Here is a 230,686-nt window from a genome sequence, read left to right as displayed (position 1 = left end):
GATAAATCAGTTGAGTTCAAAAAAATCAAGGAGTTCCTTATCCCCCAGTATCTCATCCAAAACAGTCGTGCTGTCAAAATTGTCTTTGGCAGGAACGTCACGCAATAGCTTCAAGTGCTTATCGTCCACGATATCTGCGACCAGGTCAAGGTTCTCTTCCACATAGTCAGCGACCTTTTTACGATAGCCGACATTGAACATGTGCTTATCATCGGTCAAATATCCCCTTTGGTGCATGGTCTTGGTCTTTTTGGCACATCGACATGGGTTTTTGGGATTCATGAGCCCGCATTTGTCCTGCATAAAGTTGATGATGTCCTTTCTGGCCCTGTGGAGTTTTATTCTGTAATTCTGCTTGGAAAGATTAAATATCTCGGCACCGATATTATGATCGACACCGAAGGTCTCCCCCACAATGAACAACAACCGTTGCTCCCGGGTCAGGCACATGATCATTCCCGAAAGACACCTGTAGCGCAATTCCTTTATTTTCTCCTCAAGATCCCTTTCCTCCTGCTCGCTAACGACGGTGTTCTCGATGGAATCCAATCGTTCCGCTTGGTCCTCGAAGTTGGTAAACTGTTTTTCCCCCCTCCTTCGTTTGGACTGTAGGAACTCGTTGAACACGATACGGTACAGCCATGTTCTGAACTGGCTCTCAAACTTGAACTGTGACAGTTTGGTGATCACCTTGATGAGGGCCTCTTGAGTGAGATCCTCCGCGTCCATAGGGTCAAAGGTGAATTTCCAGGCGACATTGTAGATGTAGGGCCGATGTAATTTTATCAATTCGTTCAAGGCATACTTATCACCCTTCAAGGATGCTCTGACCAATTCAATGTTCTGGTTTTCTGAATAGTTTTCACCTAGTGGACTCATAATATTCTTTAAAATTTAGATGCATTTTGGACCGAGGTGTTACAAAAGTGTATTCCATTGCACTATTTCATTTTCTTGGGACAACCTAAATCGGTCATATCATCGCTTTTGACATTCACTTTAAGATAGAAAAAATTTAAGACCGAGGAGCAAAGTTCCATCGAATTTGTAACACCATACCGAAATTGGAATCAAAGCGGTAAACATAATATTTAATAAAAACCAAAATTATGAAATTGACAACGTATTTAGCCATGGCCGCTATCCTGCTCATGGGCTGCAAAAAATCTGAAAAGAACGGTGATATGGAACAGGACATGGATATGAATGAACCAAGCACCGAAGTTTATTCCATAGGAGAGGATGCCCGGTTGACGCAGACCCTTATCATTGATGCTGGTGCGGACCGGGTATGGGGTTTGTTGCGAGAACTGGATGATGTGGACAAATATTCCTCAAACGTTGCCAAGGTGGAATTTACTGGAAATAAAGGCGTAGGTGGGGAAAGGGTCTGTACCTCACCTGATGGAAAAGGGTTCTTCAAGGAAAAGATCGTGGCCTTTGATGACAGGTTCCGAACTTACTCCTATTCCTTGGTGGAAGGGGTTCCGGTGCAGGGAATGGTAAACACCTTTAAGGTGGCGAACCTTGGCTACGGCAAAAGTGCGCTCATATGGTCGTCAAACTTTGAACAGTTCATGGAAAACCCCAATATGACCGAAGATGAGTTCATGGCCTTCATGGAATCGGCATCCAAAGAGACCCTGCAAAAAATAGGTGAGGCCGCCACTTCCACTCCAATGTAAGGACATGCTGATGGGTACGAGGTTGTTGACCGTTTTACCATTCTTTCTGTTATTGGGCTTCTGGACCTCACTTGGAGCCCAACAGCAGGATTGGACATCATTGCACAGTGAGGTCCTGGGGCTATTGGTTGACGTGAAGATTTACGGTGCAGGTTCCAATAGGAGTGAAAAGCCCATTGTCTACCTGACGGATGGTAAAAAGTTGCTCGATAATGGAGCCATGGATACGATATTGGACCTCACACGGAAGGGCATGATCCCTGAGGCGACCTATGTGCTGGTGAGTACCATCAATAGGGCATCGGAAAAGGACCTGCGCAACCAGTTCTTCTTCTGCAATCCGGATTATCTGAGGTTTTTCGAGACCGAACTTATTCCCTTTTCAGAAGCCAAACATGGGGGCCTTCGGACTCCTTCCGAAAGAAGCCTGGTGGGCATTTCCTTTGGTGGGCTGAACGCCGCCTATTTTTCGGCCATGACCGACCTTTTTGGAAACTACGCCCTGCTCTCGCCCGTGACCTATCCCTGTAAAGATGTGATTGCCGATATATCCTTTTCGGCGAGTAAGGAACTAAAAATTGTCCTCTCCACGGGCAAGAACGATGCGGAGCGATATGTGGACGAACTGGAAGGGATATACAAATCAAAGGGCCATACACTTTCTACCATTGAGACCAACGGGCAACATGATTTTGAGAACTGGAACGGACAATGGAAGCATGTATTGGGCTTCCTGCTCACGAAATAAAGGGCTCAGATTGAAGGGGATATTTACAATTCCCTTAAAATTTATAAGAAGTGGAATATTTGACCGGGGCCCATGTTCAAGGCCCAAAACATTTGGTCCGAATCGGGATAAGGGAAATCCTCCAGTTGTACGTCAGCTCGGGTAAAATCAAAAGATTTTCCTTTGATGATTCCTTTAGTACCTGCAAAGCAAGGTTAGCGACTCCCATGTTTTTCAACATATCTGCAAAGCTGTTCATAATAATCAAAATATCGGAAAACAGATCCATTGTCCAGGGAGTCAGGGTTACGGTTTTCTTGGCCAATGGGAATTCAAGGAAAAAACATGGTTTTGTCAATCGTGTATATCAAAATATTTACTGCTTTTTTTTAAGACCGTTCGCAAATATCTGGTTGCGGGACTTAAATGCCAGGTTGGAAAAGTATAAGGGGATAGGTAAAATCCCTTGATAGGAAAATAATCAATTAATGACTAATAAAAGTCTACAACAGCGTTGCTAAAATGGCCAAATCAATTTTGTTCCTTCCAGATATTTCGGGTTTTACAGAGTTTGTGGAAGAGACCGAGGTAAATCATAGCCAGCATGTGATAGCAGAACTTTTGGAAATCTTGATCGAGTCGAACATCGCCGAGATGGAACTGGCCGAGATAGAAGGGGATGCCCTTTTCTTCTATTCCGAAGAATCGATACCCTCCCAGGAAATCCTACTTGCCCAAATCACCAGTATGTTCACCGCGTTCTATAGCCACCTTGACCTTTTCAGGGAAAATAGGATATGCCCATGCAATGCCTGTGCTAAGGCCCCTGACCTTAAACTCAAGATCATTGCGCATTGTGGGGAGGTCGAACATATTGTCGTGAAGGGAAAACGCAAGCCCTTTGGCAGAAAGGTCATTGAGGCCCACCGGCTCCTGAAGAACACGGTTAAAGGTGACAGCTATGCATTGCTCACGAAGGAATTGGCTCAGGAAGTGGACCTGTCGTTTTATTATTTCAGCAAGATTTTTCATTTCAAGGAGGGTGAAAATAAATATGACGGTAAGAACTTGGAATATATTTATTCGTTCATTGATCCCCTGAAACTGAATCTAAAACCTGTTCCCATGGTAAAAACTCTTGTGCCGGACAAAAAGCCCAACATTCACTTGCATAAGCGAATGAACCGTTCGGCGGCAAAACTACATTCGTTGATCACGGACTTTTCCATTCGCCCACAATGGGTAAAAGGGGTGGACCGGTTTGTTTTTGATGGGAACGAGGTAAATCGGATGGGTACACAGCACCTTTGTGTAATTAATGGGAAAAATCTAAGTTTCACCACCATCAAAAAAGCGGTAGAACCTTCGCAGTTGGTCTATGGTGAGCATACAACCGACGCCAGCCCTTTCAAAAGGTACTACCAGATTTATATCATCACCCCGATATCCGATATTCACTGCAAGCTTGAGGTAGAGGTATATTGGACCATGAAATGGTCCATTTTTGGTCGGATACTGGAACCTTTGGTAAAAAGAAAAGTGAGAGAAAACATTTCGGAATCTCTGGAACTCTTGGATGGCATTTAATCCAATGGAAAAAGGATATTCGATTATTGGGATTGAAGTATATCAAAATCTGTCAAATTAGAAACAAAGATTTATATTGACCCTTTATGGTACATTTTTTAACAAATAAAGGAAGGGATTTATCACATGTCCAATTCAGGAATCATATTAGCGGCTTCTTTCATTTTCCGATGCAAAAATTGGCAAAAATATTCCCCAAGAGATCGTCCGAAGAGATTTCGCCGGTTATCTCGCCAAAATGGTATAGAGCCTGACGGATATCAATGGCCAGTAAATCCCCCGAGATTCCACTTTCCATACCCTCTTGTACCTTCTCCACTTCCTCTAAGGCTTTTAAAAGGGCATTGTAATGGCGGGTATTGGTCACAATGGTCTCATTGTTGCGCAGTGCACCGGTATTTACAAATTCCAAAAGTCTAGATTTCAATGCCTCAACACCAACGCCCCTTTTGGCGGAAAGCAGGAGTACATCCTCATTCTCAGTTTTGATGTGGTCAATACGTTCCGCATCCAGCAAATCCTTTTTGTTGGCCACCACTACCAAAGGTGTCCCAGGGTACTTGTTCCGCAATTTTTCGATTTCCAACTTAAAACGTGTACCCTGTGCATCGAATTTTACTGCTTCTATGAGGTACAGGATAACTTGGGCCGCCTCTATCTTTTCAAATGTCCGTTGAATACCCATACCTTCTACCACGTCCTGGGTCTGCCGTATCCCTGCCGTATCGATGAAGCGGAAACCAATCCCACCAATATTGATTTCGTCCTCAACGGTATCCCGGGTAGTACCGGGAATTTCCGAGACCAAAGCCCTGTCCTCGTTTAACAATGCATTTAAGAGGGTAGATTTCCCTACATTCGGTTCACCTACGATAGCAACCGGAATGCCATTTTTTATGACGTTGCCTACCGCGAACGAATCGATCAAACGTTTTAGGACCCGCTGGATTCTACCCAACAAATCCTTGAATTGTTCCCTATTGGCAAATTCTACATCTTCCTCCGCGAAATCCAATTCCAATTCTACCAAGGAAGCAAAATGCAATAACTCTTCCCGTAGCCTTTTGATTTCATTGCTAAAGCCACCACGCATTTGCTGTATGGCAATTTGATGGCTGGCCTCATTCTCGGAGGAAATAAGATCGGCAACGGCTTCGGCCTGGCTAAGGTCCATTTTTCCATTCAAAAAGGCGCGCAGGGTAAATTCCCCGGCCTCTGCCATTCTACAGCCCTTTCTTATGAACAATTGAAGGATTTCCTGTTGGATATATGGTGAACCATGACACGAAATCTCGATAACATCTTCCCCGGTATAGGAATGTGGATTCCTAAAAAGGGATACCAAGACTTCATCCAGCACCCTTTCCCCATCCATGACATGCCCCAAATGGATACTATGGCTCTTCTGTTTTGCCAAGTCTTTTTTGGAAACGGAGCGGAACTGTTTTGCGGATAGGGCAATGGATTCTGGTCCCGAAATACGGATTACCGCTATGGCCCCGGCTCCTGAAGGTGTTGCCAGAGCTACTATGGTGTCGTGATATGGCATCAATTCAATTTCTTGCAAAAATAGTTAAAATGGAGCAGGAGATACAGCAATCTGAACGATTGGAAACCTATCCGGTCCAAGGACCAACGAAGCTTTGAGTTTGTAACGAAAATGCATTTTTGGCGTCACATAGGTACATCAATCAAAAAAATCAAAAAAAAATGGAAATCGTTAATCAAAAAGCAGCTTTACGGAGTGATAACTCTCTACTGGCCATCACACATTTGTCACAGTTACTCACCTATGTTACCGGTTTTGGAGGGCTGATAGTGCCGCTCTTTATCTGGTTGACCTCAAAGGATAAGGTCATTGGGATGGATGAGCACGGCAAATCCATCATTAATTTTCAATTGAGCATCATTCTTTATATTATCCTTAGCATTCCGGCTATCCTATTATTCGGATTGGGAATACTGTCGCTCATATTCGTTGGAATAGTGAGTTTCGTATTGCCTATAGTCAATGCCATAAGGGCGAGTAATGGGGAATCCCCGAGTTACTTTATGACCATTCGGTTTTTTTCGTGATACCCTATGTATTGAAGGAAAAAGGTCCTTGGAATTTCAAAGCACCTTTTATGTACTTGTAAAAACTAACTATTAAGCATTACGGGCATTACCAACATGGTGATGTTTTCTCCCTCGTCCAGCCCGTCCACCGGGGTAAGTATCCCAGCACGGTTAGGGAGGCTCATTTCCAGGGAAACGTCATCCGAATTAAGGCTATTCAACATTTCGGTTAGAAAACGGGAGTTAAATCCTATTTGCATATCATCACCTTGATAGGAACAGGTAAGCCGTTCCTCGGCCTTGTTGCTGTAATCAATATCCTCGGCGGATATATTCAATTCGGCCCCGGCAATCTTTAACCTAATTTGGTGTGTCGTCTTATTGGAAAATATGGAAACCCTGCGAACGGAACTCAAAAATTGATTTCTGGAGATGGTCAATTTATTGGGATTTTCCTTGGGTATTACCGCTTCGTAATTTGGATACTTACCATCGATCAACCTACATATCAATTCCGTATCCTCAAAACTGAATTTGGCATTGCTATCGTTATATTCTATGGTTACCTCGGATTCACTTCCCGATAAAATCCCCTTTAAGAGGTTTAAGGGTTTCTTGGGCATAATGAATTCCGCTACCTGGGACGCGGAAACATCGGAACGTTGATACTTCACTAGTTTATGGGCATCCGTGGCGACGAAAGTAAGATTCTCCGATGAAAATTGGAAGAATACGCCGCTCATTACAGGTCGCAAATCATCATTTCCGGCAGCAAATATGGTCTTGGTGATCGCAGTGGCCAAAATATCGCCCATGACCACGGTTGAGCTGGGATTTGCCAATTCTACCGCTTTTGGAAATTCGGCCCCATCTGCATAGGCCAAGGCGTACTTACCGTGATTGGAGCTGATCTCAACGGTATTGTTATCCTCTACGATAAAGGTCAAAGGTTGTTCTGGAAAGGTCTTTAAGGTTTCAAGTAGCAATCGCGCAGGGACGGCGATGGTGCCCTCATTTTCTGAATCTACCTGTAATTTGGAACTCATGGTAGTTTCCAAATCGGAGGCCGAGACCGTCAATTCATTTTGTTTTAGGTCAAAGAGAAAATTATCCAAGATAGGAAGGGTATTACTATTATTGATCACTCCGCCCAACACCTGTAGGTGTTTTAATAAATAAGTGCTGGATACTATAAATTTCATTCGCTGCTTTTTTACTTTTAGACCATACCCTTAGCGATGCTTATCGGGAAAATACTTCCCGGCCCTATTTAAATGGGGCCAACATCGACCAATGGCAATCAAACAAAGATATTTTAAATGTATTTTTTACCGAAACAAACTTATTAACATCTAGGAGCCGTATTTTCGTCTTCTCCAGTAATTGAAAACAAGACCAAAAATTAAGGTCAGGAGTATGGGAACACCTATATTTATTAGCTGCCATTTCGTTTTTTCCGCTGCTATTTTTTGGGCATCTAACAAAGGAATAGCTACTTTCTTGCTTCGGATGTTTATAAGTCCGGTATCATCCAATAAGTAATTAAAGGCATTGACTAAAAATTCCTTGTTGCCATAAAAATTATTGGTCCATTTGTCATATCCCAATTCCAGAGGCCTACCATTTCGCAATTGATTTTTTATCAAGTCTCCATCGGCTATTACCAGCATTTTATTTTCATTTCCTTGTTCCAGGGCTCCCTTCAGTGTAACCGGTTTTATACGATTGGCAAAGGCAGATTTAAACTTCCCATGGATCAGAACGGCCAGTGCCTTATTTCCGTCGTTATATAAATCTTTGTTCGGGGGGGCGTTTAAAACATCCAGGCTTATTTGCTTAGGGGTACCTTCCATTCTGGAAAGGGGCGAACTACGATAGAGTATAGTTTTTGTATTGGAGTTGGACAAGGTATCCATGGCATTGGCAAACTGGAATCGTAGGGCTTCTAAATTGTGGGTAATCGGATGATTGTTTTGAGAGAAAACCATTGGGTTATAGTACCAGGGCACCGGATCGTATTGGGAGTTATTACCCTCTCCACTGGCCAAAACAATTTGGGTAAAATACAGATCATTGATCAAAACGGGGTTTATGCGGACACCATAGCTAAAAAAGAAGTCGTTAAGATTTAAATCCCGGGGTAGGGCCATAGCCGTACCGCTTTCATTGAAGAGACTATCCAGTTCCATGGCCACCTGGTCAATGAGCCAAACCGACTTTCCGCCATTGACAATAAATTGGTCTAAGATATATTTTTCCGCATCGGAAAAGGCCTCTGTTGGTTTGGCAATTAGCGCTAAATCGTATTGCTTAAGGTCATCCAATGTTTTTTGCGGATTTGAGGTCACCGAATCCAACGTAATAGCCCCCAAATTATAATAGTCCCGGATCGTGGTTAGGAAATCCGCCATGTAGATATCCTCCAGTTCGCCATTTCCTTTAATGACTGCAATCCGCTTTTTCTCCTTTAATGTAATCTTGGTAAAGGCGTCAGCGAAGGCATATTCCAAGTGCTGTACGGAATTATTGATGCGATCTTCGGTAGTGGCTCCCAGCCTATTTTTTAGCAGGGGCACTTTTACCGTCGCATTTCTATAATTCACCATGGCCCAAGGAAAAACAATATCCTGGGAAAAGGATGCATTATCCTCCATGGTAACCCGGGTGGGGGTGAGCCCCAGGGACTGGAGGTCGGTGATGACACCATCAACTTGCTCTTCTCCCTCCAAGGGATTTACAAAATTAAACTTTAGATTGGGGTTTTCTTCCGCAAATTCCTCCAATAGGGATCTTGTTTCGGTTTGTAGCTTTAAAAACTCGGGAGTGAGGTTACCTTCCAAAAGAATATCCACGATTACAGGGCTTTCAAAATGGCTTACGGTATTGATCGAAGGTTGGGATAGGGTATACCTCCCATCTTCCGTAAGATCTAAACGGATATAGAACAAGCTGGCAACAAGGTTTAGGGCTATGACAAGGATAATTCCCTTTATAATGGATGTAGCACCTTTTCTCATTATCGTTTTCCGTACTTAAGTTGAATTACAATCATACCTAGGAAGAACCCCGTAAGGCTAATGAAATAAATCAAATCCCTACTATCCAGGACCCCTCTGGCCACGCTTTCAAAATGGGCTTTCATGCCCAATTCCTTAATAAAAAGCCCCAACCTGCTATCAGGAATCAGGGTAGCCAAAGCTTCAAAACCATAGTACATAAAAAAGCATAATACCGTAGAGAGCATAAAGGCCATGATCTGATTTTCGTTCAGGACCGAGGTAAACAAGCCAATGGCGTTGTAAGTCGCCGCCAAAAATAAAAGGCCTATATATGACCCATAGACCAATCCTAAATCCAGATTCCCAGGGGTAACCCCCAATTGTGAGATGGTATGTACATAGAGGAAGGTTGGCAATAAAGTGGTGAGCACCAAAGCAAAGGTTCCCAAAAACTTTCCCATAACCAGTTGCCAATGGGTTATGGGTTTAATGAGTTGTAGTTCCAAGGTGCCCAATTTCTTTTCTTCGGAGAAACTTCGCATCGTCAGAGCCGGAATCAACAACAAAAATATCCAGGGAGCCAAAAGAAAAAAGTTTCCCAAATCCGCAAAGCCATAGTCAAAAATATTGAAGGGGCCTTGGAAGACCCATAGGAAAAGACCATTGAGTAAAAAGAACAATCCAATGACCAGATAACCTATGGAAGAGGTAAAGAAGGATTGTATTTCTCTTTTAAAAATTGCCAACATATGTCTAGGTCATCCCATTTTTTTAGATAAGCTCCATGCTTCCGGTTTTGCATCGAAAAGGACCTTGGTCTTGTTCCAAGTCTCCCTAAAAAGATTGGATTGTCTATAGTCGTCCAAGCACTTGGCATCTTCCCAATGACTCTGGGTGAAAAAAACGGCGGGATTATCCATGTCTTGATAAAGTTCCAACAATGTACAACCTTTGAAAGCCTGAATTTTTTGTCGGGTTTCGGCAAAAATCCGCTCAAAACTAGCAATATTTTCTTTTTTGAAAGTCAATTTTACAATGCGTACCAACATTTAGAGAAAATTAATGGTTATGGTATCCCTATAATCCAATCCCAAAAGGGTAGAGGCTCCTCCTACAGTGCTGAGGTTACTTTTGTAAATGGCCAGTTCAATATACCCGGCCGAATTAAAGATGGCCAGCAAATCCCCTGCACCTTTGCGCCTGTTTTTATCAAGATTAAAATTTATGATGTCGCTATAATTATCATGGATGTCCTTTAGCTTTGTGGTTCTGGCTTGGATTTCAAAATCCCTTCCCTTTTTGTACCCCAAAAAAAACTTTTTATGGATGTTTGTAACTACGTTCCCGTAATTATCAATATAGATTACACTACCCATAATTTTTTTGCCATCCTCACTTGTCCTTGGTGAAAAATCCCGTAATTCCTTGAGTTGCCCAAACGGTTTGCCCACTACCTCCAAAGTGCCTCCACGAGCAATATGACAAGCCACTTGAACCAAGACATCCAAAGTAGGGAACGGGCCCGAAGTTAGATTGGGTAGTTGTATCTCTACGGCTTTTTCTGGCCTCATCTCAGAAGTGATAAGACCGATTACCCCAGTATTCGCAGTTACGAAATAATGCCCATCCACCAAGACCGCAATATGCTGGTTTTCTTGGGTGGGTTCTGCATCCACCCCAACAATGTGAATGCTCCCTTCAGGAAAATTTCTGTAGGAGTTTGCCAGGATATAGGCGCACTCCTGAATATTGAAAGGGCTTATTTGGTGCGAAATATCAACAATTATGGCATCCGGCAGTTCCTTGTAGATGGCACCCTTTAAGATACCGGAAAAATGGTCTTTTAGTCCAAAATCTGTAGTGAGGGTAATGATTGCCATGCAGCAATGTTGATATGTTTTTGGTTAGGCAAACTGAAATTTTACTTAAGTTTGTTGAGCAAAATTAAACAAAAAAACAGCCTTGCGAAATTATAATTTTTCTACCCTTAATTCTTTAAATACCACTAATTTTTGAACGAACTTATCCTAGAACTTACCGAAATAAGCCCCAGAGAGTTTTTTGGGCGGCAAAATGAAAATATAGACATATTAAAAAAGTATTTCCCTCAGTTGAAAATTGTGGCTAGGGGCAATAAGATCAAGGTTTACGGGGACGAAGAACGGCTTGAGGAGTTTGATCGGCGTTTTGACATGCTGGCCGCGCATTTTGCCAAATACAACAAATTGGACGAGAACGTGATTGAACGGGTGCTTACAAGCACTACCGAGGAAGATTACAAATCGTCGGATAAGAGTGGAGATGTTCTGGTACATGGTGTTAGCGGAAGACTTATCAAAGCGCAGACCGCAAACCAACGCAAATTGGTAGATGCGGTAAACGCAAATGATATGGTCTTTGCCATTGGTCCGGCCGGAACGGGTAAGACCTATACCGGGGTAGCCCTGGCCGTAAAGGCATTAAAAGAAAAGCAAGTAAAGCGCATTATCTTAACAAGGCCCGCCGTGGAGGCCGGTGAAAACCTGGGCTTTTTACCTGGGGACCTCAAGGAAAAACTAGATCCCTACATGCAGCCCTTATACGATGCCTTACGAGATATGATCCCCTCCGAAAAGCTGGCCCACTACCTTGAAAACGGTACCATACAAATTGCACCTATGGCCTTTATGCGGGGCCGTACACTGGACCATGCCTTTGTAATCCTGGACGAGGCCCAGAATACTACCCATGCCCAGATGAAAATGTTCCTCACCCGAATGGGCAAAAGCGCTAAGTTTTTGATAACGGGCGATCCGGGTCAGATAGATTTACCCCGTAGGGTGATTTCCGGTTTAAAGGAAGCCCTTCTTATTCTTAAGAATGTAAAGGGGATAGAAATGATATATCTGGACGACAAGGATGTTATCCGGCACAAATTGGTCAAGCAAGTAATAGAGGCCTACAAGAATATAGAACATCAGAATTAATAGAATGGCCAATACGATTACCACCACCGATTTCAATTTTCCAGGTCAACAAAGTGTCTATAAGGGCAAGGTCCGAGAGGTATATGCACTGGAAGGGAATGTATTGGTCATGGTAGCCACAGACCGCCTTTCCGCTTTTGATGTAGTCATGCCCAAGGGGATTCCCTACAAAGGGCAGATCTTGAATCAGATCGCGACCAAAATGATGGAGGCTACCCAAGATATTGTACCGAATTGGCTAATGGGCACTCCCGACCCCAATGTAGCCATCGGTCATGCCTGTGAACCCTTTAAGGTAGAAATGGTGATTCGAGGTTACCTTTCCGGTCATGCAGCAAGGGAATACAAAAAGGGAAAGCGCACCCTCTGTGGAGTACCTATGCCCGAAAAAATGAAAGAAAATGACAGGTTTCCAGAGCCTATCATCACTCCGGCTACCAAGGCCGAAAAAGGAGACCATGATGAGGATATTGCCCGTGAAGACATCCTGAAAAAGGGAATTGTCGGTGAGGAGGACTATCAAATTCTCGAAGAGTACACCAGGGCGTTGTTCCAAAGAGGGACTGAAATTGCAGCCCAAAGAGGGCTGTTATTGGTAGATACCAAATATGAATTTGGAAAGACCAAGGAAGGCAAAATAGTGTTGATAGACGAAATTCATACGCCGGACTCTTCCCGTTATTTTTATGCCGAGGGATATAAAGAACGACAGGATAGGGGGGAGACCCAAAAGCAGTTGTCCAAGGAATTTGTACGACAATGGCTAATACAGAACGGTTTTCAGGGATTGGAAGGACAGACCGTCCCCGAAATGACGGATGATTACATTCAAACAGTATCCGAACGCTATATAGAACTGTACGAAAATATTATCGGAGAGACTTTTGTAAAAGCCGATTTAGGCAATATTCAGGAGCGGATTGAAAGCAACGTTTTGGAATATCTCAACAAATCCTGATTTTACTTTAATAACCATTTTAAGGTCACCTCTCTTTTCTCCCGCAGTTTTGCCAATATCTTAAGGAAGGCAATAGCCGTAATGTAGGCATCGCCCAAAGCCGTATGTCGATCTTTTTTTGAGATATTGAACATATCCGCGAGTTCGTCCAGGGTATAGCTTTCCTGCTGTTGAATGAGATTGGATCTAAGGCGTGTTTTTTTGTATAATGAGGAGGTATCCAAATATCGGTTCTTTAAATCGGGCAGGTGCAAACGGTCTAGGGCGGCATTGATCATATGGATGTCGAATAGGGCATGATGGGCGATTATAACGGCATTTCCCAAAAAAGCCAAAAACTTTTGTAAGGCCTCCTCTTCCGGAATGGTATCCTTTCTTCCCTCTTTGCGGATACCATGTATTTTAACCGTTTCCTTGGAATGGACCTCTTGTTCCAGATAAGCTGAAAAGCTTTCGGCTACCTTGATCTTTTTGTGTTGCAAGGTCAAGGCCCCGATGGACAGGATACGGTCTTTGTTATAATCAAAACCGGTAGTTTCCGTATCCAGAACCACAAAACGGACTTCTTGGAGATTTTCGGTTTGTTTTTTTTGGAACAAAGCTTCGTATTCCTCCCAATACGAAGGAAAGTTACCTCTCTTTTTTTTGCTGAAAAGTCCCATTACCGTAATAAATTGGAGACTTGGAACCGAACGGAAAGCAATTCTTGTATTTCCTTAATCGTTTTGAAGGTTCGTTTCAATTTTATCCTTTCTTCCTTGTTCAATTTTTCCAGCGCAATATACCTCCCGGAGTCGTGATGCAACAACCCCTGTTTTGTCCTAAACTTTAAGAGCGCCTTGGTCGCATAGGAACAGGCCAAAAAAAGCTCACTATTCTTAGGTTCCAATTCCGCTAATTTTTCATAACGCTCCCAGGTATTGCCGATTCCCTTTACGGAATGAGACAAAATGAGCACTCGCGCTGCATCGATAAGGGGCATCAACGCCCTTCGTTTAAGGTCAAAGAAATCCTTGTGCGCCCCGTCTTGTTCCACCAAAAATTGGCGGAAGAATCCTGTTGGACTTGGGTTTTGCAAAGCACCACTGGCAAGATGTAGAAAAAAGATCGGATAGGTTTCGGTACATTGAAAAATATGCTCCGATAACGTATTTACCACCTCTTTGTCCCCATAGGAAACATTGTAATCAAAAAAAATGGAGGACATGAGTACTTCGTCCGGTCCGGGATTCGTAATCCAGTGGGATACCTTATCCTTCCATTCCTGCAAACTTAGGCACCATTTGGGGTTGGAGGCCATCATCTCGGCTGGGCAGTAATCGAACCCTATAACATGGAGTCCATGGGTCACATGCTTGGCGAGGGTCAGGAAATATTTGGTAACCTTGGCCTTTTGACTTTCCGCAACATCTTCAAAAAGTAGGGCATTGTCCTGGTCCGTATGCAACATTTGCTCACTGCGCCCCTGACTGCCCATGGACAACCAGGCAAATTTGACCGGTGGGGGTCTCTTCATTTTTTGTAATGAAATGGCAATGACCTGTTTAATACAGGTATCGTTAAGCTCGGATAGTATTTTGGCAATCAGTCCCATAGGAATATTCTGATCTAAATAGCCCTGTAAGAGATGTTGTATGCTTTTGCGCAAGGGCTTTATCTGCTTGTATTTTTTTGCCCGTTTAATCGCCTTTACCAATACCGCGGGATTGTCCCCTAGGGATACCATTACGTCATGTTTGGAGAGGATTCCCACAGCCTTGGTATGCGGTGTGCCATCGTGGGTGAGTACCAAATGACTGATGTTGCTTTTCATCATGGCCATTTGGGCCTGGGTCACCGTCATTTTTCTGGGATAGGTAATCACAGGATGCGACATTATTTCCGAAGCCGGACTGTCTATGGAAAACAGGCCCGTTACAATTTTGTTCCTCAGATCCTTGTCGGTGATAACACCAATGGGCAGCTCGTTTTCCAATACTAAAATTGAGCCGATTCGGTGTTTTGTCATGGTCTCGGCCACCTTTTTCATGCTGGTACCTGGGGTACAGCTCACCACTTTTTTGGAATAGCTTACGGGTTGTAAGTCCAACAACTTTACCTCGGGGTTTATGTTTTGGGCATTTTCATTCCCGTAGAGTTTTCCACGATGTACCTTGGAGTAGGGATTGCGGGTATTGGATGCAAAACTTTCGATAAGAAAATTTCCTACCTCTTCATTCTCCTTGGCGTAGGGTTTGAATATAGCGATCGGGATACCGTATAAGATACTTTCTTCGTGTGCCCGGGCCTCCAATTTGTAATTTTCATGAGCCATTAAGGGCCGTAAGCCAAAAATATCCCCTTCATCACAGATGTCAACAATTTCATTGTTGGCAATTTTGCGAAGGGCAATGGCCCCTTCGTGCACGATGTAAAAAAAATCGTGCGGGGTCTCGTCTTCCGAAAAGACCAAGCCACCTTTTTCATGATAGGCGATGGAAACCTCTTGGGATAGTTTATCCAATTTGGATTTTTCCAATGCATTAAATGGGGGGAAGTTTTCCAGAAAATCGGCCACCCTTTCCGAGATGGTATTTTGCATACCGCGGTTTTATAGCTAAAGTTACTTCATGATTTGGAAAAGAAAAAACGACTATAATTTTTGGTTCTTTATGCTTTTGTATTTTAGTGGATAAGCAGGGAGGTTTTTCACCTTACCTGGATAGATTTATTTAATTTTTAATATGTTTCATGAAAGGCATTAGAAGTAAAACTAGTGTTATCAAATGGGTAGAAACGCCAGAAGAATAATTTGGAGTATCATTAGTTATGAAAAATGATTTTAAAAAGACTAAAAATTTTATATTAAAGCCAGTGGCAGCTATTATTGTTACAATGATTTTGATGCTCATAGTACTTTATTTACCAATGCTTTACAAAAAAATCTTTACTGATCAAAGATTTTGTCTAGGGTCTAAAGAGAGATTTGAATTTTCATACACAAGCGAATATGATTATGAGAAAATATCCGATGTATACGTGAATGACATTGTTTATATCAGCATTGGAATTAATGAAAATGAAAGTACATTTCTAAGTTGCTCTTTTAATAGTGAAAATTCGGATGATTTTTCAATACAGCATGTGGCAATCGGTGATACTATTTTTAAAAAAGTTAATTCAAATTATTATTCAATATTTAAAGAAGGAAAAGAATATATTTTTATAATTGATAAAAATCGAGTAGGAATGGACAATAGCGAAATGGACTTATGAAATTAGTGGCAATACTCCAAATAAGGGTAATATCTCCCTCTCCGCAGTACTCACCATAGGCAAGGTTGTACTACTGCGACAAAACTTCCTTTACCGACAGTCTGTTATTGCCGGCCAGCATTAGTAAGCAGTAAATTTTAGGGAAGCAATGAATTATAGCCCTTGTTGGGCAAAGTTTTTTATTTAATTCCAGCACAATAGTTTTTAATTTTTTTTACTGAAGTCGTATCGGAATCCGAATTGCTACTCCACCAGTTTTTATTTGAAATATGCCAACTTCTATATTCCCAATTTTTTCCATTACAGTCAAAATTTCCTCTTCCACTTAGAAGGGCATGAAGTGCTTTAGGGTCACTTGAAGTATTTAACTTTACTCCATTGCGCATTATTACTTTTGTTCTAGAGACATCATTATTTTCTTTGGTAGAAGTAAACAATATGCCTGATGTTGGGATTTTGACCTCGTATCCAAAGTTCAAGTTTGATTTAAAAAGAGGTTCTGTATTCTCAACACCATAAACAATTGTGATATGTCCTTTGTAATTATCAGGTAGAATTATAATTTTTTCTCTTGAGTGCCAAAGATTGAAAATATAATGTCCAGCCAAGATTAGAATACCAATTACATTGGTCAGAAGCCAATTATTTGAAAATCTCTGTATTATGGCGTCAATTACCAATCCTAAAATTCCAGCACCAGTCAATACAATTAGAGCCAACATTCCCCAGCCTTCAACATCCGTACTTTTAGAAGTCCAATAAGTATAATGGCTCCAAACCATTAGACCTAAAGAAGCAATGTTTAGAATCGTTGGTCGGTATTTCATGTACTTACATTGTGCCCTAACGGTCATGTGTATGATTGGTTGCGGACTTTTCCCGTGGAAAATGTCCGCTTGACTTTAAAGATAATTGATTGCAGGAATTTCCAATGTGGAAATTCCGCCCGCAATTAATTATACACCGTGTTAGCAAACGTTTTTATTATTCCAGCGTAGTTTTCCACTTTTATTTTTCCGTTTGTTGGAATCATGTTTTGCCACACCCAATTATAGTGTCCAATTACTTTTTCCGCACTTAAATGAGGCCTTTCACCTGTTGTATGTCCGTCTGCAACCACGGTTATGTCATAATCTTTTGTCAGGGCAGATTGAATCGTAGATTCTACGCAAAAATCCGTTGCACAACCAGTAATTAACAATTCTTGCGTTTTCAATTCCGCAAGTTTGTCCTGAAGTCCAGATTTGTAAAAAACATCGTTTGCATATTTGTCCAGTCGAATGTCAGTCGGTTTGATTTTAAGTTCGTCCAACAATTCCCATTCCCAAGAGTTCTTTTCAAACTTTCCAGTACCATTTCCATCGTGTTGGATAAAAATTACCGGAAAGTCCATTTTGCGGAACAAGTCCGCCAGTCCGTTTATTCGGTTTACGACTCCACTCGTGTCAAATCGAGGGGTTTTGGGCGTGAAAGAACCCTTTTGCATATCAATTACCAAAAGAGCTTTCTTACTTTTCATCAATTTGATTTAAATGTTTGCTAACGATCTCGGCTATGATTCCTGCCCCCAGCAGGCAGGTCGACTTGGGAAATCCCAACGGGATTTTCCAGCTAAAAAATCCAGCCAATTTAAAGATATAGATTTTCAAATAGGGCAGAAGGGAAAGCTGAATTATAGCCAATGTTGTGCTTAGTTTTTTTTACGATATTCTAGATATTCATCAATATCTAAAATCCTTCTTTTCTGTAAATCGATTTTCATCAATTCACTTAGTTCATTGTATTTGCTACCAATATCAGGTGTGTATTTTTTCGATTCTTTTTCGCGTTTTTCTTTCGCTTTTTTCCTTTCATTCAGTCTCCATTTACGTTCGCTATCCTCCTCAAATTTTGGAATAAATTCTTCTGGCATCTTTGTTAATTCAGATACCATTTTTGAAATAGCACTAGAAACATCGTTAAGCTTTTCGGTAATCTCTTTGGTTGAAAGTAAATCCAATCGAATCTCTAGTTTGTAATATTTTTCAAGTTCAGATTCGGTCAATGAGCCCAGACTCCTAATTAGTTTATCCAGAAGGTGTAAAATGTCTTGGTAAAGCTTCTCCAATTCCTGAACATCTCTTTCTTTTTCATCAATCAGTCTATTGCGGTTTTCTCTTTTCAAAGTCGTTTTTGCTGTATAACGTGAATTTAGAATCACTGCAAGTCCAGCTATAATTGCTCCTAAAAGAGTTCCGATTAATGTCCACCAGTTTTCCAAATATTTTGCCTTTTTAAATTAAGCACAACTTGCTTATATGGATGTAAAATACATCTATATACACCTAAAATAGGAATAAAACCGATGAAAAGGGTTGTTCCTTATTTCAAAGTTCAAAATCATCGAAAGGGTTTTTTATTTTGTCCAAACTCGTGGTGCTAACATGGGTATAAATCATTGTTGTTTTTGGGCTATTGTGCCCCAAAAGTTCTTGAATAAATCTTAAATCTGTACCATTTTCCAATAAATGGGTGGCAAAACTATGTCGCAGCATATGGGGGTTACCTTTTTTGGGACACCTGCTTTGTTGACAGCTTTTACAATTATTCTTAAAGCACTTGATGAGGAATAGGGACGATTCCCTGGTCCCTCGAATAAGTATTCCTTGGGCCTGTACTCCTTAAAGTAGGTCCTAAGTTCACCAGGCAGGGTTGGGTTGGGACAGTACCTTTCGTGGGGTTGCCATGCCCTCATCGGACTACTGGTTCCGCTATGATCTTATCGAGGGATGGTCCTTCACGGGGCATTTTGCCTTGAAAAGATAGTGGGATGTCAGTATATCCTAGGACTTGATGTCAACCACCCCCTTTCCTAATCTTTGACACTAAAACAAAAACCCCTCCTGGAATATGGAAGGGCTTGTAGCGAGAGGGAGACTTGAACTCCCGACCTCAGGGTTATGAATCCTGCGCTCTAACCACCTGAGCTACCTCGCCATTTGATTAAAACGGCTGCAAATATAAAGTTTAATTTTGTGCCTATCAACTCTGGCAGTTCAAATTATTCCATCGGTTTTATTTTTTTATCATTTGGAAATATATATATTGCCCGAAGAAAAAATCATCGTAATGGACGATAAAATAAAATTTGAACTTGAATTTGTGATACAGTCCTCTCCCCAATTACTGTATCAATACCTGTCCACCCCATCCGGACTTTCGGAATGGTTTGCGGACAACGTAAACTCCCGTGGGGAGATGTTCAGTTTTATTTGGGACGGTTCCGAGGAGGTTGCCAAACTGCTAAAACGCAAAAGCGATGAATTCGTAAAATTTGCCTGGGAGGAAAACGAGGATGATTCGTATTTTGAAATGAAGATCATTGTGGATGAAATCACAAAGGACGTTTCCCTGTTTATTACGGATTTTGCGGAAGAGGATGAGGTGGACGAGGCCAAAATGCTTTGGGAAAATCAAGTCTCCGATTTAAAACACGTTTTGGGATCCCAATAACGATTTCTTATTTTAATTCTATATTTGACCTTGATTTTTTTCAAGGTTTTTTTATGGTCAATTTTAACGGTAAGCTCCTTCCCGAAAATGCTTTTTTCTTAAATCATGAAAATAGAGGACTACGCTATGGCGACTCCCTTTTTGAGACCCTACGTGCCGTAGATGGGCAAATCTTGCTTTGGGAGGACCATTATCTACGACTTATGGCCTCCATGCGCATATTACGTATGGAAATTCCTATGGAGTTTACCATGGAATTCCTGGAAGCTGAAATACTTAAAACGATTCACGCCGATCCATCCACTAAAAACTGGAGAGTCCGTTTTACCGTTTTTAGGAATAACGGGGGGCTATATTTACCCAAAAGCAATGCAGTTTCCTATGTTGTAGAATGTAAGGAACTGACCAGTCCCTTTTATGTCTTGGAGGAAAAATCCATTGTGGTGGAGCTTTTTAAGGATTTTTATGTGAATGCCGGCCTGCTTTCCACCTTAAAGACCAGCCATAGGCTTATTAATGTAACAGGGAGCATCTATGCCCAAGAAAATGGCTATGACAATTGCTTATTGCTAAACCAGAACAAAATGGTGGTCGAGGCCTTGAACGGAAATATTTTTCTGGTACAGGGAACTACCATCAAGACCCCGCCATTAAGCGATGGTTGTCTTAATGGGATTATCCGGAAGAAACTTTTGGAGATTATCGGTAACCTAAACCATTATAGTTTGGAAGAAGTGTCCATTTCCCCTTTTGAGCTTCAAAAGTCCGACGAACTGTTTATTACAAATTCTATTTCGGGTATTGTATCCGTTACCAAATACAGAAAAAAGGAATACACGGCGCAAGTAGCGAGGGACCTGGTCGGAAAACTGAATGCTGTGATACGATTGGGCGCTGTGGATTAGTTGAGACTTGGATTTTCGGGAGCGTTGGACCATAAAAGGTAATTGCCACCCAATTCGATCATTTTCTCTTTCCAAAAGGCCACAGAGGATTTTTGGATAATGGCGCTTTCATATTTGTTCTTGACCACAATCCAGGATTTTGAAGACAGTTCTTGGTCCAATTGAAGGGAAGACCACCCGGAATAGCCCAAAAAGAAGCGGATATCGTTTTCGGAAATTATTTTTTGATTTATGAGACTAATGGTCTTCTCAAAATCCCCGCCCCAGTAAATACCATCCGAAATCTCTATACTATCGTTGATGAGGTGGGGTACCTTATGAATGAAATAAAGGTTGTCTTGCTCCACGGGGCCGCCATTGTATACCTGAAAAGGAATTGTAATTTCGGTAATCAAATCGTTGATATGGTATTCCAAAGGCTTGTTGAGAATAAACCCTACCGAACCTTCTTCGTTATGTTCGGCAAGTAGCACAACGGAACGATTGAACGAAACGTCCCCTGTTAACGAGGGTTCTGCAATAAGGAGTTTACCTTTTTTAGGTTTTAGACCTAGCATAATAGTATGGACTTGTTTATCTAAAATAAAACAATTCCCCAAAATACCAAAAGCCCGGATACAAAAAGGCATCCTTAACTTCTTGGTTAAGGATGCCCTATTATATAGTAAAATCGTATAAACTAGTTTACCGCGTTGCCTAAATCGGCTCCTGCCTTAAACTTAACAACATTTTTAGCTGCAATTTGGATGGTTTTGCCTGTAGAAGGATTTCTACCTTCCCTTGCATTTCTCCTAGATACGGACCAAGATCCAAAACCAACTAGAGAAACCCGGTTTCCACTTTTAAGAGATCCTTCTACATTTCCCAAGAAGGATTCCAATGCCTTTTTTGCCGCTGCTTTTGTGATGCCAGCATCCGCTGCCATAGCGTCGATTAATTCTGTTTTGTTCATAATGTAATTAAATTAATTGTTGTTAAAATAATTTTAAAACCTAATAACAAATTTATATGGATTTGCCACGAACACAAGTAAAATGGAGGGAAATCCCCGTTTTTGTTGATAACTCGAGACGTTTGTTGATAAAGTAGGGCGATTTTTACGTTTCTCGCAGCCCAATAACGGCGGGGCCTCAGGCCATATAGGCAGTTTTGGATAATTTTAGGCCGTTTAGGATTTCTTGGGTCTTCATTTTCCGTTTCCCCGATAATTGCATTTCCAAAATTTGAATATAGCCACCCGGGACGGCAACTCGAATTTCCTTTTTGTCAAATAGGACCTGGCCGTTTTTATGGGAATGATTTTCCTTCTCCATGGTAGCGGTATAAATCTTTACCAGTATAGTTTCCGTATCATTGATTAGGGTACTCCATGCTGCCGGATAGGGACTTAGCCCACGAATGTGGTCGTGGATTTCCTGTATACCATTATCCCAATTTATATTACATGTCTCTTTGTGTATTTTTGGGGCCTTTTTTAGATTTTGGGAGTTGCTTTGTTGCTGCCTTTTTACGGAATGGTTCTCGATTTGCACGACCGTCTTTACTACCAAATCCGCTCCCATATGCATTAATCTGTCATGAAGTGTTCCCGCGTTGTCGGTTTCTTTGATGATAACCTTTTCTTGAAGGATTACTTCACCAGTATCTATTTTTTCGTCCAAAAAAAATGTAGTGACCCCGGTTTCCGTTTCCCCGTTGATAATGGCCCAATTAATAGGTGCCGCCCCCCTATATTGAGGCAAAAGGGAGGCATGTAGGTTAAAGGTGCCATATTCCGGCATTTGCCATACTTCTTTGGGAAGCATCCGAAAAGCGACCACTACCTGTAGATTGGCATTCAAGGCTTTTAATTCTGATAAAAAGGACGGATTTTTTAAATTGGTCGGTTGTAGAATTTTAATATCGTGCCGTTGGGCATATTTTTTTACAGCCGATTCCTGAAGCTTGCGCCCCCTACCGGCCGGCCTATCCGGAGCAGTGATTACACCCACTGGTGTATAACCGCTTTCTACCAATTTGGCCAATGAGGCGACGGCAAAATCGGGTGTCCCCATAAATATGATCCGTAATTTTCCCATATTAAAGCAATTCGTATTCGTTTTTGGTATTTATTCGTATTTCCCCATCTTCCAGTAGATATGCTATCACTTTTAAGACCCTATCTTCTTCATGCGTCAGGATTTCGATCAATTGTCTTGACGTTCTTTTCTTTTCCCTTAATAAGGTCAATACCTTTTCGGAAAGCGATTCCAAACTTTCAATAGCTCCGGAAGCCCTCCCTAAGCAAACATCACATATACCACAATCCTTTTTACATTTCTCACCAAAATATGCCAAAATTTGCCTGTTCCTACACCGGGAATCCGTATTGATATAGCGGAGCATATGGGCTACATTTTCCTGTTTGATCCGGTTTTGCTCTTGTACATTTTTAGCAAATCCATGGATGGTACTATCATCTTCCCTGGGTACTAGAAATAGTATATTCAAGTCTTGATTGACAGCATTATATTCGATGATGCCGTCTTTTTCCAATCGAAGCAGTATTTGGATAATATTTTCTTCCTTTTGTCCTGATTTTTTGGCGATAAGACCGGTATTTATTTTCGTGTCAAAATCGAAAACTCCCCCATAGGTCCGTAGTAACGTTTGTACAACCTCTTGCAGGGTACGATTTTTTTCCAAATACTCAAAAATTTGCTGTTTGTTCGCTAAAAAACGTACTGTACTTGTTCTGAAAAAGAATTCGGACAATGATATCACTGAATTTAGGTCTAGGATGCGTAGGGCATTGTAGGCCAAGATCGTGTTCAATTGATACGTCGAACAAAATACATTGAAGTTTAATGGATAGGATTCGTTATTTCCACCTCCATAGGGTATCTGAAAATAGTTGTTGAGTCGGTTATATATTTTTTTAAGGAAAGAAACATCCGGTAGTACACTTAAAAACTGGTTCCTTAGTTGTTTTTCATCCTTTTTGTTGGTGATGAGTATGGCTTTTGCAGGCTTACCGTCCCTACCTGCTCTCCCAGCTTCTTGGAAATAGTTTTCCAGACAATCCGGTATTTGGTAATGTAATACCAGCTCTACATCCGGTTTGTCTATCCCCATTCCAAAGGCATTGGTGGCCACTATGGTCTTTACCTTGTTTGTAAGCCATAAACTCAGCTTTTTTTCCTTTTCCGTATTGGAAATTCCGCCGTGAAAAAAAGTTGCGCTAACACGGTTTGCATTCAAATAATTGGAGAGCTCTTCTGCCGCACGTCGCGTGCGGACATAGACTATGGAACTTTTTTGAACCTTGGCACAAAGTTGCTTGAGCCTATAAAGTTTGTCTTCTTCCCATAGTACGCTAAAGGCAATATTGTCCCTGGCAAAGGAATCCTTGAATACCGAGTGTTTTTTAAACCGTAAGTTTTCAACAATATCCGCGGCTACTTTTTCCGTGGCCGTGGCGGTAAGGGCCAAAAAGGGAACATCAGGATGCAAATCTCTTAACTTAGAGCATTCCAGATATGCGGGTCTAAAATCATGCCCCCATTGTGAGATACAATGCGCCTCGTCTATGGCAATCAGACTTACATTCATCCGTTGTATCCTTTCCAATACCATTTCCTGCTTTAAGCGCTCGGGGGAAAGGTAAAGGAACTTATAATTTCCGTAAATACAATTATCCAGTAAATCGCTTAGCTCCTCCAATCGGATTCCCCCAGTAAGCGCAATGGCCTTGATACCCTTTTTTTTAAGGTTGTCCACTTGGTCTTTCATCAGGGCGATTAGGGGAGAAACCACAATGCAGATGCCTTCCCTGGCCAGGGTCGGTACTTGAAAACAGATGGATTTACCACCTCCTGTAGGTAAGAGCGCAAGTATATCCGCTCCATTTAGGACACCTTCAATAATGTTCTTTTGGGAACCTCTAAATTCTGAAAAACCCCAATACCGTTGCAAAAGCTCATTTGGACGGTTTTCCATCATTCCGGGTTTAGCAGATTTAGTATATGGTTCCTTCTTTCCTCCACCGAACCCTTAGGAACACTATGGAGTGTATACCCAAAATGTCGATAGGTATTCTGTAGACACTCATGTACGCTAAGGGACTCCTCATAACTCTCAAAACGTGCGCTATCCACAACATGGATTTCGGGCCAGGGCGGCATTATCAATACCATATCATAGCGAAACATTTTACAGGCCTCTGTAAATGTTTCGTCATAGTCCTGGCCAAAACAATCCATATAGGCAAGCACATCCGGGATGCCCCTATCAAAAAAAACAATATCCTTATTGCTCCCCGTGACCGATTGATATTGGGCAATCCGTTGTTGGAGTAGTTGCGTATTGAATTGGATGGGATCCTCTACCGAGATAATGGGATTTATGACAAAGGATTCCAATCCAGCTTGTTCCTTCTCGGCCAAGGTCATGCTTCTGATTACTTCATGCAAACAAGTGAACCCCATTTTTTCCAAGCTTTCGATTACTGAAGTCTTTCCGGTACTTGGCCCACCGGTGATTACAATTTTTTTTGGATTCAATAGTTATGTATATGGTACGCACAAAAATAATCAATACCCCTTAGGTTAAGAAATCTGTTTCCGAAGCCTTATCTTTGCAAAAACATGCTTCATGAATAACGAGAAATCCGATGAGTTCTATAGCCGTTTAAAGGAACAACTTCAGGAAAGCACTAACTGGCCTTCCAACTACTTGTACAAGTTCATTGTTCCAACGGATACCGAGAAGATAGACAAGATACACGGCATTTTTGACAACACCGGGGCGGTTATTGAATCCAAGAAATCAAAAAAAGGAAAGTATACCAGTATCTCCATAACCGTAAACAGAAAAAACCCGGATGAGGTTATCCAAAAATATAAGGAAGTCGGTGCGGTGGAGGGCGTAATTTCCCTATAGGACGCGTATTTGGGTTATTTTTGTTATTTTGCACATATACCTGAAGAACGACTCCATACTAATTTTTAAGCTAAAATTTTTAATTTGAATCCAGTAGAAAATTTAGAATACAACACGGAACGCCCCAAGTTGATCATACCGGAATACGGCCGTCACTTCCAAAAGATGGTGGATCATGCGGTTTCCATTAAAGACGATTCCGAAAGAAACCGAGTGGCCAAAGCCATAATTAGTGTTATGGGGAATTTGCAACCCCATTTAAGGGATGTACCGGATTTTCAACATAAGCTCTGGGACCAATTGTTTATCATGTCCGACTTTAAGCTCGATGTCCAATCACCATTTCCCATCACTTCCAAAGAAGTACTGCAACAAAGGCCGGAACCCCTGGAGTATCCCCAGAATCATCCTAAATACCGATTTTATGGCAACAATATCAAGAGAATGATCGATGTGGCCGTGAAATGGGAAAAGGGCGATATGCGAGATGGTCTTGAATACGCCATTGCCAACCACATGAAAAAATGCTACTTAAATTGGAACAAGGATACCGTAGACGATAAGGTAATATTCAAACACTTGTATGAGTTGAGCGATGGTCAAATAAATTTGGTAGACGAAAACCTCACTGAAAGTGGGCAGTTCCTCAAGAACAGAGTATCCAAGACAGGTCGTGGCGGTTCCAATAAGAAAAACCAAAGAAACAATCGCGGTAAAAAACGATATTAACATTCCTGAACCTACATGGGAACATTTAAAATTGAAGGAGGCCATCAACTTTCTGGTGAAATAACGCCCCAAGGGGCAAAGAACGAGGCCCTTCAGATTCTATGCGCTGTCCTTTTGACCCCTGAAAAAGTGACCATCCATAATATTCCGGATATCGTGGATGTCAACAAACTGATATTGTTGTTGGAAGACCTGGGTGTAAAGATTCAAAAGAAAGGAAAAGGCTCCTATACCTTTAAGTCGGACGATGTGAATTTGGATTATTTGCAATCAGACGATTTTAAAAGGGATGGTAGGGGACTTAGGGGATCCATTATGCTAGTGGGTCCATTATTGTCCCGTTTTGGAAAGGGATATATTCCCAAACCTGGGGGGGATAAGATAGGACGTCGAAGACTGGATACCCATTTCGAAGGCTTCATTAATCTAGGGGCCAAATTCCGCTACAACAGGGAGGAACATTTTTATGGTGTTGAAGCCAAAAAGTTAAAGGGAACTTATATGCTCTTGGATGAGGCCTCCGTAACCGGAACTGCCAATATTGTTATGGCTGCGGTTCTTGCCGAGGGGGAAACTACCATATATAATGCGGCATGTGAACCCTATCTACAGCAACTTTGTAAAATGCTGAACCGGATGGGGGCCAAGATTTCGGGAATTGGATCGAATATGTTGACCATACAAGGGGTTGACCAACTGGCCGGTACCGAACACACCATGCTTCCGGATATGATCGAAATCGGAAGTTGGATCGGTCTTGCAGCTATGACCAAAAGTGAATTGACCATAAAGAATGTGAGTTGGAAAGACCTGGGTCTTATTCCTTCTGTTTTTGGAAAATTGGGTATCCAAATTGAACGTCGGGGCGATGATATTTTTATTCCTAAACACGAGGATGGGTATCAAATCCAGAATTTTATTGACGGTTCCATCCTTACTATTGCAGATGCGCCTTGGCCAGGACTTACCCCTGATTTATTGAGTATTATTCTTGTGGTATCAACACAGGCTAGGGGAGAAGTGCTTATACATCAAAAGATGTTTGAAAGTCGTTTGTTCTTTGTGGACAAATTAATAGATATGGGAGCGAAAATCATTCTTTGCGACCCCCACAGGGCTACGGTCATAGGCCACGATTTTAAATCTACTTTAAAGGCCACTACCATGGTTTCTCCTGATATTAGGGCCGGAGTTTCCCTACTGATTGCGGCTTTATCGGCAAAGGGTACCTCTACCATTCACAATATTGAACAGATCGATAGAGGTTATGAGGATATTGACACCAGGCTTCGGGCCATTGGGGCCAAAATCGTGCGGGTATAATCATTTTTCCACCAAAGACCCATCGGGATATTGAGCAAATCTTCCCTTCTCCTTAGGGTGCACATTGTCCGGATAGGGCCACGGCCAACCGCCAAATTGGGTGATACGATATTCCTGCATTGCCTTCTGAATTTCTTCCTCAGTGTTCATAACAAAGGGCCCATATTGTACCACGGGCTCCCCTAGGGGCCTACCTTGTAACATCAGAAGTGATGCCTCTTTCTCCCCATTTTTGATAAGTACGTCATGGGAAGTTTCCAATTCCATCCCAAAGTTTTTCGAGATCGTGTCTCCTCCAACCTTGAGTTCAGAACCTTCATAAAAATACAAGGTCCTGTTTATGGGAGTATCCGTTTTTGGAATGGTATAGGAAGCATTGGCGTTTAAATGAATGTTCCAGATAGCGACTTCGTTTTCGGTATTTGCCGCCCATGAATCCGGTGCTGGTTTTGGCGCCATGACATTTCTGTAGGATCCGGCAACTATCTTTACCGTTCCTCCCTCAAATTCAATAACCGGAATGTCCTCATGCCATAACATCCTAAAGTGAGGATCCACAAACTTATTGGCTTGGGGAAGGTTTAGCCATATCTGAAAAAGCTCTAGCGGATTTTCCTTTTCCGTATGCAACAGAGGGAACATCTCTGAATGTTGTACACCTCTACCAGCCGTCATCCACTGTACATCGCCTTGCCCGAAACGACCGGCGGCACCTAGGGAATCGGAATGGTCACAATACCCTTTGTTCACTATGGTTATGGTTTCAAAACCCCTGTGGGGATGGGACGGAAAACCTGGAATAGTCTGCCCGTGGTACATGCGCCAACCATCTTTTAAGGTAAAGTCGTTCCCCAAATTCCTTCCTTCCAGAGAGGCCGCCGGAGACATGTCTTCCTTTCCTTTGGGATAATGGTCCAGATGATACACACAGAATAAAAACGGATCTTGGGTCTTCCAGGGAAAACCTAAAGGAAAACTGTTTCTTATAGGACTTTTCATGAATAACGGTTTTGAAATTTGAGATTTTGAATTTCAGTAGCCAAGGTTTTGCGACATTTACTTCTATTCACCTGTTTTTTAAAAATAGGAAGGCTACATTTATTCTTTAATTTCCTCATAGGATACAAAGGCAAATCGTCTACTATCCGGTGCCCATGAAGGTACATTTATGGTGCCTTGGCCTCCGGTAAATTTGCATAGAGTCCTTATCTTCCCACTCTCCATATTATAAAGGCGCAAGGCGACCCTTTTCATGGGGGGATGCCGATCCCCCTGATCTTCCAAATACGAAATGAACACAAAATATTTTCCATTGGGGGAGGGGTGGGCGAACCAATTGGAATAGGAATCATCTGTGAGTTGTCTGGGAACACTGCCATCGGCTTTCATTCGCCATATTTCCATTTTTCCGGATTGCATGGAGTTGTAATAAATAAACTTTCCATCTGGGGAATATTCGGGACCATCATCCAATCCTGGCGAATCGGTTAATCTTTTTTCTTCTCCTCCCTTGGAGGGAACGCTAAAAATGTCGAAGTTATCGTTTCGTTTTGCCGTATAGACCAAGGTCTTACCGTCCGGTGACCAACCATGCCAATACGAAGGATAATTGAGGGTGATCAATTTTGGGATACCCCCGGCAATGGGCATGGTATAAATGCGGGAGGTGCCTGAAGTAGCGCCTTCAATCCTGTCATTGTTACTAATGGCCAGTAATTTCCCATCAAAGGAAATACCGTGGTCGTTGTTACAATTTTTAAGATTTCCCGTGGGGAGTAATTCCTTTTTATCGCCATCCACAGATACTTTATACAGCAAGCCTTTTTGGTTAATGATAAAATAGTCGCCGCTAGGACTCCAATTTGGGGCTTCAAAATGGGCTTGCTCCCGCAGTATTATTTTTCTTTCATTTGTTTCAATGTCAAATATCTCAAGTGTTGATTGGATTTGTTCTGATTGGGCACTCATAAACAAAGGGAGCAAGATTAACGGAAAATTGAAAAGCTTCATCTTCATGGGTCGAATCAATTTAGCAAGATTCTAAAGATAGTGGAAAATAACGGGTTTACAGTTCCCGGATTACTTTACAGGGATTGCCAAAGGCAAGTACATTTTCCGGAATACTTTTGGTGACGACTGAGCCTGCCCCAATAGTCGTATTATCGCCTATGGTGACTCCCGGCATTAAAACCGAATTTCCGCCAATCCAAACATTGTCACCGACTACTACAGGAAGTGTAGACGTTAAATAGGATGTTCCTTTTTCTTTGTTTTCCACAATCCTTTCCGAGGCCCTCAAGGGATGAAGGGCCGTATAAATTTGCACATAAGGCCCAATAAGACCGTTTTTGCCTATCGTAATCCGATTATTGTCCAAAAGAAAACAGTTGGCATTAATAAAGGTATTTTCACCAATGGAGATATGTTCCCCATAGTCACAAAAAAAGGGAGTCTCTATCCAAACGCCCTTCCCCAAATATTGAAAAAGCTCCCCCAAAAGTGTGTCTCGCCTCAGGATTTCCGTGGATTCCAATCGATTATATTCTTGGAAAATCTTCCTCGCCCTGTGATATTGATCGATCAACTCAGGACTTCTTGAATCGTAATTTTGACCTGAGAGCATTTTTTCCTTTTCGGTCATGAACGGGTTTTGGAAGAAGTGGTCAATGCCTCGATTTTCTTTTGAACTTCATCCGCTTCCGCATATTTGGTATCGCTGGCGGAGCGATTACTTTTGGAAAGATCAAAAGCTTCCTTCATTAATTTTTGATATTTTTCCTGTAGTTTTTCTACCTCCGATTTCTTCTTAAATAGTCCAAACATTTTTTAATCCTTAAAATCAATTTTTGAATGTGTACCGTCGCAGTATGGCTTGTTGGCCGATGCCCCACACCTGCAAAATGCTGTTGTCCGCTTTTTCCCTTCAACACTCCCATCCGCCAACATAACGGACAAGTCGCCTTGGATCAACAAAGGACCATTGGGCGAAACCTGTACTTGTATCCCGGATTCCGTTTCATTGCCCTCTTTTTCGTCGGCATTATCCATTTCATAGCTTAAGGCTCCAGAAGGACATTTCGAAATCTGGGCTTTTAATTCTACCGTACTTCCGTTTTCAGCCTTGATCCATGGCTTTTCATTGGGGTTGTACACATTGGGTAACGTATTAACGCAAATCGCCGAATGTATACAAAGTTTGGGTTTCCAAACTACGGTCAACTCTCCATTGGAATACTTCTTTACAATTTCTCGTTCGGCCATAATCAAGCAATATTAATTCCTTTTAATACCAATTTTTTCCATTCGGGATGACGCTTAATGTACATGGCCACGAATGGGCACATAGGCACCAAGGTCAAGTCCTTTTTTTCAATATCCTCTAAAACCGCTTTGACCAGGGACGTACCAATTCCTTGGCCCTCCAGGCCTTTGGGAACCTCAGTGTGCGTTAGATAAATTTTATCCTTGACCTTTATGTATTCTATTCTAGGGACAAGCCCATCAATATGAACCTCATATCGCTTGGCTTCCGGGTTATCTTTTAATTGTAGATCTTTCATTTTTTATTTCTCATATTATTTCGTTCCAATAGGTGGTGGTCCTTCCGGTACCATAGGTTTGTATACCTCGTTGCCTTTGCGTTGTTTGAATTCGGTTTTCACTTTTTCCACCAGTTTTGGATTTTCAAAAAGATCAACCGCGGTCATACCCAACGCTTTGGTAGCATGAACCATTCCCTTGTGTCCAATACTCATGCCGCCACACGCCACCACCGCCCACGAGTGCCATGGAGTACCCATTGGTGCCGTGGTAACCTTTAAATTGATATTGGGCACATTCCAGCTAACATCGCCTACATCCGTAGAACCTCCTCCCGGATGCTCCTTGGTCTCCGCAAAAGGCTTTAGGGTACTGTCCATGCCTACCTGGGGCTTGCCAGTCGCTTCCTGTATTTTTTTACCAAATGCGATTTCATCTTCGGTGTAGGTTAAAGGGTTTAGGAGCTCAAGATTATTTTGCATAATCTCGCCACCGGCCCGGTTGACCAAAACTTCGTAAATGCCGGAAATAAGAGAAATTTTATAATCCACATTGGCCATGATTGCCGCACCCTCGGCCATTTTTTGGACATGTTCGTATACGGGCAACATCCCCTTGCGTTTGGTATCACGGACCCGCACCCATAGTCTGGCATAGTCGGGAACTACATTGACCACTTGACCGCCATCTTGGATATGATAATGGATTCGGACTGTAGGTTTTACATGTTCACGGTAGTAGTTGATCCCAGTAGTGTAGAGTTCCAATGCATCTGAAGCACTACGCCCATTCCAAGGATCGCTGGAGGCATGGGCCGCTTGGCCAAAAAACTCGACCTTAAAATCGACCAAAGCCAGGGAACTCTGCACATCGGCCTCGGTCACCGCTGAAGGGTGCCAGCTTAAATTTACGTCCACACCGTCCCATAATCCTTCCCTAACCATCCATATTTTGCCAAAATACTTCTCCTCGGAGGGAGTCCCAAAAAATTTAATGGTGCCCTTGATCTTTCCTTGTTCCATTAATTCCTTTACGGCTATAGCGGAACCCAAGCTTGCGGCTCCAAACAAATTATGCCCGCACCCATGCCCCGAGTCACCTTCCTGTAAAGGCTCCTTGGTGGGCTTCACTTTTTGGGAAATTCCAGGTAGGGCATCGAACTCGCCCAAAACACTTATTACGGGACTTCCAGAACCATAGGTGGCCACAAAGGCAGTCGGCATACCTGCTACACCTCTTTCTACGTTAAAACCATTTTTCTCCGCATAATCTGCCAAAATTCGTGAGGAATCGTCCTCCTCAAATGCGGTCTCGGCCAAGGCCCAGATAGAATCGCTTATTGCTATCAGTTCGGCTTGATGCTTTTCAACGGATGCAATTATGGCCTTTTTGCTGGAGGTTAACTTTTGACCGTTCACGGCAACTCCAAGAAAAAGAAACATTATGAGTACAGTTGGTATTTTCATGGGATTGGATTAGCTATTGTATTTCTTCTTGTCGTGTTCGTATGTGGAGCGAATCAGTGCTTCAAGGACTTCCATGTCTATGTCCGACAACCGTTTGATATAAAGACAGGATTTGCCCATGGTATGTTTGCCTAATTTGGCCAAAAAGCCTTGATTGTATTTTACACCTGCACCAACATACAATGAAAAATTATGCTTACGTGGGGAAAAACCGATACTGAGCATATCACCTTCCCTTCCGGAATCGTATTTGTAATGGTAACTTCCAAAACCGATAATACTAGGACCCCACATAACAGGAGGTTCACCTGAGATTTTCTCCATTAAATTTAGCAATGTATAACTATCGTTTCTTTTGTTCCCATCTTCAATTTTATCTAAAAACTCCTGGACGGAAGCATTGGTGGGTACGGTCTTGTTATTGGACATTTCTTTGGTTTTTGGTCGTCCTCTAAAGATACTAAAAAAGGGAAATCATCCTACGGCAACCTTGTAGACCTTAAGGCAGCGTTCCCGGGCTTCCTTATGCTCAACCATCTTATCGGGATATGTTCTTGTATTATACTCCGGAGCCCATCTCGTAATATATTTTTCATCCAGATCAAATTTGGTGACCTGGGTCATTGGATTAAAAATTCTAAAATAGGGCGCCGCGTCCACTCCACTGCCAGCGGCCCATTGCCAATTCCCCACATTGCTGCTCATCTCATAGTCCAACAATTTTTCGGCAAAATAAGCTTCCCCCCAACGCCAGTCGATCAACAAATGTTTGCACAAAAAGCTGGCAACCAACATGCGTACCCGGTTATGCATGTATCCGGTCTCATTGAGTTCCCGCATTCCAGCATCCACTAACTTGTAACCGGTTTCTCCCTTCTTCCATTTTTCGAACTCCTTTTCGTTATTTCGCCATGCGATGCGATCGTATTTTAATTTAAAGGCTTCGGTCACCGTTCTCGGATAGTGCCAAAGGATTTGCATGAAGAACTCCCGCCAAATAAGTTCGTTCCAAAACACTTCGTTTTTTTCCGCAATCGCCTTTTTAAGCATCTTCCGAATGGAGACCGTGCCAAAACGTAAATGCGGTCCAAGACGCGATGTGCCGTTTTCTTTTGCGGGATAATTACGGGTAGCTTCATATTGCCGAATTAGGTCGGAAGAGACATTATAATCAGGAACTTTTATGGCCGATTCCCTGAAGCCAATATCGGCAAGGGAGAGATTGGGTAGATCAGTTTGGTTTATCAGATTTTGGAGATGAGGAAGCGTGTCATGAGGCGTGATGTGCTGGCCAGCATCAAACTTTTCCTTCCATTTCCTCATGTATGGGGTATACACTACGTAGGGGTTACCATCATCCTTGACAATCTCGTTCCTTTCAAAAATGACCTGATCTTTAAAGGTCTTCAATTGAATGTTTTTCCTTTCCAAAAGCTTTTGGATAAGCCTGTCCCGTTCCCTTGCATAAGGTTCATAATCATGATTTGTATATACCGCCCGGATATCATATTTGCCGAGTAGACCTTTGAGGATGGTCTCAGGTTTTCCGTGATACATGGCCAAGGAGCTTCCGAAATCCTTTTGAAGTAAGCTACGTAGGTATTGAAGCCTTTGGTGGATAAAGGCGACACGTGCGTCATCCCTGGGTAGTCTGTCCAGGATTTCGGTATCGAAGATGAAGATTGGAAGTACGGGAAGATTGCCTTTCAAGGCCTCTAAGAAACCAACATTATCATCTAAACGTAAATCTCTTCGAAACCAAAAAATTGAAACTTTGGAATTCATACTACGAAATACTCAAAGTAGACATTCCTCCATCGACCCGGACAACCTGACCTGTCATCCAATTGCTTCTTTCGCTCAAAAGGAAGACGGCCATATGGGCAATATCTTCCGCGTGGCCTACACGTTTTAGCGGATGCCGCCCGGCCATATTCTCTATTTTTCGCTCATTATTGAGCAATTTGGCGGCCAGCGGGGTATCTACTAGGGACGGGGCTATTACATTGACTCTTAGTTTAGGGGCATATTCCGCTGCCAAGGATTTTGCGAAACCCTCTATCGCCCCTTTGGAACCGGCCACGCTGGTATGAAATGCCATCCCTTTTGCCACGGCCACTGTGCTGAAGAATACCATGCTGGCATTTTCATCCATTTTTGGTATGATTTCCTTGACCACCTTCACCAGCCCAAGAAAATTCACCTTCATATCCTCTTCAAAGACCTCTAGGTTCATCATTTTGAAAGGCTTTAAGTTTATGCTCCCAGGGCAATATACGAAACCATGTAGTACTTCTGGTAGAACGGATAAGTCAAGATTATCCTTGGTAACGTCAAATGGAATATATTGGCACTGGATGTCTTCCAAACCTTCTTGGGAACGGGATGCTATAAAAAGCGCACGGGTTTCATGGAGTTGCTGGGCTATAGACCTTCCAATGCCATGGGAACCCCCTATTAAAAGGATATTTTTCTTCAATTCAAAAGGATTTTAGGGATAATTCATTGGGCAGATTTTCCACCTTTCCAAAAAGTTCTACGAGCTTTTGTTCTCGGTACTTGAAAATTTGTGTTAGCTGTTTTTTGACCAGTAAGGGATGAGCCATCTGGCCAAAAATGCCCAACGGTAACTTATAATCAATGATATCCTCCATCTCCACACCCTTTTCTATGCTTTTCAAAAAGTGTTTATGGTGCCAAAGGGCATACGGACCAAAACGTTGTTCATCCACAAAATACTCCCCTTCGATTACATGGGTAATTTCAGTCACCCATTTGGTGGTATATCCTGGAAAAGGAGTCACGGTGTATTGTATTATCTGACCAGGAAACATGGGACGTTCCGCTCCCGAAAGTATATGGAACCCCATATGATTCGGGGTAATCACTTTAAGATTGGCGGGACTTGATAAAAAATCCCAAGCTTCTTTTTTTGTAATGGGCAAAGCTTGCTTGGAATGTAGTTGATACAGTTTCATAAAGGAATTTGTACAAATATAAAATCAAAATTGTTTAACAAAAAAATAAAAAGGTTAAACAAATAATAAAAATACCAATTTAGCTACCTAATTCATTGAATATCAATTAGTATAATCAAATAATTCCGTACTTTTTTGTACATTGAAAATAAAACTCTTGTATAGGGCCCTATTTTCATATTACCTTCTTTTTATGCCGTGTCTTTTCATTGCGCAGGAGAGTGTAAGAACACTTGGCCAACTTCCGGGAACAGTTTCGGAAACCTCTGGACTTATTTTTTATAATGGGAGATTGATTACACACAATGACTCCGGTAATGAGGCGAAACTATTTGAAATAGACACGACCACCCTGCAGGTTGTTCGACAGGTGGCCATTTCCAATGCCCAAAACGTGGATTGGGAAGATATGGCCCAGGACGAACTCTATATCTACATAGGGGATTTTGGAAACAATTTGGGCATACGTCGGGATTTGAAAGTCTACCGTGTTTCCAAGGAAGATTATAATTCGTCTGATAGGGTCAAGGCAGGAGTCATTTCTTTCGAATATGAGGATCAAGAGGATTTCTCAAACAATGGACACAGTGATTGGGACGCAGAAGCCCTATTTGTTCTAGGCGATGAACTTGTGGTACTTACCAAACAATGGCTGGCCTACGGAACTTCGGCTTATGGAATTCCCAAGAACCCAGGGGAGTATGTTGCCAAGAAGTTGGACGAATATCCAATAAATGGTTTGGTAACGGCAGCTACTTTAAATCCAAATACCAACGAACTGTATTTAATAGGGCATTCATTTACCCTAAGTCCTTTTTTGGTTGGTATCAAGCAAGTAACACAGACCTCTATTTTCACTGGGTATATGGAACGCTTAAATTTGGATATAGGCCCGACCCAAGTGGAGGGTATTACCTATATCAACAACGATTCCTATTTTCTCTCTTCGGAAATGTTCCCAGGAAACGACCCTTCAATGACTTTGGAGCCCCTTCTTTTCTCCTTTAATACCAAGATTATGGAGGGCAGTGAAGGGATTCCCGTGGATGATGCGGTAGACTCAGGAGATAATCTTCTAGATATTAGGGAAGAGCTTCTCCTTTTTAAAAGGTTTGGGTCAAATATGTTGGAATATAGATTGGTAACCTCGGAATCCGTTTATGGGTATTCCATTTTTGATACCGCGGGTAGGCGGGTCCAACATAAAATTCGACCTGGAATCCCAGAATCCACAATCGATGTATCCACTTTGAAATCTTCCATCTATTACCTTACCTTTTATTTTGGCAACAAATCCTCCACTAGGCCATTTATTTGTAACTAAAATCGGTACATATCTTATTTAAGACTTCCTTAACAAACATCGCTCAGGTTTATATTTAGTTTTGTGCGTAACTCAAAAACTTTATATCGATGAAAGAATTAATAGCTCTTCTTTTTATTGCGGCCCTTTCATTTCCTTTGGAGGCGCAAGTAAATACACCGGCGCCGAGTCCTTTTTCCCGATTGGAACAAAAAGTGGGATTGACCGATATTGCCGTTGAATATTCCCGACCTTCTATGAGGGGAAGAACCATTTTTGGCGATTTGGTACCGTATGATAAACTGTGGCGCACAGGAGCCAACGCGTATACTTTGGTCTCTTTTGGCGATGATGTTAAAATAGCTGGTAATGCGGTAAAAGCAGGGACCTATTCCATTTTTACAAAACCAGGCAAGGAATCGTGGGAAGTATTTTTTTATACGGATACCCAAGGTGGAGGTACACCAAGAAATTGGGATGACAGTAAGGTAGTGGCCCAAGTTACCGCTCCGGTATATCCAATGCCTATGGAAGTGGAAACCTTTACTATTACCTTGGACGACTTAAAGACAAATTCGGCCAATTTGGGCCTTCTTTGGGAAAAGACCTATGTTGCCGTACCTATTGAGGTACCTACTGATGCCGCTGTTACCGAGAGTATTGAACGCGCATTGAACGGTCCATCGGCAGGAGACTATTATGCCTCTGCCGTTTACTACCTTATGGAAGGAAAGGATATTAACAAGGCTAAGGAGTGGATGGACAAGGCCATGTCAATGACCAAAGAGCCCGCATTCTGGCAACTACGTCAGCAATCATTGATTTTGGCGAAAGCCGGGGATAAAAAAGGTGCCATTGCAACTGCGAAGAAATCTTTGGCCAAGGCAGAGGAAGCAAATAATGCGGACTATGTAAAAATGAACAAAGCTTCCCTTAGGGAGTGGGGAGCCCTTTAAAATAAAATTGAAAGTAGTTTTAAGCCCGTGTTTGCCACGGGCTTTTTTGTGCTTTGTACTATCTTTAGCCTAACAACTGTAGAATATTTCGGGTTATGTATAAGGTGCTTTTTTGTCTGGCGTTTTTCGTTCTTTTAATCTCATGTAATAATACTGTTGAGCAACCTGTTTATACGGCAGAAAAATGGGAAAATCCCGAATGGGAAAATCCGGAAATCTTTCAAATCAATAGAGAAGAACCTACCGCCTCTTTCTACAGATACGTGAGCGTGGCCGGGGCCCTAGGAAACCAAAGTTGGGAGAACTCCCCTTTGTACCGTTCATTAAATGGAACCTGGGATTTTTACTGGGCTAAAAATCCACAAGCCCGCCCTCAAGACTTTTATGAAAAGGGATTTGACGTTTCAGCTTGGGATACCATAATTGTTCCCTCCAATTGGGAAGTACAAGGCCACGGAATTCCTGTTTATACCAACATCACCTACATGTTTCCTCCCGATCCGCCTTTTATTCCCCATGAAACCAACCCAGTAGGCAGCTACAAACGCCAGTTTGAGGTTCCCCAAGAGTGGGAAGGTAAAGACATTTATCTTCATTTTGAAGGTGTGAGTGGAGCTATGTACATATGGGTAAACGGGCAAAAAGTGGGGTACAATGAAGGGAGCAAGACCCCTGCAGTTTTTAATATTACGGATTATGTGGTTCCAGGTGAAAACTCAGTTGCCGTACAAGTACTGCGCTGGTCCGATGCCAGTTATTTGGAGGATCAGGATTTCTGGCGTTTGAGCGGTATTGACAGGAATGTATACTTGTACGCCACCAATAAGACCACCATTAAGGACTTTAGGGTAATAGCGGATTTGGAAAATGGATATACCGACGGATTATTTCGGCTTTCCGTAGAAATTGCAAATCCTGGGGATCAGGAATTGGAGCTACAACTTTTGGACGGCGATACCCAAGTATTTCGAAGTTCCAAAAAAGTAACCTCTGGAAAGGATATATCACCCATTACCTTTGAGCGGACACTTCCCGATGTACAAACTTGGAATGCCGAAAAGCCTTATTTGTATACGCTGTTATTGAAACTAAAAGATGCTGATGGAACCCTAATGGAAGCGGTTAGTTTTAAGACCGGTTTTCGAAAGATAGAGATTAAGGACAATCAATTTCTGGTCAACGGGAAACCTGTGCTGATCAAGGGGGCCAATCTTCATGACCACAGCGATGTAACGGGTCATGTGGTAACCGAAGCCCTAACGTTAAAGGACCTTACATTGATGAAACAAAATAACCTTAATGCCATTCGCTGTAGCCACTACCCCAAGAATCCCCATTTTTATCGTATGTGCGATGAATATGGATTTTATGTCATCGACGAAGCGAACATTGAGATCCATGGTATGGGGGCCACCAACCAGGGACTGGATGATAACGAAGAGGCCCAGTCAATACATCCAGCCTATTTGCCGCAATGGAAAGCCATGCATTTGGATCGTACAAAACGCATGTTTGAAAGGGACAAAAACTTTACTTCGATCGTTACCTGGTCTTTGGGGAATGAGGCTGGGAATGGCCAAAACTTTTTTGCCACCTATGATTGGTTAAAATCTAAGGATACAACCCGTCCCGTGCAGTATGAAGGGGCTACCGCTTATGAAAATACGGATATTCAAGCGCCGATGTATATGCGCATTACCGATATGATTTCTTATGCCGAAAGTGACCCCGGACGGCCGTTGATTCAGTGCGAGTATGCCCATGCTATGGGCAATAGCCTTGGAAATCTTAAAGAGTATTGGGACGTAATCGAAAAATACGATGTTTTGCAAGGTGGATTTATCTGGGACTGGGTAGATCAGGGTTTGTTGACCAAAACTAAAAGTGGCGAGGCCTACTGGGCCTATGGTGGAGATCTTGGGGGACAAGACCTACAAAATGATGCAAATTTTTGTTTGAACGGGGTAGTAAATCCGGATAGATCGTCCCAACCCCTATTACATGAACTTAAGAAGGTATATCAGTACATAAAGTTTAGGGGGGAAAATGCAAAATCTGGAACAATAGAGGTTACCAACGGTTACGATTTTACGAATTTAAGCGAATATCACTTTGGTTGGGAATTATTGGAAGAGGGTGTAAAAGTGGCTTCTGGAGACCTTCTTGGAATTGGGTTAAGCCCTTCGGAATCAATGGAATGGAACATAGACCTGCCCAAGTTGGATAATAATGAAGCCGAGTATTTGCTGAATGTATACGCCAGGACCAATTCAAAAACTGCCTTGATTCCCAAGGGCCATTTGGTGGCCTATGAACAGTTTTCCATTTCTGACTATGTTCCCAAAGTTTTTGAGACTAGGGATTCAGGAAACGGTTTTTCCATTACTTCACAAGAAGATATCCTTGTCATTTCCGGAAAGGGTTTTGAAATGAAGTTCAACAGTGGTAAAGGAGAATTAATATCCCTGGATTATGGTAATGGAAATATATTGCTGCAAGGGATGCGTGCCAATTTCTGGCGACCGACAACCGACAATGATTTTGGCTATAATATGCCTGAAAAGCTTGGTAAATGGAAAGATGCCTCGGAAAACCAGGATTTCATGGGACTTCGTGTATCTTCCGACAAAAACAAAACCTCCATTGATGTGGTAAAGCTTGCAGAAAATCCATTTGAGATCAACGATGATACACTTACAATAACCACTACTTTCGCAATGGCCTCTGTTGGCGGGAAGGTAGAAATTACCTATGATGTCAATGATAAGGGTGAGATACGGGTTACAAATCAACTTATGGATATCAAGGATGACCTACCTGTACTGCCACGCTATGGAAACAATTTTATTATCAACAAAAAATACGATCAAGTAACCTGGTATGGTCGCGGGCCTCATGAGAATTATGAAGATAGGAAAACTTCAGCTTTGGTCGGTAGGTATATGGCTCAAGTAGCCGATTTGTATTTCCCTTATATTCGTCCTCAGGAAAACGGTAACCGTTCCGATATTCGTTGGGTCCAGTTCGTTGATAATCAAGGAAAGGGTATCGAGATTTATGCCCCTGAACTATTTAGCTTCAGCGCACACCACCAATACAATACCGATTTTGATGCCGGGGAAACCAAACAACAAAGACATACGTATGATATTGTGGTACGGGATTTGGTCAACATTAATATAGACCACCGCCAAATGGGGGTAGGGGGTGATAATAGCTGGGGCCTAATGGCCTTGGAAAAATATCAAATTCCAGCGACCAATTTGTCCTACAGTTATATCATAAAACCAATTCGATAAAAACATAGTTTTATTTATGGGGATACCTGCTTCGCAGACCATTGCGCAAGCTCCCAAACATCTGTTGGAATAGTGTTCCCGTTTTTGCCTGTATTTGGATCTTGTGCCAACTTTAGGGCCGACTGGCCTACACCATGGTTTTCGCCAATAAGTCCTTTCAGATATTCCTTAACGCTGGCGAAACTATCGTTGTCAAGTTTTTTTGCCGCCAGGAGTCCATAGAGGTGGTTGATGGTATTTTTTTGCTCCGAACTTTGGGTATAGGAAACGATATTTTCCAAAAGGGATTTACTTTCTTGCGATTTACCCAGTTTTTGCAGGGTCAATGCCAAAAGAAAATCCTGCTCGCGTTCATCGGGGTCATACGGTTTTCCCACCCCAATATTTTCAGGCCATTCCTTGGATTTTTCCAGGACCTCCTTAGTCTTGGCAAATCTACCTTTTTTGTAATGCTCCAAGGCCACGGCCATATGCGCCCTTTCATAAATATACCTGCTTTCCTGTGCATGTTCATAAGGTAAAATTTGAATTTTTTCCAGAACTTTAAGCACTTCGGCATGTCTATTGGTGTTTACCGATGCCTTGGCATGGGAAAGACCAATACCATAGTTGCCCGGGAATTTTCGATATGCTTTTTTGGATAGGCCATAGGCTTCCTCATATTTCTTATGCTGCAGATAGAATTGAATGTTTTCTTCCCATACCCTCCAATTTGAAGAATTGAGATCCAAAGCCTTTTTGAAATCGCTCAATCGTTGGGCATATGGATTCTCGTCCATTATTTCAGCACGAAAGCGATAAAAAATATCATTATCTGGCTTTTCTTTTAGGGAATTTAGTAGCTCCTTGCCCTGTTGCTTAAGACCTACGGCCAAATAGTTTTGCGCCAAATAATACTTTAATTTCCAGTAATCCGTCTGGGTTACGGCCCATTTCAGAACAGCCAAGGTCTCACCGCGGTATGGAAATACAAAATCTATGGGCTCTAGCGTCAATTCATTTAATAAAGATTTACTTTGTGCATCATCCTTATTTCGTAACAAATAGGCAATCCAAAGCTTATTTTTGGTTGTTTTGCTTTTTCCTAGGATGGCAAGGGCCTCATCCTCCATCCCGTAACCGTAATAAAGCAGCGCCAATTCCAATAAAGTTTCTTCAGGGAATTCATTATGAATTTCCAAATCGATAGTATCAACGGAAGCCATAAATGCCTTTTCCGTCAATGTAAATTGGTTCAATGGATCGATCCTAAGGATGGTCTCGATATGGCGCTTGAATTCATCGGTTTTCTTTTCTTTTCTAGAAACAAGGGTTAGGACATATTGGGCGTGCAAACTGTAGCGGTTAAAATCCAAGGCCTTTTCGGCATACATTTTTGCCCGGTCATAATTTTTGGATGCCAAATAAATCTCTGCCATCTTGTAAAAGGCGGCATTTCTATATTTGATGTCGCGGGCGGCCCAACCCAATGATTCCAAGGCGTTGATGGTATCTTTAAGGGCTTGGTAGGCAAGGCCGGCAAAGTAATTGGCATCTGCGTTATAGGTATCCAACCGCAACACGGTATTGGCATGGCCGAGCGCTTTTTCAAAATTGGTTCTTCGAAGCTCTAGTTCCGATAGCTTTACCAACCCATCTTGATGATAAGGGTCAACTTCCAAAAGTTTGGAGAAAAGCTCGTGTGCCTGGGCATAATCCCTATACTTCATGGCTTCCCAACCATCCGTATAAAGTTGTTCTGTTTCCGAGAGTCTTGCCTTTGCATCTGAATCAAAAGGTCTTTTAATTCGATTCCTTTCTGCATCATTGATAAAATGTAGCTCACTGCCTTGTATTTTAACCTCTATTTTGTCGGAAGACTTTGCGGCTACCTTTTGGGAGAAAATTTGCATTGGCTTCAAACTCAGCTGTTCTGAATACACCTCCTTGTCATTGACAATAATTTGAATCGTTTTATTCAAATCCTGCAATGCGTTCACCCCAACATACATTTCATCGCCCTGCTGGGTTACATTAAGGACACCATCTTCAGAAGCATCTACCATCCCCCCAATTTCCTTAAAGGGGAACCATATCTCGCGCCAGCGATCCATTACATAGGGATCAAAATTTGCCTGAGTAATAGGATTTGCCACTTGTGCAGGGGAGAACTGATTGAACAATCGGCCTGCTTGAAATTCCATGTATTGCCCATCGGTATCCGTTAATAGATCTTCCCAAATACCACCGTATCTAGATAAGGCCCATAACCATAGTTTTTGACCGGGCATCTCTTCATAGGGGGCCCAATGGCCAAATCCGAATTTTTTATCGTGATAATAGCCTCCAAAGAAATCTTCGAATTCCCCGACCACATGTTTCGATTTTGAGCTTCCATAGCGGTTGTTTTTATAAAAGGCCGTATTTCTCCCTTCGCTATCAAAGGGCCATGGCCGGGCGGTTCCATTGTGTTCCAGATACTGGTCGCCGGGATAAATAAATTCCAAATCATCGGCCACAACTGCGGCGGCGGTCATCCAATTGTAGTAGGATTGGTTCACGGAAGTTCCATTGTACCAATACGCCTTGGTCTCCACATAGGCCTTGTCCGCCTCCAATCGGATTTCAACCCCCCAATTGGTCCGGGCTGTCAAATCCATAGTACCCACGATACAACTTACGCTGCCATCTTCATTTTCCCGGGTTATGTAATCCACGGGGGTGGCGGTGTCCGGACTATGTCCAATCAATCCAAAATTAAACTCTATGCCCCCAGAAGTCCAGGGTCCACGCATAGCAATGTTCCTGAACTTCATCACCTCATTTTTGTAGAGGAATTCTTCCCCTGTACCCTTATCGATGGCTCCCCATATCTTACCCCCGACCTCCGGAAGTACAAAGACTTGGATATAGTCATTTTCCAAGGTAACTACTTTCCATGGTCTTTTTTTGGAAACCTGATCATAACCATAAAACTTGAAATAGGGAAAAATCTTCGGATTATCCGCTAATATGGGCACGGGATCGGGATCTTGGAACCCATAGGTATCCAACATGAGGACTTCATCTTTTATACTTACGGATTGGGCCTGTACTGTTGATAGACTGATAAACAATACTATGATGAAGGATATGCAACGTTTAAGGTGCTTCATGTTTTTCATTTTCCGAAATCTATTTTATAGGTCAGTAGTGTATCATTATTTCTGGCCAACAAAATGAGCCGTTCATTTTCGGGAAGTTCCACATTTAGGATATCCCTCACTTCTCCCGCAATATTAAGTCCACTTTTGGAGTGGGGTACCGGATTAAAATCTCCGTTTCCGTTTCCTAAAAGAAGTACGCCTCTATTGGCATCGTATCTTCCATATTTTACACGGGTACCAAAGAAATTACCGGCCAATAACAAATCTAGTCTATTGTCTTTATTGAAATCAAGTATCAATATTCCATAAACCGGTGCAAATTGGGCGGAATAGGGCAGAGGTACCAATTTGAATTTTCCATTGCCCAAGTTTTCCAAATAACTAGAGGCAAAGTTTTTGGATTTAAGAATTTGGGCATCTGCCAATTCTTCAGGTGCAAAAATATCAGTGATTTTTTGGTCTGCGTAATCCGAATAATTGATGTATCTGTTCTTAAGTCCGCTCAATTGTCCCACCAAATCGTCCTTGGAAAAGACAGGATAACTTTCCCCCATCACATAGGAACATAGAATGGGATCCAAGGAACCATTATTGTCAAAGTCCTTAAAATAAAGTTCTGCAGGTTCCTGGGGTGTGGCTTTCAATTGGGAATTTAGACCAAAATTGCCCAAGACATAATCCATATCACCATCCGCATCAAAATCTGCTTGCTCTATGGTATTCCACCATCCTTCGGAATCCTTTAGACCAGCCGATTCCGTAATTTCTTCCAGTATACCATTTGAATTTTCAAAAAGGCGGACTCCCATAAACTCACCGATAACTATGAGGTCTACTTTGCCGTCCCCGTTGAAATCTGTCCAAAGTGCGTCGGTGACCATACCCGGATTTAGAAGATCAGGGTTTACCTGCTGGGTGACATCGGTAAAACTTCCCTTACCATCGTTTTCTAAAATATAGCTTCGGGGAGCAACAGGATATTTTCCGGGAGTCAATCTGCCACCTACGAACAAGTCAAGATCGCCATCGGCATCGTAATCGCCTGCCGCTACGGAAGAGCCGCTGATATACATCTGTGGCAGGGCATTTCCGTTTTTTTTAAAAAAACCTTTTCCAGAGTTGAAATAGATACGATCTTGTAAATCAGTGGATTCTATATCAAAGTCACTTCCGCCACTGACCACATACAGATCCATATCACTATCATTATCCGCATCAAAGAACAGCACACCAAGATCCTCGGAATTTATATCCTCTTCAAAAACCTGAAAGTTAGACTTTTGGAAACTTCCAGTTTTGGTTTGCACGAATAGCTGGCCGGAACTTCCTTTAGCTCCTCCGATGAAAACATCCTCCAGGCCATCGCCGTTCACATCGGCTTTGGCCATTTTTGGACCTTGTGTGGAAAGTTTATGCGGTAATAACTGCTCCCGTTTAAAATCGATGAAATTATTTTCACGATGTACAAAAGATAAAATACTATCTGCGCCGACATCCACGAAATGGGTAGACTTTGTGCTTTTGGATTGCTCAGATTGTGTTTGCGCTTCCTTTTGAAAAAGGGTCAGTGCTTGGTTTGGAGCGATATTTTGTATGGTCTGTACGCGGTTATCCGGCCAAAAAACCGTGAGGCTATCTATAGCCGCTTCCCCAAGTCCGAAAGTAAGATAATATCCCATAGAGGATTGATACCCTCTTGTCGGAATCATTTCCTGAGTCAATTTTTTACCCGCATTGTGTACTATGACTTTGGCCCCAATACCCATAGTGTTTTTGCCCTCTCCCTTTAAATGGACTTTTAGATAGTTATGTGTGGTTAAGGTCTCACTGTTATTGCGATATACAAAGGCCTCCGCATCAATGTTGTTTACCACCAAATCCAGGTCACCATCATTGTCCAGATCTGCATATGCGGCGCCGTTGGAAAGCGATTTTTGATCCAAACCCCAAGAGGCATTCACCTTTTCAAAGGTTAGGTCACCTTTATTTCTATAGGTGTAGTTTTCCTCGACCGTAGATGGGATTTTTTCTATCAGGTCCATAATGGCCGTTTGTTGCCCGGTCTTGTTTTCTTTAAGCTTTTCCTGAACGGCATAGTTCATAAAATCCATGTTGGTGTAGTCCCTTTTATAACCGTTGGTTACAAAAAGATCCTTGTATCCATCCAGGTCCAAATCGGCAAAAAGTGCGGCCCAGCTCCAATCTGTATTAGAAATGCCCGAAAATTGCCCAATTTCGGAAAACGAAGTGCCCTGATTGTTGAGCTGTAGCATATTGCGCATGGTCTGATTGTAAAATCCGGAGTTCACCAAAAGTTGGTATTTGTCGTAATTATCGGGTCCGGATACCATTTTTTGGCGATAGTTGCCCTCGGGTAACATGTCCAAGCTCATGATATCCATATACCCGTCATTGTTGACATCCGCAATATCCGAGCCCATGGAAAACAAAGAGGTATGTCCTATGAATTCTTCCAAGCTTTCGGAGAAAGTCCCGTTTTGATTGTTGATATAGAGGTAATCCTGTTCATTATAATCATTGGAGACATAGATATCCAACCAACCATCGTTGTTGATATCGGATATGGCCACGCCCAATCCAAAGCCAAGGACATTGGAGACCAGACCGGCCTCATCGCTCATATTTGTGAACTTGCCATTGTCATTACGGTATAGCTTATCGGAGAAGGCTGGATTTTTTTTATTTTTTAAAGATGCCGTTATTTGTCCAAAACCGGCATATTGTTGTGAAGAGTGATTCAAGACATAGAGATCAAGATCACCGTCCTTATCGTAATCAAAAAAAGAAGCTTGGGTAGAATAACCGGAATCATCCACACCATATTCAGCTCCTTTTTCGGTAAAGGTTACTTGCCCTGAGCCTGTAGAAGGGCCGTTATTGATGAAAAGTAAATTTTTTCGTTGGTTTGCCGAAGGTGTGGCCGAACGACAAACATAGATATCCAAAAAACCGTCGCCGTTTACATCGGCCATGGTAGTCCCAGTATTCCATAAGCCTTCGGCAAAGACACCCGCCTCCTCGGCAATTTCCTTAAAATTGAAATTACCTTGGTTAATGTACAAATGACTACCGACCATATTTCCCGTAAAATAAATGTCGGAAAGGCCATCATTATTTACATCACCAATGGCAATACCGCCACCATTGTACAAATAACTGTATTCCAACACATTAAATTCCTGGGTTTCCCGTAAGACATTCTTGAAGGTAATGCCCGTGGTATTGGATGACAATAACGTAAACATCTTGCTATTGTCCTCAGGGTTGCACGAAATGAAGAGAAAAATTGCTGCAATTAAAAGGAATCGAGTAGAAACCTGCATGATAGAGCGCCTTATAAAGCTTAAACAGAATAAAATAAGTATAAAAAAGACCGCAATAGTATTGCGGCCTTTTTTTGAATCAAAATTGAGAATTTTAATTTTTGGCGTCCCACCACAATTTTGTGGTGCCCAAATCTGGACCGCCCAACAGATTATCTATAGCCGCATTTACCTCAGCGGTATTATCTGCAATTTCGGTTGCGACATAAGTCATCCTTCTTGGCAGTTCATCTACTGCAATGTTAGGATTCAACGTATTCAGTCTGTCGTATAAGATAGGATATCCTGTTCTTCGGCGTTCTGCATACGCTTCTTCACTATCCGGCCAAAGCGCAATCCACTTTTGGGTAATGATTTGCTCCAATTGCTCTTCTGCACTGCCTGCAGCATTATAGGCAACGGGAACTGTGGATACAGCGGGATTAGAACCATCGATGGCCGCTGGGGTCAAAGTACTGGTAACATAATCGTCCCCGGATAGGTTGGTACCATCATATCCATGTTGCAAATGGGATTGCGTAATTCCTTGGTTGTACAAATCCTCAGCGCTTCCGCCTGCCGCCCATCCTTCCAAAGCTGCCTCGGCCCTAAGGAAGTAAGCCTCCGAAGCGGCCATTACTATCCATGCTGGCCCTGGATCACCTCCTAGGGTATATGGACCGGCCATATTGGAAGCCAAGTCATTAAATGGTGTAGTTGCCTTGGACTCGGCGGTCTGCCCATTGCGCATTCCTTCGTAAGGAAAGTCCACCCCAGCGGGATCATCCGTGGCATCCGGAGTAGCGGCGGGCGCATAATAGGTAGCGACCCGAGGATCTTGATACCCCTTAAGCACACTTTCCATATCCCCACTCATCCGGAACTCCCCCCATTGGGTAATGGTGGTGTAACTATTGGTGAAGTTGAGATCGGTCTGAATCAATGCATTGTCATCATTTGAAGTCATTACCCCACCTGCAATAGCCGCTTCGGCATTGGATTGGGAAAGTGCTGGATCTACATACTTCACGCGCATGGCCAATCGCAAGCGCAATGTATTGGCAAATTTTATCCATTTGTCTACATCTCCGGAAAAGACTACGTCGTTCCCTCCTAAAAATGAAGTTCCCCCGGCATTGGCCTGCAATACGGTTAAGGCTTCGGCCAATGAAGTGAAAAAGTCATTATAAATATCCTGTTGGGAATCATAAGCTACTTCATTTTCAAAGTTCCCAAAGTTGGAGTAGGGAATAGGCCCCCAATAATCGGTAATCCTATGGTAGGCATATACCCGCCATACCTTCATCATAGCATTCTCTAAATCAAAACCTTGTTCAGCAGCGATGTCCTCCGCAGCCTTAATATTAGGTGCCGCTCTTGTATAAAAATAGCGATAAGCACCATTTAACCATCCACCCACTAGAACAAACTGATCGCTATCAAAGTTAGGTGCCGTGGTTGCAAAATAGTTGGCATAGACATCCGAAAATAAGGAATGGAACAACTGAAAGGGTCCCCTAGCCCTATTAAAAGGCATAAAGTTAGGTGTATACAAGGCCCGCTTAACGAAGAGCGGATACTCCGCAGCCGTAACTGCATCCACCGTAAAGTTTTTCGGATCTGTATTCAGTTCCGTAAAATCATCCGTACAGCTTAGTAGGAATCCTCCCAGAACCAAAGCCATACATAATCTTGTTACAATTCTTTTCATGTTTTTTTCTTTAAAATTACAATTTTTTTTAGAATCCAAAGTTTATCGATACCCCGATCTGGCGGGTGGTTGGTAAAGGAAACGCCACTCGTCCTTCGGCCGTGTTCTCAATACTCGCGAGCAGGTCCGGGTCAAAACTCTCAGCCTTATTGGAGATAAAGAATAAATTTCTACCTACCAGGGATATATTGGCCGACGTTAAAAATGTCTTTGCGAGAAAACTTTGGGGTACGGTATATCCGATCACCAATTCCCGAAGACGAACGTTGGACAGCTCTGTTACAAAGGCCTCTCCTACAGGAGTATTTCTACCCCCTACACGGTTCCAATATTCCTCTGCACTAACTGCTATGGTATTCGGTTGTCCAGTAGATTGTACAATGGCAGTCTCGCCCGAAATAAAGTTGTCTCCAAAAACCAATCCGCCTTCACGACCTTGAAGTGTAGACTCCAAAACCCCGTCCCGGGCCAAGATCGCGTCCGTAAAGTTCGTAGCTGTACCTCCCTGACGAATATCGATCAAAGCGCTAAAGTTAAAGTTCTTGTAACGCAAGGAATTGCGTATACCACCCAACCAATCCGGGTTAAAGTTGGCCACCAAAACTTCATCCCTTCCCGGTGTAATCAAAGGAAGTCCGAAGTCATCAACAAGTACCCTTCCTTGGTCGTCCCTTTGGTAGCCTCGGGAATAGATATCCCCAAATTCACCTCCAACAACCAAGGTGTAGTCTCTAATAAAGTCACTATTGATGGTCAATCGGTCAAAGCCTTCAGCAATTTCCAAAACCTCGCTCTCATTGGTACCGAAGTTGACATCGAGGTCCCAAGAAAAATCCGGGGTTTCTATAATGGTAGCCCCCAATAAGATTTCCACTCCGGAGTTTTGAATATCAGCCCCATTTTGGAAACGACTACCGATTCCAGACGCAACCGGGGTTGGCGTGGCAAATAACTGATCAAATGTATTTGTCCTGAACCAAGTGAAGTCAAAACGCAGGCGGTTATCCAACCATCGCGAATCAAATCCTAGTTCCAAAGAACGTGTGGTCTCTGGTCGCAAATCGGGATTTGGCAGTTCTGGATTAAGTTCTGCGGTTCCAAAGCTAATATCCGCCCTTCTGGATAATCGGAAGGCTTCAGTATCGTTACCCACCTCGGCCCAGTTAGTTCGCAACTTTAAAAAGCTAAGGGGTGAACTGCTTAAATCAACTAAATCAGTGACTACCGCGGTCAAACCTACGGAAGGATAGAAATAGGAGCGATTGTCCTCAGGAAGCGTGGAACTCCAATCGTTCCTAGCTGTTAAATTAAGGAAAATCGCGTTTTTATAGGAAATCTCTGCCAAACCATAGACGGATTGTTGTTCAAAAGCCTCGAATTGCTCAAAAGCCAAAGGTTGTTGGGTATTGCTCAGCGCAAAGAAGTTTTCAATGGTGAAATTAGTGCCTTCACCCCAAAGTCGGTCCCGCTGGAAGACCCTAAGGTTGGCGCCCGCATTCAAATCTATCTTAAAATCATCGGTAATCTGTTTGTTGTAGTTGATCAAGACATCACTGTTCCAATCGGATAGCACTTGCTGTTCATTTCGATAGCTCCCAAACTGGGCCACGGTATAGGTATCATTAGATCGCCGTACTTCAGATCGATAACTATCCCTGTCTATGGCTGAACGGCCTAAAATGTAGAGGTCGTCCGTAATTTGGTATTTCAGGGACAACAGGCCCAACACCCGTTCTTGCAACCTTGGGCGTAATACATTGTTAATGGTCCAATAGGGGTTACCTCCCCCGTTAAACTGGGGTAAGAAATAGTGTTGCCGCGTATTTCCTGCCTCGTTGACAAAGCTGAAGTTCTCAAAATCCTCGGTACGAATATTTCTAGGCGTTTTGTAGAGGTAGCGTACGGGGTTGTCAAAGTTTTCACCGGTAGCCAATTGGTTTGCAAAATCGTCGCGAATATAATTCAATTTGGCATCCACCGTCAATTTATCCGTAATCTTAGAGTTTATTCGCGTAGAGATGCTGTGTCGATTCAAATCATTCCCCGGAACAATACCTGCTGCATCGGTAAAGGTGTAACCCAAAAAGACATTGGACTTTTCACTATTCATATTGACTCCGATATTCGTCGCTATATTATGTCCCAGCTGGAAAAAATCATCTACATTGTCCGGTTGGGCTTCATACGTGTAAGTCTGTCCAAAGAGCGGATATTCCGGATTGTTGGACCAGTGGGCTACCTGACTTCCATCAAAACGAGGTCCCCAAGAGGTAGTGGCTTGCGCTCCATATACGCCTCCTGCACCTTGTCCATATTCATTTTGTAATTCCAAAAGATTGATGGCACTATTAAAGGTAGAGACAAACCCTATGGAAGTGGAAACCCCTTCGCGGGCTCCCTTACCGGATTTGGTCGTAATTACGATGGCCCCGTTGGCCGCCCTACTACCATAAAGTGCAGCGGCGTTAGCTCCTCGAAGTACCGAAATTTCCTGAATATCATCTGGGCTTATGTTATTGATGTCCCCATTTAAGAGAATACCATCCACTACATATAAAGGTTGGCTACTTCCATCAATGGAACGGTTACCCCTAAGTAACACCTTGGTAGGTGCCCCCACACCGGCAGAGGATTGGGTTACCGAAAGACCGGCCACCTTACCACTTAGACCTTCCAAGACGTTCACCGGTCTTGCCTGGGTAAGTTCTTCCGTACTCACTTGTTGGTTGGCATAGGAAAGGGATTTTTCCGAACGCTCAAGACCTAAGGCCGTGACCACAACCTCATCCAATTGATTTTCATCCACCACCATTTGTACATCAACGGTATTGGAAGCACCAACTGTAATACTTTGGGACATCATTCCTATATAGGAAAAAACCAAAACATTTCCTTCGGCCACATCAATGGAATAGTTACCGTCAAAGTCAGTTTGTGTTCCGTTCGTGGTCCCTTGAACCAGAACGTTTACCCCGGGTAACGGTGACCCATCCGAGGAATCTGTTACCGTTCCTGAAACGGTTTTGTTCTGTGCAAGCAAAGGAAAGGCCCCCAGTACCAACACAAGAAATACAATCAATTTTCTAGTCATAATGTTAGTTTTTTGATAATGTAAGTTAGTTTAACATTTTATTATAAAATGTGAATTTAAACTATTTTTTCTATAAAACAAGATGTCTTGGGAAAAATGTGCTCGAACACACCGATGAAAATTCTCGTTAAACAGGCCCTAAAACCGCGGTATATAAGTGAAACTATATATTATGGAGTTTTTCTGTTAAATGTTATTCCCAGAAATGCCAAGAACAAATAGTACTCTCCGCGGTTCTCAATTCACATAATATTTTACGTTCTCCGCGGTCACAATATCAATGGGCAGCAGTTCTTGGGAAGGCATTTCCTTTTCAAATAGAAAGTGCTCCGCCAGATACCCAACTCCCAGATAAGCCTGCCTTTTGGGTTTTTGGTGAATGAGAAAATCTATTTTTCCTTTTCGTAAATGCTTAAGGTTTTGTTCCAGAAGGTCATAGCCCACCATCGTAAATTTCCGAGCATCCTTTTGAAGAAATTCAATGAGCAAGTGAGCCTTGGAATTTGTAACAAAAAACCCGGTAATCCAAGGGTGACTTTCCAAAAATAAGGTAAACGCTGTTTTAAAACGATCTGGATCATCCGTTCTAAGGTTATAGGTAATTATTTTTTTGGTATTTCGTTTTTTCTCTTTGAAGTAATCCCTAAAACCAATTTCTTTTTGCCGCATATGCAGCTCCTCGTCAATGTGTATTATGGCAATATGAGTGCCTTCACTTGTTACCTTGTCTATTAGATTCGCCGCTACCCTGCCAGTTTGTACCAAATCTTGACCAATAAAATTTTCTATACTTAATGAATCTATATGATTATTGAACGATGCCAGAAATATTCCCTTTTGCCTACAGTTCTGAAATACCTTGAGTGATTCCTTGTGAAAAATCGGAACCATCAAAAGGGCATCAGGTTTGGAATCAATGGCCACATTGGACTGCTCCGAGAAATGAGTCGTCTTGTTTGGGTGATAGGGATATTCCTCGACTATTACACCGAAAGGGCCAAATTCCTTTGCGGCAATTCGGACACCTTCCATGGCCGGGAGCCAATATGGGTCTATTTCGGAATCAGGTATCAGTACACAAATTTTGTAGGTCTTATTGATTTTGAGGTTCCGTGCTATGGGATTTGGCCGATAATCGATTTTTTTCAATACACGATCTACCTTTTGATAGGCATCTTTGGAAACCCTGCCGCGTTTATGAAGCACCCTGTCTACTGTGCCTTTGGAAACCCCGGCAAATTGGGCGATGTCCTTGATTGTATATTTTTTTTTGTTCATCTGACAATGGATGGAATCCAATATTTCGAACGATAAATATAATGCATATTTGAAAGGAGTTCAGAAACCATACGATTAGTTATCCATTAAACTTGAAAATTGTGAAGTTTTAAAAGCGCGGTAAAAATAGCAACAAAGGCGGTTGAACAAAAAGCCATTGGGAAGAACAGGGGAATCTATCTTAATGGATAACTAACTCAAAATTAACTGCGTCAACCCAATGGCAAGACAAGATTGCTAACAATTGTGCTAAAGTTAAAGTTATGCGGACAAAATGTGTAGTAGGAATCATTTCATTAATAATATGATTTTATTAAAATCAGGATATCCCATTGGTAGTTTGAGACACCTAAAAAAATCAATGAAACCGGTTTTAAATGTTCGTAAGAACCTTTAGGAAAAAATGGTTGCGGCAAAGTCAAAAAGAAATATTTAACAAAATGGGTATTCTTTATTTGTAATTATTTTCTTACATTTAAGACGTATTAACCCTTAATGGAATTATCATGAAAAAAGCAAAGTTTTCAGGGAAGCTTTCCCTTAGCAAAAAGAAGATTTCCAATTTGGCAGCGCAATCTGTAGTGGGTGGCGGTGGATCAAGTTATGCGAATAGTTGTTCCATAGGTTGTCCGACGGACACAACCAATAACAACTGTACTTCAGCTACTTCTGTTGTCATTTCTTGTTGTTAGAAGCTATTTTTGTTAGTTTTTTTACCATTGGTTATGCAATATGGCCAATGGTTTTTTTATGGAAACCCATTTTTTTGCTAGAAAATCTTCCCAACTTTAACAAAACAAAAATTTTATTATTATAAATAAATTCTTACATTTAATAGGTATTAATCTTTAAGTATTTATCATGAAAAAAGCCAAATTTTCAGGGAAGCTTTCCCTCAGTAAGAAGAAGATTTCGAATTTGACTTCCAAGGCAATTACCGGCGGAGCACAAGCTACGCTTTATGATTACACTTGTTCACTAAATTGTCCTACGGACACTACAAATAACAACTGTACTTCGGGAACTTCCATCGTAATTTCCTGTTGTTGAATTGTGCATGAAGAGTTGTTTTTTCACCTAACCATCAGTCGTCAAACCTTACTGATGGTTTTTCTGTTATGTCTCCGTTTCACTTATGGATGTGCCTATCCATAATGTGCTATAAAATATTAAATATGGTTCTTGGCAAAATAAACTTGGCTGAGTAACACTATTAAACTTGAAAGGCAAGATGTTGGATACTACACGAGTACATAAAAATCGAGCAACGCACAAAGAAATTTTGGAAGAACATTTGATAAAGATTGACGCCGCTATTCGAAAACACTATAAGGAAGAAAAAAATGCCGGGGTGCTCGTGGGATTATCCGGAGTTTCCCTATTCCAGTTTTACTATTCCAAATATTTGGATGTCAACTCCAATGCGAATTTTGGTGTAGCATTGCTATCCCAGGTAATAGAGGGTATTGACGATGGTTACGGCTATCCTACATTCTGCGATGGAATTGCCGGTGCAGGATGGGTTTTGGACCATTTGGAACATGCTGAGCTTATGGAAATAGAAACTGACGACCTTCTATCGCAATTGGACGGGTATTTGCATACCGCCATGGTTTCCGATATGAAGTTGGGAAATTATGATTTTTTACATGGAGCCATTGGTTATGCCCTCTATTTTCTGAATCGATATAAATGCACAAAATCGGGGAAACTCAAAAAAAGATACAGGGCCTATCTTTTGGAATTCATTTCTTTTCTGGATGAATTATCTGAAAAAGACGAGGGCATTCATTTAAAATGGATTTCCATACATCCGCGTAGTCAAGAAAAAAACTATAATCTCGGCTTATCCCACGGGATTTCAGGTATTATTGGAATTTTAGTCAAGTTGTGCCAATATGATGAGTTTAAGCCGCTTACCCTATCTATGCTTAAAGGAGCGGTTGGTTATGTCATCAGTTTTAAAAAAGAAAACAACGCTTTCTCCCTTTTTCCCAACCGTGTACTGCTGAATGGGGAGACCGGTGGCAATAGTAGACTGGGATGGTGTTATGGAGAATTAGGCATTGGACTGCAATTGTACTACGCTTCAAAGGTTTTGAGGGATGAAAAACTGCGGAGAGAATCGATTTCCATTCTTAAACATGCTGCAGACCGAACCACGCCGGACAAAAGCTTGGTTAAGGATGCCATAGTATGCCATGGATCATACGGAATCGCCCAGATTTTTTCCAGAGTTTATAAAGAGACCAAAATTCCAATGTTCAGGGACATCACGGAATTCTGGATTCAGGACGGCATAAACAAAGCAATACATAAAGATGGTTATGCCGGTTACAAGCGGTGGAGGGATGTAAACGAATGGGTGGCCGAGGTTTCCCTATTGGAAGGAATTTCTGGAATGGGATTGGTCATCATCGATTATTTGGCCGATTTTGAAACAACCTGGGACGAGTGTTTAATGATAAGCTAAACCGAGTATGGCCGGAAGTAATCCCTATAAAAATTTTTCCAAGTATGTGTTGAGGACTCCTTTATTTTCCATGGACCGGTACTTGGCCTTTACCTCAAAAAAAAACATCCCTGATGACGAATTTAGAATGGCCTTTAATGACCCCATAATCAAGGAGGCTCTATTCTTGGCATCACCCTCCTTGTCCACGGAAATTGCGAGATGGGTAAATGGCGAACTAACGGATAAAAAGAAGATAGAAAAACTCAGATTTTCTATGCTCAAATATCTTACAAGAATGTCCTCAAGGTGTACCCCGTTCGGTTTATTTGCGGGATGTTCCGTAGGAAGGTTTGCTACTAAAACGGACATTGCATTGGAGAAGATGGATAGGAATTGCCGGCACACGAGATTGGACATGAACTATCTGGTAGCGCTTTCGCAGGATTTGATAAAAAGACCTGAAATAAAGCATCAACTGCTTTTTTTCCCCAATACCAGTATTTATAAAGCAGGGAATCAGTTACGGTATGTGGAATATGAATACGTCAATAGCAAAAGGCACCATAACATTGTAGCCGTAGATGATACAAGGTATCTGGATGTTGTATTGGGCAAAGCTAATAAGGGTGCATTGCTTCTTGATTTGGTCAATGTTTTGGTAAACGATGAGATTTCCGTCCAAGAAGCTTCTTCCTTCATAGAAGAACTGGTAGATAGTCAATTATTGATCAGTGAGTTGGAACCCTCGGTTTCCGGACCTGAGTTTTTAGAACAGATCTGTTCCGTACTTGAAAAGCTTGAGAATTCGGAAGACGTATTGCGCACATTACAGGAAGCGGAAAAAAAAATGCTCCTCATAGATTCAACCATGGGCAATACCCCTGAAGAATATCTTGACGTAACGGAAACCCTAGGGGAATTAGGAACGGACTTTGACCCCAGGTTTATGTTCCAGACCGATATGGCATTGGGTGTTAAGACCAATACCCTGAGCGAAAACGTAATTGATGATTTAAAGAAGGGATTTATGTTCCTGAACAGAATCTCCATACCGCCCCAAGAGACTTTCCTTTCCAAATTCATGGAAGCCTTTTATGAAAGGTATGAAGAAAGGGAGGTTCCCTTGGCAACCGCCCTGGATGTAGAAGTGGGCTTGGGGTATGTTCAAAACCAGGGCTCAGGTGATATAAATCCATTGGTAGATGGCATTGCGCTTCCTGAAGGGGACTCTAGACAATCGATTTTTAATGTACAATGGACTGCCCTGGATTCCATATTTCAAAAGAAACTCAATGAGGCCTTTAAGCAAAACGCATATACCATTACACTGAATAATGAAGATTTCCAGGAATACGAAGCGAAATGGGATGACTTGCCGGACACGATGTCCTGTATGCTAGAGATTATAATTGAAAATGGCCAACAAAAAATAAAGTTTAGCGGCAGTGGAGGCTCCAGTGCGGCTAATCTTTTAGGTCGTTTTTGTCACGGGGACAAGGAACTTCACGAGTACACCATGGAAATAATCGGAGCGGAAACTAACATGAATACCGATAAAATTTTGGCGGAAATCGTGCATCTCCCGGAATCAAGGGTAGGTAACATTCTAATGCGTCCCGATTTTCGCAAATATGAAATCCCATATTTGGCCAAGTCCTTGAAGGCAAAGGCATTTCAGTTGACACTTGATGATTTGATGATATCCATCAAAAACAACACTATAGTGTTGAGGTCCAAGAAATATGATAAGCAGGTAATTCCACGTTTGACCAATGCCCATAACTATTCCCGGAATTCACTTCCCATTTATCACTTTCTGGCCGACATGCAAACCCAGGGATTTAGAAGTAGAGTAGGAATTAACCTAAGTCCGTTTGCCGAAAACTACGAGTTTCTTCCGAGGGTCGAATATCATAACCTGATTTTGCAGAATGCCACATGGCATCTCAGTAAGCATCGTATCACTACACTTTTAAGGATAAAGGACAATGACGAGCAATTATCCGAAGAAGTAAACTCTTTTAGGGAATCTCTAAAGATTCCGCAATTCGCCATGTTGGCCGATGGGGATAACGAATTATTGATAAATTTTCAGAATCTGACTTCGGTTAGGATGTTCTTGGATACCGTAGAGAAAAGAACGGAATTTAAGCTCACGGAATTTTTGTTTGCAGAAGATGGGGTTGTGAAACATGAAAAAGCGTATTATACCAATCAAGTGATCGTATCATTTTTTAATGAAGAAAAATTAGGTTATGATATCAACAGCAGCAATAGCGCAAAAAAAGGTACAGCGGAATTACATTTTGGGTGATAGTTGGTTGTATTATAAAATCTATACAGGTCACAAAACATCCGATGTAGTCCTTACCGAAGTCATTAAACCTGTTGTCGAAAAGCTAAAAGAAAAAGGAGTTATCGACAAATGGTTTTTCATTAGATATGCGGATACCAGACACCATGTTAGGGTTCGCTTGCATTATTCGAATACAGAAAGGGTAGGAGAGATCATAAACGGACTTTATCCGTATTTAAAACAATTTATGGATCAGGACCTTATCTGGAAAATTCAACTGGATACCTATCAAAGAGAAATCGAGCGATATGGAGAGCCTACCATGGAATTATCGGAAGCCTTTTTCCATTGCGATAGTAAAATGATAGTCGACTTTCTGGACTTGATAGAAGGTGAGGAGGGAGAGATGCTCCGTTGGTTGTTCTCACTTCGTGCTATGGACTCGCATCTCAATGATTTTGGCTATTTGGACTATGACAAACTACGGCTTTTGGATCGGCTAAAAACCGGATTTGGGAACGAATTTGGAATGTCTAGGCCTTTGAAGAAACAGCTCGACTCCAAGTATCGTGAAGAACGAAAAAAAATTGAGGAGTTCATGAGCTTTGATGCTACCGATCAACCGGACTATGCCCCAATTTTAAACGTCATTCATACAAAGGAAAAGGAGGTTCAACCTCTTGCCTTACAAATACTGGAATGCTTTGATGAAGGAATCATGGAATTAAGGCTGGACGATTTGATGGCAAGCTATCTTCATATGCACATGAATCGCTTGTTTAAATCCAAAAACCGAGTGCACGAACTGGTTTGCTATGATTTTTTATACCGCTATTACAAGTCGATGATTGCACGCAATAAATACCAAAAGAAGTGATTTGTCATTTGTCCAGTTGGAATAACCAGGTTGTTGATTATGACATTTTTTATGCTCCGCTGGGTATTAATTAGGATCCGTACATTTTTTTTAATTGGTTTACCGCGGATTCCGCCAATCGCTCTCCGGCACCTATGTCATAGGCTGTAGTACCTGGGGTGGTCTCATAGCCGGTTATCATAGGCAAAAATCCTTCCGGACCTTGACTAAAGGAAATCTTGGTCGGGAAATACTTGTAGTTCCCATTGGCCAAACTAACGACTATAGTGTTTTCATAGGGAGAATTCTCTTTGATATGTATTCCGAACTCATTGAAGATTTCGCCTGGTAACCCTACTATGGCCATATCACCTATTTGCATGACCATGACCTCAAGTTCGTCCGTTTCATTTTGTACTTCGTACATCTCCAACCACCACTTGGCATATAGTTCGTTGGGAATTCCATCAGGTTGCAGTTCCGGCATACCTTCCTTTTCCACCCGCTTCATTACTCTTTTTGCCCATTCATATTGCTCCTCGGTGATGGTCATTTTTTTTAGGGGTACCCGCTCCCTTGAAACTTTTATAGTACCATTCCCCGAAACCGTTTCGACATTTCCCATAGCCTCCATAGCAGCTACGCCCAATAGATATCCGATACGTTGGCATTCCTGATACGTGTCCAAAAAACCTACCTTATAATCCACCTGGGTAACATTGCCGCTGGGCGCATTTAAAAAAAGTACGCCAAAGTCCTTTCCCTTAACTTTTTGTATGGATTCGGTCAGATAACCCGGATAATCCGCAGAGTAAAGCCAATTGTTTCCGGTAAGTGTTGTGGGGTGGCATCCAAAATTAACAATGCTGTTGACCACCTTTCCTTCTCGCATAATACTTAAGGCAATAACCTCAGGATCTTTATCGCCCAAAACCTCTTCAATATAACCGGGTTCAAATTTCTCCCAGACCATATGCGTAGTGCCATCTATCGCTTTTAATCGTCTGTTATGGGAAATGCGCTCTTCCGTAGAGCGACCCAACCGAAGTTCGGCAGGTGCTAAATTCTTATTGGCCTCTAGAATTGCATTCGCTGCTTTTTGAAGGTATTCCTTGGCTTCCGGAGCCTCCAATTCCGATTCCGGTCCACTATGGGTATGGGTGGCATGGATCAAGATGTTTTCGGCCTTAATGTCAGAATTTGCGGCTATATGATTACGCATCATATCTACGGACTCCTTGTGAATGTAACAAATGTCAACCGAGAGGATAGCGATTTTTTCTCCGTTACCTCCTTTTGCCACCATGGCCTTGCCATAGAGTGAATCGTGAACACCACGTGAGGCGTAATCGTCCCCTCGATAATTGCCTACTAGGTTTAGGCCCACACGGGGTGTATAGTTAACTTCCGCATAACCAATTTGTAAACCGGAGTTTTTGGGATTTTTAGTATCAGTCATAGTTTCGCAAGATAAAAGTATAAAGGCGCCCATAAAAAGAATCAATGTGGCTTTCGAGACCAATGCCCGGCTATATGTTTTTGTTTTCATTTTAAAATGGTATTTAGGATTCGCAGCCAATTTTTGTACATGATGTGCTCAATATCTATTTCGGTATATCCTCTTTTTGAAAGAATATCTTCAAATTTGTGTAGGTCCGCTATGGAGTCCATGTCGTAGGGTGTTTGTTCTAGGCCGAATAGGCCATCAAGATCGGTTCCAAATCCAATATGCGTGCAATCTCCGGCCATTTGGCATATATGATCAAAATGATCTACCAAGCGTTCCATAGCAATGCCGAGTTGCTTGGGATTATCTACGTTCATCCTAAAATTAGGGTGCAACATCCAAGTGTCCAAAGAACCTCCAATGACACCATCCCGTTCCAGAACACATTTAATTTGGTCATCCGTAAATTGACGTTCTCCGGGCACCAATACTCTGCAATTTTGATGACTTGCAATAACCTGACCCTGAAAAATATCCAAAGCCTCATAAAACCCTTGATCGGTCTGATGCGTAAGATCTAGCATCAGGTCAAGCGTATTCATCTCTTTTAACAGTTCTTTCCCCAGAGAAGTGAGTCCACTGCCATTGGAGTGTGTACCTGCCGCATATCGCCCAGGCCCAAAATGGGAGATGCCTATGGAACGCAATCCCTGTTCGTGATACCGATATAGATAATCCAGATTTACAATGGAGTCCGCACCTTCCAATGCAAGAAGATAGCCAATTGGCTTTTTTGTCTTGTCCGGGTTTTCATTCCTCCATAGATCCAAATGTTCGTTCAAATCCTTTAGACTTCCAATTTGAATCATTTCCCCCAACTCCTCCATTTCCCGGTACCAGGCCAATTGACATTGTGCATGGGCATAGGCCTGTTGCGGTGAGTGCCATCCAGGTAAAGCCATAGTATCCAAGGAGTCACCGACTTCTGAAAAACGGGAAATTATGGTCGTAATGACTAGGCCGATGTTACCTCCCCGAAGCTCAGGCAAAGCTACGGTACCTTTTCCCCGATCTTGAAAATCCGTCCATCCCAGATCTTTCTCCTTTTTCCGGATTACCCCAACACTTTTCGTAAGGTCCCGGTTCATGTACATGGCATTGGTGGCTAGATCCAAATGACCATCTATAATAAAGGGGAATTTGGATTTGGAACTCATTTCTTTGTTTTAAGGGATGAAATATCCTTTGTTTTATCCGTATATGTTGAGGACAACCGGTTAATGTCAAATTTAAATTTTTCAAAAGTGCTTTCCCATACCTTGGCTTCTTCAGAAGAGTATTCATAAAACCCTTTTCCATTAAAAATCCCGTTTCCGCCTTCCTTGGCAATATCGTCTATCAACTTGGGTACGGTAGTTTGATTACTCAGTTCGGGAAAAAGATCTTTCATCACGGAGTGGTAGGCCTGTAGCCCCGTAAGATCCATATAACGGAAAAGCCCACAGAAGGTCATCCAATGGCCGCCATCATTCTTACAGGCCCGGTCTACGTCCTCTATGGTAGCGTATCCGTTTTCTACCAAATAGAACGCTTCGCGGTACATGGCGTACATTATCCGATTGGTAATAAATCCGCGGATGTCCTTACGTACCAATGTAGGTTCCTTCCCCCATTTTTTTGTAATGGCATACAATTGTTCGCCTATTTCCAATAGGCTCTTTTCTCCGCAAATAATTTCCAAAAATTTTGAGGTATAGGCAGGCTCGGCCCAATGTATCCCAAAAAAACGTTCCGGGACATTGAGATAGTTTTGTAACATACTTATGGGTATGGCCGATGTATTGGTAGCAATAATTACCTCATCCGGGACACTGGATTCTATTTTCCTGTAAACATCCTGCTTTACCTTTAGATCTTCCAAGACGCATTCCATGACCAGCCAACAGGATTTTAAATCTGTATACTTCGAGGTGAACGTAATATTTTGAAACAAATCATCGGCCCTGGCCGTACTAAGTCCTTCCGCATAACATTCCTCCAGGGCATGCCGTATGCGATCTGGGGCCGTTTGGTCGGTTTCGGAGAGTACAGGCGATACCGCCATCACCTCTTGACCGTTTATTAAGAGGGCCGTAGCTATGCTGGTTCCCATGAGACCCAGGCCTACAATACCTACCTTGGCATTCCCATTTAACTCCATATTCTTTGGATTAAGACAAGGCCTGCATTCTTCCGACAATGTATGGGAAGATTTTTGCCCGATTATTTTTTAAGATCCAATAATACTTCTTCTGCCATTTTTATGGCATGCTCAATATGTTTCTTTTGATGTACGGCCGATATGTACCACAGTCCTCTGCCGATGACTCGCACACCCTTTTGTTGGAGACCATACACGAACTTTTTGGACTTAGGCTGTTCATACGCTCCAAGATCCCTAAATTCCCTGACCTTGTCTTTATCGGTAAAACCGGTATGGAACATTGGTCCCAACCCTTGGACCAATAGATTCTGTCCGGTTTTATGAGCCGCATTCCTAAGTCCCTCTATCAATTGTAGGCCAAGATCATAAATCCGTTCATAGGTGCCTTCCTCTTCCAAGATTTCAATAGTGGCCAATGCGGCAGCAACTAATGGGCAGGCGGAGTTCATTGTACCTGCATGGATAACCTTGCCTTCGGCAATCAAATGCATCCATTCCTTTTTACCGACTACTGCTGAAATAGGATAGCCACTGGCCATGGCCTTGGCAAAAATGGACAGATCAGGAGTTACGTTCAAGAATTTTTGGGCACCCCCCAACCCTGTACGAAAACCCGTGATAACCTCATCAAAAATCAAGGCCGCACCATAGTCGTCACATAATTCACGAAGACCTTCCAAAAAGCCTTCTTCCGGAAGTATACAGCCACTATTGCACATGATAGGCTCCGTTATTATGGCCGCAATTGTATCATGATGCATTTCGAAGGTCTTTTTCACCAATTCCAAATCGTTCCAGGGCAAGACTATAAACTCATTAACAACACCTTGTGCCATGCCTGAAGTCCAAGGCAATGGAATAGGAGTGGTCTTAGCACCCATTTTTTCTTCATCCAAGGTGAGACCCCATGAAACATTGTCCAACCATCCATGATAGTGCCCCTCAAAACGGATGAATTTGTTACGCCCGGTCTTTGCACGCGCCACGCGAAAAGCGGTTTGTACCGCTGTGGAACCATCGAGGCAAAAACGCATTAATTCGGCCGATGGGATATGTGCATTCAATTTTTCGGCCAACTCAATTTCCAAAAGGTGCTGACCGGCATAAAGCTGTCCTTTTTGGCTATATTCCCGAATCCGCTTCGCTATATAAGGATGAGAATGCCCAACGATCATCGGACCTTGGCTCAGGGTAAAATCAAGATATCTGTTTCCGTCAACATCATAGAGATAAACCCCTTCTGCGCGGTCGTAAAATAAGGCATGGGGGTGATTATATTTCCGAAATTCGGACGAAACACCACCAGCTAAAACTTTTTTGGATCGTTGCAGCAACTCGGCGGACTTAGCATGTTTTAACTTAATATCCAGTTCTAGCATCTTACACCGTGATTTTTCTATTTCGCGCGGCCACTGTCCAGTTTTCTACAAGTTTACCTTCCCTAATTACTTCCAGGGTTTCGTACAGGTTCACAGTAGGGCAGATGTGATAAGGAATTGCATAAAAAGGTTGGCCCACCCGATATTTGGAGGTATCCGGGACTTCTACTACCAAATGTTCCTCATAGTGACCAACGATGCTTTGATTTTCCAAATCAAGGATTTCTACCCGAGGCTGAGAAGGATCCGCGGCAACGGCCTTGCTGCCTAGGTCAAAACACAATATATTTTTATTGATTACGGATACGATTCTCGTCAATAGAGCCGCTGCCGGGACAAAAGGCAACTCCGGATAATTATATTGATACCCGGCATCCCAAAAGAAAATGGTCCCGGGGCTACATTCTATTCCATCCTTTTGAGCATAATATGCAAATGAAGGGGAACCGCCCATTACCACTTTGATTTCCCGCTTTAGAAAGGATTGAACTTCTTGTCTTAAGCGTTTCATTTGTCCAAACATTTGGTTTGATTCGGCCTTTCGAGTTTCCGACTCGGGTGCATGTACATGCCCATCATAGCCATGTAACCCCATAATGTTGAGCCCTTTTAAATCGGAACATGCCTTTATCAAATCCAGAGTCTGTTCAGGAGGGATTCCGGTACGGTCCATCCCCAGGTTAATGTCCATGAAAACATCCATGGGATTATCCTTGAATAAAGAGGACAAAAGCTTCGCTGATACTATATTGTCGATGAGTGAGGAAAAGATAGTCCTTGGATACATTTTTCGAAGTGCATCGAACCGTAGGGCCTTTATTTCAGATAGTTGATAACATAGTAACACATCATGAACCCCGGCCATGGCCAAAAGTTCCGATTCAGAAATAGTACTGCTCTTAAAACGGTCTATACCTTGTTGTAGCGCCATCTCTATTACTTCCAAACATTTTACGGTTTTCACGTGGGGTCTTAGTACGGTGTTTTTGCCCTTTACTAAACCACATGCGTTTTGGATGTTGCGGTGTATTAGATCCGGAAATACGAGAAGGGCCGGGGAATCTATGGCGTGGATGGCCTGAGTATGATATGGCTCACTACGGATCATTATTGACCGTTCGGCAATTTGAAAACGATATCGATCTCAATCTTGATGTTCTCTCCCAAAACGGACTGCACCGTGGTCCGGGCTGGTTTTATGCCCGTAAAATAGGTCGCGTAAACCGTATTGAATTTATCAAAATCGTTGATATCCTTTAAATGCACGGTACTTTTTAGGGCATCGTCCATTGTACCGCCGGCCGTTTCCACAATGGCCTTGATGTTATCCAATGTTCGCCTAGTCTCCTCTTCAATACTTCCCAATACAAATTGGGATGTCGCAAAATCTACGGACGCCTGCCCGCTTAAAAATAGCATTCCGTTAAAGACTACCCCGTCCGAGTATGCCCCGGTCACAAAATTGGGATCTCGTTGCGGGTGCGTGATTTTTATCTTGTCCATGATATCCGTGGTTTGTGATATTTTTTAAGATTTACTAAAAAAGTCAAATAAAATTCAATTATAATGGCTTTTTTGTGAGATTTTCTTTCAAATGTATCCGTATACCTTCAAATTTAATAATATCAAAAACCGATAATCTAATACAAATAATTATATTTAGCCATTAAAAAAGAGGTTTTTGCAGGGAAAACTTGAAGAAGAGTATCAATCAAAATTAGGGGTTACTAATGGAAACGACAGAGATCCGATTGTTCAAAGAGTCCAATCAATCTTTTATTTATCACATAGAGGAGAAGGCTTTTAGCATCTACCACCATCATCCTGAGTATGAACTGGTATATATTAAAAGCGGAAGTGGGGTTCGTATTGTGGGCGACAACATCAGCGAATTCAAGGAAGGGGATCTCGTTTTTTTAGGTTCATATTTGCCTCATGTCTGGCGTTGTGATACATCATACAACAAAGCAGACGGGACATTCACCGGAAAAGGGTACGTTATTCAGTTTTTGGAGGAGTTCATTGGCGAACAATTCTTTGATCTACCAGAAAATAGGGGACTTAAGGCATTCTTTTCACATGCTTCAAGGGGATGCAGGTTCTTTGGAAAGACCAAGGAAAGCCTTACCCAAATTATCCTAAGAATGCAACACATGAATCCCACGCAACGTTTTTATTCCTTGTTCGGCATATTTGAGATACTGGCCACAACGGAGGAATATGAATTTATCTGTAGTCCCGTTTTTAGGGAAACGGACCATATGTCGGAAAGCGGTCCCATGCGGGATGTAGTAGAGTTTATTTTGAAGAACTTTCGGGAGGATATTAAATTGCGGGATGTATTGGAAATTGCCAATATGTCCAATACCCAGTTTTTTCTGGCTTTTAAAAAAATGTACCGTATGCCGTTCAAAAGCTATTTGCTAAAATTGCGGATAGGGTATGCCTGCCGCTTACTGGCCGAACCTAGCAATAATATTTCACAGGTGGCCTATGAGTCCGGTTTTGAAAACCTATCGAACTTTAATAGGCATTTTAAGGCAATAAAAGGATGTACTCCTACGGTATATCGAAAAAAACTTGAAAAGCCATTGGTTTCCAAATTTTAGCCCTTCGGAGATTTTTGAATGGAACTTTCCGATGCTTAATGAACTGCAATCAATACCGCCTAACCTTAAAACTAGTCCTTGGTAAAGGGAAAATCCGGATTATCCGTTCTCGAGGTAGTCATTAAAGTTTCCATTTTCAAAACAATTTCGGGATGTTCCCCGGCCACATTCTGTAATTCTTTTACATCATTGGAGAGGTTGTATAATTCTATAAGGGCATTGGGATTATCATAAACATTTAGTCGGACTCCTTTCCAATCATCGAAGCGGACGGCCTGTTTTCCATTTTGTTCGTGAAATTCCCAGTAAAGATGGTTGTGTTTCTGTTGTCCTTCTGTATTCTTTAAGGTGGGCACTATTGAAATACCATCGATGTTTTTAGGAATTTCCGCCCCAGACAGCTCTGCCAATGTAGGCAGGATATCCCAAAATGCTGAAATATGGTCCGTCTCACGATTGGGTTCAATGGTCCCGGGCCATTTGGCTATCATAGGTACACGGATACCGCCCTCGTACAAATCCCTTTTCCGCCCTCGGACAATTCCTGAACTATTAAAAAAATTCGGATCGGCACCGCCTTCCATATGCGGACCATTATCACTTGTAAAGATGACCAATGTATTTTCTTCAATTCCCAGTTGTTCCAGGAGCAGCACTATTTCGCCAACTTGTTGGTCTAGACGGGATACCATAGCTGCAAATGTGGCTCTCGGTTTTTCTTGGGAGGCATATCCTTTTGGGTGGTAGTCTTTGGAACCATAATCATTGCCCTTCCATCTAGAACCGGAGCTGTTGTCCTCTCCCCAGGGTTTTTCTTCAAAAGTGTTTTCAAATGTAGCCCAAATGGAATCTTTAGGCACGATTAATTCTGCATGGGGAATCACGGAGGGTACGTACAAAAAGAAAGGCCCGTCGGCATTACTCCTAATAAAATCAAGGGCTTTCCTATGGATTAGATCTGGGGCGTAGTGCATTGTATGTTTAGTGTCGTTACCATCAAGAACTACTTTTTGCTCGTTATCCCATAAATGGGTAGGATAATAGCGATGCGCCTGTCCTTGGCAATTGTAACCATAGAACTGATCAAACCCTTGTTTATTGGGATCTCCCTCGCTACCAATAAAACCAAGTCCCCATTTTCCAAAAGCCCCAGTAGTGTATCCGACTTTTTTTAGTACTTCTGCCATGGTCAGGGCTTCCGCCCTTAACGGAAATTGACCCTCTTCCGTATTGCTTTTATTTCCTCGTATGGGGGTATGCCCCGTATGCATTCCTGTCATTAATGCGGATCTGGAAGGTGCACAGACCGTGCTTCCGGAATAATGTTGTGTAAACAGTAAACCCTGTTTTGCCAGTTTGTCGATATTGGGTGTACTGAATTTTTTCTGCCCATATACACCTAAATCGCCATAGCCCAAATCATCGGCCAAAATGTAAACGATATTGGGTTTTGAAGCTTCAAAGGATTTATCCTCTCCTTTTTTGCTTTGTTCTCCACATCCTAACAAAAGAAGGGAGCAGATAATAGCCAAGGTCAAACTATTTTTTCCCATAGGTTTTTCCGTACTAATCCAGTTTTCCCTTTTCAAAATCGGAATCGTTAACCCAACCCGTGTCCATTTCCTCTCCGTTCATGAATCGTTCGTAGAAGTTGCTCTCCTTGCCGATGTAGGGATAACTTTCGAAAATTTCGCCATTTCCCAAAATCCGTGGGTCCTGCTGTGCCTCCAAGGTTGCGACCAACAATTCCGAAAGTTCGGCCTTTATAGCTTGCATTTCCTCTATGTGGACCAGATTTTCAATACAGAAAGGGTCTTTCTTGATTTGATAGAGTTCCTCTTCGGGTCGCTTTCCAAAGTTCATTTGCCAGTATTCCGTGTTTTCCCCACTGCGGCGCAAATCCAAAATAACCGTTTTTGTAGGCGAACCGTCCGTGTTGAGGTAGCCCGTTTCCGGGTTTCCGGCAGGCCACCTCGTAGGCTCAAAATTTTTCACGTACAAATAGTTACCTTTTACGATTCCACGGATAGGATAACCCTGATCCCCCGGTCTACCCACATCATGACGTTCCTTTCCAAAAACGACAAAATCCCTAATTTTCTCTTCCTTCCCATCTTGCGAATCATTAAAAATGTCGGCAAGGCTTCTACCAGGTGTAGGAGCCATTTGTGTCTTTTCCCATTCCAATCCCGCGACTTCCACAAAGGTAGGGGCAAAGTCAATGAAGCTAACATACTCGTTCACCACCCTCCCAGGATTCTTGATTCCTTTGGGCCACATAATGGCCAACGGCAAATGATTGGAAAGCTCGTATTCCTGACCTTTTATGCGTGGAAAGGGCATGCCGTTGTCTGCAGTCACTACAATAATGGTATTTTCCAATTGACCATGGGCTTCCAAAGTGGCGATTATCTTTTCCAGATGAAAATCGAAATATTCCAGTTCGTAGGCATAATCCAATATATCTGTCCTTACCGTTTCGGTATCGGGCCAAAAATCGGGTACCTCTGTGATGTCTGACAATTCCTTTTTCCCCTTTCCAACACCTGTGCCATATTCGTATGCCCTATGGGGTTCAAAACCTCCGTACCAAAAGCACCAAGGACTATTGGTGGAAGCGCTATCCAGAAAAACATTGAAATTGGCACTGTAATCATTTCCGGAAATTTTGGTTGTCGGCGGCTCTATTTTTCTAGCCTTATATACCTTTCCGGTAAGCTCCCGGGGCGTTCCGTCCGAGGATACGGCCTTGCCTGGTCCCCAGCCTTTCCCAGTAAATCCGGTGGTATATCCACTTTCTCCCAAAACCTCAACATAACTTTTGAATTTTAAGGGAAAATTATTCCAATGATTGGCAGCTTCCTCCAATTGCCATGAATTACGTCCGGTAAGAATTGCAGAACGGGAAGGGGCACATTTTGCATTGGGCGTATAGGCATTCATAAAAAGAAGCCCTTCCTTGGCCACCCTATCAAACGCTGGGGTTTTTGCCCAATTTGTCCCGTAGGCCCCCATGTGCGGAAAGGAAGCATCGTCTGCGATACAGAACAAAATATTGGGTCGTTCGTCGACTTCAATTTTTTTTTCGGAACAAGAAACAAGGGCAAGTATAAAAAAAATGAAAAGCGCGGTCAATCTCATTTTTAAGCTTTTGAATTTGTTAGGGTAATTTCATGGATGGATTTTTCAACATCCTATCAAACGCCTCAAAAATAATGGCGATTAGAATAACAAGGGCAGAACCAATGAAATTTAACCACAAATAACCCAATTTTTCTTCGCCGGGGAGCTGAATATGTATCAAGTTGTAATACAGAACAAAAATAATCAATTGCGTTAGTAGAGCCGCAAAGAAGACCGCATTCCCCTTCACAAATTTCAAGAAAAAAGCCAGTAAAAATATGCCCAGCACATTACCGTAGAATATAGACCCGATAATATTTACCAACTGGATCAAGTTATCGAAAAGGTTGGCAATACTAGCGATGAGGATTGCAATGATTCCCCAGAGAAGTGTAAACAATTTTGAAACGGTAACATAATGTTTTTGGGTGAAATCCCCATTTTTATTACGCTTGTAAAGATCAAGGGCCGTAATAGTACCAAGGGCGTTGAGCTCGGAAGCCGTGGAGGACATGGCCGCCGAAAGAATGACCGCCAAGAGAAGACCGATCAAACCTGTGGGTAGATTATTTAAGATAAAATGAATAAAAACGTAATCCTTATCGTTGGTTTCTACGGCACTATCCGCCTGCTGTATCAAAGCTCTTGCCGTTGCCCTATTGGTACTGTCCTTTTTATTGATGTTCATGATTTGGCGCTCGGCTTCCTCAACTGCGGTATACTCCTTTAGTTCCAATGCCATGGAGAATTTGTTTTGGGCCATTCTTTTTTCATCCTCCAATTTTTTTTGACCCTCTTGAAGCAATGTATAATCCTCGGCATATTCTGATTCCATTACCGCTTGTGTGGCGGACGGATTAAAGTTTAACGGCGAAGGATTGTATTGATAAAACACAAAGACCATTACACCTACAAGAAGAATGAAGAATTGCATTGGAATCTTAAAGATACCATTGAAAACAAGTCCTAACTGACTTTCCCGTAAAGATTTACCTGATAAATAGCGCTGAACCTGACTTTGATCCGTGCCAAAATAGGCCAGTGCCAAAAACAACCCACCGGTAAGGCCGCTCCAAAAGGTATATCTACTTCTGGGATTAAGGCTAAAATCCAGGATTTCCAGTTTATTGCTGGCACCCGCCACTTTCATGGCTTTATTGAACGAAATGTCCGCAGGGAGATACCCCAGGATAAAGAAAAAAGTAATAAACATGCCCAGCATTATCACGAACATTTGTTGTTTCTGGGTAACGCTTACGGCTTTCGTGCCTCCGGAAACGGTATAAATAATGACTAATATGCCAATGATGATGTTAAGGGTACGTAGGTCCCAACCCAGAACGGCCGATAAAATTATGGATGGAGCAAAGATGGTGATACCAGCTGCCAAACCTCGTTGTATCAAAAAAAGTACCGCGGCCAGTGTTCGGGTCTTTAGGTCAAAACGATTTTCCAAAAACTCATAAGCCGTGTAGACCTTTAACTTATGATAGAGTGGTACAAAGACCAGACAGATAATGACCATAGCTATGGGCAGGCCAAAGTAAAATTGAACAAACCCCATTCCGTCATGAAAAGCTTGCCCGGGAGTGGATAGAAAAGTTATGGCACTGGCCTGGGTGGCCATTACGGAAAGGCCAATGGTCCACCATTTGGCCTCATTGCCACCGCGAACATAGTCGTTTACGCTGGCACTACCTCTAGTTTTCCAAACCCCATAAGCAACAATGAACAGTAAAGTTCCAGATAGTATAATCCAATCTAAGGTTCCCATTTAGATATAGGCTGTCATTATGTAGTAAAAGAAAAGAACATATAGCAGATTAAGGACCAAGACCAAGGAGTATTCTTTTTTCCAAACTAATTTTTCCAGCATCGTTTATCCTTTTACCTGGGTATCCGTATCAATCTTTTCCCTTCCTAAAGAAAGCATGTTCGAGAACAATTTATAAGCTCCGGAGACCCCGGCCGGCAACTCCCTGAAAAAGCTTAAACCGGTATAAATATAGTAACCTTTGCCATGTGGGGCCACAATTAGACTACCGTTGGCCTTTGGTTCGCCCTGATCGTTCATGGATAGGATAGGGGTAAACTCCTTAGACCATTTTTTAGGAAAGTAAAGGCCGCGTTCCTGTACCCATCCGTTAAAATCCTCATTGGTTATAGGGTTGGGAAAGTTTACTAAGGGGTGGTTCTTGGCCAAAATCTCTACATTTGAATTCTCGTCGGTGACCCTGTCCCGTGATAGTGTTATAGGGTAGGGGGCAATGTTTGGAAATTGTGAATCCCATCTTCCCGAAGTATTGTACTGCACAATAAGGTTCCCCCCATTTTTAGCATATTCCAAAAGGTATCGTTGTTTAAACTTCAATTCGTCCACAACATTATAAGCCCGGATGCCTACCACTAAGGCATCAAATTTCCTTAGGCTCTCCGAGGTAATATCCTTTGGGTCTATAAGATGCACAGTGTAACCGATTTGTTCCAAACTCTCGGGAACCTTGTCCCCGGCACCCATAATATACCCAATGTTTTCCCCGATTTTTTGAATGTTTAATCGAACTACCTTGGCCTCGGATGGCAGTAGTACGGATTGGGTAGGAATATGATCATAGGAAATGGTAACCAATTCCTTGGAGATTTCATTCCCATTGATTTTGACCAAAGGCGTAATATAGCTCTCATCCTCATAGGAAGGTGGGATCAATGAAAAGACCAATGTCTGCTCGTCTCCTTTTTTTGCAATTTTAAAGGATTTGATTTCTTGTTCAACCGTCCATCCTTTAGAAAACAGAAGCTGCACCTCTCCTTCAACATCGTCGGAATGAGCTTTTACGGTTATTGGAATTTTCTTTGGTTCGGCATTAGCAAAAATCAAGACTTTGTCATCAAAACGCGCCGTAGCCTCGGGTAAAATTTCAAAAGGCCGATAAAGTTCTCCCTTATCCCTTTCCGCGTAGCGATGTACCACGGGCTTTTGGAAGCTTATGGAAGTCCCACTGAAGTCGAGTAGAAAACTAGCTTCAAAGGGTTTTGGGGTTTCCGGCTTTCCGATCCATTGTTGGTTTTTCACGGAATACATGCCCAAACTTCCTTTTTCATTCAACCAATAGGGGCTGGTATATGTGGCATTTTGGGGAACATTAAGGTCGATGGCTAAATTTAACTTTTGATTTTCCTTTAAGGCGATATCTTTTTCACTCGCCATTTTACCGGAAAGTGACAGTGATTTAAGTATTACATCCACATTACTTCGGTTTACGGCCTCTACATTAATTTTAACCGATTTGCCCGGATTTGTATAGGATTCAGCGGCCGAAGCCTCAAGATAGAGCCCGGTAATGGCCAAGATGAGGTTTTTGATTTCCTTGGACTTAATTTTCCGCCAATGTGTATCCTTTAGCCCTTGAATCAACTTATAAGCCTGTAAAATTTCATCGATGTGTTCCGAAGGATTCCTAAAATTGAAGTTTTTTTCCACCTGGTTCAGGATAGCGCCGATGGCTGCTCCACCTTCCAAACGAGACCAGCTCGTATCCACCCCGTCAAAAATATTGGTCTTATCCTTGGGTAATGTCCCCTTTATTAGCTCAAGATATTCTTTTTCCGATCCCCGTACGGACAAAGTACCAAATCCTTGAGATCTATGTTGACTTCTAGACCGGGCGGCTATTTCATTATTGGAAGCGCCCAATAAAGGATAAAAGGTGCCGATGTCCGCCGTCAGCATTTTGGATTTATCCGCCTTTTCAAACTTCTCCCTACTTCCATAGAACCACCAAAACGTATTAAAGAACAATCTTTTAGGTTGCCAGGTTTCCGTGAGATTCAGCTGTTCCGGAAATTTAGTAGCATTTCCCACTAAATCAAATGCTTCCACACTCAACTGGGAAGCCGAGGTGTGGTGGCCATGGGTAGTTCCCGGGGTTCTATGATCAAAACGGTTGATGATGATATCCGGCTTAAAATTGCGAATGGCCCATACTACATCGGCCAAAACCTCCTCTTTATCCCATATTTTTAAGGTCTCCCGAGGGTGCTTGGAATATCCAAAATCATTGGCCCGGGAAAAAATTTGTTCCCCGCCATCAATTCGGCGGGCGGCCAGCAGCTCTTGGGTACGAAGTACGCCTAAAAGTTCCCTAAGTTCCGGGCCTATCATATTTTGCCCTCCGTCGCCCCGCGTAAGCGATAAATAGCCCGTTCTGGCCTTTTTCTCATTGGCAAAATAAGAGATAAGCCTCGTGTTTTCATCATCGGGGTGTGCCGCCACATATAGGACAGATCCCAAAAAGTTTAGCTTTTGGAGAGACTGAAAAATTTCGGAAGAAGATGATTTTTTTGGGGTTTGGACATGGCCTTTGGAAGGACTAAGCAGCAGAAAAGCAAGAAATACCAAAAAATGGCGCATATCACAGGGTTTTGTTGGCAACCAAATATAGAAAGATTAAAATGGGATAGAATTACATTTAGAAATTCTTTAACAATAAGGAGCGCCTCCTATTCTGCCTTAATTTTCTTGGTGGCATCGATAAGAGCCACGGCTTTTTGAAGAAGAAGATTATTCGGATAGGTCAATAGCTCACCGTTGTTCTTTCTCAAGTACATATGATAGGCTTTGATGTCCTCTATAAGATATACCTCGTAATTTGCCTCGCCATCGGCAATATCCTTATCCAATATTTTTATTCGGTCACCAATTTTGTAGGGAAAGGAAAAAAACAGGATGACTCCTGCCGTTATATTACTGATTATGGACCATTGTGCAAAAAGCGCAACCCCGATTACGGCAAAAACGGAAGAAAATATAAGCCCTAAGTCTTTTATGTTCACTCCCCATATCAAAGTCAGTGCTACTACACCAATTATTGCGATAGCTATAGATACATATTTGACTATGAGCAAGGTACGGGCTCTATTAAGGTCGCTTATTTTACCTACCTTCCGTATGGTTTTCTCAAAAACAAACCTTAACACCAGTAGGATAACCAAAGTAGCCAAGGTGCCTATTAATTCCGTCTTGTAGTCTAAAAAAATATTTTCCATAAATAGATTACAGTCCTAGACTATCCCGCAAGGATACGTGCTCATTTCCATTTCTTTGCCAGTATGGCGATGTTATAGACTTGATTTTCTTGGCCCTTGAGGTCATTGTTTTTGCATTTGGGCCGTATCCACTGATAAAAGTTTCCGTCCAACCTTCAATAGTATACGGAAAACTTGATGAAAATTTGATTTTAAGTGTTCGTGCCAATTCGGGATATGTAATAATATAAGTACTTTCTTCACCGTCATCGGTCAAACGGGCGTTGGCATCATAGGATTTCAATTCTTTGTGGGATAGTCTGATGTATTCCAGGGCGGGTATGATCTTAACATCCCCTACCGGTAAACCTTTTGGATCAATTCGAATTTTGTTCCATATTTCGTTTTCCAAAGTAACCTTGTCCAGAGTTAAATTTTGGTCCGCCTCCGATTCGAAATAAGAGTGCGACATAATTTCAAATTGATCCCTATTGTTTAATTGGGCATAAACCTGTCCACACCATTCCTGTGCTGAAAATGTCACTTTTAACGAATGCCCGTTGTCATGAACGGGATAAAAACTACTACTCATTATGGAATATGGATAAATACCGGTAAGGTATTTTTTGGTGCTGTTTAGTTTTAACACTGGAATATTGTCCGATTTATGGGCATCTGCTTTTACCTGTTTATCTGCCGAAAAAGGTTCCGTTACAAAAACCAGGACGGCATGTCCATCACGCATTTGCCCATATCTAGGCTGTTCCAGGGCATATGAGGTTATCTCTGCCTCGCCGGCATACCAATAATCCCTAAATTCTTGGGAAAGCTTCTTTTTGGGATTTTCGGTTATAGTTTTTGCACTTTCGTTCAAGGCTATATCCTTGTTTTCTGCCATGCCCTTTCCCTTACATGACCCTAAGGTGGTCATTAGTATAGCGAATAACACTAAGGCCAAGTTAAACGTAATCCATTTTTTCATTATGATGGTTTTTTCAAAATTACCGAAAAAGCTTCAACCTACCATATCAGTCAGCGTTTTGTAGACTACATGGGTAGGCAGGCCTACTACATTTGCATAAGATCCCTTTATTTTTTCAATGCCGATCAAACCGATCCAATCCTGTATGCCATAACCTCCTGCCTTATCAAAAGGTTCATAAGTATTTACATAAAATCGGATTTCCTCATCGGTAAGCCTTTTGAACTTGACCTCGGTTGTCTCAGCTATGGTTCGCTGTTCTGTGACGGTTGTAAAACAAACCGAGGTGATGACCTTATGCCAATCACCGGAAAGTGTTTTGAGCATAGCAACCGCCTCGTTTGTATGAGCCGGTTTGGCCAGGGATTTTTCATTGTGCCATACAATAGTATCCGAGGTTATTAGAATTTCGTTGGGTTTGAGCTCACCGTAAAAGGCGGATGCCTTTAACCGGGCCAAATAGTTTGAAATTTCGGGGCCCTTTAACTGTTCGGGATAATTTTCTTCGACCGGTCTTGGCGAGAATTTGAAATCCAGTCCAAGTTCTTTAAAAAATTGCTGTCGCCTTGGAGAGCCCGAAGCCAAAATCAATGAATACCTGTTAAGTTTTTCCGGCAACATCAGGCTTAGGCCTTTTGGGTTTCAACGGGACTATACCAGTCCCCCTTCACTTTTAATACCTGTTCTATTACATCGCGAACGCAACCATCGCCCCCATTTTTGTGCGAAACATACCTACAAATGGCCTTTACTTCCTGTACGGCGTTTTGTGGGCAGGCAGGCAGGGCTACCTTTTGCAAGGGGGGAATATCCGGCAAATCATCTCCCATATACAGTACATTATCCGGATGTATCCCCTGCATTGTCAAGTACTCTTCCAGAGGGCCCGTTTTAAAGTGCGCTCCCATATAAATGTGATTTACTCCTAAGCCCTTCAGACGCTCTCGCACCCCTTCATTGCTACCCGCTGTTATAATACACACATTGTAACCTTTGTTGATGGCGGCCCTAAGGGCGTATCCGTCCCTCACATTCATTCGTCTTAGCATTTCACCCGAAGTGGTCACCAAAAGTGTACCGTCCGTAAATACTCCGTCTACATCAAAGACAAAAGTTGTAATATCCTTTAAAATTTCCTTATAATTCTTTTCCATAGGTCTTTTGTATGGACCGACTCAATAATCGGTATATTTCTTTGTAGTTTTCTTGCGTTAATAGATCAATATGTGTTTGCATGGTGCCGGTATCCTTTCTACGAGCGGGTCCGGTCTGTGATTCATAAGGTGAAAGCGTTTCAATTTTTTTTGTTGTCTCAAGAATCAAGGGCTTCAAGATATCGAAAGAAAGGTTGTTGTCTTTACAGATTTCATGGGCAATATGGAACATGTGATTTGAAAAATTATTCACAAAAACAGCACTTAAATGAAGCCTTTTGCGCTGCTCTGAATCGACAAAATAAACCCTGCTAGAAATAAGGGAGGCCAATGAATGCAATAGCTCCAGATCAGGTTCTCTTTTAGCTTCCAAACAAACGGGAACTCTCTTAAAATTTAGTGGTTGCCCTTTGGTAAAGGTCTGCAGGGGGTAAAAGACCCCGGTTCTTAAATTTGTCGGTAAAACGTGTAAAGGCACGTTCCCTGACGTATGAACAATAAGCCCTTTCTTATTTTGAAGAAGCTGGGATACCGTGGAGATGGCATCGTCACTTACCGCAATGATATAAACATCTGAATCCGAGATCGATTTGAAACCAAGAACGGTATCGACCTTATTTTTAAAATTAGCCAGTGAATCCGGATTGCGTCCTATGACTTGGTTCACTTTGATTTCCTTCTGGCTGATAAAAGCTTCGCATAGATGTTCGGCCACATTTCCGGTACCAAGAATGGAGATTGAAACCATACACAAATGTAGAGATATTATTGCACCTTTAATTCATTTACCTTTAACAGTTTTGTTTAAGTTTTTAATTCGGTGTTGCCTCTTTAAAATCATAAAAAGGCCGTATTTTTGCCTTCTTAAAATGTAAATTACTCGGTCAAATGACAAAATTGCTAAAGGAAATTTTCTTTTCTACACGTCTTATGGCCGTTCTATTCCTTGTTTTTGCAACGGCAATGGCTTTCGGTACCTTCATCGAAAGTCGGTACAGCACTGAGACCGCAAGAATATGGATTTACAACGCCTGGTGGTTTGAAGTCATTATGGTCTTCTTTGTTATTAATTTCGTTGGTAACATATTTCGATACAAGTTGTTACGATGGAAAAAGTGGCCTGTGCTCGTACTTCACCTTTCCTGGATTCTCATTATCCTTGGAGCCTTTGTTACACGTTATATCAGTTATGAAGGTATGATGCCCATTCGAGAAGGGAGTTCCGAGAATATCTTTTATTCGGACAAAACTTATCTTAAGGCATACGTGGATGGTGAAATTAATGGAGAACCTAAGCGAAAGGTACTTGAGGATGATTTGATAGTCACCGCCGAGGCCCTAAAATCCAACCTTCCTTGGAAGTTGGATTTTAATGGACAGCCTTTTACCATTTCCTATGTGGATTTCATCGAGGGTGCCAAGGAAGGATTAATAGCGGATGAAAGTGGCAAGGAGTATTTAAAGATTGTGGAGGCCGGCGATGGGCAACGACACGAACACTATTTGGAGAGTGGTAAAGTGTCCAATATCCACAATGTACTGTTCGCCTTGAATAAAGAGACCGAGGGCGCCATAAACATTTTCACTACGGAAAACACCTATCAAATTCGTTCTCCATTTGAAGGCAATTTTCTAAGGATGGCCGATCAATTACAGGGAGTAATTTTAAAGGATAGTTTACAAGACCTGCAATTGCGCTCGCTCTACAATACGGCCGGTATGCAATTCGTAATTCCGGAACCTGTGGTCAAGGGTTCCTATGGCATAGTAAAAGTTCCGGAATCCCAAATCACGGAAGCTACCTTGGACGCCTTGGTGGTTGAGGTTTCTTCAGGGGGAGAAACTGTGGAAAAGAAATTATTGGGAGGTAAGGGCACTTCGAATTTTACGGAGAAATTCAATGTGGGAGGACTCGATTTTATGCTAGGTTATGGCTCCAAGGTACACGAGCTTCCATTTAGTATACAATTGAATGATTTTATTGCCGAGAAATATCCGGGTACCGAAAAAGGATATGCCTCATTCATGAGTAAGATTACTGTCAAGGACGAACGACCGTTCGACTATGATATCTTTATGAACCATGTATTGGATCATAAGGGATATCGATTTTTCCAATCTAGTTTCCATCCGGATGAAAAAGGAACCATATTATCCGTAAACCATGACCTTTGGGGTACCTGGATTACTTATATTGGGTACTTTCTGTTATATATGGGCTTATTGGCAATTATGTTTTTTGGCAAGACCCGATTCAAGGACTTGGCCCAATCCCTGGAAAAGTTAAGGTTAAAGAAAGCGGCAATGACCGTTATCCTATTGCTGGGATTCTCCATATCCTTACAGGGACAGGAAAACTCGACAAAAGATGGGCATGACCACAGCGTTGGACCTGATCAAAAGCGCATAGATTCTGTTTTGGAGGCGACTATGGTATCCAAGGAACATGCCAAAAAGTTCGGAAAATTGGTTATTCAGGACGAGGGAGGAAGGATGAAACCTATCAATACCTTCTCATCGGAACTGTTGCGCAAGTTGAGCGGAAAGGATTCCTACGGGAACATGAATGCCGATCAAGTGTTTTTGTCCATGATGTTAAGTCCGGTGGCTTGGTACAACACGGAATTCATACGTCTTTCCAAGGATGTAAAAAATGATAGTATCAGGAATGTCATCGGAGTTTCGGAGAAACAAAAATATGTAAAGGCCACCGACTTTTTTGATGGCAATGGAAATTACAAATTGGAACCCGTTTTAAGAGATGCCACTGCTACCAATATTCCCAATAAATTTGAACAGGATTTTAAGGATGCCCATATTCGGGTGAGTTTGCTGAATCAAGCATTAAGTGGACAGATTATCAAAATTTTCCCACTGTTAAATGATGAAAATAACAAATGGATTTCTGCTGTTGAATATCGCAGTGGACAATTCCAGGTGGCCGATTCGCTCTATGCCAATTTCATCCAGAATGCACTTCCATATTATTTGGGCACCCTACAAAGGGCCAAACAGACAGGGGATTATACCGAGGCGGACAAGCTTTTGGCCGCCTTCAAACAAAATCAATTGAATCACGGAAGTGAAGTGCTGCCTTCGGAACAAAAAATTGACGTTGAAATAATCTATAACAGTCTGCACATTTTCGGTCGTTTGTGGTGGCTGTATTTAATGGTTGGGTTGTTCCTGTTCTTGGTTCTGATTTTTAAGATTTTCAAGGAAAGGGAAATTTGGAAAGCGGGTGCGTATTTCTTAAAAGGAACTATTATCCTTTTGTTCCTTTGGCATACCGCAGGATTGATATTACGGTGGTATATCTCTGGCCATGCCCCTTGGAGCAATGCCTATGAAAGTATTCTGTATGTGTCCTGGGCTACCATTGCCATCGGATTGGCGTTTGGAAGAAAAAGTGAAATGACCATAGCGGCCTCCACTTTTGTGGGAGGTATGTTGTTGTTGATTGCCAGTTGGAATTGGGTGGACCCGGCGATAGGAAATTTGGTGCCCGTACTGGATAGTTATTGGTTAATGATTCACGTAGCGGTTATTGTGGCAAGCTATGGACCCTTGATTGTGGGGGGGATACTGGGTCTAGTGAGTTTGCTGCTGATAATACTCACTACCAAAAAGAATAAGGAGCGGATGGAAATCAATTTAAAGGAATTGACCATTATCAATGAATTGGCCCTCACCGTAGGATTGGTTATGCTTACCATAGGCAACTTCCTTGGCGGTCAATGGGCCAATGAAAGTTGGGGGCGCTATTGGGGTTGGGATCCCAAAGAAACTTGGGCATTGATATCCATTATGATTTATGCCTTCGTAATCCATACGCGCCTGGTACCCTTCTTACGTAACCGTTGGCTATTTAACTTTCTGAGCTTAGTTGCCATTGGAAGTATTATGATGACCTATTTTGGGGTAAATTATTATCTGGTCGGTCTGCACAGTTATGGGCAAAGTGGGGCTGCCGCCATAACCCCGGATTACGTTTGGCACATGGTATTAGGGGCTCTGATTTTAGGAAGTATCAGCTATTGGCGCTATAGGGTGAATTATGTCAAATAATTGTATTTACCCTTGGGCTTGAATAAAATAATAGGTTTACTAGATTTTATTTATAGAGCCAAGGCCTGAAAACCCAATCACTTTTTTTTCATTTTTTTATAGGCCAAATAATAAAAATTACGATATTTGCGCCATTATGAAGTTATAGAAATTATGTACACCATAGATGTCATAGGGTTTAGGCCAAAAAAGTAATCGATTTTCCATTCGATTTGCTGGACATCTTCATTCTTCTTTCAACATAATTTCTTTACATAATGACACACAATAATACACTTACTTTAAAAAAGCTTTTTCAATATTTTATAACTGCAGTAACCGGCAAGGAGACTGAATTTACTACAGGAAGTATTCGAAAGGCCATATTTATGCTTTCCATCCCCATGATACTGGAGATGATGATGGAATCCATTTTTGCCATCGTGGATATTGCCTACGTTTCGCAAGTCAGTGTAAACGCCGTGGCAACGATTGGTCTCACTGAATCGGTTATCACTTTGGTATATGCAGTAGCCATTGGTCTTAGTATGGCGGCGACGGCGGTGGTGGCTAGGAGAATAGGCGAACAGGACATTCAGGGTGCAAGGCAATCGGCAGTACAGGCAATCTTGTTAGGTATTTTGGTAGCTGTTTTAGTAGGTATAATAGGATTCCTGTACGCCCGGGAAATTTTGGCGCTAATGGGGGCCGAACAGGACCTTATCGATGAGGGATATGGATATACCAAATGGCTCATTGGCGGCAATATCACTATTTTGTTGCTGTTCTTGATCAATGCTATTTTTAGGGGAGCCGGTGATGCTTCTATCGCCATGTGGACACTGGTTTTGTCCAACGGCTTGAATATTATCCTTGATCCTATATTTATCTTTGGATTGGGGCCTATTCCGGAATTCGGGGTCATGGGGGCTGCCATAGCTACCAATATTGGTAGAGGAACAGCGGTTTTATTCCAATTGGGGATACTATTTTTTGGCTGGGGCCGTATAAAGCTTGTAGCCAAGGATATTGTACTGAATCTCAAGGTGATGTTCAACCTTGTAAAAGTGTCTTTGGGAGGTATTGCCCAATTTCTGATAGGAACTTCAAGCTGGGTATTCTTAATGCGGATTATTTCCGAATTTGGAAGTGAGGTATTGGCCGGATACACCATCGCGATTCGTGTAATGCTGTTTACCTTGATGCCCTCTTGGGGGATGAGCAATGCGGCAGCAACTTTGGTAGGTCAAAACCTTGGGGCAAAACAACCTGATCGTGCAGAAACTTCCGTATGGAAAACTGGAAAGTACAATGCCTATTTTATGGCTCTTGTTTCCATTATCTATTTGCTTTTTGCAAAGACCATTGTAGGTTGGTTCAATGATAATCCCGTAGTGGTTGAGAATGGAGGCTTGTGTTTGCAAATAATTGCGGCAGGGTATATTTTTTACGCCTATGGTATGGTTATTACCCAGGCCTTTAACGGTGCCGGGGATACCGGCACGCCTACAAAGATCAATTTCATGTCTTTTTGGCTGTTTCAATTACCCGTGGCCTATTTAGGCGCCTTTACGTTTAATCTGGGTGCCACTGGCGTTTTTATTGCCATTACCACCGCCGAGGTTTTGCTCGCCATAATAGCAATTGTTTGGTTTAAAAAAGGCAATTGGAAGCGGGTAGAGGTTTGAACCGTTTTCTTAACTTTGATTACTTTCAATGCAATTGGAAATGGACAAGAAGAAAAATGGACTCAATACTATTTGTACCCACGCGGGCGAACTAAGGGACAATGAATTCAAAGGTGCCATCGCCCCGTTGTATATGAGCACGTCCTACGCTTTTGACGATGTGGATGTAAAACGATATCCCCGGTATTTCAATACGCCCAACCAGGAAGCGCTAGGCAAAAAAATAGCTGCTTTGGAGCATACCGAAGCAGCTTTGATTTTTGGCAGTGGAATGGCCGCTATAAGCACTACCATGTTGGCCTTTTTGAAATCTGGCGATCATGTTGTACTCCAACAAACTTTGTATGGGGGTACCTACCACCTCATTGTCGAGGAATTTAATAAATTCGGTATTGAATATTCATTTACCCAAGGATGGCGACCGGAAGACTTTGAAGACCTAGTTAAGGAAAACACTAGGGTAATTTATGTCGAAACCCCTTCCAATCCACTGCTGACCATTACGGATTTATCAAGGATAGCCGGAATTGCAAAAAAGTACGGTCTCATTTCAATGATAGACAATACCTTTGCGAGTCCCGTAAATCAAAATCCGATTGATTTTGGAATTGATATCGTTATCCATAGTGCTACCAAGTACATGGGCGGGCATTCCGATATTTGTGCCGGTGTTGTGGCATCTACCCAGGAAAACATTGCCCCTATCTTTGGTTTGGCCAAGAATTTGGGTGGAAGTTTGAGCGACTATACCGTCTGGTTGTTGGAACGAAGTATAAAAACCATGGGTATCCGGGTGAAGGCACAGAACGAAAATGCACGGCGGATGGCCGAGTTCCTTGCCTCACATGGTGATATCCAGAAAGTCTATTACCCAGGCTTACCGGACCATCCAGATCATACTATTGCAAAATCCCAAATGAAAGGCTTTGGAGGGATGCTTTCCTTTGAGCTCAATGAAAGTTTGGATGCCCGGCAATTTCAAAAAGCATTGGGTTTGATCAAATCTTCCATGAGCTTGGCGGGAGTGGAAAGTACGGTCTTGTCACCGGCGCTTACGTCGCATGCCCTTTTAGGTGCCGAAGAGCGAAAAAGACAAGGAATCTCCAACGCCCTCATACGATTTTCGGTTGGCATAGAGGAGACGGAGGATTTAATAGCGGATATAGAGGAGGCCCTGAAAAAGGTGAAAAAAGTACATAAAGGCCAGTTGCAATAATGAAAGGGACAATTAAGGCAGCAATAGGCTTGTTTTTTAACTAAACTATAAAAATGAAATTAGACATACTCGTGTTCGGGGCCCATCCAGATGATGCTGAATTAGGTGCCGGAGCCACTATCGCAAAAGAGATTGCCAATGGTAAGAAAGTTGGTATTATAGACCTTACCAGAGGAGAACTTGGAACTAGGGGGTCCGCAGAAATACGTGACAGAGAGGCCGCCAAGGCAGCGGAGATTCTAGGGGTAGCGATACGGGAAAACATGGAATTTGCAGACGGTTTCTTTGTAAACGACAAGGCCCATCAATTGGCCATAATCCGCATGATTCGAAAATATCAACCGGAAATTGTGCTCTGCAACGCAATAGACGATCGTCATATCGATCATGCCAAAGGAAGCAAATTAGTAAGCGATGCCTGTTTCTTAAGTGGGTTGATAAAAATTAATACTAAAGCGGAAGGTGATGATATATGGCAAGCCCCTTGGAGGCCTAAGCAAGTGTATCACTTCATCCAATGGAAAAATCTAAAACCCGATTTTGCAGTGGATGTATCTGGGTTCATTGAAAAAAAGAATGAGGCCATTTTGGCCTATGGTTCACAGTTTCACGACCCAAAAAGCAAAGATCCCGAAACGCCAATAAGCAGTAAGAATTTTTTGGATAGCGTCAATTATAGAGCAAGGGATTTGGGAAGATTGATAGGCGTTGAACATGCCGAAGGATTTACGGTAGAGCGGCCTTTGGCGGTAAGGGACTTACACGCCCTTATTTAAACCGCTTTTTGGTATTCCTTACTGGCTTTGGGGACCGTAAAAAAGAAGGTCGACCCTTTTCTAAGGTAGCTTTCCACCCAAATGGTCCCGCCATTTTTTTCCACCATTTCCTTACATAGGGAGAGCCCAAGACCCGTACCTTTTTCATTGTTTGTGCCGTAGGTAGTTACGTTGTGGTTATCCTCAAATATTTTTTTCTGGGTCTCCCGATCCATTCCGACACCTGAGTCGCGCACCGAGATTTCCCAATGTTCGTTCTTTTCCGTTGCCTTAATGGTTATCATTCCATCTTTAGGGGTGAATTTTAGTGCATTGCTTATCAGGTTCCGGATAACGATGTCTATTTGGTTCGCATCTGACCATACCATGGTGTTCGGGGTAAGTTGACTTGTAATCTTAATGGATTTGTTCGTGGCAATTTCGGAAAGCAGATTTATATTTTCCTCAACTATATTTTCCAGGGGTATGATCCGAGGTTTTGTGGTTGCACCGTTCATTTGGGACTGGCCCCAAGAGAGAAGATTGTTTAAGGTGAAGGCGATATGATCTATATCCGTGCGCAATTTTGGGATGAAACTTAAGAACTCGGTTTGGTCGATTTCCTTTTCCTTGAAAAGCTTTAACAACCCCTGGAAAGCCCCAATGGGGCCCCTTAGATCGTGACCAATAATTGAAAAGAGTTTATCCTTGGTCTCGTTGATTTCCCGTAGCTTGGAATCATTTTGTTCCAATTCCTGCGCTTTTACCTGCAATGCTTTGTTGAGTTTTTTCTGAATTTTTTCCCCTCGATGTACAAGGAAGGTGACTACCACAAAGATCAAAAGAATGGCAAGTGCAGCATTGACATAGTTTTGCTGGGTAGCCAATGCAATCTCATTTTCACGGACCAAGGCCAGTTTTTGTTTCTCATGCTCAACCTTGGCCTTTAGCATCGTAAGGCTTTTTTGGTTTTCGTTACGGGAAAGTGTATCCGAAAACCTTTGGTAGATTTCATGATACTTTAAAGCAACGGCGTAATCCTTCTTGTTTTTATTGATTTTGTATAGGGTCCTAGCACATTTTTGGGCCCCTTCCATAAAATTGATTTTTGTGGAAACTTCATAGGCCCTAAGGGCGTAGTATTGTGAAATACTATCATTTTTAAGACCAAGATGTGCTTCGGCCATTCCATTCAATAAGTCAATTTCCCCTCGGTCATCATCCAATTTTTTATGAAGCATTTCAGCTTGATTATACCAGTATAAGGCCCACTTGTATTTTTTTTGCTTCAAGTAGGTCTTTCCTTTTATTTCATAGGCAAAGGCAAGCCAATCCCTAATGTCATGTTTTTCAAAAACAGTAATGCTGCTGTTTATGTTAAACATGGCATAATCCAATTTCCCCATGTCGGCGTAAGCAGAAGCCATGTTGCTCATGGTCTCCGCAGAAGTCACTTCATTGCCAATTTTTTGATTTATTTTTTTAACGATCTCATAAAACTCTAGGGCCTGTTTATAGTCCTTTTGCGACACATATAAATTTGCTATGTTTTCATTTAGGATGGATAACATAAGCTTGTTATCCACGCGCTTGGCAATTTGAATACTCTCCAGATATCCGCTGAGGGCCTTGGCGTAATCGCCCATATAACCATACTCACCGGCCAAATTATTCTTTAATCGGAGTATGAGTCCCGGTTTGTTTATTTCTTCCGCCAATAGTAAGGCATCCTCATAACGACATATTCCCTTTTTGTGCTCTCCTCGGTCAGAGTAATAATAGCCCATACCCATAATGGAAATGGTTTTTCCCTTTTTATAATCTATGGATTCGCTTAGGGAAAATGCTTTCTTGGAAAGAAGTAAAAGACTGTCCAGATCGTAGAACCTCAATTCTCTGGCCAGATCATTGAGCAGATTAATGTATACCGTATCTTTGGGGTTAAAGTCTGCCTTGCCCTGTATTTTGCCAATTTCAGTTTCAATATGTTCCCGTTTAGTGGGTTGGGCCAGAATACATTGTATGGAGAAAATTCCGGCCATACACAACAATACGTGCGATTTCCAGTGAAATGATAGGAAAGGAAAGTAGGCAATGAGCCGTAACATGCTGGATTCTCTTATAACGACTTAAAATTAATTTCTCATGGCCAGCCAGTCTAATTAATGTTGTGAAACGGCATTTTTTGTGTGTTTGTCGGTGCAAATGGGTATTTCATCGATTATTCCTAGAAATGAGCCATTCCGAAAGGTGATTAAACCTTAAAATAGCCCAGTCAGATTTTGAAAGATCGATCAAAAAAAATTACCTTTGCAACCGCTTTGTAAATGGTGGTTGTAGCTCAGCTGGTTAGAGCGCTGGATTGTGGTTCCAGAGGTCGCCGGTTCGAACCCGGTCTTCCACCCGATTTTTAGTTCAAAAAGTCCTGCCTCTCTGAGATGGGACTTTTTATTTACTGACCTTGTCCACGATTACCTTTTGATCTCTGTTGGCCACTTCCCATGCCGTATGAAAAATCAACCTTGATCGGTTCTTTAGCAGATCGTAGTTGATTTTATCCGGGGTATCACTAGGCCTATGGTAATCATTATGCGTACCATTGAAGTAAAAGATTATGGGAATATTGTTTTTGGCGAAATTATAGTGATCACTTCTGTAGTAAAATCGATTTGGATCGTTCTCGTCATTGTAGGTGTAATCCAGTTCCAGATTTGTATATTTTTTGTTTACATCCTCTGAAAGTTGGTGAAGATCGGTGCTTAATTTGTCAGAACCTATGAGATAGATGTAATTTCTATTCCCTTCCCGTTTGGGATCTATTCTACCTATCATATCTATGTTTAAGTTGGCCACAGTCTGTTTCAAGGGAAAAATAGGTTCAAAATCGGTATAGTACAAAGATCCTAAAAGCCCTTTTTCCTCACCCGTAACATGCAGGAAAACAATGGAACGTTTAGGGCCCATGCCCACATCGGCCGCTTTTTTAAAGGCTTCAGCAATCTCTAACATGGCTACCGTTCCGGAACCATCATCGTCCGCACCATTGTTGATATCACCATCCGGAGCAACTCCAATGTGATCCAAATGTGATGAAATGATAACATATTCATCCGGTTTTTCCGACCCTTTGAGAATGGCGATCACATTTTCGGAATTTATTATTTCGTTTTGGCTCTTTACCTTAAATTCCAATTGAACGGGAATTGTCTTTGAAGTCGACTCATTCTCGATTTCAGGAAATAAGACTTTGGCAAAATCCGTATTTATAAAAAATTTTAAAAACGCTTGATCGGCATTGGATCGCAGGCCCATTCTTCCATTATCATTGTTTTTCATATATCGAAACTGGCTTTTAAACCTGCTAAAATTCCCGGGGTCATAATACAAAATACCTTTGGCCCCCTTGTCCGAAGCCAGTTTCATTCGCTTGCCCAGCGATTCCGAAAGATTACTCCAAATAGACTTTTCCTTGGTACCGGAAATCGTATAGGAACCGTCCCTATTCTTAGGCTCGCCGGATTTCACCAAAACCATTTTTCCAGCAACGTCCAATCCATCATAATCGGAATATTGCTCTTCCTCAATACCATATCCCGCATAGACGATTTCCGCATGGGAACCATCAGCTGCATTAAAGGTTAGGATATGTGTACCAATAGGGTATTCCTGGGAATTAAGGACAACACTCCCCGTGGGCAATTGGGTAATTTCCAGGGGCACATCCTGAAAATAACTACCATCTCCCTTGGCAGCGGGAATGCCTAGTTTTGTATACTCCGTCTTTAAATACTCCACTGCTTTTTTCTGGCCGGGCCTTCCGGTTTCCCTACCCTCGAATTCATCGGACGCATAGGTGTAGAGATGCTCCTTTAACTCCGCTTCCGTAATAGTCTCCGCAAAGGAAATCGAATTGATCTCCAGTGTCGAATCCTGTACGTTTTCCACTATAGTTTTCTGTGAAGAATTACAGGCCATGAATAGGCCTAAAATTGCAAAAACTGTATTTTTAATCATGTTTTACAGAGTAATATCCAAAATCCATCAAAAATAGTGAAAATATAGCGAACAGAAGTTTAACCCCAACAAAACCAATAGGGTAGGAAAGGTATGCTGCGACATGGCTTCAAAGGATTTCTGCCGGTGCTATATGATTGAATTCATTACAAAAAAAGTCATTGCGCCAAGTACGCTATCGGAGCCTCAGACCAAAATACTCATCGCTTTAGTACCGGTGGGCCGAATAACAAAAACAAAGTGGGTTCCACGTCGCTGTTGGCCCTTTTCCTGAGTATGGCAAATGCTTTGGTCATGTGATACTCTATAGTCTTTTTGGAGACATTTAGATATTCCGCTATTTCAATATTGCTCAGACCGTCCTGTTTGCTCATAAGGAATATTTCCTTGCATTTGGGCGGAAGGTTTTGAATTTCCCGTTGTACCCTAAAAAGCAGTTTTTCAAAAAAAGCCTCGTCCCTTGTTACGAGTCTGTCCAGTTCCTCAATGTACTTTTTTTCCAAGGCGGTAACTGACTTCCGTTTTCTATACTGATCGATGAACTCATTGTGTGCGGATTTGTAAAGGAAGCTTTTAATTGTGTATTCGGCGTTCAGATTTTTCCGTCTTTCCCAAGTCCGTATAAACACGTTTTGTACGATATCCTCGGCTTGATCCTTGTCGTTCACCAAACTATTGACATAGACACATAACCTATGGTGGTACTTATCAACCAAGAAGGAATAGGCCTTTTCATTTCCATCCTTTAAACATTGTATCAAGCTTGCATTATTATCAAAATCGACCATCATAAATAAGAAAATGACATTTTTATGAGATATTTTTCCCACAATGTATAAAAATTTTATGAAAAATTTAGGGTTTTGAAAAATGAGTTCGTAAACGAAGTATACGCCATGGGTAAATCGGAGATAAAGAACATAATAACAAACTACTTCACCCAATCTATTACTTCCGAGGAACTGGATTCCTTGATATCATGGTTGGAAAAGAAAGGCAATCTAAAGACCTTCAGGTCTTTTGTAGAAATCAACTATACAATAAACTACGCCATGGGGCAGTACAATTCCGATAGGACGAAAAAACGTTTGCTAGAGAAGATCAAAAAGGACAAAAGCGCCTATCAAAAATTTAGACTTGGAAGGTTGTTAAAGTATGCTGCCGTTGCCATGGTGTTTTTGGGAATTGGGTTAGTGTATAAACAGGTTTCTACTTCCAATAAAGATGTAGAACCCGAAATGGATTCTACCGATAAGATTACCTTGCAACTATCAGATGGCAGTACAAAAGTGCTCTCGGGCGAAGGGACTACTTCCGTGTTGGATAAAAAAGGGTATCGCATTGGGTTGCAGAATGGCAACCAACTGGTTTATCATAAATCCTCGGCTGGGAAAAAGTTGGTATTCAATACCCTTAAGGTACCCTATGGGAAAAGGTTTATGCTAGTACTGTCCGATGGTACCAAGGTTCATCTCAACGCCGGTACCACCTTGCGATATCCAGTAGAATTTATAAGGGGCACAAATAGACAGGTGTTCTTGGAAGGCGAAGCTTATTTTGATGTGGCCAAAGATGAGAAACGTCCTTTTTTGATAAATGTAGATGAGCTCAACATTCAAGTTTTGGGAACCCGATTCAACCTTTCCGCCTATCCCGAAGATGAGATGGTAAAGACCGTATTGGTAGAGGGGTCGGTCGGTTTTTTTGAAACGGGGCAGGATTTTGATGAAAAGGATCATATTAGTCTACAACCTGGTTTTATGGCCACATGGCAAAAGGAAGACAGATCTATAGCTTATAAGGAGGTAGATACTCATATCTACACAGGTTGGATGGACGGTAAAATAATCTTCAAACATATCCCTTTTAAGGACATTTTAAAAAAATTGGAACGGAACTATGATGTTAGGATAATAAATAACAACAAGGCTTTGGACGATGTGCGCTTCACCGCTAGTTTCGATACAGAAACCATGGCACAGATTCTCAATGCCTTCAATAAGAGCCATCCCTTACATTTTGAAATAAGGGAAGACAATCAGATAATTATAGAACCTTAAGAAATTGGAATGCCTATGAAACAAAACTCTTGACAACTAACTCAAAAAAAGAAAATCGGAAAATGCTGGCACATTTCCCGATTGGATTTAGAGTGATTTAAAACTTACGTTAACCATCTAAATTACAGCAAAGATATGAAAATCCCGATGAAGAGAATAGGGAGGGCAACTCCCTATTCATTGAAGCTCCATCTCAAAATGAAACTTGCCCTATACCTTTTTGTCGTTTCCTTTTTTCAGGCCCAAGGAGGTATGTACGACGCCTTGGACACCAAAATCACCCTGCAACTTCAAGATGTAAGTGTTGAAAAGGTATTGAAGGAAATAGAGTCGCTTACGGAATTCAAGGTATTATACAGTGATGACCAGGTGGATTATGAACGGAAGGTTACGGTCAACTATATAGAGGAACCTGTAACCTATGTGCTAACCGATTTGTTCGAGGGAACCTTTACGAAGTTCGAGGTCTTTGAAACCCAAATCATATTGACCAAAAAGAAACCATTGGACATTGTGGATATAAAGGTTTCGATCCCTCCCCTGCAACAATTGGTTACAGGGACAGTTACGGATACGAATGGCTCACCGATTCCTGGAATCTCAGTGGTTGAAAAAAATACGACAAATGGGGTCGCAACCGATTTTGACGGAAATTATACCATTGAACTCTTAGAGGATAATGCAGTTTTGGTTTTTAGCGGATTGGGCTATGCAACAAAGGAAATTCCCGTAGGTGGGTCCAGTACCATTAATGTTTCCCTATCAGAGGATTCCGAAGAATTGGATGAGGTTGTGGTTACTGCCCTTGGTATTCGGAAAGATGCCAGAAAATTAGGGTATGCCGTTTCAAAGGTAGACGGCGAAGAATTGAATGTAAATAGGACCACCAATTTTATGAGCACCCTGCAAGGTAAAGTGGCAGGTGTCAATGTCTCCTCTCTGGGTACGGGGCCTGGTGGATCTACCAAGGTGAGGTTACGGGGTCAGTCCTCCATTGGAGGAACAAATACACCTTTATTGGTAGTCAACGGCGTACCTGTCGATAACACTTCTTTTGGAACAAATCCAAGAAGTACAGGAGGTGAAAATAGTGCTACTAGTGGTGGAGGCATTACCTCTGACGGTGGAGACGGTTTTTCCAGTATAAACCCGGATGATATTGAAAGTATGACCGTCTTAAAGGGTGCCGCTGCCGCTGCGCTCTATGGGTCGCGGGCCAAGGATGGCGTAATCATGATAACCACCAAGACTAGAGGCGAAGGCCAAGGTATTGGAGTAACCTATAATCTCAATATTGTAAATCAAACCCCGCTAGATTTCACGGACTATCAATATGAATACGGTCAAGGGGAAAACGGGGTACGGCCTACCTCTGCAAATCCTACTTCTGGACAATGGTCTTTTGGAGAGCGATTTCAACCGGGGATGACACAGATTTTATTTGATGGCATCGAGGTACCCTATGTCCCGCAATTTGATCGAATAAAGAAGTTCTACCGCGATGGTTTGGACGTTACCCATTCTATAGCTATGTCCGGGGGCAATGAAAAAGGTGGATTCAATCTCTCACTTTCCAATCTGGCAAGTCAGGGTATAACCCCCAATAACGAATTTGAACGAAGAACTGTGAACTTAGGGCTAAGCTATGATCTGTCCGATGAATTGAACGTCACCACCACCGTCAACTATTCCAATGAACAAAATACCAATCCTCCCAACGTGGCCCAACAGGACAATACCATTCCAGTGGCCTTGTATAATATGGCCAACTCCATGCCGTTGGATTTGTTGGACGCAAACAAATTTAATGCAGAAGGGAACGAATTTGTCTATTCCCGTTTCCGGAATAGGACCAATCCCTATTTTACACTCTCCGAGCAGTTTAACAATATTGAGCGAGATCGTATTTTCGGTAATATTGCTTTGCGATATAAAATACTACCATGGCTTTCTTTGCAAGGAAGGGTCGGCCAGGATTACTGGTCCCGGGATCAGGATTATAATAACTATCCTACGGGACAGGCTTCCAGACAACCCGCTCCGGAAGGTTTTGTAAATGGTAGGTATACCCAGGAATCCAGAAGATTTAGGGAAACCAACATTGACTTTCTCCTAACGGCAACAAGGCAATTTGGCGATTTTGGGGTGGATGTTAATGTGGGAGGTAACCTCATGGAACAAAAATCCCAAATCAACAGAGTAGTCGGTACGGATTTTGTTATACGTGATTTATATACGGTACAAAATGCCCGAATAAAAGATCCCACTTATGATCTTTTTACTAGAGGGGTCAATTCGTTATATGGTGCGGCAGAACTTTCCTATAAGGATACCTATTATTTGAATGCTACATTGCGCAATGACTGGTTCTCTACCTTATCCCCCGATAATAGAAGCATTTTGTATCCCTCCGTTACGGGGAGTTATATCTTCTCCAATAATTTAAACGTGGACTGGCTGACTTTTGGGAAAATACGTGCAGCCTATGCCGAAGTGGGCAGCGATACGGATGTACGACCTTTTTCCGATCAATTGTTCTATAATATCGATGCCAATTTGTTTCCAACTCCCAATGGCAACCTCAGTCCTGTTGCAGGGGCGGACGGAAATATATTGCCTAATCCGGATCTTAGGCCAATGCGCGTCAAGGAGACCGAGATTGGTCTAGACCTTAGATTTTTGGATAATAGACTGCGTTTGGATTTGGCCGTTTACCGGAAGACGACCTTTGACCAAATCGTAACAGCGCAAATTTCAAATTCCTCCGGTTTTGTAAATCAACTTATCAATAGTGGAGAGAGCAGAAACGATGGTGTGGAGGCCTTGTTAAATGTGGTACCTGTTCAAACCGAGGATTTCCAATGGGATGCTTCCTTCAATATAGCTTACAATAAGACCAAGGTAATTAGTCTACTTACGGACGAGCCGGGAGAACGAATATTGGTTGGTAGACATGTATTCAATGGCTTCCTGTATCAAGTTGTGGGAGAGGAAATTGGGCAATTGGCCGGTTTTGGTTTTCAAAGGGATGATCAAGGCAGACAAGTCTTTGCCGATGATGGCCGGCCCTTACGTACTGATGATATTGTGTTCTTTGGAAGTGCTATTCCAAACTATATCGGTGGTATTACCAATAGTTTCCGGTATAAGGATTTTGATTTCTCCTTTCTTATAGACTTCAGATTAGGTAACGATATGATTTCCGGTACCAACTTTAATGCAACACGGCACGGCCTACATAAAATGACACTTCCGGGTAGGGAAACCGGCGTGGTGGGCGTAGGCGTAAACCAAGCAGGAGAGGTGAATACTGTAGCCACGGAATCACAACGCTATTGGGAAGTAGTACGTTCGCAACAGCTCATAGAACCGATAGTGTACAATGCGGGCTACTGGAAACTACGACAGATAACACTGGGTTATGATTTTAGTAAACTTATTCCAGAAAAATTCTTCCTTAAAAGTGCCAAGCTTAGTCTTGTAGCCAATAATGTGCTTATACTCAAGAAGTGGGTACCCAATATTGATCCCGATTCGTTTGGATTTACTTCGGATAATGTATCGGGATTGGAATCTACGGGAGTACCGACCACTCGGGCTATAGGATTTAACTTGAACTGTAAATTTTAAAGATGATGATAATGGACAATCTATATAAATACATATATGTTTTAATGCTACTCTGCGTTACACTTTCCTGTGAGGAGGATTTGGACGAACTGAACACCAATCTCGTGGATCCCACAAGCGTAGATGAAGTTTTTTTGTTGAACAATGCTATCATAGGAACCTCCTTCTCCAATGGCCAATTGATTTATGACATGGCCATTGTACAACAGATGGTTTCACCTAATTCCGGGGTGCTCACGGGTGGTAATTACAATCAGGATAACAGGAATTCCACGCAGCAGCACTGGAACATTTATTATCAAAATGTAATCAAGCATACGGGCGATATTTTGGCGCAATTGGCCGATCAACCGGATAAAAGCAATTTGTTACACATGACCACCCTTATCCAAGCGCATGCCTTTGCACTCTTGACGGATACCTACGGGGACATTCCATATTTTGAGGCAGGTGTAGGGATTTCCGAACAAATCGTATTTCCCAGATATGATGCCCAAGAAGCAATTTACCAAGATTTGATCAATGTAGTGAGCACATCTGCCGCGGCCTTAAACCCTTCGGGTGACACTTACCCAGGAGAAGTATTGTATGGTGGGGATATTGCCCAATGGAAAAAGATGGGTTACACTTTATTGTTGAGATTGGGAATGCGACTTACCGAAGTAGATCCTGCATTGGCACAACAAACGGTTACCGCCGCTGTTGCCGGGGGACTTATGGAATCCAACGATGATAATTATGTTATTCGGCACGATTTTAATTATGTTAATTCAGCGGGTAACACCCTTAATGGCAGTGAGGCGAACAATTTCTATTTGGTAGACTCCTTTGTGGATTACCTTTCCGATACGTCCGACCCTAGATTAGCCTCCATTGCGGTGCGCTATGTAGGCGCTGCATCCGGTCCCGAGCAGGTATCGGATATTGCCTCCAATGACCCTGCAGTTCAAATAGGGATGCCTATGGGCTTTGATAACGGTTCCATTGTACCGCAAGCCGAGGCCGATGGTTTGGCAAGCTTTTATGATTACAGTCAGGCAGACCGGACCCGAATTGCAAAAATAAATGGTCCCATGTTTATTATCACCTATGGCCAAACGCAGCTATTGCTTGCTGAGGCGGCTACTAGAGGTTGGGTTAGTGGTGCCGCAGCCGATTTTTATGAGGCTGGTGTACGGGCCCATATGGATCAAATGGCACTTCATGATGCCGGTATGGAAATCCCTACTTCGGATATCGACGCCTATTTAGTGGCAAACCCATTTGATGCCGGTAATGCTTTGGAACAAATCAATACACAGTATTGGGTGGCTTCCTTTTTAAATGGACCAGAGGCTTTTGCCAACTTCCGGAGATCAGGTTTTCCTGTTTTAACGCCAAATCCCTTTCCGGCACAGGACATTTCAGGTGATTTTATAAATAGGCATACCTATCCCAATGACGAAATAGCGGTAAACGGGGATAATTTGGCAGAGGCCGTAGCCCGTATGGGACCGGATAATTTGGACACCCAGGTTTGGTGGGATCAATAGAATGGGAATTATAAATTAAAATACTAGTTGTTAGAGTTAGTTTGGTTGTCGTTGACTCCTCCAAACCAGAAGTTTGGGGGAGTTCAACTTTTTTCATTTAATATCATATTTTTAGCTTATTTTCGAGGGGTACCTTAGGTACCTCTCCAACTTAAATACACACAGAAATCATGACAAACAAAAATCTTGTTTTTACCCTGCTACTTCTTTGTTCCTTCGCACTTGTGCGCCCACAAGGGGTAGCATCCACACCTGAATACATTAAAGAGTTGACTTCCAGTTGGACTGGCGAACGTTTTGATGATGGAAGACCCAAGGTCTCGGATGCCCTATTGAAGCGATTGAAAGGAATTCAAATGGAAGAGGCCTGGGGCTATTTAAGAGGCCATGGTTATCACAACCAATATGAAGGCAACTGGCAGATTATCCATCCGGATAGCATCATGACAGGTCGGGTGGTTACGGCCCAATATATGCCTTTACGTCCCGACTTCAAACAATTGATAAAAATTAAGGGGGCCAAAGAAAACCGCGATACGATCGGCGGTAGCAATTCTTGGCCCATCGAGATTTTGCAAGCTGGTGATGTTTATGTCGCAGACGGGTATGGACGTGTTATAGATGGTACCTTAATAGGATCTAATTTGGGAAATGCCATCTATGCCAATTCCCAGAATGGGGTAATCTTTGATGGTGGAGTGAGGGACCTAAAGGGACTTCGCGATATTGAAGGGTTCAATGGCTGGACCCGTGGTGATGACCCTTCTTTTATCAAAGAACAAATGTTGACTTCTATTAATGCCCCCATACGAATTGGCAGGGCCATCGTATTGCCCGGGGATGTTGTACTTGCCAATAGATATGGTACGATTTTTATTCCCTCGCATTTGGTGGCGAATTTGGTATTGGCATCCGAAGTGGTCAGTTTGCGCGATCAATTTGGCTTTCAACGTCTACGGGAAAAAACATATACCCCTGGTCAAATAGATACCAAATGGACCGATGCTATCAAGGCTGATTTTAAAAAGTGGCTCAAGGCGTATCCTGATAGCAAGCTTCCCATGACCCGAAAGGAATTGGACAATTACATGAATTCACAACGCTAAACTTTATGTTGACTTTTTTGCCAGAGCTATGGAGTTCCTTAAATCCCACTTTAACGCAGTAGTGAATTTCATGAAAGTGCCCAGTGTACTTTTCGCGGTATACCTTTTATTGTTCGGCACCGAGGTTGTTTTTGGTCAGCAAGAAGTTGTGCTTCAAGACCATAAACCCCTTCTGGGCGAGGTGCACTATGGCAATAGGGTCGGGGGTATTCAAGCTCAGGAAGGTACATCAGTGCAGGTAATCGCCTTTGAACCGGATGATGTGCTAAAAAGTATTCAGGTATTTCTAAGCGAGAATCCACCAGCCCCCGGTTTTGAGACCATAGCCGGTTTCCAATTTGAGATAGACCGCAAAGGAGAGGTCAAAACATTCTCATTTGGAAGTCTAAAGGGAGTGGCCCAACAGAAGTACATGGTCTCGGATAATCGAAAACTGGTTGGAATTAGCGGGGCTTCAGGTTGGCTTGTTGACAGTTTGGCCTTTATTTTTGATGATGGGAGCACAACCCCAAAATATGGTGGTATTAGAGGGGATCTAAATTTTAGGTTGGTGCTTAATAAAAAACCTACGGGCGAGTATCTCGGTCGTTTGATGGGGTTTTGGGGTTCTTCCATCCGCGGTCATTTGGAAACGATAGGACTTGTTTTTTGGCCCATTGAGTAAAGCTCCAGAAGATTAGTGAAATTACTTTGCATATTTAAAAACATACAATTTCAATTTTTTAATAAAATGAGAACATCTATTTTTTATCTGTCCTTCTTTTTGGCATTAGTCACTTTAAATTGCTCCAGAGGCCAAGACATAATCAACCAAGATGAGGTTGCAAGGGCCGTAGAAATACTAAATGAGGCCCTGGTTCATCCTGAAAAGGAAAAATTACAAAAGATTACTTCCAAAAATCTGACCTATGGACATTCTAGCGGAATTCTGGAAAATCAAAATGAATTTATACAAGCGCTTCTAAGTGGTCCCTTTGATTTTCTGTCCATAGACACCTCCCAGGATCAGATTACAATTTATGGTGATACGGCCATAGCGCGTCATATCATGACCGCCAAAGGGGCCAACAATGGGCAACCTGTGGATGTGAACATCGGAATTATGTTGGTTTTCAAAAAAAAAGACGGACGCTTGTTGTTGCTTGCCAGACAGGCTTATAAATTATGAATCCTGTCCCAGGTCTTAAATTTCAAAAGATAAAAACTGTTGGTTCCGCCTTTTAATTCTATTTTATGGGCCAGATAATACGTTCAGATTTTTTACAAATCGTAATTTTGATTTCTTGTTTAAATAGTCCATTTTTACTAGCGGTTAAAATCGATTGAATACATGAAGAAAGTAGTAACATTCGGCGAAATTATGCTTCGCTTATCGCCCCCCGGATTTTTAAGGTTTTCACAAACAACTAGCTTTGATGTCGTCTATGGCGGTGGAGAGTCTAACGTTGCTGTATCTCTTGCCAATTATGGCGTTCCGGTGGATTTTGTTACCCGTTTGCCAAAAAATGATATTGGGGAATGTGCCCTTATGGAAATGCGGAAAAGAGGAGTTGGAACGGATAAGATTATTTTTGGTGGCGACCGTCTGGGTATCTATTTCTTGGAGACCGGTGCAGTAAGTCGAGGCAGCAAAGTTGTCTATGATCGAGCACATTCGGCAATGGCCGAAATAGAGAAAGGTATGATAGATTGGGATGCTGTTTTTGAGGGAGTAGAATGGTTTCATTGGACAGGGATAACCCCGGCCATCTCCCAGGGTGCTGCCGACGTTTGCCTAGAAGCCGTTAAAGCCGCCAAAAAACATGGCGTAACAGTTTCGACAGACTTAAACTATCGCGCCAAGTTATGGAAATATGGCGTTGAACCTGAAGGAATTATGACAGAATTGACCTCTTATTGCGACATCATTTTGGGCAATGAGGAAGATGCCGAGAAACATTTTGGCATAAAACCGGAAGGATTGGATATTACCACTCAAGGCGAACATGTTAAGGCAGAGGCATTTCTATCCGTCTGTCAGCAGATGATGAAAAAATTTCCCAATGCCAAAAAGGTAATTACCACGTTGAGGGGATCTATTTCGGCTTCCCACAATACGTGGGCGGGAGTACTGTACGATGGAGAGACCATGTATAAATCACCCGAATATCAAATTACGCATATTGTAGATAGAGTAGGGGGTGGCGACTCCTTTATGGGTGGTTTGATTTACGGTCTGTTACAATATCCCGATGACGATCAGAATGCATTGAATTTTGCCGTGGCGGCATCCTGTCTAAAGCATACCATTAAGGGCGATGCCAATTTGGTTACCGTTGCCGAGGTGCAAAAATTGATGGGTGGGGATGCATCTGGAAGAGTAGCTAGATAATAAGTAATACCAAGGAATTTTTGAGTAGATTTATTTAATAGTTTTTGCCTAACCATTAACCGAAAAAATGGCACAACATACAAGAATAGAAGTAGCAGGTGTAATGCAAGGGACCGGAATGGTCCCCTTGTTTTACCATCCTGATGTGGAGTTGGGGAAACAGGTGCTCAAAGCATGTTATGAGGGTGGTGCCCGTTTGTTGGAATTTACAGCGAGGGGTGATTTTGCTTTTGAGGTTTTTTTGGAACTGAATAAATATGCCGTAAAGGAATTACCGGGAATGATCATGGGCGTGGGTTCCATAACCGATGCCGCGGCAGCGTCCCAATTTATGCAGATGGGAGCCAATTTTATTGTTACACCATCATTACGGGAAGATATTGCCTTGGTCTGTAATCGACGCAAAGTATTGTGGTCTCCCGGTTGTGGATCACTTACGGAAATAAATAGAGCCGAAGAAATGGGTTGCGAGATCATTAAGCTCTTTCCGGGCTCTACGTATGGTCCAGGTTTTGTAAAGGCAATCAAAGGCCCTCAACCTTGGACCAGCATCATGCCTACCGGAGGAGTAAGCACGGAAGAATCGAACCTCAAGGCTTGGTTCGATGCTGGAGTGACCTGTGTGGGTATGGGCTCCAAACTCATAAGCAAGGAAATATTGGCCACCAAGAATTTTGGGGAACTACAGAACAGTGTTCGCAAAACATTGGATTTGATTAAAAAGTTGAGAAGTTAATTGCATATGAAAACCTTTATTACCGATGATTTTTTGCTGAACAATGATTTTGCAAAGATTTTATATCACGACTATGCCAAAAAACTCCCGATACTGGATTACCACAATCACCTTCCTCCCCATGAAATTGCCCAAAACAGGGCTTTTGAAAACATAAGTCAGGTTTGGCTTGCGGGGGACCATTACAAATGGCGGGCCATGCGGACACTTGGAATCGACGAAAAATACATTACGGGCAGCGCATCGGACAAGGATAAGTTTTTAAAATGGGGTGAGACCACGCCATACACCGTCCGAAATCCGTTATACCACTGGACGCATTTGGAATTGGAACGCTATTTTGGCATAACGGAGCTATTGACCGCGGAGAGTGCCACATCCATCTATGAGCAGACCACTGCAATGCTTCAAGAACCGTCACATTACACCATACCTTTGTTGGAGCAACAAAATGTTGAGGTTGTCTGTACTACGGATGAACCCGTGGATTCCCTGGAGCATCATCAAAGTATTTTGGAACGAAATGTTACCAAGATTAAGGTATTTCCCGCATTCCGTCCGGATAAAACCTTTGCGGTTGAAGATGGAGCTGCTTTTTTGGCCTATCTGGAAAAGTTGGAAGACACTACAGGGAAACCGATAAGTTCCTATTCCGCTTTGTTGGATACCTTACGGGACCGGATCGATTACTTTCACGAAAATGGATGTCGGATTTCCGATCATGGACTGGAGCAAATGTATTTTTATCAAGAGGGTGTATATGATTGCGAAACACTCTTTTCTAAAGTAAAAGAAGGTAAATCGCTCACCGATGATGAAGTAAGATATTTTAAATGTCGCACCCTGTTGTTTCTTTGTCGTTCCTACCATAGAAAAGGCTGGACCCAACAATTTCACTTAGGGGCCATTCGCGATAACAACCAACGTTTGTTGACCCGGTTGGGACCGAATTCAGGTTTTGATTCCATTGGGGATTTTTCGCAGGCCAAGACCCTCAGGGAATTTTTAAACGATTTGGACAGTACGGACGAATTGGCCAAGACCGTGGCATACAATTTAAATCCCGCGGATAATGAAGTATTGGCGACCATGGTGGGCAATTTTAATGATGGATCAATGAAAGGGAAAATGCAATTCGGTTCCGGCTGGTGGTTTCTCGATCAAAAGGATGGCATGGAAAAGCAGATGAACGCTCTTTCCAATATGGGCCTTTTAAGCTGTTTTGTGGGCATGCTTACCGATTCCCGAAGTTTTCTTTCCTTCCCAAGACATGAATACTTCAGACGCATTTTATGCAACCTTATCGGTCAGGACGTTACCAATGGAGAGCTTCCCGCTGATGAAAAATGGTTGGGAAAAATTGTAACCGATATTTGCTATCAAAACGCGAAGGATTATTTCAACTTCCCCGATTAGACTAGTCCATCAACTCAGGAATTGATTTTTTGATTCCCATTTCAAGCCCGCGAAGTTCGGCCAATCCTCTCAGGCGCCCTATAGCTGAGTATCCCGGATTGGTTTTCTTGTGTAAATCGTCCAGCATTTGATGGCCATGATCGGGTCGCATCGGTATTTGAAAATCGCTCCTTCCGATCAATTTCCTTCTTTTTTCCTCAGTAAGTATGCTTTTGACCATACCATACATATCTACATTCCCTTCCAAATGGTTGGCTTCAAAGAAATTGCCGGTTTCGTCCCTTTGCGTACTTCGCAAATGCAGAAAATGGACGCGGTCTGCAAAACGCCCCATCATATGTACCAAATCGTTATCACCCCGTGCACCCAAAGAACCCGTACAGAATGTGATTCCGTTGTGCACAGATGGCACTTTCTCAAAAATATGGGCATAATCCGCTTCCGTACCCATAATTCTGGGCAGTCCTAAAATGGAAAACGGTGGGTCGTCCGGATGGATGCACATCAAAATTCCATGTTCCTCGGCAATCGGCACCACTTCCTGTAAAAAATATACCAAGTGATTTCGCATTTCTGTCTCACCGATATCACGATATGTATCCAAAATACCCTGAAACTTTTTAAGGTCATATCCTTTTTCGGGGACTGGATAACCCTCGGAGGAACCTGGCAGCCCCGCTATTATAGTCTTTACCAGTTCCCAGATATCCGTTTCCGACATTTTATCAAAATAGGTTTTGGCACGGTCGATCTGGGCATCGGTATAGGTTTTTTCCGCATTGGGTCGTTTTAACACAAACAAATCAAAGGCGGCAAGGGCGTCGTGCTCAAAGGCCAAGGCCTTTGAGTCGTCCGAAACGCGATAATCCAAGCTAGTACGGGTCCAGTCCAACACCGGCATAAAATTGTAACAAACAATCTTGATTTGGTTTTGCGCCAGATTCACCAAACTCTTTTTGTAGTTCTCTATGTGCAGTTTGTAATCGCCTGTTTGGGTCTTAATACTTTCATGAATGGGTAAGGACTCTACCACGGACCATACAAGCCCGGATTTCTCAATTTCCTTTTTTCGACCCACGATTTCTTCCATCGGCCAAACCTCTCCGTTGGGAATTTGGTGTAATGCGGTGACAATGCCCTGTACACCGGCCTGTTTGATATCCTGAAGGCTAACGGGATCGCTTGGCCCGTACCACCGCCATGTTTGTAACATATGTTATTTTATTGTTGGTTGATTGCTTTAACTTCCAAACCTTAAACCCCGCTAAAAGCGCTAAAACCGCCATCTATGGGCAAAACTACTCCAGTAATGAATCGTGCCGCATCGCTACATAAAAAATGCACGGCACCGTTCAATTCTTCGGCTTCTCCAAAACGTCCCATAGGAGTATTGCGGATAATCGCGTTTCCACGTTCTGTATAAGAGCCATCGGGATTGGTCAACAATGCTTTATTTTGGTTACCAATAAAAAATCCGGGTGCAATGGCATTGACACGAATTTTGTCACCAAATTTTGTTGCCATTTCAACGGCCAGCCATCGTGTAAAATTTTCCATGGCGGCTTTGGAGGCGGAATATCCGGCTACCCGCGTTATTACCCTGTCCACGGCCATAGAGGAATAGTTGATGATTACCCCTTCTTTCCGTTTCGCCATTATTTGCCCGAATATTAAGGATGGAAGCACCGTTCCGTTGAGGTTTAGGTCCGTCACCTTTTTGAAATCGCTCATGGACATGTCAAAAATGGTTTTATCCGGTGCAATGGTCGCCCCAGGAAGGTTACCCCCCGCAATATTCAGGAGTATGTCGATTCCTCCAAAATCTTTCAGTATTTCTTCCTTAACGGACTCTAGGGACGCTTCGGAAAGCACATCTACCTCATAACTCTGGGCTACTCCGCCATGGGTGCGAATTTCCTTCACAAGCGTCCATAGGGCTTCATTGTTTCTGGTCAATAAAGCCAGTTTTACACCGGCTCGGGCGAGGCTAGTGGCAATACTTCCCGCCAGGGCACCACTTGCACCAGTGATAACGGCCACTTTTTTTGCAATGTTGAACATCATGTTCCAATGGATTAGGCGCCCAAGATAAAACAATATGGCCTAAAAACTAAACAAAGACGTTGTTTGAAATGGAAGTATCCAAAAAACAATTAAATTTAGGGGGAATACTACAAATCAGTTTAGATGCAAATTTACAAGACGGAGAAGGGTGCCGTAATCAAAACAGAGGACTCATTTTATTTTAAGAAAACAGAAGATTGGGATGCCTTTATCAACCGAAAAAATCTTCACAAGGCTTTGTTGGAAGACCTCAAGAATTTTTCAATTGTGGATGGGGATGTTTTACAGAATACTATCACTCCAATGGGCTCACAGGAAATATGGGCTTCAGGGGTTACCTATATGCGAAGTAAGGAAGCGCGTATGGAGGAATCCAAAAAAGCCGGTGGAGGAACATTCTATGACCGGGTGTATGATGCGGATCGGCCAGAGCTATTTTTTAAGGCGACTCCCCAGCGCACTGTGGGGGACGGGGGCATGGTACGCATTCGAAAGGACTCAGGTTGGGATGTGCCGGAGCCGGAACTTACCCTCTTTATCTCTTCCGAGGGAACTATCGAAGGATATACCATAGGCAATGACATGAGTTCCCGGAGTATTGAGGGCGAAAACCCGCTATATCTTCCACAAGCCAAGACCTATGAAGGTTGCGCCGGCTTGGGACCTTGTCTTTATGTACCGAATAAACCTATACATTCAAACTCAAAAATAAAGCTTGAGATATTGCGCAAAGGTTCAACGGTGTTTTCTTCCGAAATCACAATTGATCAAATGAAACGAAAGCATTCGGAATTGGTCGATTTTCTTTTTCGGGAGTGTAGTTTTCCTAAGGGTTGTTTCCTGATGACCGGAACGGGCATTATTCCTCCTGATGAATTTACCTTATTGGTAGAGGACGAGATTCGGATTAGCATTGATCATATCGGAACCTTGGTCAATTTTGTGGGCCAATGACCCGATTGAAACCCGTGGGTTATTTCCCAATGTATTGACCTTTAAGATGGTCAGAGTTGGAACCTAAGCAATTAATACGTATAATTTCATGAAATATTTAGGCCTTACGGCAAGGTTTTTAGTTTTTTCTTTTTTAACAATTGCAACAGGATGTAAGGACAAGGTATCTGTGTCCGACCCCTTATCCAAAAACCCCAATGTCATACTCATTGTGACCGATGATCAGGGATATGGCGATTTAGGATATCATGGCAATCCCTATACAAAAACGCCACATTTAGATCGTTTTGCCTCCGAATCCCTGGAGTTGACCAATTTTCACGTAGGTACCACTTGTGCCCCCACCAGGGCAGGTGTTATGACAGGCCGTAACGCCAATCGCAATAACGCTTGGCATACCATAGCCGGATGCTCTATTTTATTGGAAACCGAAGAGACCATTGCAGAAGTTTTTACCGATAACGGATATGACACCGCTATGTTTGGAAAATGGCACTTAGGGGATAACTATCCCTTTCGACCACAGGACCGGGGATTTGCACATGCCATTTATCATGGCGGCGGCGGAGTGGGACAAACACCGGATTATTGGAACAATGATTATTTTGACGACACCTATTTCCGAAACGGGGTTCCCCAAAAATTTGAGGGGTATTGTACGGATGTATGGTTCAATGAAGCGATGGACTTTTTACGGGAACACGATGCCAAAAGTCCCTTCTTTCTATATTTGGCCCCGAATGCCGCCCATGGGCCTTTTAATGTCCCTGAAAAATACGCTAAAATGTATGAGGAGGCCAACTTAACCGAAAAACAAAAACGTTTTTACGGCATGGTTTCCAATATCGATGATAATTTTGGAAAATTGGTCACATATCTTAAGGAAGAGAAACTCTTCGACAATACCATTTTAATTTTTACCACCGACAATGGGACCGCCTTGGGCATATCCAGAACGAGCGATGACAAAATACTGGGTTTTAATGCCGGCCTTAGGGGAATTAAGGGAAGCAATTATGATGGAGGGCATAAAGTGCCTTTTTTTATGGGCTGGCCCAACGGGAACATTCTTAAGGGAACAACCTCCAATGAGTTGGTATCGCATGTAGATTTACTACCGACACTGACCGATTTGGCCAATATTCCCTACACCCCTAAAAATCCATTGGACGGCACTAGTATGGCAAAAATCCTGTCTGGTGAGGAGCAGTCCAAGGACCGGATGCTAGTTGTGGATACCCAGCGCAACCAATGGCCTCTAAAAGGGAGGTATCCTTGTGTCATGTCTACCGAATGGCGTTTGGTCAATGGAGTGGAGCTATATAATATCTTGGATGATCCCGGTCAACAAACCGATGTTGCCGAACAGTATCCCAATGTAGTTTCCAAAATGCAGGCGTTCTATGACGTTTGGTGGTCAACAGTGGAACCGGATATTAAATATGCCGAAATTCCCTTGGGCAATTCTGACGCAAACCCAGTGTTGATGACCATTCACGATATGCATACCACTGACGGACTTCCCTGGAACCAAGTTCAGATTCGCAAGGGCGAACTTTCCCCAAACGGATTCTATAATGTAAAAGTAGTGGATGATGGTGATTACCAATTTCAATTGTATCGTTATCCATCGGAGTCTGATTTGTCATTGAATGCTGCCGCAAAAGAAATTCCTGGAACACCCTATAGGGATGGATTGCCAGAGGGAAAAAAAATATATCCGTCCAAGGCAATAGTAGAGTTAGGGGATTTGGTTTTGACGGCCGATGTGGATGAGGATAGCCCCTTTGTCATCGTAAAGGGAAAATTGAAAAAAGGAAGCTATAAACTGAAAAGTAATTTTACCGATGCCCAGGGTGTTATGATTCCATCGTACTACACCCAAATTGAAAAACTGTAATGCCCATGAAAAAACTGCTGAGCTTAGTTCTGTGTGCTCTGATATTTGCTTGTAAAACCGAACAAAAAGGAGAATCCCCTCAACCCAATATTATTTTCATCTTTGCTGATGATATGACATATTCCGCTCTGCATGCCTGGGGCAATGACGAGGTGGAAACTCCAAATTTGGACCGCTTGGTGAAGAATGGCACCAGTTTTACGCATGCCTTCAATATGGGTGGATGGAACGGAGCCATTTGCGTGGCGTCCCGATCCATGATTATTTCAGGGCGAAGTATTTGGGATGCCCAAAAAATGGCAACAAGTTGGTCCCAAGGTAGGGAAATGAAAAAGACATGGGGACGATTGATGCAAAGGTCTGGTTACGAAACCTATATGACCGGAAAATGGCACGTGAAGGCGCCGGCCGACAGTGTTTTTCAGAATGTGGTACATGTCCGTCCCGGAATGCCACGTGATTCCTGGAGCCACCAGGGTACCATTCCTTTCATAAACGAAATGCTCAACAATGGAAGTTCCGAATCGGAAATTCGGTCAGTGGGCTATAACAGACCTTTAAACGAAAACGATACGCTATGGTCTCCTGTCGATAAAAAATACGGAGGTTTTTGGCAAGGTGGGAAACACTGGAGCGAAGTGCTCAAGGAGGATGCGTTGGATTTCTTAAATAAAGCTGGTAGGAGCGAAAAGCCTTTTTTCATGTATCTCGCTTTCAATGCGCCCCATGATCCCAGACAGGCTCCCCAAGAATATTTGGATAAATACCCACTCGAGAATATCAGTGTGCCCAAAAGCTTTTTACCTGAATACCCCTTCAAGGACAGTATAGGCAATGGTCCCGATCTTCGGGATGAGGCTTTGGCTCCTTTTCCCCGAACGGAATATGCCGTTAAAAAGCACATCCAGGAATATTATGCCCTTATTACCCATTTGGACGACCAAATCGGACAAATTTTGGAAGGATTGGAAGCCACAGGAAAAGCGGATAAAACCTATATCATCTTTACGGCAGATCATGGGTTATCCGTTGGACGGCATGGTCTTTTGGGCAAGCAATCCCAATTTGATCATAGCGTCCGGACTCCTTTTATCATTGTAGGACCTGATATTCCCAAGCGTAAAAAGGTTGAGGCCGATATCTATTTACAGGATGCCATGGCCACAAGCTTGGATTTGGCAGGAATTAAAAAACCACAATATGTTTTTTTTAATAGTGTACTGCCTTTGCTTCACGATGAAAAAGAAATCCAGTATCCATCTATCTATGGTAGCTACGTAGATACCCAAAGGATGATTCGCAAAGATGGCTTTAAGCTAATGGTCTACCCCAAGCTGAACAAGGTGTTGCTTTTCGATTTACGGAACGATCCCGAGGAGATGCACGACATAGCTGAAGAAGAAAAAAACAAGGAGAAAGTCGATGAGTTATTTCAAGAGTTGTTGAAATTGCAGAAAGAGATGAAGGACACCTTGGACCTATCCCATATTAGGGCGTAACGCCTATTTTATCAACAGGTTTAAAGCAAATTCTTTTCTGGTTTTTATGGTATGATTTTTTACAAATACGTATCTTTAATCAAAACAAACAACCGATACGATTACCCATGCAAAAATCAAATTCTCCCTCAAAGAAAAGTCAAAAATCCGACTACCAAATTTCCCGTAGAAGTTTTATCTCCAGAACCGCTTTAGCCGCTGGAGCTGTCAGTATTGTTCCACGTCATGTACTAGGAAGAGGTTTTGTTGCCCCCAGTGATAGAATAAATCTGGGCTTTATAGGTTTAGGGAAACAGACCATAGGTTTGGCCCGTGTTTTTTTGGAAAACACAAAAGATGCGCAAATAGTTGCCGGTTCTGATGTCTGGACCACTAAAAATGATTGGTTCAAGGGTTATGTGGAACAGATGTATGCCGAGAAAAGACAGCAGACGGGCTATAAAGGAGTGAGAACTACCGGATATTATAAGGAAATTCTGGATAGGAAGGATATAGATGCGGTTATTATTGCCACTCCGGATCATTGGCATGCCATCCAGGCAATCGACGCCATGAACGCAGGAAAGGATATTTTTTGTGAAAAACCGATGACCCAGCGTATCAAAGAAGGAATTGATATGGTGGAAACGGCCAAGAGCACCGGAAGAGTTGTACAGGTCGGAAGTATGCAACGTTCTTGGGAAAAATTCAGGAGGGCTTGTGAACTGGTCAGGAACGGTTACGTGGGTGAAATCTCAAAGGTCTTGGTGAATGTTGGTGATCCGGCTATTCCCTTTAACATGAAAGCCGAACCTACGCCTAAAGAGGTAGATTGGAATGCGTGGTGTGGTCCGGCACCGTTGTTGCCCTACAATCACAGACTATCCCCACCCACTAGTGATCCTTTCTTTCCGGATTGGCGTAAATTCGAGGAAACCGGTGGCGGTATATTGACGGATTGGGGGGCTCATATGTTCGATATTGCCCAGTGGGCTTTAGGTATGGACCATACCGGTCCGGTACGTTATATTCCGCCTAAGGACCGTTCTGCCGTTCGAGGAATGCGTATGTTCTATGAAAATGGGGTCGAAATGGTTCATGAGGATTTTGAAAAAGGATGGGGCGTTCGCTTTATAGGAAGTGAAGGAACCCTAGACGTAAGCAGAAGCTATTTGGAGACCGATCCTGGCTCTATTCTTACGGCTGAACTTAAGGATTCCGATACCCGACTTTACAATTCCAATGACAATCACTATCAAGATTGGCTGGATGCCATTAAAAATCGTACTCAACCTATCTGCGACGTTGAGACCGGCCACCGTTCGGCGACCATAGGTAATATTTGTAATATTGCATATGATATAGGTCGTACCATGGAATGGGATCCTGTGGAGCAACATTTTAAGGGTGATGCGGAGGCAAATGCCTTGATGCATCGTGCAAACAGGGATTTTTAATCTGAATAGGGACTAGATCAGGGAACGTTCCGACGGAATTCCGCAGGTGTTTTTCCCGTGGTTTTTTTAAAGATTCGTGTAAAATAGGATGTATTGCCCCAACCTGTTTTTTCCGCGATTTCCTTAATGGAGTTTTTTGTTGTCAATAACAAGGTTTCGGCGCGCTCAACCCTTTTGCTCTGCAGATACCGGCTGGGGCGTATCCCATACCGTTGTTGAAATACCCTTGAAAAGTGGTCTGGGCTCAGGTGGCAAAAAGCGGCCAGGTCTGCAACTCCAAGATCTTCGTGTAGATGTTCCCCGATATAACTTAGAACATCGTTTAAATTGTTTTTCGCCGCGATTCTGGTACTGTTGGCATTGCGGATAAACCGCGAGAATAAAAGCAGTAATAAGGCTTGTGTCTCCATAAACGCCGGAGTGGAAAGGTTTTCGTTCATTTTCTCAAAACGTGATAATGACTTCCGGTTGTCATAGACCTTGGGATTATCATCCTTCAATGAACGGTCCGGGTTAAGTTCCAGCAGCCTTTTGAAATAATGGATATCCATCTCGGTAGCCTTCGATTCGTAGATGAAATGTTTTAAGTTGTAAACGGACAGGCCATTACCTATCTCTTCCAAAAAACTAATATAGTATTGTTCGTGATACGTATTGCAATGATAGCGACTGTATGTAAAACTTGGCACTAAATACAGGTAACCCGCCTTAAAATCGAATTCTTTATAACTGTGATAAATCTTTGCGGTACCCTTGGTTATCAAATACAGGCGTGAAAATGGACTGATGACATTATCATAGTCCCAAGAGGTATCCAGTTGGGCATAACCGATGTTGAGCAATGTCAACTTTAAGGATTGCAAAGTTTTCTGCATTTTTTGAACCATACAAATTATCGGATTTGATACATTGCCAATTTACTGTTTTTTAATAGTCCTTTGCTATAAAAGCCCATTAAATATGTTAAAGAAAGAGATCGCATTATAAGTCATGGCAATTTTGTATAATATTAAAAAGTCGGAAAAGTACAACCCATAGCCTGATTTGTACAAGAATAGATGATGGTGAAGCACTAATTTTGATATGGGTTAAACAAACGGATGGAATGGTAAGGATGCGGTATGCGATTTCGCTTTTGGGATGTATAATTCTCTCCTCCTGTGGCGGCCCCGTTTTGCCGGAATCAGTGCGACAGGAATATGAAAGGCTTCCCAAGGAAGTTAACTTTAACCAACATGTAAAACCAATCCTTTCGGACAAGTGTTTTATCTGTCATGGTCCGGATAAGACAAAAGCGAAGGCTGGGCTACAACTACATCTCCCTGAACTGGCCTATGCCGAATCGACGAATACCCCTGGAATCTTTTCCATTAAACCTGGAAATCCGGGGAAAAGCGAGGTGGTAACCCGTATTCTTTCGGAGGACCCTCAAATGGTAATGCCACAACCGGAATCACACCTTACCTTAACCGATTATGAAAAGGCAATGTTGATTCGATGGATAGAAGAGGGTGCCGAATACAAGGATCATTGGGCCTTTATTCCACCAGAAAAACCTGAGATTCCGATTCTTGAAGAAGAAGAACATATTGAAAATTCCATTGACAATTTTATACAATATAAATTGCAACAGAAAGGATTACAACCTACAAAGAAAGCCGACAAGGAAACCCTGTTGCGTAGGGTTACCTTTGACCTAACGGGATTACCACCCTCCTTGGAAGAAATGAATTCCTTTTTAGAGGATAGATCCCCCAAGGCCTATGAAAAGGCCGTAAATCGATTGTTGGATTCTCCGCATTATGGGGAACAGATGGCCTTGGATTGGATGGATCTGGCCCGGTATGCGGACACACATGGGTACACCGTAGATCGCTATCGCGATGTATCTGTTTGGCGGGATTGGGTAATCGAAGCCTTTTCGAAAAACATGCCTTATGACCAATTTCTGGAATGGCAATTGGCCGGAGATATGTTGCCCAATGCGACAAAGGAACAAATTTTGGCCACTACATTTAACCGGTTGCATCCCCAAAATATGGAGGGCGGCATAGTAGATGAAGAGTTCCGTTCGGAGTATGTTTCGGATAGGGCCAACGTTTTGGGCGAAGGTCTTATGGGGCTTACTATGGCTTGTGCCAAGTGTCATGATCACAAGTATGATCCCATCACCCAAAAAGACTATTTTGAGATGTATAGTTTTTTCAACAATGTCAATGAGTCAGGTCAAATTTCTTGGGATTTATCCATGCCCGTACCTACCTTGATGCTTCCAACCCAGGAGCAAGAGGATTTTTTAACCTATGTGGAGGAACTCATTAGTGGGAACAAGGAAGGTGTTGAATACGCCACAGCAAGTGAAAGTAGTGCTACGGAAAGATGGATAAGATCCGAAGGCTACAAAAAAATCAATGTCCAAGGAACTCCAGATAATCTTAAGGCCAAAATTGACTTTTTCCAAGGGCAATTGCACAATAGGTTAAACCCATCCCAGAAAGGAACCATGAAGCGCCAATACGCCCCAAAACAAGTGGCACACATTGTTGAGGGTAAATCAGGGAAAGGCTTGAAATTGGATGGGGATGCTTGGTTGGATTTAGGTAAAATCGGAATTTTTCAGCGATATCAACCTTTTAGCATCAGTATTGCTATTAATATTCCGGAGGAATTGGAAAATGGGGTTATTTTCCATAAGAATCACGGTACACGATTGTACAATTACCGCGGGTATCATTTGGCCTTAAAAGAAAACAAATTGGAGGCAATGTTGGCTCATGTATGGCCAGATAATGCCATAGTAGAATTGAGTCTTGATGAGATTCCGAAAAATACATGGGTACAACTAACCATGACCTATGATGGTTCCAGTACATCGGACGGACTTAAAGTTTTTATGGATGGCCATGAGCTTAGGACCGAAGTTGAGGTAGATAATTTATACAAGGATATCATCTTTGATACCCCTGATGATTTCACCAATGGGAAACCTGTTGAACCCGGCTTGCAGATTGGTGCCCGTTGGAGAGGAAAGGGAATAGGTGGGGCCATAGTCGATGATATTTTGGTGTTCGATAAGGAACTGACCTATGTTGAGGTATTGCAAATTTCCAATAGGGATGCACTGACGGGATTGCTTTCAAAATCACCCGATCAACTCTCCCAGAACGAAAAAATCCATTTGACCCGGTATCATCTTGCCAAGTATTCCAAGGCGTATCGAAACGCGTTGAAAGCACTGGAAAAGACCCGAAAAATATACGTGGACAGCGTAGAACGCGTACAGGAAATTATGGTGATGAAGGAGATGGACCAACCTCGGGAAACCTTCGTCCTGGAACGCGGGCAGTATGATGCATATGGGGAACAGGTCTACCCCGGTGCACCTGAAAAGATATTTCCCTACCCGGATAGCCTTCCCAAAAATCGATTGGGACTGGCCAAATGGGTAACCCATGAAAAGAATCCCCTTACCGCCCGTGTTGCGGTAAACCGATATTGGCAAAATCTATTTGGTACCGGAATCGTAAAGACGGCTGAGGATTTTGGAAATCAAGGAGAATTGCCCAGTCATCCTGAATTGTTGGACTGGTTGGCCCTACAATTTGTGCAATCCGGTTGGGATGTAAAATCCCTACATAAATTGATGGTCATGTCCCATACCTATCAACAGTCCTCTTTGGCTGGCGAAGAATTGATGGATATGGATGGGGATAATCGTTTGTTGGCCAGGGGGCCATCAAAACGATTGACGGGTGAAATGCTGCGAAATAATGCCCTTTCCGCTTCCGGATTACTCAATAGGAAAATAGGCGGTAAAAGTGTTAAACCTTATCAACCTGAAGGGCTTTGGAAGATAAATGGGGCAAGTTATACCGAGGACAAAGGAGAGAAACTGTACCGAAAAAGCATGTATACGATTTGGAAGCGTTCGGTACCCCATCCAACATTGGCCACTTTTGATGCGCCCGAACGTTCCATATGCACTGTGCGTAGACAAGAAACCAATACGCCATTACAGGCACTGGTACTCCTCAATGACCCCACTTATGTGGAAGCTTCTCGGGTGCTGGGGAAAAGTATAACGGAACAACAGACAGTTCAGGAGGGAATATCTATTGTTTTTAGACAACTGACCGGAAGAAAGATACGGTCAGATGAATTGAAGTTATTGATGGACCTGCAAAAGGATGAACTCGAAAATTTCAAACATAATCCACCCAAAAAAGATGGGTGGTTGAATACCGGGGAGTTTCGTATCGATTCCACGGATGATGCTGCCCTGATAGCGGCCAACGCCGTAGTGGCCAGTACGATTATGAACCTGGATGCAACCATTACAAAAAGATAAAAACAGACCAAAGTTATGTGTCACCATCACGACATTTTAAAATCCAACAATAAAGATCTGCAACAGGTAGAGCGGCAATGGGATAGAAGGAATTTTTTGACCAAGACCTCGCTGGGTCTGGGAGCCTTGGCCTTGAGTTCCCTTTTGAATACTGAAAAAGCCTTTGGTGCAATAGAAGGAATCGGCCAGCAAGGTACCATGGCATTTGACAGGAACGGTTTAGGGCTTCCCCATTATTTGCCCAAAGCCAAACGCATCGTTTACCTTTTTCAAAGTGGTGGACCTTCGCAACTGGATATGTTCGATTACAAACCCAAATTAAGGGATATGTTCGGGAAGGATTTACCGGATTCCGTGCGACAGGGACAACGCCTTACGGCGATGAGTGCCGAACAGACTACTTTTCCGATTGCACCATCGATCATGGATTTTAAACAGTATGGTGAATCACGGGCTTGGGTGAGTGAATTAATGCCATATACCGCCCAAGTGGTCGATGATCTATGTTTTATAAAATCCATGCAAACGGATGCCATTAATCATGATCCCGCTATCACCTTTCTGCAAACGGGAAATCAACTGCCCGGCAGGCCGTCCATTGGGGCGTGGTTGAGCTATGGGCTTGGATCGGACAATGATAATCTACCCACTTTTATTACTTTGATAACCAAAGGTATGGGTGGCCAACCTTTGTATTCTCGCCTGTGGGGCAATGGTTTTTTGCCTACGGAACATCAGGGAGTCCAATTTCGATCGGGTAAAGATCCGGTTTTGTACTTAAGCGACCCAAAAAATTACGATGGGAATGATCGAAGGAAAATGTTGGATTATTTGGGCAAACTCAACCAACTGCAACATGATGCCTACGGGGATCCCGAAATAATGGCCCGAATGACGCAATATGAAATGGCCTTCCGAATGCAAACATCAGTACCGGAGGTGACCGACATTTCCGATGAGCCGGATTATATCTTTGATATGTACGGGAAAGACAGTAGAGATCCGGGTACCTATGCAGCCAATTGTCTTATGGCCCGAAAGTTATTGGAAAAGGATGTGAAGTTTGTGCAGTTATATCACCAAGGATGGGATCAGCATATAGGTTGCCCAGGAGGTGTCCGAAGCCAATGCAAGCTTACCGATCAGGCCAATGCCGCTTTGATAAAGGATTTAAAGCAACGGGGAATGCTAGAGGATACCCTAGTAATCTGGGGCGGGGAGTTTGGACGTACCGTATATTCCCAGGGACAGCTAACCACGGAAGACTATGGACGTGACCATCATCCAAAAGCATTTACCATGTGGATGGCCGGTGCCGGGGTAAAACCTGGTTTCACGTACGGGGAAACCGATGACTTCAGTTACAACGTAGTAAAAGATCCAGTACATGTACATGATTTTCATGCTACATTGCTGCACCTTTTTGGTATTGACCATGAAAGATTGACCTTTAAGCACCAAGGTAGGCGTTACCGCCTCACCGATGTGCACGGTCATGTGGTAAAGGATATTTTGGCCTAAGGAAATTTTTGATTAACAAACTAAACCATGACCCAATTATGAACAGCAGAAGAAGTTTCTTGAAAAAAACTACGGTAGCAGGTACGGCTGTGGCCGCGCTTCCCTCTTTCACATTTGGAATTGTCAAGAATAGAACAGCTGAGGATGATATAATAGGGCATGGGGATTTTAGGTATAAGGTTCATAAGGATTGGGCCAAAATGACCGTAGGCCACAACCCGATTCTCAATTGCCATGAGATGCAAATGGATAGCAAAGGCCGTCTGATCATGTTGGGGGACCATACGGATAATAATATTCTGATTTTTGATAAATCGGGAAAACTTTTGGATTATTGGGGTACCAGATATCCAGGGGGTCATGGATTGACCCTACATGATGAAGGCGGAGAGGACATGCTGTACATAGTGGATTGTGGATGGTTTCAAGACAGATCGGGTAAATGGACCAAACAGTCAGGTACGGTAAGTAAGACGACCGTGGATGGCAAGTTGTTGTTTATGTTACCGGACCCGCGTACTATTGGGGTGTACTCAAAAGATCAAGATTACCTTCCCACGGAAACGGCAATAGGTCCCAACGGGGACATTTATGTTGCCGATGGCTATGGTTCCGATTACATCTTGCAATTCAATGCCAAAGGGGAGTTTGTTAGAAAATGGGGTGGGCATGACCATGAGGATGAAAACTTGAACTTAAGAAATGCCCATGGCGTAGCCGTGGACTATCGCGATACGAAAAATCCGGTTCTGATCGTTACGTCCAGAGCTACCAATAGCTTTAAATTTTTCACCCTGAGCGGGCAATACATCAAAACGGTGAAGCTGCCCGGTGCGTTTGTCTGCAGGCCGGTTATGGACGATTCCAACATCTATTCCGGTGTATGCTGGTCCCAGACCCGGGAAGGGAAGGACTATGTTAGGGATACCGGTTTTGTAACTATCCTGGACGGGGACAATAAAGTGGTCTCCAATCCTGGTGGGGAAGCACCCCTATATAAAAATGGCCAGTTACAAAAAATGTATCAGTCAAAGATTCCCGTTTTCAATCATGGGCATGATGTATGCATTGATGCGGACAAAAATGTATATGTCTGCCAATGGAACGCACACCATACGCCTCCGATAAAACTGGAGCGAATCTAAAACATTGGATTATTTGTCAAAGATTATAGTTCACGATTTTCGTGTAACTCTTCAGTATTCCCTATTTTTAGATACCAAAATCCAACCTAATGTCACTTTTTTTTAGAAGCCTGTCCTTTCCCATTTCCATTCTTTCCTTCATCCTAATTTTGGCATGTTCCAGCAAGGAAACGTCTCACGTGAAGCAGAAACCCAACATAATTTTCATTATGTCCGATGACCACACCACTCAGGCATTGGGGGTTTATGGAAGTCAATTGGCGGATTTGGATCCTACCCCCAATTTGGACAAGATAGCGAAAGAAGGAATGATTTTCGATAACTGTTTTGTGAACAATTCCATTTGCGTACCCAGTAGGGCAGCTATTATTACGGGGCAAAGAGCACAAACCAATGGTGTAATAGATCTTGAAGGTTACATAGATCCGGAAAGACAATATCTACCCAAAGAGATGAAAAAATTGGGATATCATACAGCAATAGTAGGGAAATGGCATTTGAAAAAGGAACCCGTAGCTTTTGATTTTTATCAAGTATTACCTTCTCAAGGGAAGTATTTCGATCCAGAATTTCGTGTACGCGGCGATAAGCCCTGGCCGGAAAATGTCGTTAAGACCCAAGGGCATTCGTCCGACAAGATTATGGATATTACATTGGATTATTTAAGGAACCAACGGGACCCTTCCAAACCCTTTTTTCTGATGCACCATTTTAAGGCACCCCATGACGACTTTGAATATGCGCCAAGATATGAGGATTACCTATCGGAAACCTTTATTCCTGAGCCGGAAAGCTTGTATGACAATGGGAACAATGGTTCGTCGGCAACTCGTGGAAAAAACGATTCCTTGACCCGCATTATAGGTTCTTCGGTTTCGCGAAGGAATCTTATTCGGAATCAGGCCATGAACATTTACTGGAATGATAGTACGATTTACACAAAATACAGGGATGCCAAGGATATTGAACCCCATGAGTTTGAAAAGTGGGAGATGAATCAGTTGGAAAAGGAGTATGCTAGCCAAGTATACCAGGATTACCTAAAGAAATACTTGCGTTGCGTTAAGGGCGTAGATGATAATATACGGCGTTTAATGGACTATTTGAAGGAAGAAGGCCTGCTGGAAAATACAATCATTGTCTATACGGGAGACCAAGGTTTTATGCTGGGTGAGCACGACTATATCGACAAACGATGGATGTATGAGGAATCCATGCGTATGCCCTTTTTTGTACGTTATCCAAAATCCATTAAGGGTGGAATCAGAACGGACGCTATTATCAACAATACGGATTTTGCACCGACCCTTATAGAACTGGCCGGTGGCAAAAGTCCTGATTATATGCAAGGAAAGAGTTTTAAATCCATTTTGGAAACAGGGGAGGAGCCCGAGAATTGGCAAAAGGCCACCTATTATCGGTATTGGATGCACTTGGCCCATAAGCATCAGAATCCGGCCCATTTTGGTATCCGTACCAAGGACTACAAATTGATTTTCTTTTACGGGAAATATTGGGTGGATACGGATGATCCCAATGCTACTTGGAATAAAAAGAGCTGGGGAAACGATTTTGCGAACCATACACCACCGGCCTGGGAATTCTATGATTTGAAAAAGGACCCCAAGGAAATGAACAATGCATATAGCAATCCCCAATATGCTGAGGTCATTGCAGACCTGAAACTACAATTGACAAAAATACGGAAGGACTTGAACGAAACCGACGCGAACTATCCGCATATTCAAAAGATTATTGATGCGCATTGGGAAGATTGAACATTTTAAAAGTGCTTTAGGCTTCATTCTTGGTATTGTCTTTTTCAATGCCATTGGGATATTGACCACATTCGCTCAAGAAAGGCCAAATTTTATTTTTATCCTAACGGATGACCAGTCCTATGGCTATATGCGCTGTACAGGTAACCCGATTGTAAAGACACCCAATCTGGATGCTTTGGCCCAAGAAGGAATCCTATTTACCAATGCCCACATTACCAGTGCAATCTGTACCCCAAGCCGCGCCAGTATTTTAACGAGTCAATTTGAGCGGAAACATGGCATCAATTTCAATTCAGGCACCAGTATGGCGGAAGAAGCCTGGGAGCAAACCTATCCCATGCTTATGCGAGGGAATGGCTATTACACGGGTTGGATTGGAAAAAACCATGTACCCGTTGGAGAGGGAGGTTATAAAAGCGGTATAATGGAAGGCAGTTTTGATTACTGGTATGCCGGTCATGGTCACTTGGGTTTCTATCCAAAGGAGCGTCATAGGATTTTTAACGGGGCCAAATCGGAAACCCAAGTAGAGGTAATATCGGAAGGAGTGTCTGATTTTTTATCCAACGAAGAAAAGCTTCAGGGTGCATTGAGATTTGTGGAAAACCGACCTGAAAACCGACCTTTTATGCTGTCGGTTTGTTTTAATCTTCCGCACAGTGCTGGTACTTCAACTATGGAAATGAGAGAAACGGACGATACCATATATAAGTCCTTATATCGTGATATTGAGATGCCGCTTCCGGATCATTATGTGGCCAAAAAAGATATAAAAAACCCGAAACTTCCCCCCGCTATACATAGGGCCGAGGATAGGCAAACCTCATATGCATTTGTAGATACGCCTTCAGATACCAAAGAGCGATACGTACGGCAGCTACAGGCTATGACGGGAATAGACCGTCTTGTGGGACGATTACGCAAAATGTTAGGAGAACAAAATTTGGACCGAAATACGATTATTGTTTTTACTTCGGACCATGGTCTTTTCATGGGACAATTTGGTTTGGGCGGTAAGGCCTTGTGTTACGAAATAACCACTCATGTTCCCTTGATTATTTATGACCCAACCTCAAAAAAGTCGACGAGAAGAAGAAAATCAGATGCTCTTGTTCAAAGCGTCGATATAGCACCTACATTGCTTTCCATGGCCGGTATTCCCATCCCGAAAAGTTATCAGGGAAGGGATTTGACGGATATTCTGTCCGGAACGAAAACTTCTGTTCGGAACTACCTGTATACGGAAAACTTATGGTCTACGCACTTTGGCAATCCTAGATGCGAGTCCGTGCAAAACAAGGAGTGGAAATATATTCGTTATTATAGGAATGAGAACCTCCCGGCTCGTAAAATAATAGAAACGGCCCAGGAAATGAATATTTCGCCAACCGGTATGCTTTACGAGATACACGACTCGGATATAGCCATCTATCGCAACTATGTGGAAGGGCCATTGCAAGGGGAGACTGCAGTATATGAGGAGCTTTTTGATTTAAGCGCAGATCCAGATGAGACCACGAACTTGGCCGATAAAGCCTTATATGCCAAAAAGCTTGTTGAAATGCAAGTTATTTGGAAAAAGGAAATACAATACGCAAGGGGTAAAGGTTTTCCTAAGGTGCTACGCTATACGGCCGATAGTGAAGCGGAAAGAAGTTTTGGTATTAAACCAAAGTGATTTCTAGGCCATTTGCATGGATTGGGATTTGTTTAGCGATGGTAGATTTTATAGGTCCTGTGACCGTAAATGGCTACAACCAAGAGGCATATCAACGAAAGTACAAAGGAAAAACGCATTTCACTTACCCCAAGAAACCTAACATCCTCATAACCAAACCCACCAAAATCGAGCATATATCCCTGTACATAGGGCAATAAAGCTCCCCCGACAATAGCCATTACCAAAAAAGCCGCGCCAAATTTGGCATCCTCGCCTTGACCTTCAAGGGCAATTCCATAGATAGTAGGGAACATGATCGACATAAATAGGGAAGTGGCCACCAGGGAATAAATCCCCAACATACCCGGTAAAAAAATGGCGCCGATAAGGGTAAGCATTCCTCCGATACCGAACAACATCAACAATTTGCCAGAATCTATTTTACTCATTAGCGCGGTACCAATGGTTCTACCCGTAAGAAAAACCACGTAACCAGCTAATCCGTACCAAACCGCGGATTTCGCATCGATACCCAAAGTTTCCGCATACTGGTAAACAAAGGTCCAACACATGATTTGGGCGCCTACATAAAAGGCTTGGGCAATGACACCAAAGGCAAATTTGGGTTGTTTCCATAACCTTCGTAGGGAATCCATAAAGTTAACCTTGGTTTCTTGGTGCTTGTTTTGCGGCATCTTGATCACACTGATCAGTACAAAGAAGAAGGTAACGACAATTCCTAAAATGACATAGGGATTTCGAATAATTTCAAGGTCGGATGTCCTTATCACTGCTTTGGCGCTTTCGGATAAGGTGTCGAAAATGGGAGTTCCATCAGCATCGGTATCATCAGATCTCAGGGCTCCCAGCACAAAATTTTGTGCTATCAACAAACCGGTGATGGAACCCACAGGGTTAAACATCTGGGCAAAGTTCAAACGTTGGGTGGCCGTTTCTTCTGCGCCCATGGATAGAATGTATGGGTTCGAGGTCGTTTCCAAAAAGGCCAGCCCAAAAGTCAAGATATAAAGTGCAGCCAAAAAGAAGCCGTAACTTTCCTTGGCGGCAGCGGGATAAAACAAAAGAGCCCCAACCGCGTATAAAACCAGACCCATTAGCACCCCTTTTTTATAGGAAAATCGATTTACAAATAAGGCCGCGGGGATGGCCATGGTAAAATAGCCTCCGTAAAATGCCAACTGTACCAAAGACGCCTGCGTGTTGCTTAGTTCCAACACCTTTTGGAAACCCCGAACCATAGGATTGGTCATGTCATTGGCCAAGCCCCATAACGCAAACAGAGAGGTAATCAAAATAAAAGGGACGAGTACCGATTTTGAGACTACGGGTATTTTATGGGTGGTATTCATATAGGTGGTTTAGTGGTTTTCCTTGGTATGTTTATTTGGCTTATGCTATATTTCCTTGTCATTCCGTCAACAATGCCCGGTCCAAATGTACATATCCGCCATCTACGGTAATAAATTGTCCTGTGGTATGCGACGATTTTTCAGAGATGGTAAATAAACAGAGGTCCGCAATTTCCTGTGGGGTGGTCATTCGATTTCCCAAAGGAATTTTTTTGATGATGGATTTTAGTTTCTCTTCGCCACTGTCCAACGTTTTTATCCAGGAATCATAGGAAGGGGTCCAGCTTTCCGCAATGATTATGGCATTGGAACGGATGCCTTCCTTGATCAGATCAACGGCCCATTCCCGGGTCAACCCCAAAACACCGCCTTTTGCCGCTGCATAGCCCGAAGTATTTCCTTGTCCGGTCAATGCCACCTTAGATCCGATATTTAAAATATTTCCTTTTGCCTTTTTGATATAGGGCAGGCAATATTTGGTCATGGTAAAAAAACTGACCAGGTTTAATTTCAAGGAATACATAAAGTCTTCAATAGAAGCATCCAAACCTGCCCCATCATTAACGCCGACATTATTTATCAAAGCATCGATTTGTCCGTATTTATCTCCGATTTTCTTTGCGGCGCTTTCTACTTGTGCCGGATCCGATAAATCGGTTTTAACAAAAATGGAATCGATACCTCTTTCCTGCAAAGCCGACTCATAACCATAACCACGGTCATTACGACAAACTATAACAGGTATGGCGCCTTCATTGGCCAAGGCCTGGACTATGGTTTCTCCAATACTACCTTTTAAACCGGCGGCACCGGTAACTACTACGACCTTGTTTGTTAAGCCTAAATCCATTGATTCTTACTTTAAATTATAAAACTGTATTGCGTTCAAACCCATTACGGCCTCCTGTTCGGCAGGGCTGAGTTTGGAAACAAAATCGCTTACTAAATTTTTTACCTGCCCATAAGTACCCGCAACCAAGCAGACCGGCCAATCCGAACCATACATAAGTTTGGAGGGGCCAAAGGCCTCAAGTACCAAATCCATATAAGGGGTTATCTGTTGAGGGCTCCAGGTTGAATAACCGGATTCTGTAACCATTCCCGATAGTTTACAATGGACGTTATCATATTTTGCGATTTCTTTCATAAGAACTGACCAACCTTCATAAAAACCATCTTTAATGTAGGGCTTGGCGATATGATCTATTACGAATTTTTGATGGGGAAACCGTTTCACAAACTCCAAAGCGGCACCAAGCTGGTGCGGGAAAATAAGGATGTCATATACGTAATCGTATTTTTCCAAAAACGAGATGCCCCGCAAAAAATCGGCCCTCAACAAAAAATTATGGTCCGGTTCTCCCTGGACGATATGCCGGAAACCCTTTATCTTTTCATATTGCTTATATTTTTCCAAGGTCTCGTCCACAGCATCGGAACGTAGGTCTACCCATCCAACGACTCCTTTGATAAACGAATGCTCCTTGGCCAATCCCAATAGGAAATTGGTCTCTTCCAAAGTTTGATCTGCTTGTACGGCCACACAACCATCCACGCCGTTTTCCTCATAAATCTTTTTTAGGTCGGAAGGCATGAAATCCCTTCGTATGGCAGACATACTTTCATCTATCCAAGAATGCTTTACCGGTTCGTACTTCCAAAAATGTTGATGTGCGTCAATAGTCATTTTATTGGGATATGGTTACTTTAATTACGGTTGCCAGCTCGTCCAATGGTTCCGCAGGTGTTTTGAGCGTCAGCCCTCTTTCCGGGTCATACTTCCAAACGATTTTCTCGTCACTCCCTAGAACTGAGACATTTTCTATACTGGGCACATCCAAGATATTCTTTTTGGCGAAGGATTCCAGGATAAGTTCCTTAACGGGTTCAATAGAGCCCAGAACAATGCCATAAATGGTGTAGTCCTTTGTGGTATAGCGAATGTCCTTGTTGGAATACGTAAGTTTCATAAAGGCCTTATGGTTCTCAAAATGACCTTCGGGTTCCTTAGTAGGTCCTTCTCCAAAAGTATACCATGCCTCCGTGTCGTAAATGGCCTCTCCATATCTTTTGAGCCAATGGCCCATTTGTAATAGGCCATCTTTTTGATTATCGGGAATGGTTCCATCCGATTTTGGGGAGACGTTCAAAAGTAGCACACCATTTTTACTTACAATATCAATGAGCATATGGAGTACATCCTTGGCCGGTTTTACCCCAAGGTTTTCGGTATAGCACCAACTGCCATCACTGATCGTGGCATCGGTCATCCAAGGTTTTGTCCCTATCTCATTTTTTCTGGCCTGTTCCAAATCTTCTACACTCATGCTCAAAGGAAGGTCGTGCTGCTTCCGAACAATGACCACCTCCTGGTCTTTATCTTTGGCCTCATTCAAATAATAGGCTGCAAAATCCTTGCGATACTCCTGTGGAATATTTCCCAAAACATAGTCGAACCATACAATATCGGGATGATAGTTGTCCACGACTTCCTTAAGTTTGCCCAACCAGACTTCCCTATACCATTTTTCATGTTCCATGTTTCCATACATCAGTTGCAAATTTGGGTCGTCGGAACTTGGGGGCATCCCTTCAAAATAAGGATAATGACTTAGCTGTTCCTCTTTTCCCAATTCCGAACTTCGCTGTAGGTTTTTGGCGTGGTGAAAGGCGGTAATGAATTTCATGCCCTTGGCCTTGATGGCCTTTTCCAACTCACCGGTAATATCCCGTTTTGGTCCGGTATCCATTACATTCCAAGGTGTAATTTTACTGTCCCACATGGCATACCCATCATGATGCTCCGCAACAGGTCCCGCGAATTTGGCACCGGCATCCTTAAAAAGTTGGGCCCAGGAATCGGCATCGAATTTTTCGGCCTTGAACATCGGTGCAAAATCATGATATCCAAATTCCGAGGGTTCACCATATTTTTCCACATGATGTTTGTAGATTTCATTGTCCTTGAAGTGCATCCAACGTGGATACCATTCGTTTTTGAATGCGGGGACCGAATATAGGCCCCAATGGAAATAGATACCCAATTTGGCATTTTCAAACCATTCTGGTGATTCGTTATGTTTGCCAAGGGAGGCCCAATCTTCAGTATATTGCTCTTTTTCAACGATTAAGGCATCTTTTAAAGCGGTAGAATCCGCCTCTTTTTTTTCAGCACAACCCAATATCCCAATTGCAACCAAAAAGGTGAAAAATCTAAATTTTGAACTTTTCATGTATTTGAATTTATTGCTTTGCCCGGTCATATACTTTGTTTGCCAAGTAGATAAGGACACTCATCTAAACGTTTTTAAGTTGCTACTATAAAAAACCAATTCCCCAATCTATTTTGTTGATAGTACCGGGATTAGGCTATTCGTATGATTTGAGTTGCGCTGTCAATGCCGTTACCATACCACGGGAGACGATATCTTCTAAATAAGTTTCTACTACTTCCTGTAACCCATTAAAGTCTGTAAGATTTTTTCCCCAAAAGGCCGTATTCGCCAATGTACTATTGGTTACTGAAGAAATATCCCCCGAAGCCCATTGGGATTCAAAAAAGTCTAGGACTTCTCTATCATCCCTTAAGGGAATGGACGTTCCATTTCTTTCTCCTTTGTAAAAAGCGATCAACGCGGCCAACGAAAACAATAACCTTTTGGGCAACTTGTTTTGTCGCTTTATATATTCCAAAATAGACGGTAATACCCTGGTCTTGAATTTGGAAACCGAATTCAATGAAATGCTTAGCAGGGCATGTTCCAAATAGGGATTTCTAAATCGGTCCAAAACATCATTGGCAAACTGATCCAACTCTTTTTGGGGTAAATCCAAGGTAAGGCAGATCTCATTGAAAATAGCATCTCTTAGGAAAGTCCCTACTACAGGGTCCTCCAAGGATTCGCGAACTTTATCTATTCCATATAAATAACCGACCGGGACCAATGAGGTATGTGCACCGTTCAATATACGCACCTTCCGGGTACGATAGGGTTCCATATTGTCGGTAAAAACGACGTTCAACCCACAGGCTTTGGCCGGAAATTCCTGTTGCACGGATTCCGGTCCTTCTATGACCCATAAATGGAACTGTTCTCCTTCAACGATTAGATTATCCTTATATCCAAGTTCTTGGGTCAAGGTTTCTACTTTATCCTTTGGGTAGCCGGGTACAATACGGTCTACCAGGGTATTACAAAAGATATTGGCTTCTTCTATCCAATTGATAAATCCGTTATCCAAACCCCAATCGTTGGCGTGTTGCAATACAATTCTTTTCAAATTATCCCCATTTCTATCGATTAGTTCACAGGGAATTAGGATAAGGCCTTTATTAAGATCTCCTTCAAAAGTTTGATACCTTCGGTACAGAAATGCGGTCAGTTTGCCTGGGAAACTTTTTTGTGGAGTATCTTCCAATCTGTCCGTTTTGGAGTAGGCTATTCCTGCCTCCGTAGTGTTGGAAATAATAAACCGCAAATTGGGATTATCGGCATTGACCAAGTAATCGGTATAATTTTCATAAGGATTTATTCCTCTTTGAATACAGTCAATAACTTGATGTTCACTAATTGCTTTTCCATGCCTAATACCATTCAAATAAAGGGTGTACAGTCCATCCTGATCATTGAGCATTTGTACCAAACCCTGTTCTATGGGCTGTACCACCACTACACCGCCGTTAAAATCCGCTTTTCGGTTCATTTCATGGATCATCCAGTCGGCAAATGCCCTTAGAAAGTTTCCTTCTCCAAATTGTAGTATTCTTTCCGTGTAGGAGTTTCCCGAAAATGTGCTTCTGTTCAATGAATTCATTTACATGCGTGTTATAGGGAAATCCCCCTTTTCCATGGGATGAAATCCTCCTGGCCTAAGCGAACCGCTGCCGGAACGACCTCTCCATTGGCAACCTCGATAATATATTCCAGGAGTTCCTCGCCTATACTTTCAATAGTAGCTTCACCCGTGATGATGCTTCCCGTGTTAAAATCTATGATATCCTTCATACGTTCGCTCAGGGTATTGTTACTGGATATTTTGATTACCGGGGCCACAGGGTTTCCTGTGGGTGTCCCTAATCCTGTGGTAAAGCAGATTACATTGCAACCGGAACCTGCCAGACCTGTGGTACTTTCAACATCGTTCCCCGGAGTACACAATAGATTAAGCCCTTTTTTGGTTACTTTTTCAGTATAGTCCAAAACATCTGTTACCGGTGAAGTGCCTCCCTTTTTTGCGGCTCCGGCGGATTTCATGGCGTCGGTTATCAATCCATCCTTGATGTTTCCCGGTGAGGGATTGTTCTTAAAACCGGATCCCAAGGCAACTGCCTTGGCCGAGTAAGAATCCATTAAGTCTGCAAACTTTTTGGCACTCTCCGGTGTTTCACATCGGTTGATAAGTTCTTGTTCCACCCCATTGAGTTCTGGAAATTCGGACAATACCGTGGTACCCTTCAGGGCGACCAATAAATCCGACGCATACCCTAGGGCAGGGTTGGCTGATATTCCCGAAAAACCGTCGGAGCCGCCACATTCCAACCCAAGGACCAAGTGGTGCAAAGGGGCGGGCTTTCGTTCTGTTTTATTGGCTTCGATCAATCCCAGAAAAGTCTTTTTGACCGCTTCCTCGATAAAATGACGTTCGCTCTCACTTTTTTGCTGCTCCAGGATATATAAGGGTTTTGAAAAGTTGGGACTATTCCTTTCTATGGCTTCCTGCAACAATTTCACCTCTGCGTTCTGGCAGCCCAAGCTTAGAACGGTTGCACCGGCCACATTGGGATTGGTAATGTACCCGGCCAGTAGGTTACAAAGCGTATCGGAGTCCAGACGAAATCCGCCGCATCCTCCTTCGTGGGTCAAAAATTTAATCCCGTCCACATTGGGAAAAGTGCGTGTACGTTTAACATCTTCCGGGCTTTTCATGATTTCCGCGGCTAGCAGATCATCGGAAGAAGCTCCTTTTTTGTATTGATTTATCAATGTTTGGGTATCAACTATAAAATCCGTAGAAGTATGATAACCAAGGGATTTGGACAACGATGATTTCAAAACCTCTACATTTCGGTTCTCACAAAAGACCATAGGAATGACCAGCCAATAATTGGCGGTGCCCACGCTGCCCTCGGCCCTGTGGTAACCATTAAAAGTCCGATCTCTCCATTTGGAGACGTCCGGCGCCTTCCAACTAATCTTTTCCTTGCCTACCGCATATTCGAATGAAGCGTGCACCACATTTTCGGTAGTTATGGTCTCTCCTTGGGCAATAGGTTTAATGGCCTTGCCCACCAAAGTGCCATACATAAAGATTTCATCACCTACCTGAAGATCCTCGGTGGCAAACTTATGTTTCGCCTTCGTCTCCCCTATAAGGTGAAAAGGACTACCGTTGTGTTCGATTGCCGTCCCTTTTGGCAAGTCGGTCAGGGCAGCCAGAATATTGTCCTTTGGATGTATCTGTATAAAGGTGTTTGACATAAGTTCAATAATCCGTTATTTATTACGATTGAAAATCCACGGTGGCTTTAATTACGCCATTTTCAGGATTAAGCCAGCTATCGAAATGGGCTATCATATTTTCATAACTTACATTATGGGTAATAAAGGAATCAATGGGAAATTCACCCCTTTCCAAAATGGAAATAACATACTCAAAATCTTCCAGAGTAGCATTTCTACTACACAATAACGTAGTTTCCTTGGCGTGGATAGCAGGGTGCGAAAAAGTAAGTTCTCCTTTAGAAAGGCCCACGAGCACATATTTCCCCCCATGGGCCATATAATCCGTGCCGGATTCCAATGCTCCCTTATGGCCTGTGGCATCAAAAACGATGGTGGCCATATCGCCATTTGTGATTTTAGAAACTTCTTGAACGGCATCGGGTCCGCCTAATAATATATGATCAATTCCTATTTTCTCCTTGGCATAATCCAGTCGTTGTCGATTCATATCAATAGCGATTACACGAGCCCCCGCTATTTGGGCCAGTTTCATAATGCCTATGCCTATGGGCCCGCAACCCACTACAACAATAGTTTCGCCTATTTCCAATTGTGCCCTTCTAATGGCATGTGCACTTATCGCCAACGGTTCCACCACGGCCATTTGGTTGTCGCTTAAATTTTTCGCAGGTATCACAAGGTCTACCGGAACGGAAATGCGTTCCTGCATGCCGCCATCGGTATGTATGCCCAAGACTTTGATGTTGGTACAACAATTAGGCTTACCATTTCTACAGGCTATACATTTTTTACAGCTCACATACGGCATGATTACCACATTATCACCCGGTTTTATGCCCTGTGGATTTTCACCGATTTCGATAACCTGCGTCGCCAATTCATGACCTAAAATCCGTGGATATGTAAAAAATGCCTGATTACCCATGTAGGCATGCAGATCAGTACCGCAGATACCTACTTTCTTAACTTTAAGAAGCGCCTCGCCAGCCTGCTTTTTAGGTTCGTCTTTTTTCTTCAGAACAAACTCACCCGGCTTTTCACACACAATATAATCCATTCTCAGGTCTAAAATTCAACATCGAAAAGAGCGCACCAAATGGTGCGCGCTCCGAAATTAAAAAAAACTAACTCAATTAACTACTTTATCCGCTTATATCCTAATTTCCAAATAATAGGTGAAGTTTTCGGTTTTCCCTCCCATATTGGAAACTTAAAGTCCGTCCTTTTTTTAACTAGACTCCAACTTGGAGCTGCCTTCCAAAAGGTGTACACCTTTAATATCCATGTCCTTGATATATCCACTATCCGCACCCAAAGTTTTTATATTATTTTTCTTTCCACAAGCAATACCAAATAATGGCGTAATCTACCTTCCTTTTGTGCAAAGCGTATATTTCATGGTTTGCCAAGACCCTTCATTAGTATGACATTGATACATTTCGTTGGGTCCATCGCCCAAGTTTTTTAGTTGGACCAAAAATGATTATTTGTGCACATTTATGGATGATGTATAGCAGGTGTATTGGTTCTGGGCCTATTACCGGGTTGAGCTTGGGGAAAAGTTTTTCTGATACACCAAGGGTGAAGACCCCATTGTTTTTTTGAATTGCCTATAAAAGAAAGGAAGACTTTCATACCCACAGGCAAAACCGATTTGCGAAATGGAATAGTCCGTATCGAGTAACATGCGTGCCGCCATATTAATGCGGTACTCGTTGAGGAATGTAAAAAAGGGGCGCCCCATCATTTTGCTGAAAAAACGGGAAAAGGATTGTTCGGACATATTTACAAGCCCGGCCAATTCCTTGAGATAGATTTTCCGATTGAAATGGGTACTGACAAAATCATGGACCTTCGCCATACGACTACCGTACTCGGTGGGAATATCATCGGTAAAACTGGCCTCGGAAAGTGTTTCATATTTGCATTTTGACAGTGCTGCCAACAAGGTCAACAAACGGATGTACAGCTCTTGCCCGGTTAACTGGGGCAACTCTTGGAATGGAGCGATTAACGGGGCGATTTCCTTTTTATCAAAGATGATGCCCTTGGAAGCTGTTCTTAACATTTTAAAAATCGGGTCCAATTCAGGTATTTTTGCGAAAATGCCTTTGTCCCATTGCGCCACTACCGATTTGGACTGTCCATTTTGTTGAACCTGATTTTTCCAACAATGCGGTAAATTAGAACGGATCAAAACCAATTCACCGGGCTCGTAGGGCCCTACATAGTCACCAATAAATTTGGTCCCCACACTTTCTTCAATATAGGTCAGCTCATGTTGTGGATGAAAATGCCAGGGCGTCCCAAAATTTTTCTTTGCAAAGCAGAATCCCGTAATGGTCCTTTGTTGATCTAGATGGATAGGTTCTAAAATGGGTTTCATTACCGGATTTTGAGATGCTAAATGGATAACATGTGTCCTCTGTCATTAAACCATAATAACGGTCTAAGACGCTAATTTAACCCAATTACTACTTTATTTTATCGCCAAAATATAAAAAAATGAATAATATAAACAGAATAGTTTATTTATTGGTTAAAAAAAGAGAAGCATGGAGAGCTTTTTCTGGCTTTTTTTGCTTCAGAAGGACATTAAGGAATTTTTGGACGTAGGGCCCAATCGGTGAAATACTATTTTGTATGTTTAGAATGAAGTAATTTAGAACTACGTACAAAGCGGTTAATTTCAATAAATTTTCAAATAGCGACAAATGCCCATTTTTTCGAAAAGTGCAATTGCCACAGGAGATGGTAATTTTATGATAGACCATGTTACCTTGGCCAGTCCCAAACCGGACGAAGTCCTGGTTAAGATAAAGGCGGCAGGCCTTTGCCATACGGACTATGATTCCCTAAATTGGGGAAAGCCCATAGTAATGGGTCACGAAGGCTCAGGGATTGTTGCGGAAATTGGTGCCCAGGTGGAACATGTTGTGGTAGGTGATTCCGTGATTTTGAATTGGGCAACACCCTGTAGAAAGTGCTTTCAATGCAAGGAAGGGAATGAACATATATGTGAGAAGAACTCCCCAGTAGTGGCCGGGGCCAATGGATATACCGAAGGCCATGCCCATTTGGAGGGCACCATCTGGAAGAATACCCCCATAGAACGTTCCTTTAACCTTGGGACCTTATCCGAATATGCTCTAGTAAAGGCCTCCGCCGTGGTAAAGAACACTTCAAAGGAACTTTCCTTTCCTGCGGCCAGCATTATCAGTTGCGGGGTTATGACCGGATACGGTTCGGTAGTGAATTCGGCAAAAGTAAAGGAAAATAGTTCCGTTGTAGTCTTGGGCACGGGAGGGGTAGGACTTAATGTCATCCAAGGTGCAAAAATTAACAAGGCCTCCAAAATTATAGCCATTGACGTCAATGAGCACCGATTGCAAATGGCCCAGACTTTTGGAGCTACGCATTTGCTAAAGGCGGATAAAAGCGATAAGGGATTATTGGAAGCCGCTGAAAAGGTAAAACAAATGACCGATGGGCGAGGTGCCGACTATGCCTTTGAATGTACTGCCATACCTGAACTCGGTGCTGCTCCCTTGGCCATGATCCGAAATGCGGGTACCGCCGTTCAAGTAAGTGGAATAGAACAAGAAATTGTATTTGATATGAATCTATTCGAATGGGACAAAGTGTACATTAATCCTTTATACGGGGGATGTAATCCCGAACGTGATTTTCCAAGGATCATTTCCCACTACGAATCGGGAGTCCTTAAGTTGGATGAAATGATTACCCGAACCTATCCCTTGGAAGACCTACAACAGGCTTTTGATGATATGTTGGCCGGAAAGAATGCCAAAGGCGTAATCCTTTTTAACTAGAAAAGAAAACAGATGTTCAGAACCACCGAATTATCCGACCCGCGTTTTGAGACTGGGAACCTAAGGTACATAACCGTTAAAACACCAAATTTAAAGGGCCGTGGGGATATTTGCGTATTCGTGCCCCCATTGGATACTGTAGCTAATCTTCCCTTGGTCTTACTCCTACACGGGGTTTATGGTGGTGCCTGGGTGTGGACGCAAAAAGCGGGTGTGCATCTGTCCGCTTGGCAAATGATGGAAGATGGTGATATTCCTCCTATGGCCATAGCCATGCCCTCGGATGGATTGTGGGGTGATGGTTCCGGTTACGTACCTCATAACGGACACAACTTTGAAAAATGGATTATTGAAGATGTCCCTAAGGCGGTAATGGCAAATGTAACTTCGGTCGGGAAAAAATCTCCTTTGTTTATTTCCGGATTGTCCATGGGTGGTTTTGGTGCATTGCGTCTTGGCGTGAAGTACCGGGAGAAGTTCAAAGCTATTTCGGCGCATTCTTCCATTACGGATCTTGACCAGATGGCACTGTTTGTTGAAGAGCCTTTGGAGGGATATCTGCAAGAGGATGAAAGGGAAAACTCGGTTTGGTCCTTAATTCAGGACAATCCAAACAATTTGCCAAAATTGAGGTTCGATTGTGGGACCGAAGATTTGCTTTTGGAATACAATCGAAAATTACATCAACAACTACAGGATAAGCGGATAGATCATATTTATGAAGAATTTCCCGGAGGACATCAATGGGAATATTGGAGCGAACATATTAAGGACACCCTTCGTTTTTTTGGAGGTACAATTGATTAGTATATAATTTAAATAAATCAAAATCAAATAGTTAACATCATAAAAATTAAAAATTATGGAATCGGTGAAGGATTTGGCAGAGGAGCATAGATTAATATCAGATCTTTTTAAGCTGCCGCAAACATTGGAAGAATGGGACCAATATAGATTAAGCGAGGAACAGGTTTCTCATTTTCATGAATATGGATATTTGGCTAATATCAAAATGCTTGATGATCAGCAATTAGAAGTCTTGCGCCAGGAATTGGCAGAAGTAGTTGACCCCAACCATCCTGCCAATCATTTGTTTTATGAGTTCCAAAGTAATGAATCGGAAGACCCAAATTCAGTTTTGTTCCATTCCTTGGGTCATTGGCGTATTACTCCGGGATTTCATGATATCCTATGGAACCCTGCTTTTATTATGGCAGCCTATCAACTATTGGAAAACAAGCCTGTTCGCTTCTGGCATGATCAACTGTTCTGTAAGCCGGCAAAACATGGTGGGGTAGTGGCATGGCATCAGGATTATTCATATTGGACAAGAACAGTGGCCATGCAACACTTAACTTGCTGGACAGGGCTGGATGATGCTTCCGTAGAAAATGGATGTCTACACTATATTCCTAAAAGTCATAAATGGGGGTTATTGGATGCCCCGGCCTTGGCGGGAGATATGGATGGACTGATGGAATACTTAAGTGAGGAGCAAAAAGAACAGTTTAAAAATCCCGTGGCCATTGAACTCAAAAAGGGGTATGCCACTTTTCATCATCCTTTAATGGTACACGGCTCCTACGAGAACAAATCGGACATAAGCCGCAGAGCCTTTGTTCTGAACGTCTTTGCAGACGGTACAATTAGTAATACCAATGATGAACTTCTGGCAGGGGTGCCTCAAATACCAAAAGGACATAAAATGGAAGGCAAATTTTTTCCTTTACTATTTGACGGAGATACCAAATAGCGAAATTATTGCGATTGGTCTTCTGAAGCCGCAAGGCCATTTTGTACTCTGAAAGCCATTTTGGGGAGTGGAACAAATAAGATTTGCGCCAGATTTAAAAAGGAATCCGTAATGCGCGATGGACTAATACCGTATATTGCAAAACATGGATTCAGTCTCCCATTTTGTTAGTTGCGATTGGGGTACGACCAATTTCAGGTTGCGATTGGTCGAAACCGCCACACTCCGGATAATCGGTGAACATAAGACCAATTATGGGGTAAAAGAATGTCATGCGGCATTCATGGCGCAAACCGCGTTGGGGCGGCAGGAGTTTTACCTGAACTATTTGGAAGGGGAAATCGAAAGACTTCCTAAGGTCCATGGAAATGTACCGATTGTCACGTCCGGAATGGCCTCTTCCAATCTAGGCTTAAAAGAACTGCCTTATGCCGAACTTCCTTTTGGTAAGAAAGGTACCCGTCTTATTTGCGAGAAAATGCCCTTGAAAGATGGTCAAACCCTGTTGTTGGTATCCGGAATACGAAGCAAGACGGGTATGATGCGCGGGGAAGAGGTACAGGCTATGGGCTTGGAAGATCGTTTAAGTCCTTATCTAGAGGGAACACTGCTATTGCCCGGTACACACAGTAAACATATTTCGTATCGGAACGGGAACTTTTATACCTTAAAGAACTTTATGACAGGAGAGCTTTTTGAGGTTTTGATGAACAAAAGCATTTTGGCAAATTCCATAGAATTTGAAATGTTGGATTCCGACGGAAAAAATGCTTTTCTTGAAGGGTTCGATTGGGGCTTTAAAAATGGCTTGACCCCTAATTTATTGACCATACGTACTAGGCACGTTGTGGAGGACATGGGTACAAAAGGTAATTATTTTAGACTGAGCGGACTCCTTATTGGGGATGAACTATCCTATTTAAGAGATATTGGGAAACATGTTTTTTTAGCGGCCCCAAAGCACATTTTCGAATTATACAAAATGGGCCTTGAAACTTTTGTGCCCTCTGATAAATTGATACTTTTGGAAGACCCTATACTTGAACGAGCCTTATTGATCGGCCAAAGAAAAATGCTTCTGCTGCATGCAAAATAGTACACTTTTTTCGTGGGATGAATTTCAAAAAGTTCCAATTGTTGGGATTATGAGGGGTTGGGATATGGAGACCATCTTTTATGTGGCCAAAGTATATAAAGAGGCGGGACTTACTACGCTAGAGGTTACTATGAATACGCCTAGTGCTACAAAGATTATTTCAACGTTAAGAAAAGAATTTCCAAAACTTAATATTGGCGCAGGTACCGTATGTTCCCGAAATGACCTGGAAACTGCATTAGAAGTTGGGTCGCAATTCATTGTTACCCCTGTTTTGGATGAAGAAGTGATAAAAAACTGTGTAGATCAAAATATCCCTATTTTCCCCGGAGCGTTTACGCCTACGGAAATATATAGGGCCTGGAATCTCGGAGCCTCGGCGGTAAAAGTATTCCCCGCCACGCAGCTTGGCCCACAATATATAAAGGATATTCTAGCTCCTTTGAATGAAATTAAGTTGATGCCTACGGGTGGGGTTTCCAAGGACAATATCCAGTCCTTTTTTCAAGTAGGGGCTTATGGCGTAGGTATGGGCGGTTCACTCTTCCCTAAGGAATTGATAAAAAACAAGGATTATGAAGGTTTAAAGGACCACTTTAACTTCCTTAAGTGCCAACTGGAGGACTTTTTCCATTGAGCTCCTTCGCCCCATATTTTTAAATTCTTGGGTTTTAAAGGGTTTGTTCCTATTTTATCTAATTCAATTAGACAATTTCAAGAGTGAGATTGCGTACATTTAAGAGATCTATTTTGAATAAAGCCTCTATTTCAGGCAAGTACAGAACTTTTTAATTCAGTGTATCATGCATCCGTTTAGATTCAGAAAACTACTACTATTAAGTTTCGTACTCCATTTTTGCATGGTATATGGTCAGGAGATACTGATAGAGGCCGAAAGCTTTGACGATCCGGGCGGATGGGTCATAGACCCCCAATTTGAACAACAAATGGGCTCTCCATATTTATTGGCCCATGGTATGGGCCAACCTGTACAGAATGCGAAGACCAAGATAACTTTGGATACAGCGGGAGGCTATCATATCTGGGTCCGCACGAAGAACTGGGTACCCGGTAAATGGAAGGCTCCCGGGAGATTTCAATTGAAAGTGGGTGGCACATTTATCGGAAAGACCTTAGGACTTCGTTCTGGCTGGGGCTGGGAATACGTGGATAGTGTTTTGGTCACTTCCAGGGAAATTGATTTGGAATTGGTGGATTTGACCGGTTTTAACGGACGGGTGGATGCCATTTATTTTTCTACGGTAAAGAAGGAACCCCCGGCCTCTTTGAAGAAATTGGCCGAGTGGAGAAAATCGATTAAAGCCGAACCCAATGAACCCCCTAGGACGGAATCATATGATCTTGTGGTGGTGGGAGGAGGAATTGCAGGTTGCGCCGCTTCCATAGCCGCTGCGGAACAGGGCTTGCGCGTTGCTTTGATCCATGATCGCCCATTCCTGGGCGGCAATGCTAGTGAGGAAATTCGGGTACATACATTGGGTATCTATGGGAATTTTGAACGGATTTTAAAAAAGCTGGATACGGAGCATTATCCCAATGGAAGTGTCGATGCCAAATTGGACCAGAAAAAGCGGGATGACAACGTAAAAAGTTATGAAAACATTGCATTGTTTCTCAATCATAGGGCCTATGAGGCCAAAGCCGAGGGTGATACCATTCAATATGTTGATGCCCGACATACATCCACAGGGGAACGTATCCGGTTTGTTGCACCGCGATTTGTAGACTCCACTGGGGATGGCTGGATTGGCTATTGGGCAGGAGCCGAATTCTCGTATGGTCGAGAAAGTGTAGATACCTATGGGGAAGATTGGGCGGAACACGGTGAACTTTGGAGCCCAAAAGAACCGGACAATGCCGTTATGGGTTCGTCGGTACTATGGGGTTCCAAAAAAACAGATCGGGAACATGTGTTCCCGGAAGTGCCATGGGCAATGCCGGTGGCCAAGCGGTATGCTAAGGTAGCGGGAGAGTGGCAATGGGAGTTCAGTAGACCGGATTTACACCAAATCCATGATGCCGAAGAGATACGAGATCACATGCTCCGCGCAATTTATGGTGCGTTTTATAATGCCAAACAGGATACGGCCAATGCCAATCGCAAGTTGGAATGGGTATCCTATTTGGTTGGGAAGAGGGAATCAAGACGACTGGTGGGAGACCATATTTTTACATTCAAGGATGCCAAGGAAGGTCGGAAATTTCCAGATGGGGTGGTCATAGAGACCAGGGACGTTGATATCCATTATCAAACGGTATTGGAGGATGAGGAAAATCCTGATTTTATCTCCGAGGCCTTATTTTACAAAACTCCGGAATATTATATTCCCTACAGAAGTCTATATTCCCGCAACATTGCCAATCTCTTTATGGCAGGAAGAAATTTTAGTTGTTCCCATGCAGGACTGGGAGGTCCTCGAGTAATGCGTACCACTGGGCAAATGGGAGCTGCCGTGGGATTGGCTGCCGCCTTGTGTAAGAAATACAATGTGGGTCCTCGAGAAATATATACAGGCTATCTAAATGAGTATTTGGCCCTAATAGAAGAACAGAAATTTGAAAAAATCCCGGAAACGAAAAGATGAAATTTTTGTTGACCTTCCTATTTGTTTTCACCCTCTTTTTATCCAATGGGGGAAGGGAATTTCAAAAGTCATTCCCAACTGAAACATACAATGAGGTTTTGGATAGGGCTCCGGAGTATTATCTGTTGGAATGGAAATCGGGCACAAGATTGTTGAAAAAAAAAGCGGATTTGTTCATTGAGGTCGATTCCTTCAATGCACAGGAAGTTGCGGCCATGATTAACGAGAACGAAGATCCTGTCCTCTATGCTTCAGATATCGCTACTCCGGTCTGTGCCGATGGGGAATGTAAATTGATGCATATTCGCCTATATTGGACCTTATTGGGTGAATACGCCGGTTTTGATACATATCCGGAACTTCCACTGACCAAGCACGACCATGACGAATTCCAAAAGGCGGATTATGAGAAACTCCATAAACTATTGACCGATGATAAATCAGTATTAAAAAGGAGAAAGCTGGATCAGCTGGTAGAAAAGCCTATCATGCGGAATGTAAACGGGGTGGATGCACTTTCCGGTGCAACGGTGGCCGAAGTAAAGGAATCCGTGGTTTCCGGTGCACTCTATTCCTGTTATGTGGCCTGGCATTTGGCCCATGGGAATATTCGGGACAAAATAAAGGCCTATACCCTTTCGATTTTGAATACTGATATGTTGATGGGCATGCTCTATAGCAAAAATACCAGCTATCAACTCTTTGCCTTGAAGGAAATGGATCCAAGCCAATTCATTGAACATCACTCGCAGCTAGTGCATATTTTTAAAACGGCGGTTCCATTGGTACGAAGTATTATGGCCAAGGAGCTACCGGATAAATACCAAAACTCACCAGACTTGCAAAAACCATTTTGGGAGGCTTTTTCTGAGATAGATATTGGCAGTCGCAGTTTGTTATTGCGACATTTGGAAAGTGCTCCGCCATTTGTGACGGATATTGTTTCTACCAGACTTGGGGCATTGACAAAGAATCAAATAACAGTATTTCTGGAATTTCTTTCACCGAAAAAGCACACCCCGGAATTGCTCAAGAACTTGCGCTCTTTTGCCGATTCGGAAAGCGAAGCGTATTCCTATTTGGTTAAAAATTATCTGGAGGAACAGGAACAATAACATAAAAATCCAAAGAAATAAAACCATCAATATGGCCTATATTAAAAAAAGACACTTCATTTCTATCTATTTATTGGTATTGGTCGGTATACTGGCTTGCAAGCGAGAGCAGAAGAAGGAAAAAATAACGGGGAACGAAATCTCAAAACCGAATATCATTATACTATATGCGGATGATTTAGGTTATGGAGAAATGGGGGCCTACGGTGCCACTGAATTAAAAACACCCAATTTGGATAAATTGGCCAATGGTGGCCTTCGATTTACCCATGGATATGCTTCCTCCGCAACCTGTACCCCTAGTAGGTATGCTTTGTTGACAGGGATTTACCCTTGGCGTAACAAAAGAGCAAAAATCCTTCCCGGGACGGCCCCGTTGATAATCGATACGACACAAGCTACCATTCCAAGGATGTTGAAAGAACAGGGTTACCAAACGGGTATCGTTGGAAAATGGCATTTGGGACTGGGAAATGGAAATGTAGATTGGAACAAACGAATCGCCCCAGGTCCAAATGAAATTGGTTTTGATTATAGCAATATCTTGGCAGCTACCCAAGATAGGGTGCCCACCGTCTACATTGAAAATGGTCATGTAGTAAATTTGGATCCCAATGACCCTATAGAGGTGGATTATACAAAAAATTTCCCTGGCGAACCCACTGGCCTTGAAAACCCTGAAATGCTAAAAATGAAATGGCACCATGGACATAACAACAGTATTGTGAACGGAATTCCCCGTATTGGTTTTATGAAAGGTGGGGAAGCGGCCAAATGGATAGACGAGGATATGGCCGACTATTTTTTGGCCAAAGCCCAAGACTTTGTAAAGCAACATAAAGACACTCCCTTTTTCTTGTACTATGCCTTACAACAACCGCATGTACCCCGTACCCCACATCCTAGATTCGTGGGTAAATCCGGAATGGGGCCAAGGGGAGATGTTATCGTTGAAGCGGATTGGGCAATCGGTGAGTTCATAAAAACATTGGAGACCGAAGGATTATTGGAAAATACCCTGATTATATTCTCCAGTGATAATGGTCCGGTGGTCAATGATGGATATTATGACGATTCAGTCGAAAAATTAGGAAATCACAAACCGGCAGGTGACTTAAGAGGAGGAAAGTATAGTCTGTTCGAAGCGGGAACCCGCGTCCCATTCCTTACCTATTGGAAAGGGAAAATTAATCCTGGAGTTTCGGGTGCCATGGTATCCCAACTGGATTTATTTTCGTCCTTGGCCGCTTTGGTAGGCAGCGATGAAAGCACCGATGACAGCAAGAATTTATCGGATGTTTTATTGGGTAAAACCCAAACCGGTCGGGATGAACTCGTTATAGAAGCTACTTCCAGAACGGCTTTTCGCAAAGGCGATTGGGCAATGATTCCGCCCTATGAGGGGCCGGCGATCAGTGAAAATGTAAATATTGAATTGGCCAATGCGGATGACTATCAACTTTACAACCTCAAGGATGATATCGGACAGCAAAATAACCTGGCAGAAAAGGAGCCCGAAAAATTGCAGGAGATGATTACTGCTTTTGAAGCTGTTCGGGGTATGGGAGATACGGAAATCCAGCAACTGGAATTAAAGTAGGAGTACCCATCGGACTGATTTGCTAAATTTTAAAAAAATACGATGAACAGACTATCATTATCCATTTTCGTTGTTTTGTTTATGTCCTTGTCATGGCTACATGCCCAGATAGTTCAAGGTGAACTTAAAAAATGGCATAAGGTAACACTGGTCTTTGATGGACCACAAACTTCTGAAAGCGCCGAGGAAAATCCCTTTTTGAACTATCGTTTGAACGTTACGTTTACACATTCCGCGTCTCAGGAAAAGCTCGTAGTTCCTGGGTACTTTGCTTCTGACGGGAACGCCGCCAATACCGGTGCGGAAGCCGGAAACATTTGGAAAGTCCACTTTGCACCTGATAAAGAAGGGGAGTGGACATACGAGGTGGATTTTAAAAAAGGAAAATGGGCCGCAGTACGTACATCGGAAAAGATCAAGAGTGCAGAATATATGGATGGCAAAACGGGGAGTATTCGCATAGGTGAAACGGACAAGACCGGGAGGGATTTTAGGGGAAAGGGAAGATTGCAATACATTAGTGAACGCTATCTAAGGTTTCAAAATGGGGAGTATTTCTTAAAATGTGGATCTGATGCTCCTGAAAACCTATTGGCCTATGATCAGTTTGATGGCACTTTTAAAGATGATGGCCATAAGGACGAATTGGTCAAGAAATGGGAGGCACATAGGCAAGATTGGAAAGAAGGAGACCCTACATGGAAAAACGGGAAAGGAAAGGAAATCATAGGCGCAATTAATTATTTGGCCTCAAAGGGAATGAACGCTTTCTCATTTTTGACGATGAATATTGGCGGTGACGATCAAAACGTTTTTCCCTATGTAGACTATGACACTTGGGATCGGTTTGATACTTCAAAATTGGATCAATGGGAAATCCTTTTTGAACATGCCGATAAATTAGGTATGTTTTTACATTTTAAAACCTTGGAGTTTGAAAACCAAGGTTTGTTGGACAATGGTGGTACCGGACTGTACACTAAATTGTATTATCGTGAGCTCATTGCACGTTTTGGACATCATTTGGCCATGAATTGGAACTTGGCCGAGGAAACCGGTGACTGGACCGAGACCCCGCCAACCTTTCCCTTGGATGCGGCCGAAAGAATTCGATTGGCTGAATATGTGTTCTCCATGGATCCCTATAAACACCATCTGGTAATTCACAATGGGGCTTGGTACGATGGGATTTATGGGCCTAACACAAAGTTTACCGGGGCTTCCTTACAGACCAATAAAGCTGATTTTAGCAATGTGCATAAATCTGTTTTAAGGATTCTGAACGAATCCGGGAAAGCTGGTAAAATTTGGGCCGTGGCCTGTGATGAACCTGGGGATCATAAACATTCCTTGATTCCCGATGCAGAAGACCCTGAACATGATAATGCCCGAAAAAATGGTCTTTGGGGAGCTATGATGGCAGGTGCATGGGGCACGGAATGGTATTTTGGCTATGAACATCCACATTCCGATTTAACCTGTGAGGATTATCGCTCCAGAGATCTTTTCTGGGACCAAGGCAAAATATGCCTTGATTTTTTTAAGGAAAACAACATTCCCTTTTGGAACATGGCATCCGATGATTCCCTTATCTCCTCGGAAGGAGATTACGTTTTGTCACAAACTGGGGAAAACTATGTGGTGTATTTAAAAAATGGAGGTGAGTCCATTTTGGATTTAGGAGCTTCTAATGGCGATTACGAGGTTTCTTGGTACAATCCTCGTCTGGGTGGAACCCTACAGCAGGGAAAGGTAATATCCATATCCGGTTCCGGAAAGCAATCCCTTGGCAAACCCCCTGTAAAGCGGGAGCGGGACAAGGATTGGGTAGTTTGGATTCAAAGGAAGTAGCCTCAACCGGGTTACATACTTTATATGGTATTCCAGGAATTTGATTTTGGTTTTAGGAAGGCCACATCATCCAGTTGATCTTGAAGCCGAAAATCCGTTGGAAAAGACGGGAAACTTTTGAGCGGAGAACTTAAATCTATTGAAATTTTAAAGCCAAAAAGTGACAACTGAATTTTATAAACTGGTTGCGGGTTCAAGCTCGCCCTCCAAAGGGTAATCCGAATCATAAACATGCGCCTCCTCCATATATGCTTTCAGTTTTTTGGCAACGGCCGGATGTTCTTCAATAAGATTATTTTCCTCTCCCAAGTCTATGGATAGGTCATAGAGTTCCCATGAGTCCGACTTGTAGATATAGAGTAACTTCCATTTTCCGCTACGTATGGCCTGAGCGTCATGGTTACTTTCCGCAAATTCCCAGTATAAATAATTGTGTTCTTTTTGCGCATCGGATTGTCCTAAAAGGGTAGGGAGAAAGGAGATACCATCCGTTTTGGCGTCCAAAGAATACCCAATTACGTCTGCATAGGTGGGTAACATATCCCAAAAAGCGCTCGGAAGGTCGGATACGGTATTCGGCGCTATTTTTCCGGGCCATTGGGCAATAAACGGAACTCGGATGCCCCCTTCATACAAATCCCGTTTGGTGCCCTTTAAGGTACCGTTGCTATCGAAAAACTCCGGGTCTACACCCCCTTCCTTGTGGGGCCCATTATCACTGGTAAAGATTACCAAGGTATTTTTATCCAGTTTCAAATCCTTTAATTTATCCAATATTCTACCCACATCGGCATCCAGGAGACTTATCATGGCCGCTTTGGCCTTTTCGGCCTCTGGCCAGTCTCTTTCCTCGTAAATACCTAAATCCGGTACCTCCATACCATGATCGGCCGTTAATTCTCCCTCATTATTGGCGTGGGGAATGGTCAAGGGGAGATACAGAAAAAAAGGTCTTTGTCTTGGGGCAGCCAAAAACTGTAACGCCTCTTTGATGATTAGGGAATGTGAATATGCATTCTTTTCGGTCGCAGCACTGCCTATTCCCTTGGCATAGCCTTCCTGAGCGAAGATTACCTTGTTATTCAAAGGTGTTTTTTTTCCGTCCTTTATCAGATGATCGGGATAATAATTGTGTGCATGTATCTGATTCAAGTAACCAAAATAGGTATCGAATCCTTGTGCGGAAGGTTCTCCTGTGGAACCTACTTCGCCTAGGCCCCATTTTCCCATTAGGGCCGTGGCATACCCGGTTTTTTGGAACATTTCCGCCAAGGTAAAATCATCGGAAATCAATACATTATTGCTATTTCCCCGCACCGGTGCATGACCTTGGTGCAAACCGGTCATTAAAGAAGCCCTTGATGGGGCGCATACCGTATTACCCGCATAGTGGTTGGTGAAACGGATACCATTTTGTGCCATTAGATCTAGCCGCGGGGTACGTATTTTTTCTTGTCCATAACTTCCAAGATCCCCGTATCCCAAATCATCTGCCAGGATATAGATTATATTGGGGAGTTGGCTAACTTCAGGGGCTTCAGGCTGCTCTCTTTTGATCTCGCCACAGGCACCTAGCATCAATACCGCAAAACCTAATGGAATACTTTTTTTCATAACGCAGGATATCGTCAAATACACGGTAATTTATTCAATAAATTCAACTAGACAAAACGATTGGGTCAGGTCAGCAAATGGCACATAATTCCGAACAATATTGCCCTAAAGGAAACAAAATATGTGCAATAGTTTTAATGAGGGGGCTAAACGGACTCTTGGGTTGTTTTAGAAATTGCCCTAGCTCTTTTTACCTCCATTTTTTTCAACATCCAATCCGGATAATTGTCGGGGCATTCCGCCTCATAAACCCTTACATGTTGATCCTCTTGCGGCTTTTTTAGTTCATCCGCATCGCGTCCCAAAATAATTGCCGCCGTATCCACCCCGGAATGGGAAGCGCCTGCCACTCCATGGGATAGAATACTTGCCCCACATAAATATAGATTTTCAATTTCGCTTTTCGCCTTAAAGGCGAAGGGGCCTATATGCCTTAGGCTTTTCTCGGTTCCATAAACATTGCCGCGTGTAGTATTGATATAATACTCATTGGTAATCGGGGTTCCCAATTCCATCTGCACAATATGATCTCTAATTCCTGGGATGGCCTTTGAAAGGCCATTGAGCATTTTTTGGGTAAGTCGTTCCTTAAATTTAAGATAGTCCTTGGATCGCGGATCGGTCTCTTCCTTGTATTTCTCGAAGGTGCAGTAATCGATCAAAGTGATGGCCTCTATGGTATGATGCTTTCCATCATAACTAACGGGGTCTTTTAAGGAGGTACAGCTGATGAACATAGCTTCAAAAGCTTCCCCATCGGAAAGATTTGGGGTCATAAGGTCATTGTAAAGATCATCCGTATCCTTATTGGGCATCAACCAGATGTTCCCAGAATCCAGACCGGCCTTGCGTAAATCCATTGCAACGGTCAAAAAAAGCATCAGCGATGTGCAGGAGTATTTGGTCCTTGACAGTTTCTTTTGAAGTTTGGAACTTAGGTTTTCCCTTCCCACCAAATTCAAGTACGTAATTCCCGGATCCGCGTTGGAAACTATGGTATCTGCATATAGAATTTGGCCGTTTTCCAATTCTACTCCTATCGCTTGCTTTTTCCTATGGCCTTGGGTCAAGACTCGACTTACGGTTGTGCTAGTCTGTAGACATCCTCCGTGTTTTTTCAACGCATTTGTCATGGCCTTTATCAAGGCACCACCGCCACCCATAGGATAATAGGCCCCATTGAAATAGTGGCTCATTAATGCACAATGCAATGGAAAGGCTGCTTTTTTAGGTTGAAGGCCATGGTCACCGCATTGGATGTTAAGGATATTTTTGAGCAACGGATTTTTGATATGCCAATTAATGACCTTTCTTACACTAAAAAGTCCATATTTACCCATATGCCTTGTTTTGTACGGAATGGTAAGTTTTTGCCAAAAACCTTTGAAATAAGGTAAGGAATACAATTGTACACTTACGTTCCGGACCAAATTCAAATAGGTATGAATGGATTTTCTTTCCTCCGGAAAACGTTCCGAAAGCCTATCGATCAATTGTTCAAGGTTCGAGGGAAAGTCAAATCGCTCTTCCCCGATCCAGGCATGTTCGTAGGCATCGGGATTCATCCTAAAAAATACTAGATCATTGGCTATACCCAGACCTCTGTAAAGGTCGTTCGTAGCCTCACCTTCAGCCAAAAGCCCTACATAATGTACTCCAGGGGTAAATCTATGGCCATCCAAATAAAAACTATGACACCATCCACCGGGGACATCGTGTTGCTCCAGTACCAAGACGTTTTGTCCGGCCCTGGCCAAACAAATCGCCGTTGCCAGCCCTCCTGCACCGGAACCGATGACAATCGTATCCCACTTAGTGTTATCCGCGAGGTCCGGACTTTTATGGGACACGGCGTTATCGATTTCAATAGTTTTTCCCATTCCTTTTACTTTGTTGGTCCCAGCCTCCCTGCTTCATCGAATTTTCACTTGCCTGAGGCCGTCTTTGGAAACATGTCTTTCCAAATGATGGTTTTGTGGGTCTCCGCCGAGTGTTTTGCAGCTTCCAATATCTGCATGACTATTTTGTTATTTTCTAGGGACGAGACATCATATTCCGGTAATTGGTGTTGCTCCTGTACTACTTTTTGCAACAGGGCGAAAGGATCATGAAAACCTTTTGGGAGGGGATCTGCCTCAAGGGAGGTGGACTCTTGCTTTCTGCCTGTCATGATTTTCATGGCATTTGCATTTTTGCAAATTACATAACCTGTGGTTCCGTAGATTTCCATGTCCTTTACATGATGTGGCCAATTCCAAGAAGCTTGTATGATGACTTGATTTTCCGGGTAGTCCAGTATTATGGTAGCATCGTCGTCCACTTTGGGATAAAAATGGGGCTTTAATTGTTGGGTGATGCAGGTAACGGATTCGGGTGCTTGTCCTTGCATAAACCAAGTCGCCAAATTGGCACCATAGCAACCAAAATCCGTTAAGGCACCGCCACCATTTAAAACAGGATCGGTAAGCCATTCCAAAAACTCCGGATTACACCCTATTTCAATGGGACCAAAATGACCTGTATGGAAAACCATCCGGCGGATGTTCCCAATTTTGTTCTCGGAATTAATTAGCTCATAGGCCTTTCGATTACTCCCGTACCAAGAGGTCTCATAATTGGTAAGCAAATGGATTTTGTGTTTTTTGGCCAAAGCGATCATTTCCTGGGCATGTTCCCAACTAACAGCCAAAGGTTTTTCTACCATAACGTGTATACCCAAGGGAGCGCAATATTTCACGGTTTCCAAATGATCGTAAATGGAGTTGAATGCGGTTACAGCTTCAGGTTTTACCGCTTTGACCATCTCATCCAAGGAAGCGAAAACAATATTCATGGAATATCCATGTTGGTCGGCATATTGTTGGGCAAGCTCCCTATTGGGTTCCACAATCCCAACAATTTCGATATCACCCAGTTTTTCCCTGCCCAGAATCCAATGTACGTGGGTATGGACCAGTCCTACCACGCCGACGCGTAGCGGTTTTTGGATTTTTTCCATTTTATTCAATTGCATATTTTTATCATGAGCCTCTACCGACGAGCAGATGGAAACAAGCACTAGTAGACCCAGAAACTTTAGAAATGAACTCCTCATTTTTCGGAACTTAAAGCCTGCGAGATAGCGGTTTCTACCAAAGGTTCCATGACCTGGTAGCCCTCCACTGTTGGATGCACACCATCATGAGCGTATTTCTCGGGCAATCCATCACGTTCATCCGCCATGGCGGAAAAGTAGTCCAGATAAACGATATCGTTTAACTCTGCATAGGTTTTGATCATTTGATTGAGTGCAACAATTTTCTTTGCAGGTTCCATACCGGGTTTCCATGGATAGTCATAGGCCGGTAGGGTAGAGGAGAGCACAACTTTAATGCCATTGACCTTTGCCAATTCGGCCATGGAAATGATATTATCGGAAATCATATCCAATGTAGATGGTCCCGTATTTCCGGCAATATCATTTGTGCCCGCCAAGATTACGACCACTTTTGGCTTTAATTCGATCACGTCCTGTCTAAAGCGGAGTAACATCTGAGGGGTGGTCTGACCACTGATGCCCCTGTTTACATACGGCTTGTCCTCGAAAAAATCCGGTCGTGAGTTAAGCCATCCGATAGTTATGGAGTTCCCCATAAAGACCACGCGGTCCTCGTCCTCTGCAGGAGCGGCCAATTTTTCGTTTGCCTCTTTAAAATGACCCAAATCGGCCCAATCCTGAGCGCTACTTGAAGTCATAATGCCAAACAGCACTATCATTATAATCGTATTTTTCATACATTCTGTTATTTACTTTAAGCCTTTACGTTGATGTACAATATCAGCGGCCACAATATTTCCTTTGGTTTTTCCAAACTCGGTTCGAATATAATTCAAAATATCCCTTATTTCATTGTCCCCTAAATTTTTGTAGGCCGGCATCTCACCTTGGTACTGAACACCGTTAACCTCTATGGGTTGGTTAAGCCCTCCTAAGGTAACATCTATGAGTCTGGCTACGTTGCCCGATACCCACTCACTATCGACTAAAGGTGGAATCTGCCCCACATTTCCTTTACCGTCCGGGGCATGACAGGCCGCACAATGCGTGCCATATAGTTTGGCACCGTTATCCAGATCCTTATCGGATGTATTGGATTTTGCAATTTCCGGACTTAGACTTATGGGAACAAATTCTTCCTGTAGCAGAAGGGGTTTTTCCAAAGTCGCCAACTGTCGTTGTATGCCTCCATTTGCTATTTGAATCTTAAGAATGCGATCACCATTGGATTTGGGCAAGGAGTCGTACAACCAAGGCTGATGTCCCTGGTGCCAATCCATATTGCTTGTAGCCAAATAAACCTCTCCTTCTTTGCCCACAGCTACATCCCGTAACCTTCCAAAGAATTTTTGAAAAAAGAGATGCTCCTTACTGATTTCATCGCCTTCTTCGTTTAGGGACAAAACCCGAAAAGAACGGCCTTTTAGGGTAGTCAATAGCAAACTGTTTTTCCACTCGGGAATTTGATCATGATTATAGTACTCTAATCCCGCCGTTGCGATGGTGGGTGTCCATGCCATAAGGGGCTCCTGGGTAACCGAATCCTTACTATAGGCCGTTTCGTTTTCCAGATCGATAAAGCCATGGACATCCGGCCAACCATAGTTTGAACCTTTTTGTATGAGGTTTACCTCGTCATCATTGTTGGGGCCATGTTCCGAAGCATAGAGTTTGCCGTTCCCCACAGTTATACCCTGGATGTTTCTATGCCCTGTGCTCCAAACGGGATTGTTGGGGTAGGGATTGTCATCGGGTATACTACCGTCTAGATGAATTCGCAAGACCTTTCCGTTCAAGGTCCCGATTTCCTGAACGGTTCGGGTATCCCCGGCATCCCCGGTGCCGATCCAAAGCTTATCCTCAAAAATGAGCATGCGACTTCCGTTGTGATAGGTGTTCCCAGGAATATTTTTTAAAATCACCTTTGGATTTATCAAACTATCCCCTTCCAAGGCATACTGGACAACTTTGGAAGAAATGAGATCCAGAAAATTGCTGTCCTTTTCCGCCACGGCGTAATGGATATACACAAGCGGATGGATATCAAAATTAGGATGCAGGGCCATGCTGAACAACCCGGACGATTTTCTGTAGAAAAGATCATCCAAAATGGCCAGATTCTGAATTTCTCCTGTTTCAATGTCGACCCGATTAATTGTACCCTTTTGTTCCGTAAAATACAACCATCCATCCGGACCGGGTACCAAGTCCCAAGGCACCTCTAGATTTTGGGCTACTTCGGTCACTAGCAACATCGAAGAGTCCAATTTTACGTGGGCCAGATAGTTTTTTCCGTTCCAACGAGGTTCGGAGGATGTTGAACAGGCCAGGATTAGCATTGCGCAACAGCTTACTACACTAAATATTAAGCCTCTTCCCATAGTTGTTCTGCCTTTTTTAAATCTTTTTGCAAAGCGGTAAACACAACTTCCGGCGCGACCGAGATTTCCGATTTTCCGTGTGAGGCACCGCCCAAGGGATATTCGGCATGTAGAATTACCGGAACGTTGATCTTGTATTTTTTCAATAAACCAAAATACTTTTTGAAGTCTACCATTCCTTCGCCCAAGGGAACGTTCATTACTTTCCACCGACCACCGATTTTTTCCCATTTATAATCTTTTATAGCGATGGATTTAATATGATCCTTGATAAGCCTTAGACCGTTTTCCCAGGATAGACCGCCCTCAACCATGGCATGTCGTATATCATATTGTGCACCAAAGTAATCCTTGTCCGCTTTTTCCAACAAGGTCTTTATTTCCCAAATGGAAGCTCCGACCCAGGTGCCCGAGTGATTTTGGTAACAACCCTTTAATCCCAAGGACCGATTAAGCTCGCTAAGGGATTTGATGATCTGGGCATGTTCCTTAAGCGTATCTGGCATGGAACGGTTTTCGTCATACCGCAGCCAATTACAGCGATAATGGGTAATACCCTGTTGTGAAGCTACCTTCAATACCTCGGCATCCAAAGCATCATGGGCGTTGTCCACCGCTGTTGTCATTAAATGACATTTTGAACCTCCTTTCTTTATTTCCGCTATGGCTTTGGGTAAATCCTCCGCCACATTTTCAGGAAGCACATGACCTCCGGGTCTGACCGTAAGGTCCAAGCCTGCAAAACCCATTTCAGCCGCTTTCTCCCCAGCGGTCCGATAGTCCAAAAATTGCAAGTGTTTTGAAAATAAATAAATGGGTAACTTCCCCTCACCATCCAAAGCTGCTTGGGATAAGGTCGGCCAAGAATGTAAAAATGGCACGGCACCTAGGGCGCAGGTGGTTGTTTTTATAAATTGTCTTCTTGTTGTTTCCTCCAATGTAATTTTTTTCTAGTGTTCGCTTCGTTTCAATTGTTGTTCCTCCGTTTGACTTAAAGGTAAGGCTTTTATCACTGTGTCGATTTTAGGGCGTAGCTTTATTAAATAGGCCAATAGGGACAGACCTATAACCAGGTGCAAGGCATTTCCATTAATATAATAGCTGGCCAAGGCAAAAAGAGCCGGACCTTCCAAGAGCGCGTATTGTATAATGGAAGCAGTAAGGTAACGGGTCAACTTGCTCGTCAAATCATCTTTTCGATTTACACTTTGTAGTTGTTTTTGGAACAAATACTTGCCTAGAAAATAGCCTAGAAGGGCAATTGTAGGAACTATGTAAAGGTAGTAATCATGGGAATCCGTCCCAACCTTGAAAGAACGGTTCTGAAAGTAAACGAACAGGGCAAAGACTATGAGCCCAAAAATCAAAGAGCCATGAAGCAGCGTAAGGGTGCGTAAAAAGGATTTAATTTGCATAAATGTCCAGGCAACAGACCTTTTTGTCGTTTCGTATTGATACGTACTAAAATAGTAGTTTTAGTCGAGAAGCAATTTCTTAACGTACTATTTCTAAATTTTACGTTTGGCGTACATAATTTGGGCAGTTTATTTATACTTTTAAAACGCGAGTAACTGAAATTCCAAAGACATGGATAGAAGAACCTTTAACAGTAAATTGTCCCAGAGCATGGCCGGAACGGCCTTGCTAAGTGGAATGCCTTTAGTAAGCGCCATAGGTGGGGCACAGAATAAAAAGAAATTGGGCATTGCCCTTGTAGGATTGGGAAGCTATAGTACCTACCAATTGGCACCGGGACTTCAGGATGCCGAACATTGCTATTTGGCGGGCATCGTTACGGGTACCCCTGAAAAGGAAAACGTTTGGATGGACAAGTACGGAATACCCAAGGAAAATGTCTACAACTATGAGAACTTCGATTCCATTGCCAAAAATGATTCCATTGATATTGTGTATGTAGTGCTGCCGAATAGCATGCACGCGGATTTCAGTATTAGAGCGGCCAGGGCGGGGAAACATGTTATTTGTGAAAAGCCCATGGCTATGAGTGTTGCGGAATGTGATGCTATTATTGACGCTTGCAAGAAATCCGGAGTGAAGTTAAGTGTGGGGTATCGCATGCAATCCGATCCCTATACCAATGAGATTAAACGGCTGGTAAGCGAAAGGCCATATGGCAAGGTTATGTATGTATCCTCGGATGCCGGCTACATTTCCAGGGGCAATCCGGACCAATGGCGATTGGATCGGACCTTATCGGGAGGAGGAGCCTTGATGAATATGGGAGTCTACTCCATACAAAGCAATATATATGGTGTGGGACATAATCCCATTTCGATCTCTGCCCAGGAATTTAGTACCCGTCCCGAATATTTTAAGGATACCGATGAATCGATTACGGCCCAAATGGAATTTCCCAATGGGGAGGTGGGCCATTTGTTCACATCACATAATGCCAATGCCAACCGCCTTTTTGTTTCCTTTGAGAAAGGATGGGTAGAGCTTAATCCCTGCCATAGTTATGGGCCAATATCTGGGCGAACCTCGGAAGGAACGGAGATTGAGTACCCCCATCAGAGTCAGCAAAAAGTACAAATGGAAGATTTTGCCAAACACATTCTATTCGGCACCCCAAATGTGGTCCCTGGGGAAATGGGCAAAAGGGACATGGTTATCGTAGAGGCTATTTACAAATCGATTGCCGAGGGCGGAAAACGCATCCCTTTGGATTTAGGGGATATGGGTCTAGTTAAAAAAGACAAGTAGTCAATAGCCGGAAATACACCTTCTACTTCATTACCTTCTCCAATGTTGGAAAAATGACACCTGCACCATATTGAATGGGGTGGGCATAGGTCTTCAATGGTCCCAAACATACTCGTTTATCTTTATTTAAGGCGTAGGGATCAAGTGTACCATTCATTTGGAAATGCCAAATCACCTTTGTTAAAGAAATCTTTAATTAGACCTATCCTAAATAGTAACATTTAGTTAACCACTTTAACATAAGGTTAAACATATCCTAAAATAATGACCAATCTCAGTTAACGTAGTTTGTCAACTCTACCGATACCTTTGGATAAGTAATAACACTAAAAGCTTTAAAACAACATGAGAACACTTAAAAATGTATTGCTATGTTCAGGAATCATTGCAATGTCCGCTTGTGACAGATTGGATGATTTTATTGGAGATGGCGGCGGAGATGGCGAGCCAATGGGAACAATGTTCGAGAACAAATCGAACCTAGAGCCCCTTGTAGCGTTAAAACCTCAATTTAACTTTGTTGATGCGTATTCCTTGATTAGTTCTTCGGACGTATTGGAGGATGGCTTCCGTTTTGTAGGAGCAACCGATGGCGCCGGATTGGTTAGGGATCCAAATAGTGATGGGTATCTCTACTTGGTAAATGCCGAGGATGACTACGCTGTCGCTAGAATCGAATTAGATAAATATTTGAATCCAACGGGTGGAGATTGGATGTTAAACTCCGGTGTTGCCGACTTTGCTCGACAGTGTTCTGGAACCATGTGGGAGGCCGATATCCATGGTGGAAGTATGGATTTGTTTCTTTCCGCTTCGGAAAGTTTCAATTATGATGTAAAAGGAATTGATCCATATCAGGCTGTTCCAACACCAACCGCCGATTTTGGCATGGATGCCTTGGGTGAGTTTGCTTGGGAGAACGCTGTACCATTACCTCAAGGAGCTTATATTGGTAAGACTGTCATCATAGGTGGAGACGATGATTCCAGTGGTTCTGAAGGTCAGGTTACCCTGTACTACTCGGAAAACGGAGATGCAGATCTTACAGGAGGTAAGATATATGTACTTCGTTTGAAGCAAGTAGATTCCGGTGAGGTAGATGCTGATGGTAATCCAATCGCCATGGACGTAGAGCCCGGTGTTCTATACAACGAAAGTAACTTGGTCTTTGGGGAAACCTATGCTGTAGAATTTGTAGAGATTGAAGGTGGAGAGGCCTTGACAAAAGATGAAATGGAAGATGCCTGTGTTGCCGTTCAGGCTACTGCCTTTATGCGTGTTGAGGACGTAGATTACCAAAAAGGAGATTCCGCTGCCAACAGAAACCTATATTTTGCAGTTACAGGGCGAGGTCCTGGAAGAGGCACGTATAACGATTGGGGAACCGTTTACAAATTGGAATTGGATGCAGATTCGCCCATGACCGGTAAATTGACACAGATTATCTCTGGGAATACCGATACCAATAACATGGATGGTAACTTGGCTACATTGCAAAGTCCCGATAACATCACTGTCACTGAAAACTTTGTGTACGTTCAAGAGGATCCAAACTCTTTCTCTAGAGGTCATACTGCTTATATCTATCAGTCCGATCTTAGTGGTAACAATATCAAGGAGGTATTGGAATTTGTAGTACGCCAGGATTTGGACCCCACCGGAAGCACAAGCTTTAGCGGTGAATATGGTGCCTTGGAAGACATCTCCGACAAAGTCGGGGAACCCAATACATTCTTGTTGAACTTACAGCCGCACTACTGGCAAAGTGATGATTTCAAAAATGTTGATGGGCATAACTTTGAAACTCGTCCCGAGTGGGAGCCAGGAGGTTTCGCCAGGGAGGACAATCAAGGTGGACAAATCGTCATATTACGAGGATTACCTAGATAAGCATTAACCAACATAGATAAAGACCTCCATTAAACAATGGAGGTCTTTGTGTTATTCAAAAAATTGCTTAAATGAATAGATTGTTGCTTTCAATTCTCATCTTGTCCCAACTTTTTGGCTGCAAAGAAAATAAACAAAACACGGTGGCCTTAGCCATGGAAGATGGAATAGTCTGGAAACCGGTCCAGGATTACTATTTGGATCATATTACCAAGGCATTTTCCTTATTGGACAGCCTTGAGACACTTCCCATGACCGGGAATAGGACCCGTGAAATCTTTGCACAGATCCGAAGGGAATTCAAACAGGCCGAACCATATGCCTCTTATTTAAATCCCGAGGTCGGGCATAGGACCAACGGACCGGCATTGCCCATAGTTACGGATGATACGCAACGTGTGTTACTGCCTATAGGACTCCAGAAATTGGAGGAAAGCATTTATGAAGGAGGGGAGACCGAACAGCGCTACAGAGAAGAAATTTCCATTATGAAGGGACTCTTTCAGAATCTGCTCAATGGGGTCAAAAAACGGGAAGTAACAGCACAACGCTTTTTTATCGCTACCCATCAGCAATTAATGCGCATTATTAGCTTAAGTATTTCCGGATTCGACACCCCTGTAAGCCTGTTGGGTCTTGAGGAAACCTTGGTTTCTTTAGAAAGCCTAAAAGAAGTATATACGCTTAGCCTTCAAAAAACAATCTTGGAAAAAGATATCCGTTTGGACCACCAGTTCCTGGAAGGTATAAAAAAAGCACAGGACTTTATAAATGCCAACCCGGATTTTGAGTCCTTTGACCGTTTTACTTTTATACGGGATTACATGAACCCTGTTACCCGAAACTGGGTACGGATTAGAGAAACTGCCGATATTTGGAAACCGGTAAACAACAAACCTTTTAATTTCGATGCCCCTACCTTCTTTGAGGATAATTCCTTTAACATAGAGTTTTTTACCCCTCCTATCAACAGAAATGCCACTGATAAAAGAATTGCACTGGGCAAAAAACTGTTTTTTGACCCTAACCTCTCCGAAAACGGTAAAATGGCCTGCGTTACTTGTCATAATCCTAGTAAGGCTTGGGCAGACGGCTTGGTTGTAAATTATGATAAGAACGGAAATCCGTTAGAACGAAATACACCAACATTGGTTAATTCGGCTTTCCAAAAAAGCTTCTTTTGGGACGGTCGTTCTCCAAATCTCTTAGACCAAATTACGTCGGTTTTTACTAACGATAAAGAATTCGATAGCTCCGTACATCAATTTTCTACGGAGATTCTAACGGACACCACTTATATTTCCCTCTTTAAGGAAGCGTATGGTGGTATTTCTGGTAGAAACACTGAAATTATTCGAGCTATTTCATCCTATATCTCAACATTAAACGGTTTTAATTCCAAGTTTGATAGAAATATTAGGGGAGAGGAAGACACTTTTACAAAAGAGGAAAAACAGGGATTCAATCTTTATATGGGCAAGGCCCTTTGCGCCACATGTCATTTTATCCCCTTGACCAATGGTACCGTACCGCCATTTTTCAACGATCATGAAAAAGAAGTGATCGGGGTACCGGAAACGGGGGCCAACCAAAAATTGGATGATGATCTGGGATTTTATTGGCGGCACGAAAAAAAATTGGAAGTGCATCGTGGAATGTTTAAAACACCCACGGTACGTAATGCTGAACTTACCGCGCCTTACATGCATAACGGGGTATATCGGACTTTGGAAGAGGTTATGGATTTCTACAATAAAGGTGGGGGAGGAGGAATGGGCTTTGATCTGGAATACCAGACCTTACCCTTTGATGAGTTGAATCTTACCCCAAGCGAACAAAATGCGATCATTGCCTTCATGAAGACCTTAACGGATACCGAGGTATCATCAAACGAAGCCTATGTGCAACCGGATAATGCCTTGTAAACCATTAGATCGAATCTTTTAAAACTTAAAGAATACCTAACACATCGTTAAAGCTTGATTCACATTAAAGGTGTGGTAAACCCTTAATTTCAAAGAAAATTTAAGAACACTAAAAAATGAAAAGAACCCACACTATTTCCAACCTCCGTCGTTTCATACTTCCCCTATTTTTGTCTTTTTTAGTCTTTGCATGTAGCAAAAACGATGATGCCACGGATACCGATGGCAATACCGATGCGATGAACGATGGGGAAAATCAAGAGGAAACATTACCCAATATCGTAGAGTTGGCCCAGTCCGTGGATGTTCTGGAATATTTGGTCGATGCTTTGGTCCAAGCTGATGCTGGATTGGTGGAAGCGCTTTCCGAAGCTGGTGAAAACACCGTTTTTGCCCCGACCAACGATGCCTTTAAGGCTTTACTCGCCCAACTGGATGGCCTTGAGAATGTGGAGGATTTTGACGAAACGGCCGAAAAGGAACTTTTGGCCGAAATATTAAAGTACCATGTAATCGGGGGGACCTCGGCATTTTCCGATGAACTTTCGGATGGCACTGTCTTGGAAACGCTTCAAACAGAGGAATTAGGGATTAAAGTTGATGCCACGGTATTTGTGCAGGACAAGACCGAGGAAGAGGCTGAAGTGGTGGCCGCGGATAATGAAGCTTCCAATGGAGTGGTACATATTGTAGATAAGGTTCTCCTCCCCCAGGCTGTTTTGGATATTCTATTTCCAAAACCTACTATCGTGGAACTGGTAAGTACAACCGATGAATTATCGCTTTTGAGGGACGCTGTTGTAAAGGCCAATCTGGTGGACGCCCTTAACGCAGAAGGTCCCTTTACTGTATTCGCACCTTCCAATGCGGCCATACAGGAACTGTTTGATCTATTGGGAGATGATTATGCTAGTTTTGACGATTTTGATAACATCATTGAGCTTCAGATATTGGAACAAATTCTGCTGTACCATGTGGTAATGGGAAATGTGGGCTCCACTGATCTGGCCCCGGGAACCGTACCCACCCTGCTTACCGACAACAGTATAGAGGTAATTGCATCCGGTGAAACATTTGTAATCGGAGACGCCTCCGAGACCGATGCCAATATCCTTGATGCGGATAAGGAAGCCTCCAATGGTACCGTACATATCATTGATAAGATTCTTATTCCCCAGGAGGTTTACGATTTATTGGGCCTTTCAGGGGATAGTAGCGCTAAGACTATTGCCGAATTGGTAGAGGAAACCGAAGGTTTTTCCTTTCTAAAAGAGGCTTTGGAGCTTACAGGGCTTTTGGATACTCTGGGAGAGGAGGGACCATTCACGGTTTTTGCCCCTTCCGATGAAGCACTTTTTGGATTGTTGGCCCTTTTAGGGGAGGGTTTGGGCAGTATAGAGGATTTTGATTCCGAATTTGAAATAAATCTGTTGCGGGATGTGCTATTGTATCACGTGCTTCCCGGAATTGTGACTTCAGCTGATCTTGGGGTCAGTACCGCGGATACCTTTTCCGACGGAAATTCCCTCAACATCGTTTCCACTGAAGAGGGGTTCGGATTGGTCGATGCCACGGGTTTTCCAGCTAATTTTATTGTAACTGATATTCCTGCCGAAAACGGGGTAATACATACCATAGACCGCGTGCTGATTCCACACTCCGTTATAGAGGATATTGCTACAGAGGCGGCCAGTGTGGTAATGGAATTTGTGGACTCCTTGGATGAAGAGGAATTGGATTATGCACACTGTCTACTGGTACGCTTTAACCAACTTTTCTGTGATATTCTACAAGAAGAATTTACCTTCTTTTTACCAACAAATCAGGCCTTTTTGGAACTTTTCGGTTCCCTGGACGGTTATGATTCCTTGGCGGATTTTAACACCGCCGAAGATTTGGAGATTCTAGCGACTATTTTATCCTATCACTTTATCCCAAATGCGACATTGACCTCTGGAGACCTAAGTGATGGTCAATCCGCAGCTACCTTACAGGGTGAGGAAGTAATGGTGAAGATAGACGGCGGGGTATATATTTTGGACAAGTCCGGTAGCCCGGCCAAAGTAACCTCTCCCGATGCCGAAGTATTGAATGGGGTTATCCACATCATTGACAAGGTTTTATTACCCCAAGAAATTTTAACAGCCCTTTCGTCCTAAAACTTTTCAAAGACCCCTAGTCCAAACAATGCGAAATCGTATTTTACGGGATCTAGGGGGTCTAACCTGCGAAGGTTTGTATCCAATTCGGATACGGCTTTTGCGTCGTTCTGTTTACGGGTCAATAACCCCAGTTTTCGGGCCACGTTACCGGAATGTACATCCAAAGGGCAGGACAACTGCGATGGATTCAAGGTTTGCCATAGTCCAAAATCGACTGCAGTACTGTTATCCCGTACCATCCATCTCAGAAACATATTGATACGCTTTGCCGCCGAACCTTTTTCTGGATCGCTAATATGTTTTGTAGTTCGGTTCAGGTGGGGAAGTTCAAAGAAGACCCGTTTAAAATTGGAGATGGACGATTGCAACGACTTTTTTACGGCTTTGTTGAATACCTGTTCCAGTCCGCCATGTTGCACGTAAATATTTTGAAGGCCTTTGATGAAGTAGATAAAATCGTCTCCATTAAAAGTTCTATGGACAAAATTCGAAAGTCTTTCCAAATCGATTTCCTGGTGGTTTTTTACGAAATCGGACGGGGCGTTGTCCAGAAGCTCCATCATGGAAGTAGCATTGTTGATGATACTTTTACGATTTCCCCAAGCAATTGTTGCCGTCAGAAAAGCACTGATTTCAATATCCTCTTTTTTGGAAAACCGATGAGGGATTTGAAGTGGGTCCGACTCTAAAAATCGAGGATGGTTATAGTATTCTACCTTAGCATCCAAAAACTCCTTTAGCTCGGATTTTTTCATGATATTGGGAGGTTAAGTGCTTTTGCCAGGATTACAGGCCCTACCAATATAAGGTTATAACAGGCATGGAGCGCTATGGCCCAAAGTAGACCAAATCGTATCCTAATATATCCCAAAATGATACCTGCTACCAATTGTGGGGCAACAAGAACAGGAGAAAGTAAGAGAATGGTCGGGCGCATCTCAAAATTGGTGATATGATAAAACCCAAAAATCAAGGTAAAGCCATAAAAGAACCAAGAAAACCGTCTTTTTTTCCTAAAAAGACGCAAGGGTGCCCTGAAAATGAGCTCTTCCAAAATAGGGGCAGCGATTACCGTTCCCAGCAACACCCATAAAAAAGAAAAGCGCTCAATAAAATCATCAACGGCATGTTTTCCAAAATCCAAATCAAAAATGACCTGAATCCCGCGTATAGACCATCCTAAAACAAAGGTCAGAACAAGGGAAACGCCCAGTAATCGCAGAAAAATGCCAAACCGATACTTGAAATCCCGGTTTTCATCGGTTTGGTAGACCGGGTTCTTTAGAAAGACTAAGAGTTCGTGGAACATAAAAATAAACAGTTAGACCAAGCGCACCTACGGTCGGTCGGCATTCGGTTATTCCGGAAATACAGCTTTTTGGGAATCGGTAATACGCCCATCCACCATGGTGAGCTTACGATCGGCCATATCCGCAAGTTCCTTGTTATGGGTTACGATTACAAAGGTTTGGTTAAATTTATCCCGCAACTCAAAAAACAGTTGGTGCAGATTGTCCGCGCTTTCGGAATCCAAATTTCCGCTAGGTTCGTCCGCAAAAATAATGGAGGGATCGTTTATGAGCGAACGGGCCACGGCTACCCGTTGCTGCTCACCTCCGGAAAGTTCATTGGGTTTGTGGTGATATCTATCGGAAAGCCCAAGAAAGTCCAAAAGTTCTTTTGCCTTTTTCTCCGCCATTGTTTTGGGGGTGTCTTTGATGAAGGCAGGAATGCAGACATTTTCAAGTGCGGTGAACTCGGGAAGCAGTTGATGAAACTGGAAAATAAAACCAATATGTTCGTTGCGGAACTTGGCAAGTTCCTTGTCCGACAGGTTTGTGGTCTCCACGCCATTAATCCATAGCTTGCTGTCCTTTTTATTGGATTGTTCGTCCAATGTCCCCAATATCTGCAATAAAGTAGTTTTACCGGCACCGGAGGCACCTACAATGGAAACGATTTCTCCTTTTTGGATACTGAGGTCAACCCCCTTTAAAACTTGAAGTTTTCCATAAGATTTTTGGATGTGGACCGCTTTGATCATGGCTATTGTCTAAACGCTGCTCGAAAGTAAACATTAACCATAACAATGCAAAAGCCGTGGGGCCTTAATACCGAAGCTTAAGTGTAAGATGGGGGCACAAATTGGGAAGAACGACAATTTTTATTTTCGAAACGCTAATAATACGTTAATTTGCCATTCGGAAAGTTCAAAAAATACTTTTGTTTATATTTTTGAATGAAAAATTAAACAAAACTTAGATAAATATGGCGCCTTATCAGAACTTGGAGGAATACAACTTGGAAATAACGAATGATGTAAAGGAACGCTTTTCAAAGATTATTTCCGAAATAGGGGAGGATGTTGAACGCGAAGGCCTGGTAAAGACCCCGGAACGAGCGGCCAAGGCCATGTTGTTTCTTACCCAAGGGTACAAACAGGATGCGGCAGCCATCCTCAAAAGTGCAATGTTCAAGGAATCATACAATGAAATGGTCATTGTAAAGGACATAGAAATCTATTCGTTGTGCGAGCATCATATGCTTCCCTTTTTTGGAAAGGCCCACATTGCCTACATCCCGGACGGACATATTGTGGGATTGAGTAAACTACCCCGTATTGTGGATGTTTTTGCCCGTAGGTTGCAGGTCCAGGAGCGTCTCACCGAACAGGTATTGGATTGCATCAATGATACCTTAAAACCTCAGGGAGTAGCCGTGGTAATTGAAGCGGCGCATATGTGTATGATGATGCGTGGTGTCCAAAAACAAAATTCGGTGACCACTACCTCGGGCTTTCGGGGATCTTTTAAGAACGAGGAGACCCGAAATGAATTCCTAAAATTGATCAGTTCCAATCTTTCCTGATACCAAACCTGACATTTTAAATAAAATTTACTTTATTTTCCTTGGCATCTTTATTGCTTTGGAATAGGTAATGTTTATTTTTAAGTCATGTCAAAAATCAAGGATAAAAAATACAAGACACTGCTCTTAGGCTTACTGTTCGACGGTATAGGAATGCTTTCCTTTGCCGTTCCCCTGGTCGGCGACTTTTCGGATATTATCTGGGCCCCGGTTTCGGCCTGGCTCATGACCCGAATGTATAAGGGAAAAATTGGTCAGGCGGCTGCGGTTTTTAATTTTATTGAAGAAATCATTCCCGGAATGGATGTCATTCCCTCATTTACCATAATGTGGGTGTATACCTATGTCTTTAAGGGAAAGCCAAAGGTAATCGAAACCGAATAGGGAAATACGTTATTCAGTTGAAGGGCCAATAGGCGCAGGCATCCCCGTTAAATGTGCCGTTTCCCGGAAGTATTAAAAGTTACCTTTTCCACGGCAAAAGTCCTAACTTTATGCCTGCTGTAAATCCAATGGTTCCATGAATAGGAGAAAGTTTGTAAAAAAGACCACTTTGGCCGCAATGACGGGTGTGGTTGGTTGTGATATTGTGTTTGGTACGGTTATGCCTCGGGGATACGTGCCACTTTCGCTTCAGGATCCAGATCCCTTTACCTTATTCGATAAGGACAGGGGGATGGTCGTTTTAAACGACAGACCTTGGAATATGGAGGCAAGGGTCCATCTATTGGATGATAGGATTACGCCTTCCAAATACATGTTTATCCGTAACAACGGGTTGATTCCTGAGGATATTGCCGTAGAGAATTGGGTTTTAACCGTGGACGGGGAATCCGTACAACAAAAAAAGCGCTACACCCTGCAGGATTTAAAATCCAAATTTGCCCATCATACTTACCAGTTAACCTTGGAATGTGGAGGGAATGGACGAAGCGAGTTCAATCCTCCGGCCAAAGGAAATCAATGGACCATAGGTGCGGTTTCCTGTGCAGAATGGACGGGGGTGCGACTCCGGGACATTTTGGAAGATGTAGGCCTAAAGGATACTGCAGTATATGTGGCATATCATGCCGCTGACCTTCATCTAAGCCGCAATCCGGAAAAAGAACCCATCTCCAGAGGAGTACCTATGGACAAGGCTATGCAAGACGAGACGTTATTGGCCTTTGCCATGAACGGAAGGGATATCCCTATGGTCCATGGTCACCCCTTGCGCTTGGTAGCTGGAGGTTGGCCGGCTTCCGCCTCGGGAAAATGGGTAAATCGCCTGAGTATTCGCAATAAAATACACGACGGCCCTAAAATGGGTGGCAGCTCTTACCGAGTACCTTGCAATCCGGTGGCCCCCGGAGAAAAAGTTGCGGACGAGGATATGTGTATTATTGAGTCCATGCCCGTAAAATCACTGATAACCTATCCAAAATCGGGGGCAATGATTTCCGAGGGAAAAAAACTGAATATTCGCGGCCATACCTGGGCAGGGGAACTGGAGGTGAAAAAAATGGAGTATTCCATTGATTTTGGATCTACCTGGGAAACCTGTGCTTTGGAAAAACCGGCGAATCGATTGGCATGGCAACATTTCTCCGCAAGCATCGATTTTCCAAAAAAGGGCTACTATGAGATATGGGCCAGGGCCACGGATGCCAAAGGAACTTCCCAACCCATGCTTCTTCCGGGATGGAATCCCAAGGGTTATTTGAACAATGCCTGTCATAGAATAGCCGTAAAAGTAGTTTAATGGGAAATGCTCATAAAACATACAGGAAGCGTGCTCGGAGACTCTATCGTATACTGATCGTGGTAAGCGTCCTGGCCCTAATTACCGCTATTGGTGCATTCTATTTTTATGGGGACCGGCACAATTCCGAGTATATTGTACCTCCCAAAAAATTGGAAGAAGGACAAATCGCGAAAAGTTTGGATTCCATCACGGGATTTATTCAGGCCCCGGGAATGCAGGAGACCATTACGCATTGCACGCCCTGTCATTCCGCCCAACTGGTTACCCAAAACCGCATGACAAAGGAAGGTTGGCTTTCTACAATTCGATGGATGCAAGAGACCCAAAACCTGTGGGACTTAGGTGATAATGAACCTATCATTTTGGAGTACCTGGCCATTAACTACGCCCCGCAAGAAAAGGGTAGGCGGGAGAACCTGAAGGTGGAGGCGTGGTATATATTGAAGGAATAAATAAACCCTGAACTGTTGGCCATATAAATAGCAGCATGGAAAAGTATGGAGATGCATTTGTGAACTCCTTTTTGGGAACTTTGGAATGGACATGGAAATCCATCAAATTTGAAGTCCCTTGGTATATCAATTTCTTTTGGGGAATACTAGTGATTTCGGTTTTGGTATGGATACTTGAAATTCTATTCCCCTGGCGTAAGGAGCAATCAATTTTTAGAAAGGATTTCTGGTTGGATGCCTTTTACATTTTTTTCAACTTTTTCATTTTTACCATTGCCATAAGCGGCTTCTACAAAATATTGGAGTTATTATTTTTGGATTTGGGTGTATCAATAAAAGACCTTACCCTAATAAAGCTCGATACATTGCCTTCATGGGCTCAATTAGTGGTCTTCTTTATTGTCTTGGATTTTGTACAGTGGTTTACCCATATCCTTTTGCATAGGTATGACTTTCTATGGCAATTCCATAAAATACACCATAGTGTAAATGAAATGGGGTTTGCAGCTCATATGCGATATCATTGGATGGAGAATCTTCTTTACAAGCCGTTGAAAACGTTTGGGATTATGCTTTTGGGCGGGTTTGAGCCGGATCAAGCCTATATAGTACATTTTGCGGCCATAAGCATTGGTCACTTAAACCATGCAAACCTAAAACTTACATGGGGCCCGTTAAAATATGTCCTCAACAACCCGGTAATGCATTTGTACCATCATGCCCACACTTTGCCTCAAGGTAAATATGGCGTGAATTTTGGGATTAGCCTAAGTATTTGGGACTACCTGTTTAAAAGTAATTATCTTCCCGAAGACAGTGGGTTGATTCCCTTAGGTTTTAAGGGCGATGAAAGTGTTCCCAAAGGATTCTTGGGGCAGTTCTTTTATGGGTTCCTTAAACGTAAAAACCTAGGGAAAGAATAATTCAAAAAACAGTGTAACACAAAAATTTGTTGAAAAACCCGTAACTACTTGAAAAGAAAACCAAGTCCAAGGCGCACCAACATTTTCTTTTCAAAGTTCCAGAAGAATTTAAACTGTCCGAACAACCACCCAAATGCTATGAGTAAAACTTGGTAAACGGGAAAAATTAGTAAAATACGGACCGTCCAATAGATCCAAGGATTGGTTGTTTCTTGTTGAAGGCCTATAAAGCTTGTAAGGGGTTCGGCAAGTTTTGCCGCTGCTGAGCCTGTAATGGCAAATACGATAAAAATTATTAGCAACTGAAAATTGGAATGGATGCCCCAGCGCTTTTTTAATTTCTCCATAAATCTAGCATAAGGGACAAATATAATTCTTAAATCCGAGGCAACCAAGGTCCCAAACGTTGCGCGTACTTCCGTTGAAAATAGATGAAGTAATTGTACAATTTATAATTCACCTCATACCCGTAATCTATATTTGGATCATAGTTGATTTGAAGCTCATACAGGTTAGGATTAAAGCGTAGCGGCGTCAATACCCTTTGGTTCCAGTTGGTTACCAGTATTAAATTGCGGTTTTCTAGAAAGGATTGTGAATAATATCCCACGGGTCTGGCAATACTATTGAGCCAAAAATTGAATCCGGGTTCAATGATTATTATTTCATACTCCGTACTATCGTTTTTTATGGCTATGGTATCCCCAACTTTTTGACTAAAGGCGATCTTTTCCTCATCCGTAATCTCAAGCGATTTTTTTGAGCTCTGGCAACTGGTGAAAACTACGCCTATGACAAAAATTAAAAGGCCAAATTGAAAAATCAGTTTTTTTAGGATCATGCATTTTTTTTAAAACCTATTAAAAAGATATAAAAAAAGTCGCTTGTCCATACAAGCGACTTTTATGAAATAAGGTCAATACGATCAAAATCATTTTTTGAAAAGGCCTCCCAGCAATCCTCCGAGTCCACCACTTTTTTTACTACTGCCCATAACCATTCCCGCTACATCGTCCAATACACTTCCATCACCATCGGCATCAATAAGGCTCATGATCAGGCTTTGGTTTTGTTGCGGCTGACCGCCCAACATACTTCCCAACAAGCTGTTCATGCCACTGGCATCGTTCACATTACCGCTATTTCGTTCCCTACCAAGGTACCCCATTACAATAGGGGCCGCTATTTTAAGGATATTGGCAATGGCACCTACATCCAAACCGGATTTTTGGCTCAAAGCATTCTCTACCTGCGGCTGTTTGTTTCCGAGTACGTGGCCCAAAATCCCGGCGCCGTCGTCCATTACGGACTGGTCTACACCTCCCCCGAAAAGACCTCCCAGGTCATCCAGGATACTGCCATCGTGTTTGTTGGATAGTGCGTTCATAAGACCTTCCGCACCTTGGGGCGAAGAGGCATTTTTCTTCATTGCTCCCAATAAAAGGGGCATGGCCATGCTCAACACATCGGCGGTCTTGTTTTCGGCCTGTCCGGTTTGCCCGGCCACTCCATTAATTAATTGTTTGCCCATAGGGCTGTTTAGTAAATCTAATAATCCAGACATGTTATAGTTAATTTTAAAATGGAGTTGTAATGTACAAAAACTGTAGTAATACAACTGGTCTTTCGGGAAAATAAACCTACTTCAAGAGTGAAATTATCTGTGTGGCCAATTCGGTCCCTATCCGGTCCTGCGCTTCCCCGGTCGCTGCTCCAATATGTGGGGTCAATGAAATTCTAGGGTGCATTAAAACCTTGATTTCCGGGCTGGGTTCGGATTCGAAGACATCCAATCCGGCAAAGGAGACCTTTCCGCTTTCAAGTGCTCCCATAAGGGCCACTTCGTCTACCACACCGCCTCTGGCCGCATTTACAATACCAACCCCATCCTTCATGATATCAAATTCCTTCTTGCCAATAACGTATTCTTTTTGGGCCGGAACATGAAGGGTGATGAAATCCGAAGCCTGCAACACTTCTTCCTTGCTTTGGGAAACGAAGTCAAAGGAGACCGATTGACCATCGAAGAATGCGACTTCAAGCGAGGACTTTTCCAAAAAGGGATCAAAATAGATAACTTTCATACCAACTCCCAAAGCGATTTTTGCCGTAGCCCGACCAATACGTCCAAAACCGATTACCCCTAAGGTCTTTCCCCTAAGTTCCGTTCCTCCGGCATAGGATTTTTTGAGCTTTTTAAATTTACTGTCCCCTTCCAATGGCATTTGTCTGTTGGCATCATATAGGTAACGGACACCTCCGAATAAATGTGCAAATACCAGTTCCGCTACCGATTCCGAGGAAGCGGCAGGTGTATTGATTACATGTAGCCCTTTTTCCTTGGCATAGGCAACATCAATGTTATCCATGCCTACACCGCCACGGCCGATTAACTTTAGACCGGGACAGGCATCAATAAGGTCTTTTCGTACTTGTGTGGCACTCCGGACCAAGAGCCCAACAATTTCATTGCCATTGATAAAGGAAATCAATTGTTCCTGGGCTACAGTAGTGGTTAAGACCTCAAAACCCTCTTTTTCCAGGGCTTGTATTCCTGATTGTGCTATTCCGTCGTTGGCAAGTATTCGCATAGGTCTAAGTATTAAAGGTTGAGTTTTAAGTTTTGGAATTCTCCTGACTCGTTTTGACTATTTTGGTAAGAATTTTAATTATTTGTTCTATTTCATCCAGATAAGCCTCATCCAACTTCTAAATAATGTTGGCCTCCTTAATCAATCTCAACCAATACCTTGTTTCCCTGGCTTCCTTCGAAGCTAGTGACATCTTGGAAATGAAATCTTTTTTTACTGGCCCGCCCCAGCTTCAGAAACATTGGCCCCAATACTGGTCGAACACTTTAAGAGTTGATCGGCAAAAACATATTCGTTATTCTTTCGGAGAATTCTAACAACTTCACTGATTTTCAGGGAAAATTGAAAACTCCTTTCTTCAATCAAAATTTAATACTTGAAATTTAGAACTTAAATATCAGCCTTTCCGTTCCATTTCGCTCATAACATCCACCAGTATCCCTACGCTCTCCAAGGACATGGCATTGTACATAGAGGCTCTGTACCCACCTACCGATCTGTGCCCGTTGAGGCCATTGATACCGGCTTCCTTCCACATGGTATCAAAAGTCTCCCTTAACCTTTCATCGGCCAGGTTAAAGGTCGCATTCATATGGGAACGGTCTTCTACTTTGGCAAAGCCCTCAAAAACGGGATTCAAATCAATTTCCGAATACAGTAATTGTGCCTTTTTTTCATTGATTTCCGCTATGGCCGGGATTCCCCCCAAATTTTTAAGCCATTCCAAGGTGAGCATACAGGTATATACCGCAAAGACGGCAGGGGTGTTGAACATGCTGTCCTTGGAAATATGAACTTGGTAGTCCAACATGGACGGAATTTTTCGGGAAACCTTACCTAGGACATCTTCCTTAACGACGACCATGGTGGTACCGGCAGCCCCCATATTCTTTTGGGCTCCGGCATAGATCAGATCAAATTGGGAAAAATCCAATTGTCTCGAAAAAATATCGGAACTCATATCGCAGACCAAGGGAACCGTGGTCTTTGGGAATTTTTTTACCTGGGTTCCAAAAATCGTATTGTTCGATGTGAGGTGCAAATAGTCAAGATCATTGGGCACCGTATAGCCTTTTGGGATATAATTGAAGTTTTCATCCTTTGATGAGCCCACTTCCATTACCTCCCCGAAAATCTTGGCTTCCTTAATGGCCTTTTCGCTCCATGCACCGGTATTGAGGTATCCTGCCTTTTTGTCCAGCAGGTTGTAGGCCACCATCAAAAATTCCAGACTGGCCCCTCCTTGTAAAAACAAGGCTTGGTACCCTTTTCCTTCCAGCCCCAAAAGCTCCAAGGCCAAGGCCCTTGTTTTCTCCATTACGGCAACAAATTCCTTGCTTCTGTGGGATATCTCGATCAATGACAATCCGGAACCGTTAAAATCCATAACGGCCTCGGAGGCCTTTAAAAATACCTCTTGAGGAAGAATACAGGGCCCTGCGCTAAAATTATGTTTTTTCATATGATGTCCAAATTTATTAGGTTCCGACAAATCATTCGGTATTCCAGATGGGTTATTTGAATTGAGCCGTTAAAGGTCATAAAATTATAGGGAATCATCCTCATGGAAAACAAATAATTCTGTTATGTTTTTAACAGGAAGTCAACAGTGTCCACCCCATCGGCATAATCTGTAAGACTCGGTCTTTGGGTCTTTCCAAAAGGAATCTCGTTAGATAAGAACCCCTTGGACACCACACACTGAATTTTTTCTTCATCCCGTTCCAACTGTAGTGCAACATTCTCCAGGGATTCATACCGTTCATAAAACAAGGTGGCGATGGGCGAACCGTAACTTTCATCCGCTTTGAGCATAAGGAACCCATTGTCCAAGATCTTAAACTCGCTCATAAGATAAATAGCCTTGTTGTAATCATAGTTATTGGCATATTTTTGATGATCTATAATAGCGCTATAGGGATAAATGGCAGTAAAGAATGCATCAAAATCATAATCCATCGGGACAAGAAGTTTGGACACGCTTCGGCAGCCCAGACCATAGTATCTAAAAATATCCTCTCCCAAAGCCTTTAACTGGTCCGGAGATTCCTTTCCGGTAAGGACCGCGACCGAATTTCTATTTCTTCGGATCAAATGGGGTCTTTGAGCGAAGTAGTATTCAAAATATCGAGCCGTGTTGTTGCTACCCGTTGCTATAACGGCATCAAAGGCATCCAATTTCCCTTCCGTAAAGCGGATGGCATTTTTTAAGGAGGAATCCATTTCACATAGATATCCCGCCAAAAACGGAAGTAGGATAGTATCATTGGAGGAAAGCTTTACCAAAGCGGAATTTCCCGTCAGGAGTACCGCCAAAAAATCGTGAAAACCCACCAAGGGAATATTTCCGGCCATAATGAGCGCGATATCCTTTTTTGTATTTTTTTCGAGGTCATAGGAAGACAGCCACCCCGCCAAATGATGCTCGGTCAATAGCTCTTTCCAGGCCCTTAGGGCAAACAGCATATTAGCTCTCGTAAACCAGCCATTGGACGCCTCGGCCGAACGGATCTTTTGACCCAATTGGTTAATCCACCGTCCACTTGGGTATCTGTCGGAGGGTGGTTTATTGGGATTTTCGCAAAATTCCCCCAAGAATTTTCCAAGTTTAACAAAAGCTTCTAATCTGCGTTTGAGGTCTGTCATTATATTTGTCTAGTAATTACCTAGGGTTTATCTTTGTTTTAGGAGATTGCAAAAATACACAACAAAACTAAAATTGCTGCTGAATACGTTTTGAAGGCAAAATAAGTTCAGTCTAAAAAAGAAAGTTATGGCTATTATAATAACCGATGAATGTATAAACTGTGGGGCCTGTGAGCCCGAGTGCCCCAATACCGCTATTTATGAAGGAGCGGATGAATGGCGCTACAGTGATGGGACTTCCCTAAAGGGCGATGTGGTCTTGCCGGATGGAAAGGCCGTGAATGCCGATGACGTACAGGAACCGATAAGCGATGAGATCTATTACATTTCCCCGGATAAATGTACCGAATGTATGGGGTTCCATGAGGAGCCGCAGTGCGCTGCGGTCTGCCCGGTGGATTGCTGTGTCCCGGATGAGGATAGGGTAGAGTCCGAAGAGACCTTGCTCACCAAACAGCGCTTTATGCACCCGGATGATTAGGTGAACCATGTAACTGAAGAAGCAGAAATAGAATACAGACCCGGTAGTATTATCGGGTTTTTTTGTTTCCTCTTTTTGGGCCTTAAAACCATTTTGAAAAACTATCTTTGCACGCGAATTTGAAAATGGAAACCTTTTCCAGAACTGTAAATTTAACGTCTTCCGTAAATGAAAGCAGGTATCGTAGGTCTGCCCAATGTAGGCAAGTCCACCCTTTTTAACTGTCTGTCCAATGCCAAGGCACAAAGTGCCAATTTTCCATTTTGCACGATCGAACCCAATATTGGGGTAGTCAACGTTCCCGATCCCAGATTGGAAAAATTGGAAGCATTGGTAAACCCGGAACGCGTGATACCCGCTACTGTGGAAATCGTCGATATCGCCGGGCTTGTAAAGGGAGCCAGTAAAGGAGAAGGCTTGGGCAACCAGTTCTTGGGAAACATTCGGGAGACCGATGCCATCCTACATGTACTTCGCTGTTTTGACAATGATAATGTGGTTCATGTAGACGGTTCCGTAGATCCCATCCGGGACAAGGAAACCATTGATATGGAATTGCAGTTGAAGGATTTGGAAACCGTAGAGAAAAAATTGGACAAGGTAAAACGTGCGGCAAAAACCGGCAATAAAGAGGCCCAGAAGGAAGAGGCCGTTCTGGTACTAATAAAGGAAGGCTTGGAGGCCGGTGTATCCGTTCGGGCTATTTCAATCGAAAAGGAAGCGCATAAGGAATATGTAAAACCCTTACAATTTATAACGGACAAACCCGTACTATATGTATGCAATGTGGATGAGGGGTCTGCGGTCTCGGGGAACTCCTATGTGGAAAAAGTTCGGAATGCCGTGGCCCACGAGGAGGCGGCCATTCTTGTTTTGGCCGTAGGTACCGAAGCGGATATTACGGAACTGGAAACCTATGAGGAACGGCAAATGTTCTTGGAAGATTTAGGCCTGGACGAACCGGGTTCCGCCAAACTGATACGAGGGGCCTACAAATTATTAAATCTGGAAACGTATTTTACCGCAGGGGAAAAGGAGGTTCGGGCTTGGACCATTCCCATCGGGGCAACGGCACCTCAAGCTGCCGGAGTTATCCACACCGATTTTGAAAAGGGCTTTATCCGTGCCGAGGTCATCTCCTTTTCGGACTATGTGAGCTATGGGAGCGAGCAAAAGGTAAAGGAGGCTGGCAAAATGCGGGTAGAGGGGAAGGACTATGTTGTACAGGACGGGGATGTTATGCATTTCCGATTCAATGTCTAAAGAATTGCTTCGTAAAATGGAATATTTCTTCAAATAGTGACGAATGACCATCGTAATCCATTTAAAATGGATTTGAGCCCATATTCCGTCCATTCTATTTTTACGGGATGTTCAAAAAATCATCCGCAACAGGCATCGGAATCCTACTGGCCATTTTAGGCGTAGTACTGTTTTCTACGAAAGCGGTCATGGTAAAGTTGGCCTATGAATACCAAGTAGATCATGTGACCCTGCTTCTGTTTCGGATGGGTTTTGCGCTCCCTTTCTATATTTCCATAGCGTTTTGGAAGAAACCCCTGCACCCCAAGGAAATCAGGATAAAAGATTATGTTTGGGTCCTATTTTTCGGGTTTGTAGGTTACTACCTTGCCAGTCTCTTCGATTTTATGGGGCTGCAGTATATAAAGGCCGGACTGGAACGCATTATTCTATTCATTTATCCCACGGTTGTTGTGCTGCTGTCCTGGCTTTTCTTTAAAAAAGGTATTACCAGGTCTCAAACATGGGCCATTTTGGTTACGTATCTTGGTGTGGTCATAACGTTTTGGGATGAGATTCAAATACAGGGCGAAGCTGCGGTATGGGGCGGATTTTTGATTTTTCTAAGTGCTATTACCTATGCGGCCTATTTGGTAGGCAGCGGTTGGCTGATTCCAAAATTCGGCGTGCTTCAGTTTACTTCCTATGCCATGATTGCATCTACCCTTTGTGTAGGCGTGCATTATGCTTTCTCGGGTAATTTTGAACTGACCCATTACCCATGGCAGGTATATGCCTTGGGGTTGGCCATGGCCCTTTTTGCGACCTTGATTCCCTCTTTCCTGGTTTCTGCGGCCATTGAAAGGCTTGGGGCGTCCACCTTTTCAATTTTTGGAAGTTTGGGCCCCATTTCCACCATCGTCCTGGCCTATTTCTTTTTGGACGAACGGATAAGTGCCCTCCAAATTTTTGGAATGATAATCGTAATTGGAGGGGTAAGCTTAGTGTCCGTAAAACGCAAAGCAAAACACTAAAAAGCAAAGGGAATAGGATTTGGAAACGGCCCATTTTGAGTCCGGTTTCTGGACTGTGACCTAAATCCTTTGGCCCCGGCTATCAACAAATTCCGTACTTTCATTGTTAATTACTTTCGCCTGCACCCATTTTGATTTTTGCCCCGAAATTTTATATTAGCAAGGATAAACCCGCATTAAATGGCCCAAACACAATATACCGAGGACAATATTCGCTCACTGGATTGGAAAGAGCACATCCGAATGCGTCCCGGTATGTACATTGGTAAATTGGGAGATGGCTCTTCTGCGGATGATGGCATCTATATTCTTCTCAAAGAGGTGTTGGACAACTGCATCGATGAATTTGTCATGGGAGCCGGCAAGACTATTGAAATTTCCATTCAGGGCGAGCGGGTAATCGTTCGGGATTATGGCCGTGGCATTCCTTTAGGGAAAGTGGTGGACGTTGTATCCAAAATGAATACAGGCGGAAAATATGACACCCGGGCCTTTAAGAAATCGGTTGGCCTTAATGGTGTGGGTACCAAGGCCGTAAACGCCCTTTCCACCTTTTTTAAGGTAGAATCCACAAGGGATGGCAAATCCAAATCCGCGGAATTTGAAATAGGGGAGCTCAAAAAAGAAGAGTTGTTGGAAGAGACGGCCCGAAGACGCGGGACCAAAGTTACCTTTGTCCCGGATGAATCCATCTTCAAAAAATATAAATACCGCAATGAATATGTAGAGCGCATGGTAAAGAACTATGTGTATCTAAATCCTGGGCTGACCATTGTCTTCAACGGCCAAAAATTCCATTCCGAAAACGGATTGAAGGATTTGCTGGAGGATAACAACAATGTAGAGGACATGTTGTATCCCATTGTTCATTTAAAGGGAAGTGATATAGAGATTGCCATTACCCATAGTAAGACCCAATACAGCGAGGAATACCATTCTTTTGTGAATGGGCAGCATACTACCCAGGGAGGTACGCATCAATCGGCGTTTCGCGAGGCTATTGTAAAGACCATTCGCGATTTCTATGGAAAAAATTATGACCCCTCGGATATTAGAAAATCCATAATTTCAGCGATTTCCATTAAAGTCATGGAGCCCGTATTCGAAAGCCAGACCAAGACCAAGTTGGGCTCCACGGATATGGGAGGAGGCCTACCCACGGTACGGACCTATATCAATGATTTTGTAGGTAGGCAGTTGGACAATTATCTCCACAAAAACCCAGATACCGCGGAAAAGCTGCAACGTAAGATCATGCAGGCCGAAAAAGAACGTAAGGAACTTTCAGGTATCCGAAAATTGGCTCGGGAAAGGGCAAAAAAGGCCAGCCTACATAATAAAAAGCTTCGGGACTGCCGCGTGCACCTGGATAACATGAAGAATGATAGGAGACTGGAAAGTACCCTGTTCATTACCGAAGGGGATTCTGCTTCCGGATCCATAACCAAATCCAGGGACGTGAATACCCAGGCGGTTTTCAGTCTCCGTGGCAAGCCGTTGAATTCCTATGGCATGTCCAAAAAAATTGTTTACGAGAACGAGGAGTTCAATCTCTTACAGGCGGCATTGAACATAGAGGATTCAATGGAGGAATTGCGCTACAACAATATTGTAATCGCCACGGATGCCGATGTAGATGGGATGCACATACGATTGTTGTTGATCACCTTCTTTCTCCAGTTCTTCCCGGAACTGATAAAAGAAGGGCATTTGTATATTCTACAGACCCCCTTGTTTCGGGTCAGGAATAAAAAAGAAACGATTTACTGTTATAGCGATGAAGAAAAGTCGCAAGCCATTGAAAAACTATCCGGAAAACCTGAAATTACAAGATTTAAGGGTTTGGGAGAAATATCCCCGGACGAGTTCAAGCATTTTATCGGCGATGATATCCGATTGGAACCCGTAATGCTGGATAAGGCGATGTCCATTGAACAATTATTGAATTTCTATATGGGCAAGAACACCCCAGACCGTCAAAAGTTCATTATCAACAATCTTAAAGTAGAAGTTGACCTAGTTGAGGATAACCAATTGTAATATTAAAATATACGTAGCTGTTCTGAATGGAAGAAAATGAAGAAGTGAACGAAGCTCATGAACAAAATCCGGATGGCTCCCAGGATGCCCTAACACGGGTGACGGGCATGTATAAGGATTGGTTTTTGGACTATGCTTCCTATGTTATTTTAGAACGTGCGGTGCCTGCCATAGAGGACGGATTTAAACCGGTACAGCGACGTATAATGCATGCCTTAAAGGAGTTGGATGATGGTCGCTACAACAAAGTGGCCAATGTGGTTGGGCATACGATGCAATACCATCCCCATGGGGATGCCAGTATTGCGGATGCCATGGTACAGATCGGTCAAAAAGATCTTTTGATCGACACCCAGGGAAATTGGGGTAATATCCTAACTGGAGATAGTGCGGCCGCCTCTCGATATATCGAGGCCCGTCTTTCCAAATTTGCCTTGGAGGTCGTATTTAGCCCCAAGATTACGGAATGGCAGCTTTCCTATGATGGCAGAAAAAAGGAGCCCGTAAACCTTCCCGTAAAGTTTCCATTGCTGTTGGCCCAGGGGGCCGAAGGTATTGCCGTTGGTCTTTCCACCAAAATATTGCCCCACAATTTCAATGAGCTTATCGATGCTTCCATAAAACATTTAAAAGGACAACGCTTTAAGCTATTTCCCGATTTTCCTACGGCGGGTATTATTGACGTGGGCAATTACAACGATGGCCTTCGCGGAGGTAAAATACGGGTCCGGGCCAAAATTTCCCAAAGGGATAAAAACACTTTGATCATTAATGAAATTCCCTTTGGTACCAACACCTCCTCCCTGATCGATTCCATTTTAAAGGCGAACGATAAAGGAAAGATCAAGATTAAAAAGATAGAGGACAACACCGCTGCGGAAGTAGAGATTTTGGTACACTTGCCCAGCGGTATCTCGCCGGACAAGACCATTGATGCCCTATATGCATTCACCTCATGTGAATCGTCCATTTCACCTTTGGCTTGCATCATCGAGGATAATAAACCTTTGTTTATTGGTATCACAGAGATGTTGAGGCGCTCTACGGATGCGACCGTTGAATTGTTGCGACAAGAGCTGGAAATTCAGCTTTCAGAACTTCAGGAGCAATGGCATTTTGCTTCGTTGGAACGTATATTTATCGAAAACCGTATCTATAGGGATATTGAGGAAGAGGAAACCTGGGAAGGGGTAATCTCCGCTATTGACAAAGGGCTAAAGCCCCATGTTGCCCATTTAAAAAGGGCGGTAACGGAAGAGGATATTGTACGGTTGACCGAAATTCGAATAAAACGTATTTCCAAATTTGATCTGGACAAGGCCCAGCAACATTTGGAGAGTTTGGAGGAGAAAATCGCTCAGACCCAACATCATCTGGATAATTTGGTGGATTTTGCGATTGATTATTTCAAGGACCTGAAATCCAAATACGGGAAGGGACGCGAGCGGAAATCGGAAATTCGAATTTTTGACGATATTGAAGCCACCAAGGTCGTTATTCGCAATACCAAACTCTATGTAAACCGGGAAGAGGGTTTTGTAGGCACCTCGCTCCGTCGCGATGAATATGTTACGGATTGCAGCGATATAGATGACATTATCGTTTTTACCAAGGACGGGAAAATGATGGTGACCAAAGTGGACACCAAAACCTTTGTGGGCAAGAATATAATCCATGTGGCCGTATTCAAGAAAAAGGACAAACGTACCATTTACAATATGATCTATAAAGATGGTAGGGGGGGTGCCACATATATAAAGCGTTTCGCCGTAACCAGTATTACAAGGGATAAGGCCTATGATTTAACCATTGGCAAGGCCGGTACCGATGTATCCTATTTTTCCGCCAATCCCAATGGGGAGGCGGAGGTGGTCACCGTAAATCTACGGCAGGTCGGAAGTATCAAAAAATTAAAATGGGACGTAGACTTTGCCGATGTATTGATAAAGGGCAGGGCCTCCAAAGGGAACATTGTTACCAAATACTCCGTAAAACGCATAGAACTTAAGGAAAAAGGATTGTCTACCTTAAAGCCCCGAAAGCTTTGGTTCGATGAAACCGTACAACGATTAAATATGGATGAACGCGGGGAATTCCTAGGGGAATTTACCGGGGAAGATCGTTTGTTACTGGTCAATCAAAATGGTCGGGTAAGGACGGTTATCCCCGAACTCACCCTCAGGTTTGATGACGATATGATCGTACTGGAAAAATGGGATCCCAATAAACCACTTTCGGCTATCCATTGGGAAGGTGAGAAGGAGCTATTCTATGTAAAACGATTTTTGATCGATAACCCCGATAAGGAAGAAATCATAATTACAGACCATGCAAAGTCTTATTTGGAAAAAATCTTTACGGATTATCGCCCTAGGGCGGAAATAGTTTTCTCTAAGAAACGGGGGCAGGACCGTAGGGACAATCTGGTAATCAATTTGGAGGAATTCATATCCGTAAAGGGGATTACCGCAACCGGAAACCAACTGACCAAGGAAAAAGTTCTTGAAATCAATGCTTTGGACCCATTGCCCTATGAACCACCCAAACCCAAGGACACCTTGGATATAGAAGTGGTGGACGAGGAAAATGTAGCTTCCGGAACGGCAAAGGCCACAACAGATGAAAACGGGGAGGATAAGGGCAAAAATGACAATGAGCAGACTACGCTTTTCTAGTCCCTTCCGGATAAATTTCAACGAATACAATCTTTTTGGAAGTAATATGGGCAGGGAAACCGGGATAACTTGGGATATATTGTTTAAGAAAAGTAAGAAATATCCATTATAAGCCCATAAAAAACGAACATTTTCTTTTTTTGAAATTTATAACCTTATATTTAGCCCAAACTGACTATTAGATGGATTTTACCAACCCCCTGGTGTACGGTGTACCTTGTTTTATCGCATTTATTTTACTAGAATTAACATATAGCAAGACCCACGGGGATGACGATCTGTACGATTGGAAAGATTTGTTTGCTAGCGGTTTTATGGGGGTCGGGTCGGCAATTTTAGGCCCTTTGTTCAAGGTGATATTTGCCATTGTACTGTTTGAGTATACCTATGAACTTTTTAATCCGGAGGTCAATGGGATTCGGACCAACATCATGGGGTATACATCCTTTAGCTACGCTTGGTATGTTTGGTTACTCTGCCAATTGGCCGATGATTTTACCTATTATTGGTTTCACAGGGCCAACCATGAGGTTAGGGTACTTTGGGCCGCGCACATTGTGCATCACTCCTCGGATAATTTTAACCTGGGGACCGCTGTGCGCAACGGTTGGTTTACCATAGTGTATAAACCTTTGTTCTATATGTGGATGCCCGCCATTGGCTTTCCACCGGAAATGGTGATGGTGTGTCTGGGCATAGAGGCTTTATGGCAATTTCAATTACATTCCGTATATGTCCCGAAGATGGGTTGGATCGAGAAGATTTTCAATACCCATACGATGCATCAGGTACATCATGCGCAGAACGTTGAATATCTGGACAAGAACCATGGAGGCTTTCTGAATATATTTGATAAGCTATTTGGGACCTGGAAGGAATTGGACGATGACATTGATGTAAAGTATGGGGTAATCCATTCTCCGGAGTCCTATAATCCAATGGTAATCCTTACCCATGAATATAAGGATATCTGGAGAGACCTTAAGAAGTCGAAAAAACTTTCCCATAAGTTAATGTATATTTTTGGACCCCCGGGGTGGAGCCATGATGGGAGTACATTGACCGTACGCCAGCAGCAACGCCTTTTTGAGGAACAGAAAAAAGCGAACCCCAAACTGGCCTTTAGTAGGCCCAATTAAAGTAGTACGGAAAGGATCGTACTAATCGCTTTGTTGGCTTTCCAAAACTTCCTCTTTTTTTCGCAACTTCATGTTTAAAAATTCTATGAGTAAGGAGAAGGCAATGGCAAAGTATAGATACCCTTTGGGAATAGCCCCAATTTCCTGATCAAAAATTTTGGTGTGACTCAAATGCGCAGCTTCTGCAATCAACATAAATCCAATAAGTATTAGAAAGGAGAGGGCCAAAAGTTGCATGGAAGGATGCTTGTTGATGAAGACCCGTATGGGATTGGCAAAGACCATCATTATTACAATGGAAATAACAACCGCAATAATCATCACCATTAAAGCATCCATGGGACTATTGCCAATACCATTGGTCATGCCCACGGCCGTAAGAATGGAATCAATGGAAAATATAAAATCAATAAGTACAATTTGAACTATGGCGTTAGAAAAGCTCGTGATTTTTTTTGCGCCTATTTCATCCTCATCATGTGTCGGTAACTCCACTTTTTCATGTATTTCCGAGGTACTTTTGTAAAGAAGGAACAATCCCCCGAAAAACAATATCAATGCCTGGCCACTTATTCCCGTACTGAGCCAAGAAGTATTTATATAATAAAAAGGATTTTTTAGGCCTATTAAAAACGAAACGGCGAATAATAGGATTATCCGCTGCACCATGGCCAGGAGCAAGCCTATATTGGTGGCCTTTTTCCGCTGGTTTTGGGGTAGCTTATTGGCTACTATGGAAATAAATACAATATTGTCTATTCCAAGTACTATTTCCAAAAATGTTAAGGTCAATAACGCGATCCATGCATCCGGGCTTGCAAAAAATTCGAACATATTCAGTTGGTTTTTAGTGCGGTTCCCCTAGATTTTTGACTTTGGCCAACGATTCCATACTCAAATGTATAAGAATTATCCGTGGTCGATAGTATTTTCATATGTATGGACTTCTCCTCGGACTTGTTCTTGGGATTTATCTTCTTTACGATGTACTCACAGTCATTTATCCAGCGGACGGATGATGTATCGATTTTACCGTCAAAGTAGTCGATTTCAATGGAATCGTTACGGACGAAAGTAGTAGAAACATCCTTCCCATCAATACGGGCGGTAAAGGAAAAGCGGCCCTCCCTAAAATGTGAACAATCCCGTTGTGGTCCGTAGCAAGAGGTTATCAGGAATAAAATAGGCAAGATAGATATTGGCTTTTTGAACATGGACACAAATTAAGGAAATTAATGGCTAGTCCCTATTATAGATTTCGAAACTTCCATGGGAATACAGAACAATGACTTTGTCAACGGTTTTAGGGCCATTGTCCTTTTTAATGTTTTGTGGTTTTGCGACTGGCGATGGGGTATGGGCCTTAAGGATGTCCTTTTCTACAGATGTGGAGGGGAAATTTCCCTTTCCCCTTACAAGCCAATACAAATCCACTTCAGGGAAAGTATCGATAACCTTGAGTACAAATTCCAGACTTGGCTTATTGCGCCCCGTGAGCAAATGGGAAATACTGGAGCGCTGCACACCGATCTTATCTGCAAACGCCGAGGCGGAAAGATCGTAATAGCGCAATAACTTCCGTAATCGTTTCATGAAATCCTCTTGATTTACCATTGTAATCAATTTTAATTGTTTACCGCAGCCTTCGAAATAAAATAACGACAAAGCATACTATATCCTCTCAAAACACTACTATCTATAGTTTATATAGAATAATTCAAACAATTGATCTATAGACTTTTATTAGCAAAACATAAATCACATCCTACATTTGTATACAAATGTACAAACCTAAAGCTATTAGTTGTATATAAATGTAATATATATAAATACAATTGTAACTATGAATGATATTACCTTTGTAGGGTACCAAGTAGTCCCCTATGCATTTTCAGAATTTATATCCTGTTAAAATCAAGGAAAAAAGTATTTTGGGTCGCTATGTGACCCATGACCAAATAGCCAGTTTCTTGAATAAAATTCACGAATCTTTTCAAGTAGATACTATTGGCCAATCGGTTAAGGGACGTTCCATTGAAAGTATCACCTTGGGGAATGGCCAGCATCGTGTGTTGATGTGGTCGCAAATGCATGGTAACGAATCTACTACGACCAAGGCCGTTTTAGACCTTATGAATTTTTTGGCTTCCGAGGAAATAGAGGCTTTGCAGATTTTAAAAAAGTGTACCGTTAAGATTATTCCGATGCTTAATCCGGACGGTGCCCAGGCCTATACCCGAGTTAACGCAAATGAAGTTGACCTTAACAGGGATGCCAAATTGCTTACCCAGCCTGAGAGCAGGTCATTGCGAAAGGTCTACGATGACTTCCAACCCCATTATTGTTTGAATCTACATGATCAACGTACCCTTTTTAATGTAGGCAGCACCCAAAAACCCGCCACGGTTTCCTTTCTTGCCCCGGCTAGTGACGATCAACGGAGCGTTACGGAATCCCGTCGAAAAAGTATGTTGCTTATTGGTGCTATTGACCATAGTTTACATTCCTATATCCCAGGGCAAATTGGGAGGTATGACGACACCTACAATGCCAACTGTGTCGGGGACACCTTTCAAACCCTGAAAACGCCAACCGTTTTATTCGAAGCAGGGCACTTTCCGGACGATTATGAACGGGAACAGACCAGAATGTATATCTTTTACGCCCTATTTTCGGCCTTGGACGCCATCTCCGAAGAAAGGTTCCAGGAAGTAACCGAAGCGGATTACTTTAAAATACCGGAAAACAACAAGTTGTTTTTTGATGTACTGATCCATAATGCAGGGCACATAAACACAGCGGTAAGTGGAAATGATGGCATTGGCCTTTTGTATAAGGAGGTGTTGGAAAATGGAAAAATACACTTTGTTCCAAAAATTGAAATGATAGGTGATTTGGAGGGTTATTTTGGACATAAAACGTACAATTGTTTACATGACAAGGACTTAAGGCTTTTAAGACAGCAACCTTTTTGGAAGGACATTACGGGTTAGTTTTATAGGAATTTGTCAAAAATTATACTTTTATTACGTTTTCGTTAAAAAAACATAAGTTTTACTGCGTTTAATTTCTTAATTTTTTACTTTTGGCATAAAATTAATAGATATGGGTAAAGTTAAATTGGATGAAATAGATCACCAGATTTTGGATATGTTGATTGACAACACCAGAACGCCTTTTACGGATATTGCCAAAAAACTTTTGATTTCTGCGGGAACGGTGCACGTTAGGGTTAAAAAAATGGAAGAGGCAGGTATCATTAAAGGATCTTCGCTTACTCTGGACTACGTACAATTAGGCTATGCTTTTATTGCCTATGTAGGAATATTTCTTGAAAAAACACATCAGACCAAATTTGTAATCGAACGTTTGGAGCAAATACCCAATGTTACCATTGCCCATATCACTACGGGTAAGTTTAATATTTTCTGCAAAATCCGCGCAAAGGATACCACACATGCTAAAAATATCATATTTAGAATCGACGATATAGATGGTATCAGTAGAACCGAGACCATGATTTCCTTGGAGGAAAGCTTTAATGATAAAAAACGGTTGATGCACACCATCTTCAACGAATTATAAGAGGAGGAAAGGCTTTTTCCGCGACCCAAGCGCATAACCTATTTGCACTGGACCTATGAAAACGTCCGAAATAGAAATACCGGATAGCGAAGTACTATATAAAACCTATATCGACGTTTTAGGGGAGGTGGAACTGATCGATTTTCTACAAAAACAGTTGGAAAACTTTCCCCAATTCATCCAAAGCATTCCGGATAGCAAATGGCATTATGCCTACGCAGACCAAAAGTGGACCGTCGCCGAGGTCTTATTGCACATAATTGATGCCGAACGGGTTTTCCAGTATAGGGCTTTGCGCTTTGCGCGCGGTGACAAAACGGAATTACCTGGTTTTGAACAAGATTTATATGTAAAATTTTCAGGAGCGGATAGAAGATCCAAGGAAAGTCTTATTGAGGAATACAGGGTTGTAAGGCGTTCCTCAATAGCGCTTTTTAGTAGTTTGGACAGGCAGAGACTTAATGCAAAAGGTAGGGCAAGTACTATGTCCTGGAGCGTTGCTGCCCTGGGATTTGTGATTTGCGGGCATCAAAAGCATCATCGCAATGTGCTAAGGGAGCGTTATTTATAGGAATCAATCAAAATCCCTGTCGTCATCCAATTCGTTGTCCAGGCTTGGTTCGGTATCCATTTCCTGGGCATCCACTTCCTCTAGTACGGGTTCCGATTTCGATTCCAATTCCTTTTCTATTGTATCTTCAAAGTTGGAAATGAAGCTAGAAAGGGACTTGCTTATCTTTACCAAATAAAGGACGTCCTGGGTCCTTAGCTCAACGGCTTCCACAATTTCGCCATGGGCGTTTTTAAAGGTGATGATGTCATCGTCCCCGTAACCGTCCGGATATGTTTCGATAAGCAGGGCAGCCAAAGCGTGATCCAATTTTTTGTAATCAACCAATTTTCGTATCATAATTAGGTCAAATTAAATTTGGGCATTAAACAGGACCTAAACTATATATTTTTTTAATTGGAAAACATGAAGAGTTGTCAATGCTTATTTTTAGTATACGTATGTCCTATTCTTTGAAGTAAGAGAAAGCAGAATGGAATAGGTCGTTCGGAATTTTAACATCCACAACCGGTTCGCCTATACGTCGCAACAGTACAAAGTTGATATGGCCGTAGGCGTTTTTTTTGTCGAACTTCAGTAAATTCAAGATGTTGTCCATATCCTCGTTGGAAAATTCCGGTCTGGGGTACTTGGAGAGAAAAACGGCCTTTATGTCCTCCAGTTGGTTTTTTGGGAGTCCGGTCAGTTTATAGGAAAGATAGGCCTCCAAGATCATCCCAATGGCAATGGATTCACCATGCAAAAGTGTTTGATGTGTTTGGCTTTCCAAAAAATAGGATTCGATGGCATGACCAAGGGTATGGCCAAAGTTCAGTATTTTTCGTAGGTTCTGTTCCGTAGGGTCTTGCAGAACTACATTGTTCTTAATGACCACCGATGTATGGATCAAGGTATCCATTGTATCGAAATCGGAAACGGATTTTAAAGTATCCCAGTACCTGGCATCCTGTATGAGTCCGTGTTTCAACATTTCGGCAAAACCACTTTGCAATTGTCTTTCTTCCAAGGTTTTTAGAAAATCCGGTAGTACTAGGACCATTTTAGGCTGATTGATTACTCCGATCTGATTTTTAAGAGATCCCAGATCAACACCGGTCTTTCCTCCCACAGAAGCATCCACCATGGACAATAGGGTAGTGGGTACATTTATAAAATCAATACCTCTTTTAAAGGTAGAGGCCACAAATCCGCCTAGATCCGTAAGTACGCCCCCTCCTAAATTGATAAGCAAACTTTTTCTGTCCCCGTCTAATTCCGATAAGGCGTTCCAGACCTTCACACAAGTCTGGATGTCTTTATTTGCCTCCCCGGATTCGATTTCCAAGACCTCGGAATGCAACTCCCCACCAAGACCTTCATAAAATCGAGGCAGACAATGTTCTCGGGTATTCTCGTCAACAAGGATAAAAATCTTGGAATACCGAACCTTGGATAAGTGTTCTTCCAATGCGTCATAGGCCTTTCGGTTAAAATGTACGGCATAGGAAGAAGTTACAATGGATTCCATCAGAAGTCGGATATTAATTTCCGGTGACACGAAAATTTTTATGCTTTCAGGGGTACAAAATAAAGGTTATTTTTTATCAATGGAATACAATTTCTGTCTTTATATTTGATTCCTTTTGAAATCTATGAAAATGGATCGAATTTTTGAGAATACGGAGAAGGCCTTTGCCCTAAAAACAGACTCCGAATTGGAACGGGCCTTTTTCCTCTTTAAGCTGATTGCCAACGAGCCATTAGTAAAAATAGGGACAGCGGTAACCAACTTTGCAATAAAGGCACATTTACCTGTTGAGGGTTTAATCCGTGCTACCGTTTTTGACCACTTTTGTGGAGGGGTCAGTGAGCAAGATTGTATGCCCATAGTGGATAAAATGTGGGAAAAGGGCGTCTGTTCGGTGCTTGATTACTCAGTTGAAGGGAAGGACGAGGAGGACCCCTTGGACAATGCGCTGGCCAAGGTCATGAACGTTTTGGATTTTGTAAAAGAAAAGGATGCCATTCCCTTTGCCGTTTTTAAACCAACAGGATTTGGTCGTTTTGCACTTTTTCAAAAAATCAGCGAAGGCAAACCCCTTACCAAGACCGAAAAAGCGGAATGGGAACGGGTAGTGGGTCGTTATGAGACAATTTGCAAAAAAGCGCATGATCTCGGGGTGTCCCTTTTGATAGATGCGGAGGAAAGTTGGATGCAGGATGCGGCAGATCGTCTTGCGGAGGATATGATGCGAAAATTCAACAAGGAAAGACCACTTGTTTTCAATACGTTGCAGATGTATCGTTGGGACAGGATGGACTATTTAAAAGGACTTCAAAAAAGGGCGGAAAAGGATAACTTCAAAATCGGCGTCAAAGTCGTACGGGGCGCGTATATGGAAAAGGAAAATGAGCGTGCGGAAAATCTGGGATATCCCAGTCCGATTTGCGCTTCAAAAAAAGAGACCGACCTAAATTTTGATACTGCGGTGGGCTATATACTACATCATCTAAACACCATTTCCATATTCTCGGGAACGCACAATGAAGAAAGTAATTATAAACTATTGGCGCTGATGCAAAAGCAAGGTGTCTCTAATTCCGATTCGCGTGTATGGTTTGGGCAGTTGTTCGGAATGAGCGATCACATCACGTTTAATTTGGGAAACGACGGTTATAATGTAGCCAAATACTTGCCCTTTGGGCCCGTAAGGGATGTAATGCCCTATTTAATACGTCGTGCAGAGGAAAATACTTCCGTTGTGGGGCAGACGAACCGGGAATTGGAATTATTGAAAAAAGAACGGAAACGCAGAAAAATCTAGAACAAGACGTTTTCAAGAATGGCCTCATCCCTACAGTTGCGCACCCTTAGAATGGCATTTTTCCCTTTTGCGATTCCCTCTATAAAATAGACTTTACAGGGCTCGGCTTTTGTATCGCTTTTTTCAAAGTCGACGTTTCCATCGTTCAAAAAATAATCGATATCCATTGAATCCAATGCTCGGGAGATCAGGAGCTCATTTATTTCTTCGGAATAGGAAATAGGTTTGGAACGTATATCCTTTAGGGTTCTACAATTTGGGAAGTAACAAAACTCGGCTCCCGTGCCATCGGTTTTTTTCTTCAGAAAAAAGGTCAAAAATACCAACCCAACGGATAGGCCCAATAAATAGAATCCCAAACGTTTTAAGAACGGCATATTAAAAAATCAGGAAATTGATATCGCTATATTGAAGATCAAACCATTCCCCAACGGACTTATTGGTAAGTATCCCATGGTACAAATACAGACCATTACGCAACCCTTTATCGAATCTTAATGAATTTTCCAGTCCTCCATCTTCACCAAGTTTTAGCAGATAAGGCGTAAAGATATTGCTTATGGAAATGGAGGCCGTTTTTGGGTAACGCGAAGGTATATTGGGGACGCCATAATGTATGACCCCGTATTTTTCAATGGTGGGTTTGTTATGGGAGGTAATTTCACTGGTTTCAAAACATCCGCCCATGTCAATACTTACATCGATGATTACGGCACCCTTTTTCATGTGTTCTACCATGGTACTGGTTACGACCACCGGTGAGCGATCTTTGCCCCGAGTAGCACCAATGGCTACATCACATCTTTTAAGGGCCTTCAATAAATTCTTGGGTTGAATGGTAGAGGTATAGACCGTTTGCTTTAGGTTGGTCTGTATGTTGCGCAATTTGGTAATGGAATTATCGAATACCTTTACATTGGCTCCCAACCCCAAAGCAGATCGGGCCGCAAATTCACCTACCGTACCGGCGCCGATTATCACCACTTCTACAGGGGGTACTCCACTGATGTTCCCGAACATAAGGCCATTTCCCTTATTGGTGGCCGCCATAATCTCGGAAGCGATGAGCACCGAGGAAATCCCGGCAATTTCACTAAGTGATCGTACTGCTGGATATTTACCGTCCTCGTCCCGTATGTATTCAAAGGCGATGGCCGTAATCCTTTTTTTGGCCATCTCCTCAAAGTAGCTCTTGGATTGCGTTTTAATCTGTAGTGCCGAAATTACGGTGGACTGTGGGTTAAGCAGGGCAATTTCCGAAAGGCTCGGGGGCTCTACCTTTAAAAGTAGGGGGCAGGAGAATATTTTTTTGGTATCCCTGGTAATTTCCGCTCCCGCATTGGTATAATCCATATCGGAAAAATGGGCGCCCTCTCCCGCACCGGATTCTATCAGCACACGATGGCCATGGGCCGTAATGGCATTTACCGCATCGGGTGTAAGGCAGATACGTTTTTCCTGATATTGGTTTTCTTTGGGAATGCCTATGAACAATTCCCCCTTTTGTTGCAGGACTTCCAATTTTTCTTCCTGGGGAAGCAATTGTTGTTTACTAAAGGGAGAGGTTGGTTGATTCATGAAATGACTTCTATCCAAATCGTTGTTGGATTGAAATTGGGGGTAAAATTACAATAATTTACTGAAATCTAGGAACACACGCTTAGGCAGTCATTATGATCTTGGATGAAGCCAATTTTTAAGATTGTGCTGCAATTGTTTGAATTGGTACTCCAGATTCCGTGTGGAAAGCACGCGGTCTATTTGTTCCGAAAGGGTTTCATTTTCAAAATCGACAGGGTCTTCCATGGGCAAATCCTCCGGCTCTTTTTCGGGGACCATACCTTTTTCGCGGTAGTTCTGTAATTCCGCTTCCATGGCTTCCAGATCAATTCCATTTACATATTTGTCGTATAACTTAATTCTGATGAAATAGACAAAGGGAATTACAAGTAAACAGATAGGAATAATCCACCAGATATTTTCCGTGTCTATATTGTCATCGGAATCAAAGAGCACTTCAAAGACTTGGAAGGAATACATTGCAATTGGAATCAAAATAATATGATACCACCAGTCCTTAGAAGTCAAAAACCAGAAGATTAATAGGTAAAGGGGGATTATTTTGCCCATCATGAACCACACATAAGTAGATATGTCTGGGAATCCATTGTTATCTATAGTAAACCCTAACAAGGAGAAGGTAGCCTCAGGATTCTCAGGTAAGTAATCGTAAAGCTTGTATAGAAAAGGAGTTATCGCTATAAAAAAGACAAAACAAGACTCTATCAAAATCTTTTTTTTGGCCCTCCTCTTTTTAATTGTATCCTTCATCAAGTATTTCTATCTATAAATCGCTAACGAAGGAATGAAGGAAATAGTATAAAAAAAGGGACAACTTCCATTGTCCCTCGTTCTATTGTGCGAAGAAATTACTAAATCTTTTTAGTCAATTTTCTTTTCTCTATACCTTGCTCAGTTGTTTGGTCTCCGTCAGCGTTACTATAGGCTTCAGCTGAAAAGGCCAATAAAGCCACAACGGCCAATAAGCCAAATACAAATTTCTTCATTTTCATGGTTCTCGAGGTTTTTAGTTAGAAATTGGACAAATGCTCTATTACAAAAGTAGGAAAAATAGGGGTAAGAAACTGTTGTGAAATGTTAAAATTAAGTATTTGGTCGTAAAAAATAGTCGTTTTATCGAAAATCTTGCATTTCATCGAAAAAATACAATAAAAAATTGGCTCTGAAAACCTTAACGCGATTTGGCCAAAGTATCCCTTGATATTGAACTGGTTACAACGCCGTAATGAGGCTTAGATTGGTATTAAAAAATGATTTTTCGGGTTTGGGTATCCAAAACCTCGATATTGATTTTTGAAATATCCCTTGGAAGAAAAGAATTAATTTTTTCAGGCCATTCCATAAAAATCCACACATCCTGACTTAAATAGTCTTCCAGGCCCAAATCCAAGACTTCAGTTTCGTGTTTCAATCGATAAAAATCAAAGTGATATCCCAAAACGGCTCCATTTTCCAAATGATATTCGTTTACAATGCCAAAAGTAGGGCTGTTCGTTGTACCCACTCCTCCAAGCTCTTTGACCAATACCTTGATCAAGGTAGTTTTACCGGCTCCCATTGCTCCATAAAAGCACAACGTTTTGGATTGAACCTGATGCAAAAGTTGTTGTGCCACTTGCGCAATTTGATTATTGGTATAGATTATTTCCTTCATGATATAGATAAAAATCGGACAATTCCGATGTATTTCGTAGTTTAGGGGCTTGAAAAGTAGGAAGCGATGAAATCCTTTTGGCAACGAAAGTACATATTGGAAGTCTTATTGGCAATTATTATAGTCTTACTTCCTTTTTCTATCTATACCCACCTTTATTTTAATGATGATGCCCAATCCATTCGTTTCTTTGGTTTTGAATATCACCATAATCTAGTAAATAGTGGACTATTTCTTTGGGACTTACTAACCAGACTTATCCCTTTTTTGTTATATATTGTATGGTTTTTGACCAATCCCTATTGGTGGCGTTATTTCATTTTTGCACCTCTGATTTATTGGACAGATTCTCTTGCTACAGAGATTTTTATTTTCAATGAAGTAATAGAAAACAATCTGGTGTCTTTTTCAATTTTCATTAACATAGCCATTATTTGTCTGTTGGTATTTTTGCGACAAAAGTCCATTAGAAAGAGTGATTCTTCAACTGTATTTAGGTTAAAACAAAATGAGTTGACCCCAAAATACCCAAGGCTTCAAAAGGCTATTGACAAAGAAGCCAGGTCCTTAACTGAGGCCAAGCGGGTTTTGCCAAAAAATGAGTATTTAAGGAAATTAGTAATCATAAAGACCTTCATAAAAAAATCCCTAGATCAATCCAACTCTCAAAACAGTGGCCCAAAACCAAAAATTAAATGGGACCTACTTGTTGTGGCATTGTTGATTTTCACCCTTTTTTTGCTCAACTCTTATAAATTTATTCCGGAAAACGTTCAGGAATACAAGATTTTGTGGTTTACACTTCATAACCATGGTTTTGTAGATGTACACACCTTTTACTGGTACGTATGCATAAAGCTAGGAATTTTCCTGCCGATGGTCTTATGGTTCCTTACTTCCCTAAACTGGTGGCGTTACGCTATTCTTTCCCCCATAGTCTTAATATTCTATCAGTTGTTGGAAGGCATTGCACCACAAAAAATCACGGATGAAACTTCCTTTTTTAAAGCATTACCCTTAATAATTGCTATTGTTTGTTTTCTAGCATGGGCAGCCCATATTATAAGACGGAAGACGAAACTCCTGGAACTATATGATATCATTACTCAGGAAATAGAGGACATACTATCAAAGATAAGTACGCACACCGAACTGTTTTCCGAAAAAGAAGCGAAGTTCAAGGATTTAAAGGAAAATAACAAGGGGATGCAGGAAAAGCAGCGTATGGACTTACTTATGGATTTACGTGAAGAATTGTTGAAGGAATACGCCCTAAAAAACAGATTGTAATTAATCCTTATTCCCTAAATTTTTTTGCGTCTGTTCAATTTCTTCCGTAATCTCCTTTAAAAGTCGCCTTAGCTCTTCCTCTTGGCGTTCCCTGATTTTTCGTTCAATGATTTCTTCGATTTCCTGCTGTTTCTCAATGGGCAATTTGTCCATGGTGGCCATGAGTTCTTCCCTGTCCTTAAGCATTTTGCCCTCTCCCGTAATGAGCCAAACCACATTGAGTTGTGGATATACCCGAACAATGTTTTCGATTACATCACTACCTATGGAGGCATTGTTCTTTTTCATTCGAAGCGTATAGCCATTACTCGCCCCGATGGAGATATCAAATTTCCGGGCACTCAAACCCGCATACTTGATAAATTGCATTAAACGGTCTATAGTCTTAAGCATATGTATGAATGTGTTCTAGCTAGCTGTTAATACAAATATAGGATATTATTACGGGCTTCAAAATAGGATATATTCTATGTTAAGAAGATTAATTAGAAAAAAAGTTAATCAAAATTACAAATTTGTAGAAAATAAACTATATTTGATATAAATATAGTTTTGTGAAGCAAGTTTTCCCGAAAGAAATCTTAGAAAGCACTGAAGAGGTTTATTATCTCCGGCAAACTGTAAATAGTAAAATTATCTATCTCCTCATCCTTGCCATACCTATTTTTCTATTTGGCTCCCTGAAATTTTTTAAAATAGACATATATACCAACGCTAGAGGAATTTTAAAGTCGAATAAGGATAGGGTTCCACTTACAGTAATCAACTCTGGAAAGATTATTTTTAATAAACTAAAAAACAATACAAATGTTGCTCAAGGAGACACTTTGTTGCTTATGGATTATAACGATGTCGATAGTAAGCTCGAATTATTCAATTACCAATTACGCGAAACTACCGATTTTATAAGAGATATAGAACTACTTTTAGACCCCAAATCCTTTAAGGACCAGCGAATAAAATCTTCCTTATATCAAAGAAAACAGTCCTACTACCATCAAAATCTACTGGAACTAAAGAAAAGATTTCAAAATGCAGAGCGTGATTTTAATCGTTACAAGATTTTGTATGATAAAGGTGTTATCTCGAAATCTGAGTATGAGAGAAAAGAATTTGATTTTGATATTGCATTGAGCAACATTCATCAATTTAGAGAAGAGCAAAAAAATTTATTACAGTCAGATCTTGTTAGGTACAGGAACACAATTGAGGAGTTAAAGAGTTACCACGAAGAATTGATAAAAAAGAAGACACAATTCGTAGTAACTGCCCCAGTAAATGGAACTCTATTTACCGAGATGGCCTTTGAACCAGAATACTTTATATCAGCTGGGACTCAATTGGGGGAAATATCACCAAATGGCGAATTATTGGCGGAGTGTTATATAAATTCTTCCGAAATCGGACTTTTAAGGGAAAAAGGCAAGGTTGAACTTAAGATAGATGCATACAACTATAATCAATGGGGATTTGCTACCGGAGAGATTTTGGAAATAGGAAAGGACGTAGAGTTTTTAGGGGATATCCCAGTTTTTAAAGTGCGTTGCAGTATCGATAACAATTATCTTGAGCTAAAAAATGGTTTTAGAGGAACATTAAGAAAAGGTATGACCTTTAACGCCAATTTTAAACTGATTGAGCGATCTCTTTACGACTTACTTTATGATAAAATGGATGATTGGTTTAACCCTACTAAAACCGAAACATCAAAATCACAGTTTTTAGAATCCCGTAAATGAAAACAATAAAGAATCTCCAGCGTCTGCAGAAAACACATGAATTAATTAAATGTGAATGTACAGGTACACCCTCGGAACTGGCCAAAAACTTAAGTATAAGTGAACGCTCTGTTTACAATTTAATTGAACAGTTGAGAGATCTAAATGCTTCTATTTTTTACGATAGGGGAAGAAAAACCTATTATTACCATGAAGATTTTCAATTGAAAGTGAATATTTCTATAGCCGTTATTAGTAATAATGAAATTACTAAAATATCTAGGTAGTTACTGACTGAGACTGAAAAAATTATTTCATCAAATTATCTAATTGGGATTCTAGCTTGATTGATAACATGCTATCTAACACCTAACCTATTGAACTTTGTTTTTGCGAACTGCATACGTAGTACAAAAGTATCATGCTAATAAGTTTTGTCATACCTGTATATAATGCTGCGGAATATTTGGGTTTGTGTTTGACCTCAATATTGAAACAATCCTATAAGAATCTGGAAGTTATTGTAATAGACGACTGTTCCACTGATAACTCCTATCAAATAATCGAAAAATTCCAAAAAAGTGATGATCGGGTTAGAGTTTTTAGGAATGCACAAAACAGTCTTGTTGGTGCTTCTCGGAATTTAGGAATAAGGAAAGCTGCCGGAAATTATATTTGGTTTGTAGATGCCGATGATTGGCTCAATTCAAATTCCATTTTTGAGCTAGTATCAATTCTGAAACGAGAACCCGGTATTGATTTAATACTATTTGGATATATCGAGCATTATTCTGAAAGTGAAAATGAACAAAACGTACAACTTCCTAAAAGAATAGCCAGTACAGAAGACATATTTATTCACTTTCTGTTTTTGCGCAAAGGATTTCGAAGCATGCCTTTTATATATGTTTTTTCCCGTGATTTTTTGTTGATGAATAATCTAGAATTTCCAGAAAAAGTCTACTTTGAAGATATTCTATTCACCTCAAAGGCCATTTATTATTCTAGAAAAATCAAAGTTTTGCCTGAGGTCTTTTATGTTTACAACAGAAACAACCAAAACGCGATAACACGATCCTTTTCGAAAAAAAAAATACTTGACTTGTTGAAAACCTACGACCTACTCAAAGATTTTTTGGAAGGTGAAGATGTTTTAGAAAAGTATCAAGCTGCGTTAGTCATCCGTTTTTTGGTTTTTGGCCTGAGCAGATGTTTCAAGATGTATTTTTTATTGCCACTAAGTGAAAGAAAGGATTTGATTTTTAGGAGTAAACTTTTCTCCTTTAGAAAATCTGATTTAATGGGACGTTTAGCCTTTAATTCAGTACTTATATTCTTAAAAACATTGGGTACAGACGAATTGCAATTAAAAAGGGAATACTATAGAAATATTAAATATCTCTTTTGGGTAAAGAATACTCTTATTCCGCTGAAACTTTTAATGAACTTGTCTAGAATTTATCATCGTCTAAAGGATTCTAGAACATCAAAGATCTAAATTATTAGTAGTTTTTGTTTTCCTGCAAGGTTAGTGCAGTGGATACCTTTACATTGCATTGATAAAAAATTATTGGACTAATTGAGTTCTGGTTTTTTAAATATTGTTTAACCTAAAAATTAAGAATTATGAAAGAGTTGGAAATTTATGGGACTACTGAATTAAGCAGAATGGAAATTGATGAATTAAACGGGGGTGGGTTTTTGGGAACCTTTATAGCCGTTTCAATACTTGCAGGAGTTGGCTTGGCAATTCAAAGAAAACAAAGGAAAGATAGAGCAGATCAACGACCTGGTGGAGGAGGTAGCAGTTCAGATTATTTAGTTGGACTATATTAGACAATACTTTATCATCACATCTATGACATTGTTAATGAAAGTTAGCAATGTTCATTTGTTTTAATTGGTTTAGAACTATCTTAAAAGTCATTTCCTACTAAACTTGATTTTATTAATTAAAAGGTATTATCAATTTTTATTTTCATGATTATCAATTTTATGCTAAGGGTTTTAGTGCTTCTCATCCTGTTGGTCTCTTTTTTTGTTTTAGGTTCATGTTCAAAAAAATTAGTGCCATCATCCCTTGATGACCCATCAGTTGAAAACCTTTGGTCATTCCAAGAAAAAAGGACAGTAAAATCATTGAACAAGACTGTAGAAAAATTGGTGCAATCCGGGGGTAATATTAGAAGGGGCAAAGCTATTTTGGAGCGAATAGATGACTTTGGACTTGTCGAAAATACGGTTAAAGAAAGTATAGATTGGTTAAGTTTTCAGAAAAATATTCTTATTGAAGTAAAAGGAAGAACAGATAGTATAGTATATATAGTTTCACATTACGATAAGACGGACATCAACCCATTTACAATGATAAGTCTGCTTTTGGACGGTTTTTTAGACCCTTTATTGTCTTGGGCTTTTCTTTCGGATGGAGCAATTGACAATGCCACTGGAGTGGCAGTATCCTTGGAACTGGCAAAAGAACTTTTTCAGTCGGATTTAGAGCTTACCTATAGAATACTATTGGTGGGTTCCGAGGAAACTGGACTTAGAGGTTCAAGGTCACATGTTGCAAGGCTCTCGGATAGTATAGCCAACAAGATTTTATATGTAATCAATATCGATATGGTAGGGGTAAAAAATAAGGCCAATTGTGTTACTACTAATGTCGGCAATAGGGAATTGACCAAACTTTCGTTAGAAATTGCCGAAGATCTTAATATTGAATTAGGTAAGGGGAAAATACCTTTTCTAGGAAGTAGTGATTATGCTGCTTTTAAAAAGACAAGTTTCTTGAAGGATTTTGGTCGCAGTTTCCAATTTAATCTAACAGGAGCATTTTTGCCGCAGAGAAGCTATTCTGCCAAGAAAAGACAAAATGAAATCATCAATTTTTCTTCTTGCGATGTTTTGGATACCGGGGATTATATAGGAAGCGCACTCTTAATGCCTATTGGGACCATTCATGGTTTTCGGGATAACATTAAACTAGTGGACGAAAGAAAGCTTTATGAGCAATATAAGTTAACACTTTCCCTTATTAAAAGGGTAGATTCAGAAGGGGTGTTTTAATTTGTAACTGCCCATTCAAATCTCTTTGATATGGTAAATAAACTTCTTTAGCACTTTCCTTACCAGGTATTAATTCCGATTTCCTACAACAAAACGATATTTGTTTCCATAAGTACTATAGATTTTTGCGGTTGCCCTTCTATTGTTACTGCTATTAACACAAAATTATGGCTAAGATTACAATTAAACAGCATGACATCACTGATTGCGGAGCCGCCTGTTTGGCTTCGATTGCTGCACACTACCATTTACAACTCCCCTATGTAAAAATACGTCAATTCGCCTGTACTGATAAAAGAGGGACAAACGTGTTTGGATTACTTGAGGCTGCTCGGAAAATTGGCTTTGAAGGTAAAGGGGTACGTGGTGAGTTTAATAGTCTTTTTGAAATTCCAAAACCCGCAATAGCCCATATGCTAATAAAAAAAACTTTATATCACTACGTTGTTATTTACAAAGTGACAAGAACTTACATAAGCATTATGGACCCTAACTATGGTACAATGTGTAAAAAGACACATGAAGAATTCAGAAAAGAATGGACTGGTGTGCTTGTCTTGCTTTTACCCAAAAAGGACTTTTCCATGGGGAATGAAAAAATTTCGGTATACAAACGATTTTGGGTATTGTTAAAACCTCATCGCTTTGTTTTGCTGCAAGCCTTTGTGGGAGCTATTGTCTATACGTTATTAGGGTTTTCATCTGCCATTTACATACAGAAGGTAACAGATTTTGTTTTGGTTGGCAGTAATACCAAATTATTAAATCTCTTAAGCATAGTTATGTTAATACTATTGCTGATTCAAATAAACATAGGTTATTTAAAGAATGTATTCTTAGTGAAGTCCGGTCAACTAATTGATTTGCGTTTAATTATGGGTTATTATAAACATCTTATGGAATTACCTCAGCAATTTTTCGATCATATGAGGGTTGGCGAAATTGTTTCTAGAATCAATGATGCAGTTAAGATACGAACATTTATAAATGGAGTTTCCCTTGACCTTACTGTTAATGTACTTATTGTTATTTTTTCTTTTGTTTTGATGTTTTCCTATTATTGGAAACTTGCATTGATAATGATGTGTGTAATTCCGTTATATATATGCATTTACGCTTTAACCAATTATTTAAATAGAAGAACAGAACGTAGGTTAATGGAGAATTCGGCCGAGCTCGAAAGTCAATTGGTAGAATCATTACATACCATAGGTACCATTAAGCGCTTCGGTTTGGAAGGTTTGACCACAATAAAAATAGAAACTCGTTTTATTGATTTATTAAAAACTGGATACAAATCATCCTTAAATAGTATATTCTCTGGAACTAGTGCTGGGTTTATTTCCAGGTTGTTTAGCATAATACTATTATGGTGTGGTTCATGTTTTGTTATAGATAAGGAACTTTCACCTGGGGAGCTCATGTCTTTCTATTCAATTATCGCTTATTTCACTGGCCCTATATCTGGTTTAATTGAGGCTAATCGAGAAGTTCAAAACGCTCTAATTGCTGCAGATAGATTATTTGAAATTATGGATTTGGAGAGAGAGGAATGCGAACATAAAATTGTACTTAAAAAGAAAATAATCGGAGATATCCAGTTCAGGAATGTCGCGTTCAGGTATGGGACAAGATTAGAAATTTTTAAGGATTTTAATCTTAGCATCCCAAAAGAAAAAATTACGGCTATAGTTGGGGAAAGCGGATCTGGAAAGTCTACCTTGGCATCTCTCTTGCAGAACATCTATCCAATCCAAAAAGGTAATATTAGTATTGGAGATTTGGATTTAAAATATGTTGACCGCTCTAGTTTAAGAAATTTGATAGCAGTCGTTCCACAAAAGATTGATCTTTTTGCTGGAAATGTAATTGAAAATATTGCTATAGGGGAGTTTGCCCCTAAAATGGAACGTATAAACGAGGTATGTAAATCCTTAAATATTTTGGAGTTCGTGGAAAGTTTGCCCCACGGATTCAATACTTATTTAGGAGAAAATGGAGCCATATTATCGGGAGGGCAAAAACAGCGAATTGCCATCGCTAGGGCTTTGTACAAAAATCCAGAAGTTCTAATATTGGATGAGGCCACTTCTTCTTTAGATAGTTCTTCGGAAAGTTTTGTCCGAAGTGCTACAGAAAACCTTAGGAGGCAGGGCAAGACAGTTATAATCATTGCGCATCGCCTAAGTACGATTGTCAATGTGGATAAAGTAGTAGTTTTGCATAGAGGTAAGGTCCTAGAAGAAGGTTCACCCGAATTCCTTTTAAGTAAGAAGGCCCATTATTTTAATTTTTTTAAACACCAACAGAACTCAATATAAAAAACTGCCAATAGAGCTTTGGATTACTTTGGTTCCAAAACCACAAAAGGGATGATCATTTCTTCTAAGGAAACCCCACCGTGCTGATAGGTATTTCGGTAATAACTAACATAATGGTTGTAGTTGTTGGGATAGGCAAAGAAGAGATCGTTCTTGGCAAAAATATAGGAACTGCTCATATTTATACTAGGCAGGTGTATTTTTCCAGGATTTTGGGCTTCCAATACATCCTTATCCTCATAGGTAAGGCTCCTCCCGGTCTTGTACCTAAGATTGAGGCTGGTTTCCTTATCCCCGATAACCTTGGAGGGGTGCTTTACGTTAATGGTGCCGTGATCCGTGGTAATGATCAATTTTAGGCCAAGCGTTTGGGCTTGCTGTATAATTTCCAATAAAGGGGAATTTTTGAACCAACTCTGGGTCAACGATCGGTAAGCCTTATCATTGGAGGCTAATTCCTTAATGACCTCCATTTCCGTTTTGGCATGTGAGAGCATGTCCACAAAATTGTAGACAATTACGGTAAGGTCGTTATCTTTTTGAGACCTAAAATTTTGAGAGAGCTGTTTGCCCTGTTTTAGACTACTGATTTTGTGATACTCCCATTTTAAATTAAGCCCTAGTCGTTTGATTTGCTCATCCAAAAATCTATCCTCAAATAGGTTTTTCCCACCTTCGTCGGTATCATTTTTCCACCAATGGGAATATTTCCTTTCCATGTCCAAAGGGGTTAGGCCCGAGAAGATGGAATTTCGGGCATACTGCGTAGCCGTAGGGAGAATGCTAAAATAGGCAGCTTCGGAGGTTTTCTTGTAGAAGGATGTCACCGTATCCTCAAAGGCATACCATTGGTCATACCTAAGATTGTCTATTACCACCAAAAGAGTGGGGGACTCCACGATTCTCGGTTGAACCCATTCTCTGAAGAGCGTATGGGACATTACAGGTCCGTCTGTAGAGGTAAACCAGTCCAGATAGTTTTTGTCCACAAATTTTCCAAATTGATTGTTGGCTTCCACTTTTTGCGATTCCAAAATCTCAAACATACCGCTGTCCTCAATTTCCTCCAACTGCAGTTCCCAATAGATGAGTCTTTTATAGAGGTCCACCCATTCTTCCCAGGAATTTACCATGGACAGATCCATAGATATTTTTCGAAATTCTTGCTGATAGTTGGCCGTTGTCTTCTCGGATACCAAACGGGAGTGATCCAGATTCTTCTTTAAGGACAGTAGAATTTGATTTGGGTTCACTGGTTTAATGAGATAATCCGCAATTTTGGAGCCTATGGCCTCTTCCATTATGGATTCCTCCTCACTTTTAGTGATCATAACCACAGGTAGGGAAGAGGCCATTGATTTAATTTCATTTAAGGTGTCCAATCCTGAAATGCCCGGCATATTTTCATCCAGAAAGACGATGTCCACCCGGGAACGCATCAATTCTTCCAGGGCTTCTTGCCCACTTTTACAGGTTATTACGCTGTAATCCTTATTTTCCAGGAAAAGGACATGGGGCTTCAATAGATCAATTTCGTCATCGACCCATAAGATGGTTATCTTGCTCATTCTAGTTCTCAAGTTTTAATTCCGGCCCGTCTGATATTTAGGATTTATCGTTCCCTTTTCCCGTGGATAAGTCCACGTTTCGAATTAGGTTTCAACGCAATTGTCTAAATTTGAATTCTTATCAAATCAGACATCTATTTTGCCTAAATCCAACAAGCTGAAAATCTTCAATGATCCAATTTACGGATTTATTAGAATCCCCAACGCACTCATTTTTGATCTTATTGCAGACCCCTATTTTCAGAGATTACGTAGAATTTCCCAAATGGGGCTTTCCTATTTAGTGTATCCAGGGGCGCACCATACCCGATTTCATCATGCCTTGGGAAGCATGCATTTAACACAGCGGGCAATTCAAGTGCTTCGTTTTAAGGGAGTTGAAATTACCAAAGAGGAGGAAGACGGATTGTTATGTGCTATTTTGTTGCATGACATTGGTCACGGCCCGTTTTCACATGCCATGGAAAACAGCATTGTGAACGGCATTGGGCATGAATATATTTCGCTTTTGTTTATGGAGGAACTAAATCAAAAGTTTAACGGAAGTTTAGCGATCGCCTTGGAAATCTTTACCGGTAAATATCCTAAGAAATTCTTGAACCAACTAGTTTCCAGTCAATTGGACATGGACAGAATGGACTATCTAAAGCGCGATAGTTTTTATACGGGTGTAGCCGAAGGGAATATCAATGCGGAACGACTGATTACTATGCTAAATGTATCCGGTAATGAATTGGTAGTGGAAGAAAAGGGGGTTTACTCCGTAGAAAAATTCTTAATGGCCCGTCGTTTCATGTACTGGCAGGTATACCTTCATAAAACAGGATTGGTGGCCGAGCAATTATTGATCCGTATCCTTAAAAGGGCCAAGGAACTTCTTAGGGAAAACAAAAAAGTTGAATGCAGCCCAATATTACTTTTCTTTCTTAACCAAAAAATCACCAAGGATAATTTTGACCGTGACGTTTTGGAATCCTTTTCAAAATTGGATGATGTAGATGTCCTGGCAGCAATAAAGGAATGGCAAGGCAATGGGGATTTTGTGCTTTCCAAACTTTGTCAAATGCTGATCAATAGAAGGTTGTTCACCATAAAGTTGAAGAACAAGGAAATAGATTCAAAAAAATTGAACAAGCACTTTGATCGTTTCAAGGCAGAACACCAACTTTCCGACAAGGAGACCGCTTACTTCGTTTTTTCAGGGAAGATTGAAAATAGGGCCTATGACCAACGGCAACAGAATATCAATATTTTAAGAAAGAACGGAAAATTACAGGATGTGGCCAAGGCATCCGATCATCTCAACTTGAGGACCCTGGCAAAAACGGTGACCAAATATTATATGTGTTACCCCAAATATTCTGTTTAACAATTTTTCTTACTTTTGTGCTCATGGTATTTACAGCAGGTCAGATTGCCGGTATTTTGGAGGGCGAAGTAGAGGGGAATCCAGAGATAGCAGTCCATAAACTGGCTAAGATTGAAGAGGGAGAAAAAGGTTCCTTGACCTTTTTGGCCAACCCGAAATACACTTCCTTTATCTATACCACCAAAGCATCCATTACCATAGTCAACAAGGATTTTATCCCTGAACAAAATGTAGAAACCACCCTCATTAAGGTAGAGGACGCTTATGAATCATTCTCCAAGCTTTTGGAGTATTATAATCAAGTAAAGAGCAACAAAACCGGAATTGAAAAACCCGTATATCAATCCGACACGGCCACTTATGGGGCAAACTTTTATCTGGGTGCCTTTTCGTATTTGGGCAACAATGTGAAAATTGGCGATAATGTGAAGATCTATCCCAACGTATACATTGGTGACAATGTTACCATAGCCGATAACGTAATCATATTTGCGGGAGCGAAAATTTATTCGGAATCCATAATTGGTAATAACTGTGTGGTACATAGCGGGGTTATCATAGGTGCCGATGGCTTTGGGTTTACTCCGGATAAAAATGGAGAGTTTAAGAAAGTTCCCCAAACGGGCAATGTTGTTTTGGAGGAAAATGTAGACGTTGGGGCCGGCACCACTATTGACCGTGCCACGTTAGGATCTACAATTCTTAGAAAGGGAGTAAAACTGGATAATCAAATCCAAATAGCCCACAATGTAGAGATAGGGGAACATACCGTAATAGCCGCTCAAACTGGCATTGCAGGTTCTGCAAAGATAGGTAAGCGCTGTATGATCGGAGGCCAAGTGGGTATAGTAGGGCATATCACCATTGGTGATAACGTTAAGATTCAGGCACAATCCGGAATCGGGAGAAATGTAAAGGATAATGAAGTGCTTCAAGGCTCCCCCGCCCTAAATTATGGGGATTATAACAAATCCTACGTACACTTTAAAAATTTGCCGAGAATAGTAAATAGAATCGACCAATTGGAAAAAAGAGATTGACGGTGACAAAAACAAATCAAAAACAGCGAACCATTGAAAAAGAGGTGACTCTTAAGGGTGTAGGCCTGCATACTGGTGAAAATGTTACACTTAAGTTTTTGCCCGCCCCGGAAAATCATGGATATGCCTTTAAACGTGTTGACCTTGAAGGCGAACCCATAATAGAAGCTGATGCCAATTATGTCGTAAATACGCAACGAGGTACCAATTTAGAAAAAAGGGGCGTTAAGATACAAACCTCGGAACACGTACTCGCCGCACTTGTGGGAATGGAAATCGATAATGTTCTGATCGAATTGGATTCTCCTGAACCCCCTATAATGGACGGGTCATCCAAATACTTTGTTGCTGCGTTGGAAAAGGCAGGTATTGTGGAACAGGAGGCCGAACGTGAAGAATACGTGGTGAAGGATGTAATTTCCTATAAGGACGAGGCCACCGGAAGCGAGATAACGGTAATACCTTCGGATAGTTATAAGGTAACGGCTATGGTCGATTTTGGGACCAAGGTTCTGGGCACACAAAATGCAACTTTGGAGGATATCTCCGATTTCAAGGATGAGGTGGCCGATGCCAGGACCTTTAGTTTCCTTCATGAATTGGAGATGCTTCTAGAGAATGGCCTCATTAAGGGAGGTGACCTTAACAATGCCATTGTATACGTGGATAAGGAAATTTCTGAAGAGACCATGAAACGGCTGGAAAAAGCCTTTAACAAGGAAAAGTTATCCGTAAAGCCAAATGGTATTTTGGATAATCTTACGCTGCATCAGCCCAATGAGGCGGCAAGGCATAAGTTATTGGATGTTGTTGGGGATTTGGCATTGACCGGTACTAGAATACGCGGAAAAGTAATTGCCAATAAGCCTGGCCATTATGTAAATACACAATTTGCCAAGAAATTAGCTAAGCTTATAAAGCTTGAAAAACGAAATAATGTTCCCAAATATGATTTGAACCTTCCGCCTTTGATGGATATTCATCAAATCATGGCCATGCTGCCCCATAGACCACCTTTTCTTTTAATAGATAGGATTTTGGAGCTGTCCGACAAACATGTGGTAGGTATGAAAAATGTCACCATGAACGAACCCTTTTTCGTGGGGCATTTTCCGGGAGCGCCCGTTATGCCAGGGGTTTTACAGGTTGAAGCGATGGCCCAAACAGGGGGCATTCTAGTGCTTAGCACGGTTCCGGACCCCGAGAACTACCTTACGCTATTCATGAAGATCGATAAGGTGAAATTTAAGCAACAAGTCGTTCCCGGTGATACCTTGATTTTTAAGTGTGATTTGATTTCTCCCATACGCAGGGGAATCTGTCATATGCAGGCCTACGCCTACGCTAACAATAAATTGGTCTCCGAAGCTGAGATGATGGCCCAAATTGTTAAAAGAAAGGAAGAATGAACCAACCGCTGGCGTACATCCATCCTGGGGCGAAGATTGCCAAAAATGTTGTGGTAGAACCCTTTGCGACAATCCATAACAATGTTACTATTGGCGACGGAACTTGGATCGGGTCCAATGTAACCATTATGGAAGGGGCCAGGATTGGAAAAAACTGCAATATATTTCCTGGGGCCGTAATATCGGCACCTCCACAGGATTTGAAATACGAAGGGGAAGAAACTACTGTGATTGTTGGGAACAATACCACAATCCGGGAATGTGCCACTATACATAAAGGTACTTCGGATAGGAACAAAACGGTCATTGGTAAAAATTGCTTAATAATGGCGTATTGCCATGTAGCCCATGACTGTCTGGTAGGCAATAACTGTATTTTTTCCAATAATTCAACCTTGGCCGGACATGTTACCATAGGAGATAATGTAACTTTGGCAGGCCTTGTGGCGGTAAACCAATTTGTCGCCATTGGCAATCATGCCTTCGTCACCGGTGGATCATTGGTGCGTAAGGACGTACCGCCCTATGTAAAGGCGGCAAGAGAGCCCCTTTCCTATGTGGGAATAAATTCTATAGGTCTGAGACGTAGGGGGTATCAATCGGAAAAAATAAAGGAGATACAGAATATTTATCGTATCCTTTATCAAAAGAATTATAATAACACTCAGGCCGTACAGATTATCGAGGCCGAAATGGAGGCAACCCCCGAAAGGGACGAGATTCTTCAGTTTATTCGGGACTCCCAGCGCGGTATCATGAAAGGTTATTTTAGTACAAATTAAATTATTATGGCTTCTACTTCCGATATAAGAAAGGGATTATGTATCCGTTACAATAACGATATTTATAAAATTATCGAGTTTTTGCACGTAAAACCTGGTAAAGGTCCTGCATTTGTCAGGACAAAATTGAAAAGTGTTACCACAGGAAAAGTGGTGGACAACACCTTTTCCGCAGGGCATAAGATAGATGATGTAAGGGTAGAAACACGATCCTATCAGTATTTGTATTCCGAAGGTGAGACCTACCATTTTATGAATACCGATGATTACAATCAGATTACCCTTCAGGAAAGTACCTTGGATGCTCCTGGACTACTTAAGGAGGGGGAAGTGGTCACTATACTTTTCAATACCGAGGACAGTATGCCTTTGTCCGTGGACATGCCGGCCAGTGTTATCCTTGAGGTAACACATGCCGAACCTGGTGTAAAAGGCAATACGGCTACCAACGCAACGAAACCGGCTACTGTAGAAACTGGTGCTCGGGTAAACGTTCCACTTTTTATCAATGAAGGAGATAAGATAAAGATCGATACCGAGAAAGGAAATTATTTGGAACGGGTAAAGGATTAGCATATTCTTAAATGGAAATATGAAACGCAGAATTTAACTTGAACCCTTTTTATTGAAATTTCCAGTACCACATACACTCGGGCAAATTGCCGCTATTATTGGAAGTAAATATGTAGGGCCGGACAATTTTCCGGTGTTAGGCATGAACGAAATTCATGTGGTACAACCCGGGGACATAGTTTTTGTGGACCACCCCAAATATTATGATAAGGCCTTAAGTTGCCAGGCCACTATAGTGTTGATCAATAAGGAAGTAGAATGTCCGGAAGGCAAGGCACTTTTAATTTCTGAGGACCCCTTTGGCGATTTTAACAGACTCACCAATTTTTTCTCCGCGTTTGAAAAATCCGAGAACCCAATTTCGCCTTCTGCAAAAATTGGCAAGGACACCACGGTGCAGCCCAATGTTTTTATAGGAAATAATGTGAAAATCGGCAAAGGATGCCTTATCCATTCCAATGTTTCCATTTATGATAACTGCATTATTGGTGATAACGTTATAATACATGCTGGGACAGTTATTGGTTCGGATGCGTTTTATTACAAGAAGAGACCCGATGTATTGGATAAATTAATTTCTTGTGGCAGGGTAATTTTGGAAGATGATGTGGAAATAGGGTCACTTTGTTCTATTGACAAGGGGGTTACCGGAGATACTACAATAGGAAAAGGCACAAAGATCGATAATCAAGTGCAAATAGGGCATGATACGGTAATTGGGGAACGGTGTCAAATCGCTTCCCAAACAGGGATTGCAGGCTGTGTGATTATCGAGGATGAAGTTACTATTTGGGGACAGGTTGGTGTTAATAGTGCAATTACCATTGGAAAAGGAGCAGTAATTATGGGACAATCGGGAGTCAGTAAATCGCTTCCCGGAGGCAAGAGTTACTTCGGCTCTCCAGTGGTTGAGTCCAGGGAAAAGTTAAAACAATTGGCCCAATTGAAACAGATTCCCGAAATACTCAAAAAATTAAATGAATAATATACCTTTTAACCCCGTAAGTTTGGCTCCAAACTTATATTTTTGTGCAGCTTAAAGTAATTCATACAACATGAGTGTTCTAGTCAATAAAGATTCCAAGATTATAGTCCAAGGCTTCACCGGGAGTGAAGGAACTTTCCATGCGGAGCAAATGATTGCCTATGGAACTAACGTAGTTGGCGGTGTAACCCCGGGCAAAGGAGGACAGGAACATTTGGGAAGACCTGTTTTTAATACGGTAGAGGAGGCTGTTGAAAAAGTGGATGCCGACACCACCATAATCTTCGTGCCACCTGCTTTTGCCGCAGATGCTATTATGGAGGCGGCCAATGCGGGAATAAGGGTCATCATAACCATTACCGAAGGAATTCCGGTAGCGGACATGGTAAAGGCCAACAACTACCTAAAAGATAAGGATTGCCGATTGATAGGGCCCAATTGTCCTGGAGTCATTACCCCGGAGGAGGCCAAAGTTGGAATAATGCCCGGTTTTGTTTTCAAGAAAGGGAAAGTAGGTATTGTATCAAAATCGGGAACCCTGACTTATGAGGCCGCTGATCAAGTGGTCCGCCAGGGACTTGGAATCACTACGGCGATAGGAATAGGGGGTGATCCCATAATAGGAACTACGACAAAAGAGGCTGTGGAGCTTCTCATTAACGACCCGGATACGGAATGTGTGGTAATGATAGGCGAAATTGGGGGACAATTGGAAGCCGATGCCGCTAAATGGTACCAGGAAAGCGGAAGTAAAAAACCGATTATTGGTTTTATTGCCGGGGAAACTGCTCCTGCTGGAAGGACCATGGGGCATGCGGGTGCCATTGTAGGAGGAAGTGACGACACGGCACAGGCAAAAAAACGTATTATGAAAGAGTGCGGTATCCATGTCGTGGATTCTCCTGCGGAAATAGGGAAAAAGGTAAAAGAGGTAATGGCTTAAGACGCTTTTCCAAAATACATAAATCGGTGTTAAGATAAATCCCGCTATTATGGTATAAGCGGGATTTTTTTCATCTTTATGTGAAACATGCCTTATATTTGAAAAACGGCTGAACAAAGACAAAATCAGATGAAACTTTTAGAAGGAAAGAAGGTAATTATCACAGGTGCCAGCAGGGGAATTGGAACGGGGATAGCAAGGACGTTTGCAGAACACGGAGCCGATGTGGCATTTACGTATAGTTCTAGCGAGGCACCTGCTTTGAAATTGGAAAAGGAATTGAATGAAAAGGGAGTCAAGGCCAAGGCCTATAAAAGTAATGCGGCCAGTTTTCAGGAATCCGAGGCTTTGGTAGCACAAGTTTTGGAGGACTTTGGGGGAATAGATGTTTTAATAAACAATGCCGGGATTACCAAGGACAACCTTTTGATTCGTATGGGCGAGGCGGATTTCGATGCCGTAATTGACATCAATCTAAAATCAGTATTCAATATGACGAAAGCCGTACAGCGCACCCTCCTAAAACAACGAAAGGGATCCATAATAAATATGAGTAGCGTGGTAGGAGTAAAGGGAAATGCAGGCCAGGCCAATTACGCAGCTTCAAAAGCCGGTATAAACGGCTTTACGAAATCAATTGCCCTGGAATTAGGCTCTCGAAATATTCGTTGCAATGCTATTGCACCAGGGTTCATAGAAACCGAAATGACCGAAAAGCTGGATGAAAAGGTTGTGCAAGGCTGGAGAGATGGTATTCCCTTAAAAAGGGGAGGTACCCCCGAGGATATTGCCAACGCCTGTGTTTTCTTGGCTTCGGATATGTCTTCCTATATCACCGGGCAGGTTTTGAATGTCAATGGCGGAATGCTGACCTAAAATGTAACTAACCTCACTTTTTGTGTCTAGCCCTTAACCCTTATCCCTAATTTTATGAATACCCGAACAGCACTCCTGGTTATTGCTGCCGTTATATTGGCACTGGTAATTGTCCTGTTTCAATATAGAAGTGGATTTAAGGAAAGTAATAACTTGTATTTTCCATTGGCCCTACTACGATTCATTGCATTGTTCGGAGTTCTGGTATTGCTTATAAACCCAAAGTTTACCAAGGAGGAGTATAATCTGGAAAAGACCGATCTTGTCCTATTGAGCGACAATTCAATGTCCGTGCGGGCCTCGGCAGATACCGTGCTATCGGTGACAAAGACCATTTCTGAAAACAAGGGAATTTCAGATAAATTTCGGGTAATGCCTTTTGGTTTCGGTACTGCCTTGGCAGCCTCCGATTCCCTGTCTTTCACAGAAACCCATACGGATATTGGTAAGGCCATTGCCTCCTTGAAGGATATTTATAAGGGCTCTGACAAAAATATGGTCATACTGCTGACTACGGATGGAAACCAGACCAAAGGTGAGGATTACGGCTATCTCCTTGAAAATGATAAAGTACCTATTTACCCGATTGTTATCGGGGATACAACAAGATATGAAGATTTGAGGATAGAACGTGCAAATGCAAATACTTTCGCTTTTCTAAAAAACAAATATCCTATAGAACTGTATATTACCTACGAAGGGTCTAGAACAGTAGAATCAACCTTGAACGTTTCTATAAATGGAAAAAAGGCCCATAGGGAAAATGTAGAATTCACGCCTTTGAACAATACAAAAGTTATTACCGTTTTAGCCACAGCGGAAACAGTCGGGGCCAAGACCATTGAAATTGAAATAGACCCCTTGGAAAACGAAAGAAACAGATTTAACAACAAAAAGAGTCTTGGGCTGGAGGTTATTGATGAAAAAACAAACGTTACGATTGTTTCCGCCAAAAATCACCCGGATATCGGAACACTGAAAAAGGCCATTGAAAGTAACGAGCAGCGTTCCGTTTCCATAAGAAAACCTGAGGTACCTATTAATGAGCTAGACAATACGAATGTATTTATCTTGTATGAACCTAATTCATCATTTCTTCCCATATACAAGTATATCCAGCAGCGAAAAACGAATTGTTTTACGGTTTGTGGTGCAAATACGGATTGGAATTTTCTAAACGAAATACAAGCCAATTATTCCAAGGATGCCTATGGGGAGCAGGAAGAAATACTTCCAGTTTTGAACAAAGGCTTCGGTATTTTCGATATCTCGGAATTTATAGTCGAGAACCTTCCTCCCTTGGAGGGTGAATTGGGAGAGATACTAATTAGCTCCCCCCATGAGGTAGTATTAGGGCAAAATATAAAGGGAGTGGAATTGGATGAACCCTTGTTGGCCGTTATTTTCAAAGATCAGGCCAAAGAGGTGGTGCTCTTTGGTGAAAATTTGTGGAAATGGAGGATGCAGAGTTACAGGGACAACAAAAATTTTCAAAACTTTGATGGGATCATTGGAAAAATCATCCTGTATCTTTCATCGAATACTTCCCGAAATCGATTGGATGTAGACCATGACTTGATATATCAGGGGAGTGATGGCGCAAGGATATCGGCCAGATATTTCGATGAGGCCTTTGAAATGGATCGAAATGCGAGTTTAATTCTAAAAATACAAGGGAAAGGAAATAACCTGATCAAGGAAATTCCAATGTTGCTGAAGGATAGTTTTTATGAGGCGGATTTGAGCGATCTCCCTCCCGGAGAATATATATTTACCGTATTGGTTGCCGATGAAAACCTTTCTTCTTCCGGAAGCTTTACTATTTTGGATTTTAACGTTGAACAACAATTTCTTTCCAGTGATTATAAAAAATTAAATCAGCTGGCGGTGGATAGCCAAGGGAAATTGTTTTTCCCATCAAATATAGGTGCCTTGGTCAAAGAACTTATGGAAGATCCACGATTTTCCCCGGTTCAAAAGAGCAAGGAAAATGTTGTATCTTTAATCGATTTTAGGATACTCCTAATGCTAATAGCCGCTGCACTTTCTGTGGAATGGTTTATCAGAAAATATAACGGATTAATTTAATACGAATAACTATGGATAGATTACCAAAAATAGCGGTACCAGTAATTTTTGGGTTCATTGTACTTTTTTTACTGTTTTCCAACGCCTTTGTCAATATCGGAGCTGGTGAAGCAGGGGTATTATGGAAGCGGTTTGCGGGCGGTGTCGTCACGGACAAGCCGCCTTTGGGTGAAGGTTTCCACATTGTGGCACCTTGGAACAAAGTGTATATTTACGAAGTGAGAAGGCAAGAAATCTTTGAAAAAATGAAGGTGCTTTCTTCAAATGGATTGGACATTCAATTGGATGCCTCGGCATGGTATATGCCAAAGGCAGAGGAACTAGGGAAGTTGCATCAAAAAATTGGGGACAACTACTTGGATCGTATCCTTTTGCCTACGATACGTTCAGCAGCCAGGTCGGTGGTGGGGAGATATACTCCGGAGCAATTGTATTCTAGTAAGCGGGATGCCATCCAACAGGAGATTTTTGAGGAGACCAAAAAAATTGTGGACAACCAATATATCATATTGGACGAAATTTTGGTAAGGGATGTGACGCTTCCACCAACAATAAAAGAGGCCATTGAACGGAAACTAAAACAAGAACAGGAGTCTTTGGAATATGAGTTTCGATTGGAAAAAGCGGAAAAAGAAGCACAACGTCAACGCATAGAAGCTCAGGGCAAGGCGGACGCCAATAGAATTTTAAGTGCTTCACTAACGGATAAGATATTGCAGGACAAAGGTATAGAGGCAACCCTACAGTTGTCCCAATCCCCCAATGCCAAGGTGGTGGTGGTGGGTTCCAGCGGTGATGGTCTTCCGTTAATATTGGGCAATAATTAGTGTATTCTACCTCTTGAAGAACCTTTGAATTGAATCTTTTAAAAGCAAGGTGGAGTGTAATCCGCGATACGCGATTAAGCGATTTAAATTTTTGTCGAATCAAAATAAGTTCTATTTTTACATCCTGAAATGAGAAATTATACTACACATCATCATTTTTATACTTGCTCTCAAGCGAGGTAGAAATGTATTGTAGTTATGCAATATTCGAACCCGTTTGAGAAATCAAGCGGGTTTTTTGGTTAAATCGGGTTGTAGCTTTCATCTAGGGGAAGAAACCATAATTTTTAGTAATGACAAATATTAGAATAGCCATACAAAAAAGCGGTCGTCTTAATGAGGATTCTCTTAAAATATTAAAGGACTGTGGCATTTCCATTAATAACGGAAAAGACCAGTTAAAAGCCTCGGCACGTAATTTTCCACTGGAAGTGTTTTACCTTCGGAATGGAGATATACCGCAGTATTTAAGGGATGGTGTGGTGGATGTGGCCATTATCGGTGAAAATGTATTGGTGGAAAAGGGGCAGGACATAAGAAAGGCCGAAAAGCTTGGGTTTTCCAAGTGTAGGGTATCCTTGGCCGTTCCCAAAACCGTAACCTATAAAACAATCAAGGACTTTGAAGGGAAACGCATAGCGACCTCCTATCCCAATACGGTCATCGAATATTTTAGGGAAAAAGGAATCAAGGCCGATTTGCATATTATCAATGGCTCCGTGGAAATAGCCCCAAATATCGGTTTGGCGGATGCCATTTGCGATATTGTATCCAGTGGTAGTACCCTTTTCAAAAATAACTTGGAAGAGGTAGAAGTAATTCTTAAGAGTGAGGCGGTATTGGCCGTTTCTCCAAAAATCTCGGAAGAGCGACAGGAAATTTTAAAGCAATTACAGTTTAGGATACAATCCGTTTTACAGGCCCGGCAATCCAAGTATATACTATTGAATGCCCCAAACGACAAGTTAGATGCTATTATTGAACTATTACCTGGAATGCGGAGTCCAACGGTCCTGCCTCTGGCGGAAAAAGGCTGGAGCTCGGTGCATACAGTGCTCAATCAGGACAAATTTTGGGAGGTAATCCATGAATTAAAACAAGCTGGGGCAGAAGGTATTTTGGTATGCCCTATAGAAAAAATGGTGCTCTAATGAAACGAATTTGAATTTTTATATAGCTTATTTACAGGTATTTAGAAATTTTAAAATATGAAAAGAATACACAATCCAAAGCGAGAAGACTGGAGTCTTATTTTGGAAAGGCCTACCCAAACGGTATCTGATATCGAAAATGTAGTGGGAGACATTTTTAAAACGGTAGGGCAAAGTGGAGATGAGGCGATAAAACGATATACCCGGAAATTCGATGGTGCCAATTTAGAAAGCATAAGGGTATCTCCACAAGAGGTGAATGACTCCAAAGATTTGATTTCCAATGAATTAAAGTCTGCTATTCAATTGGCCAAAGACAATATTGAAAAGTTTCACCTAGCACAGAAAACAAATCGCGTTACTGTGGAAACTATGAAAGGAGTACAATGTTGGCAGGAAAAACGTCCTATCCAAAGAGTGGGTCTCTATATCCCTGGAGGTACTGCACCTCTATTTTCTACCATATTGATGTTGGCGGTGCCCGCGTCTATCGCCGGTTGTAATGAAATTGTACTCTGCTCGCCACCCAATGCTGAGGGACGAATACATCCTGCCATCTTGTATACGGCACACCTCTGTGGGATAACTCAAATTTTTAAGGTCGGAGGTATTCAGGCTATTGCGGGAATGACATTCGGAACTGAAACCATTCCAAAGGTGTATAAGATATTTGGACCTGGCAACCAATATGTCACTGTTGCCAAGCAAATAGCAACTAAATATGGCATAGCCATAGATATGCCGGCAGGCCCCAGTGAATTACTGGTGGTTGCCGATGAAACGGCCAATGCGGCCTTCGTGGCTTCAGATCTTTTGAGTCAAGCAGAACATGGCGCGGATAGTCAGGTTATTTTGGTATCGACTTCAAAGACCCTGATCGACAAAGTTGAACAGGAAATAAAAGTACAGTTAGAAGACCTACCAAGAAGGGAAATCGCCAGAAAATCCATTGCGAACAGCAGATTGCTTTATGTAAATGATGATGAAACAGCTATTGAATTGATCAATGAATATGGCCCTGAGCACTTTATAGTATGTATGGATAACGAGGATTTCTATCTTAAAAATACGATGAATGCCGGGTCGGTCTTTATTGGGAATTATACTCCGGAAAGCGCGGGAGACTATGCTTCGGGCACCAATCATACCTTGCCTACCAATGGCTATGCCAAACAGTACAGTGGGGTAAATTTAGATAGCTTCATGAAAAGCATAACCTTCCAAAAAATAACTAAGGAAGGGATTCGTAATATTGGGCATGCTGTTGAGCTTATGGCCGAGGCGGAAGGTTTGGAAGCCCATAAAAATGCCATGTCATTGCGCTTACAAAGTATAGATTAGGATTAGAGAGATTCGATTATAATAGGGAATACTAATGAAAGGGAAATTCAATATACATGAATTGGTTCGGGAAAGTGTAAGGGAATTAAGACCGTATTCCTCTGCCCGGGACGAATATGTGTCCGATGGCTCGGAAATGGTTTTTTTGGATGCCAACGAAAATCCTTTTAACAACGGGGTCAATCGGTACCCAGATCCACAACAAAGGAACCTAAAGGCACTTCTGGCCGAACAGAGAGGAGTAGCTACGGAAAATTTGCTTTTGGGCAATGGCAGCGATGAGGTTTTGGACTTGATTTTTAGGGCCTTTTGCGAACCAAAAACGGATAATATCATCACTTTGCCGCCTACTTATGGCATGTACAAGGTCTTGGCCGAAGTAAATGATATTGAGAATAGGGAAGTCTTCTTAACTCCTGATTTTGAGCCTGATGTAGATAGAACCTTAAAAAATACAGATCAAAATACCAAACTATTATTTCTGTGCTCACCCAATAATCCGACGGGAAATCGTTTTTCAAAAAAACGAATTACGGATCTTTTGGATAGTTTCAATGGCCTTGTGGTTATTGATGAGGCCTATATTGATTTTTCGGAGGCGGAAAGTTGGATAGTCCAATTACGGGATTATCCTAATCTTATTGTAACGCAGACCCTGTCCAAGGCATATGGTATGGCGGGGATACGTTTGGGCATTTGTTGCGCCTCCCCTGAAATTATTGCGGTACTTAATAAGATAAAGCCTCCATATAATGTTAATGAACTGACCCAACAAAGAGCTTTACAACAAGTGTTACAAAAAGAAGCTGTACAGAGGGAAGTACGGAGTATTTTATACGAAAGACACGAATTGATGAAAGTGCTACCTGAATTCGATTTTGTCGTTAAGATATATCCCACGGATGCTAATTTTATTTTGGTAAAGGTAGACGATGCCCATAAAAGATACAGCCAGCTTTTGGGTAAAGGGATTGTGGTTCGAAACCGAAGTACCCAACCACTTTGTGAAAACACATTGCGATTGACCGTTGGGACGCAAGAAGAAAATAAGAAATTAATAGAGGCCTTGGAAAGCCTAAATTAGATAAGACATGAACGTGGACAGTACAAATAATTCTTCCCGAGGAGATAAGAAACGTAAAGTACTTTTTATCGACCGAGACGGTACCTTGATCCAGGAGCCTGCAGATGAACAAATAGATAGTTTTGGCAAATTGGAATTCTATCCAAGGGCCATGGGCTATCTAGGAAGAATTTCCAAGGAATTGGATTATGAACTGGTAATGATTACCAATCAGGATGGGTTGGGCACAGATGTCTTTCCGGAGCATACCTTTTGGCCAGTGCATAATTTTATACTGAAGTCCTTTGAAAACGAAGGGGTGGTCTTTGACGAGGTTTTGATTGATAAAACATTCCCGGAGGACAACGCGGAAACACGAAAACCAAAAACAGGATTGTTGACTAAGTATTTCTCGGTCTCATACGATTTGGAAAACTCTTTTGTAATAGGGGATAGGCTTACGGATATGGAGTTGGCCAAAAATTTAGGTTCTAGAGGAATTTTTATCAATAATCATACACAATTGGGCACTTCGGAAATCAGTACGGATACCAAGGAACTGGAAAAGTACATAGCCTTGGATACCAATGATTGGGAAGAAATTTATGGATTTCTGAAACTAAGGGATAGAACAGCTGAAATCCACAGAAAGACCAATGAAACGGATATTCATATCACCCTCACTTTGGACGGCACTGGACAAGGAAACATCGCTACTGGATTGGCCTTCTTTGACCATATGCTGGATCAATTGGCGAGACACGGGCAAATGGATCTGGATATCACCGTGAATGGGGATTTGGAAGTAGACGAGCATCATACCATAGAGGACACGGGCATTGCCTTGGGCGAAGTGTTCTATCAAGCCCTGGGAGCCAAGTTAGGGATTGAAAGATATGGCTTTTGTTTACCAATGGATGATTGCCTGGCCCAAGTGGCCCTAGATTTCGGGGGACGTAACTGGCTGGTCTGGGAAGCGGATTTCAAAAGGGAAAAAGTTGGGGATATGCCCACCGAGATGTTCCACCATTTCTTTAAATCCTTCACCGATGGGGCAAAGGCAAATTTAAACATACGGGCCGAAGGTACGAACGAACACCATAAGATTGAGGCTATTTTTAAGGCGTTCGCCAAATCGATAAAGATGGCCATAAAACGGGATAAGGAAAAAATGGTCCTACCCTCTACGAAAGGAGTGTTATGAAGATTGTAATTATTGATTACGGGGCAGGAAATATTCAAAGCATCCGTTTTGCCATTCAAAGATTGGGATACGGAGCTAGCCTTAGCAGCGATTCGGAAGACATCAAAACTGCGGATAAGGTGATATTTCCCGGTGTTGGTGAGGCCAGTAGTGCCATGAAAAAACTACGGGCCAGTGGATTGGACAATCTAATACCGAATCTAAAACAACCGGTTTTGGGCATTTGCCTGGGCATGCAACTTATGTGCAATTCATCGGAGGAAGGAAATACTGAAGGGCTCGGAATATTTGATGTAGATGTCATTCGGTTTTCGAACCGGGTAAAGGTACCCCAGATTGGTTGGAACGAAATAACTCGATTAAAATCAGATTTGTTCCAGGGCATAGAAGAAAGTGAATACATCTATTTGGTGCATAGTTATTATGCCCCGGTTTGTAATGATACCATTGCCGTTTCGGAATATGAACTGAACTATAGTGCGGCTTTGGGCAGGGACAATTTTTATGGTACGCAATTCCATCCGGAGAAGAGTAGTAATGGAGGGGAAAGGATATTGCAAAATTTTCTTGGGATGTAATGAAGGAGGACTTTTACATAGTAACGGAAAGAAAAAAAATGGACATCTCCTTTATCCATAACTACCTATCCGAGACTTCCTATTGGGCAAAGGGCAGGACCATGGAGTTGGTTTTAAAATCTATGGAGAACTCCTCCTGTTTTGGGGTTTTCAATAAGATGGGCCAACAGGTGGCCTTTGCACGTTTGGTAACGGACTATGTGGTTTTTGCTTGGCTAATGGATGTTTTTGTACATCCGGACTATGGGGGACAAGGGATAGGAAAAATGTTGGTAGGGCATATTCTCCAACTTCCAGAGTTACGGAGTGTTAATGGCATTGGACTGCGCACCAACGATGCCCAGGGGTTTTATGAAAAGTTCGGTTTTGAAAAGATAGCGGAACCAAAAACTTGGATGCTAAAAAAAACTAAATGAGAATTGTTCCGGCCATAGATATTATTGAAGGGAAATGTGTCCGCCTATCAAAAGGTGATTACAATACCAAAAAGATATACAACGAAAACCCGCTTGAGGTTGCCAAGGCATTCGAGGCCCATGGTATCCAATATTTACATTTGGTGGATTTGGATGGTGCCAAATCCAAACATATTGTCAATCATAAGGTTTTATATCAAATTGCGTCCAAAACGGATTTGAAAATAGATTTTGGCGGAGGGCTGAAAACGGATGAGGATGTACGGGTAGCTTTTGAAAATGGGGCCAAACAGGTAACAGGAGGCAGTATCGCAGTAAAGGATAAAGCGACCTTTATGGGATGGTTGGAAAAGTATGGGTCGGAAAAAATCATCTTGGGTGCGGATGCCCAGAACGAAAAAATAGCTGTTTCCGGTTGGCAGGAAGAATCGGATTTGGACTTGGTTCCTTTTATAAAGTCCTATCAAAAAGAGGGAGTTGCCTATGTGATATGTACCGATATAAGCAAGGATGGCATGTTGGAAGGACCTTCATTGGATTTGTATAAAAAGATTCTTTCACATACCAAACGAACCGAAACACGTATCACTATGAGTGGTGTAGAAGATATTGAAGTGCCCGGGATTCATCTTATTGCATCGGGAGGTGTTGCCCGGTTTGAGGACTTGCCTCAATTGAGAGAAATTGGTTGTGAGGGTGTTATAATCGGTAAGGCCATTTATGAAAATAGAATTAGCTTAAAACAGTTGGAATCCTTAAATATATAGCCATGAAAGATAGGGTATCGCAGTTGGCAGAGGAATTTATAGCCCAGTCCATATATAGAATGGATGAAAGTACTAGAATGGTCCACATATGTATGGAACAGTTGTCCGAGGAAGAAATTTGGAGAAGACATAATGAATCTTCCAACAGTATTGGCAATCAAATCTTGCATTTATGTGGAAATATAACGCAGTATGCCATAGCGGCCTTGGGCCAAGCAGCGGATTCCAGGGACCGTGACAAAGAGTTTGAGGCACGTTCCGGGTATTCAAAATCCCAACTGGTTCACATGCTCGTCGATACTGTGGAAAGGGCAAAAAGGGTGATGGACGGTTCCAATGTGCAAAATCTGATGCGCAAGCGTAACGTTCAAGGTTTTTACTTTTCGGGAATGGGGATAATTATTCATGTTGTTGAACATTACTCATATCATGTGGGCCAGATTGCACAGTGGACCAAGATGTTGAAAAATATGGATTTGGGTTTTTATGATGGAATAGATCTCACGGTTAAAAACGAAGACTAGAATGCTAACAAAAAGAATTATCCCATGTTTGGATATAAAGGATGGTCGCACGGTAAAAGGTATAAATTTTCTGGATTTGCGTGATGCTGGAGACCCTGTAGAACTCGCCGCATTCTATGCCGAGGAAGGTGCTGATGAATTGGTGTTCCTGGACATTTCAGCCACAGAGGAAAAACGCAAGACCCTGGCGGAACTGGTCTATCATGTGGCGGAAAAAGTGAATATCCCCTTTACCGTAGGTGGCGGTATCTCCTCGGTGGAAGATGTGGATATTCTACTTAAAAATGGAGCGGACAAGGTGTCTATCAATTCGTCAGCGGTTAAAAATCCACAATTGATCAATGACCTGGTAGCAAAATTTGGTTCACAATGTATTGTTGTGGCCATTGATGCCAAACAGCTAAACGGAGAATGGAAAGTGCACCTTGTCGGTGGAAAGGTGCCCACGGAGGTAGAGTTATTTGCATGGGCAAAGGAAGTAGAAGAACGTGGGGCCGGAGAAATCCTATTTACATCCATGGACCATGACGGCACTAAAAATGGATTTGCAGATGAAGCCTTGGGTAGAATGTCCGCGGAAAGAAATATTCCGGTTATTGCCTCCGGAGGGGCAGGAAATATGCAACATTTTGCGGACACCTTTATAAATGGCAAGGCGGATGCCGCATTGGCCGCCAGTGTTTTTCATTTTAAGGAAATGAGGATAAGGGATTTAAAAAAAGAGCTGAGGAAATCCGGGATTCCCGTAAGGCTTTAATACTAATGATCAAGAGAGGAATAGATGGAAATAGATTTTAAAAAAAATGAAGATGGGTTGGTACCGGTAGTTATTCAGGATGACGTTACCAAAAACGTCCTGATGTTGGGCTATATGAACCAAGAAGCTTTTGATAAGACCCATGAGACGGGTAAAGTAACCTTTTTTAGCAGGTCCAAACAACGCTTGTGGACCAAAGGGGAGGAGAGTGGCAATTTCCTGCATGTAAAGGATATTAAGAATGACTGTGACAACGATACGTTGTTGATTACAGTAAAGCCAGCTGGCCCAACTTGTCATACCGGGAGCGATACCTGTTGGGGAGAGGAGAACACGACCAATTTTGGGTTTCTTTCAAAGTTGGAAAAGGTGATAGCGCAAAGGAGGAACTCAGCGGACGGTGAAACCTCCTATGTCGCCTCGTTATTTGAAAAAGGAATAAACAAGATCGCACAGAAAGTAGGCGAAGAAGCTATTGAAACTGTCATTGAGGCCAAGGACAACAATGATGAACTTTTCTTGAATGAAGGTGCGGATCTATTGTTTCATTATTTGATTTTACTCCAAGCCAAGGGTTTTACCTTGAAGGACATTGAGAGTGTATTAAGGGAGAGACATTGAACCTACCTTGCCACAAAACAAATATGGGTGTCCCAAGGACACCCATATTTATCAAAAACAACAGTCAACACTACTAAAAATCAGTCTGTTTTAATTATTTCGGAAGCACCCGATAATCTTCTGAGATTTACGGTGGCATCTCCTCTGTACCTTAGGGTACTCGCGCCCGAGGCCTCTATATCTATGGATTCCGTTACGGTCAAATACGCATCGCTGGCGCCGCTTAGATCTATATCTAATTCCGCTATCTCCAGGTCATAATCCTTAAGGTCACTACTACCAGAAAGACGGGCCCTTAACGATTCCGTGTTTCCAAACACATCGATATGGGAGGCGCCTGATGCCCTGATATCCAAATCGGTAAGATTCATTTCACCGGAGAACGAAGATGCCCCCGAGACTTCTAAGTCCACCTCCCTTGTACTTAATGGACTCTCCAGGGTAACGTTGGAAGCACCGGAAATATCAAAATCGGAGATTTCCCTGGTGGTTATAAAGACGTTAAGGGTTACATTTCCCCTTAAATTAGTGTGGTTCTTTAACCTTACCCTTAAGGTGTTTCCTTCCTTTTGGATAATAATCCGGTCCTGAATATTATCATTGGCCTCTACCTCTATGCTTTCCTCTACATCCGAAAACCTAATATAAACATTAAAGGCATTGGATACCTGTAGACGAGAGTAATCCGTAAAACCATAACCTACTGTGGAAATCCTATCTGAGGCTCGTATCGTTTCGTAATCACAGGAAACCATTTGCAAGCTTAAAACGATAAGAACTGCAAATACTAGTACGCTTTTCATTTTGATAATTTTTCTAATTGATTTTCAAGATTGTTTTTCAACTCCATGACCGGGATCCATTGAAAGTTGACCGGAAACCATTGCTCATGGTTCTTCAAAGTGATGGAGTGTGATGTATTTCCTTTTTTTAGGTATACTTGATTGTTTTCCGAAAAGACATGTTGGGTCTCAATTACTTCATGGCATACCGCACAAAGACCGGTAAACGAATTATTTTTCATTTTATATATTCTTTTTATAACGGTTTCTACCCATATTAAAAACACCTATCTTAACCCCAATGCCGGCTGAAAAACCATTGATTCGCGAAACTGGGCTGAAATCAAGGTCTATCTTGTTGGAAAAACGATATTTTACACCGGCTTCAAGCTGTAGATATCGGGAAACATTGAACAACATACTTACTCCCGGTTCCAAAACAAAAATGGCATCTACATCATCCTCAGTAAGCTCATAATCGTCATCATCGAAATTATCATCAACGTAACCAACGGCACCTGCGCCTATTAAGAGGGGAAATGATAGGTTTACCACAGACTTGCTAAAAAAAATGGGCTCCAAATGTAAGCCGCCATAGGCCCCGATCAAGTCCTGATCCCTGGCCAGGTCGCTATTGAAGACATCCTGAACGGAATAGAAAAAAGTTCCCGAGAACCCCACTTCAAATTGTTGATTGGCTACATAGGCCACTTTGAGACCGCCTTGATAGGTTGGCTCCCCATCAATTTCACCGAATTGGGCGTTTATTCCCAAGTATACGCCGTGGACCACATTTTTGCGATCGTTGAATTCAAGATACTCCTCGTCTTCCTGATCGTCTTCCTGTGCATAGGTAAGCCCTGCAAAAAGTAGAATAATAAATAAGAAAAAAGATTTTTGATGTACCATGCTTTATTGTTTTTTGATTGTCTAATTCAAAAGACAATCCAATTGGGAAAAGGTTGCATATTTTCCAATTTTTTTTTTGAACGAAGTTTTTGTGTCGAATATATTACCCATTCGAGGTTGACTCCAAACAGGCAGAATTTGTTTTCGGAGCTAAAATTCCTTTAAAAGTATGACGCCCTTTACCCCCGTAATGGAAATCTCGCCCGAGAGCCCCTTACCGTATGTTGCCGTTATTTCTCGGATCCTTTGTCCCTTGTTCAACATTTTGGTCTCAACATTCTTAAAGGACTTGGGAAGCCGTAATAGGCCTTCTTCCAAAGTGGCATCAAATCGAAAGGAGAAGTCGGAGATGGCAAGACTCACTTCGGAAGATTCCTGATCGATGACAATGGTGGCATCCGGATTAGTTACTTTGGACACTCTAAAATCTGCAATTTTCATGGTAAGATTAACTTGGTCCCCAACAGCATTCAGTTGCATATTGGTAAATCGCAAATCCCCGTTTATACCACTTACCTCCCCAATTGTGATTTCGTCCTTACTGGAGTATATCTCCAGGGAAGATACCCGGTCTATTTCGATATCCGTACCACTACTATTGATCCGTAAATCCTTGGACTCTTCCACATCCACACTTCCATTTTTTACGCGAATATTCCCATAGTTGATGTTTTTGGTCCTCAGTTTTCCATACTTTAAGGTTACATCTGCATTGTTGATATCCTTATTGACCCAAACATCGCCATGCTCAACGGTAGCTTTCAATTTTCCGGACCAATCACCGATGATCACGTCTCCAAATTTGTTGGTAATATCCAGTTCCGCATTTTCCGGTAATTGAATCGTATAGTCTATTTGGACATTACTTCTATCAAAATCAAAAGGGTTTGCCTTATTGAAGTACCGGGCAAAAAAACCGGTACTTTTCTCCGCAATTTCTGAAGTAACCGTTATAAAATCCTCAATTTCCCGAATGTCCAGTGAAATGCGGTCCAGAAGGTTTTTTGCGTTGTCCAGTTTCCTGTGCGATACCGTGATATCTACCGTAATGGAGACATTGTCCCTATCCCATCCAGTAACGGTTACGTCCCCGTACTTGTTTTCCAAATACAGCTCCCCGGAATTGGTCATTTCGTAGGTTTCCCTAAGCTGTTTCGATACCTCCTCCTGTGCATGTGAAGAATGGCCACATAGCACGAGGACCAATACAACAAACAGTTTTTTATAAAATGTATCCATCATAATCTTCATTTGTTATTTTAGAATCATTGATCTGATGCAACAGATTCTCAATGAGTTCAATTCTTTTTTTGTAGTTGGCAATAATGGCTTCTAGAATACGCTCATTGTCCAGGTTTTTTTTCATTTCCAATTTTAACAGCTCATATTCCTTGTCCAATTCATCCATGAACAATAAAAACTCCTCCTTATCCCCATCAGATAGTTTAGGGTTATCCTTAACAAGTTGTACCTGATAGGAAACCAAGCTCTTATAATGCATATCGATATCCAACAATTCTTGGGAAACAATAGTTTCTTGCATATTGTAATCGGCTTTTTTCATCAAGAACACACCGGTAATTCCGGCAATTCCGAAAAGTAAAAGAACACCAGCGGCCACCCGTATTAATGGAGATCGCCATAGAGGCACGACTTTCGGCCCTGGTTCCTCCAAATCTGAGGCGATATTGGCCCAGAGTTTGGCCTTATCTGCTTTATGTTCGTCGAACAGCGCTTTATTTTCCCTAATGTGCTTTTCAAAATTGTCCATTATAAGGTGTTTATAATTTCAACTAATTTTTTCTTTGCCCTGTGATATTGCGATTTTGAAGTGGACGTTGAGATATCCAATATCTCTCCAATCTCCAAATGATCATAACCTTCAATGAGGTATAGGCTTATAATTTGCTGGTATCCGGCCGGAAGCTTTTTCAATCCCATTTTTACTTTTTTTATATCGACGGCCTCAACATTCTCTTCAGACTCTTCCTTTAAGTAGAACTCATGGTCCTCAATAGGTGCAATGGGAATCTTTTTTAGCTTTAAATGATTAATACTCTTGTTGACAACAATTCTTTTTAGCCAAGATCCGAATGTACTTTCATATTTGAAGCTCCCAAGATTCTTAAAGGCATCTACAAAACTTTCCTGTACAATATCTTCTGCATCTTCCTTTATTCCCAGCATACGCATGCCAATGTTGTACATGGCATCTACATAGAGCTCGTATAATTGATATTGCGAGTTCCTATCACCAGACTTGCTCCTTTCAACAAGCTCTTTATGTGTAAAGCGAATATTGGTTTCCAATTAAATTGAAATGGTTGTTTAACTTCCTAAAATCAAGCCGACTACATTGCTAAAGACAAGTGGAAATTAAAAGGGTTGCATTTAATGAAATATTTTTATCAAATGTAAAGTATTTCAACAACGCGATTTGGCACTCGAAGCAGGGTCTCCGGCTTACGGCTATGAAAATCCCAACCTGTCTTGATATTCTTTAAGTTTTCGAATTCTTCAATGAAATAGATTGAGAATCAATTTTTTATTAAAACCCATACGGAGAATTTATTCCATATGAATGTGTTAAATATTGCTAAAAACGCAAAGTTTTTAAAGCTATGTGCAACCCTTGATTTTTTAAACTGTCAATAGAGCGTAAGAATTTAGAACCCAAAAAAATTTGAATATGCTCATTAATTCGAGGTCAAAAAATCTCCCGAAAAAAAGGACCAATATCTTCCTTATCCTTCTAGGCATGCTTATGGTCAATGCCTTTGTTTTTGGTCAGGAAAGCTTCACGATCAATGGTAAGGTTACCGATAAGAATAACGGGGAAACGTTGTTCGGTGCCTCCGTATTTCTAAAAGATACGAACATAGGTGTAGTCACCAATGAATATGGTTTTTATTCCATTACGGCCCCTAAAGGGAACTATGTTTTAGTAATATCCTATATGGGCTATTTGGAAATAAATCAAGACATACAATTGGATAAGAACCAAAAACTGGATTTCGAAGTCCAGGAATATACGACCCGATTGGACGAGATTGTCGTGACCGCCGAGGAACCGGAACGGATAAGTCTTAAAAAACCCGAAATGAGTATTGCCAAACTCAATATCAAAACGGTAAAACAAATGCCCGTGGTATTGGGCGAGGTGGATATCTTAAAATCGATTCAACTATTACCCGGCGTTACAAATAACGGGGAAGGATCCAGTGGATTCAATGTTAGGGGCGGGGCCGTTGACCAAAACTTGGTATTGTTGGATGAGGCCATAATTTATAACACTTCCCACTTGTTAGGTTTCTTTTCGGTGTTCAATGCGGATGCCATAAAGGACATGAAATTATATAAAGGGGGGATCCCTGCCCGTTTCGGGGGAAGGGTTTCCTCGGTCTTGGATATTCGACAAAAGGATGGGAACAGTAAAAACTTTTTCCTTACCGGAGGAATCGGGGCAATTTCAAGTAGATTGGCGGCCGAGGGTCCCATGTTCAAGGACAAGGGTTCCTTTTTGGTAGCAGGAAGAGGTTCCTATGCCCATCTTTTGTTAAAGGCAGCCGGTGAAAAGAACAGCGCTTACTTTTATGACCTGAACCTTAAGACCAACTACAACCTAAACCAGAACAATAGACTCTTTCTTTCCGGGTACTTTGGGAGGGATGCTTTTGATTTCGGGGATAGCTTTGATAGCAGCTACGGTAATCTATCCGGAAACCTGCGTTGGAACCATATTTTTAATGACCGCCTCTTTTCCAACCTCTCCCTTATCTATAGCAAATACGACTATGATCTTGGGATAAAGATCGAGGAATTTGAATGGATTTCCTCCATCAATAACTACAATATAAAGTATGACCTTGCCTATTACGTAAACGACAGGTTTAAATTGGACTTTGGGGCAAGTAGCATATATTATGACTTTGACCCTGGCCAGGTACGACCCACTTCGGAAACATCGGCCATAAACCCGCTATCATTAGATCGTAAAAAAGCCCTTGAAAGTGCGGCGTATATTGACGCCGAATACAAACTTACAGATAATTTGACTGCACAGTACGGGCTGCGTTATAGCGTCTTTAATCGTTTGGGCGGGCAGGCTATGGTAGATTATGCCAACGATCAGCCCGTGGTGTATAACAGCACCCTGGGTATTTATCAGCGGGGTACGGAAATCGGGGAAACGGACTTTGAAAAAGGTGAGACCATAAAAAGTTTCGGCAATTTGGAGCCGAGGGTATCCCTTGCGTACCAATTGAACGATGTTTCCTCGGTAAAAGCCGGATATTCCAGGGTAGCCCAATACATTCATTTGCTGTCCAATACCACTACAGTAACCCCATTGGATGTTTGGACGCCAAGTGGCCAATTTATCGAGCCACAATTGTCCGACCAATATGCCTTGGGTTATTTTAGAAATTTTATGGACAAGACCTTTTCTCTGGAAGTAGAAGCATATTATAAGACAACTTCCAACCGCATCGACTATATAGATGGGTCAGATCTTATTGGAAACAATACTATTGAGACCGAAATCCTAAATGGGGAATCCCGTGCCTATGGACTGGAATTTTTGGTACGAAAAACCGAAGGTAGGCTAACCGGTTGGCTGGCCTATACTTTGTCAAAATCGGAGCAAAGGACACCCGGGGGTAAAGCAGGAGGCCCGGGAATAAACGATGGTAAATGGTACAACACACCTTTTGATCGTACCCATGATCTTTCCCTTACCGGAGCATATCGATTAAGCGACAAATGGAGCTTTGGAACCAATCTGGTATTCCAGACCGGTAGACCCGTTACCTATCCCAATGGTCAGTATGAGTATGAGGGCCTATCCATTGCCAGTTATTCGGATAGGAATTCGGATCGATTGCCGGCTTACCATAGATTGGATGTTTCGGCAACCTATATCCCCAACAGGCGGCCAGACAAACGGTGGAAAGGGGAGTGGGTCTTTAGTATCTATAACCTATATAACCGTAAAAATGCCGCCGCGATTTCATTCGGGCAGAATATAGAGACAGGGGCCAACCAAGCCACCCGAGTAGCAATTTTTGGAATGGTGCCCTCCGTAACCTATAACTTTAAATTTTAATTAAAATGAAGACTCTTTTTAAAACCGCAATATTGTTTCTGACCCTAACCTTTATATCCTGTGAAGATGTAATAGATGTGGATGTACAGACCGCTCCCTCAAGATTAACCGTTGAGGCCTCCCTGGACTGGGAAAAGGGAACCACTGGAAATGAGCAGACTATTAAGTTGAGGATGTCCACCGCTTTTTTTGATACCACAACAAACACCGCTGTAACCGGAGCTTCCGTAAAGGTCACCAATGATTCCAGTGGTACCGAGTTTATTTTTGCGGATCAGGGCAACGGGGAGTATCGTACGAGTTCCTTTGTTCCCATAATCGATCAGTCCTATACCCTGGAAATACAATATGATGGGGAAACCTATAGCGCCACCGAGACTTTGATGTCAGTGACGGACATCACCGAAATCAACCAATCCCGCGAGGATGGTTTTGACGATGAGGCACTCGAGGTCAATATTTTCTTTACCGATCCCGAGGATGAGGACAACTATTATCTTTTTAGGTTTCAGGAACGAGGGGATTTGCTACCGGATTTTGAGGATTTGGATGATGAGTTTGTAAACGGAAACGAAATCCCTTGGTACTATGAAAAAGACGATGATGATGATACCGAGGAGTTCGTACCTGGCGATATAATCGATATTGCCCTCTACGGAATTTCTGAAGATTACTACAATTACATCCGTATCCTTATTGAACAATCCGGAGGTGTCGACCTTTTTGCCACCATTCCCGTAGACCTGAGGGGAAACTGCATAAATCTGACCAATCCGGATAATTACGCCCATGGCTATTTTCGTTTGACACAAGTGGTAAGGGCCAGTTATGAGTTTGAATAACTGAAAATCTTGGTTGCTGATTTTTGGGTTTTCAAGGGCCGTCTAAAGAAGTTACCTTTGTAGAAGAGGTAGGTTCAATTTAGGCGGCTTTTTACCACCATACTACGAAGAACTTGTCAAATTGGCCGTTAGGTTTTTTCATCCAGACCATAGGAGCGTTTTTGCTGAGCATGCCAAGATTGAGTTCCATTAGGATTTGATGGTGCGATGACCATGGGACGTCTTTGTGTGGTACCACGACCCACTCGGACTTAAAAGGAATATAGTAGGTATTGGACCAAAAATCTTTGGTATTGAAATCATCGAAGCGAAGCCAGTACCCAAAAATGCATCCCTGATTTAATGGCCTAATATGGACTTCTGTATTTCGATACGGGGCAAACAACTGTGCCTTGAAGCATACCTGATGTTCAATTTTTTTGGAATCGATGGCCTTACCGGACAAAGCAATTATTCCTTCATGGGAATGTAGCAAGGGGAATTGCTGGTCCTTTATTTTTTCTATTTTGGTAAAAAACATATCCCTTCTATTGGGGCCTATTAAACGATGTATGGGTTCGGATATTTCCGGGTCAATAAGGTAGAATTTATAGGTGAGTTCTACATGGATCAACTTTTGGATTTGAACTTCCATTAGGATAAAGTCGATTTCCCCTATAGTTCGGTTGCCCCTTTTGACGGGTACCCCGTGCAACAGGATTTCGTAGGAATCGGAATGTGCCATGAATTGTTTAAAAACATGTTCCATCTGATGTCCTAATCGTATTCTTTTGGGAATGGGTTGCGTCGAAAAATGGTTCAGGTCTATTTTGGGAAAAGTAAACTGTTGTATACCAAATTGTACATTCTGCCAAAGCGGAGGGGTGTTCAAAAAACCATAAAATTGTTTTTGATCCATTTTTTTTGAAAGAATTACCAGTGCTACCAATGAACATGAGCCATTTCTTTGAGTTGGGACATGCACCGGGGTTTGAACCCCATAAAGTTAAGTTTTCTTTAAAACCGGAATGGATTCTGCCAAATGTGTTAATTTTATATAATGGCTATGATGACAAGAAAAGGTTTTCGCTTTGTTCCCTACGAAGCTCCGGAACAGACTCCCTTTGAAAAACTCTTTGATATTTTCCAAGAACTTATTACACACACCTCGGGGGATTTTGACGAGGCAATCGATTGGTTACGTGAATTGGATAAGGAATACGAACTTACCGACGAGAACTACACCATTGACGATTTTATTGAAGATCTAAAGGCCAAGGGATATATCCGTGAAGAATTTGAAGATGGGGACGGGCAGTCCAATGACGGGGAAGATGGACAAGATGGAGAAGATGGCAATGGAAACGGTACCATTTCCATTACTGCGAAGATGGAACGGATCATCCGACGTAGAGCTCTAGACCAGATTTTTGGTAAACTTAAAAGAAGGGGCGCCGGTAGTCACAAAACGGGTTCTTCCGGCCGAGGGGACGAACATACCGGGGATTTCAGGGAATACCGCTATGGCGATGCGCTGGAACATATTTCAATGACCGAGAGCCTAAAAAATGCCCAGATAAATCATGGTATCGGCAATTTTTCCCTCAGCGAGGAAGACCTAGTGGTGGAGGATACCCATTATAAGGCGCAAATGAGCACGGTACTCATGATAGATATTAGCCATAGTATGATTTTGTATGGCGAAGATCGCATCACACCCGCAAAAAAGGTGGCCATGGCCCTAGCGGAATTGATTACCACAAGGTACCCAAAAGACACCTTGGACATACTCGTTTTTGGAAATGATGCCTGGCCCATTCCGATAAAGGATTTACCCTATTTAAAAGTAGGGCCCTATCATACCAATACCGTTGCAGGTCTACAATTGGCTATGGACATGCTCCGTAGAAAGCGGAATACCAATAAACAAATCTTTATGATTACCGATGGTAAACCCAGTTGTTTACGGTTGCCGGATGGGACATATTATAAAAACAGCGTAGGTTTGGACGATTACATTGTGGAGAAATGCTACAATATGGCCAGGCAGGCAAGAAAACTACATATTCCCATTACGACATTTATGATTGCCCAGGATCCCTATCTTATGCGATTCGTGCGTCATTTCACGGAGGCGAACAAGGGGAAGGCGTTTTTTACAGGATTAAAGGGATTGGGCGAAATGATTTTCGAGGATTATGAGTCGAACCGACGCAAAAGATTAAAAGGTTAAAAGCAGGAAAAATCTATGAAATTGAATTATAAAGAGACCACTACACTTGGCGAACTCAAAAAGGCAGGGTACCAAGGAAAAAGTATTAAAGATGAATTGCGCGACAATTTGCGTGAAAAAATCAAAACAGGGGAAGAAACGTTTACCGGGGTATGGGGCTATGAGAACTCGGTAATACCAGAGTTGGAAAGGGCTATCCTATCCAGACACAATATCAACTTGTTAGGGTTGCGGGGGCAGGCCAAGACGAGACTGGCCAGACTCATGGTAAACCTTTTGGACGAATGGATTCCCATTGTGGAAGGTTCCGAAATCAATGATGACCCGTTTAACCCAATATCCCGTTATGCCAAACAACGCATTGCAGAACTTGGGGATGCCACTCCTATTTCATGGTTGCACAGGAATGATCGGTTTTACGAAAAATTAGCTACCCCTGATGTTACGGTAGCGGATTTGATCGGTGATGTAGACCCCATAAAGGCGGCTAATTTAAAGTTGTCCTATGCCGATGATCGAGTCATCCATTTTGGGATGATTCCTAGGGCCAATCGCTCAATTTTTGTTATCAACGAACTTCCTGATCTACAAGCTAGAATCCAGGTCTCACTTTTTAATATCCTTCAAGAAGGGGATATCCAAATACGGGGCTTCAAATTACGATTGCCCTTGGATATTCAGTTTGTGTTTACGGCAAATCCTGAGGATTATACCAACAGGGGTAGTATAGTAACCCCGTTAAAGGATAGGATAGGGTCCCAAATTTTGACGCATTACCCGGAAGATATAGAAACGGCGCGTAAAATTACGGAACAAGAGTCCAATTTGGATGCCCGACAAACAAATCTGGTTTACGTACCGGATTTGGCCAAGGATTTGTTGGAACAAATCAGTTTTGAGGCTAGGGAAAGTGAATATGTGGATTTTAAAAGCGGGGTAAGTGCCAGGGCCAGTATCACCGCTTTTGAAAATTTGTTAAGCACAGCAGAACGGCGAGCCCTGCTATCCGGCGCGGATAAAACCAATGTTAGGCTAAGTGATTTCTTGGGAGTTATCCCGTCCATTACGGGAAAAATAGAACTCGTATATGAGGGCGAACAGGAAGGAGCGGATGCCGTTGCGGAAAAACTTATTGATGATGCGGTGAAATCTTTATTCCCGGAATACTTTCCAAAGATCAATAAATTGGAACGAAAGAACGAAGAGACTCCTTATGATAATCTGGCACACTGGTTTTTTGAAGGTGAAGGCTTTGAACTGTTGGACGATTATACGGACGAAGAATACAAACGCGCCTTGGACAGTATTCCTGCATTAAATCAATTGATAAGGGAATACCAACCGGATTTCCCGGGGAAGGACGTTTATTTTCTTAAAGAGCTGTTGCTTTGGGGACTCGTTGCTTTCAAAAAATTGAGCAAGCACCGATTTACGGAGGGCTATCAATTCAAGGATCTGTATGGAAGTTTTATCAGCGGTCTTTAAATAAGTCCTTTCTTAGGGAATATTACGGGGTCCTTTTATTGACCCTAAAAAAAGAAAACGCCCCAACGGACTACAAGTCCAATTAGGGCACTTCTTTTCATAGCAACAGTTTTCCCGTCAAATCTGATAAGCCGGTAAATTAAAAATAAAGGAGCTCCCTTCCCTGGGTTTGCTTAACACGGTTATCGTGGTATCGTGCAAATCCATTATCTTTTTTACAATGGCGAGTCCCAGGCCGTAACCTTGTTTTTTGGTATCCTTGTTCACCACCTGTTTGTATCGGTCAAAAATAAAAGGTTGCTCGTTTATCGGTATGCCATTTCCCGTATCCGTAATATTGATTTCAACATTTTTATCCTTCCGTTGTATTGAAAGGGTCACCTTGCCATTGGCCGGGGTATATTTCAAGGCATTTTCAATGAGGTTTTGCAACGCTCTCTCCACTAAACTTACGTCGGCAAAGACCATACTGTTCTCTTTTGGGTTTTCCAAATGAAGGTCTATTTTCTTTTGATCGGCCAATACCTTGAACTTGGCAATAAGATCATGGGACAGTTCCGTTATCGAAAAGGGTTCTTTGATCGGGGTAACCTGTTCCGCCTCAAGTTTGGAGTATTCGAATAGTTGGTCAATAAGTTTGGAAAGCTTGTTCACATTGCCATGTGTAATCTTAAGATATTCCTGCTTTTCGTTTTCCGTAAGGGAATCCCTTTTCATTTGAAGTGTTTCGATATAACCCTTTAGAACGGCTAATGGAGTTCTTAGGTCATGGGATACATTGGCAATAAGTTCCCTTCGTAGCAAATCCACGGATTTCATCTTATCCAAATTGCCGACAATGGTATCGGCCATATCATTGAACGATTTGGCAAAAACCTCAATATCCGATTTTTCAGGATTTTCGACCCTTGCTTCAAGATCTCCTTCTTGAAACCTTCGAATGGTGCCTGTAATCAGGCGTAGATTTTTGGTCAGAAACCAAATGCTCAACAGTCCTACAAGGGCGGTAAAAAAAGTGGTCAAAATTACTGCACGTATGCCCAATTTAGCGAAATATTGACCTAAAAGATTACTGCTTACCAATTGAAATTCCACACCTTCAAGAACAATGTAAATATATCCCTCACGTCCATCAATATTAAATTGAGCCGCGGAAAAAATCTTCTGTTCGCCAGGATTTCTGGGATCATCCCCCAATACAAAGTCTTTCCCGTCATTTTGTATAAAGGATGTAATAGGAGCCAGGGAGACACTTTGTTCCGGGGCATTGTCGCCATGATCTAGCACAACGGAATATAAAATCTGCCCAGTTTTATTTAAAAGATATACCTCTATTCCGCGGTTTACGGCCATCATATCATGCATCAAATCCCCAAATAGGGCCTTATTGACGCTACCGTCCTCAAGAAATGGCGAAGCACTTTGAAATTTTTCCTCGATGACATGATTGGCCAATTCGGCATTCAGACGTTGGGTGGTCTCTTGATAGTATTTGTTGGCAAAATATCCTGTAATAACAATATAGGACACGCCCATTAGAAGTATTAGAAAGACAAATACAAGCCACAACTTCTTTACCAACCTTGGTGTAAGGGTCTTTTGCTGATTGCTCATACCGCGATGTCTTCGTTAAATTTATAACCCACGCCCCAAGTGGTCAGGATATAATTCGGGCGGGCCATGTCCGACTCAATCTTGGCACGTAGTCGATTGATATGTGAATTTACGGTATGTTCATAGCCCTCAAAATTATAGCCCCATATCATGTTCAATAATTCGGTTCGTGTGTAATTGCGTCCTGGATTGGAAGCCATTAGGGTAAGTAACTCAAATTCCTTTGGGGACAGTTCCACTTTTTTGTCCTTCAAGAGCACTTTTCGTTTATCGATATCGATAAAAAGCCCCTCGGCGGAAATCGTGGAAGTATCCTGTTTATCCGTGTGGATCATATCCGTCCTACGCAATACCGCTTTTATTCTGGCCAAAAGCTCCCGTATGCTAAAGGGCTTGGTAATATAATCGTCAGCTCCGATTTCCAGTCCCAACACCCGGTCTATCTCCTCGGACTTTGCCGTCAACATTATTATGGGCGTACTTTTCTCGGCTCGTAACTTTTTGCAAATTTCAGTACCATCCATACCGGGCAAGGTCAAGTCCAATAAAATTAGGTCATAATCATTGTCCAATGCCATTTGATAACCTAAATTACCATCGGCTGCCTTTGAGGTAACATAGTTCAAATCTGCCAAATGTATCTCGAGTAGCTGCACTATCTCAAGATCATCCTCAATAATCAATAGTTGTTTCATAGTTAGTTGAATACGAAAAAAATCAAAAAATATCACATAGATATCACGGGTAATTCAAAAATGTACTTTCATTTTTTTGGACCCCATAAAGTATACCTATGAATTTAGAGAATCCTTCATTTCACCTATAGCCGTATTTTTTTTGTGAGCCTTACAATTGTTGGCAACATTTTTTGCCAAGATTGTTCAATAGGCATTTATTGGGGGCATTGGAATAGAAAAGGCCGGTG

205 protein-coding genes and 2 tRNA genes are annotated in these 230,686 nt (G+C 42.2%); 104 read left to right on the top strand and 103 right to left on the bottom strand.

The features are described from left to right. Window positions 1–6 precede the first annotated feature (6 nt). Window positions 7–879 carry an RNA polymerase sigma factor gene (locus Q0993_RS15325; RefSeq protein ID WP_299534608.1) on the bottom strand — a complete coding sequence of 291 codons (873 nt, stop codon included), beginning with the start codon at window positions 877–879 and terminating at the stop codon, window positions 7–9. 230 nt (window positions 880–1,109) lie between these two features. Between Q0993_RS15325 and Q0993_RS15320 the strand changes: the two genes are divergently transcribed. The 3 genes from Q0993_RS15320 to Q0993_RS15310 all read left to right on the top strand — a co-directional run bounded on the left by Q0993_RS15320 (window position 1,110) and on the right by Q0993_RS15310 (window position 3,999). Then, window positions 1,110–1,685, top strand: a complete 576-nt coding sequence (locus tag Q0993_RS15320; protein ID WP_299534605.1) for an SRPBCC family protein — start codon at window positions 1,110–1,112, stop codon at window positions 1,683–1,685. Between the two features lie 10 nt (window positions 1,686–1,695). Beyond that, window positions 1,696–2,433, top strand: a complete 738-nt coding sequence (locus Q0993_RS15315) for an alpha/beta hydrolase-fold protein (protein WP_299534601.1) — start codon at window positions 1,696–1,698, stop codon at window positions 2,431–2,433. Window positions 2,434–2,934: 501 nt separating this feature from the next. Then, entirely contained in the window at window positions 2,935–3,999 is a 1,065-nt protein-coding gene (locus Q0993_RS15310; protein ID WP_299534597.1) for a DUF2652 domain-containing protein, read from the top strand. Between the two features lie 160 nt (window positions 4,000–4,159). Here Q0993_RS15310 and mnmE read toward each other — a convergent pair whose 3' ends face one another. Then, complete coding sequence (mnmE, locus tag Q0993_RS15305; RefSeq protein WP_299534594.1) at window positions 4,160–5,548, bottom strand: tRNA uridine-5-carboxymethylaminomethyl(34) synthesis GTPase MnmE; 1,389 nt, start codon at window positions 5,546–5,548, stop codon at window positions 4,160–4,162. A gap of 161 nt (window positions 5,549–5,709) precedes the next feature. Between mnmE and Q0993_RS15300 the strand changes: the two genes are divergently transcribed. Beyond that, the gene (locus tag Q0993_RS15300) at window positions 5,710–6,075 is read left to right on the top strand and encodes a DUF4870 domain-containing protein (RefSeq protein ID WP_299534591.1); all 366 of its coding nucleotides are present in this window, start codon (window positions 5,710–5,712) and stop codon (window positions 6,073–6,075) included. A gap of 65 nt (window positions 6,076–6,140) precedes the next feature. On the opposite strand, the gene dnaN is transcribed toward Q0993_RS15300, so the two are convergent. The 5 genes from dnaN to Q0993_RS15275 form a co-directional block, all read right to left on the bottom strand. Further along, on the bottom strand, window positions 6,141–7,259 hold the full coding sequence (gene dnaN, locus Q0993_RS15295; protein ID WP_299534588.1) for a DNA polymerase III subunit beta: 1,119 nt from the start codon (window positions 7,257–7,259) through the stop codon (window positions 6,141–6,143). A 150-nt stretch (window positions 7,260–7,409) separates the two neighbouring features. Next, a complete protein-coding gene (gldG, locus tag Q0993_RS15290) occupies window positions 7,410–9,074 on the bottom strand; it encodes a gliding motility-associated ABC transporter substrate-binding protein GldG (protein ID WP_299534585.1) in 1,665 nt (554 codons plus the stop codon). Continuing rightward, complete coding sequence (gene gldF / locus Q0993_RS15285) at window positions 9,074–9,805, bottom strand: gliding motility-associated ABC transporter permease subunit GldF (RefSeq protein WP_299534583.1); 732 nt, start codon at window positions 9,803–9,805, stop codon at window positions 9,074–9,076. Before gldF ends, gldG begins: the two co-directional genes overlap by 1 nt. 9 nt (window positions 9,806–9,814) lie before the next feature. Continuing rightward, on the bottom strand, window positions 9,815–10,105 hold the full coding sequence (locus Q0993_RS15280) for an antibiotic biosynthesis monooxygenase (RefSeq protein WP_299534581.1): 291 nt from the start codon (window positions 10,103–10,105) through the stop codon (window positions 9,815–9,817). Beyond that, on the bottom strand, window positions 10,106–10,936 hold the full coding sequence (locus Q0993_RS15275; protein WP_299534579.1) for an SAM-dependent chlorinase/fluorinase: 831 nt from the start codon (window positions 10,934–10,936) through the stop codon (window positions 10,106–10,108). A 132-nt stretch (window positions 10,937–11,068) separates the two neighbouring features. Between Q0993_RS15275 and Q0993_RS15270 the strand changes: the two genes are divergently transcribed. Then, complete coding sequence (locus Q0993_RS15270) at window positions 11,069–12,022, top strand: PhoH family protein (RefSeq protein WP_299534577.1); 954 nt, start codon at window positions 11,069–11,071, stop codon at window positions 12,020–12,022. 4 nt (window positions 12,023–12,026) lie between these two features. Next, the gene (locus Q0993_RS15265; RefSeq protein ID WP_299534576.1) at window positions 12,027–12,980 is read left to right on the top strand and encodes a phosphoribosylaminoimidazolesuccinocarboxamide synthase; all 954 of its coding nucleotides are present in this window, start codon (window positions 12,027–12,029) and stop codon (window positions 12,978–12,980) included. 2 nt (window positions 12,981–12,982) lie between these two features. Here the strand turns inward: Q0993_RS15265 and Q0993_RS15260 are convergent, their stop codons facing one another. Continuing rightward, on the bottom strand, window positions 12,983–13,642 hold the full coding sequence (locus Q0993_RS15260; protein ID WP_299534574.1) for a PolC-type DNA polymerase III: 660 nt from the start codon (window positions 13,640–13,642) through the stop codon (window positions 12,983–12,985). Beyond that, entirely contained in the window at window positions 13,642–15,561 is a 1,920-nt protein-coding gene (locus tag Q0993_RS15255) for a DUF294 nucleotidyltransferase-like domain-containing protein (protein WP_299534572.1), read from the bottom strand. Before Q0993_RS15255 ends, Q0993_RS15260 begins: the two co-directional genes overlap by 1 nt. Window positions 15,562–15,788: 227 nt before the next feature. On the opposite strand from Q0993_RS15255, the gene Q0993_RS15250 reads away from it, so the two are divergent. Then, window positions 15,789–16,235, top strand: coding sequence for a hypothetical protein (locus Q0993_RS15250; RefSeq protein ID WP_299534570.1), 447 nt, complete (start codon window positions 15,789–15,791; stop codon window positions 16,233–16,235). Window positions 16,236–16,414: 179 nt separating this feature from the next. Here Q0993_RS15250 and Q0993_RS15245 read toward each other — a convergent pair whose 3' ends face one another. The 4 genes from Q0993_RS15245 to Q0993_RS21925 all read right to left on the bottom strand — a co-directional run bounded on the left by Q0993_RS15245 (window position 16,415) and on the right by Q0993_RS21925 (window position 18,769). Continuing rightward, complete coding sequence (locus Q0993_RS15245) at window positions 16,415–17,062, bottom strand: hypothetical protein (protein WP_299534568.1); 648 nt, start codon at window positions 17,060–17,062, stop codon at window positions 16,415–16,417. Between the two features lie 125 nt (window positions 17,063–17,187). Then, window positions 17,188–17,754 carry an isochorismatase family protein gene (locus Q0993_RS15240; RefSeq protein ID WP_299534566.1) on the bottom strand — a complete coding sequence of 189 codons (567 nt, stop codon included), beginning with the start codon at window positions 17,752–17,754 and terminating at the stop codon, window positions 17,188–17,190. Window positions 17,755–17,925: 171 nt separating this feature from the next. Next, the gene (locus Q0993_RS15235) at window positions 17,926–18,495 is read right to left on the bottom strand and encodes a hypothetical protein (protein ID WP_299534565.1); all 570 of its coding nucleotides are present in this window, start codon (window positions 18,493–18,495) and stop codon (window positions 17,926–17,928) included. A gap of 106 nt (window positions 18,496–18,601) precedes the next feature. Beyond that, window positions 18,602–18,769 (bottom strand): tyrosine-type recombinase/integrase, encoded by a 168-nt coding sequence (locus Q0993_RS21925; RefSeq protein ID WP_367279621.1) that lies wholly within the window; start codon window positions 18,767–18,769, stop codon window positions 18,602–18,604. A 190-nt stretch (window positions 18,770–18,959) separates the two neighbouring features. Between Q0993_RS21925 and Q0993_RS21920 the strand changes: the two genes are divergently transcribed. After that, window positions 18,960–19,040, top strand: a complete 81-nt coding sequence (locus tag Q0993_RS21920; RefSeq protein WP_367279628.1) for a hypothetical protein — start codon at window positions 18,960–18,962, stop codon at window positions 19,038–19,040. A gap of 97 nt (window positions 19,041–19,137) precedes the next feature. On the opposite strand, the gene Q0993_RS15225 is transcribed toward Q0993_RS21920, so the two are convergent. Further along, window positions 19,138–19,211: transfer RNA gene (locus Q0993_RS15225), tRNA-Met, on the bottom strand. 132 nt (window positions 19,212–19,343) lie between these two features. Here Q0993_RS15225 and Q0993_RS15220 point away from each other — a divergent pair. Together Q0993_RS15220 and Q0993_RS15215 are read left to right on the top strand one after the other, a co-directional pair. Further along, window positions 19,344–19,727 carry an START-like domain-containing protein gene (locus Q0993_RS15220; protein WP_299534563.1) on the top strand — a complete coding sequence of 128 codons (384 nt, stop codon included), beginning with the start codon at window positions 19,344–19,346 and terminating at the stop codon, window positions 19,725–19,727. Between the two features lie 53 nt (window positions 19,728–19,780). Further along, window positions 19,781–20,632, top strand: a complete 852-nt coding sequence (locus Q0993_RS15215) for an aminotransferase class IV (RefSeq protein ID WP_299534561.1) — start codon at window positions 19,781–19,783, stop codon at window positions 20,630–20,632. On the opposite strand, the gene Q0993_RS15210 is transcribed toward Q0993_RS15215, so the two are convergent. The 5 genes from Q0993_RS15210 to Q0993_RS15190 form a co-directional block, all read right to left on the bottom strand. Then, window positions 20,629–21,189, bottom strand: a complete 561-nt coding sequence (locus Q0993_RS15210) for a YqgE/AlgH family protein (protein WP_299534559.1) — start codon at window positions 21,187–21,189, stop codon at window positions 20,629–20,631. The genes Q0993_RS15215 and Q0993_RS15210 overlap by 4 nt on opposite strands. A gap of 122 nt (window positions 21,190–21,311) precedes the next feature. Further along, entirely contained in the window at window positions 21,312–21,584 is a 273-nt protein-coding gene (locus Q0993_RS15205) for an HU family DNA-binding protein (protein ID WP_120710976.1), read from the bottom strand. A 178-nt stretch (window positions 21,585–21,762) separates the two neighbouring features. Next, a complete protein-coding gene (fmt, locus tag Q0993_RS15200) occupies window positions 21,763–22,710 on the bottom strand; it encodes a methionyl-tRNA formyltransferase (protein WP_299534555.1) in 948 nt (315 codons plus the stop codon). 1 nt (window position 22,711) lies between these two features. Continuing rightward, a complete protein-coding gene (locus tag Q0993_RS15195) occupies window positions 22,712–24,613 on the bottom strand; it encodes an ATP-dependent DNA helicase RecQ (protein WP_367279620.1) in 1,902 nt (633 codons plus the stop codon). Then, window positions 24,610–25,173: an ATP-binding protein gene (locus Q0993_RS15190; RefSeq protein ID WP_299534553.1), complete on the bottom strand. Its 564-nt coding sequence runs from the start codon at window positions 25,171–25,173 to the stop codon at window positions 24,610–24,612. Before Q0993_RS15190 ends, Q0993_RS15195 begins: the two co-directional genes overlap by 4 nt. 91 nt (window positions 25,174–25,264) lie before the next feature. Between Q0993_RS15190 and Q0993_RS15185 the strand changes: the two genes are divergently transcribed. The 3 genes from Q0993_RS15185 to murA all read left to right on the top strand — a co-directional run bounded on the left by Q0993_RS15185 (window position 25,265) and on the right by murA (window position 27,604). Then, window positions 25,265–25,552 carry a DUF493 family protein gene (locus tag Q0993_RS15185; RefSeq protein WP_299534551.1) on the top strand — a complete coding sequence of 96 codons (288 nt, stop codon included), beginning with the start codon at window positions 25,265–25,267 and terminating at the stop codon, window positions 25,550–25,552. Between the two features lie 84 nt (window positions 25,553–25,636). Next, entirely contained in the window at window positions 25,637–26,281 is a 645-nt protein-coding gene (locus Q0993_RS15180) for a DUF4290 domain-containing protein (RefSeq protein ID WP_299534548.1), read from the top strand. A gap of 15 nt (window positions 26,282–26,296) precedes the next feature. Further along, window positions 26,297–27,604: a UDP-N-acetylglucosamine 1-carboxyvinyltransferase gene (gene murA / locus Q0993_RS15175; protein WP_299534546.1), complete on the top strand. Its 1,308-nt coding sequence runs from the start codon at window positions 26,297–26,299 to the stop codon at window positions 27,602–27,604. Here murA and Q0993_RS15170 read toward each other — a convergent pair whose 3' ends face one another. The 11 genes from Q0993_RS15170 to Q0993_RS15120 all read right to left on the bottom strand — a co-directional run bounded on the left by Q0993_RS15170 (window position 27,605) and on the right by Q0993_RS15120 (window position 35,588). Beyond that, the gene (locus Q0993_RS15170) at window positions 27,605–28,603 is read right to left on the bottom strand and encodes a pirin family protein (protein ID WP_299534544.1); all 999 of its coding nucleotides are present in this window, start codon (window positions 28,601–28,603) and stop codon (window positions 27,605–27,607) included. 99 nt (window positions 28,604–28,702) lie between these two features. Then, window positions 28,703–29,620: a DUF5050 domain-containing protein gene (locus Q0993_RS15165; protein WP_299534542.1), complete on the bottom strand. Its 918-nt coding sequence runs from the start codon at window positions 29,618–29,620 to the stop codon at window positions 28,703–28,705. A gap of 49 nt (window positions 29,621–29,669) precedes the next feature. Further along, the gene (locus Q0993_RS15160) at window positions 29,670–30,245 is read right to left on the bottom strand and encodes a sugar O-acetyltransferase (protein WP_299534540.1); all 576 of its coding nucleotides are present in this window, start codon (window positions 30,243–30,245) and stop codon (window positions 29,670–29,672) included. Further along, window positions 30,242–30,427 carry a Lacal_2735 family protein gene (locus Q0993_RS15155; RefSeq protein ID WP_299534538.1) on the bottom strand — a complete coding sequence of 62 codons (186 nt, stop codon included), beginning with the start codon at window positions 30,425–30,427 and terminating at the stop codon, window positions 30,242–30,244. Before Q0993_RS15155 ends, Q0993_RS15160 begins: the two co-directional genes overlap by 4 nt. Before the next feature lie 3 nt (window positions 30,428–30,430). Then, window positions 30,431–30,865 carry a (4Fe-4S)-binding protein gene (locus Q0993_RS15150; RefSeq protein WP_299534536.1) on the bottom strand — a complete coding sequence of 145 codons (435 nt, stop codon included), beginning with the start codon at window positions 30,863–30,865 and terminating at the stop codon, window positions 30,431–30,433. 2 nt (window positions 30,866–30,867) lie between these two features. After that, complete coding sequence (locus tag Q0993_RS15145) at window positions 30,868–31,164, bottom strand: GNAT family N-acetyltransferase (RefSeq protein WP_299534534.1); 297 nt, start codon at window positions 31,162–31,164, stop codon at window positions 30,868–30,870. A gap of 15 nt (window positions 31,165–31,179) precedes the next feature. Further along, complete coding sequence (locus Q0993_RS15140) at window positions 31,180–32,610, bottom strand: amidohydrolase (RefSeq protein ID WP_299534531.1); 1,431 nt, start codon at window positions 32,608–32,610, stop codon at window positions 31,180–31,182. A 9-nt stretch (window positions 32,611–32,619) separates the two neighbouring features. Continuing rightward, window positions 32,620–33,039 carry a DUF1801 domain-containing protein gene (locus Q0993_RS15135; protein ID WP_299534529.1) on the bottom strand — a complete coding sequence of 140 codons (420 nt, stop codon included), beginning with the start codon at window positions 33,037–33,039 and terminating at the stop codon, window positions 32,620–32,622. 45 nt (window positions 33,040–33,084) lie between these two features. Continuing rightward, window positions 33,085–34,395 (bottom strand): deoxyribodipyrimidine photo-lyase, encoded by a 1,311-nt coding sequence (locus Q0993_RS15130; RefSeq protein WP_299534526.1) that lies wholly within the window; start codon window positions 34,393–34,395, stop codon window positions 33,085–33,087. A gap of 1 nt (window position 34,396) precedes the next feature. Then, window positions 34,397–35,089: an SDR family NAD(P)-dependent oxidoreductase gene (locus Q0993_RS15125; RefSeq protein WP_299534524.1), complete on the bottom strand. Its 693-nt coding sequence runs from the start codon at window positions 35,087–35,089 to the stop codon at window positions 34,397–34,399. A 1-nt stretch (window position 35,090) separates the two neighbouring features. Then, on the bottom strand, window positions 35,091–35,588 hold the full coding sequence (locus Q0993_RS15120; protein ID WP_299534522.1) for an SRPBCC family protein: 498 nt from the start codon (window positions 35,586–35,588) through the stop codon (window positions 35,091–35,093). A 193-nt stretch (window positions 35,589–35,781) separates the two neighbouring features. On the opposite strand from Q0993_RS15120, the gene Q0993_RS15115 reads away from it, so the two are divergent. The 3 genes from Q0993_RS15115 (at window position 35,782) to Q0993_RS15105 (ending at window position 41,146) form a co-directional block, all read left to right on the top strand. Next, a complete protein-coding gene (locus tag Q0993_RS15115; protein WP_299534519.1) occupies window positions 35,782–36,912 on the top strand; it encodes a T9SS type A sorting domain-containing protein in 1,131 nt (376 codons plus the stop codon). An 89-nt stretch (window positions 36,913–37,001) separates the two neighbouring features. Continuing rightward, on the top strand, window positions 37,002–37,847 hold the full coding sequence (locus Q0993_RS15110; protein WP_299534517.1) for a DUF2911 domain-containing protein: 846 nt from the start codon (window positions 37,002–37,004) through the stop codon (window positions 37,845–37,847). A gap of 95 nt (window positions 37,848–37,942) precedes the next feature. After that, window positions 37,943–41,146: a glycoside hydrolase family 2 TIM barrel-domain containing protein gene (locus Q0993_RS15105; protein WP_299534515.1), complete on the top strand. Its 3,204-nt coding sequence runs from the start codon at window positions 37,943–37,945 to the stop codon at window positions 41,144–41,146. A gap of 14 nt (window positions 41,147–41,160) precedes the next feature. Here Q0993_RS15105 and Q0993_RS15100 read toward each other — a convergent pair whose 3' ends face one another. From Q0993_RS15100 to Q0993_RS15080, 5 genes are all read right to left on the bottom strand, one after another. Further along, on the bottom strand, window positions 41,161–44,280 hold the full coding sequence (locus tag Q0993_RS15100) for a DUF5107 domain-containing protein (RefSeq protein WP_299534512.1): 3,120 nt from the start codon (window positions 44,278–44,280) through the stop codon (window positions 41,161–41,163). Between the two features lie 5 nt (window positions 44,281–44,285). Continuing rightward, window positions 44,286–47,615, bottom strand: coding sequence for a VCBS repeat-containing protein (locus tag Q0993_RS15095; protein WP_299534510.1), 3,330 nt, complete (start codon window positions 47,613–47,615; stop codon window positions 44,286–44,288). A gap of 94 nt (window positions 47,616–47,709) precedes the next feature. Beyond that, window positions 47,710–49,305: a SusD/RagB family nutrient-binding outer membrane lipoprotein gene (locus tag Q0993_RS15090; protein ID WP_299534508.1), complete on the bottom strand. Its 1,596-nt coding sequence runs from the start codon at window positions 49,303–49,305 to the stop codon at window positions 47,710–47,712. A 28-nt stretch (window positions 49,306–49,333) separates the two neighbouring features. Continuing rightward, window positions 49,334–52,396: a SusC/RagA family TonB-linked outer membrane protein gene (locus tag Q0993_RS15085; protein WP_299534506.1), complete on the bottom strand. Its 3,063-nt coding sequence runs from the start codon at window positions 52,394–52,396 to the stop codon at window positions 49,334–49,336. Window positions 52,397–52,633: 237 nt separating this feature from the next. Continuing rightward, a complete protein-coding gene (locus tag Q0993_RS15080; RefSeq protein WP_299534504.1) occupies window positions 52,634–53,674 on the bottom strand; it encodes a LacI family DNA-binding transcriptional regulator in 1,041 nt (346 codons plus the stop codon). 506 nt (window positions 53,675–54,180) lie between these two features. Between Q0993_RS15080 and Q0993_RS15075 the strand changes: the two genes are divergently transcribed. The 5 genes from Q0993_RS15075 (at window position 54,181) to Q0993_RS15055 (ending at window position 59,302) form a co-directional block, all read left to right on the top strand. Beyond that, a complete protein-coding gene (locus Q0993_RS15075; RefSeq protein ID WP_299534501.1) occupies window positions 54,181–54,366 on the top strand; it encodes a hypothetical protein in 186 nt (61 codons plus the stop codon). Between the two features lie 169 nt (window positions 54,367–54,535). Continuing rightward, window positions 54,536–54,724, top strand: a complete 189-nt coding sequence (locus Q0993_RS15070) for a hypothetical protein (protein ID WP_299534498.1) — start codon at window positions 54,536–54,538, stop codon at window positions 54,722–54,724. Between the two features lie 181 nt (window positions 54,725–54,905). After that, a complete protein-coding gene (locus tag Q0993_RS15065; protein WP_299534495.1) occupies window positions 54,906–56,147 on the top strand; it encodes a lanthionine synthetase C family protein in 1,242 nt (413 codons plus the stop codon). Window positions 56,148–56,154: 7 nt separating this feature from the next. Then, a complete protein-coding gene (locus tag Q0993_RS15060) occupies window positions 56,155–58,443 on the top strand; it encodes a lantibiotic dehydratase family protein (protein WP_299534492.1) in 2,289 nt (762 codons plus the stop codon). Then, window positions 58,385–59,302 (top strand): thiopeptide-type bacteriocin biosynthesis protein, encoded by a 918-nt coding sequence (locus Q0993_RS15055; protein WP_299534489.1) that lies wholly within the window; start codon window positions 58,385–58,387, stop codon window positions 59,300–59,302. Before Q0993_RS15060 ends, Q0993_RS15055 begins: the two co-directional genes overlap by 59 nt. A 70-nt stretch (window positions 59,303–59,372) precedes the next feature. Here the strand turns inward: Q0993_RS15055 and Q0993_RS15050 are convergent, their stop codons facing one another. From Q0993_RS15050 to Q0993_RS15025, 6 genes are all read right to left on the bottom strand, one after another. Continuing rightward, entirely contained in the window at window positions 59,373–60,830 is a 1,458-nt protein-coding gene (locus Q0993_RS15050) for a neutral/alkaline non-lysosomal ceramidase N-terminal domain-containing protein (protein WP_299534486.1), read from the bottom strand. Continuing rightward, window positions 60,827–61,945, bottom strand: coding sequence for a membrane dipeptidase (locus Q0993_RS15045; RefSeq protein WP_299534483.1), 1,119 nt, complete (start codon window positions 61,943–61,945; stop codon window positions 60,827–60,829). The genes Q0993_RS15050 and Q0993_RS15045 overlap by 4 nt, the downstream gene beginning before the upstream one ends. Beyond that, window positions 61,942–62,928: a 3-hydroxyacyl-CoA dehydrogenase family protein gene (locus Q0993_RS15040; RefSeq protein ID WP_299534481.1), complete on the bottom strand. Its 987-nt coding sequence runs from the start codon at window positions 62,926–62,928 to the stop codon at window positions 61,942–61,944. Before Q0993_RS15040 ends, Q0993_RS15045 begins: the two co-directional genes overlap by 4 nt. Window positions 62,929–62,990: 62 nt before the next feature. Next, window positions 62,991–64,310, bottom strand: a complete 1,320-nt coding sequence (locus Q0993_RS15035) for an aspartate aminotransferase family protein (RefSeq protein ID WP_299534479.1) — start codon at window positions 64,308–64,310, stop codon at window positions 62,991–62,993. Window position 64,311: 1 nt separating this feature from the next. Then, window positions 64,312–65,418, bottom strand: coding sequence for an alanine racemase (locus Q0993_RS15030; RefSeq protein WP_299534476.1), 1,107 nt, complete (start codon window positions 65,416–65,418; stop codon window positions 64,312–64,314). Further along, entirely contained in the window at window positions 65,418–65,813 is a 396-nt protein-coding gene (locus Q0993_RS15025; RefSeq protein WP_299534473.1) for a RidA family protein, read from the bottom strand. The genes Q0993_RS15030 and Q0993_RS15025 overlap by 1 nt, the downstream gene beginning before the upstream one ends. Window positions 65,814–66,040: 227 nt before the next feature. Between Q0993_RS15025 and Q0993_RS15020 the strand changes: the two genes are divergently transcribed. Continuing rightward, window positions 66,041–66,919, top strand: coding sequence for an AraC family transcriptional regulator (locus Q0993_RS15020; RefSeq protein WP_299534470.1), 879 nt, complete (start codon window positions 66,041–66,043; stop codon window positions 66,917–66,919). A gap of 71 nt (window positions 66,920–66,990) precedes the next feature. Here the strand turns inward: Q0993_RS15020 and Q0993_RS15015 are convergent, their stop codons facing one another. From Q0993_RS15015 to Q0993_RS14975, 9 genes are all read right to left on the bottom strand, one after another. Beyond that, the gene (locus Q0993_RS15015; protein WP_299534468.1) at window positions 66,991–68,472 is read right to left on the bottom strand and encodes an arylsulfatase; all 1,482 of its coding nucleotides are present in this window, start codon (window positions 68,470–68,472) and stop codon (window positions 66,991–66,993) included. A gap of 13 nt (window positions 68,473–68,485) precedes the next feature. Then, window positions 68,486–70,060, bottom strand: a complete 1,575-nt coding sequence (locus tag Q0993_RS15010) for a sulfatase (RefSeq protein WP_299534466.1) — start codon at window positions 70,058–70,060, stop codon at window positions 68,486–68,488. Window positions 70,061–70,079: 19 nt separating this feature from the next. Beyond that, complete coding sequence (locus Q0993_RS15005) at window positions 70,080–71,816, bottom strand: sodium:solute symporter (RefSeq protein ID WP_299534464.1); 1,737 nt, start codon at window positions 71,814–71,816, stop codon at window positions 70,080–70,082. Window positions 71,817–71,921: 105 nt separating this feature from the next. Continuing rightward, window positions 71,922–74,453 (bottom strand): PIG-L family deacetylase, encoded by a 2,532-nt coding sequence (locus Q0993_RS15000; RefSeq protein ID WP_299534462.1) that lies wholly within the window; start codon window positions 74,451–74,453, stop codon window positions 71,922–71,924. A gap of 89 nt (window positions 74,454–74,542) precedes the next feature. After that, complete coding sequence (locus Q0993_RS14995) at window positions 74,543–75,088, bottom strand: mechanosensitive ion channel domain-containing protein (RefSeq protein ID WP_299534460.1); 546 nt, start codon at window positions 75,086–75,088, stop codon at window positions 74,543–74,545. 7 nt (window positions 75,089–75,095) lie between these two features. Further along, complete coding sequence (locus Q0993_RS14990; RefSeq protein ID WP_299534458.1) at window positions 75,096–76,049, bottom strand: septum formation inhibitor Maf; 954 nt, start codon at window positions 76,047–76,049, stop codon at window positions 75,096–75,098. Between the two features lie 33 nt (window positions 76,050–76,082). Then, the gene (locus Q0993_RS14985) at window positions 76,083–76,670 is read right to left on the bottom strand and encodes a Maf-like protein (protein ID WP_299534456.1); all 588 of its coding nucleotides are present in this window, start codon (window positions 76,668–76,670) and stop codon (window positions 76,083–76,085) included. A gap of 5 nt (window positions 76,671–76,675) precedes the next feature. After that, a complete protein-coding gene (locus Q0993_RS14980) occupies window positions 76,676–77,203 on the bottom strand; it encodes an HAD family hydrolase (RefSeq protein ID WP_299534454.1) in 528 nt (175 codons plus the stop codon). After that, a complete protein-coding gene (locus Q0993_RS14975; RefSeq protein WP_299534453.1) occupies window positions 77,187–77,951 on the bottom strand; it encodes a Rossmann-like and DUF2520 domain-containing protein in 765 nt (254 codons plus the stop codon). The genes Q0993_RS14980 and Q0993_RS14975 overlap by 17 nt, the downstream gene beginning before the upstream one ends. Window positions 77,952–78,091: 140 nt before the next feature. On the opposite strand from Q0993_RS14975, the gene ccsA reads away from it, so the two are divergent. From ccsA to bshB1, 4 genes are all read left to right on the top strand, one after another. Continuing rightward, complete coding sequence (ccsA, locus tag Q0993_RS14970; protein ID WP_299534451.1) at window positions 78,092–81,271, top strand: cytochrome c biogenesis protein CcsA; 3,180 nt, start codon at window positions 78,092–78,094, stop codon at window positions 81,269–81,271. A 257-nt stretch (window positions 81,272–81,528) separates the two neighbouring features. Further along, window positions 81,529–82,938, top strand: a complete 1,410-nt coding sequence (locus tag Q0993_RS14965) for an MATE family efflux transporter (protein WP_299534448.1) — start codon at window positions 81,529–81,531, stop codon at window positions 82,936–82,938. 40 nt (window positions 82,939–82,978) lie between these two features. Beyond that, window positions 82,979–84,154: a PLP-dependent aspartate aminotransferase family protein gene (locus tag Q0993_RS14960; protein ID WP_299534446.1), complete on the top strand. Its 1,176-nt coding sequence runs from the start codon at window positions 82,979–82,981 to the stop codon at window positions 84,152–84,154. Window positions 84,155–84,207: 53 nt separating this feature from the next. Next, a complete protein-coding gene (gene bshB1, locus Q0993_RS14955; protein ID WP_299534443.1) occupies window positions 84,208–84,930 on the top strand; it encodes a bacillithiol biosynthesis deacetylase BshB1 in 723 nt (240 codons plus the stop codon). Here the strand turns inward: bshB1 and Q0993_RS14950 are convergent. Further along, window positions 84,927–86,951, bottom strand: coding sequence for a tetratricopeptide repeat-containing sensor histidine kinase (locus Q0993_RS14950; RefSeq protein WP_299534441.1), 2,025 nt, complete (start codon window positions 86,949–86,951; stop codon window positions 84,927–84,929). The genes bshB1 and Q0993_RS14950 overlap by 4 nt on opposite strands. Window positions 86,952–87,238: 287 nt before the next feature. On the opposite strand from Q0993_RS14950, the gene Q0993_RS14945 reads away from it, so the two are divergent. Next, window positions 87,239–87,314 (top strand) — tRNA-His (locus Q0993_RS14945). Between the two features lie 43 nt (window positions 87,315–87,357). On the opposite strand, the gene Q0993_RS14940 is transcribed toward Q0993_RS14945, so the two are convergent. After that, window positions 87,358–88,923 carry a M28 family peptidase gene (locus Q0993_RS14940; protein ID WP_299534438.1) on the bottom strand — a complete coding sequence of 522 codons (1,566 nt, stop codon included), beginning with the start codon at window positions 88,921–88,923 and terminating at the stop codon, window positions 87,358–87,360. Between the two features lie 200 nt (window positions 88,924–89,123). Beyond that, window positions 89,124–89,753, bottom strand: coding sequence for an RNA polymerase sigma factor (locus tag Q0993_RS14935; RefSeq protein ID WP_299534435.1), 630 nt, complete (start codon window positions 89,751–89,753; stop codon window positions 89,124–89,126). Window positions 89,754–89,786: 33 nt separating this feature from the next. Here Q0993_RS14935 and Q0993_RS14930 point away from each other — a divergent pair, with 33 nt between their 5' ends. The 9 genes from Q0993_RS14930 to uxaC all read left to right on the top strand — a co-directional run bounded on the left by Q0993_RS14930 (window position 89,787) and on the right by uxaC (window position 101,774). Continuing rightward, window positions 89,787–90,983 carry a FecR domain-containing protein gene (locus Q0993_RS14930; protein WP_299534433.1) on the top strand — a complete coding sequence of 399 codons (1,197 nt, stop codon included), beginning with the start codon at window positions 89,787–89,789 and terminating at the stop codon, window positions 90,981–90,983. A 135-nt stretch (window positions 90,984–91,118) separates the two neighbouring features. Continuing rightward, the gene (locus Q0993_RS14925) at window positions 91,119–94,613 is read left to right on the top strand and encodes a SusC/RagA family TonB-linked outer membrane protein (protein WP_299534431.1); all 3,495 of its coding nucleotides are present in this window, start codon (window positions 91,119–91,121) and stop codon (window positions 94,611–94,613) included. A gap of 11 nt (window positions 94,614–94,624) precedes the next feature. Further along, window positions 94,625–96,145 carry a SusD/RagB family nutrient-binding outer membrane lipoprotein gene (locus Q0993_RS14920; protein ID WP_299534429.1) on the top strand — a complete coding sequence of 507 codons (1,521 nt, stop codon included), beginning with the start codon at window positions 94,625–94,627 and terminating at the stop codon, window positions 96,143–96,145. 170 nt (window positions 96,146–96,315) lie between these two features. Then, entirely contained in the window at window positions 96,316–97,251 is a 936-nt protein-coding gene (locus Q0993_RS14915) for an RraA family protein (RefSeq protein WP_299534427.1), read from the top strand. Window positions 97,252–97,279: 28 nt separating this feature from the next. Then, the gene (locus tag Q0993_RS14910) at window positions 97,280–97,915 is read left to right on the top strand and encodes a hypothetical protein (RefSeq protein ID WP_299534425.1); all 636 of its coding nucleotides are present in this window, start codon (window positions 97,280–97,282) and stop codon (window positions 97,913–97,915) included. Window positions 97,916–97,981: 66 nt separating this feature from the next. Further along, window positions 97,982–98,419 carry a nuclear transport factor 2 family protein gene (locus tag Q0993_RS14905; protein ID WP_299534423.1) on the top strand — a complete coding sequence of 146 codons (438 nt, stop codon included), beginning with the start codon at window positions 97,982–97,984 and terminating at the stop codon, window positions 98,417–98,419. A 162-nt stretch (window positions 98,420–98,581) separates the two neighbouring features. Continuing rightward, window positions 98,582–99,622 carry a sugar kinase gene (locus Q0993_RS14900; RefSeq protein ID WP_299534421.1) on the top strand — a complete coding sequence of 347 codons (1,041 nt, stop codon included), beginning with the start codon at window positions 98,582–98,584 and terminating at the stop codon, window positions 99,620–99,622. A gap of 67 nt (window positions 99,623–99,689) precedes the next feature. Further along, window positions 99,690–100,358, top strand: coding sequence for a bifunctional 4-hydroxy-2-oxoglutarate aldolase/2-dehydro-3-deoxy-phosphogluconate aldolase (locus Q0993_RS14895; protein ID WP_299534419.1), 669 nt, complete (start codon window positions 99,690–99,692; stop codon window positions 100,356–100,358). A gap of 6 nt (window positions 100,359–100,364) precedes the next feature. Further along, a complete protein-coding gene (gene uxaC / locus Q0993_RS14890) occupies window positions 100,365–101,774 on the top strand; it encodes a glucuronate isomerase (RefSeq protein ID WP_299534417.1) in 1,410 nt (469 codons plus the stop codon). A gap of 1 nt (window position 101,775) precedes the next feature. On the opposite strand, the gene uxuA is transcribed toward uxaC, so the two are convergent. Both uxuA and Q0993_RS14880 read right to left on the bottom strand, forming a co-directional pair. Next, the gene (uxuA, locus tag Q0993_RS14885) at window positions 101,776–102,987 is read right to left on the bottom strand and encodes a mannonate dehydratase (RefSeq protein ID WP_299534414.1); all 1,212 of its coding nucleotides are present in this window, start codon (window positions 102,985–102,987) and stop codon (window positions 101,776–101,778) included. A gap of 41 nt (window positions 102,988–103,028) precedes the next feature. Next, window positions 103,029–103,838 carry an SDR family oxidoreductase gene (locus Q0993_RS14880; RefSeq protein WP_367279618.1) on the bottom strand — a complete coding sequence of 270 codons (810 nt, stop codon included), beginning with the start codon at window positions 103,836–103,838 and terminating at the stop codon, window positions 103,029–103,031. A gap of 123 nt (window positions 103,839–103,961) precedes the next feature. Between Q0993_RS14880 and Q0993_RS14875 the strand changes: the two genes are divergently transcribed. From Q0993_RS14875 to Q0993_RS14860, 4 genes are all read left to right on the top strand, one after another. Beyond that, window positions 103,962–104,792 carry a fumarylacetoacetate hydrolase family protein gene (locus tag Q0993_RS14875; RefSeq protein WP_299534412.1) on the top strand — a complete coding sequence of 277 codons (831 nt, stop codon included), beginning with the start codon at window positions 103,962–103,964 and terminating at the stop codon, window positions 104,790–104,792. A gap of 88 nt (window positions 104,793–104,880) precedes the next feature. Continuing rightward, on the top strand, window positions 104,881–106,692 hold the full coding sequence (locus tag Q0993_RS14870; RefSeq protein WP_299534410.1) for an arylsulfatase: 1,812 nt from the start codon (window positions 104,881–104,883) through the stop codon (window positions 106,690–106,692). 5 nt (window positions 106,693–106,697) lie between these two features. Continuing rightward, window positions 106,698–108,191, top strand: a complete 1,494-nt coding sequence (locus tag Q0993_RS14865; RefSeq protein WP_299534408.1) for a sulfatase-like hydrolase/transferase — start codon at window positions 106,698–106,700, stop codon at window positions 108,189–108,191. Between the two features lie 107 nt (window positions 108,192–108,298). Further along, window positions 108,299–109,627 carry a Gfo/Idh/MocA family oxidoreductase gene (locus Q0993_RS14860; RefSeq protein WP_299534406.1) on the top strand — a complete coding sequence of 443 codons (1,329 nt, stop codon included), beginning with the start codon at window positions 108,299–108,301 and terminating at the stop codon, window positions 109,625–109,627. A gap of 17 nt (window positions 109,628–109,644) precedes the next feature. Here Q0993_RS14860 and Q0993_RS14855 read toward each other — a convergent pair whose 3' ends face one another. Next, a complete protein-coding gene (locus Q0993_RS14855) occupies window positions 109,645–110,502 on the bottom strand; it encodes an AraC family transcriptional regulator (RefSeq protein WP_299534403.1) in 858 nt (285 codons plus the stop codon). A gap of 230 nt (window positions 110,503–110,732) precedes the next feature. Between Q0993_RS14855 and Q0993_RS14850 the strand changes: the two genes are divergently transcribed. The 5 genes from Q0993_RS14850 to Q0993_RS14830 all read left to right on the top strand — a co-directional run bounded on the left by Q0993_RS14850 (window position 110,733) and on the right by Q0993_RS14830 (window position 120,100). Further along, window positions 110,733–113,975, top strand: coding sequence for a DUF1553 domain-containing protein (locus Q0993_RS14850; RefSeq protein ID WP_299534400.1), 3,243 nt, complete (start codon window positions 110,733–110,735; stop codon window positions 113,973–113,975). A gap of 15 nt (window positions 113,976–113,990) precedes the next feature. Beyond that, a complete protein-coding gene (locus Q0993_RS14845; RefSeq protein WP_299534397.1) occupies window positions 113,991–115,496 on the top strand; it encodes a DUF1501 domain-containing protein in 1,506 nt (501 codons plus the stop codon). Between the two features lie 38 nt (window positions 115,497–115,534). Further along, the gene (locus Q0993_RS14840; RefSeq protein ID WP_299534394.1) at window positions 115,535–116,641 is read left to right on the top strand and encodes a twin-arginine translocation signal domain-containing protein; all 1,107 of its coding nucleotides are present in this window, start codon (window positions 115,535–115,537) and stop codon (window positions 116,639–116,641) included. Window positions 116,642–116,730: 89 nt separating this feature from the next. Further along, a complete protein-coding gene (locus tag Q0993_RS14835; protein WP_299534391.1) occupies window positions 116,731–118,419 on the top strand; it encodes a sulfatase in 1,689 nt (562 codons plus the stop codon). Continuing rightward, a complete protein-coding gene (locus tag Q0993_RS14830) occupies window positions 118,400–120,100 on the top strand; it encodes a sulfatase-like hydrolase/transferase (RefSeq protein WP_299534389.1) in 1,701 nt (566 codons plus the stop codon). Before Q0993_RS14835 ends, Q0993_RS14830 begins: the two co-directional genes overlap by 20 nt. Window positions 120,101–120,132: 32 nt before the next feature. Here Q0993_RS14830 and fucP read toward each other — a convergent pair whose 3' ends face one another. The 8 genes from fucP to Q0993_RS14790 form a co-directional block, all read right to left on the bottom strand. Further along, entirely contained in the window at window positions 120,133–121,452 is a 1,320-nt protein-coding gene (fucP, locus tag Q0993_RS14825) for an L-fucose:H+ symporter permease (RefSeq protein WP_299534386.1), read from the bottom strand. 58 nt (window positions 121,453–121,510) lie between these two features. After that, window positions 121,511–122,302, bottom strand: a complete 792-nt coding sequence (locus Q0993_RS14820; protein ID WP_299534384.1) for an SDR family oxidoreductase — start codon at window positions 122,300–122,302, stop codon at window positions 121,511–121,513. A gap of 6 nt (window positions 122,303–122,308) precedes the next feature. Beyond that, window positions 122,309–123,139, bottom strand: coding sequence for an amidohydrolase (locus Q0993_RS14815; protein ID WP_299534381.1), 831 nt, complete (start codon window positions 123,137–123,139; stop codon window positions 122,309–122,311). A 1-nt stretch (window position 123,140) separates the two neighbouring features. Next, window positions 123,141–124,685 carry an alpha-L-fucosidase gene (locus Q0993_RS14810; protein WP_299534379.1) on the bottom strand — a complete coding sequence of 515 codons (1,545 nt, stop codon included), beginning with the start codon at window positions 124,683–124,685 and terminating at the stop codon, window positions 123,141–123,143. Between the two features lie 136 nt (window positions 124,686–124,821). Then, complete coding sequence (locus Q0993_RS14805) at window positions 124,822–126,267, bottom strand: tagaturonate reductase (RefSeq protein ID WP_299534377.1); 1,446 nt, start codon at window positions 126,265–126,267, stop codon at window positions 124,822–124,824. A gap of 11 nt (window positions 126,268–126,278) precedes the next feature. Further along, window positions 126,279–127,931 (bottom strand): UxaA family hydrolase, encoded by a 1,653-nt coding sequence (locus tag Q0993_RS14800; RefSeq protein ID WP_299534374.1) that lies wholly within the window; start codon window positions 127,929–127,931, stop codon window positions 126,279–126,281. A 22-nt stretch (window positions 127,932–127,953) separates the two neighbouring features. Further along, on the bottom strand, window positions 127,954–128,973 hold the full coding sequence (locus Q0993_RS14795) for a zinc-binding alcohol dehydrogenase family protein (protein WP_299534371.1): 1,020 nt from the start codon (window positions 128,971–128,973) through the stop codon (window positions 127,954–127,956). A gap of 480 nt (window positions 128,974–129,453) precedes the next feature. Then, window positions 129,454–130,302: an AraC family transcriptional regulator gene (locus Q0993_RS14790; RefSeq protein WP_299534369.1), complete on the bottom strand. Its 849-nt coding sequence runs from the start codon at window positions 130,300–130,302 to the stop codon at window positions 129,454–129,456. Between the two features lie 328 nt (window positions 130,303–130,630). Here Q0993_RS14790 and Q0993_RS14785 point away from each other — a divergent pair, with 328 nt between their 5' ends. The 9 genes from Q0993_RS14785 (at window position 130,631) to Q0993_RS14745 (ending at window position 141,770) form a co-directional block, all read left to right on the top strand. Next, window positions 130,631–131,749 carry an alcohol dehydrogenase catalytic domain-containing protein gene (locus Q0993_RS14785; protein ID WP_299534367.1) on the top strand — a complete coding sequence of 373 codons (1,119 nt, stop codon included), beginning with the start codon at window positions 130,631–130,633 and terminating at the stop codon, window positions 131,747–131,749. A gap of 12 nt (window positions 131,750–131,761) precedes the next feature. Further along, the gene (locus Q0993_RS14780; protein WP_299534365.1) at window positions 131,762–132,556 is read left to right on the top strand and encodes an alpha/beta hydrolase-fold protein; all 795 of its coding nucleotides are present in this window, start codon (window positions 131,762–131,764) and stop codon (window positions 132,554–132,556) included. Between the two features lie 55 nt (window positions 132,557–132,611). After that, complete coding sequence (locus Q0993_RS14775; protein WP_299534363.1) at window positions 132,612–133,502, top strand: phytanoyl-CoA dioxygenase family protein; 891 nt, start codon at window positions 132,612–132,614, stop codon at window positions 133,500–133,502. Between the two features lie 145 nt (window positions 133,503–133,647). Then, window positions 133,648–134,598 carry a 2-dehydro-3-deoxygalactonokinase gene (locus tag Q0993_RS14770; protein WP_299534361.1) on the top strand — a complete coding sequence of 317 codons (951 nt, stop codon included), beginning with the start codon at window positions 133,648–133,650 and terminating at the stop codon, window positions 134,596–134,598. After that, the gene (locus Q0993_RS14765) at window positions 134,588–135,235 is read left to right on the top strand and encodes a bifunctional 4-hydroxy-2-oxoglutarate aldolase/2-dehydro-3-deoxy-phosphogluconate aldolase (RefSeq protein WP_299534359.1); all 648 of its coding nucleotides are present in this window, start codon (window positions 134,588–134,590) and stop codon (window positions 135,233–135,235) included. Before Q0993_RS14770 ends, Q0993_RS14765 begins: the two co-directional genes overlap by 11 nt. 166 nt (window positions 135,236–135,401) lie before the next feature. Continuing rightward, window positions 135,402–137,204 carry an FAD-dependent oxidoreductase gene (locus Q0993_RS14760; protein WP_299534357.1) on the top strand — a complete coding sequence of 601 codons (1,803 nt, stop codon included), beginning with the start codon at window positions 135,402–135,404 and terminating at the stop codon, window positions 137,202–137,204. Then, the gene (locus tag Q0993_RS14755) at window positions 137,201–138,319 is read left to right on the top strand and encodes a hypothetical protein (RefSeq protein WP_299534355.1); all 1,119 of its coding nucleotides are present in this window, start codon (window positions 137,201–137,203) and stop codon (window positions 138,317–138,319) included. Before Q0993_RS14760 ends, Q0993_RS14755 begins: the two co-directional genes overlap by 4 nt. A gap of 31 nt (window positions 138,320–138,350) precedes the next feature. Then, window positions 138,351–139,919, top strand: coding sequence for an arylsulfatase (locus Q0993_RS14750; protein WP_299534353.1), 1,569 nt, complete (start codon window positions 138,351–138,353; stop codon window positions 139,917–139,919). A gap of 42 nt (window positions 139,920–139,961) precedes the next feature. Then, window positions 139,962–141,770: a DUF5060 domain-containing protein gene (locus Q0993_RS14745; protein WP_299534352.1), complete on the top strand. Its 1,809-nt coding sequence runs from the start codon at window positions 139,962–139,964 to the stop codon at window positions 141,768–141,770. Between the two features lie 174 nt (window positions 141,771–141,944). Here Q0993_RS14745 and Q0993_RS14740 read toward each other — a convergent pair whose 3' ends face one another. From Q0993_RS14740 to Q0993_RS14710, 7 genes are all read right to left on the bottom strand, one after another. After that, window positions 141,945–143,384 carry an arylsulfatase gene (locus Q0993_RS14740; RefSeq protein ID WP_299534350.1) on the bottom strand — a complete coding sequence of 480 codons (1,440 nt, stop codon included), beginning with the start codon at window positions 143,382–143,384 and terminating at the stop codon, window positions 141,945–141,947. A 146-nt stretch (window positions 143,385–143,530) separates the two neighbouring features. Next, window positions 143,531–145,264 carry an NAD(P)/FAD-dependent oxidoreductase gene (locus Q0993_RS14735; RefSeq protein ID WP_299534348.1) on the bottom strand — a complete coding sequence of 578 codons (1,734 nt, stop codon included), beginning with the start codon at window positions 145,262–145,264 and terminating at the stop codon, window positions 143,531–143,533. A gap of 44 nt (window positions 145,265–145,308) precedes the next feature. Next, window positions 145,309–146,478: a Gfo/Idh/MocA family oxidoreductase gene (locus Q0993_RS14730; RefSeq protein ID WP_299534346.1), complete on the bottom strand. Its 1,170-nt coding sequence runs from the start codon at window positions 146,476–146,478 to the stop codon at window positions 145,309–145,311. Then, window positions 146,475–147,158, bottom strand: a complete 684-nt coding sequence (locus tag Q0993_RS14725) for an SGNH/GDSL hydrolase family protein (RefSeq protein ID WP_299534344.1) — start codon at window positions 147,156–147,158, stop codon at window positions 146,475–146,477. The genes Q0993_RS14730 and Q0993_RS14725 overlap by 4 nt, the downstream gene beginning before the upstream one ends. Window positions 147,159–147,170: 12 nt before the next feature. Beyond that, window positions 147,171–148,802 carry a PQQ-dependent sugar dehydrogenase gene (locus Q0993_RS14720; RefSeq protein WP_299534342.1) on the bottom strand — a complete coding sequence of 544 codons (1,632 nt, stop codon included), beginning with the start codon at window positions 148,800–148,802 and terminating at the stop codon, window positions 147,171–147,173. Continuing rightward, window positions 148,787–149,740 carry a TIM barrel protein gene (locus Q0993_RS14715; protein ID WP_299534340.1) on the bottom strand — a complete coding sequence of 318 codons (954 nt, stop codon included), beginning with the start codon at window positions 149,738–149,740 and terminating at the stop codon, window positions 148,787–148,789. The genes Q0993_RS14720 and Q0993_RS14715 overlap by 16 nt, the downstream gene beginning before the upstream one ends. A gap of 12 nt (window positions 149,741–149,752) precedes the next feature. Then, on the bottom strand, window positions 149,753–150,217 hold the full coding sequence (locus Q0993_RS14710; RefSeq protein WP_299534338.1) for a hypothetical protein: 465 nt from the start codon (window positions 150,215–150,217) through the stop codon (window positions 149,753–149,755). A 172-nt stretch (window positions 150,218–150,389) separates the two neighbouring features. Between Q0993_RS14710 and Q0993_RS14705 the strand changes: the two genes are divergently transcribed. The 4 genes from Q0993_RS14705 to Q0993_RS14690 all read left to right on the top strand — a co-directional run bounded on the left by Q0993_RS14705 (window position 150,390) and on the right by Q0993_RS14690 (window position 157,500). Continuing rightward, window positions 150,390–151,526 (top strand): Gfo/Idh/MocA family oxidoreductase, encoded by a 1,137-nt coding sequence (locus tag Q0993_RS14705; RefSeq protein WP_299534336.1) that lies wholly within the window; start codon window positions 150,390–150,392, stop codon window positions 151,524–151,526. 345 nt (window positions 151,527–151,871) lie between these two features. Next, window positions 151,872–153,416, top strand: coding sequence for a hypothetical protein (locus tag Q0993_RS14700; RefSeq protein ID WP_299534334.1), 1,545 nt, complete (start codon window positions 151,872–151,874; stop codon window positions 153,414–153,416). Window positions 153,417–153,487: 71 nt separating this feature from the next. Beyond that, window positions 153,488–155,341: a cytochrome c peroxidase gene (locus tag Q0993_RS14695; protein ID WP_299534331.1), complete on the top strand. Its 1,854-nt coding sequence runs from the start codon at window positions 153,488–153,490 to the stop codon at window positions 155,339–155,341. A 116-nt stretch (window positions 155,342–155,457) separates the two neighbouring features. Further along, window positions 155,458–157,500, top strand: a complete 2,043-nt coding sequence (locus Q0993_RS14690) for a fasciclin domain-containing protein (protein WP_299534329.1) — start codon at window positions 155,458–155,460, stop codon at window positions 157,498–157,500. On the opposite strand, the gene Q0993_RS14685 is transcribed toward Q0993_RS14690, so the two are convergent. From Q0993_RS14685 to Q0993_RS14675, 3 genes are read right to left on the bottom strand one after another with little or no spacing between them, the layout of a single operon-like run. Next, window positions 157,497–158,258 (bottom strand): TIGR02757 family protein, encoded by a 762-nt coding sequence (locus tag Q0993_RS14685; RefSeq protein WP_299534328.1) that lies wholly within the window; start codon window positions 158,256–158,258, stop codon window positions 157,497–157,499. The genes Q0993_RS14690 and Q0993_RS14685 overlap by 4 nt on opposite strands. Then, window positions 158,255–158,812: a CPBP family intramembrane glutamic endopeptidase gene (locus Q0993_RS14680; RefSeq protein WP_299534326.1), complete on the bottom strand. Its 558-nt coding sequence runs from the start codon at window positions 158,810–158,812 to the stop codon at window positions 158,255–158,257. Before Q0993_RS14680 ends, Q0993_RS14685 begins: the two co-directional genes overlap by 4 nt. Before the next feature lie 48 nt (window positions 158,813–158,860). Then, complete coding sequence (locus Q0993_RS14675) at window positions 158,861–159,547, bottom strand: ABC transporter ATP-binding protein (protein ID WP_299534324.1); 687 nt, start codon at window positions 159,545–159,547, stop codon at window positions 158,861–158,863. Between the two features lie 224 nt (window positions 159,548–159,771). Here Q0993_RS14675 and folE point away from each other — a divergent pair, with 224 nt between their 5' ends. The 5 genes from folE to Q0993_RS14650 all read left to right on the top strand — a co-directional run bounded on the left by folE (window position 159,772) and on the right by Q0993_RS14650 (window position 163,490). Continuing rightward, on the top strand, window positions 159,772–160,371 hold the full coding sequence (gene folE, locus Q0993_RS14670) for a GTP cyclohydrolase I FolE (RefSeq protein WP_299534322.1): 600 nt from the start codon (window positions 159,772–159,774) through the stop codon (window positions 160,369–160,371). Window positions 160,372–160,458: 87 nt separating this feature from the next. After that, window positions 160,459–160,755: a hypothetical protein gene (locus tag Q0993_RS14665; RefSeq protein WP_299534320.1), complete on the top strand. Its 297-nt coding sequence runs from the start codon at window positions 160,459–160,461 to the stop codon at window positions 160,753–160,755. A gap of 136 nt (window positions 160,756–160,891) precedes the next feature. Then, the gene (locus tag Q0993_RS14660) at window positions 160,892–162,112 is read left to right on the top strand and encodes a sulfite oxidase (RefSeq protein WP_299534318.1); all 1,221 of its coding nucleotides are present in this window, start codon (window positions 160,892–160,894) and stop codon (window positions 162,110–162,112) included. Then, complete coding sequence (locus Q0993_RS14655) at window positions 162,112–162,567, top strand: monoheme cytochrome C (RefSeq protein WP_299534316.1); 456 nt, start codon at window positions 162,112–162,114, stop codon at window positions 162,565–162,567. Before Q0993_RS14660 ends, Q0993_RS14655 begins: the two co-directional genes overlap by 1 nt. Window positions 162,568–162,602: 35 nt before the next feature. Next, entirely contained in the window at window positions 162,603–163,490 is an 888-nt protein-coding gene (locus Q0993_RS14650) for a sterol desaturase family protein (RefSeq protein WP_299534314.1), read from the top strand. 44 nt (window positions 163,491–163,534) lie between these two features. Here Q0993_RS14650 and Q0993_RS14645 read toward each other — a convergent pair whose 3' ends face one another. The 8 genes from Q0993_RS14645 to Q0993_RS14615 form a co-directional block, all read right to left on the bottom strand. After that, window positions 163,535–163,837 carry a DUF6787 family protein gene (locus Q0993_RS14645; RefSeq protein WP_299534312.1) on the bottom strand — a complete coding sequence of 101 codons (303 nt, stop codon included), beginning with the start codon at window positions 163,835–163,837 and terminating at the stop codon, window positions 163,535–163,537. Between the two features lie 29 nt (window positions 163,838–163,866). After that, the gene (locus tag Q0993_RS14640) at window positions 163,867–164,331 is read right to left on the bottom strand and encodes a DUF6146 family protein (protein WP_299534309.1); all 465 of its coding nucleotides are present in this window, start codon (window positions 164,329–164,331) and stop codon (window positions 163,867–163,869) included. Between the two features lie 90 nt (window positions 164,332–164,421). Further along, on the bottom strand, window positions 164,422–165,054 hold the full coding sequence (locus Q0993_RS14635) for a DUF937 domain-containing protein (protein WP_299534308.1): 633 nt from the start codon (window positions 165,052–165,054) through the stop codon (window positions 164,422–164,424). 76 nt (window positions 165,055–165,130) lie between these two features. Further along, window positions 165,131–166,081: a D-2-hydroxyacid dehydrogenase gene (locus Q0993_RS14630; protein ID WP_299534305.1), complete on the bottom strand. Its 951-nt coding sequence runs from the start codon at window positions 166,079–166,081 to the stop codon at window positions 165,131–165,133. Between the two features lie 118 nt (window positions 166,082–166,199). Continuing rightward, window positions 166,200–166,274: a hypothetical protein gene (locus tag Q0993_RS21915; protein ID WP_367279627.1), complete on the bottom strand. Its 75-nt coding sequence runs from the start codon at window positions 166,272–166,274 to the stop codon at window positions 166,200–166,202. A 20-nt stretch (window positions 166,275–166,294) separates the two neighbouring features. After that, complete coding sequence (locus Q0993_RS21910) at window positions 166,295–166,447, bottom strand: four helix bundle protein (protein WP_367279617.1); 153 nt, start codon at window positions 166,445–166,447, stop codon at window positions 166,295–166,297. Between the two features lie 31 nt (window positions 166,448–166,478). Next, window positions 166,479–167,543: a 3-phosphoserine/phosphohydroxythreonine transaminase gene (gene serC, locus Q0993_RS14620; RefSeq protein ID WP_299534302.1), complete on the bottom strand. Its 1,065-nt coding sequence runs from the start codon at window positions 167,541–167,543 to the stop codon at window positions 166,479–166,481. 122 nt (window positions 167,544–167,665) lie between these two features. Beyond that, window positions 167,666–168,727 (bottom strand): acyl-CoA reductase, encoded by a 1,062-nt coding sequence (locus Q0993_RS14615; RefSeq protein ID WP_299534300.1) that lies wholly within the window; start codon window positions 168,725–168,727, stop codon window positions 167,666–167,668. Between the two features lie 127 nt (window positions 168,728–168,854). Between Q0993_RS14615 and Q0993_RS14610 the strand changes: the two genes are divergently transcribed. The 6 genes from Q0993_RS14610 to Q0993_RS14585 all read left to right on the top strand — a co-directional run bounded on the left by Q0993_RS14610 (window position 168,855) and on the right by Q0993_RS14585 (window position 177,338). Further along, window positions 168,855–169,208 carry a 4Fe-4S dicluster domain-containing protein gene (locus Q0993_RS14610; RefSeq protein WP_299534298.1) on the top strand — a complete coding sequence of 118 codons (354 nt, stop codon included), beginning with the start codon at window positions 168,855–168,857 and terminating at the stop codon, window positions 169,206–169,208. Between the two features lie 168 nt (window positions 169,209–169,376). Continuing rightward, entirely contained in the window at window positions 169,377–170,471 is a 1,095-nt protein-coding gene (ychF, locus tag Q0993_RS14605; RefSeq protein WP_299534296.1) for a redox-regulated ATPase YchF, read from the top strand. A gap of 107 nt (window positions 170,472–170,578) precedes the next feature. Beyond that, entirely contained in the window at window positions 170,579–171,484 is a 906-nt protein-coding gene (locus Q0993_RS14600; protein ID WP_299534294.1) for a DMT family transporter, read from the top strand. A 180-nt stretch (window positions 171,485–171,664) separates the two neighbouring features. Then, on the top strand, window positions 171,665–173,524 hold the full coding sequence (locus Q0993_RS14595; RefSeq protein WP_299534292.1) for a DNA topoisomerase IV subunit B: 1,860 nt from the start codon (window positions 171,665–171,667) through the stop codon (window positions 173,522–173,524). Window positions 173,525–173,550: 26 nt separating this feature from the next. Further along, on the top strand, window positions 173,551–176,199 hold the full coding sequence (locus Q0993_RS14590; RefSeq protein WP_299534290.1) for a DNA gyrase/topoisomerase IV subunit A: 2,649 nt from the start codon (window positions 173,551–173,553) through the stop codon (window positions 176,197–176,199). Between the two features lie 182 nt (window positions 176,200–176,381). After that, window positions 176,382–177,338: a sterol desaturase family protein gene (locus Q0993_RS14585; protein ID WP_299534289.1), complete on the top strand. Its 957-nt coding sequence runs from the start codon at window positions 176,382–176,384 to the stop codon at window positions 177,336–177,338. A 21-nt stretch (window positions 177,339–177,359) separates the two neighbouring features. Here the strand turns inward: Q0993_RS14585 and Q0993_RS14580 are convergent, their stop codons facing one another. From Q0993_RS14580 to Q0993_RS14570, 3 genes are read right to left on the bottom strand one after another with little or no spacing between them, the layout of a single operon-like run. After that, the gene (locus Q0993_RS14580) at window positions 177,360–178,172 is read right to left on the bottom strand and encodes a TerC family protein (protein ID WP_299534286.1); all 813 of its coding nucleotides are present in this window, start codon (window positions 178,170–178,172) and stop codon (window positions 177,360–177,362) included. 2 nt (window positions 178,173–178,174) lie between these two features. Beyond that, window positions 178,175–178,552, bottom strand: a complete 378-nt coding sequence (locus tag Q0993_RS14575) for a DNA topoisomerase IV (protein WP_299534283.1) — start codon at window positions 178,550–178,552, stop codon at window positions 178,175–178,177. Between the two features lie 25 nt (window positions 178,553–178,577). After that, on the bottom strand, window positions 178,578–178,931 hold the full coding sequence (locus Q0993_RS14570) for a helix-turn-helix transcriptional regulator (protein ID WP_367279616.1): 354 nt from the start codon (window positions 178,929–178,931) through the stop codon (window positions 178,578–178,580). Between the two features lie 290 nt (window positions 178,932–179,221). On the opposite strand from Q0993_RS14570, the gene Q0993_RS14565 reads away from it, so the two are divergent. The 3 genes from Q0993_RS14565 to Q0993_RS14555 all read left to right on the top strand — a co-directional run bounded on the left by Q0993_RS14565 (window position 179,222) and on the right by Q0993_RS14555 (window position 181,494). Beyond that, window positions 179,222–180,331, top strand: a complete 1,110-nt coding sequence (locus Q0993_RS14565; protein WP_299534279.1) for a M14 metallopeptidase family protein — start codon at window positions 179,222–179,224, stop codon at window positions 180,329–180,331. 112 nt (window positions 180,332–180,443) lie between these two features. After that, window positions 180,444–180,923 carry a winged helix-turn-helix transcriptional regulator gene (locus tag Q0993_RS14560; protein WP_120711134.1) on the top strand — a complete coding sequence of 160 codons (480 nt, stop codon included), beginning with the start codon at window positions 180,444–180,446 and terminating at the stop codon, window positions 180,921–180,923. 55 nt (window positions 180,924–180,978) lie between these two features. Then, window positions 180,979–181,494 (top strand): DinB family protein, encoded by a 516-nt coding sequence (locus tag Q0993_RS14555; RefSeq protein ID WP_299534275.1) that lies wholly within the window; start codon window positions 180,979–180,981, stop codon window positions 181,492–181,494. A 3-nt stretch (window positions 181,495–181,497) separates the two neighbouring features. Here Q0993_RS14555 and Q0993_RS14550 read toward each other — a convergent pair whose 3' ends face one another. Both Q0993_RS14550 and aroB read right to left on the bottom strand, forming a co-directional pair. Next, window positions 181,498–181,833, bottom strand: a complete 336-nt coding sequence (locus Q0993_RS14550) for a hypothetical protein (protein ID WP_299534273.1) — start codon at window positions 181,831–181,833, stop codon at window positions 181,498–181,500. Between the two features lie 106 nt (window positions 181,834–181,939). After that, window positions 181,940–183,001 carry a 3-dehydroquinate synthase gene (gene aroB, locus Q0993_RS14545; RefSeq protein WP_299534271.1) on the bottom strand — a complete coding sequence of 354 codons (1,062 nt, stop codon included), beginning with the start codon at window positions 182,999–183,001 and terminating at the stop codon, window positions 181,940–181,942. A gap of 130 nt (window positions 183,002–183,131) precedes the next feature. On the opposite strand from aroB, the gene Q0993_RS14540 reads away from it, so the two are divergent. Then, on the top strand, window positions 183,132–184,298 hold the full coding sequence (locus Q0993_RS14540) for a proline dehydrogenase family protein (protein ID WP_299534269.1): 1,167 nt from the start codon (window positions 183,132–183,134) through the stop codon (window positions 184,296–184,298). Here Q0993_RS14540 and Q0993_RS14535 read toward each other — a convergent pair. The 5 genes from Q0993_RS14535 to tsaE all read right to left on the bottom strand — a co-directional run bounded on the left by Q0993_RS14535 (window position 184,295) and on the right by tsaE (window position 187,533). After that, on the bottom strand, window positions 184,295–184,675 hold the full coding sequence (locus Q0993_RS14535) for a DUF4258 domain-containing protein (protein WP_299534267.1): 381 nt from the start codon (window positions 184,673–184,675) through the stop codon (window positions 184,295–184,297). The two genes, Q0993_RS14540 and Q0993_RS14535, sit on opposite strands and share 4 nt — an antisense overlap. A gap of 1 nt (window position 184,676) precedes the next feature. Beyond that, the gene (locus Q0993_RS14530; protein ID WP_299534265.1) at window positions 184,677–185,876 is read right to left on the bottom strand and encodes an alanine dehydrogenase; all 1,200 of its coding nucleotides are present in this window, start codon (window positions 185,874–185,876) and stop codon (window positions 184,677–184,679) included. A 93-nt stretch (window positions 185,877–185,969) separates the two neighbouring features. Next, window positions 185,970–186,629, bottom strand: a complete 660-nt coding sequence (locus Q0993_RS14525; protein WP_299534263.1) for a hypothetical protein — start codon at window positions 186,627–186,629, stop codon at window positions 185,970–185,972. 101 nt (window positions 186,630–186,730) lie between these two features. Continuing rightward, window positions 186,731–186,871, bottom strand: coding sequence for a hypothetical protein (locus tag Q0993_RS14520; RefSeq protein ID WP_299534261.1), 141 nt, complete (start codon window positions 186,869–186,871; stop codon window positions 186,731–186,733). 251 nt (window positions 186,872–187,122) lie between these two features. Next, window positions 187,123–187,533: a tRNA (adenosine(37)-N6)-threonylcarbamoyltransferase complex ATPase subunit type 1 TsaE gene (gene tsaE, locus Q0993_RS14515; protein ID WP_299534259.1), complete on the bottom strand. Its 411-nt coding sequence runs from the start codon at window positions 187,531–187,533 to the stop codon at window positions 187,123–187,125. Window positions 187,534–187,599: 66 nt separating this feature from the next. Here tsaE and Q0993_RS14510 point away from each other — a divergent pair, with 66 nt between their 5' ends. Continuing rightward, window positions 187,600–188,823 (top strand): hypothetical protein, encoded by a 1,224-nt coding sequence (locus Q0993_RS14510; RefSeq protein ID WP_299534257.1) that lies wholly within the window; start codon window positions 187,600–187,602, stop codon window positions 188,821–188,823. On the opposite strand, the gene Q0993_RS14505 is transcribed toward Q0993_RS14510, so the two are convergent. Continuing rightward, window positions 188,824–189,216 carry a hypothetical protein gene (locus Q0993_RS14505; RefSeq protein ID WP_299534254.1) on the bottom strand — a complete coding sequence of 131 codons (393 nt, stop codon included), beginning with the start codon at window positions 189,214–189,216 and terminating at the stop codon, window positions 188,824–188,826. It lies immediately after the preceding gene. 161 nt (window positions 189,217–189,377) lie between these two features. Between Q0993_RS14505 and Q0993_RS14500 the strand changes: the two genes are divergently transcribed. The 6 genes from Q0993_RS14500 (at window position 189,378) to Q0993_RS14475 (ending at window position 195,931) form a co-directional block, all read left to right on the top strand. After that, window positions 189,378–190,562: an HlyD family efflux transporter periplasmic adaptor subunit gene (locus Q0993_RS14500; protein WP_299534251.1), complete on the top strand. Its 1,185-nt coding sequence runs from the start codon at window positions 189,378–189,380 to the stop codon at window positions 190,560–190,562. Next, a complete protein-coding gene (locus Q0993_RS14495) occupies window positions 190,559–190,828 on the top strand; it encodes an HTH domain-containing protein (protein ID WP_299534248.1) in 270 nt (89 codons plus the stop codon). Before Q0993_RS14500 ends, Q0993_RS14495 begins: the two co-directional genes overlap by 4 nt. Before the next feature lie 134 nt (window positions 190,829–190,962). Next, entirely contained in the window at window positions 190,963–192,039 is a 1,077-nt protein-coding gene (locus tag Q0993_RS14490; protein ID WP_299534246.1) for a glycosyltransferase family 2 protein, read from the top strand. Window positions 192,040–192,167: 128 nt separating this feature from the next. Continuing rightward, window positions 192,168–192,377, top strand: a complete 210-nt coding sequence (locus tag Q0993_RS14485; protein ID WP_299534243.1) for a hypothetical protein — start codon at window positions 192,168–192,170, stop codon at window positions 192,375–192,377. Window positions 192,378–192,680: 303 nt separating this feature from the next. Continuing rightward, a complete protein-coding gene (locus Q0993_RS14480; RefSeq protein ID WP_299534241.1) occupies window positions 192,681–193,610 on the top strand; it encodes a M28 family peptidase in 930 nt (309 codons plus the stop codon). Between the two features lie 167 nt (window positions 193,611–193,777). Then, a complete protein-coding gene (locus tag Q0993_RS14475; protein ID WP_299534239.1) occupies window positions 193,778–195,931 on the top strand; it encodes a peptidase domain-containing ABC transporter in 2,154 nt (717 codons plus the stop codon). A 23-nt stretch (window positions 195,932–195,954) separates the two neighbouring features. Here the strand turns inward: Q0993_RS14475 and Q0993_RS14470 are convergent, their stop codons facing one another. After that, complete coding sequence (locus Q0993_RS14470) at window positions 195,955–197,499, bottom strand: bifunctional response regulator/alkaline phosphatase family protein (protein WP_299534237.1); 1,545 nt, start codon at window positions 197,497–197,499, stop codon at window positions 195,955–195,957. Window positions 197,500–197,638: 139 nt separating this feature from the next. Here Q0993_RS14470 and Q0993_RS14465 point away from each other — a divergent pair, with 139 nt between their 5' ends. From Q0993_RS14465 to hisIE, 20 genes are all read left to right on the top strand, one after another. Then, a complete protein-coding gene (locus Q0993_RS14465; RefSeq protein ID WP_299534235.1) occupies window positions 197,639–198,868 on the top strand; it encodes an HD domain-containing protein in 1,230 nt (409 codons plus the stop codon). Window positions 198,869–198,891: 23 nt separating this feature from the next. Further along, entirely contained in the window at window positions 198,892–199,908 is a 1,017-nt protein-coding gene (gene lpxD / locus Q0993_RS14460) for a UDP-3-O-(3-hydroxymyristoyl)glucosamine N-acyltransferase (RefSeq protein WP_299534233.1), read from the top strand. Between the two features lie 2 nt (window positions 199,909–199,910). Further along, window positions 199,911–201,317, top strand: a complete 1,407-nt coding sequence (locus Q0993_RS14455) for a bifunctional UDP-3-O-[3-hydroxymyristoyl] N-acetylglucosamine deacetylase/3-hydroxyacyl-ACP dehydratase (protein WP_299534231.1) — start codon at window positions 199,911–199,913, stop codon at window positions 201,315–201,317. Further along, entirely contained in the window at window positions 201,314–202,099 is a 786-nt protein-coding gene (lpxA, locus tag Q0993_RS14450; protein WP_299534229.1) for an acyl-ACP--UDP-N-acetylglucosamine O-acyltransferase, read from the top strand. Before Q0993_RS14455 ends, lpxA begins: the two co-directional genes overlap by 4 nt. A 6-nt stretch (window positions 202,100–202,105) precedes the next feature. Beyond that, on the top strand, window positions 202,106–202,672 hold the full coding sequence (gene efp / locus Q0993_RS14445; RefSeq protein ID WP_299534227.1) for an elongation factor P: 567 nt from the start codon (window positions 202,106–202,108) through the stop codon (window positions 202,670–202,672). Between the two features lie 52 nt (window positions 202,673–202,724). Continuing rightward, the gene (locus Q0993_RS14440) at window positions 202,725–203,657 is read left to right on the top strand and encodes a UDP-3-O-(3-hydroxymyristoyl)glucosamine N-acyltransferase (RefSeq protein WP_299534224.1); all 933 of its coding nucleotides are present in this window, start codon (window positions 202,725–202,727) and stop codon (window positions 203,655–203,657) included. A gap of 70 nt (window positions 203,658–203,727) precedes the next feature. After that, window positions 203,728–204,600, top strand: coding sequence for a succinate--CoA ligase subunit alpha (gene sucD / locus Q0993_RS14435; protein ID WP_299534222.1), 873 nt, complete (start codon window positions 203,728–203,730; stop codon window positions 204,598–204,600). Between the two features lie 129 nt (window positions 204,601–204,729). Continuing rightward, a complete protein-coding gene (gene fabG / locus Q0993_RS14430; RefSeq protein ID WP_299534219.1) occupies window positions 204,730–205,476 on the top strand; it encodes a 3-oxoacyl-[acyl-carrier-protein] reductase in 747 nt (248 codons plus the stop codon). Window positions 205,477–205,530: 54 nt separating this feature from the next. After that, a complete protein-coding gene (locus Q0993_RS14425) occupies window positions 205,531–207,564 on the top strand; it encodes a VWA domain-containing protein (protein ID WP_299534216.1) in 2,034 nt (677 codons plus the stop codon). An 11-nt stretch (window positions 207,565–207,575) separates the two neighbouring features. Beyond that, window positions 207,576–208,391: a prohibitin family protein gene (locus tag Q0993_RS14420; RefSeq protein ID WP_299534214.1), complete on the top strand. Its 816-nt coding sequence runs from the start codon at window positions 207,576–207,578 to the stop codon at window positions 208,389–208,391. A gap of 293 nt (window positions 208,392–208,684) precedes the next feature. Further along, window positions 208,685–209,542, top strand: coding sequence for an ATP phosphoribosyltransferase (gene hisG, locus Q0993_RS14415; RefSeq protein WP_299534212.1), 858 nt, complete (start codon window positions 208,685–208,687; stop codon window positions 209,540–209,542). A gap of 57 nt (window positions 209,543–209,599) precedes the next feature. Further along, window positions 209,600–210,883 carry a histidinol dehydrogenase gene (gene hisD, locus Q0993_RS14410; RefSeq protein WP_299534210.1) on the top strand — a complete coding sequence of 428 codons (1,284 nt, stop codon included), beginning with the start codon at window positions 209,600–209,602 and terminating at the stop codon, window positions 210,881–210,883. 34 nt (window positions 210,884–210,917) lie between these two features. Continuing rightward, window positions 210,918–211,967 (top strand): histidinol-phosphate transaminase, encoded by a 1,050-nt coding sequence (hisC, locus tag Q0993_RS14405; protein WP_299534208.1) that lies wholly within the window; start codon window positions 210,918–210,920, stop codon window positions 211,965–211,967. A 7-nt stretch (window positions 211,968–211,974) separates the two neighbouring features. Continuing rightward, window positions 211,975–213,150: a bifunctional histidinol-phosphatase/imidazoleglycerol-phosphate dehydratase HisB gene (gene hisB / locus Q0993_RS14400; protein WP_299534206.1), complete on the top strand. Its 1,176-nt coding sequence runs from the start codon at window positions 211,975–211,977 to the stop codon at window positions 213,148–213,150. Beyond that, window positions 213,147–213,728, top strand: coding sequence for an imidazole glycerol phosphate synthase subunit HisH (gene hisH / locus Q0993_RS14395; protein ID WP_299534203.1), 582 nt, complete (start codon window positions 213,147–213,149; stop codon window positions 213,726–213,728). The genes hisB and hisH overlap by 4 nt, the downstream gene beginning before the upstream one ends. Next, complete coding sequence (locus Q0993_RS14390) at window positions 213,728–214,144, top strand: GNAT family N-acetyltransferase (RefSeq protein WP_299534200.1); 417 nt, start codon at window positions 213,728–213,730, stop codon at window positions 214,142–214,144. Before hisH ends, Q0993_RS14390 begins: the two co-directional genes overlap by 1 nt. Further along, window positions 214,141–214,911 carry a 1-(5-phosphoribosyl)-5-[(5-phosphoribosylamino)methylideneamino] imidazole-4-carboxamide isomerase gene (locus Q0993_RS14385; RefSeq protein WP_299534195.1) on the top strand — a complete coding sequence of 257 codons (771 nt, stop codon included), beginning with the start codon at window positions 214,141–214,143 and terminating at the stop codon, window positions 214,909–214,911. Before Q0993_RS14390 ends, Q0993_RS14385 begins: the two co-directional genes overlap by 4 nt. 2 nt (window positions 214,912–214,913) lie before the next feature. Continuing rightward, window positions 214,914–215,435: a DUF1572 family protein gene (locus Q0993_RS14380; protein WP_299534194.1), complete on the top strand. Its 522-nt coding sequence runs from the start codon at window positions 214,914–214,916 to the stop codon at window positions 215,433–215,435. 1 nt (window position 215,436) lies between these two features. Next, window positions 215,437–216,192 carry an imidazole glycerol phosphate synthase subunit HisF gene (gene hisF, locus Q0993_RS14375; RefSeq protein WP_299534193.1) on the top strand — a complete coding sequence of 252 codons (756 nt, stop codon included), beginning with the start codon at window positions 215,437–215,439 and terminating at the stop codon, window positions 216,190–216,192. Between the two features lie 24 nt (window positions 216,193–216,216). Next, the gene (gene hisIE, locus Q0993_RS14370; protein ID WP_299534191.1) at window positions 216,217–216,813 is read left to right on the top strand and encodes a bifunctional phosphoribosyl-AMP cyclohydrolase/phosphoribosyl-ATP diphosphatase HisIE; all 597 of its coding nucleotides are present in this window, start codon (window positions 216,217–216,219) and stop codon (window positions 216,811–216,813) included. A gap of 80 nt (window positions 216,814–216,893) precedes the next feature. On the opposite strand, the gene Q0993_RS14365 is transcribed toward hisIE, so the two are convergent. From Q0993_RS14365 to Q0993_RS14340, 6 genes are all read right to left on the bottom strand, one after another. Next, on the bottom strand, window positions 216,894–217,616 hold the full coding sequence (locus tag Q0993_RS14365; protein WP_299534189.1) for a head GIN domain-containing protein: 723 nt from the start codon (window positions 217,614–217,616) through the stop codon (window positions 216,894–216,896). Beyond that, window positions 217,613–217,837, bottom strand: coding sequence for a hypothetical protein (locus Q0993_RS14360; protein WP_299534187.1), 225 nt, complete (start codon window positions 217,835–217,837; stop codon window positions 217,613–217,615). The genes Q0993_RS14365 and Q0993_RS14360 overlap by 4 nt, the downstream gene beginning before the upstream one ends. Window position 217,838: 1 nt before the next feature. Next, complete coding sequence (locus tag Q0993_RS14355; RefSeq protein WP_299534186.1) at window positions 217,839–218,504, bottom strand: hypothetical protein; 666 nt, start codon at window positions 218,502–218,504, stop codon at window positions 217,839–217,841. Window positions 218,505–218,654: 150 nt separating this feature from the next. Continuing rightward, window positions 218,655–219,746 carry a hypothetical protein gene (locus Q0993_RS14350; protein ID WP_299534184.1) on the bottom strand — a complete coding sequence of 364 codons (1,092 nt, stop codon included), beginning with the start codon at window positions 219,744–219,746 and terminating at the stop codon, window positions 218,655–218,657. Continuing rightward, window positions 219,727–220,275 (bottom strand): hypothetical protein, encoded by a 549-nt coding sequence (locus Q0993_RS14345; RefSeq protein ID WP_299534182.1) that lies wholly within the window; start codon window positions 220,273–220,275, stop codon window positions 219,727–219,729. Before Q0993_RS14345 ends, Q0993_RS14350 begins: the two co-directional genes overlap by 20 nt. Continuing rightward, entirely contained in the window at window positions 220,275–220,814 is a 540-nt protein-coding gene (locus Q0993_RS14340) for an RNA polymerase sigma factor (RefSeq protein WP_299534179.1), read from the bottom strand. Before Q0993_RS14340 ends, Q0993_RS14345 begins: the two co-directional genes overlap by 1 nt. Window positions 220,815–221,268: 454 nt before the next feature. Here Q0993_RS14340 and Q0993_RS14335 point away from each other — a divergent pair, with 454 nt between their 5' ends. After that, a complete protein-coding gene (locus Q0993_RS14335) occupies window positions 221,269–223,608 on the top strand; it encodes a TonB-dependent receptor (protein ID WP_299534986.1) in 2,340 nt (779 codons plus the stop codon). Between the two features lie 5 nt (window positions 223,609–223,613). Then, on the top strand, window positions 223,614–224,450 hold the full coding sequence (locus Q0993_RS14330; RefSeq protein WP_299534177.1) for a DUF4249 domain-containing protein: 837 nt from the start codon (window positions 223,614–223,616) through the stop codon (window positions 224,448–224,450). Between the two features lie 91 nt (window positions 224,451–224,541). On the opposite strand, the gene Q0993_RS14325 is transcribed toward Q0993_RS14330, so the two are convergent. After that, window positions 224,542–225,348 carry a DUF1853 family protein gene (locus tag Q0993_RS14325; RefSeq protein ID WP_299534175.1) on the bottom strand — a complete coding sequence of 269 codons (807 nt, stop codon included), beginning with the start codon at window positions 225,346–225,348 and terminating at the stop codon, window positions 224,542–224,544. 141 nt (window positions 225,349–225,489) lie between these two features. On the opposite strand from Q0993_RS14325, the gene Q0993_RS14320 reads away from it, so the two are divergent. Continuing rightward, window positions 225,490–226,662: a VWA domain-containing protein gene (locus tag Q0993_RS14320; protein ID WP_299534172.1), complete on the top strand. Its 1,173-nt coding sequence runs from the start codon at window positions 225,490–225,492 to the stop codon at window positions 226,660–226,662. Window positions 226,663–226,677: 15 nt separating this feature from the next. After that, window positions 226,678–228,147 (top strand): sigma 54-interacting transcriptional regulator, encoded by a 1,470-nt coding sequence (locus tag Q0993_RS14315; protein WP_299534170.1) that lies wholly within the window; start codon window positions 226,678–226,680, stop codon window positions 228,145–228,147. A gap of 117 nt (window positions 228,148–228,264) precedes the next feature. Here the strand turns inward: Q0993_RS14315 and Q0993_RS14310 are convergent, their stop codons facing one another. Next, window positions 228,265–229,761, bottom strand: coding sequence for a HAMP domain-containing sensor histidine kinase (locus Q0993_RS14310; RefSeq protein ID WP_299534168.1), 1,497 nt, complete (start codon window positions 229,759–229,761; stop codon window positions 228,265–228,267). After that, window positions 229,758–230,456 carry a response regulator transcription factor gene (locus tag Q0993_RS14305; RefSeq protein ID WP_299534166.1) on the bottom strand — a complete coding sequence of 233 codons (699 nt, stop codon included), beginning with the start codon at window positions 230,454–230,456 and terminating at the stop codon, window positions 229,758–229,760. The genes Q0993_RS14310 and Q0993_RS14305 overlap by 4 nt, the downstream gene beginning before the upstream one ends. Between the last annotated feature and the right edge of the window lie 230 nt (window positions 230,457–230,686).

The sequence above is a fragment of the Ulvibacterium sp. genome (assembly GCF_028285715.1).
Taxonomy (GTDB): Bacteria; Bacteroidota; Bacteroidia; order Flavobacteriales; family Flavobacteriaceae; genus Ulvibacterium.
The sequence above is the reverse complement of the archived record's forward strand: the minus strand, read 5'-3'. Positions and strand labels throughout refer to the sequence as shown.

Bases quoted from the DNA above. Each gene is read 5' to 3' on its own strand.
- Q0993_RS14650 (WP_299534314.1), top strand. From the start codon at position 162,603: ATGGAAAAGTATGGAGATGCATTTGTGAACTCCTTTTTGGGAACTTTG.
- Q0993_RS14870 (WP_299534410.1), top strand. From the start codon at position 104,881: ATGAAATATTTAGGCCTTACGGCAAGGTTTTTAGTTTTTTCTTTTTTA.
- Q0993_RS15010 (WP_299534466.1), bottom strand. From the start codon at position 70,060: ATGAGATTGACCGCGCTTTTCATTTTTTTTATACTTGCCCTTGTTTCT.
- Q0993_RS14710 (WP_299534338.1), bottom strand. From the start codon at position 150,217: ATGCAAATTAAATCCTTTTTACGCACCCTTACGCTGCTTCATGGCTCT.
- Q0993_RS14685 (WP_299534328.1), bottom strand. From the start codon at position 158,258: ATGAAAAAATCCGAGCTAAAGGAGTTTTTGGATGCTAAGGTAGAATAC.
- Q0993_RS15210 (WP_299534559.1), bottom strand. From the start codon at position 21,189: ATGCTAGGTCTAAAACCTAAAAAAGGTAAACTCCTTATTGCAGAACCC.
- hisD (WP_299534210.1), top strand. From the start codon at position 209,600: ATGAAAAGAATACACAATCCAAAGCGAGAAGACTGGAGTCTTATTTTG.
- Q0993_RS14470 (WP_299534237.1), bottom strand. From the start codon at position 197,499: ATGAGCAAGATAACCATCTTATGGGTCGATGACGAAATTGATCTATTG.
- Q0993_RS14750 (WP_299534353.1), top strand. From the start codon at position 138,351: ATGGCCTATATTAAAAAAAGACACTTCATTTCTATCTATTTATTGGTA.
- Q0993_RS15155 (WP_299534538.1), bottom strand. From the start codon at position 30,427: ATGTTTGGACTATTTAAGAAGAAATCGGAGGTAGAAAAACTACAGGAA.
- Q0993_RS14425 (WP_299534216.1), top strand. From the start codon at position 205,531: ATGAATACCCGAACAGCACTCCTGGTTATTGCTGCCGTTATATTGGCA.
- murA (WP_299534546.1), top strand. From the start codon at position 26,297: ATGGGAACATTTAAAATTGAAGGAGGCCATCAACTTTCTGGTGAAATA.
- folE (WP_299534322.1), top strand. From the start codon at position 159,772: ATGGCGCCTTATCAGAACTTGGAGGAATACAACTTGGAAATAACGAAT.
- Q0993_RS14860 (WP_299534406.1), top strand. From the start codon at position 108,299: ATGCAAAAATCAAATTCTCCCTCAAAGAAAAGTCAAAAATCCGACTAC.
- Q0993_RS14320 (WP_299534172.1), top strand. From the start codon at position 225,490: ATGGCTATGATGACAAGAAAAGGTTTTCGCTTTGTTCCCTACGAAGCT.
- Q0993_RS15165 (WP_299534542.1), bottom strand. From the start codon at position 29,620: ATGAAGATGAAGCTTTTCAATTTTCCGTTAATCTTGCTCCCTTTGTTT.
- Q0993_RS15310 (WP_299534597.1), top strand. From the start codon at position 2,935: ATGGCCAAATCAATTTTGTTCCTTCCAGATATTTCGGGTTTTACAGAG.
- Q0993_RS14840 (WP_299534394.1), top strand. From the start codon at position 115,535: ATGAACAGCAGAAGAAGTTTCTTGAAAAAAACTACGGTAGCAGGTACG.
- Q0993_RS15070 (WP_299534498.1), top strand. From the start codon at position 54,536: ATGAAAAAAGCCAAATTTTCAGGGAAGCTTTCCCTCAGTAAGAAGAAG.
- Q0993_RS21925 (WP_367279621.1), bottom strand. From the start codon at position 18,769: ATGCTGCGACATAGTTTTGCCACCCATTTATTGGAAAATGGTACAGAT.
- Q0993_RS14595 (WP_299534292.1), top strand. From the start codon at position 171,665: ATGGCCCAAACACAATATACCGAGGACAATATTCGCTCACTGGATTGG.
- Q0993_RS14745 (WP_299534352.1), top strand. From the start codon at position 139,962: ATGAACAGACTATCATTATCCATTTTCGTTGTTTTGTTTATGTCCTTG.
- Q0993_RS15160 (WP_299534540.1), bottom strand. From the start codon at position 30,245: ATGACCGAAAAGGAAAAAATGCTCTCAGGTCAAAATTACGATTCAAGA.
- bshB1 (WP_299534443.1), top strand. From the start codon at position 84,208: ATGAAATTAGACATACTCGTGTTCGGGGCCCATCCAGATGATGCTGAA.
- fmt (WP_299534555.1), bottom strand. From the start codon at position 22,710: ATGGGAAAATTACGGATCATATTTATGGGGACACCCGATTTTGCCGTC.
- Q0993_RS14980 (WP_299534454.1), bottom strand. From the start codon at position 77,203: ATGGAAAAGAATTATAAGGAAATTTTAAAGGATATTACAACTTTTGTC.
- Q0993_RS14585 (WP_299534289.1), top strand. From the start codon at position 176,382: ATGGATTTTACCAACCCCCTGGTGTACGGTGTACCTTGTTTTATCGCA.
- Q0993_RS14800 (WP_299534374.1), bottom strand. From the start codon at position 127,931: ATGTCAAACACCTTTATACAGATACATCCAAAGGACAATATTCTGGCT.
- Q0993_RS15325 (WP_299534608.1), bottom strand. From the start codon at position 879: ATGAGTCCACTAGGTGAAAACTATTCAGAAAACCAGAACATTGAATTG.
- Q0993_RS15060 (WP_299534492.1), top strand. From the start codon at position 56,155: ATGGCCGGAAGTAATCCCTATAAAAATTTTTCCAAGTATGTGTTGAGG.
- lpxD (WP_299534233.1), top strand. From the start codon at position 198,892: ATGGTATTTACAGCAGGTCAGATTGCCGGTATTTTGGAGGGCGAAGTA.
- Q0993_RS14305 (WP_299534166.1), bottom strand. From the start codon at position 230,456: ATGAAACAACTATTGATTATTGAGGATGATCTTGAGATAGTGCAGCTA.
- Q0993_RS14740 (WP_299534350.1), bottom strand. From the start codon at position 143,384: ATGAAAAAAAGTATTCCATTAGGTTTTGCGGTATTGATGCTAGGTGCC.
- Q0993_RS15095 (WP_299534510.1), bottom strand. From the start codon at position 47,615: ATGCAGGTTTCTACTCGATTCCTTTTAATTGCAGCAATTTTTCTCTTC.
- Q0993_RS14495 (WP_299534248.1), top strand. From the start codon at position 190,559: ATGAAAACAATAAAGAATCTCCAGCGTCTGCAGAAAACACATGAATTA.
- Q0993_RS14760 (WP_299534357.1), top strand. From the start codon at position 135,402: ATGCATCCGTTTAGATTCAGAAAACTACTACTATTAAGTTTCGTACTC.
- Q0993_RS15150 (WP_299534536.1), bottom strand. From the start codon at position 30,865: ATGGCCGAACGAGAAATTGTAAAGAAGTATTCCAATGGAGAGTTGACC.
- Q0993_RS14755 (WP_299534355.1), top strand. From the start codon at position 137,201: ATGAAATTTTTGTTGACCTTCCTATTTGTTTTCACCCTCTTTTTATCC.
- Q0993_RS14730 (WP_299534346.1), bottom strand. From the start codon at position 146,478: ATGAGGAGTTCATTTCTAAAGTTTCTGGGTCTACTAGTGCTTGTTTCC.
- Q0993_RS15065 (WP_299534495.1), top strand. From the start codon at position 54,906: ATGTTGGATACTACACGAGTACATAAAAATCGAGCAACGCACAAAGAA.
- Q0993_RS14640 (WP_299534309.1), bottom strand. From the start codon at position 164,331: ATGATCCTAAAAAAACTGATTTTTCAATTTGGCCTTTTAATTTTTGTC.
- Q0993_RS14780 (WP_299534365.1), top strand. From the start codon at position 131,762: ATGTTCAGAACCACCGAATTATCCGACCCGCGTTTTGAGACTGGGAAC.
- Q0993_RS14995 (WP_299534460.1), bottom strand. From the start codon at position 75,088: ATGGAAAATATTTTTTTAGACTACAAGACGGAATTAATAGGCACCTTG.
- Q0993_RS15015 (WP_299534468.1), bottom strand. From the start codon at position 68,472: ATGGGAAAAAATAGTTTGACCTTGGCTATTATCTGCTCCCTTCTTTTG.
- Q0993_RS14380 (WP_299534194.1), top strand. From the start codon at position 214,914: ATGAAAGATAGGGTATCGCAGTTGGCAGAGGAATTTATAGCCCAGTCC.
- Q0993_RS14735 (WP_299534348.1), bottom strand. From the start codon at position 145,264: ATGGGAAAAACTATTGAAATCGATAACGCCGTGTCCCATAAAAGTCCG.
- Q0993_RS21920 (WP_367279628.1), top strand. From the start codon at position 18,960: ATGCCCTCATCGGACTACTGGTTCCGCTATGATCTTATCGAGGGATGG.
- Q0993_RS14940 (WP_299534438.1), bottom strand. From the start codon at position 88,923: ATGATTAAAAATACAGTTTTTGCAATTTTAGGCCTATTCATGGCCTGT.
- Q0993_RS15050 (WP_299534486.1), bottom strand. From the start codon at position 60,830: ATGAAAACAAAAACATATAGCCGGGCATTGGTCTCGAAAGCCACATTG.
- uxuA (WP_299534414.1), bottom strand. From the start codon at position 102,987: ATGTTACAAACATGGCGGTGGTACGGGCCAAGCGATCCCGTTAGCCTT.
- Q0993_RS14695 (WP_299534331.1), top strand. From the start codon at position 153,488: ATGAATAGATTGTTGCTTTCAATTCTCATCTTGTCCCAACTTTTTGGC.
- Q0993_RS15115 (WP_299534519.1), top strand. From the start codon at position 35,782: ATGCCGTGTCTTTTCATTGCGCAGGAGAGTGTAAGAACACTTGGCCAA.
- Q0993_RS14920 (WP_299534429.1), top strand. From the start codon at position 94,625: ATGGACAATCTATATAAATACATATATGTTTTAATGCTACTCTGCGTT.
- Q0993_RS15320 (WP_299534605.1), top strand. From the start codon at position 1,110: ATGAAATTGACAACGTATTTAGCCATGGCCGCTATCCTGCTCATGGGC.
- mnmE (WP_299534594.1), bottom strand. From the start codon at position 5,548: ATGCCATATCACGACACCATAGTAGCTCTGGCAACACCTTCAGGAGCC.
- uxaC (WP_299534417.1), top strand. From the start codon at position 100,365: ATGAAAACCTTTATTACCGATGATTTTTTGCTGAACAATGATTTTGCA.
- Q0993_RS14830 (WP_299534389.1), top strand. From the start codon at position 118,400: ATGCGCATTGGGAAGATTGAACATTTTAAAAGTGCTTTAGGCTTCATT.
- Q0993_RS15000 (WP_299534462.1), bottom strand. From the start codon at position 74,453: ATGCGCCATTTTTTGGTATTTCTTGCTTTTCTGCTGCTTAGTCCTTCC.
- Q0993_RS15005 (WP_299534464.1), bottom strand. From the start codon at position 71,816: ATGGGAACCTTAGATTGGATTATACTATCTGGAACTTTACTGTTCATT.
- Q0993_RS14540 (WP_299534269.1), top strand. From the start codon at position 183,132: ATGGATCGAATTTTTGAGAATACGGAGAAGGCCTTTGCCCTAAAAACA.
- Q0993_RS15255 (WP_299534572.1), bottom strand. From the start codon at position 15,561: ATGCAAAATACCATCTCGGAAAGGGTGGCCGATTTTCTGGAAAACTTC.
- Q0993_RS14520 (WP_299534261.1), bottom strand. From the start codon at position 186,871: ATGAAAATGAAGAAATTTGTATTTGGCTTATTGGCCGTTGTGGCTTTA.
- Q0993_RS14535 (WP_299534267.1), bottom strand. From the start codon at position 184,675: ATGCCGTTCTTAAAACGTTTGGGATTCTATTTATTGGGCCTATCCGTT.
- Q0993_RS14865 (WP_299534408.1), top strand. From the start codon at position 106,698: ATGAAAAAACTGCTGAGCTTAGTTCTGTGTGCTCTGATATTTGCTTGT.
- Q0993_RS14575 (WP_299534283.1), bottom strand. From the start codon at position 178,552: ATGTTCAAAAAGCCAATATCTATCTTGCCTATTTTATTCCTGATAACC.
- Q0993_RS14690 (WP_299534329.1), top strand. From the start codon at position 155,458: ATGAAAAGAACCCACACTATTTCCAACCTCCGTCGTTTCATACTTCCC.
- Q0993_RS14330 (WP_299534177.1), top strand. From the start codon at position 223,614: ATGAAGACTCTTTTTAAAACCGCAATATTGTTTCTGACCCTAACCTTT.
- Q0993_RS14600 (WP_299534294.1), top strand. From the start codon at position 170,579: ATGTTCAAAAAATCATCCGCAACAGGCATCGGAATCCTACTGGCCATT.
- hisH (WP_299534203.1), top strand. From the start codon at position 213,147: ATGAAGATTGTAATTATTGATTACGGGGCAGGAAATATTCAAAGCATC.
- Q0993_RS15140 (WP_299534531.1), bottom strand. From the start codon at position 32,610: ATGAAAATACCAACTGTACTCATAATGTTTCTTTTTCTTGGAGTTGCC.
- lpxA (WP_299534229.1), top strand. From the start codon at position 201,314: ATGAACCAACCGCTGGCGTACATCCATCCTGGGGCGAAGATTGCCAAA.
- Q0993_RS14675 (WP_299534324.1), bottom strand. From the start codon at position 159,547: ATGATCAAAGCGGTCCACATCCAAAAATCTTATGGAAAACTTCAAGTT.
- dnaN (WP_299534588.1), bottom strand. From the start codon at position 7,259: ATGAAATTTATAGTATCCAGCACTTATTTATTAAAACACCTACAGGTG.
- Q0993_RS15080 (WP_299534504.1), bottom strand. From the start codon at position 53,674: ATGAACAAAAAAAAATATACAATCAAGGACATCGCCCAATTTGCCGGG.
- Q0993_RS14525 (WP_299534263.1), bottom strand. From the start codon at position 186,629: ATGAAGGATACAATTAAAAAGAGGAGGGCCAAAAAAAAGATTTTGATA.
- Q0993_RS15275 (WP_299534579.1), bottom strand. From the start codon at position 10,936: ATGGCAATCATTACCCTCACTACAGATTTTGGACTAAAAGACCATTTT.
- Q0993_RS14565 (WP_299534279.1), top strand. From the start codon at position 179,222: ATGCATTTTCAGAATTTATATCCTGTTAAAATCAAGGAAAAAAGTATT.
- efp (WP_299534227.1), top strand. From the start codon at position 202,106: ATGGCTTCTACTTCCGATATAAGAAAGGGATTATGTATCCGTTACAAT.
- Q0993_RS14615 (WP_299534300.1), bottom strand. From the start codon at position 168,727: ATGACAGACCTCAAACGCAGATTAGAAGCTTTTGTTAAACTTGGAAAA.
- Q0993_RS15035 (WP_299534479.1), bottom strand. From the start codon at position 64,310: ATGCTAGAACTGGATATTAAGTTAAAACATGCTAAGTCCGCCGAGTTG.
- Q0993_RS15030 (WP_299534476.1), bottom strand. From the start codon at position 65,418: ATGATCCGTAGTGAGCCATATCATACTCAGGCCATCCACGCCATAGAT.
- tsaE (WP_299534259.1), bottom strand. From the start codon at position 187,533: ATGAAGGAAATAATCTATACCAATAATCAAATTGCGCAAGTGGCACAA.
- Q0993_RS14390 (WP_299534200.1), top strand. From the start codon at position 213,728: ATGAAGGAGGACTTTTACATAGTAACGGAAAGAAAAAAAATGGACATC.
- Q0993_RS14725 (WP_299534344.1), bottom strand. From the start codon at position 147,158: ATGAAAAATACGATTATAATGATAGTGCTGTTTGGCATTATGACTTCA.
- Q0993_RS14950 (WP_299534441.1), bottom strand. From the start codon at position 86,951: ATGGCCGGAATTTTCTCCATACAATGTATTCTGGCCCAACCCACTAAA.
- Q0993_RS14355 (WP_299534186.1), bottom strand. From the start codon at position 218,504: ATGGTACATCAAAAATCTTTTTTCTTATTTATTATTCTACTTTTTGCA.
- Q0993_RS14845 (WP_299534397.1), top strand. From the start codon at position 113,991: ATGTGTCACCATCACGACATTTTAAAATCCAACAATAAAGATCTGCAA.
- Q0993_RS15260 (WP_299534574.1), bottom strand. From the start codon at position 13,642: ATGGGACTTTTCAGCAAAAAAAAGAGAGGTAACTTTCCTTCGTATTGG.
- Q0993_RS14325 (WP_299534175.1), bottom strand. From the start codon at position 225,348: ATGGATCAAAAACAATTTTATGGTTTTTTGAACACCCCTCCGCTTTGG.
- Q0993_RS14555 (WP_299534275.1), top strand. From the start codon at position 180,979: ATGAAAACGTCCGAAATAGAAATACCGGATAGCGAAGTACTATATAAA.
- Q0993_RS14985 (WP_299534456.1), bottom strand. From the start codon at position 76,670: ATGTTGCCGGAAAAACTTAACAGGTATTCATTGATTTTGGCTTCGGGC.
- hisG (WP_299534212.1), top strand. From the start codon at position 208,685: ATGACAAATATTAGAATAGCCATACAAAAAAGCGGTCGTCTTAATGAG.
- Q0993_RS14490 (WP_299534246.1), top strand. From the start codon at position 190,963: ATGCTAATAAGTTTTGTCATACCTGTATATAATGCTGCGGAATATTTG.
- Q0993_RS14660 (WP_299534318.1), top strand. From the start codon at position 160,892: ATGAATAGGAGAAAGTTTGTAAAAAAGACCACTTTGGCCGCAATGACG.
- Q0993_RS14610 (WP_299534298.1), top strand. From the start codon at position 168,855: ATGGCTATTATAATAACCGATGAATGTATAAACTGTGGGGCCTGTGAG.
- Q0993_RS15135 (WP_299534529.1), bottom strand. From the start codon at position 33,039: ATGTCCAATAACAAGACCGTACCCACCAATGCTTCCGTCCAGGAGTTT.
- Q0993_RS14900 (WP_299534421.1), top strand. From the start codon at position 98,582: ATGAAGAAAGTAGTAACATTCGGCGAAATTATGCTTCGCTTATCGCCC.
- Q0993_RS14960 (WP_299534446.1), top strand. From the start codon at position 82,979: ATGGACAAGAAGAAAAATGGACTCAATACTATTTGTACCCACGCGGGC.
- aroB (WP_299534271.1), bottom strand. From the start codon at position 183,001: ATGGAATCCATTGTAACTTCTTCCTATGCCGTACATTTTAACCGAAAG.
- Q0993_RS15130 (WP_299534526.1), bottom strand. From the start codon at position 34,395: ATGAATTCCAAAGTTTCAATTTTTTGGTTTCGAAGAGATTTACGTTTA.
- Q0993_RS14335 (WP_299534986.1), top strand. From the start codon at position 221,269: ATGGTCAATGCCTTTGTTTTTGGTCAGGAAAGCTTCACGATCAATGGT.
- Q0993_RS15105 (WP_299534515.1), top strand. From the start codon at position 37,943: ATGTATAAGGTGCTTTTTTGTCTGGCGTTTTTCGTTCTTTTAATCTCA.
- ccsA (WP_299534451.1), top strand. From the start codon at position 78,092: ATGACAAAATTGCTAAAGGAAATTTTCTTTTCTACACGTCTTATGGCC.
- Q0993_RS15265 (WP_299534576.1), top strand. From the start codon at position 12,027: ATGGCCAATACGATTACCACCACCGATTTCAATTTTCCAGGTCAACAA.
- Q0993_RS14630 (WP_299534305.1), bottom strand. From the start codon at position 166,081: ATGCGAATACTTGCCAACGACGGAATAGCACAATCAGGAATACAAGCC.
- Q0993_RS14785 (WP_299534367.1), top strand. From the start codon at position 130,631: ATGCCCATTTTTTCGAAAAGTGCAATTGCCACAGGAGATGGTAATTTT.
- Q0993_RS15085 (WP_299534506.1), bottom strand. From the start codon at position 52,396: ATGACTAGAAAATTGATTGTATTTCTTGTGTTGGTACTGGGGGCCTTT.
- fucP (WP_299534386.1), bottom strand. From the start codon at position 121,452: ATGAATACCACCCATAAAATACCCGTAGTCTCAAAATCGGTACTCGTC.
- Q0993_RS14345 (WP_299534182.1), bottom strand. From the start codon at position 220,275: ATGGACAATTTTGAAAAGCACATTAGGGAAAATAAAGCGCTGTTCGAC.
- Q0993_RS14700 (WP_299534334.1), top strand. From the start codon at position 151,872: ATGAGAACACTTAAAAATGTATTGCTATGTTCAGGAATCATTGCAATG.
- Q0993_RS15090 (WP_299534508.1), bottom strand. From the start codon at position 49,305: ATGAAAAGAATTGTAACAAGATTATGTATGGCTTTGGTTCTGGGAGGA.
- Q0993_RS15075 (WP_299534501.1), top strand. From the start codon at position 54,181: ATGAAAAAAGCAAAGTTTTCAGGGAAGCTTTCCCTTAGCAAAAAGAAG.
- Q0993_RS14775 (WP_299534363.1), top strand. From the start codon at position 132,612: ATGGAATCGGTGAAGGATTTGGCAGAGGAGCATAGATTAATATCAGAT.
- Q0993_RS15300 (WP_299534591.1), top strand. From the start codon at position 5,710: ATGGAAATCGTTAATCAAAAAGCAGCTTTACGGAGTGATAACTCTCTA.
- Q0993_RS14790 (WP_299534369.1), bottom strand. From the start codon at position 130,302: ATGAAACCCATTTTAGAACCTATCCATCTAGATCAACAAAGGACCATT.
- Q0993_RS14810 (WP_299534379.1), bottom strand. From the start codon at position 124,685: ATGAAAAGTTCAAAATTTAGATTTTTCACCTTTTTGGTTGCAATTGGG.
- sucD (WP_299534222.1), top strand. From the start codon at position 203,728: ATGAGTGTTCTAGTCAATAAAGATTCCAAGATTATAGTCCAAGGCTTC.
- Q0993_RS14965 (WP_299534448.1), top strand. From the start codon at position 81,529: ATGACACACAATAATACACTTACTTTAAAAAAGCTTTTTCAATATTTT.
- Q0993_RS15170 (WP_299534544.1), bottom strand. From the start codon at position 28,603: ATGAAAAGTCCTATAAGAAACAGTTTTCCTTTAGGTTTTCCCTGGAAG.
- Q0993_RS15045 (WP_299534483.1), bottom strand. From the start codon at position 61,945: ATGAGTTCCAAATCCAAATTCCCCTTTATTATAGATGGTCATTTGGAT.
- Q0993_RS14765 (WP_299534359.1), top strand. From the start codon at position 134,588: ATGCAAAATAGTACACTTTTTTCGTGGGATGAATTTCAAAAAGTTCCA.
- hisC (WP_299534208.1), top strand. From the start codon at position 210,918: ATGAAAGGGAAATTCAATATACATGAATTGGTTCGGGAAAGTGTAAGG.
- Q0993_RS14795 (WP_299534371.1), bottom strand. From the start codon at position 128,973: ATGGATTATATTGTGTGTGAAAAGCCGGGTGAGTTTGTTCTGAAGAAA.
- Q0993_RS14880 (WP_367279618.1), bottom strand. From the start codon at position 103,838: ATGATGTTCAACATTGCAAAAAAAGTGGCCGTTATCACTGGTGCAAGT.
- Q0993_RS14350 (WP_299534184.1), bottom strand. From the start codon at position 219,746: ATGATGGATACATTTTATAAAAAACTGTTTGTTGTATTGGTCCTCGTG.
- Q0993_RS14665 (WP_299534320.1), top strand. From the start codon at position 160,459: ATGTCAAAAATCAAGGATAAAAAATACAAGACACTGCTCTTAGGCTTA.
- Q0993_RS15215 (WP_299534561.1), top strand. From the start codon at position 19,781: ATGGTCAATTTTAACGGTAAGCTCCTTCCCGAAAATGCTTTTTTCTTA.
- Q0993_RS14850 (WP_299534400.1), top strand. From the start codon at position 110,733: ATGGTAAGGATGCGGTATGCGATTTCGCTTTTGGGATGTATAATTCTC.
- Q0993_RS14805 (WP_299534377.1), bottom strand. From the start codon at position 126,267: ATGAATTCATTGAACAGAAGCACATTTTCGGGAAACTCCTACACGGAA.
- Q0993_RS15245 (WP_299534568.1), bottom strand. From the start codon at position 17,062: ATGAAATACCGACCAACGATTCTAAACATTGCTTCTTTAGGTCTAATG.
- serC (WP_299534302.1), bottom strand. From the start codon at position 167,543: ATGAAAAAACATAATTTTAGCGCAGGGCCCTGTATTCTTCCTCAAGAG.
- Q0993_RS15120 (WP_299534522.1), bottom strand. From the start codon at position 35,588: ATGAAACTGTATCAACTACATTCCAAGCAAGCTTTGCCCATTACAAAA.
- Q0993_RS15315 (WP_299534601.1), top strand. From the start codon at position 1,696: ATGGGTACGAGGTTGTTGACCGTTTTACCATTCTTTCTGTTATTGGGC.
- hisB (WP_299534206.1), top strand. From the start codon at position 211,975: ATGAACGTGGACAGTACAAATAATTCTTCCCGAGGAGATAAGAAACGT.
- Q0993_RS15250 (WP_299534570.1), top strand. From the start codon at position 15,789: ATGAAAAATGATTTTAAAAAGACTAAAAATTTTATATTAAAGCCAGTG.
- Q0993_RS14420 (WP_299534214.1), top strand. From the start codon at position 207,576: ATGGATAGATTACCAAAAATAGCGGTACCAGTAATTTTTGGGTTCATT.
- Q0993_RS14910 (WP_299534425.1), top strand. From the start codon at position 97,280: ATGGAGTTCCTTAAATCCCACTTTAACGCAGTAGTGAATTTCATGAAA.
- Q0993_RS14560 (WP_120711134.1), top strand. From the start codon at position 180,444: ATGGGTAAAGTTAAATTGGATGAAATAGATCACCAGATTTTGGATATG.
- Q0993_RS14360 (WP_299534187.1), bottom strand. From the start codon at position 217,837: ATGAAAAATAATTCGTTTACCGGTCTTTGTGCGGTATGCCATGAAGTA.
- Q0993_RS15055 (WP_299534489.1), top strand. From the start codon at position 58,385: ATGATATCAACAGCAGCAATAGCGCAAAAAAAGGTACAGCGGAATTAC.
- Q0993_RS14590 (WP_299534290.1), top strand. From the start codon at position 173,551: ATGGAAGAAAATGAAGAAGTGAACGAAGCTCATGAACAAAATCCGGAT.
- Q0993_RS14365 (WP_299534189.1), bottom strand. From the start codon at position 217,616: ATGAAAAGCGTACTAGTATTTGCAGTTCTTATCGTTTTAAGCTTGCAA.
- Q0993_RS14855 (WP_299534403.1), bottom strand. From the start codon at position 110,502: ATGCAGAAAACTTTGCAATCCTTAAAGTTGACATTGCTCAACATCGGT.
- Q0993_RS14905 (WP_299534423.1), top strand. From the start codon at position 97,982: ATGAGAACATCTATTTTTTATCTGTCCTTCTTTTTGGCATTAGTCACT.
- Q0993_RS14720 (WP_299534342.1), bottom strand. From the start codon at position 148,802: ATGGGAAGAGGCTTAATATTTAGTGTAGTAAGCTGTTGCGCAATGCTA.
- Q0993_RS14990 (WP_299534458.1), bottom strand. From the start codon at position 76,049: ATGAAAAAATGGATTACGTTTAACTTGGCCTTAGTGTTATTCGCTATA.
- Q0993_RS14550 (WP_299534273.1), bottom strand. From the start codon at position 181,833: ATGATACGAAAATTGGTTGATTACAAAAAATTGGATCACGCTTTGGCT.
- Q0993_RS14875 (WP_299534412.1), top strand. From the start codon at position 103,962: ATGCAAATTTACAAGACGGAGAAGGGTGCCGTAATCAAAACAGAGGAC.
- Q0993_RS14475 (WP_299534239.1), top strand. From the start codon at position 193,778: ATGGCTAAGATTACAATTAAACAGCATGACATCACTGATTGCGGAGCC.
- gldF (WP_299534583.1), bottom strand. From the start codon at position 9,805: ATGTTGGCAATTTTTAAAAGAGAAATACAATCCTTCTTTACCTCTTCC.
- Q0993_RS14510 (WP_299534257.1), top strand. From the start codon at position 187,600: ATGAAATCCTTTTGGCAACGAAAGTACATATTGGAAGTCTTATTGGCA.
- Q0993_RS15100 (WP_299534512.1), bottom strand. From the start codon at position 44,280: ATGAAGCACCTTAAACGTTGCATATCCTTCATCATAGTATTGTTTATC.
- Q0993_RS14645 (WP_299534312.1), bottom strand. From the start codon at position 163,837: ATGGAGAAATTAAAAAAGCGCTGGGGCATCCATTCCAATTTTCAGTTG.
- Q0993_RS15020 (WP_299534470.1), top strand. From the start codon at position 66,041: ATGGAAACGACAGAGATCCGATTGTTCAAAGAGTCCAATCAATCTTTT.
- Q0993_RS14580 (WP_299534286.1), bottom strand. From the start codon at position 178,172: ATGTTCGAATTTTTTGCAAGCCCGGATGCATGGATCGCGTTATTGACC.
- gldG (WP_299534585.1), bottom strand. From the start codon at position 9,074: ATGAGAAAAGGTGCTACATCCATTATAAAGGGAATTATCCTTGTCATA.
- Q0993_RS14635 (WP_299534308.1), bottom strand. From the start codon at position 165,054: ATGTCTGGATTATTAGATTTACTAAACAGCCCTATGGGCAAACAATTA.
- fabG (WP_299534219.1), top strand. From the start codon at position 204,730: ATGAAACTTTTAGAAGGAAAGAAGGTAATTATCACAGGTGCCAGCAGG.
- Q0993_RS14770 (WP_299534361.1), top strand. From the start codon at position 133,648: ATGGATTCAGTCTCCCATTTTGTTAGTTGCGATTGGGGTACGACCAAT.
- Q0993_RS15145 (WP_299534534.1), bottom strand. From the start codon at position 31,164: ATGAAAGATCTACAATTAAAAGATAACCCGGAAGCCAAGCGATATGAG.
- Q0993_RS14315 (WP_299534170.1), top strand. From the start codon at position 226,678: ATGAAATTGAATTATAAAGAGACCACTACACTTGGCGAACTCAAAAAG.
- Q0993_RS14705 (WP_299534336.1), top strand. From the start codon at position 150,390: ATGGATAGAAGAACCTTTAACAGTAAATTGTCCCAGAGCATGGCCGGA.
- Q0993_RS15240 (WP_299534566.1), bottom strand. From the start codon at position 17,754: ATGAAAAGTAAGAAAGCTCTTTTGGTAATTGATATGCAAAAGGGTTCT.
- Q0993_RS15040 (WP_299534481.1), bottom strand. From the start codon at position 62,928: ATGGAGTTAAATGGGAATGCCAAGGTAGGTATTGTAGGCCTGGGTCTC.
- Q0993_RS14820 (WP_299534384.1), bottom strand. From the start codon at position 122,302: ATGGATTTAGGCTTAACAAACAAGGTCGTAGTAGTTACCGGTGCCGCC.
- Q0993_RS14485 (WP_299534243.1), top strand. From the start codon at position 192,168: ATGAAAGAGTTGGAAATTTATGGGACTACTGAATTAAGCAGAATGGAA.
- Q0993_RS14570 (WP_367279616.1), bottom strand. From the start codon at position 178,931: ATGAAACGATTACGGAAGTTATTGCGCTATTACGATCTTTCCGCCTCG.
- Q0993_RS14655 (WP_299534316.1), top strand. From the start codon at position 162,112: ATGGGAAATGCTCATAAAACATACAGGAAGCGTGCTCGGAGACTCTAT.
- Q0993_RS15110 (WP_299534517.1), top strand. From the start codon at position 37,002: ATGAAAGAATTAATAGCTCTTCTTTTTATTGCGGCCCTTTCATTTCCT.
- Q0993_RS15220 (WP_299534563.1), top strand. From the start codon at position 19,344: ATGGACGATAAAATAAAATTTGAACTTGAATTTGTGATACAGTCCTCT.
- hisF (WP_299534193.1), top strand. From the start codon at position 215,437: ATGCTAACAAAAAGAATTATCCCATGTTTGGATATAAAGGATGGTCGC.
- Q0993_RS14835 (WP_299534391.1), top strand. From the start codon at position 116,731: ATGTCACTTTTTTTTAGAAGCCTGTCCTTTCCCATTTCCATTCTTTCC.
- Q0993_RS15025 (WP_299534473.1), bottom strand. From the start codon at position 65,813: ATGGACAAGATAAAAATCACGCACCCGCAACGAGATCCCAATTTTGTG.
- Q0993_RS15205 (WP_120710976.1), bottom strand. From the start codon at position 21,584: ATGAACAAAACAGAATTAATCGACGCTATGGCAGCGGATGCTGGCATC.
- Q0993_RS14385 (WP_299534195.1), top strand. From the start codon at position 214,141: ATGAGAATTGTTCCGGCCATAGATATTATTGAAGGGAAATGTGTCCGC.
- Q0993_RS14815 (WP_299534381.1), bottom strand. From the start codon at position 123,139: ATGACTATTGACGCACATCAACATTTTTGGAAGTACGAACCGGTAAAG.
- Q0993_RS14530 (WP_299534265.1), bottom strand. From the start codon at position 185,876: ATGAATCAACCAACCTCTCCCTTTAGTAAACAACAATTGCTTCCCCAG.
- Q0993_RS15195 (WP_367279620.1), bottom strand. From the start codon at position 24,613: ATGATGGAAAACCGTCCAAATGAGCTTTTGCAACGGTATTGGGGTTTT.
- Q0993_RS14975 (WP_299534453.1), bottom strand. From the start codon at position 77,951: ATGGTTTCAATCTCCATTCTTGGTACCGGAAATGTGGCCGAACATCTA.
- Q0993_RS14680 (WP_299534326.1), bottom strand. From the start codon at position 158,812: ATGTTCCACGAACTCTTAGTCTTTCTAAAGAACCCGGTCTACCAAACC.
- hisIE (WP_299534191.1), top strand. From the start codon at position 216,217: ATGGAAATAGATTTTAAAAAAAATGAAGATGGGTTGGTACCGGTAGTT.
- Q0993_RS14895 (WP_299534419.1), top strand. From the start codon at position 99,690: ATGGCACAACATACAAGAATAGAAGTAGCAGGTGTAATGCAAGGGACC.
- Q0993_RS15185 (WP_299534551.1), top strand. From the start codon at position 25,265: ATGAATAACGAGAAATCCGATGAGTTCTATAGCCGTTTAAAGGAACAA.
- Q0993_RS14925 (WP_299534431.1), top strand. From the start codon at position 91,119: ATGAAAATCCCGATGAAGAGAATAGGGAGGGCAACTCCCTATTCATTG.
- ychF (WP_299534296.1), top strand. From the start codon at position 169,377: ATGAAAGCAGGTATCGTAGGTCTGCCCAATGTAGGCAAGTCCACCCTT.
- Q0993_RS14310 (WP_299534168.1), bottom strand. From the start codon at position 229,761: ATGAGCAATCAGCAAAAGACCCTTACACCAAGGTTGGTAAAGAAGTTG.
- Q0993_RS15280 (WP_299534581.1), bottom strand. From the start codon at position 10,105: ATGTTGGTACGCATTGTAAAATTGACTTTCAAAAAAGAAAATATTGCT.
- Q0993_RS14915 (WP_299534427.1), top strand. From the start codon at position 96,316: ATGACAAACAAAAATCTTGTTTTTACCCTGCTACTTCTTTGTTCCTTC.
- Q0993_RS14505 (WP_299534254.1), bottom strand. From the start codon at position 189,216: ATGCTTAAGACTATAGACCGTTTAATGCAATTTATCAAGTATGCGGGT.